Source organism: Parasynechococcus sp. (assembly GCF_045559935.1).
Lineage (GTDB): Bacteria > Cyanobacteriota > Cyanobacteriia > PCC-6307 > Cyanobiaceae > Parasynechococcus.
Genome location: NZ_JBJLJL010000010.1, coordinates 212,910 through 420,586 on the forward strand (window position 1 = coordinate 212,910; position 207,677 = coordinate 420,586).

The 207,677-nt window shown below is 63.3% G+C and carries 229 protein-coding genes, 2 tRNA genes and 2 pseudogenes (1 of these 233 only partly in view); 98 read left to right on the plus strand and 135 right to left on the minus strand.

Annotated features, from left to right (window positions below; all coding sequences use genetic code 11):
* Positions 1 to 824 carry the 3' portion of an Hsp33 family molecular chaperone HslO gene (gene hslO / locus ACJ0G7_RS11045; RefSeq protein WP_407396168.1) on the plus strand. Its footprint begins 94 nt before the window's first position, so only the last 824 of its 918 coding nucleotides appear in the window; the start codon falls outside the window, past its left edge; it ends in the stop codon at positions 822 to 824.
* On the opposite strand, the gene ACJ0G7_RS11050 is transcribed toward hslO, so the two are convergent.
* Together ACJ0G7_RS11050 and ACJ0G7_RS11055 are read right to left on the minus strand one after the other, a co-directional pair.
* Positions 821 to 1,510, minus strand: a complete 690-nt coding sequence (locus tag ACJ0G7_RS11050; protein ID WP_043691229.1) for a CPP1-like family protein — start codon at positions 1,508 to 1,510, stop codon at positions 821 to 823. The two genes, hslO and ACJ0G7_RS11050, sit on opposite strands and share 4 nt — an antisense overlap.
* Before the next feature lie 42 nt (positions 1,511 to 1,552).
* A complete protein-coding gene (locus ACJ0G7_RS11055) occupies positions 1,553 to 1,774 on the minus strand; it encodes a hypothetical protein (protein WP_043691231.1) in 222 nt (73 codons plus the stop codon).
* A gap of 178 nt (positions 1,775 to 1,952) precedes the next feature.
* On the opposite strand from ACJ0G7_RS11055, the gene ACJ0G7_RS11060 reads away from it, so the two are divergent.
* The gene (locus tag ACJ0G7_RS11060; protein WP_407396170.1) at positions 1,953 to 2,111 is read left to right on the plus strand and encodes a hypothetical protein; all 159 of its coding nucleotides are present in this window, start codon (positions 1,953 to 1,955) and stop codon (positions 2,109 to 2,111) included.
* A 15-nt stretch (positions 2,112 to 2,126) separates the two neighbouring features.
* Here the strand turns inward: ACJ0G7_RS11060 and ACJ0G7_RS11065 are convergent, their stop codons facing one another.
* The gene (locus tag ACJ0G7_RS11065) at positions 2,127 to 3,767 is read right to left on the minus strand and encodes a peptide chain release factor 3 (protein ID WP_253912793.1); all 1,641 of its coding nucleotides are present in this window, start codon (positions 3,765 to 3,767) and stop codon (positions 2,127 to 2,129) included.
* Between the two features lie 15 nt (positions 3,768 to 3,782).
* Positions 3,783 to 4,439, minus strand: a complete 657-nt coding sequence (locus ACJ0G7_RS11070; protein WP_407396172.1) for a methyltransferase domain-containing protein — start codon at positions 4,437 to 4,439, stop codon at positions 3,783 to 3,785.
* A gap of 141 nt (positions 4,440 to 4,580) precedes the next feature.
* Here ACJ0G7_RS11070 and nrdJ point away from each other — a divergent pair, with 141 nt between their 5' ends.
* The 3 genes from nrdJ (at position 4,581) to ACJ0G7_RS11085 (ending at position 8,351) form a co-directional block, all read left to right on the plus strand.
* A complete protein-coding gene (gene nrdJ, locus ACJ0G7_RS11075) occupies positions 4,581 to 6,908 on the plus strand; it encodes a ribonucleoside-triphosphate reductase, adenosylcobalamin-dependent (RefSeq protein ID WP_407396173.1) in 2,328 nt (775 codons plus the stop codon).
* A 353-nt stretch (positions 6,909 to 7,261) separates the two neighbouring features.
* Complete coding sequence (locus ACJ0G7_RS11080) at positions 7,262 to 8,167, plus strand: hypothetical protein (RefSeq protein WP_407396174.1); 906 nt, start codon at positions 7,262 to 7,264, stop codon at positions 8,165 to 8,167.
* Entirely contained in the window at positions 8,109 to 8,351 is a 243-nt protein-coding gene (locus ACJ0G7_RS11085) for a hypothetical protein (RefSeq protein ID WP_407396175.1), read from the plus strand. The genes ACJ0G7_RS11080 and ACJ0G7_RS11085 overlap by 59 nt, the downstream gene beginning before the upstream one ends.
* A gap of 144 nt (positions 8,352 to 8,495) precedes the next feature.
* Here ACJ0G7_RS11085 and ACJ0G7_RS11090 read toward each other — a convergent pair whose 3' ends face one another.
* Positions 8,496 to 8,756, minus strand: coding sequence for a hypothetical protein (locus ACJ0G7_RS11090; RefSeq protein WP_407396177.1), 261 nt, complete (start codon positions 8,754 to 8,756; stop codon positions 8,496 to 8,498).
* 6 nt (positions 8,757 to 8,762) lie between these two features.
* Between ACJ0G7_RS11090 and ACJ0G7_RS11095 the strand changes: the two genes are divergently transcribed.
* A tRNA-Ser gene (locus ACJ0G7_RS11095) sits at positions 8,763 to 8,847 on the plus strand.
* Between the two features lie 23 nt (positions 8,848 to 8,870).
* Here the strand turns inward: ACJ0G7_RS11095 and ACJ0G7_RS11100 are convergent.
* A complete protein-coding gene (locus tag ACJ0G7_RS11100; protein ID WP_043691240.1) occupies positions 8,871 to 9,086 on the minus strand; it encodes a hypothetical protein in 216 nt (71 codons plus the stop codon).
* Between the two features lie 131 nt (positions 9,087 to 9,217).
* Here ACJ0G7_RS11100 and ACJ0G7_RS11105 point away from each other — a divergent pair, with 131 nt between their 5' ends.
* The 4 genes from ACJ0G7_RS11105 (at position 9,218) to grrA (ending at position 11,214) form a co-directional block, all read left to right on the plus strand.
* Positions 9,218 to 9,454, plus strand: coding sequence for a hypothetical protein (locus ACJ0G7_RS11105; RefSeq protein ID WP_043691242.1), 237 nt, complete (start codon positions 9,218 to 9,220; stop codon positions 9,452 to 9,454).
* A gap of 2 nt (positions 9,455 to 9,456) precedes the next feature.
* Positions 9,457 to 9,882, plus strand: a complete 426-nt coding sequence (locus tag ACJ0G7_RS11110) for a hypothetical protein (protein ID WP_043691244.1) — start codon at positions 9,457 to 9,459, stop codon at positions 9,880 to 9,882.
* 80 nt (positions 9,883 to 9,962) lie between these two features.
* Complete coding sequence (gene grrP, locus ACJ0G7_RS11115; protein WP_407396179.1) at positions 9,963 to 10,835, plus strand: extracellular substrate binding-like orphan protein GrrP; 873 nt, start codon at positions 9,963 to 9,965, stop codon at positions 10,833 to 10,835.
* Positions 10,836 to 10,872: 37 nt separating this feature from the next.
* Positions 10,873 to 11,214: a GrrA/OscA1 family cyclophane-containing rSAM-modified RiPP gene (grrA, locus tag ACJ0G7_RS11120; protein WP_043691247.1), complete on the plus strand. Its 342-nt coding sequence runs from the start codon at positions 10,873 to 10,875 to the stop codon at positions 11,212 to 11,214.
* On the opposite strand, the gene ACJ0G7_RS11125 is transcribed toward grrA, so the two are convergent.
* Positions 11,204 to 11,650 carry a hypothetical protein gene (locus ACJ0G7_RS11125; protein ID WP_043696521.1) on the minus strand — a complete coding sequence of 149 codons (447 nt, stop codon included), beginning with the start codon at positions 11,648 to 11,650 and terminating at the stop codon, positions 11,204 to 11,206. The two genes, grrA and ACJ0G7_RS11125, sit on opposite strands and share 11 nt — an antisense overlap.
* Before the next feature lie 60 nt (positions 11,651 to 11,710).
* Here ACJ0G7_RS11125 and ACJ0G7_RS11130 point away from each other — a divergent pair, with 60 nt between their 5' ends.
* On the plus strand, positions 11,711 to 11,998 hold the full coding sequence (locus tag ACJ0G7_RS11130; protein WP_156957079.1) for a hypothetical protein: 288 nt from the start codon (positions 11,711 to 11,713) through the stop codon (positions 11,996 to 11,998).
* Positions 11,999 to 12,083: 85 nt separating this feature from the next.
* Positions 12,084 to 12,386 (plus strand): hypothetical protein, encoded by a 303-nt coding sequence (locus ACJ0G7_RS11135; RefSeq protein ID WP_043691251.1) that lies wholly within the window; start codon positions 12,084 to 12,086, stop codon positions 12,384 to 12,386.
* Positions 12,387 to 12,400: 14 nt separating this feature from the next.
* On the opposite strand, the gene ACJ0G7_RS11140 is transcribed toward ACJ0G7_RS11135, so the two are convergent.
* Positions 12,401 to 13,108, minus strand: a complete 708-nt coding sequence (locus ACJ0G7_RS11140) for an SDR family NAD(P)-dependent oxidoreductase (protein WP_253912795.1) — start codon at positions 13,106 to 13,108, stop codon at positions 12,401 to 12,403.
* Positions 13,108 to 13,650, minus strand: a complete 543-nt coding sequence (locus ACJ0G7_RS11145) for a TIGR00730 family Rossman fold protein (protein ID WP_043691253.1) — start codon at positions 13,648 to 13,650, stop codon at positions 13,108 to 13,110. Before ACJ0G7_RS11145 ends, ACJ0G7_RS11140 begins: the two co-directional genes overlap by 1 nt.
* A 76-nt stretch (positions 13,651 to 13,726) precedes the next feature.
* On the opposite strand from ACJ0G7_RS11145, the gene ACJ0G7_RS11150 reads away from it, so the two are divergent.
* Entirely contained in the window at positions 13,727 to 14,566 is an 840-nt protein-coding gene (locus ACJ0G7_RS11150; RefSeq protein ID WP_253912796.1) for an SdiA-regulated domain-containing protein, read from the plus strand.
* On the plus strand, positions 14,559 to 15,554 hold the full coding sequence (locus ACJ0G7_RS11155) for an SDR family NAD(P)-dependent oxidoreductase (protein ID WP_043691256.1): 996 nt from the start codon (positions 14,559 to 14,561) through the stop codon (positions 15,552 to 15,554). The genes ACJ0G7_RS11150 and ACJ0G7_RS11155 overlap by 8 nt, the downstream gene beginning before the upstream one ends.
* Here ACJ0G7_RS11155 and ACJ0G7_RS11160 read toward each other — a convergent pair.
* Entirely contained in the window at positions 15,527 to 16,630 is a 1,104-nt protein-coding gene (locus ACJ0G7_RS11160) for a TIGR00341 family protein (RefSeq protein ID WP_043691258.1), read from the minus strand. The two genes, ACJ0G7_RS11155 and ACJ0G7_RS11160, sit on opposite strands and share 28 nt — an antisense overlap.
* Positions 16,631 to 16,715: 85 nt before the next feature.
* Between ACJ0G7_RS11160 and ACJ0G7_RS11165 the strand changes: the two genes are divergently transcribed.
* Positions 16,716 to 17,579 carry an EamA family transporter gene (locus tag ACJ0G7_RS11165; protein ID WP_407396182.1) on the plus strand — a complete coding sequence of 288 codons (864 nt, stop codon included), beginning with the start codon at positions 16,716 to 16,718 and terminating at the stop codon, positions 17,577 to 17,579.
* On the opposite strand, the gene cobW is transcribed toward ACJ0G7_RS11165, so the two are convergent.
* A complete protein-coding gene (gene cobW, locus ACJ0G7_RS11170; RefSeq protein WP_407396184.1) occupies positions 17,516 to 18,640 on the minus strand; it encodes a cobalamin biosynthesis protein CobW in 1,125 nt (374 codons plus the stop codon). The genes ACJ0G7_RS11165 and cobW overlap by 64 nt on opposite strands.
* 11 nt (positions 18,641 to 18,651) lie before the next feature.
* Positions 18,652 to 19,161, minus strand: a complete 510-nt coding sequence (locus ACJ0G7_RS11175; protein WP_043691262.1) for a pentapeptide repeat-containing protein — start codon at positions 19,159 to 19,161, stop codon at positions 18,652 to 18,654.
* A gap of 55 nt (positions 19,162 to 19,216) precedes the next feature.
* Between ACJ0G7_RS11175 and ACJ0G7_RS11180 the strand changes: the two genes are divergently transcribed.
* The 3 genes from ACJ0G7_RS11180 to ilvD are packed head-to-tail and all read left to right on the plus strand — an operon-like array spanning position 19,217 to position 21,873.
* Positions 19,217 to 19,834, plus strand: a complete 618-nt coding sequence (locus tag ACJ0G7_RS11180; protein ID WP_407396186.1) for a uracil phosphoribosyltransferase — start codon at positions 19,217 to 19,219, stop codon at positions 19,832 to 19,834.
* Positions 19,835 to 19,858: 24 nt separating this feature from the next.
* Positions 19,859 to 20,152, plus strand: coding sequence for a hypothetical protein (locus tag ACJ0G7_RS11185; RefSeq protein ID WP_043691266.1), 294 nt, complete (start codon positions 19,859 to 19,861; stop codon positions 20,150 to 20,152).
* 47 nt (positions 20,153 to 20,199) lie between these two features.
* Positions 20,200 to 21,873: a dihydroxy-acid dehydratase gene (gene ilvD, locus ACJ0G7_RS11190; protein WP_043691267.1), complete on the plus strand. Its 1,674-nt coding sequence runs from the start codon at positions 20,200 to 20,202 to the stop codon at positions 21,871 to 21,873.
* Here ilvD and ACJ0G7_RS11195 read toward each other — a convergent pair whose 3' ends face one another.
* From ACJ0G7_RS11195 to glpX, 7 genes are all read right to left on the minus strand, one after another.
* On the minus strand, positions 21,874 to 22,239 hold the full coding sequence (locus ACJ0G7_RS11195; RefSeq protein WP_407396189.1) for a hypothetical protein: 366 nt from the start codon (positions 22,237 to 22,239) through the stop codon (positions 21,874 to 21,876). It abuts the gene before it with no gap.
* 4 nt (positions 22,240 to 22,243) lie between these two features.
* Positions 22,244 to 22,804, minus strand: a complete 561-nt coding sequence (locus ACJ0G7_RS11200; protein WP_407396191.1) for a CIA30 family protein — start codon at positions 22,802 to 22,804, stop codon at positions 22,244 to 22,246.
* Positions 22,785 to 23,498 carry a 6-phosphogluconolactonase gene (gene pgl, locus ACJ0G7_RS11205; RefSeq protein ID WP_407396193.1) on the minus strand — a complete coding sequence of 238 codons (714 nt, stop codon included), beginning with the start codon at positions 23,496 to 23,498 and terminating at the stop codon, positions 22,785 to 22,787. The genes ACJ0G7_RS11200 and pgl overlap by 20 nt, the downstream gene beginning before the upstream one ends.
* A gap of 11 nt (positions 23,499 to 23,509) precedes the next feature.
* Positions 23,510 to 24,928 (minus strand): NADP-dependent phosphogluconate dehydrogenase, encoded by a 1,419-nt coding sequence (gene gndA / locus ACJ0G7_RS11210; RefSeq protein WP_407396195.1) that lies wholly within the window; start codon positions 24,926 to 24,928, stop codon positions 23,510 to 23,512.
* Between the two features lie 135 nt (positions 24,929 to 25,063).
* Positions 25,064 to 26,359 (minus strand): glucose-1-phosphate adenylyltransferase, encoded by a 1,296-nt coding sequence (locus ACJ0G7_RS11215; protein ID WP_043691275.1) that lies wholly within the window; start codon positions 26,357 to 26,359, stop codon positions 25,064 to 25,066.
* Between the two features lie 118 nt (positions 26,360 to 26,477).
* A complete protein-coding gene (locus ACJ0G7_RS11220; RefSeq protein WP_043691277.1) occupies positions 26,478 to 27,785 on the minus strand; it encodes a glutamyl-tRNA reductase in 1,308 nt (435 codons plus the stop codon).
* A 31-nt stretch (positions 27,786 to 27,816) separates the two neighbouring features.
* The gene (gene glpX, locus ACJ0G7_RS11225) at positions 27,817 to 28,821 is read right to left on the minus strand and encodes a class II fructose-bisphosphatase (RefSeq protein ID WP_043691279.1); all 1,005 of its coding nucleotides are present in this window, start codon (positions 28,819 to 28,821) and stop codon (positions 27,817 to 27,819) included.
* A gap of 151 nt (positions 28,822 to 28,972) precedes the next feature.
* Between glpX and rpe the strand changes: the two genes are divergently transcribed.
* Complete coding sequence (gene rpe, locus ACJ0G7_RS11230) at positions 28,973 to 29,656, plus strand: ribulose-phosphate 3-epimerase (protein ID WP_043691281.1); 684 nt, start codon at positions 28,973 to 28,975, stop codon at positions 29,654 to 29,656.
* A 65-nt stretch (positions 29,657 to 29,721) separates the two neighbouring features.
* Here the strand turns inward: rpe and ACJ0G7_RS11235 are convergent, their stop codons facing one another.
* The 9 genes from ACJ0G7_RS11235 to ACJ0G7_RS11275 are packed head-to-tail and all read right to left on the minus strand — an operon-like array spanning position 29,722 to position 38,664.
* Positions 29,722 to 29,856, minus strand: a complete 135-nt coding sequence (locus tag ACJ0G7_RS11235; protein ID WP_256381028.1) for a hypothetical protein — start codon at positions 29,854 to 29,856, stop codon at positions 29,722 to 29,724.
* A 22-nt stretch (positions 29,857 to 29,878) separates the two neighbouring features.
* Positions 29,879 to 30,796, minus strand: coding sequence for a c-type cytochrome biogenesis protein CcsB (gene ccsB, locus ACJ0G7_RS11240; RefSeq protein WP_043691283.1), 918 nt, complete (start codon positions 30,794 to 30,796; stop codon positions 29,879 to 29,881).
* 43 nt (positions 30,797 to 30,839) lie between these two features.
* Positions 30,840 to 31,994 (minus strand): LptF/LptG family permease, encoded by a 1,155-nt coding sequence (locus ACJ0G7_RS11245; protein WP_043691285.1) that lies wholly within the window; start codon positions 31,992 to 31,994, stop codon positions 30,840 to 30,842.
* On the minus strand, positions 31,991 to 32,719 hold the full coding sequence (lptB, locus tag ACJ0G7_RS11250) for an LPS export ABC transporter ATP-binding protein (RefSeq protein ID WP_407396198.1): 729 nt from the start codon (positions 32,717 to 32,719) through the stop codon (positions 31,991 to 31,993). Before lptB ends, ACJ0G7_RS11245 begins: the two co-directional genes overlap by 4 nt.
* On the minus strand, positions 32,716 to 33,138 hold the full coding sequence (locus ACJ0G7_RS11255) for an LptA/OstA family protein (RefSeq protein WP_043691288.1): 423 nt from the start codon (positions 33,136 to 33,138) through the stop codon (positions 32,716 to 32,718). The genes lptB and ACJ0G7_RS11255 overlap by 4 nt, the downstream gene beginning before the upstream one ends.
* A 59-nt stretch (positions 33,139 to 33,197) precedes the next feature.
* Entirely contained in the window at positions 33,198 to 33,554 is a 357-nt protein-coding gene (locus tag ACJ0G7_RS11260; protein ID WP_043691289.1) for a DUF309 domain-containing protein, read from the minus strand.
* Positions 33,554 to 35,356 carry a translational GTPase TypA gene (typA, locus tag ACJ0G7_RS11265; RefSeq protein WP_407396199.1) on the minus strand — a complete coding sequence of 601 codons (1,803 nt, stop codon included), beginning with the start codon at positions 35,354 to 35,356 and terminating at the stop codon, positions 33,554 to 33,556. Before typA ends, ACJ0G7_RS11260 begins: the two co-directional genes overlap by 1 nt.
* A 57-nt stretch (positions 35,357 to 35,413) precedes the next feature.
* On the minus strand, positions 35,414 to 37,912 hold the full coding sequence (locus ACJ0G7_RS11270; RefSeq protein ID WP_043691292.1) for a U32 family peptidase: 2,499 nt from the start codon (positions 37,910 to 37,912) through the stop codon (positions 35,414 to 35,416).
* On the minus strand, positions 37,909 to 38,664 hold the full coding sequence (locus tag ACJ0G7_RS11275) for a M15 family metallopeptidase (RefSeq protein WP_043691294.1): 756 nt from the start codon (positions 38,662 to 38,664) through the stop codon (positions 37,909 to 37,911). The genes ACJ0G7_RS11270 and ACJ0G7_RS11275 overlap by 4 nt, the downstream gene beginning before the upstream one ends.
* Positions 38,665 to 38,772: 108 nt before the next feature.
* Between ACJ0G7_RS11275 and chlP the strand changes: the two genes are divergently transcribed.
* Positions 38,773 to 40,140 (plus strand): geranylgeranyl reductase, encoded by a 1,368-nt coding sequence (gene chlP, locus ACJ0G7_RS11280; protein WP_043696530.1) that lies wholly within the window; start codon positions 38,773 to 38,775, stop codon positions 40,138 to 40,140.
* A 21-nt stretch (positions 40,141 to 40,161) separates the two neighbouring features.
* On the opposite strand, the gene ACJ0G7_RS11285 is transcribed toward chlP, so the two are convergent.
* Together ACJ0G7_RS11285 and glyS are read right to left on the minus strand one after the other, a co-directional pair.
* Positions 40,162 to 40,383 (minus strand): hypothetical protein, encoded by a 222-nt coding sequence (locus tag ACJ0G7_RS11285; RefSeq protein WP_043696533.1) that lies wholly within the window; start codon positions 40,381 to 40,383, stop codon positions 40,162 to 40,164.
* Between the two features lie 88 nt (positions 40,384 to 40,471).
* Positions 40,472 to 42,634, minus strand: coding sequence for a glycine--tRNA ligase subunit beta (gene glyS / locus ACJ0G7_RS11290; RefSeq protein ID WP_407396201.1), 2,163 nt, complete (start codon positions 42,632 to 42,634; stop codon positions 40,472 to 40,474).
* A gap of 67 nt (positions 42,635 to 42,701) precedes the next feature.
* On the opposite strand from glyS, the gene ACJ0G7_RS11295 reads away from it, so the two are divergent.
* Positions 42,702 to 44,471 (plus strand): NADPH-dependent assimilatory sulfite reductase hemoprotein subunit, encoded by a 1,770-nt coding sequence (locus ACJ0G7_RS11295; protein ID WP_407396203.1) that lies wholly within the window; start codon positions 42,702 to 42,704, stop codon positions 44,469 to 44,471.
* Here ACJ0G7_RS11295 and ACJ0G7_RS11300 read toward each other — a convergent pair.
* From ACJ0G7_RS11300 to ACJ0G7_RS11350, 11 genes are all read right to left on the minus strand, one after another.
* Positions 44,429 to 45,154, minus strand: coding sequence for a M15 family metallopeptidase (locus tag ACJ0G7_RS11300; RefSeq protein WP_407396204.1), 726 nt, complete (start codon positions 45,152 to 45,154; stop codon positions 44,429 to 44,431). The two genes, ACJ0G7_RS11295 and ACJ0G7_RS11300, sit on opposite strands and share 43 nt — an antisense overlap.
* A 46-nt stretch (positions 45,155 to 45,200) precedes the next feature.
* Positions 45,201 to 47,732 carry an ATP-dependent DNA helicase RecG gene (gene recG / locus ACJ0G7_RS11305; protein ID WP_043691302.1) on the minus strand — a complete coding sequence of 844 codons (2,532 nt, stop codon included), beginning with the start codon at positions 47,730 to 47,732 and terminating at the stop codon, positions 45,201 to 45,203.
* A complete protein-coding gene (locus tag ACJ0G7_RS11310) occupies positions 47,684 to 48,811 on the minus strand; it encodes a hypothetical protein (protein WP_407396205.1) in 1,128 nt (375 codons plus the stop codon). The genes recG and ACJ0G7_RS11310 overlap by 49 nt, the downstream gene beginning before the upstream one ends.
* Positions 48,812 to 48,816: 5 nt before the next feature.
* A complete protein-coding gene (gene tsf / locus ACJ0G7_RS11315; protein ID WP_043691306.1) occupies positions 48,817 to 49,473 on the minus strand; it encodes a translation elongation factor Ts in 657 nt (218 codons plus the stop codon).
* A gap of 85 nt (positions 49,474 to 49,558) precedes the next feature.
* Positions 49,559 to 50,278, minus strand: coding sequence for a 30S ribosomal protein S2 (gene rpsB / locus ACJ0G7_RS11320; RefSeq protein WP_043691308.1), 720 nt, complete (start codon positions 50,276 to 50,278; stop codon positions 49,559 to 49,561).
* 127 nt (positions 50,279 to 50,405) lie between these two features.
* Complete coding sequence (locus tag ACJ0G7_RS11325; RefSeq protein ID WP_043691310.1) at positions 50,406 to 51,350, minus strand: glycosyltransferase family 2 protein; 945 nt, start codon at positions 51,348 to 51,350, stop codon at positions 50,406 to 50,408.
* 87 nt (positions 51,351 to 51,437) lie between these two features.
* Positions 51,438 to 51,593, minus strand: coding sequence for a hypothetical protein (locus tag ACJ0G7_RS11330; protein ID WP_006171625.1), 156 nt, complete (start codon positions 51,591 to 51,593; stop codon positions 51,438 to 51,440).
* Between the two features lie 32 nt (positions 51,594 to 51,625).
* Positions 51,626 to 52,306 carry a DevA family ABC transporter ATP-binding protein gene (locus tag ACJ0G7_RS11335; protein ID WP_043691312.1) on the minus strand — a complete coding sequence of 227 codons (681 nt, stop codon included), beginning with the start codon at positions 52,304 to 52,306 and terminating at the stop codon, positions 51,626 to 51,628.
* Positions 52,306 to 53,475, minus strand: coding sequence for an ABC transporter permease DevC (gene devC, locus ACJ0G7_RS11340; protein ID WP_186483526.1), 1,170 nt, complete (start codon positions 53,473 to 53,475; stop codon positions 52,306 to 52,308). The genes ACJ0G7_RS11335 and devC overlap by 1 nt, the downstream gene beginning before the upstream one ends.
* Complete coding sequence (locus ACJ0G7_RS11345) at positions 53,472 to 54,383, minus strand: HlyD family efflux transporter periplasmic adaptor subunit (protein WP_052378140.1); 912 nt, start codon at positions 54,381 to 54,383, stop codon at positions 53,472 to 53,474. Before ACJ0G7_RS11345 ends, devC begins: the two co-directional genes overlap by 4 nt.
* Complete coding sequence (locus ACJ0G7_RS11350) at positions 54,380 to 55,123, minus strand: phycocyanobilin:ferredoxin oxidoreductase (RefSeq protein ID WP_052378141.1); 744 nt, start codon at positions 55,121 to 55,123, stop codon at positions 54,380 to 54,382. Before ACJ0G7_RS11350 ends, ACJ0G7_RS11345 begins: the two co-directional genes overlap by 4 nt.
* Positions 55,124 to 55,142: 19 nt before the next feature.
* Here ACJ0G7_RS11350 and ACJ0G7_RS11355 point away from each other — a divergent pair, with 19 nt between their 5' ends.
* Together ACJ0G7_RS11355 and ACJ0G7_RS11360 are read left to right on the plus strand one after the other, a co-directional pair.
* Complete coding sequence (locus ACJ0G7_RS11355; protein ID WP_043691315.1) at positions 55,143 to 56,423, plus strand: pitrilysin family protein; 1,281 nt, start codon at positions 55,143 to 55,145, stop codon at positions 56,421 to 56,423.
* The gene (locus tag ACJ0G7_RS11360; protein WP_407396208.1) at positions 56,423 to 57,679 is read left to right on the plus strand and encodes a M16 family metallopeptidase; all 1,257 of its coding nucleotides are present in this window, start codon (positions 56,423 to 56,425) and stop codon (positions 57,677 to 57,679) included. The genes ACJ0G7_RS11355 and ACJ0G7_RS11360 overlap by 1 nt, the downstream gene beginning before the upstream one ends.
* Here ACJ0G7_RS11360 and ACJ0G7_RS11365 read toward each other — a convergent pair.
* A complete protein-coding gene (locus ACJ0G7_RS11365) occupies positions 57,661 to 57,888 on the minus strand; it encodes a DUF3148 domain-containing protein (protein WP_043691319.1) in 228 nt (75 codons plus the stop codon). The genes ACJ0G7_RS11360 and ACJ0G7_RS11365 overlap by 19 nt on opposite strands.
* A gap of 56 nt (positions 57,889 to 57,944) precedes the next feature.
* On the opposite strand from ACJ0G7_RS11365, the gene ACJ0G7_RS11370 reads away from it, so the two are divergent.
* From ACJ0G7_RS11370 to ACJ0G7_RS11385, 4 genes are read left to right on the plus strand one after another with little or no spacing between them, the layout of a single operon-like run.
* The gene (locus ACJ0G7_RS11370) at positions 57,945 to 58,511 is read left to right on the plus strand and encodes a biotin transporter BioY (protein WP_043691320.1); all 567 of its coding nucleotides are present in this window, start codon (positions 57,945 to 57,947) and stop codon (positions 58,509 to 58,511) included.
* Positions 58,508 to 58,987 (plus strand): signal peptidase II, encoded by a 480-nt coding sequence (gene lspA / locus ACJ0G7_RS11375; protein ID WP_407396210.1) that lies wholly within the window; start codon positions 58,508 to 58,510, stop codon positions 58,985 to 58,987. The genes ACJ0G7_RS11370 and lspA overlap by 4 nt, the downstream gene beginning before the upstream one ends.
* Positions 58,980 to 61,130 carry a transglycosylase domain-containing protein gene (locus ACJ0G7_RS11380; RefSeq protein ID WP_052378142.1) on the plus strand — a complete coding sequence of 717 codons (2,151 nt, stop codon included), beginning with the start codon at positions 58,980 to 58,982 and terminating at the stop codon, positions 61,128 to 61,130. Before lspA ends, ACJ0G7_RS11380 begins: the two co-directional genes overlap by 8 nt.
* A complete protein-coding gene (locus tag ACJ0G7_RS11385) occupies positions 61,127 to 62,728 on the plus strand; it encodes a YcjF family protein (protein ID WP_407396212.1) in 1,602 nt (533 codons plus the stop codon). The genes ACJ0G7_RS11380 and ACJ0G7_RS11385 overlap by 4 nt, the downstream gene beginning before the upstream one ends.
* A 126-nt stretch (positions 62,729 to 62,854) precedes the next feature.
* On the opposite strand, the gene ACJ0G7_RS11390 is transcribed toward ACJ0G7_RS11385, so the two are convergent.
* A complete protein-coding gene (locus ACJ0G7_RS11390; protein ID WP_407396213.1) occupies positions 62,855 to 64,252 on the minus strand; it encodes a pyridoxal phosphate-dependent decarboxylase family protein in 1,398 nt (465 codons plus the stop codon).
* A 71-nt stretch (positions 64,253 to 64,323) separates the two neighbouring features.
* On the opposite strand from ACJ0G7_RS11390, the gene ACJ0G7_RS11395 reads away from it, so the two are divergent.
* Positions 64,324 to 64,794 carry a nucleoside deaminase gene (locus ACJ0G7_RS11395; protein ID WP_043691326.1) on the plus strand — a complete coding sequence of 157 codons (471 nt, stop codon included), beginning with the start codon at positions 64,324 to 64,326 and terminating at the stop codon, positions 64,792 to 64,794.
* On the opposite strand, the gene ACJ0G7_RS11400 is transcribed toward ACJ0G7_RS11395, so the two are convergent.
* Positions 64,766 to 65,950 carry an alanine--glyoxylate aminotransferase family protein gene (locus ACJ0G7_RS11400; protein WP_084187928.1) on the minus strand — a complete coding sequence of 395 codons (1,185 nt, stop codon included), beginning with the start codon at positions 65,948 to 65,950 and terminating at the stop codon, positions 64,766 to 64,768. The genes ACJ0G7_RS11395 and ACJ0G7_RS11400 overlap by 29 nt on opposite strands.
* Before the next feature lie 96 nt (positions 65,951 to 66,046).
* Positions 66,047 to 66,571 carry an allophycocyanin subunit beta gene (locus ACJ0G7_RS11405; protein WP_043691329.1) on the minus strand — a complete coding sequence of 175 codons (525 nt, stop codon included), beginning with the start codon at positions 66,569 to 66,571 and terminating at the stop codon, positions 66,047 to 66,049.
* Positions 66,572 to 66,811: 240 nt separating this feature from the next.
* Between ACJ0G7_RS11405 and glnA the strand changes: the two genes are divergently transcribed.
* The 3 genes from glnA to ACJ0G7_RS11420 all read left to right on the plus strand — a co-directional run bounded on the left by glnA (position 66,812) and on the right by ACJ0G7_RS11420 (position 69,829).
* A complete protein-coding gene (gene glnA, locus ACJ0G7_RS11410) occupies positions 66,812 to 68,233 on the plus strand; it encodes a type I glutamate--ammonia ligase (RefSeq protein WP_043691330.1) in 1,422 nt (473 codons plus the stop codon).
* Between the two features lie 140 nt (positions 68,234 to 68,373).
* On the plus strand, positions 68,374 to 69,447 hold the full coding sequence (locus ACJ0G7_RS11415; protein WP_043691332.1) for a class I SAM-dependent methyltransferase: 1,074 nt from the start codon (positions 68,374 to 68,376) through the stop codon (positions 69,445 to 69,447).
* A 73-nt stretch (positions 69,448 to 69,520) separates the two neighbouring features.
* Positions 69,521 to 69,829 (plus strand): hypothetical protein, encoded by a 309-nt coding sequence (locus ACJ0G7_RS11420; protein ID WP_043691334.1) that lies wholly within the window; start codon positions 69,521 to 69,523, stop codon positions 69,827 to 69,829.
* 21 nt (positions 69,830 to 69,850) lie between these two features.
* Here ACJ0G7_RS11420 and ACJ0G7_RS11425 read toward each other — a convergent pair whose 3' ends face one another.
* On the minus strand, positions 69,851 to 70,123 hold the full coding sequence (locus ACJ0G7_RS11425) for a hypothetical protein (RefSeq protein ID WP_407396215.1): 273 nt from the start codon (positions 70,121 to 70,123) through the stop codon (positions 69,851 to 69,853).
* Positions 70,124 to 70,176: 53 nt separating this feature from the next.
* On the opposite strand from ACJ0G7_RS11425, the gene ACJ0G7_RS11430 reads away from it, so the two are divergent.
* The gene (locus ACJ0G7_RS11430) at positions 70,177 to 70,425 is read left to right on the plus strand and encodes a DUF6439 family protein (RefSeq protein ID WP_043691337.1); all 249 of its coding nucleotides are present in this window, start codon (positions 70,177 to 70,179) and stop codon (positions 70,423 to 70,425) included.
* Here ACJ0G7_RS11430 and ACJ0G7_RS11435 read toward each other — a convergent pair.
* Positions 70,385 to 70,756, minus strand: a complete 372-nt coding sequence (locus tag ACJ0G7_RS11435; RefSeq protein WP_407396351.1) for an ATP-binding protein — start codon at positions 70,754 to 70,756, stop codon at positions 70,385 to 70,387. The genes ACJ0G7_RS11430 and ACJ0G7_RS11435 overlap by 41 nt on opposite strands.
* A gap of 182 nt (positions 70,757 to 70,938) precedes the next feature.
* Positions 70,939 to 71,655: a GUN4 domain-containing protein gene (locus tag ACJ0G7_RS11440; protein WP_407396352.1), complete on the minus strand. Its 717-nt coding sequence runs from the start codon at positions 71,653 to 71,655 to the stop codon at positions 70,939 to 70,941.
* A gap of 40 nt (positions 71,656 to 71,695) precedes the next feature.
* Between ACJ0G7_RS11440 and mnmH the strand changes: the two genes are divergently transcribed.
* The 5 genes from mnmH to ACJ0G7_RS11465 are packed head-to-tail and all read left to right on the plus strand — an operon-like array spanning position 71,696 to position 75,489.
* Positions 71,696 to 72,739, plus strand: coding sequence for a tRNA 2-selenouridine(34) synthase MnmH (mnmH, locus tag ACJ0G7_RS11445; protein ID WP_407396217.1), 1,044 nt, complete (start codon positions 71,696 to 71,698; stop codon positions 72,737 to 72,739).
* Between the two features lie 25 nt (positions 72,740 to 72,764).
* Positions 72,765 to 73,160, plus strand: a complete 396-nt coding sequence (gene psb28, locus ACJ0G7_RS11450) for a photosystem II reaction center protein Psb28 (RefSeq protein WP_407396218.1) — start codon at positions 72,765 to 72,767, stop codon at positions 73,158 to 73,160.
* On the plus strand, positions 73,157 to 74,233 hold the full coding sequence (locus ACJ0G7_RS11455; protein ID WP_186483541.1) for an AI-2E family transporter: 1,077 nt from the start codon (positions 73,157 to 73,159) through the stop codon (positions 74,231 to 74,233). The genes psb28 and ACJ0G7_RS11455 overlap by 4 nt, the downstream gene beginning before the upstream one ends.
* Positions 74,230 to 75,231 (plus strand): AI-2E family transporter, encoded by a 1,002-nt coding sequence (locus ACJ0G7_RS11460; protein ID WP_043691344.1) that lies wholly within the window; start codon positions 74,230 to 74,232, stop codon positions 75,229 to 75,231. The genes ACJ0G7_RS11455 and ACJ0G7_RS11460 overlap by 4 nt, the downstream gene beginning before the upstream one ends.
* 48 nt (positions 75,232 to 75,279) lie before the next feature.
* Complete coding sequence (locus ACJ0G7_RS11465) at positions 75,280 to 75,489, plus strand: hypothetical protein (RefSeq protein ID WP_084187930.1); 210 nt, start codon at positions 75,280 to 75,282, stop codon at positions 75,487 to 75,489.
* Between the two features lie 34 nt (positions 75,490 to 75,523).
* On the opposite strand, the gene ACJ0G7_RS11470 is transcribed toward ACJ0G7_RS11465, so the two are convergent.
* The 8 genes from ACJ0G7_RS11470 to ACJ0G7_RS11505 form a co-directional block, all read right to left on the minus strand.
* The gene (locus ACJ0G7_RS11470) at positions 75,524 to 75,712 is read right to left on the minus strand and encodes a hypothetical protein (protein WP_052378143.1); all 189 of its coding nucleotides are present in this window, start codon (positions 75,710 to 75,712) and stop codon (positions 75,524 to 75,526) included.
* A 19-nt stretch (positions 75,713 to 75,731) separates the two neighbouring features.
* Positions 75,732 to 76,718 carry a protein translocase subunit SecF gene (gene secF, locus ACJ0G7_RS11475; RefSeq protein ID WP_407396220.1) on the minus strand — a complete coding sequence of 329 codons (987 nt, stop codon included), beginning with the start codon at positions 76,716 to 76,718 and terminating at the stop codon, positions 75,732 to 75,734.
* 3 nt (positions 76,719 to 76,721) lie between these two features.
* Positions 76,722 to 78,203 (minus strand): protein translocase subunit SecD, encoded by a 1,482-nt coding sequence (gene secD / locus ACJ0G7_RS11480; RefSeq protein WP_407396221.1) that lies wholly within the window; start codon positions 78,201 to 78,203, stop codon positions 76,722 to 76,724.
* Positions 78,204 to 78,206: 3 nt separating this feature from the next.
* Entirely contained in the window at positions 78,207 to 79,190 is a 984-nt protein-coding gene (locus tag ACJ0G7_RS11485; protein WP_043691353.1) for a pyruvate dehydrogenase complex E1 component subunit beta, read from the minus strand.
* Positions 79,191 to 79,374: 184 nt separating this feature from the next.
* A complete protein-coding gene (locus tag ACJ0G7_RS11490) occupies positions 79,375 to 79,701 on the minus strand; it encodes a DUF3082 domain-containing protein (protein WP_043691357.1) in 327 nt (108 codons plus the stop codon).
* Positions 79,698 to 80,627, minus strand: a complete 930-nt coding sequence (gene ispE, locus ACJ0G7_RS11495) for a 4-(cytidine 5'-diphospho)-2-C-methyl-D-erythritol kinase (protein WP_407396224.1) — start codon at positions 80,625 to 80,627, stop codon at positions 79,698 to 79,700. The genes ACJ0G7_RS11490 and ispE overlap by 4 nt, the downstream gene beginning before the upstream one ends.
* Before the next feature lie 13 nt (positions 80,628 to 80,640).
* Entirely contained in the window at positions 80,641 to 81,465 is an 825-nt protein-coding gene (rsmA, locus tag ACJ0G7_RS11500; protein WP_043691360.1) for a 16S rRNA (adenine(1518)-N(6)/adenine(1519)-N(6))-dimethyltransferase RsmA, read from the minus strand.
* A 27-nt stretch (positions 81,466 to 81,492) separates the two neighbouring features.
* Positions 81,493 to 81,858: a YraN family protein gene (locus tag ACJ0G7_RS11505; protein WP_043691362.1), complete on the minus strand. Its 366-nt coding sequence runs from the start codon at positions 81,856 to 81,858 to the stop codon at positions 81,493 to 81,495.
* A 77-nt stretch (positions 81,859 to 81,935) separates the two neighbouring features.
* On the opposite strand from ACJ0G7_RS11505, the gene ACJ0G7_RS11510 reads away from it, so the two are divergent.
* From ACJ0G7_RS11510 to ACJ0G7_RS11530, 5 genes are all read left to right on the plus strand, one after another.
* A complete protein-coding gene (locus tag ACJ0G7_RS11510; protein ID WP_043691363.1) occupies positions 81,936 to 82,424 on the plus strand; it encodes a pentapeptide repeat-containing protein in 489 nt (162 codons plus the stop codon).
* A 12-nt stretch (positions 82,425 to 82,436) separates the two neighbouring features.
* A complete protein-coding gene (locus tag ACJ0G7_RS11515; protein ID WP_043691364.1) occupies positions 82,437 to 82,871 on the plus strand; it encodes a hypothetical protein in 435 nt (144 codons plus the stop codon).
* Positions 82,868 to 83,302, plus strand: coding sequence for a 23S rRNA (pseudouridine(1915)-N(3))-methyltransferase RlmH (locus ACJ0G7_RS11520; protein WP_043691366.1), 435 nt, complete (start codon positions 82,868 to 82,870; stop codon positions 83,300 to 83,302). Before ACJ0G7_RS11515 ends, ACJ0G7_RS11520 begins: the two co-directional genes overlap by 4 nt.
* Positions 83,303 to 83,306: 4 nt before the next feature.
* Positions 83,307 to 83,891: a 2OG-Fe(II) oxygenase gene (locus tag ACJ0G7_RS11525; RefSeq protein WP_043691368.1), complete on the plus strand. Its 585-nt coding sequence runs from the start codon at positions 83,307 to 83,309 to the stop codon at positions 83,889 to 83,891.
* A 468-nt stretch (positions 83,892 to 84,359) separates the two neighbouring features.
* Positions 84,360 to 84,527, plus strand: a complete 168-nt coding sequence (locus ACJ0G7_RS11530; protein ID WP_173402119.1) for a hypothetical protein — start codon at positions 84,360 to 84,362, stop codon at positions 84,525 to 84,527.
* Between the two features lie 149 nt (positions 84,528 to 84,676).
* On the opposite strand, the gene ACJ0G7_RS11535 is transcribed toward ACJ0G7_RS11530, so the two are convergent.
* Positions 84,677 to 85,066 carry a hypothetical protein gene (locus ACJ0G7_RS11535; RefSeq protein ID WP_043691372.1) on the minus strand — a complete coding sequence of 130 codons (390 nt, stop codon included), beginning with the start codon at positions 85,064 to 85,066 and terminating at the stop codon, positions 84,677 to 84,679.
* A gap of 81 nt (positions 85,067 to 85,147) precedes the next feature.
* On the opposite strand from ACJ0G7_RS11535, the gene ACJ0G7_RS11540 reads away from it, so the two are divergent.
* Positions 85,148 to 85,579, plus strand: a complete 432-nt coding sequence (locus ACJ0G7_RS11540) for a LexA family transcriptional regulator (protein ID WP_043691374.1) — start codon at positions 85,148 to 85,150, stop codon at positions 85,577 to 85,579.
* An 8-nt stretch (positions 85,580 to 85,587) separates the two neighbouring features.
* Positions 85,588 to 86,865 (plus strand): Y-family DNA polymerase, encoded by a 1,278-nt coding sequence (locus ACJ0G7_RS11545; protein WP_043691376.1) that lies wholly within the window; start codon positions 85,588 to 85,590, stop codon positions 86,863 to 86,865.
* A gap of 44 nt (positions 86,866 to 86,909) precedes the next feature.
* Here the strand turns inward: ACJ0G7_RS11545 and ACJ0G7_RS11550 are convergent, their stop codons facing one another.
* From ACJ0G7_RS11550 to dnaG, 4 genes are all read right to left on the minus strand, one after another.
* The gene (locus ACJ0G7_RS11550) at positions 86,910 to 87,206 is read right to left on the minus strand and encodes a hypothetical protein (RefSeq protein WP_043691378.1); all 297 of its coding nucleotides are present in this window, start codon (positions 87,204 to 87,206) and stop codon (positions 86,910 to 86,912) included.
* The gene (locus ACJ0G7_RS11555) at positions 87,206 to 87,463 is read right to left on the minus strand and encodes a hypothetical protein (protein WP_043691380.1); all 258 of its coding nucleotides are present in this window, start codon (positions 87,461 to 87,463) and stop codon (positions 87,206 to 87,208) included. The genes ACJ0G7_RS11550 and ACJ0G7_RS11555 overlap by 1 nt, the downstream gene beginning before the upstream one ends.
* Before the next feature lies 1 nt (position 87,464).
* Positions 87,465 to 88,475: an ACR3 family arsenite efflux transporter gene (arsB, locus tag ACJ0G7_RS11560; protein ID WP_407396226.1), complete on the minus strand. Its 1,011-nt coding sequence runs from the start codon at positions 88,473 to 88,475 to the stop codon at positions 87,465 to 87,467.
* 138 nt (positions 88,476 to 88,613) lie between these two features.
* Positions 88,614 to 90,662 carry a DNA primase gene (gene dnaG, locus ACJ0G7_RS11565; RefSeq protein WP_043696564.1) on the minus strand — a complete coding sequence of 683 codons (2,049 nt, stop codon included), beginning with the start codon at positions 90,660 to 90,662 and terminating at the stop codon, positions 88,614 to 88,616.
* 191 nt (positions 90,663 to 90,853) lie between these two features.
* On the opposite strand from dnaG, the gene ACJ0G7_RS11570 reads away from it, so the two are divergent.
* Entirely contained in the window at positions 90,854 to 91,732 is an 879-nt protein-coding gene (locus ACJ0G7_RS11570; RefSeq protein WP_407396353.1) for a DMT family transporter, read from the plus strand.
* 22 nt (positions 91,733 to 91,754) lie between these two features.
* Here the strand turns inward: ACJ0G7_RS11570 and ACJ0G7_RS11575 are convergent, their stop codons facing one another.
* Positions 91,755 to 92,177 (minus strand): hypothetical protein, encoded by a 423-nt coding sequence (locus ACJ0G7_RS11575; RefSeq protein WP_253912799.1) that lies wholly within the window; start codon positions 92,175 to 92,177, stop codon positions 91,755 to 91,757.
* Between the two features lie 355 nt (positions 92,178 to 92,532).
* Here ACJ0G7_RS11575 and ruvA point away from each other — a divergent pair, with 355 nt between their 5' ends.
* The 3 genes from ruvA to ACJ0G7_RS11590 are packed head-to-tail and all read left to right on the plus strand — an operon-like array spanning position 92,533 to position 93,905.
* On the plus strand, positions 92,533 to 93,171 hold the full coding sequence (ruvA, locus tag ACJ0G7_RS11580) for a Holliday junction branch migration protein RuvA (protein ID WP_043691386.1): 639 nt from the start codon (positions 92,533 to 92,535) through the stop codon (positions 93,169 to 93,171).
* A gap of 50 nt (positions 93,172 to 93,221) precedes the next feature.
* Complete coding sequence (gene rpsO, locus ACJ0G7_RS11585) at positions 93,222 to 93,491, plus strand: 30S ribosomal protein S15 (RefSeq protein ID WP_043691388.1); 270 nt, start codon at positions 93,222 to 93,224, stop codon at positions 93,489 to 93,491.
* Positions 93,492 to 93,497: 6 nt separating this feature from the next.
* Positions 93,498 to 93,905: a PAM68 family protein gene (locus tag ACJ0G7_RS11590; RefSeq protein ID WP_407396227.1), complete on the plus strand. Its 408-nt coding sequence runs from the start codon at positions 93,498 to 93,500 to the stop codon at positions 93,903 to 93,905.
* 6 nt (positions 93,906 to 93,911) lie between these two features.
* Here the strand turns inward: ACJ0G7_RS11590 and ACJ0G7_RS11595 are convergent, their stop codons facing one another.
* The 9 genes from ACJ0G7_RS11595 to ACJ0G7_RS11635 form a co-directional block, all read right to left on the minus strand.
* Positions 93,912 to 97,433, minus strand: a complete 3,522-nt coding sequence (locus ACJ0G7_RS11595) for a DNA polymerase III subunit alpha (protein WP_407396228.1) — start codon at positions 97,431 to 97,433, stop codon at positions 93,912 to 93,914.
* Positions 97,434 to 97,503: 70 nt separating this feature from the next.
* A complete protein-coding gene (gene gatA, locus ACJ0G7_RS11600) occupies positions 97,504 to 98,964 on the minus strand; it encodes an Asp-tRNA(Asn)/Glu-tRNA(Gln) amidotransferase subunit GatA (RefSeq protein ID WP_407396229.1) in 1,461 nt (486 codons plus the stop codon).
* A 41-nt stretch (positions 98,965 to 99,005) separates the two neighbouring features.
* The gene (locus ACJ0G7_RS11605; RefSeq protein WP_043691397.1) at positions 99,006 to 99,251 is read right to left on the minus strand and encodes a DUF1816 domain-containing protein; all 246 of its coding nucleotides are present in this window, start codon (positions 99,249 to 99,251) and stop codon (positions 99,006 to 99,008) included.
* A 55-nt stretch (positions 99,252 to 99,306) separates the two neighbouring features.
* Positions 99,307 to 100,656, minus strand: a complete 1,350-nt coding sequence (rlmB, locus tag ACJ0G7_RS11610) for a 23S rRNA (guanosine(2251)-2'-O)-methyltransferase RlmB (RefSeq protein ID WP_043691398.1) — start codon at positions 100,654 to 100,656, stop codon at positions 99,307 to 99,309.
* A complete protein-coding gene (locus ACJ0G7_RS11615) occupies positions 100,640 to 101,089 on the minus strand; it encodes a ribonuclease III domain-containing protein (protein ID WP_407396231.1) in 450 nt (149 codons plus the stop codon). Before ACJ0G7_RS11615 ends, rlmB begins: the two co-directional genes overlap by 17 nt.
* A complete protein-coding gene (locus ACJ0G7_RS11620) occupies positions 101,086 to 101,442 on the minus strand; it encodes an STAS domain-containing protein (RefSeq protein ID WP_407396233.1) in 357 nt (118 codons plus the stop codon). Before ACJ0G7_RS11620 ends, ACJ0G7_RS11615 begins: the two co-directional genes overlap by 4 nt.
* Before the next feature lie 62 nt (positions 101,443 to 101,504).
* Entirely contained in the window at positions 101,505 to 102,656 is a 1,152-nt protein-coding gene (gene carA / locus ACJ0G7_RS11625; RefSeq protein WP_407396354.1) for a glutamine-hydrolyzing carbamoyl-phosphate synthase small subunit, read from the minus strand.
* Positions 102,657 to 102,686: 30 nt separating this feature from the next.
* Positions 102,687 to 103,733: an anthranilate phosphoribosyltransferase gene (gene trpD, locus ACJ0G7_RS11630; protein ID WP_407396235.1), complete on the minus strand. Its 1,047-nt coding sequence runs from the start codon at positions 103,731 to 103,733 to the stop codon at positions 102,687 to 102,689.
* A gap of 116 nt (positions 103,734 to 103,849) precedes the next feature.
* Complete coding sequence (locus tag ACJ0G7_RS11635) at positions 103,850 to 104,161, minus strand: DUF3288 family protein (RefSeq protein WP_407396237.1); 312 nt, start codon at positions 104,159 to 104,161, stop codon at positions 103,850 to 103,852.
* A 74-nt stretch (positions 104,162 to 104,235) separates the two neighbouring features.
* On the opposite strand from ACJ0G7_RS11635, the gene ACJ0G7_RS11640 reads away from it, so the two are divergent.
* From ACJ0G7_RS11640 to ACJ0G7_RS11665, 6 genes are all read left to right on the plus strand, one after another.
* Positions 104,236 to 105,993 carry an ABC transporter ATP-binding protein gene (locus ACJ0G7_RS11640; RefSeq protein ID WP_407396356.1) on the plus strand — a complete coding sequence of 586 codons (1,758 nt, stop codon included), beginning with the start codon at positions 104,236 to 104,238 and terminating at the stop codon, positions 105,991 to 105,993.
* Between the two features lie 67 nt (positions 105,994 to 106,060).
* Entirely contained in the window at positions 106,061 to 106,321 is a 261-nt protein-coding gene (locus tag ACJ0G7_RS11645; RefSeq protein ID WP_407396238.1) for a hypothetical protein, read from the plus strand.
* A gap of 44 nt (positions 106,322 to 106,365) precedes the next feature.
* On the plus strand, positions 106,366 to 107,082 hold the full coding sequence (gene msrA, locus ACJ0G7_RS11650; protein WP_043696579.1) for a peptide-methionine (S)-S-oxide reductase MsrA: 717 nt from the start codon (positions 106,366 to 106,368) through the stop codon (positions 107,080 to 107,082).
* Positions 107,082 to 107,246 carry a hypothetical protein gene (locus ACJ0G7_RS11655; RefSeq protein ID WP_156957080.1) on the plus strand — a complete coding sequence of 55 codons (165 nt, stop codon included), beginning with the start codon at positions 107,082 to 107,084 and terminating at the stop codon, positions 107,244 to 107,246. Before msrA ends, ACJ0G7_RS11655 begins: the two co-directional genes overlap by 1 nt.
* Positions 107,247 to 107,315: 69 nt before the next feature.
* Positions 107,316 to 107,693 carry a Rho termination factor N-terminal domain-containing protein gene (locus ACJ0G7_RS11660; RefSeq protein ID WP_043691410.1) on the plus strand — a complete coding sequence of 126 codons (378 nt, stop codon included), beginning with the start codon at positions 107,316 to 107,318 and terminating at the stop codon, positions 107,691 to 107,693.
* 14 nt (positions 107,694 to 107,707) lie between these two features.
* Positions 107,708 to 107,781 (plus strand) — tRNA-Pro (locus ACJ0G7_RS11665).
* A gap of 90 nt (positions 107,782 to 107,871) precedes the next feature.
* Here the strand turns inward: ACJ0G7_RS11665 and ACJ0G7_RS11670 are convergent.
* The 4 genes and pseudogenes from ACJ0G7_RS11670 to ACJ0G7_RS11685 all read right to left on the minus strand — a co-directional run bounded on the left by ACJ0G7_RS11670 (position 107,872) and on the right by ACJ0G7_RS11685 (position 110,956).
* Positions 107,872 to 108,507, minus strand: a complete 636-nt coding sequence (locus tag ACJ0G7_RS11670) for a Crp/Fnr family transcriptional regulator (RefSeq protein ID WP_407396240.1) — start codon at positions 108,505 to 108,507, stop codon at positions 107,872 to 107,874.
* A gap of 212 nt (positions 108,508 to 108,719) precedes the next feature.
* A pseudogene (gene pstS / locus ACJ0G7_RS11675) lies at positions 108,720 to 109,695 on the minus strand (phosphate ABC transporter substrate-binding protein PstS).
* 126 nt (positions 109,696 to 109,821) lie between these two features.
* On the minus strand, positions 109,822 to 110,100 hold the full coding sequence (locus ACJ0G7_RS11680; protein WP_407396242.1) for a hypothetical protein: 279 nt from the start codon (positions 110,098 to 110,100) through the stop codon (positions 109,822 to 109,824).
* 82 nt (positions 110,101 to 110,182) lie between these two features.
* Complete coding sequence (locus tag ACJ0G7_RS11685; RefSeq protein WP_043691418.1) at positions 110,183 to 110,956, minus strand: 3'-5' exonuclease; 774 nt, start codon at positions 110,954 to 110,956, stop codon at positions 110,183 to 110,185.
* Between the two features lie 84 nt (positions 110,957 to 111,040).
* Here ACJ0G7_RS11685 and ACJ0G7_RS11690 point away from each other — a divergent pair, with 84 nt between their 5' ends.
* The gene (locus ACJ0G7_RS11690) at positions 111,041 to 111,505 is read left to right on the plus strand and encodes a peroxiredoxin (protein WP_407396243.1); all 465 of its coding nucleotides are present in this window, start codon (positions 111,041 to 111,043) and stop codon (positions 111,503 to 111,505) included.
* Positions 111,502 to 112,236 carry a DUF1350 family protein gene (locus ACJ0G7_RS11695; protein WP_407396244.1) on the plus strand — a complete coding sequence of 245 codons (735 nt, stop codon included), beginning with the start codon at positions 111,502 to 111,504 and terminating at the stop codon, positions 112,234 to 112,236. Before ACJ0G7_RS11690 ends, ACJ0G7_RS11695 begins: the two co-directional genes overlap by 4 nt.
* Here the strand turns inward: ACJ0G7_RS11695 and acs are convergent, their stop codons facing one another.
* Positions 112,237 to 114,210: an acetate--CoA ligase gene (gene acs / locus ACJ0G7_RS11700; protein WP_043691423.1), complete on the minus strand. Its 1,974-nt coding sequence runs from the start codon at positions 114,208 to 114,210 to the stop codon at positions 112,237 to 112,239.
* 112 nt (positions 114,211 to 114,322) lie between these two features.
* Between acs and ACJ0G7_RS11705 the strand changes: the two genes are divergently transcribed.
* The gene (locus ACJ0G7_RS11705; RefSeq protein ID WP_407396246.1) at positions 114,323 to 114,982 is read left to right on the plus strand and encodes an HAD family hydrolase; all 660 of its coding nucleotides are present in this window, start codon (positions 114,323 to 114,325) and stop codon (positions 114,980 to 114,982) included.
* Here ACJ0G7_RS11705 and sds read toward each other — a convergent pair.
* From sds to ACJ0G7_RS11730, 5 genes are read right to left on the minus strand one after another with little or no spacing between them, the layout of a single operon-like run.
* Complete coding sequence (gene sds / locus ACJ0G7_RS11710; protein ID WP_043691425.1) at positions 114,966 to 115,937, minus strand: solanesyl diphosphate synthase; 972 nt, start codon at positions 115,935 to 115,937, stop codon at positions 114,966 to 114,968. The genes ACJ0G7_RS11705 and sds overlap by 17 nt on opposite strands.
* A 22-nt stretch (positions 115,938 to 115,959) precedes the next feature.
* On the minus strand, positions 115,960 to 116,763 hold the full coding sequence (gene murI, locus ACJ0G7_RS11715) for a glutamate racemase (RefSeq protein WP_043691427.1): 804 nt from the start codon (positions 116,761 to 116,763) through the stop codon (positions 115,960 to 115,962).
* Positions 116,760 to 117,854, minus strand: a complete 1,095-nt coding sequence (locus tag ACJ0G7_RS11720) for an N-acetylmuramoyl-L-alanine amidase (RefSeq protein ID WP_043691429.1) — start codon at positions 117,852 to 117,854, stop codon at positions 116,760 to 116,762. The genes murI and ACJ0G7_RS11720 overlap by 4 nt, the downstream gene beginning before the upstream one ends.
* Positions 117,855 to 117,859: 5 nt before the next feature.
* Positions 117,860 to 118,681 carry a carbon-nitrogen hydrolase family protein gene (locus ACJ0G7_RS11725; RefSeq protein WP_043691431.1) on the minus strand — a complete coding sequence of 274 codons (822 nt, stop codon included), beginning with the start codon at positions 118,679 to 118,681 and terminating at the stop codon, positions 117,860 to 117,862.
* 34 nt (positions 118,682 to 118,715) lie between these two features.
* Positions 118,716 to 119,447 (minus strand): 2-phosphosulfolactate phosphatase family protein, encoded by a 732-nt coding sequence (locus ACJ0G7_RS11730; RefSeq protein ID WP_407396248.1) that lies wholly within the window; start codon positions 119,445 to 119,447, stop codon positions 118,716 to 118,718.
* Between the two features lie 63 nt (positions 119,448 to 119,510).
* Between ACJ0G7_RS11730 and ACJ0G7_RS11735 the strand changes: the two genes are divergently transcribed.
* Genes ACJ0G7_RS11735 through ACJ0G7_RS11760 form a run of 6 tightly spaced genes read left to right on the plus strand, consistent with a single transcriptional unit; the run spans position 119,511 to position 127,596 of the window.
* Complete coding sequence (locus ACJ0G7_RS11735; RefSeq protein WP_407396249.1) at positions 119,511 to 121,073, plus strand: UbiD family decarboxylase; 1,563 nt, start codon at positions 119,511 to 119,513, stop codon at positions 121,071 to 121,073.
* A gap of 28 nt (positions 121,074 to 121,101) precedes the next feature.
* Positions 121,102 to 122,427 (plus strand): 3-phosphoshikimate 1-carboxyvinyltransferase, encoded by a 1,326-nt coding sequence (gene aroA, locus ACJ0G7_RS11740; RefSeq protein WP_407396250.1) that lies wholly within the window; start codon positions 121,102 to 121,104, stop codon positions 122,425 to 122,427.
* Positions 122,408 to 123,325 carry an MnmC family methyltransferase gene (locus ACJ0G7_RS11745; RefSeq protein WP_407396252.1) on the plus strand — a complete coding sequence of 306 codons (918 nt, stop codon included), beginning with the start codon at positions 122,408 to 122,410 and terminating at the stop codon, positions 123,323 to 123,325. Before aroA ends, ACJ0G7_RS11745 begins: the two co-directional genes overlap by 20 nt.
* Positions 123,326 to 123,361: 36 nt before the next feature.
* Positions 123,362 to 124,717: a bifunctional UDP-N-acetylglucosamine diphosphorylase/glucosamine-1-phosphate N-acetyltransferase GlmU gene (glmU, locus tag ACJ0G7_RS11750; RefSeq protein WP_407396254.1), complete on the plus strand. Its 1,356-nt coding sequence runs from the start codon at positions 123,362 to 123,364 to the stop codon at positions 124,715 to 124,717.
* A gap of 15 nt (positions 124,718 to 124,732) precedes the next feature.
* A complete protein-coding gene (locus tag ACJ0G7_RS11755; protein WP_043691441.1) occupies positions 124,733 to 126,040 on the plus strand; it encodes a YegS/Rv2252/BmrU family lipid kinase in 1,308 nt (435 codons plus the stop codon).
* Positions 126,037 to 127,596, plus strand: coding sequence for a metallophosphoesterase (locus ACJ0G7_RS11760; protein ID WP_407396255.1), 1,560 nt, complete (start codon positions 126,037 to 126,039; stop codon positions 127,594 to 127,596). Before ACJ0G7_RS11755 ends, ACJ0G7_RS11760 begins: the two co-directional genes overlap by 4 nt.
* On the opposite strand, the gene murF is transcribed toward ACJ0G7_RS11760, so the two are convergent.
* From murF to menD, 6 genes are all read right to left on the minus strand, one after another.
* A complete protein-coding gene (gene murF / locus ACJ0G7_RS11765) occupies positions 127,579 to 128,928 on the minus strand; it encodes a UDP-N-acetylmuramoyl-tripeptide--D-alanyl-D-alanine ligase (protein ID WP_407396256.1) in 1,350 nt (449 codons plus the stop codon). The two genes, ACJ0G7_RS11760 and murF, sit on opposite strands and share 18 nt — an antisense overlap.
* Positions 128,925 to 129,605, minus strand: coding sequence for a hypothetical protein (locus tag ACJ0G7_RS11770; RefSeq protein ID WP_407396257.1), 681 nt, complete (start codon positions 129,603 to 129,605; stop codon positions 128,925 to 128,927). Before ACJ0G7_RS11770 ends, murF begins: the two co-directional genes overlap by 4 nt.
* 2 nt (positions 129,606 to 129,607) lie before the next feature.
* Positions 129,608 to 131,170, minus strand: coding sequence for a glycogen synthase GlgA (gene glgA / locus ACJ0G7_RS11775; protein WP_043691448.1), 1,563 nt, complete (start codon positions 131,168 to 131,170; stop codon positions 129,608 to 129,610).
* 67 nt (positions 131,171 to 131,237) lie between these two features.
* Complete coding sequence (locus tag ACJ0G7_RS11780) at positions 131,238 to 131,783, minus strand: L,D-transpeptidase (RefSeq protein WP_043691450.1); 546 nt, start codon at positions 131,781 to 131,783, stop codon at positions 131,238 to 131,240.
* A 5-nt stretch (positions 131,784 to 131,788) separates the two neighbouring features.
* Positions 131,789 to 132,658 (minus strand): 1,4-dihydroxy-2-naphthoyl-CoA synthase, encoded by an 870-nt coding sequence (gene menB, locus ACJ0G7_RS11785; RefSeq protein ID WP_407396258.1) that lies wholly within the window; start codon positions 132,656 to 132,658, stop codon positions 131,789 to 131,791.
* Between the two features lie 5 nt (positions 132,659 to 132,663).
* A complete protein-coding gene (menD, locus tag ACJ0G7_RS11790; protein WP_407396358.1) occupies positions 132,664 to 134,364 on the minus strand; it encodes a 2-succinyl-5-enolpyruvyl-6-hydroxy-3-cyclohexene-1-carboxylic-acid synthase in 1,701 nt (566 codons plus the stop codon).
* Between the two features lie 125 nt (positions 134,365 to 134,489).
* On the opposite strand from menD, the gene lepB reads away from it, so the two are divergent.
* Together lepB and ACJ0G7_RS11800 are read left to right on the plus strand one after the other, a co-directional pair.
* Complete coding sequence (gene lepB / locus ACJ0G7_RS11795) at positions 134,490 to 135,113, plus strand: signal peptidase I (protein WP_043691456.1); 624 nt, start codon at positions 134,490 to 134,492, stop codon at positions 135,111 to 135,113.
* 15 nt (positions 135,114 to 135,128) lie between these two features.
* Positions 135,129 to 135,482, plus strand: a complete 354-nt coding sequence (locus ACJ0G7_RS11800) for a DUF760 domain-containing protein (RefSeq protein WP_186483597.1) — start codon at positions 135,129 to 135,131, stop codon at positions 135,480 to 135,482.
* On the opposite strand, the gene ACJ0G7_RS11805 is transcribed toward ACJ0G7_RS11800, so the two are convergent.
* Positions 135,472 to 136,641 carry a DUF4336 domain-containing protein gene (locus ACJ0G7_RS11805; RefSeq protein ID WP_407396260.1) on the minus strand — a complete coding sequence of 390 codons (1,170 nt, stop codon included), beginning with the start codon at positions 136,639 to 136,641 and terminating at the stop codon, positions 135,472 to 135,474. The genes ACJ0G7_RS11800 and ACJ0G7_RS11805 overlap by 11 nt on opposite strands.
* Positions 136,642 to 136,814: 173 nt before the next feature.
* On the opposite strand from ACJ0G7_RS11805, the gene ACJ0G7_RS11810 reads away from it, so the two are divergent.
* The 3 genes from ACJ0G7_RS11810 to ACJ0G7_RS11820 all read left to right on the plus strand — a co-directional run bounded on the left by ACJ0G7_RS11810 (position 136,815) and on the right by ACJ0G7_RS11820 (position 138,051).
* Complete coding sequence (locus ACJ0G7_RS11810; protein ID WP_407396262.1) at positions 136,815 to 137,537, plus strand: DUF305 domain-containing protein; 723 nt, start codon at positions 136,815 to 136,817, stop codon at positions 137,535 to 137,537.
* An 89-nt stretch (positions 137,538 to 137,626) separates the two neighbouring features.
* Positions 137,627 to 137,785 carry a DUF3721 domain-containing protein gene (locus tag ACJ0G7_RS11815; RefSeq protein WP_407396359.1) on the plus strand — a complete coding sequence of 53 codons (159 nt, stop codon included), beginning with the start codon at positions 137,627 to 137,629 and terminating at the stop codon, positions 137,783 to 137,785.
* Complete coding sequence (locus ACJ0G7_RS11820; RefSeq protein WP_407396263.1) at positions 137,782 to 138,051, plus strand: hypothetical protein; 270 nt, start codon at positions 137,782 to 137,784, stop codon at positions 138,049 to 138,051. Before ACJ0G7_RS11815 ends, ACJ0G7_RS11820 begins: the two co-directional genes overlap by 4 nt.
* A gap of 34 nt (positions 138,052 to 138,085) precedes the next feature.
* On the opposite strand, the gene ACJ0G7_RS11825 is transcribed toward ACJ0G7_RS11820, so the two are convergent.
* From ACJ0G7_RS11825 to ACJ0G7_RS11840, 4 genes are all read right to left on the minus strand, one after another.
* Positions 138,086 to 138,313: a DUF411 domain-containing protein gene (locus ACJ0G7_RS11825; protein ID WP_407396361.1), complete on the minus strand. Its 228-nt coding sequence runs from the start codon at positions 138,311 to 138,313 to the stop codon at positions 138,086 to 138,088.
* A gap of 699 nt (positions 138,314 to 139,012) precedes the next feature.
* On the minus strand, positions 139,013 to 140,107 hold the full coding sequence (locus ACJ0G7_RS11830) for a type III polyketide synthase (RefSeq protein ID WP_407396264.1): 1,095 nt from the start codon (positions 140,105 to 140,107) through the stop codon (positions 139,013 to 139,015).
* A gap of 3 nt (positions 140,108 to 140,110) precedes the next feature.
* Complete coding sequence (locus tag ACJ0G7_RS11835) at positions 140,111 to 141,256, minus strand: NAD(P)/FAD-dependent oxidoreductase (RefSeq protein ID WP_407396266.1); 1,146 nt, start codon at positions 141,254 to 141,256, stop codon at positions 140,111 to 140,113.
* A gap of 1 nt (position 141,257) precedes the next feature.
* Positions 141,258 to 141,974, minus strand: coding sequence for a class I SAM-dependent methyltransferase (locus ACJ0G7_RS11840; RefSeq protein WP_407396363.1), 717 nt, complete (start codon positions 141,972 to 141,974; stop codon positions 141,258 to 141,260).
* A gap of 803 nt (positions 141,975 to 142,777) precedes the next feature.
* On the opposite strand from ACJ0G7_RS11840, the gene ACJ0G7_RS11845 reads away from it, so the two are divergent.
* From ACJ0G7_RS11845 to ACJ0G7_RS11870, 6 genes are all read left to right on the plus strand, one after another.
* The gene (locus ACJ0G7_RS11845) at positions 142,778 to 143,242 is read left to right on the plus strand and encodes a hypothetical protein (RefSeq protein WP_407396268.1); all 465 of its coding nucleotides are present in this window, start codon (positions 142,778 to 142,780) and stop codon (positions 143,240 to 143,242) included.
* A gap of 190 nt (positions 143,243 to 143,432) precedes the next feature.
* A complete protein-coding gene (locus ACJ0G7_RS11850) occupies positions 143,433 to 144,212 on the plus strand; it encodes a GTP-binding protein (RefSeq protein ID WP_407396270.1) in 780 nt (259 codons plus the stop codon).
* A 5-nt stretch (positions 144,213 to 144,217) separates the two neighbouring features.
* Positions 144,218 to 145,033 (plus strand): metallophosphoesterase, encoded by an 816-nt coding sequence (locus ACJ0G7_RS11855; protein ID WP_043696591.1) that lies wholly within the window; start codon positions 144,218 to 144,220, stop codon positions 145,031 to 145,033.
* Positions 145,033 to 145,737 carry a phosphoesterase gene (locus ACJ0G7_RS11860; protein ID WP_407396272.1) on the plus strand — a complete coding sequence of 235 codons (705 nt, stop codon included), beginning with the start codon at positions 145,033 to 145,035 and terminating at the stop codon, positions 145,735 to 145,737. Before ACJ0G7_RS11855 ends, ACJ0G7_RS11860 begins: the two co-directional genes overlap by 1 nt.
* Positions 145,738 to 145,822: 85 nt before the next feature.
* Positions 145,823 to 146,062 (plus strand): DUF3721 domain-containing protein, encoded by a 240-nt coding sequence (locus tag ACJ0G7_RS11865; protein ID WP_407396273.1) that lies wholly within the window; start codon positions 145,823 to 145,825, stop codon positions 146,060 to 146,062.
* Positions 146,062 to 146,337 carry a hypothetical protein gene (locus ACJ0G7_RS11870; protein WP_407396274.1) on the plus strand — a complete coding sequence of 92 codons (276 nt, stop codon included), beginning with the start codon at positions 146,062 to 146,064 and terminating at the stop codon, positions 146,335 to 146,337. Before ACJ0G7_RS11865 ends, ACJ0G7_RS11870 begins: the two co-directional genes overlap by 1 nt.
* Here ACJ0G7_RS11870 and ACJ0G7_RS11875 read toward each other — a convergent pair.
* The 8 genes from ACJ0G7_RS11875 to ACJ0G7_RS11910 all read right to left on the minus strand — a co-directional run bounded on the left by ACJ0G7_RS11875 (position 146,321) and on the right by ACJ0G7_RS11910 (position 152,934).
* Positions 146,321 to 146,635, minus strand: a complete 315-nt coding sequence (locus tag ACJ0G7_RS11875; RefSeq protein WP_407396275.1) for a hypothetical protein — start codon at positions 146,633 to 146,635, stop codon at positions 146,321 to 146,323. The genes ACJ0G7_RS11870 and ACJ0G7_RS11875 overlap by 17 nt on opposite strands.
* 24 nt (positions 146,636 to 146,659) lie before the next feature.
* The gene (locus ACJ0G7_RS11880) at positions 146,660 to 147,373 is read right to left on the minus strand and encodes a 16S rRNA (uracil(1498)-N(3))-methyltransferase (protein WP_407396277.1); all 714 of its coding nucleotides are present in this window, start codon (positions 147,371 to 147,373) and stop codon (positions 146,660 to 146,662) included.
* A gap of 30 nt (positions 147,374 to 147,403) precedes the next feature.
* Positions 147,404 to 147,748 carry a hypothetical protein gene (locus tag ACJ0G7_RS11885; RefSeq protein ID WP_407396279.1) on the minus strand — a complete coding sequence of 115 codons (345 nt, stop codon included), beginning with the start codon at positions 147,746 to 147,748 and terminating at the stop codon, positions 147,404 to 147,406.
* Between the two features lie 74 nt (positions 147,749 to 147,822).
* The gene (locus ACJ0G7_RS11890) at positions 147,823 to 148,368 is read right to left on the minus strand and encodes a HupE/UreJ family protein (protein ID WP_043691468.1); all 546 of its coding nucleotides are present in this window, start codon (positions 148,366 to 148,368) and stop codon (positions 147,823 to 147,825) included.
* A gap of 3 nt (positions 148,369 to 148,371) precedes the next feature.
* Positions 148,372 to 148,953, minus strand: a complete 582-nt coding sequence (locus ACJ0G7_RS11895; RefSeq protein WP_407396281.1) for a HupE/UreJ family protein — start codon at positions 148,951 to 148,953, stop codon at positions 148,372 to 148,374.
* Positions 148,954 to 148,955: 2 nt separating this feature from the next.
* Complete coding sequence (locus ACJ0G7_RS11900; protein WP_253912802.1) at positions 148,956 to 149,969, minus strand: HupE/UreJ family protein; 1,014 nt, start codon at positions 149,967 to 149,969, stop codon at positions 148,956 to 148,958.
* The gene (locus tag ACJ0G7_RS11905) at positions 149,966 to 150,847 is read right to left on the minus strand and encodes a peptidyl-prolyl cis-trans isomerase (protein WP_407396283.1); all 882 of its coding nucleotides are present in this window, start codon (positions 150,845 to 150,847) and stop codon (positions 149,966 to 149,968) included. Before ACJ0G7_RS11905 ends, ACJ0G7_RS11900 begins: the two co-directional genes overlap by 4 nt.
* A 23-nt stretch (positions 150,848 to 150,870) precedes the next feature.
* On the minus strand, positions 150,871 to 152,934 hold the full coding sequence (locus ACJ0G7_RS11910) for a DUF3604 domain-containing protein (protein WP_407396284.1): 2,064 nt from the start codon (positions 152,932 to 152,934) through the stop codon (positions 150,871 to 150,873).
* A 256-nt stretch (positions 152,935 to 153,190) separates the two neighbouring features.
* Here ACJ0G7_RS11910 and ACJ0G7_RS11915 point away from each other — a divergent pair, with 256 nt between their 5' ends.
* Genes ACJ0G7_RS11915 through ACJ0G7_RS11925 form a run of 3 tightly spaced genes read left to right on the plus strand, consistent with a single transcriptional unit; the run spans position 153,191 to position 156,130 of the window.
* Complete coding sequence (locus ACJ0G7_RS11915; protein WP_043691473.1) at positions 153,191 to 154,147, plus strand: permease; 957 nt, start codon at positions 153,191 to 153,193, stop codon at positions 154,145 to 154,147.
* A 13-nt stretch (positions 154,148 to 154,160) separates the two neighbouring features.
* Positions 154,161 to 154,814, plus strand: coding sequence for a TIGR03943 family putative permease subunit (locus tag ACJ0G7_RS11920; RefSeq protein WP_407396285.1), 654 nt, complete (start codon positions 154,161 to 154,163; stop codon positions 154,812 to 154,814).
* Positions 154,815 to 154,834: 20 nt separating this feature from the next.
* Positions 154,835 to 156,130, plus strand: coding sequence for a hypothetical protein (locus ACJ0G7_RS11925; protein ID WP_253912805.1), 1,296 nt, complete (start codon positions 154,835 to 154,837; stop codon positions 156,128 to 156,130).
* Positions 156,131 to 156,136: 6 nt separating this feature from the next.
* On the opposite strand, the gene ACJ0G7_RS11930 is transcribed toward ACJ0G7_RS11925, so the two are convergent.
* Together ACJ0G7_RS11930 and ACJ0G7_RS11935 are read right to left on the minus strand one after the other, a co-directional pair.
* Positions 156,137 to 157,177 (minus strand): hypothetical protein, encoded by a 1,041-nt coding sequence (locus tag ACJ0G7_RS11930; RefSeq protein WP_407396286.1) that lies wholly within the window; start codon positions 157,175 to 157,177, stop codon positions 156,137 to 156,139.
* Positions 157,178 to 157,226: 49 nt separating this feature from the next.
* Entirely contained in the window at positions 157,227 to 158,147 is a 921-nt protein-coding gene (locus ACJ0G7_RS11935) for a metal ABC transporter solute-binding protein, Zn/Mn family (RefSeq protein WP_407396287.1), read from the minus strand.
* 110 nt (positions 158,148 to 158,257) lie between these two features.
* Between ACJ0G7_RS11935 and ACJ0G7_RS11940 the strand changes: the two genes are divergently transcribed.
* Together ACJ0G7_RS11940 and ACJ0G7_RS11945 are read left to right on the plus strand one after the other, a co-directional pair.
* On the plus strand, positions 158,258 to 158,944 hold the full coding sequence (locus ACJ0G7_RS11940; RefSeq protein WP_407396288.1) for a metal ABC transporter ATP-binding protein: 687 nt from the start codon (positions 158,258 to 158,260) through the stop codon (positions 158,942 to 158,944).
* A complete protein-coding gene (locus tag ACJ0G7_RS11945) occupies positions 158,937 to 159,710 on the plus strand; it encodes a metal ABC transporter permease (protein WP_407396289.1) in 774 nt (257 codons plus the stop codon). The genes ACJ0G7_RS11940 and ACJ0G7_RS11945 overlap by 8 nt, the downstream gene beginning before the upstream one ends.
* Before the next feature lie 144 nt (positions 159,711 to 159,854).
* Here ACJ0G7_RS11945 and ACJ0G7_RS11950 read toward each other — a convergent pair whose 3' ends face one another.
* The 3 genes from ACJ0G7_RS11950 to ACJ0G7_RS11960 form a co-directional block, all read right to left on the minus strand.
* On the minus strand, positions 159,855 to 160,073 hold the full coding sequence (locus ACJ0G7_RS11950; protein ID WP_407396290.1) for a hypothetical protein: 219 nt from the start codon (positions 160,071 to 160,073) through the stop codon (positions 159,855 to 159,857).
* A gap of 108 nt (positions 160,074 to 160,181) precedes the next feature.
* Complete coding sequence (locus ACJ0G7_RS11955; RefSeq protein WP_253912851.1) at positions 160,182 to 161,219, minus strand: glycoside hydrolase family 10 protein; 1,038 nt, start codon at positions 161,217 to 161,219, stop codon at positions 160,182 to 160,184.
* Between the two features lie 124 nt (positions 161,220 to 161,343).
* On the minus strand, positions 161,344 to 162,339 hold the full coding sequence (locus ACJ0G7_RS11960; RefSeq protein ID WP_043691486.1) for a ribose-phosphate pyrophosphokinase: 996 nt from the start codon (positions 162,337 to 162,339) through the stop codon (positions 161,344 to 161,346).
* 110 nt (positions 162,340 to 162,449) lie between these two features.
* On the opposite strand from ACJ0G7_RS11960, the gene ACJ0G7_RS11965 reads away from it, so the two are divergent.
* Positions 162,450 to 162,911: a hypothetical protein gene (locus tag ACJ0G7_RS11965; RefSeq protein WP_407396291.1), complete on the plus strand. Its 462-nt coding sequence runs from the start codon at positions 162,450 to 162,452 to the stop codon at positions 162,909 to 162,911.
* On the opposite strand, the gene ACJ0G7_RS11970 is transcribed toward ACJ0G7_RS11965, so the two are convergent.
* Positions 162,887 to 163,846, minus strand: coding sequence for an LCP family protein (locus ACJ0G7_RS11970; RefSeq protein ID WP_407396292.1), 960 nt, complete (start codon positions 163,844 to 163,846; stop codon positions 162,887 to 162,889). The two genes, ACJ0G7_RS11965 and ACJ0G7_RS11970, sit on opposite strands and share 25 nt — an antisense overlap.
* A 78-nt stretch (positions 163,847 to 163,924) precedes the next feature.
* Here ACJ0G7_RS11970 and ACJ0G7_RS11975 point away from each other — a divergent pair, with 78 nt between their 5' ends.
* Entirely contained in the window at positions 163,925 to 164,953 is a 1,029-nt protein-coding gene (locus ACJ0G7_RS11975) for an NAD(P)-dependent oxidoreductase (RefSeq protein WP_043696610.1), read from the plus strand.
* Between the two features lie 32 nt (positions 164,954 to 164,985).
* Entirely contained in the window at positions 164,986 to 166,542 is a 1,557-nt protein-coding gene (malQ, locus tag ACJ0G7_RS11980; protein WP_407396293.1) for a 4-alpha-glucanotransferase, read from the plus strand.
* On the opposite strand, the gene ACJ0G7_RS11985 is transcribed toward malQ, so the two are convergent.
* The 6 genes from ACJ0G7_RS11985 to ACJ0G7_RS12010 form a co-directional block, all read right to left on the minus strand.
* Entirely contained in the window at positions 166,470 to 167,390 is a 921-nt protein-coding gene (locus ACJ0G7_RS11985) for a helix-turn-helix domain-containing protein (RefSeq protein WP_407396294.1), read from the minus strand. The two genes, malQ and ACJ0G7_RS11985, sit on opposite strands and share 73 nt — an antisense overlap.
* 2 nt (positions 167,391 to 167,392) lie before the next feature.
* Complete coding sequence (locus tag ACJ0G7_RS11990) at positions 167,393 to 168,139, minus strand: pseudouridine synthase (RefSeq protein ID WP_407396296.1); 747 nt, start codon at positions 168,137 to 168,139, stop codon at positions 167,393 to 167,395.
* Positions 168,136 to 169,278: a cell wall metabolism sensor histidine kinase WalK gene (locus ACJ0G7_RS11995; protein ID WP_043691496.1), complete on the minus strand. Its 1,143-nt coding sequence runs from the start codon at positions 169,276 to 169,278 to the stop codon at positions 168,136 to 168,138. Before ACJ0G7_RS11995 ends, ACJ0G7_RS11990 begins: the two co-directional genes overlap by 4 nt.
* Positions 169,279 to 169,284: 6 nt before the next feature.
* The gene (locus ACJ0G7_RS12000) at positions 169,285 to 170,001 is read right to left on the minus strand and encodes a response regulator transcription factor (RefSeq protein ID WP_043691498.1); all 717 of its coding nucleotides are present in this window, start codon (positions 169,999 to 170,001) and stop codon (positions 169,285 to 169,287) included.
* Between the two features lie 70 nt (positions 170,002 to 170,071).
* The gene (locus ACJ0G7_RS12005; protein ID WP_043696613.1) at positions 170,072 to 170,491 is read right to left on the minus strand and encodes a hypothetical protein; all 420 of its coding nucleotides are present in this window, start codon (positions 170,489 to 170,491) and stop codon (positions 170,072 to 170,074) included.
* A gap of 46 nt (positions 170,492 to 170,537) precedes the next feature.
* On the minus strand, positions 170,538 to 172,187 hold the full coding sequence (locus ACJ0G7_RS12010; RefSeq protein ID WP_043691501.1) for an AarF/ABC1/UbiB kinase family protein: 1,650 nt from the start codon (positions 172,185 to 172,187) through the stop codon (positions 170,538 to 170,540).
* A 49-nt stretch (positions 172,188 to 172,236) separates the two neighbouring features.
* Here ACJ0G7_RS12010 and ACJ0G7_RS12015 point away from each other — a divergent pair, with 49 nt between their 5' ends.
* The 3 genes and pseudogenes from ACJ0G7_RS12015 to ACJ0G7_RS12025 all read left to right on the plus strand — a co-directional run bounded on the left by ACJ0G7_RS12015 (position 172,237) and on the right by ACJ0G7_RS12025 (position 174,973).
* Positions 172,237 to 173,664, plus strand: a complete 1,428-nt coding sequence (locus ACJ0G7_RS12015) for a lysine decarboxylase (protein WP_407396298.1) — start codon at positions 172,237 to 172,239, stop codon at positions 173,662 to 173,664.
* 56 nt (positions 173,665 to 173,720) lie between these two features.
* Positions 173,721 to 174,017 (plus strand): annotated as a pseudogene (locus ACJ0G7_RS12020) (septal ring lytic transglycosylase RlpA family protein); the annotation flags it as partial.
* Positions 174,018 to 174,070: 53 nt separating this feature from the next.
* On the plus strand, positions 174,071 to 174,973 hold the full coding sequence (locus ACJ0G7_RS12025; RefSeq protein WP_052378148.1) for a phosphatidate cytidylyltransferase: 903 nt from the start codon (positions 174,071 to 174,073) through the stop codon (positions 174,971 to 174,973).
* Positions 174,974 to 174,988: 15 nt separating this feature from the next.
* Here ACJ0G7_RS12025 and ACJ0G7_RS12030 read toward each other — a convergent pair whose 3' ends face one another.
* The 5 genes from ACJ0G7_RS12030 to rimI all read right to left on the minus strand — a co-directional run bounded on the left by ACJ0G7_RS12030 (position 174,989) and on the right by rimI (position 180,773).
* Entirely contained in the window at positions 174,989 to 175,609 is a 621-nt protein-coding gene (locus tag ACJ0G7_RS12030; RefSeq protein ID WP_043691504.1) for a DUF2993 domain-containing protein, read from the minus strand.
* Positions 175,602 to 176,465 (minus strand): alpha/beta fold hydrolase, encoded by an 864-nt coding sequence (locus tag ACJ0G7_RS12035; RefSeq protein WP_407396300.1) that lies wholly within the window; start codon positions 176,463 to 176,465, stop codon positions 175,602 to 175,604. The genes ACJ0G7_RS12030 and ACJ0G7_RS12035 overlap by 8 nt, the downstream gene beginning before the upstream one ends.
* The gene (locus tag ACJ0G7_RS12040) at positions 176,462 to 177,562 is read right to left on the minus strand and encodes an iron-containing alcohol dehydrogenase family protein (protein ID WP_043691511.1); all 1,101 of its coding nucleotides are present in this window, start codon (positions 177,560 to 177,562) and stop codon (positions 176,462 to 176,464) included. The genes ACJ0G7_RS12035 and ACJ0G7_RS12040 overlap by 4 nt, the downstream gene beginning before the upstream one ends.
* The gene (locus ACJ0G7_RS12045; protein ID WP_407396303.1) at positions 177,562 to 180,093 is read right to left on the minus strand and encodes an ATP-dependent Clp protease ATP-binding subunit; all 2,532 of its coding nucleotides are present in this window, start codon (positions 180,091 to 180,093) and stop codon (positions 177,562 to 177,564) included. Before ACJ0G7_RS12045 ends, ACJ0G7_RS12040 begins: the two co-directional genes overlap by 1 nt.
* A 194-nt stretch (positions 180,094 to 180,287) precedes the next feature.
* Entirely contained in the window at positions 180,288 to 180,773 is a 486-nt protein-coding gene (gene rimI / locus ACJ0G7_RS12050) for a ribosomal protein S18-alanine N-acetyltransferase (protein WP_407396304.1), read from the minus strand.
* A gap of 15 nt (positions 180,774 to 180,788) precedes the next feature.
* Here rimI and lysA point away from each other — a divergent pair, with 15 nt between their 5' ends.
* The 8 genes from lysA (at position 180,789) to ACJ0G7_RS12090 (ending at position 187,235) form a co-directional block, all read left to right on the plus strand.
* Positions 180,789 to 182,168, plus strand: coding sequence for a diaminopimelate decarboxylase (gene lysA, locus ACJ0G7_RS12055; RefSeq protein ID WP_043691516.1), 1,380 nt, complete (start codon positions 180,789 to 180,791; stop codon positions 182,166 to 182,168).
* A 13-nt stretch (positions 182,169 to 182,181) separates the two neighbouring features.
* Positions 182,182 to 183,021, plus strand: a complete 840-nt coding sequence (cdaA, locus tag ACJ0G7_RS12060) for a diadenylate cyclase CdaA (RefSeq protein WP_370593972.1) — start codon at positions 182,182 to 182,184, stop codon at positions 183,019 to 183,021.
* Positions 183,018 to 183,800: an isoprenyl transferase gene (locus ACJ0G7_RS12065; RefSeq protein ID WP_407396305.1), complete on the plus strand. Its 783-nt coding sequence runs from the start codon at positions 183,018 to 183,020 to the stop codon at positions 183,798 to 183,800. The genes cdaA and ACJ0G7_RS12065 overlap by 4 nt, the downstream gene beginning before the upstream one ends.
* Complete coding sequence (bioB, locus tag ACJ0G7_RS12070; protein ID WP_407396306.1) at positions 183,797 to 184,789, plus strand: biotin synthase BioB; 993 nt, start codon at positions 183,797 to 183,799, stop codon at positions 184,787 to 184,789. Before ACJ0G7_RS12065 ends, bioB begins: the two co-directional genes overlap by 4 nt.
* 67 nt (positions 184,790 to 184,856) lie before the next feature.
* Positions 184,857 to 185,108 carry a hypothetical protein gene (locus ACJ0G7_RS12075; protein WP_407396307.1) on the plus strand — a complete coding sequence of 84 codons (252 nt, stop codon included), beginning with the start codon at positions 184,857 to 184,859 and terminating at the stop codon, positions 185,106 to 185,108.
* Between the two features lie 29 nt (positions 185,109 to 185,137).
* Positions 185,138 to 185,380, plus strand: a complete 243-nt coding sequence (locus tag ACJ0G7_RS12080) for a hypothetical protein (RefSeq protein ID WP_043691529.1) — start codon at positions 185,138 to 185,140, stop codon at positions 185,378 to 185,380.
* A 5-nt stretch (positions 185,381 to 185,385) separates the two neighbouring features.
* A complete protein-coding gene (locus tag ACJ0G7_RS12085) occupies positions 185,386 to 186,252 on the plus strand; it encodes a PfkB family carbohydrate kinase (protein ID WP_407396308.1) in 867 nt (288 codons plus the stop codon).
* On the plus strand, positions 186,249 to 187,235 hold the full coding sequence (locus ACJ0G7_RS12090) for a rhodanese-related sulfurtransferase (RefSeq protein WP_407396309.1): 987 nt from the start codon (positions 186,249 to 186,251) through the stop codon (positions 187,233 to 187,235). The genes ACJ0G7_RS12085 and ACJ0G7_RS12090 overlap by 4 nt, the downstream gene beginning before the upstream one ends.
* Here the strand turns inward: ACJ0G7_RS12090 and ACJ0G7_RS12095 are convergent.
* Positions 187,190 to 187,375, minus strand: a complete 186-nt coding sequence (locus ACJ0G7_RS12095; protein WP_043691531.1) for a hypothetical protein — start codon at positions 187,373 to 187,375, stop codon at positions 187,190 to 187,192. The genes ACJ0G7_RS12090 and ACJ0G7_RS12095 overlap by 46 nt on opposite strands.
* On the minus strand, positions 187,375 to 187,524 hold the full coding sequence (locus tag ACJ0G7_RS12100; RefSeq protein ID WP_156957083.1) for a hypothetical protein: 150 nt from the start codon (positions 187,522 to 187,524) through the stop codon (positions 187,375 to 187,377). Before ACJ0G7_RS12100 ends, ACJ0G7_RS12095 begins: the two co-directional genes overlap by 1 nt.
* Before the next feature lie 57 nt (positions 187,525 to 187,581).
* Here ACJ0G7_RS12100 and ACJ0G7_RS12105 point away from each other — a divergent pair, with 57 nt between their 5' ends.
* Complete coding sequence (locus tag ACJ0G7_RS12105) at positions 187,582 to 188,559, plus strand: DUF952 domain-containing protein (protein ID WP_407396311.1); 978 nt, start codon at positions 187,582 to 187,584, stop codon at positions 188,557 to 188,559.
* 204 nt (positions 188,560 to 188,763) lie between these two features.
* Complete coding sequence (locus ACJ0G7_RS12110) at positions 188,764 to 189,288, plus strand: hypothetical protein (RefSeq protein ID WP_043691539.1); 525 nt, start codon at positions 188,764 to 188,766, stop codon at positions 189,286 to 189,288.
* Here ACJ0G7_RS12110 and lipA read toward each other — a convergent pair.
* The 6 genes from lipA to recR form a co-directional block, all read right to left on the minus strand.
* On the minus strand, positions 189,273 to 190,172 hold the full coding sequence (gene lipA / locus ACJ0G7_RS12115) for a lipoyl synthase (protein WP_407396313.1): 900 nt from the start codon (positions 190,170 to 190,172) through the stop codon (positions 189,273 to 189,275). The genes ACJ0G7_RS12110 and lipA overlap by 16 nt on opposite strands.
* Before the next feature lie 164 nt (positions 190,173 to 190,336).
* Positions 190,337 to 190,540 (minus strand): response regulator transcription factor, encoded by a 204-nt coding sequence (locus tag ACJ0G7_RS12120; RefSeq protein WP_043691542.1) that lies wholly within the window; start codon positions 190,538 to 190,540, stop codon positions 190,337 to 190,339.
* 134 nt (positions 190,541 to 190,674) lie between these two features.
* The gene (locus tag ACJ0G7_RS12125) at positions 190,675 to 190,857 is read right to left on the minus strand and encodes a hypothetical protein (RefSeq protein WP_407396315.1); all 183 of its coding nucleotides are present in this window, start codon (positions 190,855 to 190,857) and stop codon (positions 190,675 to 190,677) included.
* Between the two features lie 65 nt (positions 190,858 to 190,922).
* Positions 190,923 to 192,440, minus strand: coding sequence for a vanadium-dependent haloperoxidase (locus ACJ0G7_RS12130; protein ID WP_407396317.1), 1,518 nt, complete (start codon positions 192,438 to 192,440; stop codon positions 190,923 to 190,925).
* Between the two features lie 16 nt (positions 192,441 to 192,456).
* Positions 192,457 to 192,789, minus strand: coding sequence for a hypothetical protein (locus tag ACJ0G7_RS12135; RefSeq protein ID WP_407396319.1), 333 nt, complete (start codon positions 192,787 to 192,789; stop codon positions 192,457 to 192,459).
* 110 nt (positions 192,790 to 192,899) lie between these two features.
* Entirely contained in the window at positions 192,900 to 193,478 is a 579-nt protein-coding gene (gene recR / locus ACJ0G7_RS12140; RefSeq protein WP_071839647.1) for a recombination mediator RecR, read from the minus strand.
* Between the two features lie 55 nt (positions 193,479 to 193,533).
* Here recR and psbP point away from each other — a divergent pair, with 55 nt between their 5' ends.
* Positions 193,534 to 194,112, plus strand: coding sequence for a photosystem II reaction center PsbP (gene psbP / locus ACJ0G7_RS12145; protein WP_043691545.1), 579 nt, complete (start codon positions 193,534 to 193,536; stop codon positions 194,110 to 194,112).
* A 15-nt stretch (positions 194,113 to 194,127) separates the two neighbouring features.
* Here the strand turns inward: psbP and ACJ0G7_RS12150 are convergent, their stop codons facing one another.
* The 4 genes from ACJ0G7_RS12150 to ACJ0G7_RS12165 form a co-directional block, all read right to left on the minus strand.
* Positions 194,128 to 195,036: an LCP family protein gene (locus tag ACJ0G7_RS12150; RefSeq protein ID WP_407396322.1), complete on the minus strand. Its 909-nt coding sequence runs from the start codon at positions 195,034 to 195,036 to the stop codon at positions 194,128 to 194,130.
* 52 nt (positions 195,037 to 195,088) lie between these two features.
* Positions 195,089 to 197,188, minus strand: coding sequence for a cation:proton antiporter (locus ACJ0G7_RS12155; protein ID WP_043691550.1), 2,100 nt, complete (start codon positions 197,186 to 197,188; stop codon positions 195,089 to 195,091).
* Positions 197,189 to 197,258: 70 nt separating this feature from the next.
* Complete coding sequence (locus tag ACJ0G7_RS12160) at positions 197,259 to 199,061, minus strand: ABC transporter ATP-binding protein (protein WP_407396325.1); 1,803 nt, start codon at positions 199,059 to 199,061, stop codon at positions 197,259 to 197,261.
* Positions 199,062 to 199,153: 92 nt separating this feature from the next.
* Positions 199,154 to 199,447, minus strand: coding sequence for an RNA recognition motif domain-containing protein (locus tag ACJ0G7_RS12165; protein ID WP_407396327.1), 294 nt, complete (start codon positions 199,445 to 199,447; stop codon positions 199,154 to 199,156).
* A 246-nt stretch (positions 199,448 to 199,693) separates the two neighbouring features.
* On the opposite strand from ACJ0G7_RS12165, the gene ACJ0G7_RS12170 reads away from it, so the two are divergent.
* On the plus strand, positions 199,694 to 199,831 hold the full coding sequence (locus tag ACJ0G7_RS12170) for a hypothetical protein (protein WP_407396329.1): 138 nt from the start codon (positions 199,694 to 199,696) through the stop codon (positions 199,829 to 199,831).
* On the opposite strand, the gene ACJ0G7_RS12175 is transcribed toward ACJ0G7_RS12170, so the two are convergent.
* The 6 genes from ACJ0G7_RS12175 to ACJ0G7_RS12200 all read right to left on the minus strand — a co-directional run bounded on the left by ACJ0G7_RS12175 (position 199,821) and on the right by ACJ0G7_RS12200 (position 207,453).
* Positions 199,821 to 200,081: a hypothetical protein gene (locus ACJ0G7_RS12175; RefSeq protein ID WP_407396331.1), complete on the minus strand. Its 261-nt coding sequence runs from the start codon at positions 200,079 to 200,081 to the stop codon at positions 199,821 to 199,823. The genes ACJ0G7_RS12170 and ACJ0G7_RS12175 overlap by 11 nt on opposite strands.
* Positions 200,078 to 201,862, minus strand: coding sequence for a DEAD/DEAH box helicase (locus tag ACJ0G7_RS12180; protein WP_043691566.1), 1,785 nt, complete (start codon positions 201,860 to 201,862; stop codon positions 200,078 to 200,080). Before ACJ0G7_RS12180 ends, ACJ0G7_RS12175 begins: the two co-directional genes overlap by 4 nt.
* Positions 201,863 to 201,966: 104 nt before the next feature.
* Entirely contained in the window at positions 201,967 to 202,308 is a 342-nt protein-coding gene (locus tag ACJ0G7_RS12185) for a phosphomannose isomerase type II C-terminal cupin domain (protein ID WP_186483652.1), read from the minus strand.
* Positions 202,309 to 203,871 (minus strand): ATP-dependent RecD-like DNA helicase, encoded by a 1,563-nt coding sequence (locus ACJ0G7_RS12190; RefSeq protein WP_407396334.1) that lies wholly within the window; start codon positions 203,869 to 203,871, stop codon positions 202,309 to 202,311.
* Positions 203,868 to 206,450 (minus strand): UvrD-helicase domain-containing protein, encoded by a 2,583-nt coding sequence (locus tag ACJ0G7_RS12195; protein WP_407396365.1) that lies wholly within the window; start codon positions 206,448 to 206,450, stop codon positions 203,868 to 203,870. Before ACJ0G7_RS12195 ends, ACJ0G7_RS12190 begins: the two co-directional genes overlap by 4 nt.
* Positions 206,422 to 207,453: a UvrD-helicase domain-containing protein gene (locus tag ACJ0G7_RS12200; RefSeq protein WP_407396336.1), complete on the minus strand. Its 1,032-nt coding sequence runs from the start codon at positions 207,451 to 207,453 to the stop codon at positions 206,422 to 206,424. The genes ACJ0G7_RS12195 and ACJ0G7_RS12200 overlap by 29 nt, the downstream gene beginning before the upstream one ends.
* Before the next feature lie 70 nt (positions 207,454 to 207,523).
* Here ACJ0G7_RS12200 and ACJ0G7_RS12205 point away from each other — a divergent pair, with 70 nt between their 5' ends.
* Positions 207,524 to 207,649, plus strand: coding sequence for a hypothetical protein (locus tag ACJ0G7_RS12205; RefSeq protein ID WP_407395951.1), 126 nt, complete (start codon positions 207,524 to 207,526; stop codon positions 207,647 to 207,649).
* The last annotated feature ends 28 nt before the right edge of the window (positions 207,650 to 207,677 follow it).

The following is a 207,677-nucleotide window of genomic DNA, read 5'->3' on the forward strand; positions in this document are numbered from 1 at the left end:
GTCATGACCTCTCGTACCTGACGACCGTGATGCTCGGCAGAGGAATGAGTGCCGCACTGATGCTGGCCAGCTCGATGAAGGTGCGGCACGGACGGGTGAATCTGCGGATCAGCTCGGACGGACCGCTGAAGGGAATGAGCGTGGATGCCGGGCGTGACGGAACGGTGCGTGGATACGTGGGCACCCCGCAGCTGGAACTGGATCCGATCGGTGATGGCCAGGGGGGCTACGGCTTCGACTTCAAGGGGGCAACCGGCACCGGTTACCTGCATGTGGTGCGGGATGACGGCAAGGGAGAACCGTTCAGCAGCACCGTCGAACTGGTCAGTGGTGCCGTCGGTGAGGACGTGGCGTCCTTTCTGCTGCATTCCGAGCAGACCCCCTCTGCGGTCTTCGTCGGCGAACGCATCGACCGATCAGGGGTGAAGAGCAGTGGAGGACTGCTGGTGCAGGTGTTGCCGAAGGCGGCGGAGGAGCCCGCCCTCGTGGAGCTGCTGGAACAGCGCTGCCGTGAGATCACCGACTTCAGCGGCCGACTGGAGGAGCACGGGGATGCGCTCGAGGATCTCCTTCGCGATGTCTTCCCAGACCTCGACCCCCACCCCCTGGAGGATGCCGCAGCCAACCAGGACGTTCGCTTTCACTGCCCCTGCAGCCGTCAGCGAAGCGTTGGCGCGCTGATGTTGCTGGGGCGGGAGGAACTGACCAACATGCTCGAGACCGATGGCATGGCTGAACTCATCTGTCATTTCTGCAATGCCCGCTATGAGATCAGCGGCGACGAACTGCGCGCCTTGATCGCCGACCAGACACCGGTGGCTTAAGCCAGCAGCAACGATGCGATCAGCAGCAGCAGCGCAGCTGGAATCGCCTGAATCTGATCACTGGCGAGCTGAAGCTGGGACAGGGCCGAAGGAGACAACGCCGAGACCAGCACAACGCCCGTGACCAGGCCGGCCACGAGCAGAAGGATCGTCCAGCCCAGCGAGGCCAGGGGACGCCGACCGCGACGGATCTGGCTGAGGAAACAGCCGATGACGGCAAGCGCCAGGATCAGCTGAACGCTTCCGGGTGACAACAGCAGCAGAACGAGACCGAGGCCACCGGCGACCAGTCGCACGATCAGGCCACGCCCCTCAACCAGAGACCATTGCGGTGCCAGGCCGGAGAGAGCCGGGCCTGGATCGGGGAGACCGCTGCGGATCCGCTGCAGAACTCCGACAGCGGCAGGAGCGGAAGCGGCTGCAGCAGCAGTGCCGTCCTCGCGCTGTGATGCCGTGGCAGCAGCCGGGCTGAGCTGGCCCTGCTGACGATCCCGCAGTCGTGCCATCAAGACCGCGTCGTAAGCCGCTTCGATCCTCGCCCTGGCCTGGGGATCATCGTCGGCATCGCTGAGGCAGCGCTGCTTGGCGCTCTGAACCTGCTCGAAGCTGGCGCCCGCCGACAGCCCGAGCCGGGCATAGGGGTCATCGGAATCGGGTTGTGGACCGGATTCACCCACGGCTGCCATGACGGCGTTCAACCAACTGCAGTTGAGCGTATCGACAGCAGCTCAGAACAGGGGGGCTGCGTGTCGGAACCCTTCACTGCCCTCCAGGCGCTCACGGCAATGGAGAGCTTCGCTGCGGTTCAACCACTGGCGTCGCTTGATCAGCGGCATCTGGGGTGGAAGGTGATAACCCTCCACCATCTCCACAGGTTCGCTGGCCCCGCGGAAGCAGACGTATTCGGTTCCGCCGTCCGACGTGCTTCGCACAAGCCAGAGACTGTCCAACGGATCGTTGTGGTGAGTCGGTGCAGTCTGGCGATGAAGTCAGAGGCCCGCGAGGAGATCCGCGGTTGCTCACCCGCCCCCGCTTGATGCATCAGCGCTGAAACGAGCGTGAAGAACGCCTGCCCGCGCTTGACAAAGGTTAAAGGCGGGTTAACAGTGAATCAATTGGGCTAGAGGGATGAACACTCTTCAGAAACTCCTGTCGCTGATGACGATTGAGGAGAAAGCCAGAACCTGTCGCAACCGCACCGAAGCGCAGCAATGGATTCGGCGCGCTGAACTGGCGCGGAAACATCTGTGGGGAACCACCGAAGCGATGCACTTCAGTTCCCACTGATCAGCACGGTGGCGATCAGAGGCTGATCGGCTCCACACCGCTGACCACCGGAGCCACATTGCTGAGAGCGAGATCGGGATGATCTTCCTTGAGCTGATTGAGGTTCCACTCGTTCTTGAACAGCAGGACCGGCCGATTCCAGGCGTCACGCACGGTCTTGCAGTTGAAGATGCGTCCCACCTTCTCGAGTTCCGACCAGCCCCCCGACACCCATCGCGCCACCTGGAAGCCAAGAGGCTCTAAACGGGTCTCAACGCCGTACTCATGCTCGAGCCGATGTTGAACCACCTCCAGCTGCAGCTGACCGACGGCCGCCAGGATCGGGTCACGCTTGCTTTCATCGGTGTCGTAGAGGATCTGAACAGCGCCCTCTTCCCGCAATTCATTCACCCCTTTGCGGAAATTCTTGAATGCTGAGGGATTGGGATTCCGCAGCCAGCTGAAGATCTCCGGGCTGAAGCAGGGAATTCCTTCGTATTCCACCTTCGGCCCCACATAGAGGGTGTCGCCGATCGAGAACATGCCGGGGTTGTTCAGACCGATCACATCACCTGGGTAGGCGTCTTCCACCACCGCTCGATCCTGTCCGAACAGCTTCTGGGGCCGCGACAGACGGATCGCCTTGCCCGTCCGGGCGTGCTTCACGGTCATGTCCTTCTCGAAGCGACCGCTGCAGACCCGAACAAAGGCAACCCGATCCCGGTGCCGAGGATCCATGTTCGCCTGCAGTTTGAACACGAATCCGCTGAACCCCTCACGCAGGGGGTCCACCAGGCCATCACTGCTGGATCGGGCGATCGGACGCTGGGCCATTTCCAGAAACGCGTCCAGGAAGGGACGCACACCGAAGTTGGTCATTGCGGAGCCGAAGAACACGGGGGTGAGGTCTCCGGAATGCACCGCCTCCAGATCCAGTTCAGCGCCGGCGACATCGAGGAGCTCCATCTCTTCCACCGCCAGATCGAGCAGCTCAGGCTCCACCAGCTCGCGCAGAGCAGGGTCATCCAGGGTCAGGCGCCGCTCGCTGGCCTGTCGGCCCCGTTCCGCACGGCTGAACAGCACCACTTCACGACTGCGACGGTCGATCACGCCACGGAACTGCTCGCCACTGCCGATCGGCCAGTTCACAGCCCAGGGGATCAGCTCCAGTTCCGATTCGATCTCATCGAGCAGCGACAACGGCTCCCGACCGGGACGGTCCATCTTGTTGATGAAGGTGAAGATCGGGATCTGGCGCATGCGACAGACCTCGAACAACTTGCGGGTCTGCGGCTCGAGTCCCTTGGCGGCGTCCTCCAGCATCACGGCGTTGTCAGCGGCCGCCAGGGTCCTGTAGGTGTCCTCCGAAAAATCCTGGTGGCCCGGAGTATCCAGAAGATTGATGGTGGTGGCGTCGTAGTCGAACTGGAGAACGGTGGAGGTAATCGAGATGCCTCTCTGCTTCTCAAGTTCCATCCAGTCGGATGTGACCTTGCGCTGCTCTCCCCGAGCCTTCACAGCACCGGCCTGCTGAATCGCACCGCCGTAGAGCAGCAGCTTCTCGGTGAGAGTCGTCTTGCCGGCATCCGGGTGGGAAATGATCGCGAAATTGCGGCGCCGATCCACCGCCTCAGCGACCGCAGCGCCGGGATCAGACTCCGCAGCAGAGGTGCTCAAGCTCATCGTGTTGCGTCAATCCACCAAGCCTGACACCACCAGATAGCGGTCGTCCTCCGCGCGGACATTCAGGCCATTCAGATCAGCAGCCGCGAGCTGAGCCTCGACTTCGGAAATCTCGAAAGCGGCCTGAAGAGACGCCAGGAAATCCCTCACCAGCAGTTGCGGCCCGTCCGGGAGATGACGCTCCTGGAGCTGCCGGGCCTCCATCAGAGTTGCGGGACGGCGCAGATCCCGGTGCAGAACCCGGCAACCCGGAGCAGCGAGAACGCGGGTGAGCGACCAGAGAAGTCCGGGCTGATGCAGATGGTGCAGCAGGCTGTTGCTGACAATCAGATCGGCACGTCCGAGCAGCTCAGGCAGATCACCCCTCTGCAGATCCTGAAGCGAGGCTTGCTGCCAGCGCACCGTGAGGCCCGCGGCGGCAGCGCGCTGAGCCGCAACAGACAGCATGGATCCGGCCCCGTCCACCCCAACAAGCTCAGCGGAGGGATGCGATGCCGCCAGCGGCAGGGTGATGTTGCCTGGTCCGCAACCGAGGTCGATGAACAGAGGAGCTTCCGGCAATGCCGGGGACCGCGCCAGCAGGGACTCGATCAGGGCGAGGGTGCGGCGATCTCCGTCGCTGAAATCCGCCTGCGCATAAGCCTGCACCTGCTGCGGATCGTCCATGAGTTCCGGCTCGCAAACACGCTGCATTGGATGAAGGCTGAGGGCACCAGTCTGAGCAGGACACTGCTGATGGTGGAAAACGGGCCTTGCTGACCCCATTGGTGGCGTTAGGGTTTCGACAACTCCAGTGCTCAGCTGCACGTGACCCTCACTCCGAATCGCGTGGCGCTCCACGCGGGAGAGATCGCCAGCTTTGGCGATTTCCCCGCTACCGCCCCCGCCGCCAATCCTGTCTTCTACCGCACCTACAGCCGCCGTATTCCTGAAGGGCGTGAGAGCTGGGCACAGGTTGGCCAACGGAATCTCGAAGGCCTGCGCAAACTCGGCAATCTCAATCAGCAGGAACTGGATCTGCTGGCACGCATGCAGGCAGAGAAGAAGGCTCTTCCCTCGGGCCGCTGGCTGTGGATCGGCGGCACGGGCTGGATTGAGCAACCGGTGAATTTCTCGGGTGCCTACAACTGCACCTCCACCAACCTGGTGGACTGGCAGGCCTTTGGTCTGATGATGGACCTCGCCATGATGGGCTGCGGCACCGGGGCCATCATCGAGCCGCACCTGATCGATCGCCTTCCGGTCGTGCGCAACAGACTCAAGGTGGTGTCGGTTTCCGATATCGGAGTCACCCCGGCAGGACAGCGCCAGGACGAGTGCACCCATCGCATCGAGGGCAACCGGGTCACCATCAAGGTGGGCGATACCCGTCGGGGCTGGGTGGACAGCTACCAGCTGATGCTGGAACTGTGCAGCGATGAACGGTTCGATGGCGGACTGATCGAGATCGAGGTTGATCTCAACGACGTGCGCCCGGTCGGCGAAACCCTCAAGGGCTTCGGTGGCATGGCCAACCCGGTGAAGCTGAAGGATCTGTACGGACGAGTGGAACGGCTGCTCAACAAGGCGATCGGCAGACGCCTCACCTCCGTGGAGTGCTGCCTGCTGATCGACGAAGCGGCCGTCACTATCGTGGCCGGCAACATCCGTCGCAGTGCGGGGATGCGTCAGTTCGCCGCCGATGACGATGCGGCGTCCTCAGCCAAGGACAACCTCTGGCAACAGGATGATCAGGGCAACTGGCGGATCGACCCTGAGCGCGATGCCCTGCGCATGGCGAATCACACGCGGGTTTATCACACGCGCCCAAGCCGCGATGTGGTGCTGGCGGCTGTCACCAAGCAGTTCCACTCCGGCGAGGGCGCCATTCAGTTCGCACCCGAAGCGATCGCCCGCTCCAATGCCGACCTGCTGAGCACCCCTGAACTTCGCCAGGAATTCATTGAGATCTACTGCGATCAGGGTCGTGATGAGGCCGGCCGCTGGTTGCGCCTGCACAACAGCGACATGAGCGAGGCAGAACTGGACCATCGCCTCGGCCGCTACGGACTCAACCCCTGCGGAGAAATCCTCGGTGCCGATTTCCACTGCAATCTGGCGGAGATCCATCTGAATCAGATCGATCCGAGCGATGAGGAGGGGCAGGCTGATGCCTTCCGTGCAGCGGCCCTTTCCGTGGCCTGTCTGTTGAACCACCGCTTCGAGGTGGAGCGTTATCGCCAGAGCCGCGAATGGGACCCGATCGTGGGCGTCAGCTTCACGGGCCTGTTCGATTTCTTCGTGCATGCCTTCGGCACCCCCTGGTTGCAGTGGTGGGAGGCCGGACGTCCGGACACCGAGGAAGGCCTGGCGTTCAAGGCACAGGAGGCGGCCTACCTGAGCCGTTGGAAGCAGGTGGTGAACGACACCGTCTGGGACTACTGCGATCGCCACGGCCTGCGCCGTCCGAACCGCTGCACCACCGTTCAACCGGCAGGAACCAAGAGCCTGCTCACCGGTGCCGCCCCTGGCTGGCATCCCCCCAAGGCCCAGCGCTTCATTCGCCGGATCACCTTCCGCAAGAACGACCCGGTGGCGATGGCCTGCATGGACTACGGCTACACCGTGGTTCCCTCCCAGTCGGACAAGGACGACCAGGGCCGGCTGCTGGATGATCCGTTTGATCCCCGCTGCACCGAATGGCTGGTGGAAATCCCCACCGAAGTGAGCTGGGCCAATCTGCCTGGAGCCGATGCCGTCGACATCAACGGCTTCTCGGCCATGGCCCAGTTTGATTTCTACATGCAGGTGCAGCGCCACTACACCGCCCACAACACCTCTGCCACGATCGAATTCCGCGAGCACGAGATCGAGCCCCTGGCCGACGCGCTCCATGGAGCGATGCTCCATGGAGATGGCTACATCTCGGCAGCTCTGCTGGCTCGATTCGACGCCAATGCCACATTCCCACGCCTGCCTTTCGAGCCGATCGACGCAGCGACCTACGAGAGAATGCAGTCTGAGGTGGTGCAGAGACGCGTCAGCAGCGACTTCTTTGCTGCCTTGAAGCGATACGACATGGGCGAGATTGCAGAAGCAGGTCCTGCCGGCTGTGATTCGGACAAGTGCTTATTGCCTCTGTCAAAACCCAGCTGAAGATCAACGTTGCTGACAATCAAACAACAAGGAGGCATTGATTGCCTCCTTTTTTGTGTTCATGAGAACAACGGGGTGCACGGAACAACCCCATAGTCGCGAGAAATTCATTTTTAATTCTACTTTTCGCAAAACAGGCGTTCCAGAGAGCCGGTGATTTAATTTTTTCGACATGTTCTAGTCCGCCGGTGGTTACTAATCATTGATGGGTGAATCTCTTTCTTCATCCTTCGTTCGTTCCCTGAACCATGAAATCCTGTCTAGATCCTCGGCTTTGCTTTGGGGCAGCACTGCTTCTCCTGGCACCGCTTGCGGCGAACGCTCAAAGCATCGCCGGGTCCGATGACCCCAACATGTCTGGTACCACCCAGCGCATGTTCATCATCAACGCCACCACCCCCGGTGGACTGACCTTCTCGGGCGCCGGTACTGCCACCTTCAACAACGCAGTTGGCACCTCCAACCAGTTCAACGTCGGCTCCAACACCAGCATCGGTGTGAACGCCAGCGTGTCTGCGACTCAGGAATTTGACGGTCTGTCCCTGGGTGTGATGCAGCTGGGTGCAGGCAGCAGCCTGATGCAGACCAACGGCACCTCCTCCTCCGCTGCTGCCACCCAGGCCGCTTCTGCTGCCGCCAACTCGGTTGCAACGGAAACTGCTCAGCGTGAATCCCACTCCACTGGTTGGGAATCAGCCACGACAGCGACGAACCTGTCCTCTACCACAACCGGTAATTACGGCAGCTACGACCGGAATGGTGATTGGCAGTGGTCTGCTGATTACGACACCTCTTGGGGCGATCTGGATGCCTCCGTCCAGGCTTCCTATGGATCTGAGGGAAGAACTGCTTACGAAACCGAGCAGAGCAACTTCAAGCAGTTCAAGAACGCTTACACACAATCTTACAACCAGAACTACAACTCCAGCTATAGCTCTGCTTACAACAACGTCATCACCAACAGTTCCTCCACGGCGAACGAGTCGTCAGCGACCGGAATCATCAAAGGTGACTTCCAGTCCACTGAGGATTCTGTGACCGCCATCGGTCAGGAAGGTCAGCTGGGTGCCATCGTGAATTCCGCTCTGGCAGCCGCGAACAGCACCAACGACACCACGGGTGGTGCATCCTGGACCGCTGCTTTCAACGCAGCGTATGAGGCTGGCTATCAGCAGTCCGTCGGTCAGACCAGCACTGTCAGTGACAGTTCAGGTCGCCATCGAAGGTCTGGGTGCCATCGCCAGCGTGAACGCCGATGAGGCCTCCAGCTTCACCGTGAACCTGGATCGTCTGGAAGCGTTCAAGTCCACCGGCACGCAGGATAATTCTTCTGCGACCGCCAACGGTTCTGCCACAGCGACGTTGTCCACCAACTCCTTCGCGACTCAGAACAACCAGCGCACCGCGTCCGCCTTCATGCAGGCCTTCGCCGCTGCTGACTGATCTGATCGCTTGATCTGATCAGGAGGGGAGGGGCTTCGGCCCCTCCTTTTTCATGGCCAAACAATGAGAATTCCTCGCAACATCATTCTCACCACCAACTCACCGGAAGCGGGACCCGATGAAAGACAGAGGACATGACATCCGTCAGAGGGCGTGAACGAGTCCGTCAGCACTGCCAACCAAGAAAAACGTTATTGTTCTTGCAAAAAGAAGATTTAACAGGTCGATAGCATTCGTATTTTGCAAAAAGCAGTTGCCACCAACACGAAGAATATCTCTTTGAGGATCAGCCTTCCGACTCTTGATGGGTGAAACAGTCGCTCGATGAACGCCATTGAGATGTTGATCGGCAGGTCTGAACAGCTGCGAACACCTTGCTAAAGTGGTGGTCGTGATCTTGATCACGGTCAGGGAGAGGTGGTCGAGTGGTTGATGGCTCTGGTCTTGAAAACCAGCGAGGTGCAAGCCTCCGCGGGTTCGAATCCCGCCCTCTCCGCTTTCTTCCTTAAACGCTGCTCCTCAGGGCTCAATGACCTGCGGGAGGCCAAAAACTTCAGCGCATCCTGAAAGGTCCTCCGCCAGCACAGTCTCGATATAGGGATCCCCGAGCAGATACTCCTCGCACTGCTCGAAGGGCGTCATTCCCGTGTACCAGTCCCAGGCGTCATCGCCACCGGCGGCTCGCACCGGAGAGGAGCTGAAAAGCGCTGCTGCCAGAAGGAGCCAGAGCCGCATGTGCACCTTGCGTCACACCAGCAATTCTTGCGCAGACGCCCTGAATAGGCCCCGAAGCTGCCTTGAAGACACTCCAGAGTTGCTTCGTGGTGACTGCTGAGCTACTTTTGGGTTGCTCAGAAGAGCCGCTGATGATCAAAACCGCCACTCGCGAAAACCAGGTGAAGCTCACGGTCTCCGTGCCGCCAAGCCTGCATGTGCTGCTGCGAAGCTGGGCTCTGTGCGAGGGCCGCGAGCTCACCAGTGTTGTGCTTCAGTGCGTCGAACTCTCCATCCGGCAGCTCAAGAGCAACGGCTCCATCCCCAGCGCCGCCATCCGCAATTACGAAACGGCCTGCGACGAACGCCTTGCCATCGGAGGCCTCTGACCATGGAATTCGCACTGATCGAACAGGCTCTGCAGGCACCGGTGATGGACGCCGTTATTGCGCTGACAGAACGATTCCAGGATCTGGAGGCGAAACCGGAAGCCGTTGTCTTCACCTTTCTGCGCGGCATCGATCAGACGATTGCCATCGGCTACAGCGAAGACATCGGCTCGGTTCAGAGCGATTTCGAGGCCCGTGGGTTTCAGTTGGTCGATGCACGCCGGGGAACGCGCCGTGAAGAACGACTCCTGCTGCTGACCCTCAAGGAGATCGGACTGAAGACCACCTACGGCAGCAATTATTTCGAAGCTGATGCACCGGTGATCCGGCACCTGCATCAACTTGGCTGGCCGATGGGCGACCTGCGGGCGGATCACCCTCGCAAGCGAAAAAGCAAGCGGAAGGATCACTTGGTGGAAGACAACTGACACGTCATCAAGCTGTTTTACGCAACACGTCGCATCCGATACAAATCCTTTAACAACGGGGAGTTCAACCGATCAGACGGATGAAGATCCTTCCCGCCGCTTTGGCTGTTGGAATGCTGAGCCTTGCGGCCTGCAGCTCCCAGACCAAAGACACCACGACATCAGCCACCGGCGATCCCGTGGGGTTGAAAGCCGTCGTCATCAACGATGCCCTGCCTTACAGCACCAAGAACGGCGACGCATGGACAGGCCTGGCTGTTGACGTGCTCAAGGCCATTCAGAAGGAACAGTCGGAGGAGAATGCCACAACGGAACTGAGCTATGTGGAGGTCGGCAGCGTTTCAGAGGCCAAGGACGCCCTCACCAACGGAACAGCCAACATCGTCTGCGGCGTTGGCTTCTCATGGAAACGCTCCAGGCAGATCAACTACACGCTTCCTTTCGCCGTGGGCGGAATGCGACTGCTCACCACCGAAGGCGTGGACGGAACTCCTGAATCCATGAAGGGAAAGCAGATCGGTGTGATCACCGGCAGCATTCCGGCCAACCTTGTTGAAAGCCAGCTCCCCGAAGCCGACGCGAAGGGATTCGATTCCCCCGATGCAGCACTGAAAGCCCTGAAGGACGGTGAAATCGCCACCATTGCCGGAGGTGCGCTCTGGAGCAAGGCCAACATGGCCGAAGTCCCCGGCAGCAGGATGGTTCCGGTCCGTCCCTACGGCCGTGCAGGTGTCGGCTGTGCGGTGACCCACGGCAACGATGCGCTGCTGGCTTCAGGAAACCTCGCCATCGGCCAGCTGTTGCAGGGCTATATCGATGGCGATGAGGAGAGCACCCGAATCATCAACTCCTCGATCGGTCCCGACAGCCCCGTCGGCCTCGAGGCCGACAAAATCGCGGCTTACTACAACAGTGTGCTCGGCACGGTGGCCGGCATCGGCAAGGACGAGTGAGTCCTGCTCCTGAATCCATCCATTTCCCTTACATCCCATGAAAACCACCACCCTGCTTGGAGTTCTGGCGCTGCTCAGCTCCTGGAGCACCTTCAGCGCCATCGCCGAGACCGGCACCTACACAGACCAAAAAGCGGACAACAGCATCGAAGCGCGGATCGCCAGCGCCCGTGATCAAGCCAGTGGCTGGCAGGAGTTCCTCGACAGCCACAGCAATGGAGACCTGCAGATCGCCGCTTGGGGCAACGGTCGTGGCCGGGGCTGGGCCAACGGCGGCGGCGGTGGCGGCGGCTTCGGCAATGCCCGCGGCGGCGGCTGGGGCAACGGCGGCGGTGGCTTCGCCAATGCGCGCTACGGCGGCGGATTCGTCAACTGGTAACCGTCCGGGCACGTCGGATCAGCTCCTGCACCGCGGCTGGTCCGGCGGCCTGGCGATCCCCACCCGCCACAGCCCGGTAGTGATCTGCCACGGACCATGCGGCCGTGGCGGGTTCGTTCAGGAAACGGGGAATCAGATGCAGATGCAAATGCTGTGCGCCCTCGCCGAAGGCAATGGCATACACCCGATCACAGCCGGTGAGGTCCTGAACAAGAACACTGGCATCACGAACGGCCCGCCCCCAGTCGGCGGCTTCCTCCGCATTGAACGCGAGCGGGCCTGAGCAATGGCGCAGGCTGTCCAGGAGCAACCAACCGACCAGCGGCGCCGGATCGGGGTGATGGCGGAGAACCCAGAGACCGGACCGTTCAATCTCGTAGCTCCCCACCATGGCCGGCTCGACATGCAGGGCGCAGATGGGGCAGTCGGAGTTCATCATCTGGGAGATTCAAGCGTGTGGATGGATCACGCCGACAGCCGCTGAGATGAAGTGATGATGATCGGAGCTCGTACCGGCATGGTGCTGCGCTTTCTGCTCAGTGTCTGCATCGGCTGGTTCGGTTCGGTGATCCCCGTGCTGATGTCGGGGATTGTCCGCAACGTGAGCTGGGGAGCCCGGCTGTTGCTGCCGGACTGGATCGTTCATGGCAGCTTTGCCGTGCTGCTCTTGCTGTGGATCGCACTGATGCTGAACCTGCTGAAGCGGATCTGGACGCCGTCGCGAGCGAAGGTGACCATCGGCCACAGGGATCAGCCTCAGACGGGGGGATGGCCGGGCTTGTGAACGGAGAGACAACCCTGGAGAGATTCCATGGGCCTTGTGCGTCATGGGCTCAGCAGCCCTAACAGGTGTGCAGTGGCAAAGGTCGATGCTGACCACACAGACCCGTCTCCGCCTGCAGGCAATCCTGCGACGCCTGGCCTCCGGCTGCCAGGTGACCCTTGCCGAGCGGATCGAACTGCACACGTTCGCAGACCATGATTCGACCGTGGCCGCCTGGTTGCGACGGGCCCGTCGCCGCCAGCGACAGCGACAGCGTCCGCTCCAGGAGGACGTTCTGCTTCAGGAACTGGATCTCGGGTGCAGCGAGCCGGATGGCAACTTTCACGCCGATCGGGATGATCTCGAGGATTGGTTCGGAGGAGCCCCCTCATGGCTGCGACGAAGCTGAGACAGCCGTGGGGATCACGTTTCCAGATTGCAGTTCACCGCAACCTCGAAGGGAACACTGGCAGCCGGCAACCGAAGCAGAAGTGCTGAGATCGCCGCAAGATCGTCAGGCTGCGTCATGTCATCCGAGCTCACCTGGCTGATTCCAGCGGCCATCGTGGTGTTGACCCAACTGGGACAGAAAGCGGTCACGCGGATTCCATGGGGCCAGCCTTCATTCCGCATCGACTGGCAAAGCCCCATCAGGGCGAACTTGCTGACCGGATAGGCCGCCATGCCTCCACGCACGCGTCGTCCACTCATCGAGACCAGCACCTGGATCCGTCCTCGCCCGCTGCGCACCAGATGGGGCCAGGCAGCACGAGTCAGCCACCAGGGGCCCATCACATTCACTCGCCAGAGCGCCTCGATGTCCTGCTGCTCCCCGTCAGAGAAGAGAAGCGGGGTGCGCCTCAGGATGCCGGCACAATGCACCAGAGCATCCACGTGTCCCGCCCAGGCAGCCGTCGCCTCAACCCAGGACTCGGCCGATGCCGGATCCTCCGCGTCATACCGCTGAAGCAGCACACGCCCTGAATCCTCCAGATCGCCGATGTCTGCTGATTCAACGTCGCGCAGACCGAGGCTGAGGAGATGCCCCTCCTTCAGCAGAGCCTGAGCGATCGCACGACCGATGCCACGGCTGCCTCCGCTCAGCATGACGACGCGCATCTCCTCAGCCATCAGAGGGTTTTCAGCAGGACATCCAGGAGCTGGGCCGGAGAAGACTCCACCGACACCAGCCGGCGGTTCTCAGCTGAGATGAACCCCTCCTCGAGAGCCCCATCGAGGAAGGTCAGCAGCGGATCGAAATAGCCCCGCACATTCAGCAGCCCGCAGGGTTTGCTGTGGAATCGGAGCTGTGCCCAGGTGAGCGCCTCGAACAACTCCTCGAGCGTGCCGAGGCCACCGGGCAGCGCGACCATCGCATCAGCCAGTTCCATCATCCGCGCCTTGCGGATGTGCATCGACTCGACCACCTCAAGACGGCTGAGGCCCGTATGGGCGACCTCCGAATCCATCAGTGCGCGCGGGATCACACCGATCACGTCCCCTCCTCCAGCAAGCATCGCGTCCGCCAGCACGCCCATCAGGCCGATCCGCCCAGCGCCATAGATCAGCCCAAGTCGATGGCGCAGCAGAACCGCAGCGAGTTCCTCTGCCGCCTGCCGGTGAGACGGGTCATGGCCAACCCTGGATCCGCAGTACACGCAGATGCTTGGCATGGATCAGCGGCATGAATTCCGATCATCGTTCAGGGTGATCTGGGCACTTCCCCGTCCCCACGACAGCTGAAATGCTTTGAGCACCTCCAACCATCCGTCCATGGCCGGGCCTGAGGAACTAACGCTGAGCCTGATCGGCGAACATCGCATTCTCGACAAAGGAGCCGGCCTCAACGAACCGTCAGGACTCACCCTCAACACTGACGGCACCGCGCTCTACACCGTCAGTGACGACACCAAGGCGATCTTCAAGCTCGACCTCAAGGGACGGCTGAGGATCAGCGAATCCTTCTTCATCGGTGTCGACGATCTCGAGGGCATCGCGATCAGCGCTGATGGCAGCCGCCTGCTGGCTGTCCAGGAGGACACCAATTCGATCATCACGGTCGACATCGCGAGCCGGAAGGAGATCAGCCGCCGACCGCTGGCCGCCATGGAGAACTACGGGCTGGTGGCCCATCACTTTCCTGATCCGCCGGACAACAAGGGACTGGAGGGCATCACGGTGAACACCAGGAACAACCACGTGTTCGTCGTGAAGGAAGGCCGCCCAGGGGTGCTCATCGAGATCAGCCCGGACCTCGGGGCGATCATCGCCGCACGTCTTCTCACAACCACGAACGGTTTCGACCATCCACGCGTCGGCCCGGACAAGCTCGACTTCTCCGGGTTGAGCCACGACAGCACCCGTGACACGCTCTGGATCACCAGCGACAAAGGCCAGTGCCTGTTTCATTACGACTGGTCCACCGATCAGGTTCTGCAACGTCTGGATCTGAACCTGGAGAGCGATCAGAAACCAGCGAAGATCCGCAAATCCGAAGGCGTTGCCTTCGATCCGGTGAAACGCAGGCTTTACGTCGTGAGCGAACGGGACGCTCAGCTCTACGTGTTCCGGGTGCACGGCCATGAATGACGCCAGGCACCTGCTGATCACCGGAGCCAGCTCAGGAATCGGAGCCGAAGCGGCACGACGTCTTCAAACCATGGGGCATCGACTGACGCTGCTGTGCCGATCGGAGCAGGCGGAAGCACGGACCCGTTTGCAACTGGGTCCGTCACCGCGAATCCTGATCGCTGACCTCGCTGATCTGGAAGCTGTGGATCGGATCAGTCGCCAGCTGATCGATGAGGCAGACGTCATTGACACCCTGGTTCTGAATGCGGGTCTGCAGCTAGCGGGAACCCGTGCGCCGCAGTGGAGTCGGCAAGGTATCGAGCTGACCTTCGCCGTCAACCAGCTGGCACACCAGCGACTGCTTGAGAATCTGCTGCCGTTGCTCAAACGTGGCCACCAGCCGAGGGCCGTGATCACGGCCTCGGATGTCCATAATCCGCTGAGCGGTGGTGGTCGGGTCGGTCGACCGGCCGATCTGGGGAGCCTCGATGGTCTTCGCAGCGGCACCGGTTTCGCCATGGTGGACGGGGGCACGTTCGACGCCGACAAGGCGTACAAGGACAGCAAGCTCTGCAACGTGCTGCTCGGGCGGGAACTGAGCCGTCGGCTCGAGGCTCAGGGCACCCCGTTTCCTGTGCTCAGCTGGAGTCCTGGGCTCGTGATTCCTCGTGGTCCTGAGGGATTCTTCCGCACCAGTCGCGCCTGCAATCCACTGGGGATGACCCTCTTCGCCCTTCTGGCCCGGGACGTGCTGCGTCTGACGGAGACCCCGGCTCAGGCCGGGGAACTTCTGGCAGATCTCTGCGTCGACAACCGCTGGTCGGATCCTGGCTTCCACTACTTCAGCAACCACCTGACCCGACCGGGACAGCATCGGTTCGAAGCGGTGGACACCAGTGCGGAGGCCCGCGATCAAGCCAAGGCAACGGCGTTGTGGAGGCTCAGTTCAGAGCTGATGCAGACCGTGATGCCCGGCGTTCAGCCCTCCGACCCCTTGGAGCTGTAACTCAGACTGTGGTTGGGAATCACGTTCACATTCACAACGGTGTCATCCAGTCCGTAGTCCTTCGAGCGTTCCACCAGACTGGTCATGATGCGATCGAACGTCTGATCATTCTTCGCCAGGGCTTCTGGAACGTTAATCACCAGATCCACCACCGCCTTGTTGTTGACCACCCTGACGTTGCTGTACATCACACGGACCCTTCGCCATAACCCCGGGTTCTTCTGAATCACAGGTAGGCGTTCAACCTTACCCGCCTTGAATCGGCTGAACTGAGCATTCATCTCCTGGGTGAGGCTGAAATCGTGCAAAGACGATGACAGTGGAATGCACAGCAGTCCAAGCAATCCAAGCCAGACCAGAAGATTGCGCCAGCATCGGGTGATTGTTCCGTATTGCTGAATCAGGAACACCATCAAACTGGCAACAACGATGCCGATCAGGTTGGCCAGAAAAAGCAGAAACGAGCCTTCCGCAACCTGATTGGAGAGTCCTGTCACGCTGCCGCGTCCGAACACGGCGGTGATCTCATGACCGAGATTCAGACCGATCCCGCTGACACAGAGCGGTGGAACCAGGGCAACCGCGATCGCAACTCCGGCAATGGAACTCGACAGTCTCTCCCTGGTCATCGAGAACGAACCCGCCACAGCAGCCGCCACTGCAATTCCCAGATCGATGAGATTCGGTGTGGTGCGACCGAGGATCTCCGATTGCACGTGAGTGATATCGAGAACAGAAGAAATCAAGGCCGCCGTGACAACGACCGTGATCACCCCGAGCAGCACGGTCACAAAGGAACGCCGGATCAACTTGTCATCAGAGACCGCAAGACCGAAGGAAAGGCTGAGAATCGGATCCATCAATGGAGCAACGATCATGGCTCCAATCACCACGGCCGTGCTGTTGGAGATCAGCCCGAGCGTGGCGATCACCGCCGAACTGATCAGCAGCACAAAGAATCCGAGGGACGGTCTCGAGGATGCGATCCGCTTCTCATACAGCTCTGTCCGCGCCACACGGGTCTCAAGATTCACCTGCCACTGACCCGAGAGTCGGTTGAGAGCATCCAGCAGCATTCAGTGACGAAAAGAGACTGAACGCCATTGTCTCCCGGCCCCCGACCGCTGGCGCCAGACTCTGACGGTCTCCAGGCACGACGACATGGCCGGACTGCTCGCAGCCTTGGGAGCGGCCATGGTCTGGACCACAGCCAGCAGCCTGTGGCGATCCGTCTCGAGCAGCGGCTCCGCACTGCAGCTCAACACGGTCAAGAACGGATTGGCGACCCTGCTGTTCCTCCCCGTGCTGCTGAGCCTTCCCTGGGGTGACAACGGACAGGGGGTGGCCCTCCTGCTGCTCAGCGGGGTGATCGGCATCGCCATCGGCGACAGCTTTTATCTGGCCGCGCTGCGACGGTTGGGCACCCGTCGCACGCTCACGGTGGAAGCGGTCGGGCCCGTGCTCGGAAGTGTCGGGTCCGTGCTGCTGATGCAGGACACCCTTCCCTGGAAGGCATGGATTGGCGCCGTGCTTGTCAGCTCAGCCGTGTTGCTGGTGGCGCGTCAGAGTTCGGAGTCCAACCCGTCTGACTCCGGCAACCCTCCGGTGATCCATGGGTTGATGTTGTCGCTGATGGCGGTGATCAGCGGACTCGCAGGAGCCTTCCTCGCCCGCCATGTGCTGCTGGAGACCAGCCTGTCGCCGCTGCAGTCGGCAGCCATCCGGCTGCTGGGTGGCTGGCTGGTGCTGATGCCTGTTCTGAGAAAGACTCCATGGAACCGGCTGGGCAGCCGGCGGGGTCCATGGTTCCGGATCCTGATGGCGACCGTGCTCGGCACGAACGTCGGTATTGCCTTGCAGCAACTGGTGTTCCGTGAATTACCGGTGGGGCCAGGGGTGACCCTGATGGCAACGGCACCGGTGATGGCCCTTCTGATCGCTCCCCTGGAGGGCGATGCGATTCAACCGCTGGGACTGCTGGCGGCAGTGCTTGCCCTTGCCGGAGTCGCGGTGACCACGCTCTGAAGAGCCGTCTGGATCGCGTCGGCCGCGGTCTCCTCGAAGGAGAGCACCACCAGATCCAGTCCAACCGATTGGGGCGGATGCCAGGCCGTGGCCGGCGCAGCTTCAAACCAACTGTTGAGACGCGGTCCCACCATCTGGATCTGAAGCGGGAGAGTTTTGCCTGCCAACCAGACGCGGCCTTTGAGTCGAACGACGCCATGACCTCTCACCAGGTCGGGCAGCAGGCGCTCCAGCTGAGCGCGGTCGATGGCACCGGCAAGGCGCACCACACCACCAACGATCTCCACATGGCTGTGATCGTGGTGATCGTGATCGTGGTGGTCGTGATCGTGGTCGTGGTCGTGGTCGTGGTCGTGGTCAGCCTGATGCTCATCGCGATGAACAAGGCCGAGCACCACAGCTGGATCGATCGTCCCCTGACGAACGGGCAGCAGTGGCGTGCCGTCGCGAACCTGCGACGCGAGCGAGGAGCGCACCCTCTCCATGCTGTCGTCCGTCACCAGATCCGCCCGGCTGATCAGCACCAGATCAGCTGCACCCAGTTGATCGGCAAACAACTCATCGATGGCGGTGATGTGATCCAGGCTCGGGTCATTCAGCCGCTGGTTCTCCAGAGCCTCCCGATCCGCCACCGGATGTCCTCCGACCATGGCTTCACCGTCCACCACGGTGACCACACCGTTGACGTGGACGCGACTGCGGATCGCAGGCCACTCCAGGGCCTGAAGCAGCGGGCGCGGCAGTGCCAGACCACTGGTCTCCACGACGATGCCGTCGAGGTGATCCGCCCGCTCCAGCAAACGTTCCATCGTCGGCAGGAAGTCGTCCTGAACCGTGCAGCAGAGACAACCGTTGTTGAGCTCCACAAGACGCCCCTCGAGCTCATCCTCCGGACAGAAACCGCAGCTGCGGATCAGATCACCATCCAGCCCGACACTGCCGAACTCGTTCACCATCACCGCCAGTCTCTGACCACTGGTGGTCAGCAGATGGCGCAGAAGCGTGGTTTTCCCGGCACCGAGGAAACCGGTGATGACGGTCACCGGCAGACGGGTTGGCATGGTGGCTCGGTTCAGGGACGACACCCGAGGCTCTCACGGGTGGAGACACCGGTGACTGGGTTGGAGCCGTCGGCCCGTGAGCAGAGGGATTTCTGCTGGGGAAGATCGAGCACGGCATTGGTGAAATCCGCTCCGTCGATGCGGGCATCGGCGAACCGGCTCTGCATCAGCATGGCGTTGGTGAAATTCGCGCCCCGCAGATCAGCACCGTCGAACCGGCTGGCGAAGCCGACGAGGTCGGACAGGTCGGCATTGCGCAGATCCGCTCCCTGCAGCTGAGAGGTGTTGATCACGGCACCGCGAAGATCGGTGCCACTGAGATCGATGTCACGCAGATCCGCCTTCAGGAACTCCTTCTCCTTGAGATCAAGGCCGTGCATGTCGGCGGTGATCTCCTGCACGGCACGCTGCCCGCGCAGCTCCGGAGCGGTGATGGCTTCGGCACTGCCGGACCACAGCAGGGACGTGACCGCGACCAGCAGCGCCGCCAGCAGGGGAGCCGGGCGAAGGAGGGCTTGCATCAGGGCCGGTAGCTTGTCTGCTCACGTTATGGCAGCTGCCTGAGAAGCGACGTTCATGGCCATGACCCTGCGGGTGGTGGTACCGCCCCACCCACTGATCGGCCACTGGCTGACGGTGCTCCGGTTCCGCGAGACCCCTCCGGCGCTCTACGCCACAGCTCTGCAGGAGCTCGGACGCTGGCTCAGCTACGAGGCCCTGCGCGATTGGTTGCCGCACCGCAGGGAAGCCGTGCTCACCGATCAGGGCGAAACCGAGGGAACCGTCGTGGAACGGGACGTGCCGCTGCTGGCCATGCCCGTTCTGCCGGCCGGCCTGGAACTCTGGCAGGGAGCACGCTCTGTTCTGCCCGATGCCGCCCTCTGCCTGGAGGGTGTTCCCGCAGCGATCGAAAGCCGCGCCGGTGTGATCGTCTTCAAGGACACGATCAGCGATGGCTTCAGCACGCTGGCGTTGCTCCAGCAACTGGTCGACCGCGGCATCGACGGACGCCGCCTGCGGCTGGTCACCGCCGTCTGTGCCAGCCCAGGACTGAAGCGCATCGGCGAGGCCATTCCGGATCTCACCCTGCACACCGCCTGCATCGACCCCGATCTGAACGACGCAGGAGAGATTGTTCCGGGCATCGGTGACCCTTCACGACGCCTGAATCTCAGAACAGCAGGCCGTGACTAGTTTGTGATCACCTGACGACCCGTGATGGTGCAGCAGCACGACTCCGCTCCAGGAACCATCGCCACTCTTGCGACCGGAGCGGTGATCGGAGCCGCAGGCCTGGCCTGGTGGCTTCTCAACGAAGCGGATCGCCGCCGGCGGATCGGCCATCAGAAGGCAATGCTCTACGCCCCGCGCATGCAGGACGGATCCGAGGTCCTCGACCCCAGCGGCAATGGACACCATCACAACCAGCATCTCGAGGAACGGGTGGAGAAACTGAATGCCGCCATCGCCGATGTGCGGCGTCAGCTGGAGAGCATGGGGGGCGGCGACTGAACGATCGGTAGGTTGGCCAAATCGCCACAGGCTCAGCCCTCAGGCCCATGCTTCGATCCGACGCCGTCACCAAGGGAATCCAGCGCTCCCCCAACCGCGCCATGTTGCGGGCTGTCGGATTCGGGGATGAGGATTTCGGCAAGCCGATCCTCGGCATCGCCAACGGCTACAGCACGATCACTCCCTGCAACGTCGGGCTGAACGATCTGGCGCGGCGTGCTGAGGAAGCGGCCCGGCAGGCCGGTGGCATGCCCCAGATGTTCGGGACCATCACCGTCAGCGACGGCATCTCGATGGGCACCGAAGGCATGAAGTACTCCCTGGTGAGCCGGGAAGTGATCGCCGATGCCATCGAAACCGCTTGCAACGGCCAGAGCATGGATGGGGTGCTTGCTGTCGGCGGCTGCGACAAGAACATGCCGGGCGCCATGCTGGCGATGGCTCGGATGAACATCCCCTCGGTGTTCGTCTACGGCGGCACGATCAAGCCGGGAAAGCTCGGGGGTTGCGATCTGACGGTGGTCAGTGCCTTCGAAGCGGTGGGTCAGCTGACCAGCGGCAGGATCGACGAGGAGCAGCTCACGGCGGTTGAGAAGAATGCCTGCCCCGGAGCCGGCAGCTGTGGCGGCATGTTCACCGCCAACACGATGAGCGCAGCCATCGAGACGATGGGACTCAGCCTGCCCTACAGCTCCACCATGGCGGCGGAGGATGAGGAGAAGGCGGACAGTGCGGCCCGTTCCGCCGAGGTGCTGCTGAACGCGGTGAAGGCCGACATCCGGCCGCTGGATCTGCTGACACGGGAGGCATTTGAAAACGCCATCAGCGTGATCATGGCCGTGGGTGGATCCACCAATGCGGTGCTGCACCTTCTGGCCATCGCCCGCACCGCGGGCGTGCAACTCGGCATCGATGACTTCGAAGTGATCCGTCAGAGGGTGCCGGTGATCTGCGACCTCAAACCCAGCGGTCGCTACGTGACCGTGGATCTGCACAGGGCCGGTGGAATCCCTCAGGTGATGAAGCTGCTCCTGGATGCCGGCCTGCTTCATGGCGACTGCCGCACCGTGGAGGGAAAGAGCCTCAGGGAGTTGCTGGCCGATGTGCCGTCGGAACCTCCTGCCGGTCAGGACGTGATCCGTCCGCTGAACAATCCTCTCTATGGCAAGGGGCACCTGGCGATCCTCAAGGGCAACCTGGCCCGAGAGGGAAGTGTGGCCAAGATCAGCGGTGTGAAAACTCCGGTGCTGACGGGTCCGGCCCGCGTGTTCGAGAGCGAGGAGGACTGCCTTGCGGCCATCCTCGACAAGCAGATCCAGGCCGGTGATGTGGTGGTGGTGCGCAACGAAGGCCCGGTGGGCGGCCCCGGTATGCGTGAAATGCTCGCCCCCACCTCCGCCATCGTCGGCCAGGGACTTGGGGACAAGGTGGCTCTGATCACCGATGGCCGCTTCAGCGGTGGCACTTACGGGCTGGTGGTGGGGCATGTGGCTCCGGAAGCTGCCGTCGGGGGCACCATCGGGCTGGTTGAGGAGGGCGACAGCATCACGGTGGATGCCGATCAGCTGCTGCTGCAGCTGAACGTGGACGACGCTGAACTGGAGCGGCGGCGCGCGGCCTGGATCCGTCCGGAACCGCGTTACCGCACAGGGATCCTCGGCAAATACGCCCGTCTGGTGTCGAGTTCGAGCAAAGGCGCCGTCACCGATCAGCCGGACTGATCAGTCCGGCTGCAGCAGGGAGCGCAGTCGCCGGCCGAGGGCCTCGAGCGGAGCCGCATCCTCAGGTCCCTGGCAGCGCACACCGGTGTCTCCGTTCATCCAAACCGGATGACGCCCCTGCCAGAGCATCGGCCGTTCCGGCTGATCCCTCCAGGCCAGCATCAGGTTGATCTCGTCACCGCTGCGATAGATCTCAAGGTCCAGATCGCGATCGGAATGGCGGGCCCCCTCGGCGTCACGGCATTCGATCCGCACCGTCAGGTCCTCCAGGTCCGCCGGCGCGGAGGGATCGGCGGGCACCACGGCATGGCTGTAGGGCTTGAGGCAGACATCCGCAGCCTTGGCGATCAGCACCAGAAGATCCATCCGTTCAGGGCAGGGCCCGGATGGATCGGATCAGCAGGCGGATCGGTCCGGAGCGGAATCCTGGGTTGAGTTCTCCGGATTCCCCGAACTTCGAATGCAGCACCTGGATCCGTGTGACCCCACTGGCGTCGAATCGCAGCGGCAGGCCCACTGGTTTGGCCCGGACGGTGGGATGCAGATCACGGAAGGGAACGGTCAACCGGGTGATGCCATCGGTCTGGGTTGGAACATCGATCACCCAGCGCAGACCACCGGGAATCAGCTCTGTGAGCCCAAGAGCACCATCTCGGCAGCCGAGAGCGATCTTGAGGGTGCGCCCTTCCGCTTCGACATCCAGCTGCAGAGCCGAGAAGGCTGAGAGATCCAATGGAGGCTGCAGCCGGGGCGAGCGACAGCTGACGAAGCCACCGCCGGCCTCGACGAGCTCCCCCTCCAGCAGAAGACCCTCGGGGGTGACGCGACAGCCCGCCCGGCTGCGCCCCCCCATGATCGTGTCGTTGAGGCTGGCCCATTCGGCGAAACCGCCTCCCTGGACAAGAACCTGTTCAGAGGCCGGCGGATGCATCCTGATCAGCGAGGATCAGGACATCATTAGCAGGCTGAACCAGGCGGGCGGGGGTTCGCTCCGCCGATTCGAGCGGATCCATCAGTCGCCGGAGGGCCTCCTGCTTGGCGGAACCTCCGACCAGAAAGATCACCTGGCGAGCGGCGCTGAGCACCGGAGCCGTGAGAGTGATCCGGTCCAGTCCCTTGCCGCGCCCCACGGTGGCCCATCGATCCGTGACACCCGGCGCTTCGGTACCGGGAAACAACGACGCCGTGTGACCGTCGTCCCCGAGGCCGAGCAGCATCAGATCGAAGATCGGCGGCTCGCCTGGACAGATGCGGCTGACCAGGTCCGCAAAGGCAGCGGCGCTGGCATCGGCATCGGAAAGTTCCACGGTCGGAACCGCATGGAAGCTGGCCGATGCCCCGGGTCCTCCGTCGAACAGGGTGTTTCTCAGCATGCGGGCATTGCTGGATTCATCGTCGGCGGCCACCCAACGCTCATCGCCGAGGACGACATCAACACGCTCCCAGGGAAGATGTTCCTGACCGAGCAGGGCGTACGCCTTGGCCGGCGTGCTGCCTCCCGAGAGAGCGATCCTGCAGCGATCCCGCTGATCGAGCACCTGGCTGATCTGGGTCGCGATGGTTTCGGAGGCCCGGCGGGCGAGGGAGTCGGAATCGCCCGCCCGCTCGATGCGGTAAGTGGTCATCACCGTTCGGCTCAGCTGAGCCATTCGGTGTGGAAGCTGCCGTCCTTGTCCACCCGCTGGTAGGTGTGGGAGCCGAAGCAGTCGCGCATGGCCTGCACCAGGTTCTGCGGCAGACGGCCACTGCGGTAGCTGTTGATGTAATCGAGGGTGCTGCTGAAGCAGGGAACGGGGATGCCGGACTCGGCGGCGCCGGCCACCACCTTGGCCAGACCGGGGAGACGACGGTTGATCTGGTCCGCGAACCAGGGATCGATCATCAGGTTGGACAGCTCGGGATCCGCATTGAAGGCGTCCTGAATGCGCTTCAGCAGTCGCGCCCGGATGATGCAGCCACCCTTCCAGATCTGGGCGATGGACGGCATGTGCAGCTTGTAATCCAGATCCTGGGAGGCGATGCGCAGCAGCTCCATGCCCTGCGCATAGCTGGCGATGCAGCTGAGAACCGTGGCGTCCATCAACGGAGCCATGGCGTCAGCGGGAGTCCCGAGATCGAAATCCTTGATGGAGGGGCCCTTGAGGATCGATTCAGCGGCGACACGCTGAGGCTTCAGGGAGCTCATCACGCGACCGTTGAGAGACGCATAGATGGTGGGGACAGGCGCACCCATCTGCAGTGCTGTGACCACAGTCCAGAGACCGGTTCCTTTCTGGCCGGCCTGGTCCATGATCTTCTCCACCAGATCCGCGCCATCCTCTGGATCCTTGGTGCGCAGGCAGACCTCGGTGATCTCGACGAGGTAGGAGGACAGCTCCTCGGTGGCATTCCACTGACCGAGAACATCGGCCATCTGCTCACCGCTCATGCCCTTGACCCGCTTCATCAGGTCGTAACCCTCAGCAAGGATCTGCTCGATGCCGTACTCGATGCCGTTGTGAACGGTCTTCACCAGGTGGCCGGAACCACCGGGGCCGATGTAGGTGACGCAGGGGCCGTCTTCCACCTGTGCCGCCATCTTGTTCACCAGGCTCTCGATGGCGTCGTAGGACGCCTTCGTGCCGCCGGGCATCATGCTCGGTCCTTCCAGAGCACCCTTGGCACCACCGGACACACCCATGCCGATGAAGCCGAAGCTCTTGCTCTCCAGCTCCTGCACCCGGCGCTCGGTGTCGTGGTAGTCGGAGTTGCCACCATCAATCAGCAGGTCACCCTCTTCAAGAAACGGGGAGATCTGATCCACAACCGCATCCACAGCAGGCCCGGCCTTGACCATCATCAGGATGCGGCGGGGACGCTCCAGCTTGCTGACGAAGTCCTGGAGATCGGTGGCTCCCTGGATGTTCTTGCCCTGTCCGCGACCGTTCAGGAATTCCTCTGTTTTGGCGTAGGTGCGGTTGTAGACAACACTGGAAAATCCGTTCCGCTCGGCGTTGAGGACGAGGTTCTCCCCCATCACGCCGAGACCGATCAGACCGAAGTGAGACTGGGACATGGTCTTAGGGACCACTGACAACTGACGTCAGTGTGAGCGTCAGATCGGGATCCGGCCGCACTTTCGATGCCTTGTGTCAGGAATAAGGGATTGACCAGGTCGCTGTAGTCGGCGATACCGAAAAACGAACCGAAATCAGATGACTGAGCCGTCCTGAATCGTGGCGTTCTTCACCACAACGACAATGCCGTTACGGATGTAGAAACCAAGGTCAGATCGGTCCGCTTCCTCAACATGATCCTTGTTGACAATCGTGACGTTGGAACCGATGCGAGCGTTCTTATCAAGAATCGCCCGCTTCACCGTGGTGCCCTGACCGACGCCCACAGGGATCCCTCCACGTTCACGCAGCAGAGCGCGCTCGTCACTGGATTCAAAGAAATCAGCTCCCATCACAAGAGTGTCCTGCAGGACAACATCAGTTTCCACACGACTTCTCACTCCAAGCACACAATGATGAATGCTGCATGACTTCAGAATGGAGCCTTCACCAACAATCGAGTTGGTGATCTGAGCATCGACCAGTTTGCTCGGCGGCAGATAGCGGGGACGGGTATAGATCGGGAACTTCTCGTCGTAGAAGCTGAAGGGAGGAGTGGGTTGCTGGGTGAGCGCAAGATTGGCCTCGTAGAAGGCACCGATGGTTCCGATGTCTTCCCAGTAATCGTTGAACACATAGCTCTGGAGTTTGTCACCCCTGTTCAGAGCCTCAGGGATCAACTCCTTGCCGAAATCCTTGTGACCCGGATGCTTGTCCAGGAGGTCAAACAGCGTTTCGCGGCTGAACACATAGATCCCCATGGAAGCCAGATAGGGGCGCTCCTTGGAGGCATCAGCAGTCAACCCGAAACGGCTTGTGTCCACGGCCATCTCCAGCAGTGAATCACCCTTGGGCTTCTCACGGAATTCCTTGATGTTGCCGTTCTCATCGGTGCGCATCAGACCGAAGGCTTCAGCCTGCTTGGGATCAACCGGCAGAGCCGCCACCGTGAGATCCGCTCCGGTGCTGCGATGGTGCTCGATGAACAGGCTGTAATCCATCCGGTAGAGCTGATCACCGGAGAGGATCAGGTACTCGTCCACATCCCATTCCTGGAACAGCCACTGGTACTTGCGCACAGCATCAGCGGTGCCCTCGAACCAGGAGGGGCTGTCAGGGGTCTGCTGCGCAGCCAGAACCTCCACGAAGCCCTGGCCGAAGGAGGCGCTCAGATTGAAGGACTGGCTGAGATGGCGGTTCAGTGAGGCGCTGTTGAACTGCGTCATCACGTACATCTTGTTGATGTTCGAGTTGATGCAGTTGCTGATGGGGATATCGATCAGTCGGTACTTGCCTGCCAGGGGCACCGCAGGCTTGGCACGCATCTTGGTGAGCGGGTAGAGACGGGTGCCGGCACCGCCGCCGAGAATGATGGCCAGTACCCGCTTCATGCCTTGTTCACTCGGTTGAGCGGGATGAACTTACCGGAGTTTCAGGGAATCGGAGCTGATCACCGGTCAGATCCGACGAGATTGGTGCGAATCAGGTCGGGACTGAGGCGGACTGGGATCATTCCAGCCCGGACTCCTCCAGCGAGAACAGGCGCTCGACGGTGCGGAGAGACTGCTGACGGTCCTGACGGGACTGAGGAGCCCGCAGCTGGGTCACTGGGACGTGGAGGATCTTGTTGATGATCCCCTTGGTCAGAGCCTCCACGACCTTGCGCTCGCGAGCGGAGAAATCCGGCCCCATCCGACTGAGGGCTTTCTGCAGCTCCTCAGTTCGGACCGCTTCCATGGCCGAGCGGAGTCGGTTGATGGTCGGCACGGCCTCGAGGCTGTCCCACCAGTCGAGGAACTGCTGAGCCTCCTGATTGAGAAGCTGCTCGGCTTCGCGTGCCATGGCCTGGCGCGCCTCCTGGTTGCGGGCGACCACCTCCTGAAGATCGTCCACGTCATGGGACTCCACGCCGGGCACCTCCGCCGCATCGGCGGCGATGTTGCGGGGCACACCGATATCGATCAGGCGCAGCCTGCTGCGGCGGTTCAACGGCTTCAGCCGTGCTGCATCAATGATCGGGTCGTCGGCTGCCGTGCTGGTGAACACCAGGGAACAGGTGCTCAGGTATTGATCGAGGTCCGTGAGTGGCCGGCATTGAACCGGCAGCTCGGGAAAATCCTTGGCCAGCAGTTCAGCCCGCTCCACCGTGCGATTCAGCAGCACCACCCCAGCGGCACCCTTGGATTGAAGGTGCTGAAGCAACAGCCGGCTCATGCGGCCGGCCCCCACAACGGCGATCTGTTCGCTCTCGAGGGTGACCAGCTGATCGAGGCCACGGGACTGACCGAGCTTCAGCTGTGCCAGCTCAACAGCGGCGGAGCTGATGGACACGGCCCCGGTGCCGAGGTTGGTCTCGCTGCGCACCCGTTTGCCGGTGCTGACGGCCTGGGTGAGCAGCCGGTTGAGAATCGGTCCAAGGGATTTGTGCTCCTGTCCCAGGCGCATCATCTTCTTGACCTGGGAGAGGATCTGTCCCTCACCCAGGACCAGGCTGTCCAGCCCGGCCGCCACCCGCATCAGGTGGTCCACGGCATCAGCGTGGTGGTAACTGAACAGGTGGGGCGACAGTTCGCCGGTCCCCAGACCGGAATGGCCGCTGAGGAAATCGCTGACGGCGGACACACCCAGATCCGGATGCCGCACCAGCGTGTAGATCTCCAGGCGGTTGCAGGTGCTGAGAATCGAAGCCTCGATCACCTGATCGTTGCCCTTCAACGATTGGAGGGACGTCTCCATGGTCTGCTCAGGGATGCTGAGCCGTTCCCGGATCTCCACCGGTGCCGTGCGATGACTGAGGCCGACGACGGCAATGTGCATGGAGACGTTCCTCTCAACCAATGGATGACGATCAGCTCAGAGCGATGCTCTGGGCGCCGTCCTTGATGTGCACGGTGTTGGTGAAGCGGCAGGTGTTATCCAGGTTGCTGATCACCAGGCTGCTGGTTCGTGTGCAATCACGCTCGAACTTAACCCCGTGGAACAGCAGGCCATCCGTGATGCCGCTGCCAGCGAAACAAACGTGCTCACCGCAGGCCAGCTCGTCAGCTTCGTAGATCTTGTCGGGATCGGTGATGCCCATCTCAGCGAGACGCGCCAGGTTGCCCTCCTTGGTCAGGTCAGCCCATTCGGAGGTCTGAGCCACAGCAGGGTCGTACACCAGCTGACCCTGGAAGTGACCGCCGAGAGCCCGCATGGCAGCAGCGGAGATCACACCTTCAGGAGCGGCGCCGATGCCCATCAGGCAATGGGTGCCAGTGCCGGCGAAACCACAGGCGATAGCGGCCTGAACGTCTCCGTCGGAGATGGGCTGGATGCGGGCTCCGGTGGCCCGGATTTCAGCGATCAGGTCCTTGTGACGGGCACGATCCATCACCACGATCGTCAGTTCATCAACAGCGAGGCCGAGACATTCGCTGAGGATCTTGATGTTTTCAGTGGCCGACTTGCGGATGTCCACCTTGCCCTTGGCCGCCGGAGGCGCGGCCAGCTTCTTCATGTAGAAGTCGGGAGCATTGAACAGACCGCCGCGGTCGGAAGCAGCCAGAACCGCCATGGATCCGCGCTGATTGAACGCGCAGAGGTTGGTGCCTTCGCAGGGATCGACAGCGAAGTCAACGCCAGGACCGGTGCCGCTGCCGACTTCCTCACCGATGTAGAGCATGGGAGCTTCATCACGCTCGCCCTCACCGATGACGATGCGGCCCTGCATCTGAATTTGTCCCATGCGCTTGCGCATGGCTTCCACGGCAGCGGCATCGGCCTCGTTCTTCAGGCCTTTGCCGGAGAGCTTGGCGGAGGCGATGGCAGCCTGTTCGACAACCTCGAGAATTTCCTGAATGAGGGTCTGATCCACGGGACTCCAGATGTGGGGTGAAGGGGTTAGCAAGTCCATCGGGGCGGGCAGTTTGCCCTTGCCGCAGTGGATCTCGGCGTCTGAGCGCGGCTCACTGTATCAGTGGCTTCCGTTGTCCCTAAAATCACCCCGCACTTCCGCGGTTCCCGCCATGAGCACCAAGCCCCTGGTGATCTCGCCCTCCATTCTCTCGGCCGACTTCTCCCGTCTCGGAGAGGAGGTCAAGGCCGTTGACGAGGCAGGCGCAGACTGGATCCACGTTGATGTGATGGATGGCCGCTTCGTTCCCAACATCACCATCGGCCCCCTGATCGTGAGCGCCCTGCGCCCGGTGACGCAGAAGCCGCTGGATGTGCACCTGATGATCGTTGAGCCTGAGAAGTACGTCCCTGATTTCGCCAAGGCCGGCGCAGACATCATCTCGGTGCAGGTGGAAGCCTGCCCTCACCTGCATCGCAACCTGGCCCAGATCAAGGACCTCGGCAAGAAAGCCGGTGCTGTGCTGAACCCCAGCACTCCCCTGGACACCCTGGAGTACTGCCTCGAGCTCTGCGATCTGGTGCTGATCATGAGCGTGAACCCCGGCTTCGGTGGTCAGAGCTTCATCGAGAACCAGGTGCAGAAGATCCGTGATCTGCGCCGCATGTGCGACGAGCGGGGCCTGGATCCCTGGATCGAGGTGGACGGCGGCATCAAGGCCGGCAACGCCTGGAAGGTGATCGAGGCCGGAGCCAATGCGATCGTCTCCGGATCCGGTGTGTTCAACCAGCCCGACTACGCCGAGGCGATCAAAGGAATCCGCAGCAGCAGCAGCAAGGAAGCGGTTCTGGTCTGAACCAGGCGGTGTCGCTTCGTCATCGATGCCCCGGCCATGGCCGGGGCTTTTTCATGGGCCTCCGTTCAGAGAAGAGCCAGCAGAGCGATCAGCATCACCACCGCCAAACCGATCAGCACTCCCGTCACAGCGGGGCGCACATCCACCGGTCGGTAGGCCGGAGCACAACGGCGGCAGCCACGGCGACTGGCCTGACTCACGGCGCTTGGGTGCTGTTTGCTCTCAGCCTAGAAACCAGCCGTAGCTGTGCAATCCGATCCCGAGCAGGTTCACGCCGATGTAACAGACGCCGATCACGACAAGGCCGGCCACCGCCACCAGTGCCGGACGGCGCCCCTGCCAACCCCGGCTGAATCGGGTGTGGAGATAGGCCGCATAGACCAGCCAGCAGATCAGGGCCCAGGTCTCCTTGGGATCCCAGCTCCAGTAACTGCCCCAGGCTTCATTCGCCCAGACGGCACCGCTGATGATGCCCACCGTGAGCATCAGGAACCCGACGGTGATGGTGCGGTAGCTGAGGCTGTCGAGCTGCTCACTGGTGGAGAGCTGAACCGACTGCAGCTGCAGAACACCGACATCAGAGGCGGCAACGGACTGACGGAATCCACCACTGCCGATGGAACTGCTGCGCAGCTCCAGGTCGTCCCCTCGATCGGTGAACAGCACCGCCAGGGACAGCAGCGACCCCACCAGCAGAGCCGCGTAACTGACCATGATCACGCTCACGTGCATCACCAGCCAGCTGGAGCGCAGGGCCGGAACAAGGGGAGCTGCCTCCTGCAGCTGATCCGGCAACGCGAAGCTGGCGAAGGCGATGCAGCCGAGCCCCATCGGTGTTGCCGCGGCGGCCACGAGCGGAGACGGCCAGCTGCGTTCCACCAGAAGCTGCGTGAGCGTGCAGGCCCAGGCCAGAAAGCACAGGGATTCGTAGAGGTTGCTGATGGGGAAATGACCCGACTGCCACCAGCGCAGAACCAGCTGGGTTGTGAGCAGAAGGTTCGCAACCGCCACCAGGAGCCTGACCTGCGACTGCAGGGATCGACCGGAGACCGCCCAGAACGCCAGAGGAAGAGCCAGCAGCAGCAGCGAGAAAGCGATGAATCCCAGCAGGGTCACCACGTCAGTCGGAGGGGTCGGCAACGGTGTCGTGCGGTCAACCAGAGATCAATTCTGACGGCTCACCTCAACGACTGGCCTGGCGAAGCAACGCTCCGCCGCAGCCCAGGGAGATCAGCACCGGCAACCAGGCGGCTGTCACAGCCGGAAGCGTGCCCTTCACGCCCAGGGAGCTGAAGCTGAAACTGAGCACGTAGTAGCCGAGAATCAACAGCACGCTGATGCCGAAGCCCTGGCTGCGGCTGGTGCGTGACCCTGGCCTGGAGCCGAGACTGCTGCCGATCAGAGCGAACACCAGGCAGGAGACCGGGAAGGTGAACTTCTCCTGGATACGAACGGCAAGCCGGCGAGCTTCCTTGGCGTTGCCTGCCTCCACGTACAGCTGCCTGGCCTTGATCGCCTCCCCGATGGTCATGTTGTTGGCATCCCGCGGAAGACGGGCCACCTTCAGAGGCCCGGCACTGAGGGGATAGAGGTAGCGATCGAAATCCACACGGGTGGTGCTGCCGTTGGTGTTGAGCGTGAGGATCTGACCGTCGAGAAACTCCCATTTCGCCTCCTGTTCCCGCCAGAGCGCCTTTTCGGCAACGAGCATCTGGCGGAAACCGACCCGGGAGAAATCCAGCACGGTCACATCAAGCATCTCCCCCTTCTCGAATCGGCGGGCATAGAACAGCTGATTGAGCCCTCGTCCGCGTTGTTCATCGTCCCTGCCCTGCAACCGCCCGAAACGTGAATAGATGATGTCCTTGCCCTTCTCCGTGGCCAGGGAGCGGCCGAGAGCACGCTGCAGAGTGGATTCAGCGCTTCGGTTCGCCTGCGGAACGATCACATCGTTGAACACCAGGGTGAGCCCGGTGAGCAGGATCGCCAGAACCAGAGCCGGTGCCACCAGTCGCACCGTGCTGACTCCAACGCTGCGCAGCGCCGTGAGCTCACTGTTGGCCGAGAGGCGGCTGTAGGCCAGAAGTGTCGCCATCAACGTGGCCATCGGGAAGGAGATGACCAGAAAACTGGGGAGTTTGAGAGCCATCACCTGCACGGCCACCGTCACCGGCAATCCCGATTCGACGATGCGCCGCACCAGATCGAACATCACACCGACGGAGAGGGAAACGACGGTGAAGGCCGCGATGGCGAACAGCAGCGGCCCCGTGAGCTCGCCGAACAGCCAGCGATCGAGAAGCGGTACTTTGCGCGGCAGCGGGGGAAGGCTGATCAAAGCTGGAATCCCTCCCCGAGGTAATGACGACGGACCAGGGGATCGGAGGCCACCGTTTCGGAAAGTCCCGACGCCAGAATCGATCCATCGTTGAGGATGTAGGCGCGATCGGTGATGGCGAGGATCTCCCGAACGTTGTGATCGGTGATCAGGATTCCCATGCCGAGGCTGCGCAGAGACTGAATCAGCAGCTGAAGATCGGCGACAGCAAGCGGGTCGACCCCGGCGAACGGTTCATCCAGCAGCAGATAACGGGGACCATCACGGCCGACCGCCAGAGCCCTGGCCACCTCGCAACGGCGGCGTTCACCTCCGGACAGCTGAAACCCGCGGCGATCCATGAAGGGAGTGAGATGGAACTGATCGATCAGCTGATCGCGGCGGTCCCGACGCTCCTGGTTGCTCAGATCGGTCTGGGCAAGAGCGATCTCCAGATTCTCCCGGACGCTCAGCTGTCGGAAGACGCTGGGTTCCTGCGGCAGATAACCGATGCCCAGCCGGGCGCGCTGAGGCATGGAGAGTCCGGCAACGGCCAGGCCGTCGAGATTCACCGCTCCACGGTCGGGCCTCAGCAGCCCGACCACGAGATTGAAGGTGGTCGTCTTTCCCGCACCGTTGGGACCCAGCAGCCCCACCACTTCGCCCGGAGAGAGATCGAGGCTCACGTCACGAACAAGCTGACGACCGCCCAGGCTGATGGAGACAGTCTCCAGCGTCAGGCTCATGGAACCATCGGAGTCGGACTGCTGGACTTCGTCTCGAGGGACCACTGGCTGAACACCTGCCCACCATCGGTTGGCAGGGCAAGAGCACGCTCTTCGTCGAGCAGGTAGGTCACCTGTCCGGCCCTCAGAAGATTGCCATCCTTCTGAACCACGTCGACATCCCCGCTGAGCACGATGCGCTCCTCCTTGGTGAAGTACTGGGCCTGCCGGCTGGTGGCGACGACACCGCGGTTGGCATGAACCAGCCGCACGTTGCCGGAGGCGGTGATCACGCCGGTGACATTGTCCGCCGACTGCTGATCGGATTCGATGGTGATCAGCCCCTCCCCCTGCGGATCAGCGGCTTGGAGCGGAACAGCTCCAAACAGAAGTGATGACAGCAGGATCAGAAGGGGTGACCAGCCGGTGGACCTGAACATCTCGGAAGGCGCTTTCGCAGCCTGAAGCTGCTGGATGTTGCGTGGACACTACAGCCTGCTCATGGGCTGTTCCGAAGCACGGGGACAGTGCACGACTCGGGATCGCCGTCCAGCTGCAGCAGCTCGAGACGCCCCTGGATCACAGCGCAGAGGCCGTCGAGATCGAGACCGAGATCGGGTGTTCCCGGCCGGCGAAGCCTTCCGAGCGCTTCGCCGAACAGGATGGTGGCCCCACGACGGTTGCCCCTCTGCAGATGCAGCTGGGCCACCGCTACCTGCAGGATGCCCTGGAGGCTGCGTCGTTCGGGCTCGCCGGTTTCATGCCAGAGCTCCTCGAACACGTCATGGGCGTCGTACCACTGCTGACTGTTGAAGAGCTCGATCGCCTGCTGAAAGCGGGGATCCGCCTCGGGCATCAGCGCTTGGCCATCTTCTTGGCCGGCAGCTTGCGGAGTCGGATGGATTCCGGGGTGACTTCCAGCATCTCGCCGGGTCCGATGTACTCAAGCGCACGCTCGAGGGTCATCTGGATGGGTGCCTGGAGGGTATCGAGTTCATCGGCACCAGCCGAGCGCATGTTGGTGAGCTGCTTCGTCTTGCAGACGTTGATCTCCAGATCCTGGGGCCGGTTGTATTCGCCGATGATCATCCCCTTGTAGACCTTGGTGCCGGGCGAGATGAAGAACTGACCGCGATCCTCGGCGTTCTTGAGGGCATAGAACGTGGCGGTGCCTTCCTCGAAGGCGATCAGAACACCGTTGCGTCGGGTATCGAAATCCCCAACCATCGGCCGGTACTCGAAGAAGGAATGGCTCATGATTCCCTCGCCGCGGGTGGCACGGATGAATTCACCGCGGAAGCCGATCAGACCACGGGAGGGAACGATGAACTCCAGCTGGGTACGGCCGTCCTGACCGGTCTCCATGTTCTGCATCTCACCCTTCCGGGTGCCCAGCTTCTCGATGCAACCGCCGACCGCCTCTTCGGGCACATCCATCACCAGCGTCTCAACAGGCTCACAGGGGGTGCCATCGATGGTGCGGTAGATCACCTGCGGCTGCGACACCTGGAATTCATATCCCTCACGCCGCATCGTCTCGATCAGGATGCCGAGGTGCAGCTCGCCGCGGCCGCTGACGGCGAAGCGGTCCGGAGAATCGGTGTCCTCGACCCGGAGCGCCACGTTGGTGAGCAGTTCCCGCTGAAGACGGTCGCGCACCTGACGGCTGGTCACGAACTTGCCCTCTTTGCCAGCGAAAGGGGAGTCGTTGACCACGAACGTCATCTGCAGCGTGGGCTCATCCACCTTGATCAGCGGCAGTGCTGTGGGCTCATCGGGACAGGCGATGGTTTCGCCGATGTTCACGTCATCGAAGCCGGCCACAGCCACCAGATCTCCGGCGGAGGCCTCTTCGATTTCAACGCGTTGCAGCCCCTCGAAGCCCAGCAGCTTGCTGATGCGGCCCTTCTTGACGGAACCATCGTCTTTGATCAGAGCAGCGCTCTGGCCCTGCTTGATTTTTCCGTTGTGAACGCGGCCGATGATGATGCGACCCAGGAAATCGGAGTAATCCAGAGTGGTGATCTGGAGCTGAAGCGGTTTCTCCGAATCACCCACCGGGGGTGGAACATGGCGCAGGATCGCGTCGAACAGCGGCCGCATGTTCTCGCTGTCGGTCTTCATGTCGGGCTTGGCAAAGCCGCCCAGACCACTTCCGAACAGATAGGGGAAATCGCACTGGTCGTCATCAGCGCCCAGTTCGATGAACAGATCCAGCACCTTGTCGACGGCGGTTTCGGGATCAACCCGGGCCCGATCGATCTTGTTGACGAACACGATCGGACGCAGTCCCTGCTCGAGGGCTTTCTTCAGGACGAAACGGGTCTGTGGCATCGGACCCTCGTTGGCATCGACGATCAGCAGACAGCCATCGACCATGCCGAGCACCCGCTCCACCTCCCCGCCGAAATCAGCGTGACCCGGGGTATCAACAATGTTGATGCGCGTCTCGTTGTACGTGACAGCGGTGTTCTTCGACAGGATTGTGATGCCGCGCTCGCGCTCCAGGTCGTTGGAGTCCATCACGCAGGTGGGAACCGCTTCGTTGTCGCGGAAGATGCCCGACTGAGCCAGCAGTGAGTCGACCAGGGTCGTCTTGCCGTGGTCAACGTGGGCGATGATCGCGATATTGCGAATCGCCTTTTGCTGGGCGCTCATGCGGGTTGACCGTTAGAAATTGTGAAGAACGCCATAGGCGCAGGGCGAAAGGATATCTCAACGTGAGATCCGACTGGTCCGTTCTGGACCTTGCACGCGCAAGCTGCCGCGGGTGACCCCGAGTTGATGGTCGATGCGCTCCTGCTTCCAGACGTCACGCGATGCAAGCCGGCCAGCCAGGGCATCCGCGTAAAGGAGGACGCGTCTCCGGGTGGCCTCTGCCCCCTCGTCGAGCAGTTCCAGACGGACGTGACGCACGCCGGCCTGACGCAGAGCCGGCAACCCCTCGACACCGGTCTGAGCCGTGCCGTTGAACAGGGTGTTGCGGCAGCCCAGATCCGCGCGCAGAGGATGTTCCACACCACTGCGGTCACGGAGAGTCACTGTGTGCTGCTCGCAGGGGCGACCACAGTCGGTGTGATCGTGCCCCTCGGAGAGGAAAGCGCAGAACAGACAGTGCTCCATGTGAAACAGGGGCATGTGCTGATGCAGGGTCACCTCCAGGCGCGATGACTCCACCCCGGCGGACAGATCCAGCAACTGCTGGAGATTGAGGTCGTAGCTGGCTGTGATCCGTTTCAGCCCCCAGTGACTTCGATACCAGTCGAAGCTGAGGGGATTGGCGGCATTGAGGGAGAAATCACCGACGCAGGGTGCCAGGGGAGTGAGGATCTCCAGTTGATCGGCATTGCGCACCAGATAGCCATCCGGTCGAGCGCGGATCAGCGGCTCCAGGGTCCAGCGCTCATCAGGCCGGGTGATCCGGCTGCCGGCAAGCCAGATGCCCTCGGGCCAGACGCCCCGGGCCATGGCCACAGCCTCCCGGAGCTGCCGTGGCTGATCGAGGTCGGCCACCACGGAGCGGATCGGCGCTGCCCCGTCGGGAAGCTCCATCAGCGCTCGAAGCTGGTTCAGGCTTCTCACGAGCACCACCAGACCCATCGGCTCGTCTTGGCAACCGTCTGCTGCCGCCGGGACAAACTCCGAGAGGACGGCTGCAGGATCGAGAGGCACAGAAGCAAGCGGCTGCTCAGCGACCGGTGATCCAAGAGCCTCCAGAAGGGCCCGGCGCATGCGGTTCAGTTCTGCCACCGGTAGGAACAGATCGCCTTCGAGCTCGACCTTGAGATCACGCAACCGCCAGCCGCTGCCGCCGAGACGCCCGAGCTGCTGCTCAAGACGCGCCCGGTCCAGGGGGCGCTGATCCGCGGACTGCAAGGGCATGGCACTGCTGATGACCACGCCCCTCTCCGGCTGCTCGAGCCTCAGGACGTCACCACGGCGTCCAACCACCCGCAGCGACAGATCACGGGGCCGGGCCTCGGTGGGTCGACGCGCCATCCGCTGCCACTGGCTCTGCCATTCCGGATCGCTGGTCAGCCAGACCGATGCTCCGGCGCGCAGGGCGCGGGTTTCGATCCTTCCAGGACCCAGACGCAGTTTCAGGCGTTCCTGTCCGAGCTGTTCACAGGCCATGACACGGCCTCCCACCTCGTCGGGAGGTCGCAACGGGTCGTCCGACAGAGCCTCCAGGACGATTCCCTGACCGGGTCGCAGGCGCTCCCGGCTGCGGATCTGCAGCCAGCCTCCGCGATCAACCTGCAGCAGGCGACCGATCAGCGGTCCACGCTTCTTGCTCCAGCGCCCATGGACCAGCCGGCGATGGTTCACTCCCTCAAGCCAGCCTGTTGAAAGCCCCCGGGAGAAGGCCAGCTCCAGCTGCCTCTGGACGGGTTCGGGCTCAGGACGGTCGAGGCGCTGCCGATAGGCATCGGTCACCGCTGCCACGTAACTGGCGTCCTTCAAACGCCCCTCGATCTTGAGGCTGGCAATGCCGATGCGCTGCAGCTCAGGCAGCAGCTCCCAGGCCGCCAGGTCCTGGGGTGAGAGTAGATAGCGCTGATCCTCAAGCGCACGGGGAACGCCGTCAACGACGAGTTCATAGGGCAGGCGACAGGCCTGGGCGCATTCCCCGCGATTGGCACTGCGCTGGCCCAGGGATTCACTCGTCAGGCACTGGCCGGAGTAGGCCACGCAGAGCGCTCCGTGCACGAAGACCTCGAGAGGCATGGCCAGGTGGCGATCCCGCAGCTGACGCTGCAGGCGTTCGAGGTCTCTCAGCGCCAGTTCCCGGGCCAGCACCACCCGTTCGCAGCCCAGGGATGCGGCCTGAGCCACGCCGGCGGCACTGGTGATCGACATCTGCGTGGAGGCGTGCAGCGTCAGCTGGGGCACGAGTCTCCGGGCCAGCCGGCAGAGGCCGACGTCCTGCACGATCACGGCATCCACACCGGCCTCCGCTGCGGCGATCAGCAGCTGAGCTGCCCGCTCGAGCTCATCGCTGAACACCAGCACGTTGAAGGTGAGACATCCCTTCACCTGTCGCTCGTGCAGCCAGTGCATCACCGACGGAAGCTCGTCGATGCGGAAATTCTCGGCCCGCTGGCGGGCGTTGAAGGCGTCCACACCGAAGTAGACGGCATCGGCTCCAGATGCCACCGCTGCCCGCAGAGCCGGCCAGTCGCCGGCTGGCGCCAGCAGCTCAGGAATGTTCAAAACGGACGACGGGCGAGACGCCGGGCTGCCTCGAAGCGTCGGAGTGCATCGGCCGTGCCCTCGAAGCGCCAGTGCCAGGGCTCGTAGCTCACACCCTGGGAATTGCCGTCCGGAAACGACATCACGAAGTGATAGCGGGCGGCATTGTCCTGCAGCCAGCGGAAGGTGCGCGTCTGCTCGAAATCGGTCGAGAGGTGGGTCTCAGGAGCTTGCCCATCTCCCAGATCCACAGCGAAACCGGTGCTGTGCTCGGAATAACCCGGCGGTGCCGACACCTGAGCCCGCTCCTCGGCGGTCTGATTCCGCTCCGAGGCCACATCAAAGAAGATCGATTCCTGCAGGTCATGGGATCGATAGCCGCTGAGCAACCGCAGATCAATGCCTTCGGCGGCGGCAGCCCGGAGCATGCCGTCGAGAGCCTCGGCCGCATCGACATGAAGCTGAATACCCGGCTCGACGACGATCAGCTCGTCCGGGCTGACCTGGTCATAGGGGAAGTGGCCCAGCAACCGACCATCCGCTGCCGGCGGCTCGGGGATCCCCGGAACAACAGGCGCTGGCGGCGTGCGATTCAGCCTCGCCATCAGCTGCGGCCCCATCAGCACGACGGCTCCACTGACACCGCACACCACCAGGCAGGCGAGCAGCAGCCCGAGACCACGGCCCCGCGAGCGACGCGGAGCCGGACGGGAGCGACGCGCGACCGGAATGTCGTCCCTCTGTTGCCGACGAGCAGAGGCAGCCCGACTCACAGCGCTGATGCGTGTTGTTTCGATCGTAAGGGCGATGGCCAGGGAGCCCCACCGTCATTGATGACGCAGTGGTAGCTTCAAAAAACAATCCAGCGGAGAATGGCTGAGATGTTGCGTGTTGCGGTTGTCGGCGGTGGTCCGAGCGGATCCTGTGCTGCCGAGGTGCTCGCCAAAGCTGGAATCGAGACCTGGCTGTTCGAACGCAAGCTGGATAACGCCAAGCCCTGCGGTGGAGCGATCCCCCTCTGCATGGTCGAGGAATTCGATCTGCCGGACGACATCATCGACCGCAAGGTTCGCAACATGAAGATGATCTCCCCTTCCAACCGGGAGGTGGACATCCGACTCGATCCGCTCGGTTACGACGACAACGCCTACATCGGCATGTGCCGCCGGGAGGTGTTCGACGCCTTCCTCCGCAACCGTGCCGCCGATCTCGGCACCACCCTGGTGAACGGTCTGGTGCAGAAGATCGACACCGGCACCAACCGACAGGGCCCATACACCATCCATTACGCCGACTACAGCGCTGGCGGCCCCACCGGTGACCGCAAGACCCTGGAGGTGGATCTGATCATTGGAGCCGACGGCGCCAATTCCCGGGTGGCCAAGGCCATGGACGCCGGCGATTACAACGTGGCGATCGCCTTTCAGGAGCGGATCAAGCTTCCTGCCGAGGAGATGACCTACTACGAGGATCTGGCGGAGATGTACGTCGGAACCGACGTCTCCCCCGACTTCTACGCCTGGGTGTTCCCCAAATACGACCACGTGGCCGTGGGAACCGGCACGATGCAGCAGAACCAGAGCCTGATCAAGGGTCTTCAGAAGGGAATCCGCGAGCGTGCCACCAAGCGCCTGTTCAAGGGCGAAGTGATCAAGGTGGAAGCGCATCCCATCCCGGAACATCCCCGACCCCGTCGTGTGGTGGGGCGCATGGCCCTCGTCGGTGACGCTGCCGGCTATGTCACCAAAAGCTCCGGTGAAGGGATCTATTTCGCAGCCAAGAGTGGCCGGATGTGCGCCGAAGCGATCGTGGAGATCTCCAAAAACGGCAGCGTCATCCCCACCGAGAAACAGATCAAATCCAGCTATCTCAAGCGCTGGGATCGCAAGTACGGCGCGACTTACGCCGTGCTCGACATTCTTCAGCGCATCTTCTACAGAAACGACGCCGCGCGAGAAGCGTTCGTCGAGATGTGCGACGACAAGGACGTTCAGAAGCTCACCTTCGACAGCTACCTCTACAAGCGGGTGGTGATGATGAACCCCTGGCAGCAGATCAAGCTGACGCTGCGCACTCTGGGCAGCCTGATCAGAGGAGAGGCCCTGGCTCCCTCGAGCTACAACCCCGTGCCCTCGGCGGTTGGACGTTCCGATGGAGATTTCCTTGCTGAGGAAGCTGCTCAGGCGGTGAAGGCTCAGGCCAAGGAGAACGAGATGGAAAACGAGAAGGAGAAAGCCGGGATCAGCTGACCCCGGCTGCAGGGGCCTGACTCAATCCCGCTGTTCGATCGCCTTGTCGACGCCTTCCTTGATGCGTTCGATCCCCTGCTGCAGGTTCTTGCCTGGAGCGGTTTCTTTCTTGGTGGTCGACCAGACGTTGATGGCATAGACGACGGCACCTGCCACGATCAGGGCCGCAAGAACAAGGCCGATGCCGTTGCCTCCCTGTTTGACCACGACTGGCTGTTGCTGATTGCTCGACTCGTCAGCCATGAATGTGATGGTTGATGCCATCTCTCGATAGCCGGTTCATCGCCGGTTGCCAACAAAGGAAACGGCGGCCCAGGGGAACAGTCGCGACTCAGGACTGAATCAACTCGAATCGCGCCAGCACTGAGGCCTGGTTGCGCAACACGCCCAGAAGGTTGAGACGGTTCCTGCGCAGGTCTTCATCCTCAGCCATCACCATCACGCTGTTCTCTCCGTCGAAGAAGGCTTCCAGGACCGGCGTGGCCTTCACAAGACCGTCTGAAAGAGCCTGGTAGCGCCGTTCCGCGGCGAGAGGTTCCAGCTGCTTCAACACATCGAACATGCCCTGTTCGCTGACGGATTCGAAACGATCCGGATCCACCACACCTGGCAGGGCCAGGGTGTCCTCGGGGAGGTTCCCCTTCTCCGCCAGGCGAGCGGCGCGCTGGACAACGGCCTGAACGGCCGCCAGTCCGCCTTGCTGACGCAGCGCACGCAGCAGCTGAATTCTTTCCTGCACATCCATCGGGTCGCCGAGGAGACGAGCGTCCGTGACCCCTTCCCCGGCCACCGCCTGAACCAGATCCGGTTCATAGCCGTCCTCTTCAAGCTGCGAGACGATGCGTTGCCTGAGCAGTTGCAGAAGATCCGCCAGCAGCGGGCCCGGTTCGATGGCGAAATGCGGGAACAGCTTCACCCAGTCCGCGACGGCAGCCTTCAGGAAGGTCGGCAGATCGAGGCGCCAGCCTCTGTCCCAGAGGATCAGAAGAATTCCATTGCCGGCTCGTCGCAACGCGTAGGGATCGGAGGAGCCGCTTGGACGCTCTCCCTTGGCGAAGATGCTCAGCAGCAATTCAAGCCGTTCCGCCAATGCCACGACGGCTCCGGCATCGCTGCCGGGCAGGGCATCGCCGGCTCCCCGCGGCAGGTAATGCTCCACCACCGCAAGAGCCACCTCCCTCGGTTCCCCCTCCTCGAGCAGATATTTGCCGCCCATGAGCCCCTGAAGCTCCGGGAACTCCCCCACCATCTGACTGACGAGATCGTGCTTGCAGAGGTGGGCGGCGCGACTCGCATGACCTGCGATCTCCTTCGGTAACACAAGAGCCTCCAGGAGACGTTCCGCCAGACGTTCGATCCGTTCGCAGCGTTGGCGGAGACTCCCGAGCCCCTCGGCGAACGTGACTCGGTGGAGTGACTCCCGACGATTGACGCTGGAGTCGCGGCGGTCGACGGCCAGAAAGAACTCCGCATCCGCGAGACGGGCCCCGAGCACACGTTCATTGCCTCGGACGATCTGTTCCGAGGCCTGAGCGCGACCGTTGCTGACCAGCAGAAACTCTGGACGCAACACCGACTGCGCCTGCAGCCGCAGCGGATCACTCTCGACATCCGGGACATCCAGGGGGATGTAGCGCTGATGAGCCTGCATCACGGTGCTGATCACCTCTGGAGGGAGATCCAGAAAGCGGTCAGCGATCGATCCCCGCAGCACGCGCGGATCCTCCACCAGATCGACAAGCTCCTCGAAAAGAGCTGCAGGGCAGTTCGGAACCCCTCCAACCGCCTCAGCTTCGCTGTCGATGGCGGATTGGATCAGCTCGGCCCGCGCTTCGCGATCCACCAGCACACCCAGAGCCGCAAGGATGTCCGCATAGCTCTCGGCATCGGAGATCTCCACCGGGGCATCGCCATGCAGCCGGTGACCACGACTGAAACGATCGCTGCACACCCGGGGATCGGCACCCTCCAGCTCCACGGGGATCAGATCCGCTCCCAGAAGAGCCACGAGCCAGCGGATCGGGCGACTGAAGCGCTGGTTACCGGTCCCCCAGCGCATGAATCGCCTCCCCTGCAGGGAATCGATCCAGGCAGGAATCAGGCTTTGGAGAAGATCGCAACTGCTCTGACCGGGCGTTCGCACCGTGGCGAAGACGCAGGGGCCTTTCGGGGTCTCCCGCACCTCGAGTTCGCTCGGTTCAACGCCGCAGCGACGGGCGAATCCAATCGCCGCCGCACCGGGCTTTCCCTCCACGAAGGCCTGGGCCACGGGGGGACCTTTGCGATCTTCTGTCAGATCGTCCTGACGAACTTGCAGATCGGCCACGCGGACAGCCAGACGCCGTGGCGTGCCACTGACGCTGATGCCCTGATGGCTGAGGCGGCACTCACCCAGATCTCTGGTGACGCGCTGCACAAGCTGCTGCAGGGCCAGCCGGGCGAAATCAGCGGGCAGCTCCTCGGTGCCGATCTCGAGAAGAAACGTAGATGTCACGCCACTGACTTAACCGGAGGTGACTGTATTGGAAGCCGTTTCGCTACCTTCAAACAATCGAGATCCGATGCAAGTGAGCGACGGGCCAGCGGCGGTGAAGCAATCAGTGGAGAGCGCCCTCCCGAAGGCGGAGCAGAGGAAGCTGGACAGTGAGCACCTGCGACAGCCCCTGCTGGACGAGTTGGCTAACGACAGCCATCACTTCAGTGAGGACGCTCTTCAGATTCTCAAATTTCACGGCAGCTATCAGCAGGACGATCGCGACAAGCGGGAAAAGGGAAAGGACAAGAGCTGGCAGATGATGCTGCGCCTGCGCAGCCCGGGAGGACGGATCCCGGCCCAGCTGTTCCTCGCGCTCGACGACCTCGCCGATCGCCTCGGGGATGGAACACTGCGGGCCACCACCCGCCAGGCCTTTCAGATGCACGGCATCCCGAAGGCCGACCTCAAGGAGGTGATCGGGACGATCGTGACCAATCTGGGATCAACCCTGGCGGCCTGCGGGGACATCAACCGCAACGTGATGGCTCCACCGGCTCCCTTCGAGAAAGGGGGGTATCCGGTCGCCCGCCGCCTGGCGGATGAGATTGCCGATCTGCTGAGTCCTGAGGCCGCCGAAGGGTCCTACCTCGATCTCTGGGTCGATGGGGATCTGAGCTACCGCTTCAAACCATCGCGCGAGGTCCGCAAGGCGCGCGAGCGTCAGCTCGAAGGTGGTGTCTTTTCCGGCAGCAAGGACGAACCGCTGTACGGAGACACCTATCTGCCCCGCAAGTTCAAAGTTGCCGTCACGGTTCCGGGGGATAACTCCGTTGACCTGCTGACTCAGGACATCGGACTGGTGGCATTCACCGGCGCCGATGGTGCCTTGCGCGGCTGCAATGTCTACGTCGGCGGAGGCATGGGTCGGACCCACAACAAGGAGGAGACCTTCGCGCGGATTGCCGATCCTCTCGGCTACGTCGATGCCAGGCATGTCTTCGACCTGCTGCAGGCGATCGTCGCGTTGCAGCGCGATCATGGCGATCGGCGTGTGCGCCGCCATGCCCGGATGAAGTATCTGATCGAGGACCGTGGCATCGGCTGGTTCCGCACGGAGCTCAAACAGAACTACTTCGATGGGGAGTTGAAGGGGCTGCGCAACGAGCCGAAGGCGAAACTGCAGGACTATCTGGGCTGGCACCGCCAGCGCGCCGGTCTCTGGTTCGTGGGCCTGCCCCTGCTCTGCGGACGCTTGAAGGGGGAGATGAAGTCGGGCCTGCGCCGTCTGGTGGAGACCTACCAGCTGGAGATCCGACTCACCGCCAACCAGGATCTGCTGCTCTGCAACATCGGCACAACCCAGCGTGCCGCCATTCGGGAGGATCTTGCGGCACTCGGTTTCGCTGTGCCTGAGGAACCGGCCCCCCTGGCACGTCATGCCATCGCCTGTCCCGCGCTGCCGACCTGCGGACTGGCGATCACTGAATCAGAGCGCATCCTCCCCGAAGTTCTGGATCGACTGGATGCGCAGCTCCGCAGGCTCGGGATTGAAAAATCCCTGCTCGTGCGCATGACCGGCTGCCCCAACGGTTGCGCTCGCCCTTACATGGCGGAACTCGGGCTGGTGGGCAGCGGTGTGAATCAGTATCAGCTCTGGCTTGGTGGAACTCCGAATCTGCAGCGCCTTGCCCAGCCCTTTCTTCAGCGCATGCCCCTGCAGGAGCTGGAGACGACGATCGAACCCCTTCTGAAGAGCTGGAAGGAGGCAGGCGGACGGCGCAGCTTCGGCGACCACATCCAACGGCTGGGGGATCAGACCGTCGCCGAACTGCTCGGAACCAGCGCTCCGGCATAGATCGCCTGCGGCGCGCCGCAGCGCCACGCCCACAGCTGATCACCGTGGCTGAAATGCCACCACTCGTTGGGGTGCTGTTCAAATCCAGCTGCAGCCATCACCTCCTTCAGCAGGTCTCGCCGTCGCTGCCAGACGCCAGCCTGCGACTGCGGCTGTGAACGAGCCGCCGCGCTGTAGTGATCCGGCTCGGAGACCGCACCGATGGCGTCGATCGCCCCGCCCATGTCGAGCACCGAACCCGACTCGGCGAGGGTCAGATCCACGGCCGCGCCTGTGCTGTGAGGGGGAGGCGTGGCGGGATCGTCACTCGGAGGAGCCCAGAAACGCCCAACCTCGGCTGTCACTCTCCTGAGTGCATCCCGCTGGCCCGCATCGGAGGGATCAACGCCCTGCCTCTGGCATTCCTCAGCGATGGCGTGATCCACCATGAAGGCCTGCACGGCCACCGGGCGCCAGGCATCGAAGATGGCCAGCTGCAGCGTGGGGTCCCGCAGCTGCAACTGGCCCTGGGCCTCAAGCAACCGTGCCACGACCCCTGACCTGAGCCGGAACGGATCCGCACCGCGGCCATAGGGAGCCCCGATCGCCTGATAGGGATGGGGGGTCAGCCGCAGAAGGGATGGCGGCAGCGGTTCAAGGGGCTCGTGGCACTCCACGATCGGACGATCACTCCAGGGCCTCACCTGCTCAGGTGCGAAAACGAAATCCTTCCACAGCCCGTGGCGATGGTCAGTTCAGCGGGTTTCCGCCGCTGAGGCGTCTCTGCTGGTCGTGCAACAGCTCACGAAGCCTGGGGTGATCCTCCAGGTGAGGATCCGCGGCCAGCACTCCCTCAGCGAAGCTGCGGGCATCGTCGAGAACGGCACCATCGTCGGCGAGGCTGGCGAGGGCGAGATCCGGAAGGCCGGACTGACGCGTACCGAGCACCTGTCCTGGCCCCCGCAAGCGCAGATCCATCTCGGCGATCTCGAATCCATCGCTGGAGCGCACCAGCACATCGAGGCGCTGCCGGGCCAGCGCATTGGAGCTGCCGTTGATCAGCACACAGTGAGACGCAGCGGCCCCCCGGCCCACGCGGCCACGCAGCTGATGCAGCTGCGCCAGCCCGAAGCGCTCTGCGTGTTCGATCACCATCACCGACGCCTCCGGGACATCGACGCCCACCTCCACCACGGTGGTGGACACCAGAATCTGGCTTCGCCCACCTGCAAAATCCGCCAACACCGACTGCTTCTCAGGGCTGCTGAGACGACCATGCAGCAGACCCACGGTCAGATCAGGAAACACCTCGGATGCCAGTTCCGCATGCACATCCACCGCGGAACGCAGGGCGAGCTTCTCCGACTCCTCCACCAGGGGAAGCACCACATAAGCCCGCTGACCGCGTTCCACCTCCGAGCGGATCAGCTCATGCGCTTTCTCCCGCTGGGAGCTGTTCAGCAGCGTGGTGCGGATCGGCGTGCGGCCGGGCGGAAGCTCGTCGATCTGACTGACGTCCAGATCACCGTGCAGTGACAGGGCAAGGGTGCGCGGGATCGGTGTCGCCGTCATCGTGAGCAGATGGGGCTGCAGACCCTTGCTGAGTAGGCGATCGCGCTGATGCACACCGAAGCGGTGCTGCTCATCCACCACCACAAGACCGAGGCGGGAGAACACCACCGGATCCTCCAGCAACGCATGGGTGCCCACAAGCAGCTTGAGAGAGCCATTGGCGAGGTCATCGAGCAGTTGCCGCCGCCGTGGTCGCGGCGTGGATCCGGTGAGCAGCTCGACCGTGACGTGCAGCGGTGGCATCCAGCGACAGAGGTTGCGGTAGTGCTGTTCCGCCAGCACCTCGGTGGGGGCCATCAGGGCACCCTGCCAGCCGGCATCGATGGTGCTGAGCAAGGCGGCGATGGCCACCACGGTCTTGCCGGAACCCACGTCCCCCTGCACGAGGCGGGCCATCGGCTCGGACCGCTGCAGGTCCGCCTCGATCTCGGCGAAGACACGTTGCTGAGCCCGAGTGAAGTCGAACGGGAGCAGCTCCTGGAAACGCTGCAGCAGCCCTCCTTCGGCAACGCGTGTCAGCAGTTCGGGAGCCGGCCTGGAACGGAGCTCACTGCGGCGTTGCAGCAGTCCGAGCTGAAGCAGCAGAAATTCATCGAACACAAGGCGACGACGGGCCTGATCCAGCTCCTCACGGCAACGGGGCGCATGGATGCAGCGCAGCGCCTCAGCGATGCTCAGCAACCCGCAGCTCTCACGTTCCCCACTGCCGAGCGGCTCGCTCCACAGGCGAGCCGAGGGCAGAGCCTGTTCGATGAGAGCGCGGAAACGATCCGAGGCCACCCCCTCGGTCAGGGGATAGACGGGCAACAGCCTGCCGATGGTCTGGGATCGCACCGTGGAATCGGCACCATCGAGCACCTCGATCAACGGATCATGCACCGTGATCCCGTACCCCCCCTCCTTGACCAGCCCGCTGACGGCAACCCTGGACCCGACGGGATAAAGCCGCTGCTGAGCTTTCAGCGCAGCCGGAGAACTGAACCGTTTGCCTGCGAGGAACCGGGTGATGCGCAGGCGACCGGTGGGATCCTGAAGCTGAAGTTCCAGGATCGCGAGATTGGGATTCCGAGGGCTGACGAAACCGTTGCAACGACGGACGGTCGCCACGATCGTGGCCGTCTCACCGGTCACCAGAGCCTCGATGCGGCGCATCGCTGAGTAGTCGACGTGGTCCCGCGGGTAATGGCGCAACAGGTCGCGCACCAGAAGCAGTCCGAGGGAGGCAAGACGGGCCGCCAGCTTCGGTCCCACTCCCCGCAGCGCGGAGAGCGGACTGTCGAGCGGCAGCGGTCCGGAGCGATCTCCAGCAGCGGAGCTGGCCGAGGCGGTCTCCAGTCGCAGACGTGGTGGAGCCATCGGTGCCGACGGTTCGACGCGATGACGCAGCTCATGCAGCCACTGACGGGTGTCCGTCACCAGACGGCGGCGGGCGGCGTCCGTCATCCCCGGATAACGGCCGTATCCCTCTGCAAGGCCACGGACGCGGTCCCCGGCACCACGGGGAAGGGGAACGGCCGGAAGCGTTTCCAGCTGCTCTGCAAGGAAGGCATGAAAGCGTTGCCGACGGCCTTCGAGATCGGAGAAGCCGCGGTCAGCCTCCAGTGCCAGGGCCTGCTGCAGAGGGGAGATCCAATCGAGGATCAGCCGGAGCTGACCGGCGGTCAGTCCCCGTTCTCCGGGGGCAGCTTCGGCTCGGATGGGCTCTGCCAATGGGAAAGGGCCTCACGATCCAGACAGCGGCGCTCCCAGTGGCGCTGCTGTCGCACCATTGTGTGCACCTCCTGCTGATGCTCGCGCAGACGACGGCGAACCCGTCGCAGGCGGTGACTGTCGAATTCCAGTTCGCTGGTTCGCAGAAGCAGGCACAGCACATCCATTCCCTGCTCCATCTCACCCACTGCGATCGGCAGGTGCAAGCGCAGCAGATTGGAAGCGGCCGGTTGCGTCTCCATCTGACCGCGCAGCACCGCCTCCAGCAAGGTCACGGGCAGCAGAGTGCTGGCCAGGCCGCTGCGCAACAACTGCACGTTCACGGCATGGGAGAGGTTGCGAAGACGACGGTCCATCGCCTGATCGAATCCCTCCATCCAGAGGCCAAGAGCATCCGGCTGGGAGGGCAACAGGCCAGAGTCCCTGTCCTCCCGTGGATGCACTGGATACGTGCTGACCGTGGGATCCGGGGATGGATGATCCAATGCCTCACCAGCCAGCTGGAACAGCGAGCGGAGCACATCGAGATCCGCGGGATCCGCGCCGGAGTCAGCGTCCGCGGTCTCCGATCTCTCTTGCTCCTGCGGACCGGTGATCGGCCGGAACGGCTGATCGCTGTCGAGGGGAGACGCCAGGCTGAGCTCGATGGAGCCGGAGGCCTCCTGTCGCGGCGCCGTGTCCGCCGCTTCCTCACCGGCTTCGCTCTGCTTCGCCAGTTGTTCGAGCATGCCCCGGCTGGCACGGGCCTGCCGGCGTCGGTTCTCCTGACGCATCTGGTCAACCAGAAGCCTCAGCTGCTCGACGGTGAGCAGCACGGAACATCGCTGCACCAGGCTGTCGACAGCTGCATGAAATCCCTGCCGTGCCGTCTCACTGAGTTCGCGGAAACGCAGTGGATCAACGTCACTGATCAGCCTGTACAGCGCCTGACGGGTCGCTGACAGCAGTTCATCCCGAAGGATCTGGAGATAGAGCGCCTGATCCCTGTAGACGGAGACCGATCGCTGCCGGCACACCCTGCGCAGGCGCGCCAGCTGCTCGGATGGATCGTGGCAGGGCGGATGGTCCCTTCCAGGCACCGGGGTCAGCCGGCCTTCATGGAAGCCACTTCCGCGGCGAAGTCGCTTTCCTCCACCTCGATTCCTTCCCCGAGGGTGTATCGGGTGAATCGCCGGACCTTCACGTTCTCGCCGATCTTGCCGGCGGTCTGCTTGACCAGTTCGGCAACGGTGATCGCACTGTCCTTGATGAACGGCTGCTCCAGAAGCGCCAGTTCCTTCAGGCGCTTGCCGATGCGGCCTTCGACGATCTTCTCCTTCATCTTGTCGGGCTTGCCTTCGAGATCATCACGGCCCATTTCGATGGCTTTCTCCCGCTCGCGGATCTCACCGGGGATGTCATCGGTGGACACGTATTCCACGTTCGGGCAGGCCGCCACCTGCATGGCCACATCACGGACCAGCTCCTGAAAGATCTCACCTCTGGCGACGAAATCGGTCTCGCAGTTCACTTCGAGAAGCACCCCGACGCGGGCGCCAGTGTGGATGTAACTGCCGACGGATCCCTCGGCAGCCGTGCGGCCCGACTTCTTCTCGGCGCTGGCGATGCCCTTCTGACGCAGCCACTCCACGGCCTTGGCGGCATCACCGTCGGTGGCTTTGAGAGCCTTCTTGCAGTCCATCATTCCCGCGCCGGTCTTGTCGCGCAGGTCTTTGACAAGCTTGGCGGATACGTCAGCCATCAGAACTCGAAGAGATGAGGGGGAATGAAATACCGCCGCCCCAGGGTGATGGAGCGGCGGCGCGAACTTAGCGCTTCAGCGGGACTCAGGCCTCGCCGTCGTCACCACCGCGCTGATCGTTGTTGCCGTGGCGTCCTTCGTTGATGGCATCCGCCAGGCGCCCCAGCACAAGCTGCACCGAGCGCACGGCGTCGTCGTTGCAGGGAATCGGGACCTCGCAGAGATCCGGGTCGCAGTTCGTGTCGAGCATCGACACGAGCGGAATGTCGAGCTTGCGGGCTTCGAGCACAGCGTTCGATTCGCGGCGCTGATCCACGAGAACCACCACGTCCGGAAGACGCCGCATGCTCTTGAGACCACCCAGGTACTTCTGCAGACGTTCCAGTTCACGGCGAAGCACGGCGCCCTCCTTTTTGGGGCGCATCGCGATGGCACCGCTGGACTCCATCCGCTCGAGATCCTTGAGGCGATCGATGCGCGCCTTCATGGTCGTCCAGTTGGTGAGCATGCCGCCAAGCCAGCGCTGGTTCACAAAGGCGGCACCGCAACGGGCAGCCTCCTGGGCCACCACTTCGGAGGCCTGCTTCTTGGTGCCCACGAACAGGAACCGCTTGCCGCTGCGGGCGGCAGAGCGGGTCCATTTGTACGCGTTGTTCATGCAGACCGCGGTCTGCACGAGATCGATGATGTGGACTCCGTTGCGCGCGCAGTAGATGTAGCGCGACATCTTGGGATTCCAGCGGCGGGTCTGGTGCCCGAAGTGGGCACCCGCCTCCATCATCTCGGCGAGGGTTACAACAGCCATGGTTTGAGGGTTTCGGGTTCGCCTCCACCTGCTAGGGACGGATCACGGCACTGCCTGAGGGCATTCTCCGCGATCGCATTCACCCGAAACGAGCAGGTGTGCGGTTTGAAAGGACTTTCCGACGTTATCAAAGCAAGGGGCAGGGAACGCCGGCAGCACTGGCTTCCCGGAACAGAGCCCGCACGCCGATGCGGTTCAGGGGAAGCCGCAGCAACTCCATGGCCGTTCCCGCATGGCCCCGACGGATGAGCCAGCGCAGCAGGGGTCGCAGGCTGTGCTCATTCAGCAGACCTCCGAGCGTCAGAAGCTCCCAGAGAACTCGGTGCAGCCAGGTGAACTGGATGATGAAGCGCACACGCCGGGTCGGGTGCTTCCGATAGAAGACCAGACCCATGCGGGCCCGTTCCCCTTCCACCTCAATCAGGCGGGGGATCTGATCCAGGCTCAGGGCTGGGTGCCAGTGGTACCCCACAGCCTCCGGGCACTGGATCAGTTGAACCCCCATGCGTCGGAGTCTTTCCCCGAGTTCGAGATCCTCCCAGCCGTAGAGACGGAATCCTGTGTCGAACAGACCGGAGTCCTCCAGCACATCGCGATCGATCGCCACATTCCCGGTAGCGAAATACGCCCAGGACAGATCACGCAGCTTGTGCCGTTCCGAGGTTGGGTTGTCGAAGTCGGCCGTGTTGACAACGGCTCCGTAGGTGAAGGCCAGCCTGTCCCCGTGGGTCTGCCAGTGCTGGCTGAGCGCCCGTGCATGGCTGGCAAGAAACGTGTCAGTCACCACAAGATCGCTGTCAATGAAAACGATCACGTCTCCATCGGCCTGCTGCACGCCGCGGTTGCGGCCCGCAGCAGGGCCGCCATGTTCCTGTTCAATCAAGCGGACGTGGGGGAAGCGGGCCGCGTGCTCGCGCAGCCAGTCGGGCGTTCCATCGGTGGATCCATCGTCCACCACCACCACCTCATAACGATCAAGTGCTCCACCGAGCTGCTGCTGCTCGAGAGCGAGCAGACACTTCTCCAGGATCGGCTTCCGGTTGTAGGTCGGGATGACGACGCTGGCGAACATCGCGGAACCCTCGTGGCAGAGATCAGCAAGCCTAGAGACCAAAAAAAGGGGCCTTCAGGCCCCTTTGCGATGGAATGACTCGGCGGATCAGTCCGCCGCTCCGCCGTTGTTTGCGGTTCCGGTCACACCGTTGCCGGCTCCCTCACCGCGGCCGTCGTTGCGGAGCTTGCGCTTCTTGAACTTGCGCGCGTAGGCGCGATTGCGCTCCTGCTTCTCCTTCTTCAAGTTCCTGCGCTTGGCCATGGAATGTTGTCTGCGTGACACAGACCATCACCTTACTGAACGGGCGGCAGCAGGCAGCCATCTTCCATTCTCAGCAGCCGATCGGCCACGTCGAGAATCCTGGGGTCGTGCGTGACCATCAGCACGGCGCAGGACTGTTCGAGCGCAAGGGTGCGCAGCAGCTCAACGACACCGCGGCCCGTGGCGCTGTCCAGGGCTGCGGTGGGTTCATCCGCCAGCAGCAGACGTGGATGGGCAGCCAGAGCCCTGGCGATGGCGACCCGTTGCTTCTGCCCTCCGGACAGGTCGTGGGGCATCTGGGCCATCTGGTCCTCGAGGCCGACAGCCCTCAGCCAGCGGCGGGCTTCATCCCGACGGGCCCTGTAACCAAGACCCGGAAGAAGATCCGACCCCATCTGAACGTTCTGCTCAGCGGTGAGGCAACGGAGCAGGTTGTGCCCCTGAAAGATCATGCCGATCCTGCGTCTGACCTGCTGACGTCGACGACGGCCGGCTCCATCCAGACGTTCACCGAGAACCGTCACATCCCCTGACTGCACCGAACGCAGGGCACCGATCAGGGTGAGCAGCGTCGTCTTGCCGCAGCCCGATGGTCCGGTCAGCAGCACAACCTCCCCCGGATCGATCCGCAGGCTGATGTTCTGCAGCACCTGACGGCGCATGGCACCGCGGCCGTAGGCGTGACTCAGACCGCTCAGTTCAACGGCGGCCATCAGAAGATCTCCGCAGGATCGGCATCCACAAGCCTGCGCATCGCCAGGAGGGAGGACGCCACACACATCACCAGGATCATCACCAGAACCGTCAGAGCTCTCGTGGCGTTCATGCCCACCGGCAACCGGGTGGCATCCCTGACGAACCAGTACAGACCCTGACCGGCGAGATAGGCCGGCACATAGCCCATCACCGCGAGGTAGACCCCCTCCCGCAGCACCACCCCAAGCAGATGGCTCAGCCGATAGCCCATCGCCATCAGCGTGGCGTACTCGGGCAGGTGGTCGCTCACATCCGTGTAGAGGACCTGATAAACGATGACGCAACCGACCACGAAGCCCATGGCGGCACCGAGCGTGAAGATGAATCCGATCGAGGTGCTGCTGCGCCAGTAGTTCTGCTCGAAATCGATGAACCCCTGCTTGCTGAGGACGATCACGTCATCAGGCAGCCGTTGCTTCAATCGAGCCAGCACCCGATCAGGATCACTGCCTGCTCGAAGACGGATCAGACCGACCTCGATCGCCCCGGGCGGTTTCTGAGGCAGCAGATCGAGAAAAGTCTCGGTACTGGTCAGCAGGTTGCCATCGGCACCGAAACTGGTGCCGAGGCTTACAAGACCGGCAACACGGACGCGATTGCCCGCAATCTCGGTCTCGACGGTGCGCCCCTCGCGATGCCATTGCGCGATCGGACCGAACTCAGGGCGGGACAGCTGATCGAACAGGATGCGCCCTTTCTGCTTGAGAACCCCCGTCTTCTGCGCCAGACCGGGATCCATGAAGAAGGGATCATCGGGATTGAACCCCAGAGCCAGAATCGCCCGGTTGCGACGGGTCTCCGGGTTGCGCCAGAGCATCAATCCCCAGTGGACCGGCGTGACACCTTCGACCTCCGGATCAGCCAGGGTCTGCACCAGACGGCGACGCGGAAACCCCGCCATGCGCACCGAACTGGCGGATCGGGGACTGATCAGCACCAGATCGGCATCGAACAGCCGGTGCACTGTGACGCTGGCGTCGAACAGCCCGTCGCGAAAGCCGAGCTGCATGAACATCAGAATGCCGGCGAAGCTGATGCCGGCGAGGGCAACGAGCAGCCGGATCGGCTGGCGCGTCAGCAGCAGCCACGACAAAGGAATGCGACGGCCCTGCCAGGGCCTCTTCACGACGTCACTCCGAAACGGGCGATCACCTTCAGTCCGGACAACCGGCTGACCCTGGCTGCGTCCTGCGGGTCAAGCGCCACGTTCACCTCGACCACACGGGCATCCGCGTCACCGGTGGGATCGGTCGACAGCACCTGACGCTGCTGAACCTGAGGTGTGATGGACGCCACGCGACCCTGCAACTCACCCTTGAACCCGCCGTTCTCGCTGGTGAGCGTCACAGGTTGGCCGATGGTGATTCTTGAGATGTCGGATTCGTACACCTCGATCCGTGCCTGCATGCGCTGGCTGGCACCGACCTCCATCACCCCTTCCGATCCCGGACGCTCGCCGACCTGGGCGTGCACCCTGAGCACAAGGCCATCGATCGGAGACCTGAGTTCACTGTTCAGCAGATCAACCTGGAGAACCCCGCGCTCGGCCCTGGCCTGAAGCAGCTGTCCCTCGAGACGCCCCAGCTCGGCCTGCTTCGTTTCAAGCAGCACCAGCGAAGCAGCCCCTCCACGGGCCGCTCTGGAGTAGCGCTCGACCTCGATGCGCTGGAATCCGATCTCGCTCTCCAGGCTCTTCAGCAGAGCCGCATTGGACGCCAGGCGCGCCTGAACCTTGTATCGGCTGTCGAATCGCGCCAGGGGCTGGCCCTCCCGGACCGTCTCACCCTCCGCCACCAAAAGCTCCGCCATCCGCGCACTGCCGGCCAGCCCTGATGAGGGAGCCGCCAGTCGCCGAACCTCACCGGAGGGTTCCAGCTGCCCGAGCGCCGCCACCGCTTCGGGTGCCCGCGTCAGCGGGGCAGGATCTGCCACCTGCTGTGACGTTGACGGCAGGTTCTTGACGACGGCCCAGACGCCGGCGGCGAGCGCGAGAGTTCCGCCAGTCAGCAGCCCCCAGCGGCGCAGCCGACTCATCTCAGAGGAGGCGGATCGTCGAACAGGAGCTGCTCGATGTAGCGATCCGCCCAGGTCGGGTCGAAGGCCTTCTCCAGCACCCGGCGGGTCTTGTCGTTGCGCTTCTGCTGGAGGCAATAGTTCAGCTGACCCTCATGTCTGCGGATCGTAGAAGTCGCTTCAGGGGAATCGAGTGAGGCACCGGCCACCGCCTCCCGCATCACGGCCAGGTAATCCATCACCAGCTGACGGAACAGCTCTTCCTCGTCGGCACCGTCCGGACGGATGAAACGCACGAAGCTGGAGAAGATCGTCCCCCAGCCAGGCAGTTGGCGAACCTGCCGGAATCCCGGCACAGGCACGGTCTGCAGAGCCGACACCACAGGCGCAGGAAGGTTCTCCCCTGCCGGGGAGAGATCAACGATGGCCGCCGAGATGCCGGCCGGACCCGCCACGACATCCGCTCCGAAGATCGGCAGGTCAAAGCGGGGGTCCGGGAACCAGACGCAGTGCAGGATCTGCAGACCGTTGCCGAGGCGGGCGACCTCAAGGTGAAGCTTGCGCAGCCCACGGCACTGGTGAACCTCATTGGCGATGAACAGGCGTTCACCATCCAGCCGCCCCTGGACTTGCTCGAGATCGGCCGCCAGCGGCAGGAGCCGCAGCTCGGGCAGCTCACCCCGGGCACTGCGGATTCCCTCCGACAACGCCTTCACCAGGGGGTGCAGTCCCTCACAGGAGTCCGACACGGAGGACTGCATCAGGGGCAGCAGGCACAGAATGGAACTTTGCCACGTAGTTCTGAGCACTTCGCTGGTCGGACCTGACCTCACCCCTTGGACACTCCCCAACGGCGTCCGCTGCGTGACAGCGGCGATGCCGGAGGCTGCGCTGACATGCCTTGATCTCTGGTGTCGCGCTGGAAGCGCCAGCGAAGAGAGGGGAGAAGAGGGGATGGCGCACTTCCTTGAACACCTCGTGTTCAAAGGCAGCGATCAGTTGCCAGCAGGTGCCTTCGATCGCGAGATCGAAGCTCTCGGAGGCAGCTCCAATGCGGCCACCGGATTCGACGATGTGCATTTCCATGTGCTGATTCCCGCCGAGCAGACCACCCGTGCCCTGGATCTGCTGCTTGATCTGGTGCTGCATCCGGCGGTTTTGGAGCGCGATTTCAGCACCGAGCGGGAAGTCGTGCTTGAGGAGATCGCCCAGTGTGCCGATCAACCCGACGAACTGGTCCTGCAGGTGCTGCTGAGCCGAGGCTGTCCGGACCATGCCTACGGCCGGCCGATCCTCGGCGCACGTTCCAGCCTGATGGCCATGACACCGGACATGGTCCGTCGCTTTCATCAGCGACGGTACCGGGGCTCGAACTGCAGTCTCGCCATCGCCGGCGCTCCGGATGGATTCCTGGAAGCACACATCCGTTCCTCAGCGCTGATGGATCTGGAGCCGGCACCGCTCGATGCCATCCCGACGCCGGCTGCGGCCGTGCGCAGCGGCCGCCATGCGATCCGGGTCGATCGCCTCGAGTCCGCCCGGCTGTTGATGCTGTGGTCAACAGCGGAAGCAGCCGATCAGGAGATGGTGATGGGGGCGGATCTGGCCACCACGCTTCTTGCCGAGGGACGACGCAGTCGTCTGGTCGGGCGGTTGCGGGAGACACTGCGCATCGCGGAGACCGTGGACATGGATCTCACGGTGCTGGAGCAGGGGAGCCTGGTCACCCTCGAGATCTGCTGCAGAGAGGAGGATCTGGCGAGTGTGGAACGGGAGCTCGAGGCAGAACTGGCCAGGAGCCTCCATGAGCCACCAGCCGAGTGGGAGCTGAATCGAGCCCGACAGCTCGTTGGCAACGGACTGCGCTTCTCCCTTGAATCCACGGCGCAGGTGGCTGGCACAGCGGGGAGTCAACAGCTCTGGGAGCGTCAGCAGGACCTGTTGCAACCCCTGCAGGTTCTGAACGGCTGGAGTGCTGACCGCCTCCTGCAGGAGCTGATGCCGACGCTCAGCAGCGACAGAGCCTGCACCCTGATTGCCACCCCCGGAGCGGCAGCGTGATGGGACGGCCTGAACTGCTGCTCGAGCCACGCTCCACGCCTGGAGTGATGGCAGCCAAGCTGCTGCTGCCCAGGGGAAGCGCATGTGATCCCGCCGGACAGCGTGGCGCCCATCAGCTTCTGGCCGCCCTGCTCACCAGAGGATGCGGTCCGCACAACCACCAGCAACTGGCTGAACTGATCGAAGGCCGGGGAGCAGGACTACGCAGCGAGGCTCACGAGGATGGGCTGCTGATCAGCCTGCGCTGCGCCAGCGAGGATGCTCGGGAGCTGCTGCCCAGCCTGGCCTGGATGGTCACGGCCCCGCACCTGGAGCCTGATCAGCTGGAGCTGGAGCGGCAGCTGTCGGTTCAGGCCCTGGTGCGCCAGCGCGAGGACCCGGTGCAGATCGCCTTTGACGGCTGGCGAAACCTGACCTACGGAGAGGGCGGCTATGGCCACGATCCGCTGGGAATCGAAGCGGATCTGATCAGCCTCGAGCGATCCTCACTCGAACCCCTCGCCTCTGATCTGCAACGGCAACCGGCGGTTCTGGCGCTCTGTGGCCAGTGGCCTGATCAGTTGACCCAGCAGTTCGGAACGCTGCCCGGGTTCGCCTCCTGGCCGCCCGGGACTGCCGATGCCGGCCAGCTGCCGGACACCGGTGCGGAGCATTCGAACAACCGATTGCACGGGTCGGTGATGGCCACGGAACAGGTGGTCGTGATGCTGGGGCAGGCGACCATCCCGCACGGACACCCGGATGATCTCGCCCTGCGATTGCTGGCCTGTCATCTCGGGGCCGGAATGTCGGGCCTCCTGTTCCAGCGGCTGAGGGAGGAGAACGGTGTCGCCTATGAAACCGGCGTGCATCATCCGGTCCGCGCCGGCGCAGCTCCGTTTCTTCTGCATGCCTCGACCAGTGCCGATCGGGCTGATCTCACCCTGCGCCTGCTGATGCAGATCTGGTGGGAGCTCCGGGAGGGGCTCCTCGACCAGGCTGAGCTGGCCCTGGCCCGAGCCAAATTCATCGGCCAGATGGCCCATGCCGGCCAGACCTGTTCCCAACGGGCTGAGCGCAACGTGCAGCTGTGCGGCCTCGGTCTGCCGCAGGATTTTGATCAGCAGTGTCAGAGCAGTCTGGAATCGCTGGATGCAGAGGCACTCCGGCAGGTGGCGGATCGCTGGTTGCACAGACCAAGCCTGAGTCTCTGCGGACCCCGGCAGTCTCTGGAGACCCTCAGCCGGCTCTGGTGCAGTCAGTCGTCGCGGTCCTGAGCGACGGCCTCGAGACGATCCATGGGGATCAGAAACGTGCCGCGCCTGAAGCGCACAGCCAGGGTGTCAAGCGGGCGCAGGGCCACCACCTCACCGATTTCTCCGGCTTCGACCAGGTCCGGAGGTCGCAGCATGGGCATGGGATCCGCCGTCTTCAGGTACGGCATGGGTTCTTTCAGGCGCAGGCGGTCGCCGATCGACGCATCCATGGAGTCTGGGCAGGGCTTGCATTGTCAAGCAGGATGGGCCGAGTCGAAGCCAAGCCGTGCGGGCCCTGGCCACATGGAGCGGCGCCCTCGCCGGTCTGCTGCTGATCCTGATCGGCAGCCTGCTGCCGGCAGCCCTGTTGGTGCCGTTGCCGTTGTCAGTGGTGGAGCTGCCGGCGACCTGGCAGGTCCCGGCCCTGCTGCTCTGCGCACTGGTCTGTGGTCCCAGGGCAGGGGTGATCGCTGCCGTCGCTTATCTGAGCATCGGCCTCACTGATCTGCCCGTGTTCCAGAGCGGTGGCGGAATCACTTATGTGCTCGAGCCCGGGTTCGGCTATCTGGCCGGATTCATTCCGGCCGCCTGGCTCACAGGACGGCTGTCCCAGCAGAACGAGATGGGGGATCTGACCGCGCAGACCGGCTCCGCCATCGCGGGGCTGATGGTTCTGCAGCTCTGCGGACTTCTGAACCTTGGCCTTGGTGCTCTGTTGAGCCGCTGGAGCGTCTCCCTGCCCCAGCTGATCGTTCAGTACTCGCTGGGTCCCCTGCCGGCGCAGCTCCTGCTGTGCTGCGGAGTGGGCCTGATCGCCGTCGTGCTGCGCCGTCTGCTGATGGTGCCGGGATGAACCATCGCGTGCTGGGACGGAGTGGCGTGATTGTGATCGCCGTCGCCGTTGTGCTCTGTGATCAGCTGAGCAAGGCCTGGATCACGGCCCTGCTGAGCGATGGACGCTCGATCAAGGTTGTTCCCGGTCTGCTGGATCTGCGCCTGGTGCACAACACCGGAGCAGCGTTCAGCCTGCTGCGGGGAGCGACACCGCTGCTTGCACTGCTGAGTCTGGTGGTGGTCATCGCCGTTCTGGTTTGGCTCTGGCGACAGCAGAGGCTCCCGATCTGGCAGGGGCTGGCTGTCGGCTTCCTGCTGGGGGGCAGTCTCGGCAATGGACTGGACCGCTGGCGGCTCGGCTATGTGGTCGATTTTCTGGCCCTTGTTCCGATCGACTTCCCGATCTTCAATCCGGCTGATGTCGCCATCAATCTCGCCGTGATCTGCTTCGCTGTGGACCTCTGGTCGAACCGCAGCGGGATTCGCCGTGGCTGAACGCATTGCTGAATCCGGAGTGCCCAGCCTGGTTGTTCACCAGCTGGATCAGCCGGACCGAAGCATCCCCCTGCATGGAGACGGCTATCGACTCGGGCGGGAGGACAGTCTCGAGGTTCCGCTCAATCATCCGGCCATCAGCCGCTTGCATGCTCTGCTGCAACGTCGTGGACGGCACTGGCTGCTGATCGATCAGGACTCCACCAACGGGATCTGGTGGAAGGGCCGCCGTGTCAGAGAACTGGAACTGCGTGACGGTGACCGGATTGCCCTGGCACCCGCTTCCGAGGCGGGATCACCGACTCTTCGCTTCATCAACCCGCGTGAACACAACGGTCGGCGTCTTGCCTGGCTGACCGGGGCCCTGGTGGTGGCGGGACTCAGCACCACCGGCGCCTTGCTGCTTCTCGCCAATCTCAGTGTCCCGGTCCGCGGCCGGTTGGCCACGGTTCAGGGTCCGATCGCCATCTACGACCGGAACAACCAGCCGATCCGTTCTGCTGATTCCCAGCGCCACCGTGAACTCGGCAGCATCCAGGAATTTTCTCCATCCATCGTCGATGCTCTGCTGGCCAGCGAGGACAACCGCTTCTGGTGGCATCCCGGCATCGATGCCATCGGCACCCTGCGGGCACTGACGACCAATGTCGTTGGTGGCGAGGTGCTTGAAGGGGGCAGCAGTCTCACCCAGCAGCTGGCCCGCAGCCTGTATCCCGATCAGGTCGGGCAGGGCGACACGATCGAACGCAAATGGAGGGAGCTGCTGGTGGCTCTGCAGCTGGAGAGCCGCTTCAGCAAGGCAGAGCTGCTGCTGAGCTATCTGAACAGGGTGTATCTCGGTGTCGGCTTCGGATTCGAGGACGCCGCCCGGGCCTACTTCAACACCTCGGCCAGCAAGCTCAACCTGGAGCAGGCGGCCCTGCTGGTGGGCCTGCTGCCGTCTCCGAACGGACACGATCCCTGCCGTTACCCCCAGCGGGCACTGGAGGCCCGCAATCTGGTGCTCAACAAGATGGCCGATGAGGGGCGCTTGTCCCTGGAAGCCGCCCGCGAAGCCCGTCGTCGACCGATCCAGCTGTCGCCGAAGGCCTGCAGCCAGGTCAATGCCGGTACAGCACCCTTCTACAGCGACCAGGTGCGCCGAGATCTCACTGCCCTGGTGGGACCGGAGGTGGCAGCGGAAGGGAATTTTCTGATCGAGACCCATCTCGACCCTGTGCTCCAGTCCGTGGTGGTCCGACAGCTGCAGAATCTGCTCGAGAGCAGCGCCGGCCTCGGCGTCGGGCAGGGGGCAGCGGTGGTGCTTGACAGCCGCAACGGTGGTGTTCTCGCCATCGCCGGTGGCCGTGACTACCGATTCAGCCAGTTCAACCGGGCCACGATGGCGCTGAGGCAGCCCGGCAGCACCTTCAAGCTGATGACCTACCTCGCGGCGTTGGAGCGCGGCATCAGCCCGGGAACCAAGCTGAACTGCGAGGGGCTGGAGTGGGGAGGTCAGACCTTTGAGAGCACCTGCAAGGGGGAACTGACGCTGCTGAGCGCCTTTGCGTTCAGCAACAACACCGCAGCCCTGCGACTGTCCCGTCGGATCGGATTGGAGCAGGTCGTGCGTCAGGCCAGGGCTCTCGGGATCACCACACCGCTCGACCCCGTACCGGGTCTTGCCCTCGGTCAGAGCGAAGTCCGACTGATCGAACTCACCAGTGCCTATGCCGCGGTGGCCAACGACGGACTGTGGCATCCACCGACCACCATCCGCAGGCTTGTGGACGCGGAGACCTGCACAGCCGAGCAGGCCAGGTCCTGCCGCAGTCTCACAGCCACCGGCAGCGGAAGTCTCAACGCCGAGCGTCGGGCCGTCCGGCCCGAGACTGCCAAGCGGATGCAGACGCTGCTGCAGGCGGTGGTGCGCAACGGCACCGGTCGAGGGGCCTATCTCGGCGGCAAGGAGGGAGGCAAGACGGGCACCACGAACGACGGTCGTGATCTGCTGTTCATCGGCTACGAACCCTCGCGTCACTGGGTGCTCGGCATCTGGCTGGGCAACGACGACAACAGTCCGACCGCCAGCTCCAGCGCCCTTGCCGCGGTCCTCTGGGGCGACATCATCCGGGCAGCGGGTCGCGGCAGCGTCACGCAATGATTCCGCCGCGCAGCCGGTTGCTGATCGGCCTTGCTGCCGGGCTCCTGGCCCTTGTGGTGATCGGAGCCATCCTCCAGGCGGTCCGCAGCCTGCTCTGGGATCTCAGCTATCTGCTGCCGGGCTGGTTGCTCACTCCGGTGCTGTTGCTGGCCGTCGGCCTGATCCTCGCTCTCGGGATCCAGATCGGCTGGCCATGGTGGCAGAGCTGGCAGCGACGGAAGCAGCGGCCGGATCAGACCACGGAACCGCAGATTCAGGTTCCGAGCGATCGGCGCGAGGCCGCGACCCGAAGTCTGGACAGCATCGACCGCGTGCTGGAACAGCTTCAGGACGACATCACCCGCGAGGGACTGCGACGGGAGCGGCAGCGGGTCGCGGAGGATCTGACGCGCGGCGACCTCGTGGTGGCCGTGTTCGGCAGCGGCTCAAGCGGGAAGACCTCTCTGATCCGTGCACTGCTTCAGGAGATGGTGGGGGAGGTCGCCGCGGCGATGGGCTCCACCCAGCACAGCCGCACCTATCGCCTGAAACTGCGGGGCTTGCAGCGTGGCCTGCAGCTGGTGGACACCCCCGGCATCCTCGAGGCCGGGGACGCCGGGTATACCCGTGAGGAAACGGCACGGAGGGTGGCCGTGCGTTCCGATCTGCTCCTTGTGGTGGTGGATGGAGATCTGAGGGCCTCCGAGTTCGGCGTTCTGCAGTCGATCGCCGACCTTGGAAAGCGTCTGCTGCTGGTGCTGAACAAGCGTGATCTGCGAGGTGTTGAAGAGGAGCGACGGTTGCTGGAGGTGCTGCGTCACCGCTGCAGAGGGCTGGTGGAGGAGCTGGATGTGATCGCCTGCAGTGCCTCACCCCAGTCGATTCCCAGACCGGGGGGCCAGCCGCTGCAACCGGCACCGGATGTGGTGGAGCTGCTGCAGCGGCTCGCAGCCGTGCTCCACGCTGATGGCGAGGAACTGATCGCCGACAACATCCTTCTGCAGTGCCGCAGGCTGGATGAGCAGGGTCGGCAGCTGCTGAACCGCCAGCGACGACGGGAGGCTCAGCGCTGCGTGGACCGCTACAGCTGGATCAGTGGCGGGGTCGTGGCAGCCACGCCGCTGCCCGGCGTTGACCTGCTTGGAACGGCTGCCGTGAATGCCCAGATGGTGATGGAGATGGCCGGCGTCTATGGAGTCGAACTCTCCAGAGATCGGGCTCGTGAGCTGGCGCTGTCCGTGGGACGGACGCTGGCGACCCTGGGACTGGTCAAGGGAGCGATGAGCCTGATCGGAACCGCTCTCAGCCTCAGTCTGCCGACCCTGCTGGCCGGACGGGCGATCCAGGGCGTGGCTGCGGCCTGGCTGACCCGCATCGCCGGGTTCAGCTTCATCCGCTATTTCGAGCAGGACCAGGACTGGGGGGACGGAGGTGTTCAGGATGCCGTGCGGCAGGCCTTTGAACTGAACCGTCGCGATGCCTCTCTCAGGAGCTTTCTTGAGATGGCCGTGCGGCAGGTGGTGGAACCGTTGCAGCGCCGCCCAGATCGGAAGCTCCCACCCCGGCCAGAGCCTCGGGAGGAGGGGGGAGCATCGGACCGCGGGCGTCCAGGACCGTGATCATCCCGAGATAGAGAACGCCGATGGCGACGGAGATCGCACCGGTGATGATGGCGATCCAGCGGGAACGGCCTCGTTCCTCCTTCATCACAGACTGCGCAGTGGGGCGATTCTGAGGGATGACGCTCAGAGGAGCGAGTCGTTGATCAGCTCAGCCAGCCGGTCCAGGTGCTGGGGTCCGGTGTGGGGGTTGCCGAAGACGGCCTTCAGGCAATAGCGGTCGCCGTAGCGCGGTCTCGACAGCATGAACCCCTGACCCAGAAGCCATTGGCGGGTGGTCTGCGACCAGGAGTCGCAATGGTCCGCGTCAGCGGCGTGGGGATGCAGGGACAGCAGATGCAGTGAGCCGTCCAGCAGCGTCAACCGGTCCAAGTCCAACCGACGACGGACATGGTCCCGCCGCTCGAGGGCCGATCGCAACACCATCGCGATTCCCTGTTCACCGAGCTGTCTCAGTCCCAGCCAGAGCTTCAGCACTTCGGCAGGACGTGTGCCCTGCAATCCGAGCTCACCGCCATGGGGCTCACCGCTGGCGCCGTCCATGTACGGCAGGCCGGTGGAGAAACTCTGATGCAGATGACCGACGTCCCGGACCAGCAGAAGGGAGGACGCTTTGGCGATCCCCAGAAGCTTCTGCGGATTGAGCGTGATCGAATCCGCCTGCTCAAGCCCATGGAACAGGGGAGACCAGTCCTCCGAGAGAGCGAAGACGCCCCCGATCGCAGCATCCACGTGAAGCCAGGCCTCATAGCGACGGCAGACGGTGGCGATCTCAGCAAGAGGATCGATGGCACCGCGGATCGTCGTGCCCGCTGTCGCCACCACCGCAAGGCAGGGTCGACCACGGCGGTGAAGATCCTGCAGCGCCCGCTCGAGAGCGGTGGAGCAGAGGCGACCCTCGCTGTCCACGGGAAGCTGCTGCAGACCGTCTCCGGCCAGACCCATCACCCGTGTCGCCTTCTGAAGGGAAACATGGGCATCCCGACTGCAGAGGACGACGCCATCACCGGGGCCTTGCAGGCTACGGGCAGTCACCAGGGCCATCAGGTTGCTGAGTGTTCCACCTGTGGCCAGCACACCTCCGGCGTTCTCAGGCAGCCCGAGTCGCTGACAGAACCAGCGGCAGAGCTGGCGCTCCAGGCTGGACAGGCCTGGGGAGAGTTCCTCGGCCAGCAGGTTGTTGTTCAGGCCGGCACAGATCAGATCCGCTGCAATCGAGGCGGTGAGCGGAGGGGGATCAAGGTGGGCCAGCGCCCCGGGGTGGGACGGCTGATAGGCCCCGTCCATGACGATCTGCAGGTCGTTCAACAGCGCCGGTACGTCGCATCCCTGATCCCCAGGCACCAGCTCCGGCTCGGGACGGACCACAGGCAGCGGTGGGCGGTCCGCGGCCGTGCCGATCCACTCGCAGAGCAGGTCGCTCGCCTGATGAAGGAAATGGCGCAGGACAGGGTCCGGGCTGTCAGGGGAGGCGAAGGGTGGAAGCCAGGTCACGGGCTGACGCAGATCGGAGCTGGCGTGCACCGGCAACGGTGGAGCTTCGCTGATCCTCGCCTTTCGTGGGAACGTGCTCACAGATCGTTCGATGTGCGTTGATGCGGGAAGCCACCGTGCAGCGCTGGATGACAGTGCTGCTTCAGCGGGCGGAGAGGGTCGGTGAGGCCGGGGAAGTGCCGGTGGCAGCCGTGGTTCTGGATGCCGAAGGTCGCTGCATCGGCCATGGCAGCAACCGACGCGAGACGGGGAGGGATCCTCTTGGTCACGCCGAACTGGTTGCGCTCAGACAGGCCGCCTGGGTTCAGGGCGACTGGAGATTCAACGACTGCACCTTGATCGTCACGCTTGAACCGTGCCCGATGTGTGCCGGAGCCCTTGTGCAGGCGCGGATGGGCTGTGTGATCTATGGAACATCGGATCCCAAGCGAGGGGGCCTGGGGGGAAGCCTCGATCTGTCCACCCATGCAAGTGCGCACCATCACATGTCGGTGCAGGGAGGGGTTCTACGGATCGAAGCCCGAGATCAGCTGGAAGGCTGGTTCAGGCAGCGGCGGCGACGGTCCCCTTGAAGCTGGGGAGCTCGGTCTTGAACAGATCAAGCAGCCGGTCGACGTTCTCGGGGGTTGAGTTGTAGCCCATCAGACCGATGCGCCAGATCTTGCCGGCGAGGGAGCCGAGGCCACCACCCACCTCGATGCCATGGGTATTGAGCAGATGCTGGCTGAATGCCTTTCCATCAACCCCTTCAGGGATGCGAACGGTGGTGAGGGTGGGGAGCCGATGCTCCTCGGGAACGACCATTTCAAGACCGAGTGCCTCCAGGCCGCTCCAGAGCGCTTCCGCATTGCGACGATGTCGGGCCCAGGACTGGTCCAGTCCTTCCTCGGCAAGCAGACGCAGGGCCTCCCGCATGCCGAAGTTCATGTTCACAGGCGCTGTGTGGTGGTAAACCCTGTCGCTGCCCCAGTACTTGTTGAGGAGGGAGACGTCGAGGTACCAGTTCGGCACCTTGTCCCGGCGAGCTTCCATCTTGGCCTCAGCGCGGGGGCCCATCGTGAAGGGACCAAGCCCAGGGGGGCAGCTGAGTCCCTTCTGACTGCAGCTGTAAGCGAGATCGACCTGCCAGTCATCGATGTAGAGCGGAACACCGCCGAGAGACGTGACCGTATCCAGCAGCAGCAGGCAGTCGTGCCGGCGGCACAGCTCGCCGACTCCCTCCATGGGCTGGCAGACCCCTGTGGAGGTTTCGGCATGCACCATCGCCAGGATCGCCGGCTTGTGCTCGAGGATCGCCGCCTCGAGCTCCTCAAGGGAGAACCATTCTCCCCAGGGCTTTTCGATGGTTCTGACGTCGGCGCGGTAGCGACCGGCCATGTCCACAAGCCGTAAACCGAAGTACCCCTTCACCGCGACGAGAACGGTGTCACCGGGTTCGACGGTGTTCGCCAGGGTTGCCTCCATGGCGGAGCTACCGGTACCGCTCATCGGAAGCGTGAGTCGGTTTTCGGTCTGCCAGGCGTAACGAAGCAGTTCCTGAACCTCGCTCATCAATTCCACGTAGAGCGGATCGAGATGGCCGATGGGCGTGCGAGACAGAGCTTTCAGCACCGTCGGGTGGGCATTGGACGGCCCCGGTCCGAGAAGCAGTCTGTCCGGGGTGGCGATCGGATCGAAGCTCCTGCGGTGACTGTCGTCTACGGGAAGGAGTGAGTGGGTCGTCGCCAAGGCCCTGAGCAGGAGGTCTGGCCGCAGATGCTACGCACTCATCTCACCCAGCGGACGAAATCCGTCGGTTTGCAACGCAGTCGTTGAAGCTTCGGATCAGCGCTGACGCACGTTGGTCTCAGCGAGGCCTCTGGCCATGTGATCGAAGGGCTCTCGGACGGTGGCCAGGCGCTCCAGGGGGACCCCTTCGGACCGGAGTCGTTCACAGACGACCTCACCGAGAAGCACGATGCTTCGAACCGTCGGACCGGTTGGTACCCCGAGGCTCTTGTAGGTGTCATCCAGCCCGTTGAGCACCCGCTCGTTGAGGATCGTGCTGTCTCCAGCCACGAGGGCATAGCTGGCGTAGCGCAGGAAGTAGTCCATGTCCCGCAGACAGGCCGCGAGGCGCCTTGTGGTGTAAGCGTTGCCTCCCGGGAGCAGCAGTTCCGGCTCATCCAGGAACAGCGTCTGACTCGCCTCGCGGACGATCTCGGCGGCATCGCGGTTGATCAGCTCCACGGCGCGGATCCGAAGTTCGGACTCACCAAGGAACGACTCGATCCGGTCGATGGCCATGCGGTCGAAGTAACGACCCTGCTGGTCATATCGACCGATCAATCCGCTGATGGCGTCGCGCATGCTGTGGATTCGACAGACACTCCCGGCCGGAAGCTAACACCTGTCATCCGGCGAAAAGCCTCTGGGGGCCTGAGTTCCAGCGAAGTTGACAGAAACGGTTACGCGGAGCGTCAGCGGAACCGGCCGAGCAGAGATGTCGCCCCAGGTGATGGGTGGAGAATTTTGTACCCCTTGCTACACAATGGGGTATTCAGGATCTTTACGGTCCTAAAAGCACGCCTAGGGCCGAGACGTCTTTCCATGGCAAAAACTTCACAGGATGTCCTCCGTCAGATCAAAGACGAGGGCATTGAACTGATCGACCTCAAGTTCACTGACCTCCACGGCAAGTGGCAGCACCTCACGGTCTGCACCGATCTGCTGGAGGAGGAGTCCTTCACCGAGGGCCTTGCCTTTGACGGTTCATCGATCCGCGGCTGGAAAGGCATCCAGGCCTCCGACATGGCCATGGTGCCCGACCCCAACACCGCCTGGGTGGACCCGTTCTACCGGCACAAAACCCTGAGCATGATCTGCTCGATTCAGGAGCCGCGCACCGGTCTGCCCTACGAGCGCTGCCCTCGCGCCCTGGCCCAGCGGGCTCTCGACTATCTGAGCTCGACCGGCCTTGCTGACATGGCCTTCTTCGGTCCTGAGCCTGAGTTCTTCCTCTTTGACGACGTCCGCTACAACTCGTCCTCCGGTGGCGCCTTCTACAGCGTTGACACGATCGAGGCGGGCTGGAACACCGGTCGCCTCGAGGAAGGCGGCAACCTCGCCTACAAAATCCAGGAGAAGGAGGGCTACTTCCCCGTCGCTCCGAACGACACAGCCCAGGACATCCGTTCGGAGATGCTTCTGCTCATGGGCCAGCTCGGGATTCCCATCGAGAAGCACCACCATGAAGTGGCCGGCGCTGGCCAGCACGAGCTGGGCATGAAATTCGCTGAGCTGATCCAGGCAGCCGACAACGTCATGACGTACAAGTACGTCGTCCGCAATGTCGCGAAGAAGTACGGCAAGACGGCCACGTTCATGCCGAAACCTGTCTTCAACGACAACGGAAGCGGCATGCACGTGCACCAGAGCCTCTGGAAGGGCGGCCAGCCCCTGTTCTTCGGAGAAGGCACCTACGCCAACCTCTCCCAGACGGCTCGCTGGTACATCGGTGGAATCCTGAAGCACGCTCCGGCATTCCTCGCCTTCACGAACCCCACCACCAACAGCTACAAGCGACTGGTGCCCGGATTCGAAGCTCCTGTGAACCTGGTGTACTCCGAAGGGAACCGGTCCGCCGCCGTCCGCATCCCTCTCACAGGCCCAAGCCCCAAGGCCAAGCGTCTGGAGTTCCGCTCGGGTGATGCTCTGGCCAATCCTTATCTGGCCTTCAGCGCCATGATGATGGCCGGCATCGACGGCATCAAGAATCAGATCGATCCCGGTGACGGCTTCGACAAGGACCTGTTCGAACTGCCTGCCGAAGAACTCGCCAGCATCTCCACGGTTCCGCCATCTCTCAACGGCGCCCTCGAAGCTCTGGATGCCGACAGGGGATTCCTGACCGAGGGAGGCGTCTTCTCTGATGACTTCATCCAGAACTGGATTGACATCAAATACGAGGAGGTTCAGCAGCTCCGGCAGCGTCCTCACCCCCACGAGTTCGCGATGTACTACGACGCCTGATCCGGGGATCCGGTCGGTGTGTTCAGGGGCCCGTCTTCTCAGGAGACGGGCCTTTTTGATGACCGTCAGGTTCCGTCTGATGAGCAGAGTCCCCGTTTCAGCAATGGATTCGCTGGAATGGTCGTCTTCAACGCACTCCGATGGCGACCACGCCCTTCAGCAAGCTCGCTTACCAGACCCTGCAGCAGGGGAAAGGTCTGGCCGGTCTGGTTCACAAAGACCTCAGCACGCGGCTGATGTCGCTTGTGGCTCCGGAAGCCGTCCCCAGCACGGAATCGGTTCCTCCCGAGATGCTGAACACCCTCCGAGCTGCCATGGCGAAGCTCGAGGAACGGGACTGGGCTGACGCTGAGCAGGGTGTGTATCCGCAGGAACTGCTCTTTGATGCGCCCTGGCTGGAGTGGGCCAGAACGTATCCGATGGTCTGGCTCGATCTGCCCTCAACCTGGTCCCGCCGCAAGCAGCGCAATGTGAGAGATCTGCCGGAAGGAACCGACCCCAGCCTCTATCCCGACTACTACCTCCAGAACTTCCACCACCAGACGGATGGGTATCTGAGCGATCACTCGGCAGGCCTCTACGACCTCCAGGTTGAGATTCTGTTCAACGGCACCGCCGATGCCATGCGTCGCCGCGTTCTGGCACCTCTCAAGAGAGGTCTGCGTCACTTCTCAGATCGATCGCCGGCCTCGCTGAGGATTCTTGATGTGGCGACCGGCACCGGTCGAACCCTGCATCAGATCCGCGGAGCCTTTCCCCACGCGGAACTGATCGGGATCGATCTTTCGGAGGCCTACCTCAGGCAGGCGAATCGCTGGCTGAATGGTGGGACGTCACCACTGGTGGAGCTGCTGCGGGCGAATGGAGAACGTCTTCCTCTGGCTGATGACGGCCTGCAGGCCGTGACCTGTGTGTTTCTGCTCCATGAGCTCCCGGGGGAAGCGCGCCAGAACGTGCTGAACGAAGCCTGGCGGGTGCTGGAGCCCGGCGGAACCTTCGTTCTCGCGGATTCGGTCCAGATCAACGACTCGCCGGAGTTCGGCGTCGCGATGGAGAACTTCAGAAGGGTCTTTCACGAGCCCTACTACCGCGATTACATCAGTGATGACATCCCCGCACGCCTGGCCAGCGCGGGATTCGAGGCCATCAAAGGCGAATCCCATTTCATGACGAGGGTGTGGACCGCGCGGAAACCTGTGGTTTCAGCACTCTGAACGGGTTCGCTGACAGCCCACCTTGCAGATCCGTTCAACATCCATAGGGTGTGTTCGACCGTTGGGATGATCCATGACCAATCCTTTCCGGTTGCGTTGGCTTCAGGGATGGATCTTCCAGGTCGTTCTGATGGAAGGCCATGTTCAGGTGGAAGCCCACGGTTTTGGCATCTGCCTGCGAACCGCTGTGCTCCCCGGGGAAAGTCCTCAGAGCGCAGCTGATCGTCTGGTGCTCGCTGAGGACCGCCGTCGCCGTGCGCTCCACAGTGCCTGGCTTCGGGGTAATGATCTGCCCAGACCTTCGGAACGCCCCTTTCCGCCCCTCAGGGAAGCTCAGTCAGAGCGACCCGTCTCCCTTGTGGTTGTTCAGCAGAATTCCTAAAAGCTGGGCTGAGGGTTCTCCTCAGCCTCCCCTCAGCCACCAGGCGACCACGAATCCTGCTCCCCCCCAGCGCAGGGCCCGCCAGAACCTTGCACCTCGCTGCCGCGGCAGCGTCCAACCTTCTGCTGGGCTTTCCAGAAGTTTCTGAGCCAGGTTCTGGCGCTGCTTCCAGCGACGCTGGGAACTGCCGCTCCCGCTCTGCAGGCTGACAGCCTGACGGCGACCCTGAAGCATCAACAGGGAGGCGGTGTGAAGCCAGCGGAGCTGCCGACGTTCAGCACGGTGCTGAGGCATCAACCACTGCACTGTTTCCCTGAAACTAGACCGATCTCCTCTCCTCCAGCTCGATGCCGCCCGCTGAATGGCCTGATGGAACCCGCAAGCTGACCCAGGAGCTGCATGATCTGATGAAGATCAGCGATCGGGACTGGCATCGTCTGAAAACCAGTTCCGATCGTCGCGCCGCTGAACTGCTCATGGCAGCACTGGCTCAGCTGACCGCGAATGGCCGCCGCGAGGATGTGGCCAGCCTCACCGAACAGGCTCTCGGCTGGATCAGAGGTGAGCTGAAGGATCCTGGCTGCCCCCATCGCTGACGGGCCTGCGGCAGGCGAGCTGCAGACGGTTGCCCCGTCGGCTCCAGCGGACATCGTCGAAGCACTGATGGATCAGGAAAAGACCTCGGCCGCTGGCGGCATCAAGCTGATCCGGGAGAGAGGGCTGACGCACCCCCCTCGGCATCCCCTGACCTTCATCCTGGATCTGCCAGATCAACCAGTTGGGCGTGAGGATGCGACGGACCCGGAGCCGCTTGGCGGGGTTTTCCGCGTTGCCGTGACGAACGGCATTGACCAGTGCCTCGTGCAGACCGAGCTCAATGCGCTGGCATGTCACCATGCATCCGACCGGTTCGATCAGAAGCTCCATCAGCGGTGCCAGCTGAAGCGTGGAGGGCAGAACGAAATCGGCCCACCGGAACGACGGAATCGACGCGATCGGATCGCTCGACGGAGGAACGAGGGATAAGGACCGCTGAGGTGGCACGATCCGGATCACTGCTGGACTTTCTCGAACCTAACGGTTCTTTGCGGTCTGCACAGATCGATTGGTTACCGCCGTTGCTGCAGGGCTGGGTGATTCAGCAAGGCATCCATCAGACGGACACCACGCAGTTGGTTGACCAGAGGCATGTGCCCTTCCGGCGCCTCCAGGCTCCAGGTGAAGGCGCCGGGATAGCGGGTCCAGACACCATCAAGTTTCCAGCCGATACGAGGCCAGAGACGGTCATAACGCCCACCCAGTGCCTGAAGAAGCCGTGCCTGGGTCGTGAAACCGAATCGTCCCTGGGAATACGCGGTCCAGAGACGGTCGATCACGGTCAGGTCAACCCCCGGCATTGCCGGCACCTCGCTGAAGTACACGTAACCCCGCCTCTCAGCTTCCGGACCTGCCAACTGCCTGAGTGCGGCACTGGTGAAGCGGTCGGCTGCCTGGAAATCCTCCTGAAGCAGATCCTGCTGCAGGCCCCGGTAGTCGATGCCGACAGCTGATTCAACCTTGAACCATCCATCCGGGCAGCTGCCGAGCAATGCGCTGACCCGTTCGGGGTGTTGGCGATGCAGCAGCTGCAGGATCCAGCCGGCCGCCCAGTCATCACCAGCGCGGTCAAATGGCTCCAGCAAGCCATCTCCTAAGGCCTCAAGATCACCGATCCGAGCCTCGACGGTCTTGATCAGACTGCGGCGCTGACGTGGATTGCCGGTCGCGAACCGCTCGAGCAGTTGGTCGGGACTGAGGCTGGTGGCGGGTGAGGAACCAGAAAGCATGGATTGCAACCGGCCCTGACTGGCGCGGCGTTGGCCCACTATGTCAGGCATGGGAATCGCCCGTTCCGTCACCGTCGAGGAACTGCGGGAGCAGAGCGGTCCGCTGATCGATGTGCGCAGTCCATCGGAATTCGACCGCGGGCATTGGCCAGAGGCTCGGAACCTTCCTCTCTTCGAGGATGACGAGCGCGCTGCCGTCGGCACGGCTTACAAGCAGGAGGGGCGCCGCCGGGCGGTGCAGCTCGGTCTTGAGATCACCGGCCCGAAGCTGGCCGAACTCGCCGCCAGGCTGGAGTCTCTCGCCGGGGGAGTCCCCCCGAGGATCTACTGCTGGCGAGGAGGCATGCGATCAGCCAGCATCGCCTGGCTGGCGGAACAGATCGACCTCAAACCGCTGCTTCTGAAGGGTGGCTACAAGCAGTACAGGCACTGGGTGCTCGAGCAGTTCAGCAGACCCTGGCCCCTGCGCCTGCTCGGAGGCCGCACCGGGACGGGCAAGACCGATCTGCTGCTGGCTCTGGAACAGCGGGGCGTGGCCATGGTCGATCTCGAGGGACTGGCCCATCACCGGGGCAGCAGCTTCGGAGGGCTGGGATTGCCGCAGCAGCCGTCCACAGAGCACTACGAGAACAAACTGGCCGAGTGTCTCGACCGGCATCGGCGGTCGCAGGCCCGAAGCATCTGGCTGGAAGCCGAGAGTGTGCAGGTTGGACGCTGCCGGATTCCTGCGGGTCTGTTCCAGCAGATGCAACAGGCCCCAGTGCTGGAGATTCAGCGAACACTCGAGGAACGGGTCAACCAGTTGGTGGGGGTCTACGGATCACAGGGGCAGGAAGCCCTGAGCGAGGCCACGCAACGCATCAGCCGGCGGCTGGGACCGCAGCGCACGGCCATGGCCCTGAAGGCGATTGAGGCTGAAGACTGGGGAACCGCCTGTCGGGCCACCCTCGATTACTACGACCGCTGTTACGACCATGAGCTGGAACGGACACCGCAACGCCAGAGCATCGACATCAGCGGTCTGTCACCCTCGGCGGCAGCAGATCACCTGATCCAGCTCAGTTGCATGGAGAGATCCGACTAAGATCCGCCCTCAGATCAGTGGGCCAATGAGCGAAGCATCCGGGGCGGCAGCCATCCAGTTCTTCAGGGGAGTCAACGAACCTGTGGTTCCAGATATCCGCCTGACCCGCAGTCGTGATGGACGCACCGGTCAAGCAACGTTCCGTTTCGAGCAGCCGGCTGCGATTGCGCCGGAAACGATGGGTGACATCACGGGGATGTGGATGATTGATGAAGAAGGAGAGATGGTCACCAGGGAAATCAACGGCAAGTTCGTGAACGGCAAAGCGAGTGCCCTTGAAGCTGTGTACTCATGGAAATCCGAGGAGGATTTCGAACGCTTCATGCGCTTCGCCCAGCGCTATGCCGCCGCTAACGGACTGGGATATGCCCAGAACCAGAACGACGACGACACGAACCAGGATTCCGACCCGAACGCGTGAACCTGGCGCGATGGCTGTCCCTGGCGGCGCTGATCGCTGCCGGTGTCCTGATCTGGAGCCTTCGTCACGTGCTTGTGCTGATGTTCACAGGCATTGTTCTGGCGATGGCTCTGTGCACGTTGGTCGGCCAGCTTCAGGCCCTGCGACCGATGCCGCGGACCATCGCCCTGCTCTCCTGCATCGGTGGGGTGATCGGCGGGTTGGCCATCGCATCGGCCGTCGTCGTTCCACCCTTCGTGAAGGAATTCGCGGTTCTGCTGGAACAACTTCCAGAGGCCGCACGGATCCTGATCAGCAGCACCCTGAGTTCTCTTGATCGCGTCAGTGATGCGATTTACGGCGTTGACACGCTGCCTGATCTGCAGGAGCTGGGACGTTCGGAACTGCGGCTGATCCCCGATGGTTCTTCCCTCCTGTCAGGAGTGGGCACAGGCCTGGTGAGCCTTGTCGGTGTTGCCGGCAATCTCGGGAATGGACTGCTCCGGGTGCTGTTCGTGCTCGCCATCGGGCTGATGATCAGCATCCAACCCCAGGCCTACCGCGACGTCAGCATTCAGCTGGTTCCATCCTTTTACAGACGACGCGCACGTCGCATCCTGACCCTGTGCGGGGAGGCCCTCAGCAGCTGGATGGTCGGTGTGCTGATCAGCTCGCTCGCTGTGGCGATGCTCTGCGGCATCGCTCTCTCCCTGCTCGGTGTGAAGCTGGTTCTGGCCAACGCCCTGCTGGCGGGATTGCTCAACGTCATCCCCAATGTGGGGCCGACGATCAGCACCGTGTTTCCGATGGCTGTGGCCATTCTTGACGCCCCCTGGAAAGCCGTGGCCGTGCTCGGGGCCTATGTGCTGATCCAGAACCTGGAGAGCTATCTGATCACCCCCTCGGTGATGCATCACCAGGTGAAACTGCTGCCGGGATTGACCCTGATGGCCCAGTTCATCTTCACCCTGCTGTTCGGTCCTCTCGGACTGCTGATGGCCCTGCCGCTGGCCGTGGTGATCCAGGTGCTGGTACGTGAAATCCTGATTCACGACGTTCTGGATCACTGGAAGCGCACAAGACTTCAGACATGAACTCACGTTCACTGCTGATTGCGCTGACATCGATCGGCCTTGCCCTGATGGCCTGGCACCTCCGCTGGGTTCTGCTGGTGCTGTTCGGGGCCGTTGTGGTCGCTGTCGCCCTTGATGTGCTGATCACGCAGCTGATGACACGCACGCGACTCAACCGTCCGCAGGCTCTCAGCATCGTGTTGGTGCTGCTGCTGCTGGCCGCCGTGATCGTGGCCCAGCTGCTGCTGCCGGAGCTGATCACTCAGATCCAGCAACTGGGGCGGGATCTGCCGGAGCTGCTCAGCAAACTGAACACCATCCTCGCGACCAATCCACGCTTTGTGGAACTGGACAAGGCCATCGGCGGTGACGTCAGCCTCGACCAGCTTCAACCGCTTGGATCACGGCTGCTGGGCATGGCGGGCAATGCCGCCAACAGCGTGGTGCAGCTCGGGCTGATGACGCTCCTTGCCGTGCTCCTCGCCCTCGACCCGGCATCACATCGCCAGATGGTCGTTGCGGTGACTCCCCGCCCGGCCCGGGTTCAGATGGTTCAACTGCTCGATGCATGCCGGACCGCACTGGGGGGATGGCTGAGCGGTATGACCATCTCCGCCACAACAGTCTTCCTGTTGAGCTGGGCAGGACTGAGCCTGCTCAAGGCACCCTTGGCACTGCTGAGCGCCCTGGTCTGCGGTCTGCTCACGTTCGTCCCCACCATCGGACCCACCACAGCCACACTGCTGCCGGCAGGACTGGCGCTGCTGCAGTCACCGGAGCTGACGATCTCGGTGCTGGTGTTCCGTCTTGTCCTGCAGAACCTGGAAGCATTCGTCCTCACGCCGTTACTGCTTCGTCAGACCGTCAACCTGCTCCCGACGGTTGCACTGACAGCGCAGCTCAGCCTTGGCGCCCTGCTCGGACTTCCCGGCGTGCTCCTGGCTCTGCCACTGGTGGTGGTGATGCAGGTGGGCATGCAGCGCGTGGTGGTGCAGCAGGTGATGGATCAATGGCCATGAGGCCCATCGCTGGCATACGGTGGAATCCAACCAACTGCGTCATCGCGCGTGGATGTCATTTTCAACTTCTCCCGCTACGACGATCTGAAACAGGCCGTACTTCAACTGGTGAGAGATAACATTGACCCTGATTCCCTGTACGAAGAAGCACAGGATTTGTTTGAATCGTGGTGGGAATCAAATCAATCTGCAGGCCGCTGGAATGACGAAGTCAAGCGCAGAACGTGGGACTCACTCTGGCAGGAGTTTGGAACCTGAGAAACACAGCCTGACCAGAATCACCCCTTGAAATCTATCGATAACGACGCCAAAGAGAAGGGAATGCCACCAGTACCACGACGGCCAGCATGTGATGGCGCAGGGCGTAATTCAGGCCAGTGAAGGTGAACTGATCGGCAAGAAGGATGATTTCAGTTTTCAGATCCCACAGCGACAGGACCATCAACAGCAACGGAAACCATTTGTAGGTGCGAGCGCCCACGGGGGTCGACGGCAGACCCCTACGCACGGGAGCGGTCCCAGAGCGTGAGCAGAGATGGAGCCAGGGCGATGCTCGACCAGCTGCCCACCACCACACCAACGGCCAGAGCCGTGGCGAACCACACCAGCGTTGACCCTCCGAAGAAGATCAGTGCGAGCAACGGCATCAGGGTGGTGCCGCTGGTGTAAAGCGTGCGCGTCAGGGTTGCCGACACGGCCTGGTCCACCTGCTGGGAGAGGCTGAGCTCCTCCATCTCGCGACGCCGTTCTCGGATGCGATCGAACACCACCACCGTGTCGTTGACCGAATATCCGGCGATCGTCAGCAACGACACCGCGAACAGACTGTCCACCTCCAGCTGCAGAAGCAGACCGAGCCAGGCGAACAGGCCGCAGACGATGGTGACATCGTGAGCCAGAGCCACCAGCGCCAGCAGGGCGTATCGACGGTCGTAGCGGAAGGAGATGTACACAGCGATGCCACTGAAGGCCACCAGCAGTGAAATGAGGCTGCTGCGCAACAACTGACCGCCCAGGCTTGGGCCGATCGTGTCGACGGCCTGCCCCCCTTCGATGAAGGGACCGGCGAGCGGCTCCACGCCACGAATCACCGCCTGGCCCTGACCGGCCGTCAGGGTTGGAAGTCGAAGCGACAGCGACTGACCACCGTCCAGCAGTTGCACACGGGGAGCACTGAGATTGGGTGGAGTCGTGTCGGGCTCTTCAGGAAGCTCGAGCGAGCGGATCAGCTCCTGAACCTCAACCGTCTTCAGCGCACCGCAGGATGACCCGCAGTTCCGTTCAAGCTGAATCTGCGTCCCCCCTGTGAAATCAAGACCGGGACGCAAAGGGAACCCGACGGAGGGATCCAGCCAACACAGCACCAGTCCAGTCAGGCTGACCAGAACGACGGCGGCGGAGACCAGCCAGATGCGGCGGCGCATGCTGCTCAAGGACCAGCGCAGCTGGAGCGTTGACGCAGAGAGCTCAGGCGATGAAGCGACCATCGTTCAGGCAGACGGGGGGGAGATCTGCCGCAGCGGCAGGAAATTGCTTGGGTTGCGCAGGCCGGCATACCCCATGAGGAACCGCAGCAGTGTCCGCGTGCAGGTCAGGGCGGTGAACAGGCTCAGCAGCACCCCGATACCGAGGGTGGCGGCAAATCCCTTGACCAGTCCTGTGCCCAGGAAGAACAAGGCCGCACAGCTGATCAACGTGGTGAGGTGACCATCAACGATCGAGGAGAACGCCTGAGCGAAGCCCGTCTCGATCGAACGGATCAGCGTGTTGCCCTGCCGCAGTTCATCCTTGATGCGCTCGAAGATCAGCACATTGGCGTCCACCGCCATGCCGATGCTGAGGATGAACCCTGCGATTCCAGGAAGTGTCAGCGTGACAGGCAGCAGCGTATAGATGGCGAGGTTGAACAGGGCGTAGAGGCTGAGAGCCGCAACAGCCACCCCTCCCGGCAGTCGATAGACAAACACCATGAACACCGCCACCAGGGCGAGGCCGGATAGAGCGGCCACCAGGCTGCGACGGATGTTCTCAGCCCCAAGGGTCGGACCGATCGTGCGCACCTCGATCACCTCGACCGGCAGAGGCAGCGAGCCACCTCGCAATTTCACCTCCAGCTCCCGTGCCGTCTCGGCGCTGAAGTTGCCGCTGATGGTGGCGGCGCCTCCGGAAATGCCGGCTGTCTTGAACTGGGGGCCAACGGTGGCGGCGCTGATCAGCTGATCATCCAGAACGATCGACAGCAACTGGTCGGTGCCGGCGATCGACTTGGTCAGCTCGGCGAAGGCCTCGGCACCTTCACCATTGAAATTGAGGGTCACCTCCCAGCTGTTCGGATTGTTCTGCAACGGCTGACGACCTGCGGAGACCAGCTGTTTGCCGGTGAGGGCTGCCGGCTCGAGGAGCTTCAGGATCTCAGCATCCACCTTGACCAGAAGTGCCCTGAGCTGGTCCTCTTCGCTGCCCATGTCGCCATCCAGGCCAAGAACCGACTGCGCTTCGCCGAGCCGCTCAAGATCCAGAGGGTCGGTCTCCTCCCCGCGACGGATCTGCTCTTCCCTCAGGTTGAGAATCGCTTCAGCCTGGCTGCGCAGCTGACGCAGAGCCCGGAAGTCCGCCTCGGTTCCAGGCTTCTGAGCTCTGAACTCCAGCAGAGCCGTGTCGCCGAGGATCCTGGCCGCCGCCGTCGGATCCTGCTCACCGGGCAGCTGAAGCACAAGCTGGTTCTCCCCGACGGTCTGGAGGGTCGATTCCGCCACGCCCAGACCGTTGACTCGGCGGTCGAGCACGACCTTCACCGCCTCCATCTGCTCGGCACCCACCCGCTTGATGTCACCGGCAGGCTGCACCTCCACGGTGATCTGGCTGCCACCGCGGAGATCCAGCCCCAGCTGGAGGGGGGTGGTGAACAGCAACGCCGCAGCCGAGATGGCCAGCGCGAGGACAAGGGCGAACCAGCCCTGCTGACGAGCCATCGATCAGATCCCCTGACGCACGATCTGCTCAGCCGCCTCGATGATCTGATGCGGCTGGATGATCGTCAGATTCTCCAGCGAGCCGTTGTAGGGCGTGGGGATGTCCTGGCTGGACAGCCGCACCGGGCGGGCATCCAGGTCGTCGAAACACTGCTCGGTGATCAGAGCGATCAGTTCGGCTCCGATGCCGCCTGTCTTCATGCATTCCTCCACCACGATCACGCGGTGGGTCTTGCGGATGGAGCGCGCGATCGTCTCCATGTCGAAGGGCTTGAGGCTGATCAGATCGATCAGTTCCACACTGATGCCATCCGCCTCCAGTTGCTCCACGGCCTTGAGGCAGTGGTGGCGCATGCGCGAGTAGGTGAGGATCGTGACGTCGCGTCCTTCCTGCACCAGATCCGCCTGGTCCAGCGCACAGGTGTACTCACCCTCCGGCAGCTCTTCGGTGAGGTTGTAGAGCAGGACATGCTCGAAGAACAGCACCGGGTTGTTGTCGCGGATGGCGGCCTTCATCAGACCCTTGGCATTGGTGGGCGTGCTGCAGGCCACGATCTTGATGCCCGGCACCGCATGGAAGTACGCCTCCAGACGCTGGCTGTGCTCCGCCCCCAGCTGACGGCCCACACCACCGGGACCGCGCACCACCGTGGGGATGGTGAAGTTGCCGCCGCTCGTGTAGCGGAGCATTCCCATGTTGTTCGAGATCTGATTGAACGCCAGGAGCAGGAACCCCATGTTCATGCCCTCAACGATCGGCCTGAGACCGGTCATCGCGGCACCGACCGCCATGCCGGTGAAAGCGTTCTCCGCGATCGGGGTATCCAGAACCCTCAGTTCGCCGTACTTCTCGCAGAGATCCTTGGTGACCTTGTAACTGCCGCCGTAGTGACCGACGTCCTCTCCCATGACACACACATGAGGATCGCGGGCCATCTCCTCGTCGATGGCTTCCCGCAGGGCGTTGAAGAGAAGGGTTCCTGCCACGGCGTCGCTGCAATCCCGGCCTTCCCGGGGTGAGCGGCCAAGCTATCTCAGCCGCTGCGGACTCAACCGCCGGCGGCGAAGGTGAACAGCAGCAGCACCGACAGCAGCATCGCCGGCGAGAGCAGCAGAGCCAGCTGTCCCAGGTCGTGGGGGGTCATGCACGTCGTCCGAGCTCAGCCAGACGCTAGGCAGGGTCTGAGTCCTGACCCGTGAAGAGACTGCGAAGAAACACCAGGGTCAGCCCGAAGGCGACGAATCCGGTGCTGAACGTGGCCAGGAAGGACAGACCGACCAGCAGCGTCTTGAGCGTGACGGCGATGTTCTGGGCGATCGGGGAGCTGTAGTGCGGCGGATGCATCGCGAAGTAAACGACCATGCGCCGGCTGAACCCCAGGGCCAGCCAGGCGAGCAGTCCAGCCGTCACGGCACCGGAGAAGAAACTGAGGGGCCCCTTGCGGGCTCTGGTCTCAGCGGAGTCGCTGGCCGGAAGTTTGGTGTCGTCGGAACTCATGCTTCGATCCTCGCCCCCCCGGAGCGGAGGGAACAGCACCAGGCCCGCAGCCCTTCGGACTCCAGATCCTCCCGGAGCCTTTCATATCCCTGCCGGGAGCTGTTGAGATCGGGGAACAGGGCAAAACAGCTGGGACCGGAGCCGCTCATGGCGACAGCAAGGCTGTCGGGAAGGGAGCGCAGCAGCTGAAGCGCGGTCTGCACCGCTGGCGTCTCGGGCTCCACCACGGACTGGAGATCGTTCCGCAGAGGCGGAGGCTGCGCGGCACGGATCGGCCGGATCCAGCCGGCCTGGCGCAGGGCCCGGCGTCTCAGCTCGAAGGCGGGCTCGCCGACCAGATAGTCGCCGCCATGCCGTTGCCGGCAACGTCCATAGGCCCAGGGGGTGGAGACACTCACCCTTGGATCCTTCACCAGCAGAACCGCCAGCGGTTCGCTCCCGTCCGACAGAGGCTCCAGCAGCTCTCCACGTCCGAAACAGAGCTGACTGCCCCCCTGAACGCAGAAGGGCATGTCGGACCCGAGCTCAGCTGCCAGCCGTTCCAGATCCGCGCAGCTGTGCCCCAGTCCCCAGAGCGCGTTCAGCCCCACGAGCGTCGCGGCACCATCGCTGGAGCCTCCGGCCAGTCCGGCACCGATGGGGATGCGCTTCTCGAGTGTGATGGCGGCACCGAGCTCCTGGAAGCCGGAACGCTCCCGCAGCAGACGAGCGGCCCGCAGCACCAGATTGTCCTCGCCGATGCTGAGTGCGGGGTCATCACAGCTGAGGCTGAGGCGCCCATCGGCGGTGTTGCTGAACGTGAGGCGATCGGCGAGGTCGATGCTCTGCATCACCATCGCCAACTCGTGGAAGCCGTCCGCACGCAGGCCGAGCACCTCGAGATGCAGATTCACCTTGGCCGGAGCCGTCACCGTGATCGTGCTCATGCCGAGGCGCTGATCATTCGCTCCGATTCAAGCCCTTCGCCAGTGCCACCCAGGCCTGAGGGGCCACCTCCTGGGGCCGTTGCTGCAGGGTGATCCCGGCGGCTGCGGCCAGTGCCTCCAGCTCGGAGGGTTCCGCAAGCGAGGCCAGGGTGTTGCGGAGCATCTTGCGGCGACTCTGGAAGGCCTGCCTGAGCAGCCCCTCCACCCGCCGTGCCAGCCCAGGCTCCAGCCGTTGATGCGCAGGAATCGGATCAAGGGCGATCACTTCCGACTGAACCTTTGGAGGCGGCTGAAAGCAACGGGGTGGAACCGGACAGACGCTGCGACATCGGGCGAGCAACTGCATGCGCACACTCAGGGCACTGAAGCTGCTGTGTCCGGGCCGCGCCCGGATCCTCTGGGCGACCTCCTGCTGCACCAGCAGCACCAGGCGTTGATAGGGCGGGTCGACCGGTTGATCAAGCCGTCCGATCAATCGGTCCAGCAATGGGCCAGTGATGTTGTACGGAATATTCGCAACCACCTTCCCTGCGGGACAGGCATCCGGGAGCAGCAGAGGCACCTCCAGCACATCCCCCTGGGTCAGGGAGAAACGCGGTTGATTCTCGAAACGCTGCTGCAGGCCGGTCACCAGATCCCGGTCCAGCTCCACGGCATGCACCGCAGCAGCGGACGACGCCAGCAGACGATCCGTGAGGGCACCGCGTCCGGGCCCCACCTCGAGCACGCGATCCTGGGGCTGCAGGTCCGCCGCCTCCAGGATGCGATCAAGCACCGCCGCATCGCGGAGCCAGTGCTGCCCGAAGCGTTTGCGGGCGGTGTGGCCATGGAAGCTCATGGATTCACTGTGCACCAGCTGCCGAGTTCAGCCGAGTTGATGCACAGGAAGCCAGCGCACGCCCCTGCGGCGGCCGGACAGTGGCACCAGGGCCAGCACCACCTGCAACTGCTGCCGTTCCGCCTCGGGGTGGACGGCACGCCAGCAACTGATCGCTCTGGCAAGACAGCGTCGTTTCCGCTGATCGAAGGCGGCCGCCCCGCTGTCAGCACGCAGGCGTGAACGACGACCCTTCACTTCCACCACCAACAGTCGCCGATCCTTCTCGAGCACAAGATCCAGCTCGCCCCAGCGGCAACGCCAGTTGCGATCGAGCAACCTCCATCCCGTCGAGCGCAGCAGCTCAAGGGCTGTCGCTTCCGCGCGACGGCCGAGAGTCAGGGAGTCCGCCATGGACAGGACACGCAGAGGGGCGTTCAGAGCATTCCCCGTTCCGCCAGGCCTAGGGTCCTGTTGTGGAACACGACTCCATGCATCGACGATTACTGGCGGTTCTGGCCACCACGCTGCTGCTGGTGCCCCTCCTGATCAGCGGAGCAGCACCATCCTTCGCCGCGATGGATGTCGCCAAACAGGTGCTGATCGGAGCGGATTACTCGGACAAGGATCTCCGGGGCGCCACCTTCAACCTGAGCAACCTGCGGGAAGCGAATCTCTCCGGCTCAGACCTGCGGGGGGCGAGTCTTTACGGAGCGAAGCTGCAGGACGCCGATCTCAGCGGTACTGACCTTCGCGAAGCCACCCTGGACGCGGCGGTGCTCACCGGAACAGATCTCTCCGACGCCGTTCTGGAGGGTGCCTTTGCCTTCAACACCCGCTTCCAGGACGTCACCATCACCGGAGCGGACTTCACCGATGTACCGATGCGCGGTGACCAGCTGAAAAGCCTCTGCGCGATGGCCGATGGAATCAATCCGATCACCGGCCGCGAGACCCGCACCACTCTGGGTTGCGGCTGAGCGGAGGATCCGATGAGCTTTGACCCTCGCAGCCTCGAGCGTCTCCGGGAACTGGGACGGCAGTTGCCTCAGAAGCTTCCCGATCCAGCAGGGAACGCCGACGCGACGACAACGCCGAAGACCGGCCCGAAACGCCACAGGGTGGAGACGGAACAGGATCCCGATGCGCTGTTCCGGGAACTGATGACGGTCAGCGAAGACGGCACTGTTCCTGAGCATCTGATGGCCCGCCTCAAGCAGCTGGAAGCCAGGCGCCAGCCACCGCAAACCAACCCACTGGAGTCGCCGATCCGCAGCTCCGAACTGCCTCCACCTCCCAGCGGCAGCAGTGGCAAGGGCAAGACCACCCGCCCCCGGCGTCCTTCCGTGACTCCCGGCAGTGAAGAGGAAAGCCTTTATGTGGCCTTCGGACAGCTGCTGCTGGAGGACGACGAGGACGCCGATTGAATCCCTCACGCCTCCGCATCCTGGCCGTGGGCAAGGTGCGCCGCGGCTGGATCCAGGACGGTATCGATCTCTATCGCAAACGACTGCCGGGCCTGAGCATCGTGGAATTGCGAGACAGCACTCCTGAGAAGGAATCGGAAGCGATCCGCGCCGCGCGGCGGCCTGATGAGCGACTGGTGGTGCTGATGGAGCAGGGAGAGACGCTTGCCTCGATTCCCTTCGCCCGCAAGCTGGAGCAGATCAGCAGTGAACGGATCGCCTTTGTGATCGGTGGAGCCGATGGCCTCACCGATGACCTCAAGTCAGAAGCCCACTGGCGACTGAGCCTGTCGCCGATGACCTTCCCCCATGAGCTGGCCCGTCTGATGCTGGTCGAGCAGTTGTTCCGTGCCCAGGCGATCCTGCAAGGAAGCCCCTATCACCGAGCCTGAACCGATGCTGCACGTGGTCGACAACCTGATCCCGAACGAGGAGATTCCGGCACTGCGCCACCTCTGCGACCTTCACGGCGACCTGAAACAAGCCAGTGAAGGGCGGAACCTGTTCAGCTGGATTCCGGCCGACGCGTCAGACCGGTCGGCACGCTCGCTCCACACGCCCGATCAGCAGTCCCTGGTGGAGCATTACATCCGGAAGAGACTGGGGCCGCTGCTCGACCGTTTCACCCCACAGGCCGCTGGTTACGAATGGTGGTGCAACACCAACAACGACCTGGACTGGCACATTGACAAGCACGAAGCGACGGCCGGGCGAGACGGGCGCTATGACCTGCCGTTGCTGTCCACGGTCTTCTATCCCCACGTCAGCTGTGCAGGCGGCGAATTGCTCATCGCCGACAACGCGCCTGTGCAGCAGAACAGCCCCATCGCCTCCCCCGACTTCCGCTCGGTGATCTCCGTGCCACCTGTGGTGAATCGCGTTGTGCTGTTCTCTGCCGGCGTGCTGCATCGGATCAACCCATTCGAAGGGGAGCGCTACTCCGTTGCCGTGAATGTCTGGGGGCACCCACTGATGGAGTGAAGCGCATCAGATGATGCCGAAAGCATCAGGCACTTCTCGCCATCAGATGAGTCTGATGAATCAACTGACGGGCATACAAGCGACCGGCACGATGAGCATCAGCCAGAGATCGATAGTTACCGACAAAGTCATAATCAGAGCCGTTACTTGTTGCGGCAACCGCATAAAGACCGGTTGAAATCTTCCTGACCGTCCAGCTCAGGTGACAGGCTGGAGCTTGTGCACGGGACTTCACGACCACCCTCGACATCGAATCCCAGCAAGCTAGGGGCAATCACGAATCACGACTGCAACCCTTATTAGTTCGCAAATAAGTATTGACAGACAGGCGCAATGAGCGCCGCAACAGAATCTCTCCCCTGGCAACGCTAGGCAATCTCTCCTAGGTACTTCGCCAGACTTCACAGATGACTTTTGAAATTTCATTACCGGTGATAAATCACATCATCACGGCAAATCAACAGCATCATGGCTGAACCCAATGGCAGCTCCGGCACCGCACCCCTCAGCGAGCGCTGGGCAGCGGTCGACGACTACTTCGTCTGCATCACCGAGTGCAGCCTGGATGACGGCACCTGCGTCACGCGCTGCATGGAAACCCACCTGAAGCAGGACGGAGCCAGCGGCGCCTCGTGACGACGCTAATGAGAATCACTTGCAATTCTCTCCGGACTCGGATTGAATTGCGAAACATTCTCAGCAAGCGCCCATGATCCGCGTCTTCGGGCATCGCGACACCCTGCTCGCCTCGCTCGTCGCCCACTGGGCGAACGAGCGCCTTGGCATCACCAGAGCTGCGTCAGGCTCACCGGCTGGAATTTCTCCACGGCGATGGTCCAGGCCCGCGGGCTCATCCCCTGCAGGCCCTTCCTGAACGCCTCCGCGTCGCCACTGTTCAGCCAGGCCGCCTTGAGCACCGGCAGATCCTCCGGCAGCCGCTCCATCGGCAGCTCCACCAGCAGCAGACTCTCCGCCGCCGCCGCCCGCTTCAGCAGCCCCTCGTCGCTGCGCTGCCAGACCCGCAGCAGCAGCTCAAGCACCAGGGCCCGCCCCAGTTCGTCCGGCGCCTCCCCCTCCGCCGCCACCTCTTTCTGGGATCGTCCGGCCAGCGGCAACGCTCGCCGCCCTTCCTGCTCGATCAGGGCCAGCGCCACGAGGTAAGGAGTGTCGGCCACGGATCATGCGCGAAACCACACCATCCTCCCCGCGAGCCAGTTCAGTACACCTGTACTATCAAGCAGGTCGCGTCGTCCGCTGTGGAGTTCCACCAACCTCCGCTTCCCCTGCAGCCCAGGCGGGCGCGACTGAGTCTGCCGCTGGCCGGCGAGCGGGTGGCGGCCGGCTTCCCCTCCCCGGCCGACGACTACGTGGAGGTGGGAATTGACCTCAATGAGCAGCTGATCCGCCACCCCACCAGCACCTTTTTCCTGCGGGTCAGCGGCGAGTCGATGACGGGCGCCGGCATTCACGACGGTGATCTGCTGGTGGTGGATCGCAGCCTCGACCCTCGCCCGGGCCGGGTGGTCGTCGCCGTGCTGGACGGTGCATTCACCCTCAAACGACTGGTGCGCCACCGCGGTCGCCTGCGACTCGAGGCAGCCCATCCGAACTATCCGCCCCTGGAACTGCACCGCTGCGGCGAGGTGCAGATCTGGGGTGTGGCGGTTCACGTGATCCATCCGCTCTGAACCACGCCATGCCCTCGGCCACCGCCCTGATCGACGGCAACAACTTCTATGCCTCCTGCGAGCAGAGCCTTGATCCCGCCCTGATCGGTCGACCGGTGGTGGTGCTCTCCAACAATGACGGCTGCATCGTGGCCCGCAGCGCCGAGGCCCGCGCCCTCGGCATCGCCATGGGCACGCCGTACTTCAAGGCGCGCACGGAGCTGGCACGCCAGAACGTGGTGGTGCGCAGCTCCAACTACGCCCTCTACGCCGATATGAGCCAGCGGATGATGAGCCTGCTGGAAACCCATTGCGAAGAGCTGGAGATCTACTCGATCGATGAGGCCTTCGCACGGCTGAGTCGTCCCCGCAGCGGCGATCTGCAGCACTGGGCCCGCCGGCTTCGCGCCCGTGTTCGACAGGATCTGGGGCTGCCGATCGCCATCGGTGTGGGAGCCAGCAAAGGGCAGGCGAAGCTGGCCAACCGTCTGGCCAAGCAGGTGCCGGCCCATGCCGGCGTCTTCGATCTGGGTCGCTGCGATGACGCCGACAACTGGCTGGAAACGGTTGCGATCGAGGATGTCTGGGGCATCGGTCGCAAGCTGGCCCGTTGGTGCCGGCTGCGGGGCATCACCAATGCCCGGCAGCTGCGAGACATGCCCAGTGGAGAACTGCGGGCGAAATGCGGTGTGGTGGGGCTGCGACTGCAACGGGAGCTGCGTGGCCATGCCTGTCTGCCTCTGGATCTGGCACCCGCACCGAAACAGGAAACCTGCGTCAGCCGCAGCTTCAGCCGCCCGATCACCAGCCTCGAAGAACTCCGCCAGGCCGTGGCCACCTACGTGGTGCGCGCAGCGGAGAAACTGCGCAGACAACGCCAGCGGGCCGCCGCCCTCACGGTCTATACCCGCACCAGCCCCTTCATCCCGGCGTTCTACAGCCAGGCCGCCAGCACCCGGCTGGATCTGCCCAGCAACGACACCGCGGTGCTGCTCGAGGCGACATTGCCGCTGGTGGATCGCATCTTCCGGCCGCACCGGCAACTGGCCAAGGCCGGTGTGCTGATGCAGCACCTGCAGGGCACCGACACGCTGCAGTCCCATCTGATGGTGCCGATGAGCGCGGAGCAGCAAGGGAAGCGGGAGTGCCTGATGCAGACGATCGATCGGCTCAATCAGCGCTACGGCCGCGGCACGGTGCACTGGGCGGCCTGTGGCCTGCAGCCGGGCTGGATGATGCGCCGGGAACGCCTCAGCCGCGCCGCCACCACCCGGTTGAGCGATCTGCCGACCATTCATGCCCGTTGACGACGCATGAAGCGGAGCCTCACCGATCCGCCGGCGCACATCCTCTAGGTCTGCTGCAGCAGCTGTACCGCCTGCTCACGCCTGCTGAGCAGCAGCACCATGCGCTCGCCATGAGCATTCAGACCGATCTGCTCGCGGACGAGGTCCGTGCTGGCCAGAGCCAGCCCGCAGGTCTCGATGAACAGAACCGGCAAGGTGCCGTGATGGCCGCGCATGCCCTGCAGATCCAGAGCCTGACGAACCGCCCGCTGAGCCCGATCGGTGCCGAGCCGCTCCACCAGGGACGGCCAGAGGTGGTTGACGGGCTGCAGGGCCGCAAAATCCAGCTGAGCATCAGGCATCAGGACGGCAGCAGGGCGATCGCCTCCATGATCATCTGCGGTGTCACGGCGATCCTCTCCAGCGGATCAGCGTTGTCCAGATAGGCGTCGAAGGAGGCGAAACGCTCGATCACGGGGTCGGCCCCCTCGGCAGCACAGGCCTCGACCCAGTCGCCGTCCTCCGGTTTCACAACCGCATAGGCCTGCAGGGTCTCCTCCAGATCACCGCCGTCCCCGACCCCCTCGCCGTGCCAGATCGCTTCGAAGAATTCAGACATCTCAGGCGGGGAAGAGCTGTTGGTTCCGGTTGGCGATCGCCACCAGCGACAGCATCACCGGCACCTCCACCAGCACGCCCACCACGGTGGCGAGAGCGGCGCCGGAATTCAACCCGAACAGGCTGATGGCAACCGCCACCGCCAGCTCGAAGAAATTGGAGGCACCGATCATGGCGCCAGGGGCAGCAATGGTGCGCGGCTGGCCCCAGATCCGCATCCACTGAGCCGCGATCCAGAAGATCAGATAGGTCTGGAGAATCAGTGGAATGGCAATCAGCACGATCGCCAGTGGATTGGAAAGGATCGCCTGGGCCTGCACCATGAACAGCAGCAGCACCGTGGCGATCAGAGACGTGATCGCCAGCGGCTTGAGCTGTGCCTCCAGCCGCTCGATCCGGCCGGGAGAGTGGAGGAACACCCGCGTCAGCCAGCCCGCCGCGAGGGGCACCACCACGAACAGACCAACCGCGGTGATCATCGTGTCCCACGGCACCAGCACATCGCTCACCCCGAGCAGAAGCGCCGCGATCGGGGCGAAGGCGAACACCATGATCAGGTCGTTCACCGCCACCTGCACCAGGGTGTAATTGGGATCGCCATCACTGAGGCGGCTCCACACGAACACCATGGCCGTGCAGGGAGCCACCCCCAGCAGAATCATCCCGGCCACGTACTCCTGGCCCATCGCTTCCGGGATCCAGGCGGCGAACAGGCCGCGGATGAACAACCAGGCCAAAGCCGTCATCGTGAGCGGCTTGATCAACCAGTTCACCGCCACGGTGATCAGCAGTCCGCGCGGTTGCTGACGGATGCCGCCGATGGCGGAAAAATCAACCGCCAGCATCATCGGGAAAATCATCCCCCAGATGAGAATGGCGATGGGAAGGTTGATGCGAGCCACTTCCAGCGAGGCGATCCAGGCCGCCAGATCGGGCAGCAAGCCGCCGAGGACGACTCCCGCCACGATCGCCAGACCGATCCAGAGGGAGAGATAACGCTCGAAGATTCCCATCAGGTGATCACCGGAGTGGTGCAGAGATCGACATCACTCACGGCATCCAAGCTCCTGCTGTGGAACAGAACAAAGGCGAAGGTATCAAGACGCTCGATCACCGACTGACCCCAGAGGTGTTCTCATGCAGCTTGTGGGTCAGGCGGAGAGAGGCTCCTGATCGCCGTAGCCGCTGCATCGCTGCTGATCGAGATGAAGGATGTGCTTCCGTTCGCTGTAGTACAGCTCCTGATAACGGAGAGCATCGCGATTGAGCTCGTCGAAGAGATCCTGAATGCACTGCTCCATATCCACCGGCTCCTCCGCTGGCTGATGCTCGATCAGCGTGGCGATGCAGGCCTCGAGCGTCTGCAGTCGCTGCCCGCCCCAGGCCTCCAGAAGATGCCGGCAGCGTTTGAGACTTTTCTGCCGTTCCAGCAGCGCGGTCGTCCCCCTCAGCTGGACGAGAGGCTCCGCAAGGGAGACCCGATCCAGTTCTCCAGGCTCCAGCAGGGGCGTCAGCCGTGACACCAGAGCACTGTTCTCGAGCAGAAGCTGATCGGTGAGCAGCCTGGGAAGATCCAGGTCCGCCAGCTGATCCCCGGTGTCCTCGGCACGGCTGATCAACTCGAGCCTGCCGACGCCGAGATTGGTTTCCTCCAGTTCCGTGATCGCAGCCCAGAGCAGCCGGTGCGGCTGCAAGGCGAAGTCCTCCAGTTCACGCTGACGAAGCTGCTGACGAACCTCAGCGCGATGGCGCGGGCAGTGGAGATAGAGCCGCAGAAGGTCGGCCTCGCAGCGTTCCCGCTGACTGGCCTCCCCAGGCTGTTCGTGACGACTGGCACGTCCGTGCCAGCGCTGTCCCTTCACCTGCTGACGCAGATCCTCCTCCAGCTGCAGCGCGAGGCGCCCCTGCCCGCCGCTGAGCCGCTCGGCCACCCGTTGCAGGTAGTGGGTCCGCACAGCCGACTGCGGCAATTTGCCGAGCAGAGCCACCAACTCGCTGACGGACTGCTGGAACTGATCGGAGCGACTGAGATCGCGCTCCTCCAGGACCTGCTCGATCTGCCAGTCCAGCCACAGGGGGGCCTGATCCAGCAGCGCTCGGTAATCCCCGGCGCCGTGATCCTTCAGGAACTCGTCAGGGTCCTTGCCCGACGGGAGGTGCAGGACCCGCAATTCCAGCTGACCCTGCATGGCCAGCTGCTCGACCTCGCCGATCGCACGATTCGCCGCCCGGATTCCGGCCCGATCGGCATCGAAATTCAGCACGATCCGCTTGCTGTCGCTGACGCGGCAGAGCTGCGTGATCTGCTGGCTGCTCAGGGCCGTTCCCAGAGCGGCCACCGCGTTGTTGACCCCGGCGGAATGCAGGGCGATCACATCGAAATAGCCCTCCACCACCACAGCGCGGTCATCCCTGCGGATGGCGTTGGCCGCCTTGTCCAAACCGAACAGGTGCTTGCCTTTCTCGAACAGCTCCGTCTCCGGAGAGTTCAGATACTTCGGTTCACTGCCGTCCAGGCTGCGACCACCGAATCCGATCACCCGACCCTGACGGTCATGGATCGGCACCATCACGCGATGGCGGAACCGGTCGTAGAACCCGTTGCCACCCTTGCGGGGCACCACGAGACCGGCCGCCTCCAGCACCTCTGGTGCCAGCCCCTCCACCTGCTGCAGATGGCTGAGCAGGCCATCCCATTGATCCGGGGCGTAGCCGAGTTGAAACGCGTCCTGCGTCGCCGCGGACAATCCCCGCTTGGTCGTGAGATACGCCAGGGCCTCCTTGCCGGCAGGGCTCTGGAGTTGCGATCGAAACCAACCAGAGGCCAGGGAAACAGCCCGCTGAAGCTTCTCGCGACGGGACAGCTGCTGACGCAGACGTTCCTGCTGAGGACCATCAACGGTCTCCACCGGCAGCTGATATTTGCGAGCCAGCTCCAGCACCACGTCACTGAAGCTCTGGCGCTGGAACTCCATCAGGAACTTGATGGAGTTCCCACCCGCACCGCAGGAGAAGCAGTAATAGAACTGCTTCTGCGGCGACACGGTCATCGACGGCTTGCTGTCGTCGTGGAACGGGCAGATCCCGACGAACTCACGCCCCTTCTTCTTGAGAACAACGTGCTCTCCCACCACATCGACGATGTCAGCGCGCTCCTTGACGGCGTCGATCGTGCGGGGGTGCAGGCGTGCGTTCACCATGGGGCCATTCTGCGAAGTCACGCCCTGCCGTCCAGTGACGGATCCTGCAACCGCACGAGAGGACAGGCGACCGGCAGGCACGTTAGGAGCAGGTTCGGCCTTGATCTCCACTCCGGAGGAGGACCTTCAGAGGACGGAACCATCAGAGTGAGCCGACCGCCATGTCCAGACGATTGGAACGATCGGAACGGATGAAGGCTGCCGCTGATCAACTCCGAGCCGGCTTTGAGCTGTGCAGGCCCTGTGTTCTCAGCTCTCTGGCTTTCAGCCTGATGACCGTCTGCGTGAAGCAGCTGGGGGGACGGCTGCCCGTGGCGGAAGTGGTGCTGTGTCGCGCCCTGATCAGCGTGGTGCTCACCGCGGTGGGACTGAAACTGGCCAACGTCTCGCCCTGGGGAGAGCGACGAGGCCTGCTGCTGCTGCGAGGACTGTGCGGAAGCCTGGCCCTGCTCTGTTTCTTTGAGGCGATCACCGTGCTGCCGCTGGCCTCGGCCACCGTTCTTCAGTACACCTATCCAACCTTCACGGCACTGGCAGCAGCCGTGTTCCTGGGGGAGCGGCTGCGCCGGAGCATCGTGCTGGCGGTGCTGCTGGGCTGGGGCGGAATCATGCTCGTCGCGCAGCCGGATTGGCTCAGCCGTGGGATGACCACACTGCCGATGACGGCGATCGTGATCGCTCTTGGTGGTGCCGTGTTCACAGCACTGGCCTACGTCTGTGTGCGCCGGCTCTCCAGCACGGAACACCCCCTGGTGATCATCCTCTACTTCCCGATGCTGTCTGTGCCGCTCACCCTGCCGCTGGTGGCTCGTGAAGGCGTGATGCCCCTGGGAGCGGAGTGGATCTGGTTGCTTGGGGTTGGCGTGTTCACCCAGCTGGGACAGATCTGGGTGACGGAAGGGTTGAGCCGGATGCCGGCCGCGCGGGCGACATCGATCAACTATGTGCAGGTCGTGTTCGCTGCACTCTGGGGTTGGCTGGTCTTTTCGGAGTCCCTGAATGCTTGGGTGATCAGCGGAAGCATCCTCGTCCTGATTTCAACCCTGGTGAGCCTCGCCGCCAGACGCTGACGCCTTCCGGCAGATGGCCTCCTCAGGCATGCTCCAGGCCGAGAGGAAACAGCTGCCACTGCTGCTCTCCAGGGGATGAGGCCAGTGGCCTGGCGAGAGACCAGCTGTCGCCCTGCTCCCCCCGTTCAAGAAACAGCTCGAAGGCGCTGTCGACCCGCATGCTGTCTCCCGGAAGCTGCCAGTCGAAAGAGCCGAGCAGATGCACGAGACGCGCCCCATCAAGCTTGATCTGCTCCTGCTGCTCGATCCGAACCCGCGAAACGCTGGGCACGTCGGTGGAGACGGGAAGATTCAGGCTCGAAGCAATCGCTGACTGCGTGATCACGATCTGCTGAGCCAATGCCTCGTTGATGATCGACCTCGGCGGTTCATTGCCCAGGGAACAGGCCGTCAGCATGACGGTCATCAGGCACCAGAGACAGACCTGGCGAAGCTGACGCAGCATCCATCGAGAGCATGTGAGGACCATGATTCCGGCCTGTCGCCGATGCACCTCCCTATCCAAGCAAGCCAAAGACACGGAGGAGCGCAAGACCGGACCGCCGCGAGCGATGCTCTCGGCAACGACAACATCAACAACGGGCCAAAAGCGACAACTTGACTTGACCAATCAAAACCGAAATAGACCACTGAAAGTCAACCAAATCCCCGAATCCTCCGGCGTGAAGGGATCAATCCGAATGTTCTGAATCAACGTTCAGGAAGAGCGCCCAGCAATCTGTGTCAAGCATCCGGGTCGATGCTCATCCAGCTTGATAAGAACGGGTCCTGGATTAGGGTGTCAGAAAGGGCAGATCAGGATGCTCGGCTGGTTGAGCGGAACGATTCTTGCGACGTATCAGCGAGGCAACCGTCATCTCATTGTTCTGAGATGTGGATCTGTCGGCTACGAAGTCAATGTTATCCAGCGTGATTGGAACGACATCACACAACACGAAGAGCGTGCTTACTGGATTCACCAGGTTTGCCAGAACGACGACACAATCCTGTATGGATTCCAGTCTCTGAGCACGCGCGAACTGTTCCGCACCCTGATCAGTGTGAACGGTGTGGGGCCCCAGGTGGGACTGGCCCTGCTTCAGGAATGCAGTGTTGAAGATCTTGTCGATGCCATCATCGATGCCGATCTCAGCCTGTTGAGCCAAGCCCAGGGGGTGGGCCGGCGCACCGCGGAGCGGATCACGGTCGAGCTGCGCTCGACTCTGGAAAACCAGCGTGCATCCTTCCAGGAATCGGAGCCCGTGAAAGGCCAGGAGTCCAAGGGAGAGAGAGCAGTTCAGGACGGCGTCCCGGGGGATCTGGTCAACACCCTCAACGTGCTGGGTTACGAGAATTCCGAGATCCGTGCGGCGATCCGCGCCGTGAAGGACACGCTTCCCCCCGGGACAGGGGAGGACGCCTGGTTGCGGGCATGCCTGAAGCAGTTGAGCCTCCAGTGAGGTCGACCCGGTAAGATGGTTGTTTGCAGCACAAGGGCTTTTACCCCCGCATGTCGCTCGATACCACCGAAAAGCAGCAGCTGATCAACACGCATCAGACCCATGGCACCGACACCGGCTCAGCCGAGGTTCAGGTGGCGATGCTCAGCGAGCGGATCAACCGTCTCAGCGGCCATCTGCAGCAGAACAAGCACGACTTCTCGTCCCGTCAGGGCTTGCTGAAGATGATCGGACGTCGGAAGCGGCTGCTCAGCTATGTGCGCAACAAGAGTGAACAGCGTTATTCCGACATCATCGGCAAGCTCGGCATCCGCGGCTGAAGTCTGATGTCGGACCGGCGCAACCCGTTGCCCTTTGAGCCCAAGGGCACAAAGGGGGAACGAAGCGAGAAGGCACAGGCAGCGCCGGCCGCACGCCAGGAAGCGATTCCACGCCCGATTGCCAATCGCATGGCGCGACGGGTCGCCGTGTTCACCGGTCTGCCATCACTGGCTGGCATGGGAGTGTTCGTCCTCAGCTACGTGCTGGTGACCCGGGGAATCGCAGACATTCCACCGGGTGTGACCCTGACAGGATCAGGCGCTCTGTTTCTTCTCGGTCTTGCAGGGCTGAGCTTCGGAGTGCTGACGACAAGCTGGGAGCCGCAGCCCGGATCTCTTCTGGGTCTTGAGAATCTGCGGCCCAACCTGCAGCGGATGCGTCAATCGATCCGAGCGCAGAAAGAAAAGGACTGACGCAACTCAGGCCGCAACCAACCGACCGCTGCATCGTGCGGAGAAGGCCATGGCCTGCAGCGATTCGGCTGCTGAAACAGCATCCCGTACACAGAACTGAGGGCCAAGACGGACGTAACGGACCGATGGCCCCTGGCGCACCTCCGCCACCACCGGAACACGCACACCGAGCTCTTCGCGGTCGGGCCGGTGCTGCTGAAGGCACTCCCGTAGCTTGTGCTGCACGGCGATGTCGCTGGCCTGATCCACCGGCAACTCCACCACCAGCAGCGTGAGATCGTCGACAGCACGGCAGTCGTCCACAATCAGCTGAACTCGATCATCTCGGCGGTCGACACCGGCCCAGATCAGCAATCGGGCCTCGGCCATCAGATGATCCGACAGACGCGCGTAACTCTTCGGGAACACAACAGCTTCACAACTGCCGGTGAGATCCTCCAGCTGAAGAATCGCCATCCGGTCACCCTTGCGTGTGGTGACCTGGCGGAACTCACTGATCATGGCGATCGCGCTCACCTTGGCCTTGTCGGCCTGTTCTTCCAGGGATCCCAGACCGATCGGAGCCAGGAGGCTGGCCGACGGTGACAGCTGTTTGAGGGGATGGTCCGAGAGATAGAAGCCGACGAGATCCTTTTCGAGCCGCAGTTTCTCGGTCGGCGGATAGTCCGCCACCGGTGCGGCCTTGGGAGCAAGGCTGAGATCAGCGGGTGCATCAGCCGCATCCGCTGGGGCTGCCATCAGATCGAACAGGTTGCCTTGACCGCTGTCCCGATCCTTCGCCCGGGAGGAGGCCCAGTCGAGAAGCAGATCCAGATCAGCCATCAGCTGGGCCCGGTTGCCGTCGGGTTGAAGAGCATCCATGGCCCCGCAGTGAATCAGAGACTCAAGACCACGACGATTCAGCACCGACGATGGAATCCGGTCACACAGATCAGCGAGGCACTGGAACGGACCATCCGACTCGCGTGAGGCGATCAACTTCCGGATCGCACCATCGCCGAGATTGCGGACCGCCGACAGACCGAACAGGATCCGCTCGCCCGTGGGTGTGAAATCAATGCGGGACGCGTTCACATCCGGTGGGAGCACTTCGATGCCCATCGCATTGCAATTGGAGATGTAGCGCTGAACCTTGTCGGAGGCGCCGGCATTCACCGTCAGCAGAGCAGCCATGTAGGCCACCGGATAATGCGCCTTCAGATAAGCGGTCTGATAGGTGACGGCCCCATAGGCCGTGGAATGGCTCTTGTTGAAGCAGTACTCGGCGAACAACACCATCTGGTCGAACAGCTCATCGGACACCTTCTCGTCAACGCCGCGTTCCGCTGCCCCCTTCACGAAGATGCCGCGATGCTTCTGCATCTCAGCCACCTTCTTCTTACCCATGGCCCGACGAAGAAGATCGGCCTGTCCCAGGGAATACCCCGCCAGATCCTGCGCGATGCGCATGATCTGCTCCTGGTAAACCATGATTCCGTAGGTCTCGCTGAGAATCGGCTCAAGGATCTTGTGAGCGAAATCAATCGCCTCACGTCCATGCTTGCGGTTGATGAACTTGGGAATCAGTCCGGCATCCAACGGTCCGGGCCGGTACAGGGCGAGGATCGAGGAGATGTCCTCCAGTGATGAGGGCTTGAGATCACGCACGATCTGACGCATCCCGCTCGACTCCAGCTGGAAGATCCCCTCGAGATCTCCGCGCGCCAGCAGTGCGAACGTCTCGGGATCCTGCGGAGGCAGACGGTCGGGATCGACGCGGGTCCCACTGCTCACCTCGACCAGCTCAAGGGTCTTGTCGATCATCGTGAGGTTCTTGAGGCCGAGGAAATCCATCTTCAGCAGCCCCATCGACTCCACGTCCTCCATGAAGTACTGCGTGATCACCTGACCGTCGTTGTTCCGCTGCAGCGGCACCAATTCATCCAATGGATCCGCGGCGATGACGACACCGGCAGCGTGAACGCCGAATGTCTTGTTCGTTCCTTCGATGCGCATCGCCATGTCGACCCAGCGCTTCACCACCGGATCACCCTCGTATTTCTCGCGGAATTCGGGATTCGGGGATTCAGCACCAATCATCGCCTTGAGCTTGGCGGGCTTTCCGCGCACCACGGGGATCAGCTTCGCCAGACGGTCGGCATCGCCGTAGGGGATGTCGAGCACACGGGCGACATCCTTGAGCACGGCCTTGGATGTCATCCGGTTGAAGGTGATGATCTGCGCCACCTTGTCCTCGCCGTAGCGCTCGGTGACGTAGTCGATCACCTCACCGCGGCGTTCGATGCAGAAATCCGTGTCGATATCAGGCATCGACTTGCGTTCGGGATTCAGGAAGCGTTCGAACAGCAGCCCGTTGCTGACCGGATCGATGTTGGTGATCCCCAGGGCGTAGGCCACCAGTGAACCGGCGGCGGAACCGCGACCCGGGCCCACAGGGATGCTCTGTTCACGGGCGAAGCGGATGTAATCCCACACCACCAGGAAATAGGTGGGAAATCCCATCTGCTCCATGATCTTGAGTTCATGGGCCATCCGATCGGCATAGGCGGGATCGATCGGGGCCTCTGACGCCAGCTCCAGACGGTCCCGCAATCCCTGCTCCGTCACCTCGCGCAGGTAGGTGACGGACGTATGCCCCTCGGGAATCGGGAAACGGGGCATCTGGTATTTGCCGAGGATGTCGTAGTCCTCAACCTTCTCGGCGACACGCACGGTGTTGCGGATCGCCTCCTCCACCACCTCGGGCTCAAGATGATCGACGAAGAGGCGACGCATCTCCTCCTCGGTCTTGATGTACTCGGTGCCGGTGTAGCGCAGCCGTTTCTCATCACTGATCAGCTTGCCGGTGAGCACGCAGAGCAGCGCGTCATGGGCTTCGACGTCCTGCTTGCTCAGATAATGCGCATCGTTGGTGGCCACCAGCTGGATGCCCAGCTCCTTGGCGATCCGCACGATCTCAACATTGACGATGCGGTCTTCGGGGGAACCGTGATCCTGAATCTCCAGGTAGTAGTCGTCTCCGAACACCTCCTGATACCAGCGGGCCACATCACGGGCGACCTCAGGACGCCCGCGCAGAATCGCCTGGGCGATTTCACCGCCGAGACAGGCGGTGGCGATGATCAGCCCCTCGCTGTGCTGCTTGAGCAGCTGCTTGTCGATGCAGGCCCTGGAGAAGATTCCGCGGCCGCGCATCCCCCGCAGGTGACTGATGCTGGTGAGCTTCACCAGATTGCGGTAACCGGTGGCGTTCTTGGCAAGAACCACCAGGTGATAGCGCTTCTCCTTTTTCTGCTGAGGATCGTCGATCGAACCGTTGATCACATACATCTCATTGCCGATGATCGGCTTGAGATCCGTGCCCTTGCAGAGCTTCAGCAACTCGATGGCTCCGTACATCACACCGTGATCCGTCAGCGCAATGGCGGGCATGCCGAGCTCCCGGGCACGCTCGACCATGGAAGGCAGCTGCGAGGCGCCATCCAGAAGGCTGTAGTCGCTGTGGTTGTGAAGTGGTACGAATGCCATGGGGTCAGCCTAAGACCCAACGCAAGATCAAGCGTACGAACTGCACAGCCTCCACCAGATGTGGTGGGAATCAGGGAACCAGGCTGGCTTCGGGACGCTGAGAGAGCACGTCAGCAGCCTGCTCGTACTGGGAGGCCACCTGCAGAAGACGCGCCTCATCCAGCACATTGCCGATCAGCTGAACGCCGATGGGAAGGCCGGCCTGGCTGAATCCGCAGGGAACACTGATGGCGGGCAGGCCGGCCAGGTTCACCGGAATCGTGAGCAGATCAGCCAGGTACATCGCCAGCGGATCATCGGCGTGGGCTCCACTCCGGAAAGCGGTGGTCGGTGCCGTCGGCGTGAGCAGCACATCCACGGACTGGAAGGCTGCATCAAAGTCGCGGCGAATCAAGGTGCGCACCTGCTGTGCCTTCCGGTAATACGCGTCGACGTAACCGGCGGAGAGCGCATAGGTTCCGATCAGGATGCGGCGCTGCACCTCGGCGCCGAATCCTTCGGCACGGCTGCGGGCCGTCATCGCGGCCAGACTTTCGGCGTCTTCGGCTCGGAAGCCGTATTTCACGCCGTCGTACCGGGCCAGGTTGGCGGAGGCCTCGGACGGTGCGATCACGTAGTAGGTGGCGATTCCGTCGGTGAACCGCGGACAACTCACCTCCACCAACTCGGCCCCCAGAGCCTCCAGCTGCGCAGCAGCGGCCTGGGTGGAGGCCTTCACTTCGGCATCCAGGCCCTCGGCGTCGAAGCACTCGCGGATCACGCCCACTCTCAAGCCCTTGATCGACCGGTTGAGACCACTGCTGAAATCCGGAACCTCGGCGTTCAAACAGGTGGAATCACGCGGATCAGGGCCAGCGATCACCTGCAGCAACTCCGCAGCATCGGCAACGCTGGTGGCGAAGGGACCCACCTGATCCAGGGAGCTGGCGAACGCCACGAGCCCCCAGCGACTGACCCTGCCGTAGGTGGGCTTGAGACCCACCACGCCGCAGAATGAAGCCGGCTGACGGATCGAGCCACCCGTGTCCGAGCCGAGGGACGCGACGCAGGCCCCCGTGGCGACAGCCGCCGCACTGCCGCCCGAGGATCCCCCGGGGACGTGATCGGTGTTCCACGGATTGCTTGTGGCACCGAACGCGGAGGTTTCCGTGGAGCCCCCCATGGCGAACTCGTCCAGGTTGGTCTTTCCGACCAGAACACCACCGGCGCGCCACAACCGTTCCGTGACAGCGGACTCGTAGGGCGGCACGAAACTCTCCAGCATCCGGCTGGCGCAGGTGGTGGTCACACCCCGGGTGCAGAGGTTGTCCTTGATGGCGAGAGGGATTCCCGCCAGAGGTCCAAGCTCCTCCCCAGCGGAGCGGGCGAGATCGATGCGATCAGCATCGGCCCGGGCTCGATCCGCTGTGACGTCCACAAAGGCGTGGACCTCGTTCTCGGTCTTTGCCGCCCGCTGGAGATGCTCTTCGACAAGCTCACGAGCAGAGATCTCCCCGCTCTGCAGCTGCTGACGCCACGCGCTGATCGTCATCGTCCCGGCTTCATGTCAGGGCGACGCTATCAGTCGTGTGCTCAGCCCTCAGCCGCGATGGTGAGCGGTTCGCCACGGCGGGTGCGCAGCAGGCTGTGACGGATGGACTGAGGCTGCTCCGAGCCGATGTCCTCGAGGAAGACACCCAGCTGATCCTCCAGACCCTTTCGGGAGAGAAAGGGGCCGAACCAGTAGGTGACGTCAGGGCCGCTCGTTTCGACTCGGGCCCACCAGGCCATTCCAAGTCCATTGGCAAGGCTGCGCAGCGGCCGGATCAAAGGACTCATGGACCTTGAGATTCTCTGCGCATTTTGCACCGACCAGACCGAAAAAGATGTGATCTCAGGGAGATAGCTGGATGCTCTGATCAAAGTGAAGGTCCGCCTCCTCTGTTGGAGCGGACAGCGTCAGATCGATCCGTTGCTCCGGAGCAGCCTGGCTTGCATCCTTGGACTTGCGTCCCGGAGCCGTGTGTGGACGCACCACCGGCGGCGAGGGAGCCTGTCCGTGGATGTCCTTCATCCAGCTGCGGCGTGCCACTTCGTAAACGCAGAGCGCCGTTGCCACCGAGGCATTGAGGCTGGGCGTCACACCCCGCAGGGGAATGCGGACCAGCTGATCGCAATGGCGACGCGTCAGCAGAGAGAGCCCCTGGTCCTCTGAACCGGTCACCAGAACGATCGGTCCGTCGAGGTCAGCATCCGTGAGGGTCACATCACCCTCCGCCGCCAGGCCGATCACGCGATAACCGGAATCCTTGAGCTTCTCCAGAGACCTGTTGAGATTGACGACCCGGGCGACCGGCAGGTGCTCCAGGGCTCCGGCAGCCACCTTCGCCACCGACCCGGTGAGTCCGGCGCTGCGCCGCTGAGGCAGAACCAGACCATGGGCTCCCATCGCCTCCGCGGAGCGGACCACGGCTCCGAGATTGTGAGGATCGGTCACCCCATCCAATGCCAGCAGCAGTGCGGGTTCACCAAGATCGGAACAGCCCTTGATCAGGCCATCGAGATCAAGGGTCTCCGCAGCAGCCGTCTGCAGAGCGATTCCCTGATGCACCGACCCACTGGTGATCTGGCCCAGCCGGGCCCAGGTCACCTCCTCGACGAGGACACCGGATGCCTTCGCTTCTCGCAGCAATTGCAGGAACTTGGCGGAGCTGCGCATCTCGGGCGTGCACCAGATGCGATGGATGGGGCGACCGGATTCCAGGGCCGCCTGGCTGGCATGGCGCCCCCAGACCAGATCATCCGGCGGCGGAGAGGCTGCCGCTGCATCCGGGATCTCCTCCCGCTGACTGCGGACCGCCGCGCCCGGGGCGGAACCATGACGGGAGCGGATCGGGGGCTGGCGCCGCTCATCCACTGAGCGTCGACGCCCTTCCGGCCGCCTGCGATCCGCTGACCACTGGCCGTCGTCAGGGCGAAACTCCCTTCGCTGCGGGTCTCTGTCTCTGGTGCGTGGATTGACCACGCGGTTCTGATTGTCCGAGAAACGACGCTGCGGTCGTTCACCGGGTCGCGAAGCTCCAGGGCGACCGACACGGCCCTGCTCCCCCCGACGCTCACCCTCCCTTGGCCAGTCGCCGCGGTCGCGGGACTCGCTGCCGTTGACAGGACGCCGACGTTCCCCCCGTCCCTGGCGACCATCGCGGGGGGGGCCACCGGAGCGGCGTTCAAAGCGAGGTGTCATGGGCGACAGAGGTGTGGGCGGATGGAGGACTCGGATCCGACCCGTCCGACTCCAGCGAATCCAGGAGCTGAGCGAGACGGGCTGGGTTGTTCAGAAACAGCCAGCCCACCATTGTCTCAAATCCTGTCGCCATTCCATAAACCGCTGCATCGCCGCGCCGGGGGCCACGACCGGCGCGGTTCCGACCACGACGCACCAGGTCGAGCTCACGGTCATCCAGCAGCGGCTCAAGCTGCTTGAGAGCACGGGCCTGAGCATCAGCACAGACCTGATCCACAACCGCACGGTGCAGAACATCGGCACGACCGGGACTGCTGCAGTGACGCAGGCGCTGATGCAGCTCCCAGACCGCATCCCCCAACCAGGCCAGCTGGAGAGGACCGAGTTCATCACCGCCGCCGGTGCCGGTCCACCCGTGGATCCAGTCGCTCAAGCCGCCAGCTGGCTGAGGGCGGTGGGCAGGTCGTCGACGAGATGCAGGAAGCCCTCAAGGCGCACCAGCTTCACGGTCTGGGTGACACGGGAGTTGCCGACCAGCTGAAAGGATCGCTTCGCATCGGTGCACTGCTTGGCCAGTTGCACCAGAGCGCCGAGACCGGATGAATCGAGGAAATCGATCTTGCTGAGGTCGATCACCGCCGGAAGGCTGCTGGCCTGAAGAACGTCTGCGACGTAGGCCATGAACTGCTTCTCCGAATAGGCATCAAGTTGCCCGGTGAAGTGGAACACCAGACATCCGTCCCTCTGCTCGAAGCCGCCTCGGAGGGAGACGGTCAGTCGCTGCAATTCGCTGATGGGTTCAGCTCCCGGGAGACCTCTGGGCGAGATTTTAGTGAGGCTGGACGGCGTCAACCACCACTGGACCGCCGATCCGCCATCAAGGTCACGAACCTGGCGAAATGGTGGTCCGCGTCATGGGGGCCTGGACTTGCTTCCGGGTGGTACTGGACACCGAAGACGGGTCGGTTGCGATGCGCGAGAGCCGCCACGGTGCGGTCGTTCAGATTCAGATGGGTGATCGCGATGCGGCTGCTGTCCAGGGACGCCGCATCAAGGGCAAATCCATGGTTCTGGCTGGTGATCTCCACCTGGCCATGCGTGCCGCAGGGATGATTGAGTCCTCGATGGCCGTAGGTGAGCTTGAAGGTGCTGCCGCCGAGGGCCAGACCGAGGATCTGATGGCCCAGACAGATCCCGAACAGGGGCAGATCCGGCTGATCCAGCAACTGGCGGGCCAGGCTGATTCCACCGCTGACCGCGGCCGGATCCCCCGGACCGTTGGAGAGGAACACCCCTTCCGGGCGATGGTCCAACACGGTCTCCAGATCGGTGCTGGCAGGAAGCACCGTGACGGCACAGCCATGGGCAGCAAGCCGATCCAGGATCGCCCGCTTGATGCCGAAATCGATCGCGACCACCCGGTAGCGCTCCTCAGGATTCGTCCTCAGCCGCTGATCGAAGCTCGCAGCGCAGGGGGACTGCCAGGCGTAGGGAGTCCGCGTGCTGACAGCGTCGGCGAGGTTCAGCCCTTCCATCGAAGGAGCCTGCTTCAGCTGCTGCATCAGTTCAGCCGGAGTACGACCGTCGCTCCCGATCACGCCGTTCATCGCACCGGCCTCGCGCAGATGACGCACCAGTGCCCGGGTGTCCACACCGCAGATCCCGACCAGCCCATGGCCGACCATCCAGCTCTGGAGATCACCCGTGCTGCGCCAGTTGCTGGGACACGGCGACAGCTGTCGGGCGATCACTCCGCGTGCATGGGGCGTCTCCGCCTCCAGATCCTCTCCATTCACTCCCGTATTGCCCAGCTCGGGATAGGTGAAACTCACCAGCTGCCCGGCATAGCTGGGATCCGTCAGCACCTCCTGGTAGCCGGTCATCCCGGTGTTGAACACCACCTCCCCGACGACCGATCCCCGCTTGCCGAAGGCATGGCCCGAGAGCACCGTGCCGTCCGCCAGCACGAGATGGGCCTGCGCGGACGGAGAAACGGAGATCAAGGCAGCCAGCCGCAGCTCATCACCTTCTTATTGTCCATCTCCATCGGCAAGGGCCCGCCGAAGGGCCTCCAGTCGCTGCCAGGGATGCCCCTGATCCAGGCTCTGGCGGGCCATGGCGGCACCGACACTGAACTCCTGCTCCACTCCGGCAACCCAGAGCACCAGTGCTGTGTTGAGGGCGACCACGTCACGCTGGGCAGCATCTCCCTGGCCGCGCAGCACCTGTTCAAGGATGGTGCTGTTCATCGACAGATCCCCACCGCGGAGGGCTTCCAGAGGGGCCGATTCCAGTCCCAGCTGCTCGGCAGTGAGCGAGAGAGAGCGCACCTCACCCTTCTCGATCAGTCGCAACTGGTTGCTGCCGGCCAGCGAGGCTTCATCGAGACCGCCGGCGCCATGGACAACGATGGCCCGCTGAAGGCCGAGCCGCTGCAGGGCACCCGCCATCGGATCGAGCAGGGTGTCCCGAGCCACCCCAAGCACCTGGGCCTGGGGGCGCAGGGGGTTCACCAGGGGACCCAGCAGATTGAACACCGTGCGGACGCCGAGACTGCGACGCAGAGGCGCGAGGTTCACGAGGGCCGGATGCCAGGCAGGGGCGAACAGAAAGGTGATCCCCGTGCTGCGGAGCGCGTCAACGACCCGGGGCAGAGGGGCCTTCAACTGCAGACCGAGGCCTTCGAGCACGTCCGCTGATCCGACCTTGCCGCTCGCGCTGCGGTTGCCGTGCTTCGCCACCGAGACACCACACGCCGCTGCGGTGAAGGCCACGGCGGTGGAGATGTTGAAGGTATCGGCACCATCACCGCCGGTGCCGCAGGTGTCCACCATGGCCAGATCCGGCCGTTCACAGGGCAGGGGGCAGGCCTCGCGCAGAACGGATGCCATCGCCGCGAGCTCCTCCGCCACCATTCCCTTGGCCCGCAACCCGGCCAGGAAGGCACCGGTCTGCACGGGTGAAAGTTCTTCCGCCAGCCAGGCCCGCATCAGGGCTGTCGCCTCCGCGCTGCTCAGATCTCCCCCCTGCAGCAGGCCATCCAGCAATGCGGACCAGGAAGGAGAGTGGGGCGACATCGTGGGCAACCGGGGACAAAAAAACCCGGGGTGCAGAGCACGCCGGGCCAGGTGATGGGGACTCCACCACTATCACTCAAACGTCCAGAACCTGACCAGACCGGCTGCGCGGGTCTTCAGCCGGCATCGTTCTCTGTGGTGTCGAAGCCTGAACCGACGGCATCGTCCACAGCCTGGCCTGGACGGAAGCCACTCGCCCAGAGGCTGCGCACGCGGCTGTTCAGGTCGTCTCGCGTCAGCGACCACAGCGTCAGCAGCCGATCCAGGTCCCGTTGCAGATCTTCGGCTCCAGGGAAGCCGTCGTAGCGGATCAGCAAGCGAGCCAGATCGGTGAGGTCCCCGTCGCGGGGAGTCTCACGCGCCAGCAGTCGATCGACGTGATCGCGATCGATGGCGTGGAGCGGATGGCTCTGGGTGGGCTCGGACATCGACTGGGTTCCCGATCGCACCAGCCTGACGCAATCGGCCACTGCCTAGGTTGTCGGCCTGCACGGGAGACGGCATGGCCGCCATGCGCCTCGATCTGATCGGCCGCTATCTGCGACCTCACCGGCGCACCGTGCTTCTGGGAGCTCTGGCGCTGGTGGTGGTCAACATCCTCAGCGTCACGATCCCCATGGAGGTGCGTCGCGTCATCGATGAGCTCCAGGACGGCTTCTCCTACGACCGTGTGCTGCGTCAGGCGGGCTGGATCGTGGTGCTCGCCACCACGATGGGAGGGGTGCGTCTGCTGTCGCGTCAGCTGGTGTTCGGCATCGGACGACAGGTGGAGGTGGAGCTGCGGCAGCGACTGTTCGACAACATGCTGAGGCAGGAGCCGGCCTGGGTTCAGTCCACCGGCAGCGGTGAGGTGATCAGCCGTGCCACCAGCGATGTCGAGAACATCCGGAGGCTGCTGGGATTTGCGATTCTCAGCCTCACCAACACCGTTCTTGCCTACAGCTTCACCCTGCCGTTCATGCTTGCGATCGACCCCTGGTTGACGCTGGCAGCGGTTGGTCTCTACCCGCTGATGCTGGGCACCGTGCGGCTGTTCGGCGGGCGCATGATGCGGCAGCAGAGGCGGCAGCAGGAGACCCTCTCCAGGCTGAGCGAGCTGATCCAGGAGGATCTCTCGGGCATCGGTGCCATCAAGATCTACGGGCAGGAGGTCTCCGAACAGGAGGCCTTCGGTTCACTCAACCGGCACTACCGGGACAGCGCCATCCGACTGGCCCGCACCCGGAGCACGCTGTTCCCGCTCCTCGAGGGGATCGCCTCGATCTCTCTGCTGCTGCTGCTCGCCCTGGGCAGTGGCCAGCTGGAGGCCGGCACCCTCAGCATCGGAGGACTGGTGGCCCTGATCCTCTATGTGGAACGGCTGGTGTTCCCCACCGCCCTGCTCGGCTTCACTCTGAACACCTTCCAGACAGGCCAGGTCAGCCTTGAGCGGGTCGAGGAACTGCTCCAGCGACAGCCCCTCATCCAGGACAGGGGGAATCATCAAGATCCCGGTCAGACGTCTGCGAGTGGACGGCTGGAAGCCCGCGGACTCTCTGTGCGCTACGAGGGCGCGGAGCGGGACACGCTCATCGACCTGAGCTTCAGCATCGAGCCCGGGGAGCTCGTCGCCATTGTCGGGCCGGTGGGCTGCGGCAAGACCACCCTCGCCCGTGCCTTCGGTCGCATGGTGCCGGTGCAGGACGGCCAGCTCTTCCTGGATGGCATCGACGTCACCATGCTGCCCCTGGGCCGACTGCGGCGCGATGTGGCGATGGTTCCTCAGGAGGGGTTTCTGTTCACCAGCACCCTTGCGGACAATCTGCGTTACGGGGAGCCCGACGCCCCCGATGAACGGGTGGAGAAAGCCGCCGATCAGGCACGCCTGATCCAGGACGTCCGCGGCTTCCCGGATGGATTCAGCACGATCGTCGGGGAACGCGGAATCACCCTCAGCGGGGGCCAGAGACAACGAACGGCACTCGGGCGAGCGCTGCTGGTTCCGGCTCCGGTGCTGGTGCTCGACGATGCCCTCGCCAGCGTCGACAACAACACGGCTGCCGCCATTCTGGCTTCGATCAGAGCCCAGGCTGATCGCACGATCGTGATGATCAGTCATCAGCTGTCCGCCGCTGCAGCCTGCGATCGCATCCTGGTGATGGACAACGGACGGATCGTGCAGGTGGGGCACCACAACGATCTGATTCACGTCCCGGGGGTCTACCGAAGGCTGTGGGAGCGCGAGCAGGCCGCCGAGCAACTCGATGCCATGGCTTTCTGAAGAAGTTGGAAGCTTGTGCCTCACACCATGGTCAAGGGGCTTAGCTGAGGAAACGCCAGAGCAGTTCATGACCAGCAGCACTCCTTTCTCCGTGCGCTGCACCCTCACCTTCGGTGATATCTACGGCCAGGTGCTCGCCTGGATGGCTGTGATCTTCGTCAGCCTGGCTGCAGGCCTCGCCCTGATGGGCTCATCCCGTCCTCTGTTCGCGCTGGTCGGAGTTGGGCTGATCCTGGTGCTGAGCCTGCCGTTCCTTCTGTTCGCCTTTGTGACCACGCTGCTGAATCACATCCAGCTGGACCCCTCCGAACAGAGCCAGACGACCTGAACAGCTCCGTCTGCCTAGGGTGACTTCTCTGAATGATCCCTCCGATGCTTCCCTCCTGGCTCTCCCCGAGCGGCGGTTCACCCGACGTCGCCGAACCGGAGCGTCACGCTGTTCTGGGGACGCCTCTGCGCGCGCCCCTGCTCAGTGACCAGGAGGAGGCGATCTTCGCCTGCGGATGTTTCTGGGGAGCGGAGAAGGGCTTCTGGCGCCTTCCGGGAGTCGTGAGCACGGCCGTCGGCTACGCGGGAGGTCAGGTCGAGTCTCCGACCTACCAACAGGTCTGCGGCGGTCGAACCGGTCACACCGAAGTGGTTCGGGTGGTGTGGAGCACCCCAGCGATTGACTTCAGCGATCTGCTCAAACTCTTCTGGGAATGCCACGACCCGACCCAGGGGGATCGCCAGGGCAACGACACCGGAAGCCAGTACCGCTCCGCGATCTACACAACGACGGATCGGCAGATGAGCCTGGCGCTGGCCAGCAGAGACGCCTACCAGCAGGCCCTGCAGGAGCGTGGCTTCGGAGCGATCACCACCGAGATCCAGGCGGATCGCACCTTCCATTACGCCGAGCCCTACCACCAGCAGTACCTGGCCAAGCCAGGCAGCCGTCCTTACTGCTCAGCGATGCCGACCGGGGCTGTTCTGAGCGGGTTCGACAAGGCGGACTATCGGTTGCCGCCGAGGGTCTGGGAGTCCTACGACTGGTCCATCAGCCACTGCGTGCTGCGGAGCGACAACAGTCCGATCAGACTGAACTGATGCCCGAAAGGCTCTCCGATCGTCAGGTGCTGCTGGCCCTGCTGCTGACCCTGATGCTGGTGTTCGGGCTGATCGTTCAGACCCGAACCCATCACGCCGACCCCGCATCACCACTGCTCTGGCGTGAGCAGCCGGCCACCGATCCCGGAACATTGCGGATCTGAGCACGCCTCGGGGATCCGGTTGCGGTCAATGGCATCGTGTGGGGAATCCGCGCGTCGGACTGACCTCACGTGACCGCTCCGCACGAGAGACACGAGCGCCGACAGCTGCATCCCCTGCCAAGGGGTCTGGTGGAGCTGTATGGACTGATCGCCGTTCTGGTGGTGCTGATTCCTGAATGGCTGGCCGATGGAACCCTCAACATCGGCCAGGCCACCGCACCGGTGGAAACGCTGCCGATGCGGGCGAGAGCCTGGAGAATTCTCCCCGAACTTCGCCTTGCCGCGATGTCCCTGCGGGAATTGCGGCGGCTGGCGCAGCAGCAGCGACTGGGGCATTACGCAAGTCTGACCAGGGATCAGCTGACCTTCCATCTGCTGAAGCGGCTTCGCAGAGGGGAGAAACAACGAGCTTCCCGGCTGGGGGCAGGACGCCGGAATGCCCTGTGATAACTTGCTTCTGACGGGGCGTAGCGCAGCTTGGTAGCGCACCACTTTGGGGTAGTGGGGGTCGTGGGTTCAAATCCCGCCGCTCCGATTCTTCCGTCCAGTCCCATGACCTGATTCCTCGATTCAGGCCACGAGCCGGTGATCCCCGCCGGCTCTTTTTCATGGGTGCTCCCGACGCTCAGCGTCGGGGCAGGTGTGCGATCACGAGATGCCGCTGGGCATCGATCTTCAGCCAGCCTTCATCGCGAAGCAATCCGATGACCCGGGTCACGGTGACGCGGGTGGTGCTCAGGGCGCTGGCCATTTCCTGATGGGTCAGGCGCAGGTTGAGCCTCAAGCCGTCATCACAGGGCTGGCCGTAATCCTGGGCCAGGAGCTCCAGGAATCCACGCACCCTCTCCTCCACGCGCCGCAGTCCGAGGAGGGCCAGCATGTACTCCGCCTGGCGGTAGCGGGCGGCAATGGCATCCATCATCGCGATCGCCAGCTGCGGGGACTGTTCCACCTCAGCGGTGGTCATGCACAGCAGGTCGCAGTCAGTCAGCGCGACAGCTTCATAGGCCTCGACGGTGCTGAGGGGTTCTCCGAAGGGTTCATTGGGGCCCGCCAGACCCAGCAGCAGCTCATCACCGTGAACTGACACGGCTCCGAGTTTGACCATGCCGCGCACCACCAGCCAGATGCTGTTCTTCAGAAGCGGAACAACACTTCCAGCGGTGAGATGCACCAGGTTGCGCTTCTGATAATTGCTTTCGAGAAGTCCCCTGAAGCCATCGCGCCGAGGTGAAAGCTCACGGGAGGGAATCGCAACCATGGGGTGTTCCGCGGATACAAGTGAAGTGTATGGAGCACAACATCTGATCCAGGCAAAGGGCTGGGGGCCATTCGGTTAAGGGTGGTCTAACGCTTGTCCAAGAATGAGAAAAGGGAATCGGACCACGGCCGGAAGGTCAATAAAAAAGAGGGCCCGAAGGCCCTCTTGGTGATGAACAAGACATCTCCCGAGGGAGCTGTTTCAGCTCAGAATCACTGACCGATTTTGCTCACAGCGGCCTTGGCCTTGGCCAGGATGTCGCCCTTCAGGGGAACAAAGCCCAGGGAAGGAGCCACGTTCTGAGCCTTGCTGCTCAGCATGTAGTTGAAGGCGTCCTGGACCACCTTGGCCTTGCCGCCGTTGCCGGTCTTGTACGCCAGCACCCAGGTCAGGGTGGCGATGGGGTAAGCGCCCTTGGCGGTGGGGTTGGGGTTCTTGCCAGCCAGATCCTTGTCCAGCGTGAATGCCGTTCAGGGCGCGGGCACCAGCAGCCACGGAGGGCTTCAGGTACTCACCGGACTTGTTCTGCAGAGCAGCGGCAACGACGTTGCCCTTGATGTAGGACTGGTTGACGTAACCGATGGCGCCCAGGCGGTTCTGGATCACACCGGCGACACCGGAGTTGCCCTTGGCGCCGACGCCGGCAGGCCACTTGACGGACTTACCGGTACCCAGGGTCCAGGTGCTGGAGAAGGCCTGCATGGAGTTGGTGAAGGCCTTGGTGGTGCCGGATCCGTCGGAACGGTGCACCCAGGTGATGGTGCCGGGCTGGCAGCCGAGGTCTTGCCAGTTCCTGATTTTGCCCATGGCGACCTTGACGGCCTGCTCCTGGGTCAGCTTCAGATCGCAACCGGGCTTGTTGTACCCGAAGGCGATGGTGCCACCGACCATGGGGATCTGGACGACGCCGCGCTTGACCTTGGCCATGTCCTTCTTCTTCATCGGGTCATCCGATGCACCGAAGTTCACGGTCTGGTCGATGAAAGCCTTGCGGCCGGAACCGGAACCAACAGCCTGGTAGTTGACCTGAGGACCACCTTCCTTGGCCAGAGTGGCGAACCAACGCTGATAGATCTTGGCGGGGAAAGATGCACCGGCACCGTTCAGCTTTTCAGCAGCGGATGCAGACATGCCAGCCCCAAGGGCGAGCACGGAAGAGAAGAGAAGAGCCTTCTTAGCGAAGCTCATGAGAGGCCTAGGGAGAAACTGGCGACCTAGGAGTAGCTAATCAGCGATAGATACGTCGTTAGGGAACGGTTAAGGATCTACGAATTCCCAGGAGCGGTGGAGGTTCTTGCTCATTTCAACGTTGACTCAGCACCGGCCGTTGGTGTGATTCGAGGTCTTTGCTGTCTGTAATCGGGTGGACACTGAATAGCAATCAAGCCAACGGTTGACCCGCTGTCGATGAGTCGGGGGGACCTCCTCGATCAGTTGCGACAACTCCTGGGCACCCATCCGACGCAAGGCGCGGACATCAACATGCCAGAGAGCCTCCGCTTCCCTGATCAGGCGAGCCCAGGTGCGTACCTGCTGCCATTGACGCAGGCGACAGCGCAGGGGTCGGGTCTGATGGTGGATGAAAGCGGCCATGGCAACACCCTGATCAAGCCGACGGCCCTGATCTGAAAACACCCCAGTGGCTTCGGAGTGCTGAAGCAAAAGCGTTGAGTTGTCAGGCAGACAGGCGGTCTGGAACGACCTCCACCGGCACGACAGCGAAAGGAAGCTCGGCCTCTTCGCGACGGGTGAGCCTGCGGGTCCAGGCACCCTTCACCGGATCATTCCAGCGGAACCCTGCCTCGCGGGCGAGATGACGATCATCGAAGGACACCCTGGCGCGCACCAGGCGTCGCGGCTCCAGAGCTTGGGCGATCAACTGCTCGAGATCTTCACAGCGCTGAAACACCTCAGCCAGATAGATGCAGTCCGTCAGGGCCCGGTGAGCCGCCCACACCGGAATGCCGTAGGCGAGTGCGAGATCCCGCACCGACGGACGTGCACGGAGCTGACGCTCGGCAGGCCAGCGCACATCCTCCATGGTGCAGAGCCACGGGTGGGACACCGCGGGAAGAAGACCCTGGCCGAACCACTGTCGATCAAAGGCGGCGTTGTGAGCCACGAGCAGATCGGCTGCCTCGAGAAGGCTCTGGAAATACCGCATCGCCTCCTTCCATGGCTGGGGCAGGCGCGTCACAGCCGCGGGAATGCGATTGATGACCTCGGCGGCGTTGCTCTCCACGGGCAGCAGAAAGGACTGCTGGGCGAGAACGGCCCGGGACGGAACCGAGAACAGAATCACCCCCAGCTCGAGACACTGATCCAGCTCCGGATCCAGTCCCGTCGTCTCGGTGTCGATGATCAGCAGAGACGTCGGTCCTGCAGGCCCGGGATCAGGGTCGGAGAACCCTCCGAGCAGATCCAGCTGACCAGAGGCGAGATCTCCCATTCCGACAAGCCCTGCAGAATGATCTGATTGTCACGCCCGGGGCAAGCGCCCGATTCCTAGGCTCATCGCTGCGGAAGTGTCTGAATGTCCCTCGGTGTCGGTGACCGGATCCCCACCTTCGAACTGGCGGATCAGAACGGCGATCGCCACTCCAGCGCCTCACTGGGGGGACGCAGCCTGGTGCTGTTCTTCTATCCGAAGGACGACACCCCGGGATGCACCCTGCAGGCCTGCAGCTTCCGGGACAATCACTCCGAGCTTCGGGAGCTGGGCGCTCTGGTCTGGGGGGTCAGCGGCGATGACACCATCAGCCATCGTCGATTCGCCAACCGCCACAACCTGCCTTTCCCACTCCTCAGTGATCCCGGCAACACGCTGCGCCGGCGCTTCGGAGTGCCCCGCAGCATGGGTCTGTTCCCAGGCCGGGTGACTTACGTGATCGACGGAGACGGACTCATCCGGCATCGGTTCGACAACCTGCTGGATGGTCCAGCCCATGTCCGTGAGGCGCGTCGCATCCTGAACGACCTGGCCGGATCACGGGCATGAGTGACAGCTGGCGTCAGCTGGGATCGATCTGGCAGCTCAGGCCCCCCCGTCCGCGGGCGCTGGTGGAGTTCATCGGCGGCAGCTATCTGGCGGCCACGCCGCAGTTGAGCTATCGGCGTCTTCTGGAAGGTCTGGTAGCCCGAGACGTCGCGGTTCATGCCTGGTCGTACGTCCCGGGCTTCGACCATCAGAGCCAGGCACGCCAGGCCTGGAGCGATCTGCGAACAGCCCGTCGCCACCTCGAGGAGCGCAGCGGCCGGCTGCCACCACCGCTGCGCCTCGGCCACAGCCTGGGTTGCAAGCTGCACCTGCTGGCTCCCGATGGCGGCCGCGGCAGCTGTGGGCTGGTCGCCCTCAGTTTCAACAACTTCGAAGCGGATCGATCCATTCCCCTGCTCGGAGACATCGCCCCACGCCTGGGAGTGGAGACGGAATTCAGCCCGGGACCGGCGGAGACCCTGCGGCTGATCAGCCGCCACTATCTGCAGCCGCGCAATCTGGTGGTGCGCTTCGGCAGCGATGGGCTCGACCAGAGTGAAGAGCTGATTCCGGCACTGAATCAGCGCAGCGACGATGCCACGGTGTTCCAGCAGCTTCCTGGGGACCACCTGACTCCAGCCAGCGCCGGACTTCGGCGAAGCCTGCTGGGGGCCTGGGCCGATGATCCGAAGCGGGCCGCCGTGCTGAGCAGGCTCACGACGACTGTCGCCGAATGGACGATGCCCGATTGATCAGGCGCGCAGGCGGTCCAGCACGGAGCGGTCCTCCAGGGTGCTGGTGTCGCCGCTGACCTCCTGACCTGCCGCCAGGGCACGCAGGATCCGTCGCATGATCTTGCCGCTGCGGGTCTTCGGCAAAGCATCGCTGCAGCGAATCTCATCCGGCCGGGCGATCGGGCCGATCTCCGATCCCACATGCGCTCTGAGCTGCTTGATCAGATCACCCGACGACTCGCGCCCCGCCTCCAGGGTGACGAAAGCAACGATGCCCTCACCCTTGAGGTCATCGGGACGCCCCACGACAGCGGCTTCCGCCACCGCGGGATGGCTCACCAGAGCTGACTCGATTTCCATCGTGCCGAGGCGGTGACCGGAGACGTTGATCACGTCATCCACCCGGCCCATCACCCAGAAATAACCGTCGGCATCGCGGCGAGCACCATCGCCAGCGAAATAGAGGTACGACCCATCCGCGGGGCGGATGTGCTCCCAGTAGCTCTCGCGAAAGCGCTGAGGGTTGCCATGCACCGTGCGCATCATTCCGGGCCAGGGGGTCCGCACCGCCAGATACCCACCTTCATCAGGCCCGCAGCTGTTGCCTTCGGCATCGACGATGTCGGCCTGAATGCCCGGCAGCGGCAGGGTGGCGGATCCCGGCTTGGTGGGGGTAGCGCCCGGGAGGGGGCTGATCATCACCCCACCGGTTTCCGTCTGCCACCAGGTGTCGACAATCGGGCAGCGGTTGCCACCGATCACGTCTCGGTACCACATCCAGGCCTCGGGATTGATCGGCTCTCCCACCGTTCCCAGCAGACGCAGGCTGCTCATGTCGAATTGATCCGGCACGTCCCTGCCGTTCTTCATGAAGGCTCGGATCGCCGTGGGGGCGGTGTAGAAGATCGTGATCCCATGCTTCTGGATCAGCTCCCAGAAGGCCCCGGGCTTCGAGGGGCGCGGCGCTCCCTCGTACATCACCGTGGTGGCGCCGTTGGACAGCGGGCCGTAGACGATGTAGCTGTGGCCGGTGATCCAACCCACATCAGCCGTACACCAGAAGACATCCTCATCCCGGATGTCGAAGATCCACTGAAAGGTGAGGTGAGCCCAGAGGTTGTAGCCGGCAGTGGTGTGCACCACCCCCTTCGGCTTGCCGGTGGAACCGGAGGTGTAGAGCACGAACAGCCGGTCTTCACTGGCCATCGGTTCAGCTGGGCAGACGTTGCTCTGCCCAGCCACCAGCTCATGCCACCACAGGTCACGGCCTTCCACCATCTCGACCGGTTGCTTGGTGCGCTGCACCACCAGAACTCCGCTCACCGACGGACAGGCACCACCGGCGAGAGCGGCATCCACAGCCGGTTTCAGGGAGACGGGCTTGTCCTTGCGGAATCCGCCGTCTGCCGTGATCACCGCCTTGACCTCCCCGTCGATCAGCCGATCCCGCAGAGCCTCGGCAGAGAAGCCACCGAAGACCACGGAATGCGGGGCACCGATGCGAGCGCAGGCGAGCATGGCGATGGCCGCTTCTGGAACCATCGGCATGTAGAGGGCCACCAGATCGCCCTTGCCGATTCCCATCGCCCGCAGAGCGTTCGCGGCCTTGCACACCTCAGCGTGCAGTTCGCTGTAAGTGAAACGCCGGACATCGCCGGGCTCTCCCTCCCAGATCAATGCCGTCTTGGCCGCGGTGGGACCCTCGAGGTGTCGGTCCAGACAGTTGAAGGAAAGATTGGTGGTGCCGCCCTCGAACCAGCGGGCGAACGGGGCATCGCTCCAATCGAGAACGGTGTGAAAGGGCTCGAACCAGTGCAGCTCCCGACGCGCCGCATCTCCCCAGAAGCTGTCGGGATCCTGCTTGGCCGCCTCCGCCATCGACCGATAGGCCTCGAGGCTGCCGATCCGCGCACCGGAAGCCAGCTCCGCCGGTGGGTCGAAGACTCTCTGCTCCTGAAGCACGCTTTCGATGGTTGTCTTGGAGTCGGTCACAGCAGGCGAGGACAGCGCAGCTCGCCCCGCAGGCTAAAGAGGTCATCGCCTCACGATCCGGCTCCCGTATCAAACCGTCGGCAAGTTCCCCTGCCCTGAATGAATGATGGTGATGCCATCCCGTCCCCTGGCCTGTCTGTTCGATCTGGATGGTCTGCTGCTCGACACCGAGCCACTGCACAGCAGGGGCTGGTCCGATGCAGCGGCTCATTTCGGCGGGAACCTGAACAGCGCACAACTGCAGCAGCTCAAGGGACGGCGTCGGCATGACTGCGCTCGGCAGGTGAGTGCATGGCTGCCCGAACCGGTGGATCCGGACACTCTTCTCGCGGTTCAGCAACCGATCGTGCGGCAGCTGCTGCCCGAGGCCAGGGCCATGCCCGGAGCGGAAGCATTGGTGCAGTACTGCCATCAAGCTGGAATCGCCATGGCTCTGGTCACCAGCAGCGCTGAGGAGTCGGTGCTGTTCAAGTCAGCTCCCCATCCCTGGCTGACGCAAATCGGGATGCGGGTCTACGGAGATGATCCGGAGCTGAGCGCAGGGAAGCCTGATCCAGCGCCGTTCCAACTCGGCGCCGCGAGGCTGGGCATTCCCGTTGACCGTTGCTGGGCCCTGGAGGATTCCCAGGCAGGAACGGCATCGGCACTGGCGGCGGGCTGCCAGGTCTGGACCCTGAACGAATCACTGGCTACGTCGGAGATCGACGGAAACCCCGCACGGATCAACAGTCTTGAGGTTGTGCTCGAAACCTTGATCAGTACAGGCGACTGAGCACGAAATCAGGCAACTCCAGCAGTGCGCGTTTGCAATCCGATTCCGGCAGCCAGGCAAGAGACTCCCGGGATTCGCGGGCGAAGGTCTCAGCCAGTTCACGGCTGCGTTCGATCGCACGGGAGGAGCGCACCATGGCGAGAGCGTCCTGTAGATCCGTTTCGCCGCTGAATTCGCGCTGGATGAGTGGTTTCAGACCCGGCTGTTCCTCCATGGCATAGAAGGTGGGAGCCGTGAGATAGCCGCTGGCCAGATCACTGGCAGCAGGCTTTCCGAGCTGCTGGTCGCTGCCGGTGAAATCAAGGATGTCGTCAACCACCTGGAAGGCGAGCCCGAGCTGACGACCGAACTGGTACAGGCTGTCGAGCTGGATTTCATTGCAGCCACTCAGCACCCCCGCGGCACGGGAACTGTTGGCAATCAGCGAAGCGGTTTTGCAGTAGCTCTTCTCGAGATAGGTCTCGAAACCCTGAGCCGTGTCGTACCGGAACAGACCTTGCTTCACCTCACCGTCCGCCAGATCCATGATCACGCGGCTGAGCAGTTTCACGACGTCGAGATCGTCGAGATTGGCCAGATGCCAGCTGGCCTGTGCAAAAAGAAAGTCTCCGGCGAGAACAGCGACCCTGGCATCGAAGCGGCTGTGGACGGTGGCCACACCACGCCGCGTGGACGCTTCATCCACGACATCGTCATGCACCAGTGACGCGGTGTGGATCATCTCGGTGATCTCCGCCAGTCGGCGATGGCGGGGGGACAACTCGCCACCGGCCGCCAGAGAACGCGAGATCAGCAACACGATCCCAGGCCGGAGTCGCTTGCCTCCCGCACTGAAGAGATGTTCCGCAGCAGCCTGAAGGATCGGATGACCGGCTCCGATCAGACTGCGCAGGTCTCCGAGCAGGGTCTCGAGATCCTTCTCGACCGGTTCCAGCAGCTCGGTGACGGTGATCATGAAACCCCTCGGCGCCGAGATCCTAGTGGCCCTTCTCTCGGGACCGCAGCACGACCTCATGGACCAGAGGCCGCTCTCCAAGCCAGGGAGCGGCACGATCCGCGAAACCCTCGCCATCCGCCGTGACGCAGAAGCGGCAGCGTTCCAAAGCCGATCGGCCTGAGCTCAGCGGTTGCGCCGTCCCGAGGACGGCATCGAGTTCCCGGGCCACCCCCACCGCAGGATCGATCAGCTCGACGGTCTCCGGCAGCAGCTCCGTCAGCAGCGGTGCCAGCAGGGGGTAGTGGGTGCAGCCCAGCACGATCGAGTCAACGGAGGCCTCCAGCAGCGGAGCGAGATAGGTCTCGGCGGCCTCTCTGAGCTCAGTGCAGGCAAAGTCCCCCCGTTCGATCAACGGCACGAAGGAGGGGCAGGCCTGCTCCACCACCAGCGTTCCCGGACGCGTCGCCTCGATGCAGCTGCGGTAGACGCCGGAGGCCGCCGTTGCAGCGGTTGCCAGCACGCCCACCCGGGAGGTCCGCACCATGGAGGACGCCGCTTCAATCAACCCGATCACCGGTCCCGCCGCGACCGCTTCCGCCACATCCTTCGCCAGGGCGTTGGTGGTGTTGCAGGCCATCACCACCGTTGAGACCTGTTGATCCCGCAGCCATCCCACCACTTCAGCGGCGATCTGGCGGAGCTCCTGGACGTCACGACCGCCGTAGGGAACACGGGCCGTATCTCCCAGGTAGATGCAGCTGACGGCACCGTGGCGTTCAAGCACCCGCCTCAGCACCGTGAGACCTCCAAGGCCACTGTCGAACAGACCGAGCAGCGGCTTCATCGCACCTCACGGTTGAGGTAGTTGAGAATCCCCGCCGCCAGAGCCAGAGACAGGCGTCGTCGATGGGCCGCCTGGGCGAGCCGCGGAGCATCGATCTCACCGGTGACGAAACCCATCTCCACCAGGGCGGAGGGCATCGTGGAACGCCGGATCACGAAGAAACGTCCCCGACGCACGCCCCGGTCGGGAGTGCCTGGAGAGACATCCATCATCTGCTGCTGCAGGTAGCCAGCCAGACGTCCGGAACGGGGATCGGAAAAGAAAAACGTCTCGATCCCGTTCACGTCGGGACGATCCATGCTGAGGGCATTCGCATGGATGCTGACCAGCACGTTCGCGGCGGAGCGATTGGCGAGGTGAACCCGGGGAGGGAGATCCACATCCACTTCGGAACTGCGGGTCAGCCGAACATCGACACCTCTTGCCCGCAGCAGAGCTGCCACCTGCAACGAGACATCCAGCACCACATCCGTCTCCCGCAGACCGCCAATGCCGACGGCACCGGGATCAGGCCCCCCGTGACCTGGATCAATCACCACCCGGTAGCGGTTGAGGGGAACCATCGGCAGACCTGAGGGATCAACCGGCGTCCTGCTGGGCGCGAAGCGTCCGGTGGGTCTCCAGGCCGTGGCCCGACCACTGAGATCTCCCTCCCCCAGATCAGCCAGACCCTGGGTGGGCAAGCCGGTGAAGGCCAGCTCCCAGCGATCCGGAGCAGTACCTCGCAACTGGAGCTGAGCTGGATCGAGCTCCACACCTGGGCGGAATTCGATCACCAGCCGCGTTGCACCGGACCGTGGTTTTCCAAGACGGATCTCCTTGACGGCGCCACGACCGAGCAGCTTGCGCGGGAAGCGAAGCTCACCGGGAAAGTCGATCCAGACCCGGGTGCCGCGGCCGTCACTCGGTTCCTGATAGAAGGCCTCCAGCCGTGCATTGCGAGCGGTGCGCAGCTGCAGCGTGCCTCGCTCGGTGAATGCCCAGGCGGACAAGGCGCTGGCTGCCCTGGCCGGCAGCGACGGCAGCAGCAACGCCAACTGGAGCGCCGCTGCCACCAGGCAGGAGATTCGGCGGGATGACGCCGCTGCCATCGGACTCAGAACAGAGCTGGCTGACGATGACGCAGGCTCGGCATCTGCGCACGGATGTGTCCGACGTGGGCGGAGTTGACCGGAGCGACGGCGGCTCCGGGCTGGACACCGGCATCAGCAAGCACCGTTCCCCAGGGGTCGATGACCATGGCGTGACCATGGCTCTGACGCCGCCCGTAGTGAAGTCCGGTCTGAGCCGGAGCCAGCACATAGGCCGTGTTTTCGATCGCACGGGCCTGGAGCAGTACCTGCCAGTGGTCCTTGCCGGTGAAGGCCGTGAAGGCGGCGGGGATCATCAGCAGGTCGGCGCCGGCATCGGCGAGATGGCGATAGAGCTCAGGGAAGCGCACGTCGTAACAGATGGACACCCCCAGCCGACAGAGACCGGGCACGTCCACCACTGGAGGTCGTTCCCCTCCGGCATCAACCGTCGCCGACTCCCGGTAGGTGTTGCCGTCCGGAAGATCGACGTCAAACAGATGGATCTTGTCGTACCTCGCCAGGAGCTGGCCGTCACGATCCACCAGCTCAGCCCGGTTCAGGGTGCGCTGCCCATCGCCGACCGGGACCGGGAAGCCCCCTCCCAGCAGCGTCACCTGATAGCGACGCGCCATGGTCACCAGAAACCGGCTGCACTGCTCCGCCAGGGTCGGTGCCAACTCGAGACGGCGGGCATCGTCCCCCATGAACGCGAAGTTCTCCGGAAGACCCACCAGCTCGGCACCGCGTCGTGCTGCCAGATCGATCTGCTCCTCGGCCGCCGTGAAATTGGCCTCCGGGTCCTGACTGCTCGTGAGCTGCACGGCAGCCGCCAGGAAATCGTTCACGATCCCACCTCTGTGAGCGCGACTTTAGAGCCGCTCATGCGGCCTTCAGAACGCCTGGTTCGATCTGAGTCGGAACGACGCTGATCTGGTCGAGACCAGCGCAGCAGCGGAAATCGGCATCGTGGTCGCCGAGACCGATCAGGCGCTGACCATGGCTCGCGATGCGCAGGCAGGCTTCCGGGTCTTGCCTCCAGTTCTGCCAGAGGGCGATGGCAGCGGAGAGCTCATCGTTGGCGATCACGGTGGCTGCCGGGTCCCGTTCCGTCAGAAGGGCACCAAGGGCTCCTGCCGCCAGGGAATCCTCCAGGGAGTACGAGCCCTCCCAGCCGCTGCCCACAATCGCAACCGAAGCGGGCCGCTTCTCCAGCAGCCGCTCTGCCACCGCTTCGCGGTTGGGCAGAGCAGCCGTGACCAGCAAGGGGACATCGCGGACGCGATCCAGAGCCCGCGTGCCGTTTGTGGTGCTCATGAACAGACGCTTGCCGGCCACCGTCTCGGGCAGCACGGCCACGGGTGAATTCCCGAGATCGAAGCCAGGCAGTGTCTGCCCGCCGCGCTCTCCCACCCGCAGTCGGGAGGATTCGGGCCAGAGGTCGGCCGCCTGACGGAGATCCTCGAGGTCCGCGAAGGCCTGCACCGCTTCAGCACCGTTCTGGAGAGCCCAGGCGATGGTGGTGGTGGCCCGGAGAACATCGATCACGACCGCCGCCTCGGGCCGGGCGTCCGCCGGCATCTCGGCAGGCACATGGAAGTAGGAGATCTGCATGGCCACGCTGGGATTCGGCGTGCGACACAGTACCGAGACCGACAGCGCAGCACCGTCGCCTTCATGCCTCTGTTCCAGACCGGCCCGGCAACCCGTGACCTGCGCGGCTTCCTTGAGCTGCTCGATCAACGCGGTCAGCTGCGTCGCATCACCGCTCCGGTGGATCCGGATCTGGAACTGGCGGCGATTGCTGACCGGGTGCTGGCCCAGGGAGGTCCGGCGCTGCTGTTCGAGAACGTGATCGGCTCCTCCATGCCTGTGGCGGTGAACACGCTCGGGACCGTCGAACGGGTGGTGTGGAGCATGGGTCTTGAGCGGGCCGAGCAGCTCGAGGAACTCGGGGAACGGCTCGCCCTGTTGCAGCAACCCAGACCACCCAAAGGCCTTGGGGAAACCAAACGCTTCGCCAGGGTGTTCTGGGATCTGGTGAAGGCTCGTCCGGATCGGGATCTGATGCCGCCCTGCCGGCAGCAGGTCTTCCAGGGCGACGCGGTGAATCTCGACAGCATCCCGCTGATCCGCCCCTGGCCCGGAGATGCCGGTGGGGTGATCACCCTCGGGCTGGTGATCACCAAGGACCCTGAGACAGGTGTGCCGAATGTCGGCGTCTACCGCCTTCAGAAGCAGTCGGTGAACACCATGACGGTGCACTGGCTGAGCGTGCGCGGTGGGGCTCGCCATCTGCGCAAGGCCGCCGCGATGGGCAGGAAGCTTGACGTGGCTGTGGCCATCGGCGTCCACCCCCTGCTGGTGATGGCAGCGGCCACACCGATCCCTGTGCAGCTGAGCGAATGGCTGTTCGCGGGGATCTATGCCGGTGAGGGCGTCCGGCTGACCCCCTGCAAGACGATCGACCTTCAGGTGCCCAGCCACAGCGAGGTGGTGCTGGAGGGAACGATCACCCCCGGGGAGGTGCTGCCGGACGGCCCCTTCGGCGATCACATGGGGTTCTACGGGGGCGTGGAGGACTCCCCTTTGGTGCGCTTCCACTGCATGACGCAGCGACGGGATCCCGTCTTCCTCACCACCTTCAGCGGCCGTCCTCCCAAGGAGGAAGCGATGCTCGCCATCGCCCTGAACCGGATCTACACACCGATCCTGCGCCAGCAGATCCCGGAGATCACCGATTTCTTCCTGCCGATGGAGGCGCTCAGCTACAAGCTGGCGGTGCTCTCCATCGACAAGGCCTATCCAGGCCAGGCCAAACGCGCGGCCATGGCCTTCTGGAGCGCATTGCCTCAGTTCACTTACACGAAGTTCGTGGTGGTGGTGGATCGTCACATCAATGTGCGCGACCCGCGCCAGGTGGTCTGGGCGATCGCAGCTCAGGTCGACCCTCAGCGTGATCTGTTCACCCTTGCGGACACCCCCTTCGACAGCCTGGATTTCGCCAGCGAACAGCTGGGGCTGGGGGGACGTCTGGCCATCGATGCCACCACCAAGGTCGGACCGGAGAAGAATCACGACTGGGGGGAACCGCTCAGCCGTCCGGCATCGCTGGAGCAGCGGGTCTCGGAGCGATGGCACGAGCTGGGACTCGATGACCTGGGGCAGTCCGAACCGGATCCGAGCCTGTTCGGCTATGCCCTGGATCGATTGATGCAGCGGCTCAGCATCGCCCCATAGGATCAACGGTCGCTGTTTCCCCGAAGTCTTGAGCGCGACCGGCAGCCCGTCCACCCCCCGTGTGCTGCCGGCTGGAGGCAGCCTCTCCGGCCGGGTGACGGTGCCCGGGGACAAGTCCATCTCCCACCGCTCACTGCTGTTCGGGGCCATTGCCGAAGGCACGACAACCATCGAAGGACTGCTGCCGGCCGAGGACCCGCTGAGCACCGCAGCCTGCCTGCGGGCCATGGGAGTCGCCATCAGTCCGATCACCCCTGGCGCCACCGTCACGGTGCAGGGAGTCGGCCTCGAAGGCCTTCAGGAGCCCTCGGTGATCCTCGACTGCGGCAACTCCGGCACCAGCATGCGGCTGATGCTCGGTCTGCTGGCCGGTCGGAGCGGTCGGCATTTCATCCTGGATGGCGATGCCTCACTGCGGCGTCGCCCGATGCGACGGGTGGGCCAGCCCCTCTCGGCCATGGGCGCTGAGGTGCGCGGACGTGACAGCGGCAATCTCGCTCCCCTGGCCGTGCAGGGACGACAGCTGAAAGGCACGGTGATCGGCACGCCAGTCGCCAGCGCTCAGGTGAAATCCGCTCTGCTGCTGGCCGCTCTGACCGCGGACGGTCCGACCACGGTGATCGAACCGGCCCAGTCGAGAGATCACAGCGAACGCATGCTGCGGGCCTTCGGTGCCGATCTCGAGGTGGATGGGGAAATGGGGCGGCACATCACGGTCAGGCCCGGTGCCAATTTGCGGGGCCAGTCAGTGGTGGTGCCGGGAGACATCAGCTCGGCCGCGTTCTGGCTGGTGGCTGGGTCGCTTGTGCCCGGTGCCGATCTCACCATCGAGAATGTCGGGCTCAATCCGACGCGCACCGGCATCCTCGAGGTTCTGGAACAGATGCAGGCCCGCATCGAGGTGCTCAACCGCCGGGATGTGGCGGGTGAACCGGTCGGCGATCTCAGAGTGCGTCAGGCGCCGCTCCAGCCCTTTGCGTTCGGGGAATCGATCATGCCGCGACTGGTGGACGAGGTGCCGATCCTCAGCGTCGCCGCCTGCTTCTGCGCCGGCGAAAGCCGCATCAGCGGAGCCTCGGAACTGCGGGTGAAGGAAACCGACCGGCTGGCGGTGATGGCCAGACAGCTGAGAGCGATGGGAGCGGACATCGACGAACATGAGGACGGCATGACCATTCGCGGAGGCCGTCCTCTGCAGGGCACCGCTCTCGACAGTGAGACCGATCACAGAGTGGCGATGAGCCTGGCGGTGGCAGCCATGCTGGCGAGCGGAGACTCAACCCTGGCCCGGAGTGAAGCCGCGGCCGTGTCCTACCCGACCTTCTGGGACGACCTTGCCCGACTGCGCAGCTGACCTCGGAGAACTGCACGCCTATCCCACGGCGGACGGCAGCTTCAGCCTGCAGAGCGACCGTTTCGGCGAGGCCTTTCACAACTCAGCAGGAGCCCGCAACGAAGCCCAGGCGAAATTCGCCTTGCCGGCTCAGCTCGAGCGATTCCGAGACGGGACACCGCTCCGGGTGCTCGATGTCTGCGTCGGTCTCGGCTACAACAGCGCCGTGGTGCTGGAAGCGCTGCCGACACCACCTCCTGAGCTGGAGTGGTGGGGGCTGGAACTGGACCATCGCCCTCTGGATCTGGCCCTGGCCCGGCAGGACTTCCGCAGCAGCTGGTCGGCATCCGTCCTTCAGGTGCTGGAGCAGATCCGCGATCACGGCAGTTGGCGTCAAGGAGGCTGCAACGGCAGGCTGCTCTGGGGAGACGCCCGGACCATGCTGGGCCAGATCCCCGGCAGACAGAGCTTCGATCTCATCCTTCAGGACGCCTTCTCACCCCAGCGCTGTCCGGAGCTGTGGAGTGAGGAGTTCCTGGCGGGCCTGGCCGGGCGTCTGGCTGCCGGCGGACGTCTGCTCACCTACAGCCGATCGGCGGCGGTGCGGGCCAGCCTGCGACGGAACGGTCTGATGCTGTTCTCGCTGCTGCCGGCCCCGGGCGAACGGCCGGGCTGGAGCAGCGGCACGATGGCCGTGCGCCCGGGAGCGCCGATTCCTGATGGGGGGCCGGGCTGGAGAGCTCTGTCGCTGATGGAGGAAGAGCATCTCCACACCCGCGCCGCCGTGCCCTTCCGGGATCCCAGCGGCACCGACGACAGCGCTGCCATCCTGCGGCGCCGGAGCATGGAACAGGACGGATGCAGCCTCGAGCCGACCAACGCCTGGCAGCGGCGCTGGCGGCAGGACTCCACCGGCTGATCCCGGTAGATTCCGGCCGTTTCGATCACGCCCGACATGCTTGCCGTTGCTGTTCTGGCCGCTGGAAAGGGCACTCGCATGAAGAGCGCTCTGCCGAAGGTTCTGCAGCCTCTGGCGGGAGCCACCCTGGTGGAGCGGGTTCTGGCCAGTGCCCGGACGCTGCAGCCCGAACGACGGCTGTTGATCGTGGGTCACCAGGCTGAACGGGTGGAGGAGAAGCTGAGCCCGATCGGCGGTCTGGAGTTCGTTCTGCAGCAACCCCAGAACGGCACAGGTCACGCCGTGCAGCAGCTGCTGCCGGTGCTGAAGGGATTCGAAGGGGAACTGCTGGTGCTCAACGGCGATGTACCGCTGCTACGCCCGGAAACGATCGAGTCCCTGGTGAACGGTCATCGGAACAGCGGCGCCGACGTCACGCTTCTGACGGCTCGGCTTTCGGATCCCACCGGCTACGGCCGCGTCTTCGCTGATGAAACGGGACAGGTCAGCGGCATCATCGAGCATCGCGACTGCACTGAGGAGCAGCGCCGCAACACCCTCACCAACGCAGGCATCTACTGCTTCAACTGGCAAGCGCTGGAGGGGGTGCTGCCGCAGCTGAGCACCGATAACGACCAGGGAGAGCTGTACCTGACCGACACCGTGGCGATGCTGCCACGGGCCATGCATGTGGAAGTGGCGGATCCCGATGAAGTGAACGGCATCAACAACCGCAGACAGCTGGCGCAGTGCGAAGCGGTGCTTCAACAGCGGCTCAGGGAGCACTGGATGGCGGAGGGGGTCACCTTCGTCGATCCGGACAGCTGCACCCTGAGTGAGGACTGCCGGTTCGGGAGAGATGTGGTGATCGAACCCCAGACCCATCTGAGGGGATCCTGCCGAATCGGAGACAACTGCCGTCTGGGACCAGGTTCGCTGCTGGAGAATGCCGATCTCGGAGACGCCGTGACCGTTCTGCATTCGGTGGTGCGAGAGGCGACCGTGGCGGACGACGTCAGCATCGGCCCGTTCGCCCATCTCCGACCGGCGGCTGAGATCGGCAAGGGCTGCCGCATCGGCAACTTCGTTGAGGTGAAGAAGAGTCAGATCGGAGCTGGCAGCAAGGTGAATCACCTCAGCTACATCGGCGACGCGAGCCTTGGCGACAACGTCAACGTGGGGGCCGGCACGATCACCGCCAACTACGACGGCGTTCGGAAGCACCGCACGGTGATCGGCGACGGCAGCAAGACCGGGGCCAATTCCGTGCTGGTGGCTCCGTTGTCTCTGGGGAAGGAGGTGACGGTCGCAGCCGGTTCGACTATCACCAAGGATGTGTCGGATGGTGCCCTCGCCATCGGACGCTCCCGCCAGATGAACAAGGAGGGCTGGAGCCGCAGCTCCGGAGACTGACTCCACACCATCCACATGCCTTCGACCCTGGTTCTGAACGCCGATTCCAGCGTCTGTCCCGCGCTCGGGACCTGGATCGGCAACAACGCCGAGCTGCTGAAAGGGTTTTCGTTGCTCATCGCCGAGGACGTGCTGGCGGAACTGTCCAAGCGCAACACCCTGGGCCAGCTCTCGATCACCTCCTGCCGAGGCATCCGCAGCGGCGGTGACATCGAGATGGCCGCCACGATCCTGAAGGGAGAGATCAGCGGACTGATCCACTTCCCCTCGCCCACGGGCGAGCGGGCCGGAGATGTGCTGTCGGAACCCCTGGTGCGTGCAGCCCTGCTCAATGATCTGCCGATCGCCCTGAATCCCGCCTCCGCTTCCGCACTGGTGCGGGGCATCAAGGGCAGCCGGCGGGGCTATCTGATCTTCAATCCCGTGGCCGGCCAGGGGGACCCCGTCAGCGAACTGGCCGAGATCCGCAGTTATCTCGAACCCCAGATCATGCTTCAGATCTGGATGACCCAACCCAATCTCGACCCCGCCCAGCAGGCCAGGGAACTGATCCAGGAGATCAAGGCCTTCGAGCAGCAGGGGGAAGGCGAATCGCTGATCATCGCTTCCGGAGGTGACGGAACCGTCGGAGCCGTCGCCAGTGCTCTGGCGGACAGTGACATCCCCCTCGGCATCATTCCCCGTGGAACGGCGAACGCCTTCTCGGTCGCCCTCGGCATCCCAACGGGAGTGAAGGCCGCCTGCACCAATCTGCTGCTGGGCAACACACGCCTGGTGGACGTCGCCATGTGCAACGACCAGCCGATGATCCTGCTCTCCGGCCTCGGATTCGAGGCGGGAATGGTGAACAAGGCAAGCCGTGAACTGAAGAACATCCTCGGGCCGATGGCCTACATCTTCTCGGGAGCGCGTCAGCTGGTGGACCAGCAGCCGTTCAAGGCGACCTTACGGATCGACGGCGAGGAATATCACCTCGAAGCCAGTGCCATCACCGTGGCCAACGCCGCACCCGCCACCTCCGTGATGGCCCAGGGCTTCGGCCAGGTGATCCCCGACGACGGTCTTCTCGAGGTGATCGTCGCCTCCCCGAAGGACCGCATCAGTGGGTTTTCGGTGCTGTCGAGCCTGGCCTGGTCGGCGATCGTCAGCAACACCGCCAACCACGACAACATCGCCTGTTTCCGGACCCGCCAGATCGAGGTTGAACTGGAGGAGACTCAGAAGCTGGTGGTGGATGGGGAGATTCTTGACGCCGACAAGATGACGGTGTCCGTCAAACCGGGAGCCCTGCAGGTGGTGGCTCCGATCCGCCTGAAACCTTGAACCTCGCCAGCGACCCCACCATCCAGCGCAAGATCACCCGGATGGCGGAGCGGGTGCGCTGGAAACAGCCGGCGCTGACCAGCCGGGGCATCGACCAGACACGCCTGGTGCTCGAGCCGGATGGGGATCAGCCCGGACAAGAGGACCCGTTCCACTTTCTGGTGCTCGGGGACAGCGGCACCGGCCGTCACCGCTTCCACAGCCCTCCGAGGCGGATCGCCGAACGGCTGCTACCCCACAAGCCGGATGCGGCCTTTCTGCTTCACACAGGTGATGTGGTCTATCTGGTGGGAGCAGCGGATCAGTACCGCGACAATTTTCTGCGCCCCTATCGGGAATGGCTCCAAGACGGAGAGCAATGGTCCAGCCTGAGCCATGAGGGGATGGTGTTCAACCAGCCGTTCCTCCCGGTTCCCGGCAATCACGACTACTACGACCTCTCCTTCCCTGTGGCGCTGGTGGCAGGTCTGACCCTGCCCCTGCGCCGTCATCTGCAGTGGTTCCACGATGTCGACGCCGGCTGGCGCGGCTCAGGCCAGGGAGAGGTCTATGCCCAGGCGTTCATGGATGTGCTCCACCAGCTGCCTCCCTCCCGACTCGAGCAGCATCTCGAGACCCACTACGACGCCGTGTGGGACGGGCATCGCTGCCTCCACTACCGGCCGGGACGGCTCACCCGCCTGCCAAACCGTTATTACCGATTCCGCCATGCAGGGGTCGACGTCTTCGCGATCGACTCCAACACGCTGATCTCGCCCGTGGCGCCATCGCAGGATCGCCGCAGCCTGCAACAGGAGCTGCAGGCCTGCGAACACCAACAGAATCACGTCTACCAGTCTCTGGCCAGTGGTGGTGTTGATGAGGAGAGCCGCGATGCTCTGCTCGATGAACTGGAGACACTCCAGGAGTCGATTCTGGATCTGCGCCGCCGGATCGGGCAGGGGGCGACCGTGGACGAAGCCCAGCTGAAGTGGCTGATGGACGGCTTGATCGCCTCGCATCGGGACCCGACGGTGCGGGGAAGAATCCTGACCATGCACCACCCTCCGTACGTCACCGAAGCGACCAAGTGGACCCAGGCCGACACCATGGCGATCCGCCTGCGGCTTCGGCAGGTGCTGGATGGCGTCGCCGCATCGCTGGGCGACACCATGGCCGCAGCGGCTCCTGTGGACCTGGTGCTCAGCGGTCACGCCCACTGCCTGGAGGTGCTGCGCACCCACGACACCGGCCACGCGGACAGTGGGATCCACTGGGTCATCTGCGGCGGCAGCGGCTATGGCCTGCGCAGTCAGCGCCGCGAGGGAGCACGACTGATGGAAATGAATGACGACGGCAGCGAGAAGCACGTAGCCAGCAGCGATCTCTACATCGGAAAGGATTGGCCGCCGGCGGAAGGACGCCATGCCTACAGCGGTCTGCGGGTGGACATCGCGGCAGGACGTCCGCTGACGATCCGACTGACCCCGCTGGTGTCCTGCCGGGCTGATCGAGGCTGGAGCGATCAGGACCTCGAGACGATCACCCTTTCAGGCCCGTCACACCGAAGGCAGTAACGGCAGCAGACGTTCCAGGGCGACACCGCGGCTGGCCTTCAGCAGCACCACATCACCGGATTGGAGCCAATGCCGCAACGGCTCGGCGGCAGCGTCCGGCCTCGACACCACCGCAAGGCGATCAAGCGATGCTGCGGCCGCTGCCATGGCGGCGGCCTCGGGATCTGCCGCGACAACCACGAGTCCGTCCAGTTTCAGCTCCGCAGCCCGGGCTGCCACAGCGGCATGAAGCTCAACACTGCGGTCACCGAGTTCCAGCATCGTTCCCAGCACGGCGAAGCGACGGCCGGGCTGAACGGCCAGCAACTCAAGAGCGGCCAGGACAGCCTCCGGCGAGGCGTTGTAGGACTCATCGAGAACCGTGAGCCCGCCCTGACGCAGACGCCGATTGCGGCCGCCGGGAACGCTCACCTGCAGATCCTCCAGAGCCTCATCGGCAACACCCAGCTCCCGGGCCACAGCGACGGCGAGCAGCAGGTTGCGGGCGTTGTGGCGCCCCTGCAGCGGCAGAGACAGGGAATGGCCGTCAAACATCAGGTGCTCCGCGGAGACCTCACCGGTCAGATCAGCTGCCGCCGTGGCATCCCCCTCCAGGCGGACCCGCAGCACACGGCCTGTCCAGACCTCAGCCAGCGCCGTTTCCAGAAGAGGATCCCCAGCGGGAATCACGACGACGCCATCGGGATGGAGGGCGGCCGTGATCTCGCACTTGGCGGCAGCAATGGCCTCACGACTGCCGAGGCGTCCGATGTGGGCCGTGCCGATGTTCGTGATCACCGCGAGATCAGGCTCGGCGCATCGCGACAGACGTGCGATCTCCCCAGGCCCACGCATGCCCATCTCCACCACGACAGCGCCGTGAGCTGCCGTGGTCTCCAGCAGCGTCAGCGGTACGCCGATGTCGTTGTTGTTGTTGCCTTCACTGGCCATCACCGGCCCCAGGGACGACAGCGTCGCCCGGATCAGTTCGCGGGTGGTGGTCTTGCCCGCGGAACCCGTCACCGCCACCACCGGCAGGTCCAGGGCAAGACGATGCTGACGGGCCAGCTGCTGGTAGGCATCGAGAGTGTCATCGACACGCCAGTGCAGCAGTCCCTCAGGCAGGGGCTGATTCCAGCTTCTGGACACCACGGCGGCCTGAGCTCCGCTGGCACTGATCTGCTCCAGAAACGCATGGCCATCGAAACGTTCTCCCACCAGGGGAACGAAGAACCCGCCGGTCTGCATCCGGCGGCTGTCCGTGACGATCGAGCCAACCGTCTGCTGCGGGTCCAGGGATGCCCCCCGAGGCTGTCCCCAGAGATCGATCAACTGCTGAATCCGCAGAGTCATGCCGAGGCGGGGATGTCGTAGAGGATCATGCCGACGCCAACCCGGGCTGAGCGCCCGAGGAGACGGTCTTCCGCATCGACCAGACGCAGCTGCTCGTAGCCCAGCTCATTGCTGCGTTGCTGCCAGTCCTCCGCCAGCTGCTTTCGCATGGCCAGAGGCACGGCAGACCAGCGATCGGACAGCTCCAGCACCAGCTGGAGCGCCTGCCCATCCGGTCGGGCCGAGACCAGCAGCTGGCTGGGGGCGTCCGGTCCCAGCAGAAGCTCAAGCAGTGGATCCAGAGACGGCACAACAGGAGGCTTTTCAGCAACGCTCTCCGCCGGCGGCGCGACGGGAGGCGCGGTGAGTGAGGGGGGTGAGGGGGGTGCGGTGAGTGAGGGGGGTGCTGAGGGGATCTCGCTGGAGGGAACCGCTCTCGGATCAGGCGGGGGATTGCCGGCAAGGCTGCGCGTGAAACGCCCGGGCAGCAGCAGCACCAACCCCAACAGCAGCACCAGCAGGAGCGGCCAGAACCATGGGGCCAACCCCTGAGGCCAGAAGCCGGGAACGGACAGATCGCCCTCTCGATTACGACGCCAGACCTCCTGAAGCCGCAACCTCAGATCCGCCGCCATCGACCGCAGGTTGCGGGCGAACTCACGCCATGGACTGACGTAGGGGGCCGGCAGATTGGGCAAGATCAGCTGCGACGGCCGAACAGCCGGTTGAGCGGGTTACGCGGCTGCTCCGATGGAGACTCTGCTGCTGGTGCCAGTTCCGCTGGCGCCGGATCCTTCTGAGGTGCGCTCTTGTCTGCGGCGCTCCGGGACGGATCGGCATCCTGTCCCAGGGACAACTGCTCCACCATCGCCGCATCCGGAGTGGGGGTCTTGATACCGCACACATCGCGGTACATCGCGTCGTACTGCACAGCGGAACGATCCCAGCTGTAGTCCTGAGTCATGCCGCGGATCTGCAGCTGGTTCCAGCTGCTGCGATGGCGGTAGGCCTCCCAGGTCCGCACCAGTGCCGTGTAGAAGTCGACCGGTTCGAAACGATCGAAACAGAAGCCGGTGCCGGCGTCAGCTGCCGGGTCATGGGGGGGAACCGTATCCACCAGACCACCCACCTTGCGCACCACCGGAACGGAGCCATAGCGCATGGCATAGAGCTGACTGATGCCGCAGGGCTCAAAGCGGCTCGGCATCAGGAAGGAATCGCTGCCGGCGTAGATGAGCCGCGAGAGATCGTCGTCGTACGTGAGGAAGACAGCGCAGCGACCGGGATGACGGGAGGCCAGCTGCCACAGGCCTGATTCCAGCCCCCGGTCGCCGGTGCCGAGCACCACGATCTGGGAATCGGTGTAAGCCAGCAGGCGATCGGCGACCTGAAGCAGCAGATCGACCCCCTTCTGATCGACCAGGCGACTCACCATGCCGAGCACAAAGGCGTTGTCACGCACTTCCAGCCCCATGCGCTCCTGGAGAACGCGCTTGCATTCCGCCTTGCCGGAGAGATCCTCGGCGCTGTAGTTGGCGGGAAGAGCCCTGTCCGTGGCGGGATCCCAGGCTTTGAGATCGATTCCGTTGAGGATGCCGCGCAGTTTGCCGGAGACGAAATTCAGCAGTCCGTCGAGTCTCTCGCCGTATTCGGCCGTGCGGATCTCCTGGGCATAGGTCGGAGAGACCGCATTCACACGATCGGCATAGAGCAGCGCCGCTGCCATCGTGTGATCTCCCTGCATGTACCAGGGGCACCAGGTGATGCGATCCAGCTTCCAGCGCCAGGGTCCCTGGTACTTGAGGTTGTGGATCGTGAAGACCGTGCTGATCTCCGGGTCCTGGTGCATCCACACCGGAATCATGCCGGTGTGCCAGTCATGGCAGTGAAGCACCTGAGGCTTCCAGACATTCCAGGCGAACTCGGCGGCAGCGCTGGCGAAGAAGGTGAATCGCCAGTCTTCATCCTCACCGCCGTAGATCCGCTCGGGATCGAACACGGGATGCCCCACCAGATAGATGGTCAGGCCGTTGGAGGGATGGCGGGTTTCGTAGACAGCGAACTCGGTGCCCATCGTCTGGGCGCGCCAGATCGGCTCATCCGGGATCGCAAGCTTGCTCCAGAGCTTCCCGTAGCCCGGAATGATCAGCCGCACATCGTGCCCGAGACGGGTCAGAGCCGGGGGCAGCGAACCGACGACATCGCCCATCCCGCCCACCTTGATCATCGGGGCGCATTCGGCGGCGGCGAACAGGATGCGCATCGATGGACTTCCGACTTGGCGCGGCGACTTTAGGGGCAACCCAGGCCCGCGCTGCATGCTCCGGCCGTCACGGCAGCACCGTCACCGGTGTTCCGAGATTCACCTGCCGGTAGAGGGATCGCACATCTTCGTTGTACAGACGCACACAGCCATGGGAGATCGCACGCCCCACGGTCCAGCGATGCGGGGTGCCGTGAAAACCGGTGGTGGTGCAACCCTCGATCGTGATCCAGGTTTCACCGTCGTGGGCATCACGCCCGAGGCAATCGCGATGGAAGGCGATCCAGTGGCTGCCGAGGGGATTGTCAGGCCCCTGCTCCTCCACGCGCTCTCCGGTGACCGGATGAACCCAGATCGGTTGGTCGATCTTCTCCATCACCCGGAAGCGACCGGTGGGGGTCTCCCAGCCGGGCATACCGACAGCCACGGGGAAGGCGCTGCGCAAACCGCCGTTCTCAAGGAGCAGCAGCCGACGGCGACCGCGCAGCATCACGATGTGACGCTCCTTTTTCTGCAGCAGATCCGAAGGCAGTGATGCCAGTGCCGCCATGACCGAATCCATCGACGCTGACCGCAGCAGCGGAGCCGGATCCGGGGGCGTCAGAGGAAGCATCGACGTCAGGGTAACCAGCCAGTCCCGGAAAAATCAGGGGGGCGTTTGCCGAGGAACGCATCACGCCCCTCCTGCGCTTCATCGGTCCGGTAGAAGAGGTGGGTGGCCTGTCCGGCCAGCTCCTGGATGCCGGCCAGCCCATCGGTTTCGGCGTTGAAGGCGGCCTTGAGACAACGAATCGCCGTGGGACTGTGCTGCAGCACCTCCCGGGCCCAGCGCACCCCTTCCGCCTCCAGCTCCTCCAGAGGCACCACAGCATTCACCAGCCCCATCCTCAGGGCTTCTTCAGCGCCGTAGCGACGACAGAGGAACCAGATCTCGCGCGCTTTGCGCTGGCCGACCACCCGGGCCAGAAAGCCGGCGCCGTAACCGCCGTCGAAGCTGCCCACCTTTGGACCGGTCTGCCCGAAAACGGCGTTGTCAGCAGCCAGGCTGAGATCGCACAGCAGATGCAGCACCTGACCGCCCCCCATGGCATACCCGGCCACCAGGGCGATCACCACCTTCGGCAGGCTGCGGATGATCCGCTGGAGATCGAGCACATTCAGTCGCGGAAGGCCGTCCTCCCCCACGTAACCGCCGTCGCCGCGCACGCTCTGGTCACCGCCGGCGCAGAAGGCGTGGACCCCGTCCTGGGACGGCCCCGCCCCTGTGAACAGCACCACGCCGATCTCCCGCTCATCGCGAACACGACTGAAGGCATCGCAGAGCTCCACCACCGTCTGCGGCCGGAAGGCATTGCGTTTGGCCGGCCGGTTGATGGCGATGCGGGCGATGCCTTCATCGCAGCGGTCGACAAGGATGTCCGTGTAGGTGCCCCAGGGCTGCCACGCGACGATCGATTCACCGGGAAGAACCCGCCGCGCCAGGGACATCGGCTTCAGAGCGTCATCGCCTCATTCTGAGCAGCGGAGTGCAGCTGTTGGCGCAGAACCGCATCGCCGCGTCGATCCGTGCAGGCCCGCAGCAGCGCGGGGCCCTGTTGCGCCAGACCCCAGTCCAGGGCGTCGTGCAGATCCTCCAGACAGCTGAGAGCCCGCCCGGGAATGCCATGGGCCGCAGCCAGTGCCAGCGGATCGACCCGCTGTGGCATGGCGAACAGCTGATCGAATCGCTCCTCGCCCTGCTGCTGGATGTCCAGCTGCTGGAAGATTCCACCGCCGCCGTTGTCGATGAGGATCACCAGCAACGGTGGCCCGTCAGGACCGCCGTGAAGCCAGCCGTTGGCGTCGTGCAGCAGGGCCAGATCACCCGTGAGCAGCACCATTGGTCCCAGCGACCAAGACAGTCCCATGGCCAGCGACAGGGTGCCGTCGATGCCGGAGGCACCGCGGAAGCTGAAACATCGGCGATCAGCCCCACCCTTACCGCTCCACAGCATCCAGTCCCGGACGGGGGAGCTGGCCGCCAGCATCACAGGCAGACCGCTGGGCAGCAGCTGACCCAGGGCGCGGGCGAGCGCGGGCTCAGTCACCGCCCCCCTGCAGGGAAGAAGCTCATCCAGCAGGGCGCCGAGACGATGGTCCGGCTCCGCCCAGGCGGTGCTCAGACCAGCCCGTCCGGGGGACTGCTGAGCCAGCCAGGCCTCCATCCCCCCGCTCCACGGCGCGGCTCGGCCGAGCGGGTCGAGCGGACGGGCATCGCCTTCACTGATCAGCACCTGAGGCCCCCTGGCGGCAGCAAGCCAGCGTTCCAGCGCCCGACTGGCAGGCATGCTTCCCAGACGCAGCACCTGCAGATCACTGCCGCCATGGAACTGATCGAGCAGCAGCGGCCAGTGATGCACCCGACCGGGCCACTCCACCGGCAGAGCGGCCAGCGGATCGGCCAGAAGAGGCCAGCCGCTGCGCTCCAACCAGTCCGCGAGCGCACCGCGATACCCCGCCAGATCGGAGCTCAGTCCCCGCCATGGTCCAGCCACCACAACGCCCGCCTGCGCGGGATCCAGGGCCGGAGCTGAGGCCTCCGGCGGATCAACGGTGGTGGTGCTGTCGGCGACGCCCACTGCAGGGGCAGAAGGGTTTCGCAACCCGCACAGCACCTGCTGCTGATCGGGGAGGGCGGCGTGGAGCGGCTCCTCGAACGGGATGTTCAGATGAACCGGACCGGGAGGTTGACCGGCCTGCCCCTGGGCATGGCGCCATCCCCGTAAAGCCAGACGATCGATGTCGGCAGCTGAAGCAGCGTGCAGACCAGTCGGGGCGATGTTGCCGACCCAGCGGCAGGCAGGATTCAGAAACTGCTCCTGGTTAACGGTCTGATTCGCTCCGCAGTTCTTGAGCCGTTCCGGTCGATCGGCCGTGAGCAGCAGCAGCGGCTGACAGCTGCGATCGGCCTCGACGGCGGCTGGCAGCAGATTGGCGACCGCTGTGCCCGAGGTGGTCACCACCGCCACGGACCTGCCGGCCGCCGTCGCCATCCCGAGGGCGAGGAAGGCTGCCGATCGCTCATCAATCGCCGTGAACAGCTGCAGCATTCCCTGCGACGCCATCAGGCCCGACGCCGTCGCCAGAGAACCGGAACGACTGCCTGGACAGAGCACCAAACGCCGCAACCCCTGACCGTGCAGGGCGCGGAGCAGGCCAAGAGCCGCTTCGAGGTTGGCGCGGGCAACCGACAGTGCAGGAGAGCACCACTGCAGGAATCCTGCTGCAGCACCATCTCATCCGTCCCTGATCAAAGCCCACCCGATGCGAGGGTGCGGCCATGAGTCCCTCCCCGTCCCCACCGGATCGCCCCCGCGAGGGTGGTTTCTGGCGCAGCCTGATCCTCTGGGCCCTCCTGGCGCTGCTGATCCGTTGGCTGGTGGTCGAGCCCCGCTGGATCCCCTCCGGATCGATGCTCCCCACGTTGCAGCTGCAGGACAGAATCCTGGTGGAGAAGATCCGACCTCCCCTGGAACAGCAGCGGGGTCGGCAGCTGCCTCTGAACAGCATCGTGGTGTTCGCGCCACCTGCTCAGCTGGTGGACGCCGGGTACGACGCCTCCGCCGCGCTGATCAAGCGCTTGGTGGGGCATCCGGGCGACCAGCTGGAAGTACGCGACGGCCTCCTGATCCGCAACGGTGAGCCCGTTCCGGAGCCCTGGCTGGATGAGCCGATCACCTACGCCATGGCACCGGTGACCGTGCCGGATCATCAGCTCTGGGTGATGGGCGATAACCGCAACGCAAGCCTGGATTCCCATCTCTGGGGTCCGCTGCCGGAAGCGAACGTGATCGGCACTGCGATCTGGCGGTACTGGCCCCTGAATCGCTTCGGACCGATTCGGTTCTCCACCACCGACGGAATCGAATCGAACTCTGAGGCTGGGGTAGGGTCAGGGCCGTGATGCAGATAACACGGGATGTTTAACCCCGAGTTCCTGACCACCGATAACAACGACGGTCAAGCGGGGAACAGCCTGATCCAGTATCTGCAGGAACAGTCTCCAGACACCCTTCAGAGGGTCGCGAAATCAGCGAGCGGCGAGATCCAGGACATCATCCGCCACAACGTTCAGGGACTGCTGGGGATGCTCCCCGGCGAGCACTTTGAGGTGAAAGTCACCTCCAACAGGGAGAACCTGGCCAACATGCTGGCCTCGGCGATGATGACCGGTTACTTCCTGCGCCAGATGGAGCAGCGCAAGGAACTGGAGGAAACGCTGTTCGCCGATGATCAGATGGCGATCGAGCCCGACGACGAACTCAACCTCTGAGCTGCGGATCCGTCGGGACCACGCCGAGCTTCAGCAGACGCTGATCGATTGAGCTCAGGAACGCCCAGTTCGCATCACTGGGTGCCCAGTTGTCTGTGTTGAGCTGTGAGCAGAGCTCTTCGGAGCGTTGGGGGCTGAAGGCAATCGGAGCGCTGTAGTGCGCTGGCACAAGCCACCGCATCCCATCGAGTCTCCCGATCTGCTGAAGCCATTGCAGGAAGGTCTCCAAGGCGCGCGGCAGCACGAGTCGTTCCACCACGGGCGCCACCTGAAGGAGAGGTTGATGGTCTCCGATCAGCCCCCTGGCCGCGTCCTGCCAGCCCTGCCGCCATCGGAATGGATAGAGGCCGAAGTGAGCGCGGGCAGTCCGTAAACCAGGCCGGAAGGCATGGCGCAGCAGCTCGGAAATCGGGGGAACCTCGAGCGGCTCCGGCCGCAGATAGGAGGCAAAGAGCACCAGCCTTGCCCAGCCGCGGCGGCGGGCCTCGGGCGTATCGAGGAGCGGCTCGTCACCCCGATCCCTGGCGTGGAACAGCAACGGCGTTGGATCGAGATCAAACAGAGCAGGTGGCTCAGCCGAAATGCCAACCAACGCATCGGTCACCATCAAGGCACCGGAAGGGCGGTGAAAACAGCTGATCTCTTGAAAGCGACCAACACCAAGATCGAGCGGTCCAAGCGTGATCCACTCACACACCTCGCCATGGGGGACGCCATCGTCGAGCAACACCTTGGTGCGGTGTGCTGGAACGCCCAACCAGGACAAGGGCAACTGCACCGGAAAACTCCACTGGCCCGGGCAGACCCAAATTTCCGCATCCGGGAAGGTGCGAGCCAGGGGGCCGAGGGGCAGCTTGTGCTCCAAACCAGAGGCCGTGGGCAGCACGATCGTGCGCACCGGGCCGTGCTGCTGCTCCAGCCCGGCAATGGCTTGGCGAAGCTCACCGGTGGGCGGCAGAGGGTTCACCAACATCAGGCCACCGGGCACCTTGGCCACGGTGAGCCGCACCGGCACGGCCACGTAATACACCCCCTGCAGCTGCTCCAGGCTCCAGACCTGGCCAGGGATCAGCTCACTGAACACTGTGCGGCGGCGGCCATAGGGATAGAGCGGCAGCAGCGGCCACCAAGGCCAGCGTTGGTCGGCACGACTAACCATGTCCACACCTCCAGCGCACCCTTGGTCCCACGGCTCCAGATCCATGATCACAGGTCTTGATCACCGATCGAAGCAGCACAGCGCAACGTGGAATTCGGATGAGTCCAGTGCAAAGAGGCACGGTGCAGACAAGGCCAGATTTTTTTTAAAGTCAGAAAAAGTTCTCCTTACACGTGCGTCGAATCATCCTTGCCCTGACTGCGATCACGGCATTGATCCCCCAGACGTCCTTAGCCCAGATGGACCATCACCATGGGCATCACGGCCATGGGATGCATCACGCAGCTCCTGAGGAAACAAAAGAGGCAACACCCACGCCTTCCGGCTCTCATCAGCACCACGCCCATGGCATGGGCCCCGCAGGCAGCACCTATGACCTGCGCTTCATCGACGGCATGGTTGAGCACCACGCCGGAGCATTGCGGATGAGTGAATACGTCTTCAACATCGGCGCCCCGGGGGTGGGGGCGTTGGCAAACAGCATCTGGAACGAGCAGGCCCGTGAGATCAAGGCGATGCGCCAATGGCGCAAAGCCTGGTATCCCGATGCACCGGTTTATCCCGTGGCATTGCGCCCTAACGGGGACCCCAACTCCATGGCAGATCTAGTGCGCATGAGTCCTGATGTGATTGCCGCGATGCGCATGTCGGTAACGAAGCCAACACGTGAGAACAGGGTGCAGTGGTTCCTAGAGGGAATGATTGAGCACCATGGCGGCGCCCTTCAGATGGCCCATGAGGCTCGCGAAAACTCCACCAACCCCACCATCCTTCGCCTTGCACGCGAGATCATCGTCGCCCAGCGCAAAGAGATCATTGATCTCCGCAAAATGCTGCAAAGCAAGGGCATGAATAAGCCTGACTACTACAAATTTGATGGCCTTTTCGCGCTGTGAAAGCAATCACTTTTAATGCCTTCACTACAAGGATGATGGGCTGGATCTCCATTTCATTCGCCCTCGTCGCTGCTTTCGTTGTCCATACCATGGCCAGCCATGCTCACGGCAAAGGCATTTACCAATCCAAAGCTGACGCAGAACAACGTGCCGGTGAGATCGGTTGTACGACGGTGCATCAGAACAACGGAAAGTGGATGCCATGCACAGATGAGCGTGAACTCCACCGCCAACTTCGCAAGCAATGAACCAACGTCCGCTTTCACGGCGAGCACGCAAGGTTCACCGTTGGCTGGTTCCAATCGCCGCTGTTCCGTTGCTGATCACCGCAGGCACGGGATCTCTCTACAGCTTGCTCTTGGAGCAAGACATTGATGCCTTCTGGCTGCTCAAGATCCACACCGGGAATTTCAGTGTTCTGAATCTTCAGCCCGTCTACCCAGTGCTCTTGGGTGGGCTCACCGTCATCGTGACAGTGTCAGGAGCGGTGATGCTCTTGAGGCCAGCGCGATGACACAGCGTTCCTCATCGCGATTGTCAAAAACCGTCTAGTAGCGCGAGAAAACGGAGGTTGTTCCGTCATGGGCAATGGCAAGCACCTCAAGACTTTCAGCCTCGACGCCAGCCACCTCCATGCCGGGCGAACCCATTGGCATCCCTGGAACCGCCAGACCTCGGATATCCGGCCGATCCTTCAAAAGGCGATCGATCGTAGAAGCAGGCACATGCCCTTCAATCACATTTCCCCCCACAACAGCGGTATGACAAGAAGCCAGTTAGAGGCTTACACCTCTTGACTCCTTCACGGCATCCATGTCCTCGGTGACATGGTCATCAATTCGGAATCCCGCTAAGGCGATGTGGGATCCCCATTGCGTACAACAACCGCAACTCGCCGATCGATAAATCGTCATCTGCGGGCCCGTTGCCCCCATGGTGTCGGGCATCGCAGCATCACCTTTCGCGTCACCGTGGGCCTGCGCAGGTTGAATCACCCAAAACAACGAGCCGACCACCAAGGCTCCAAATACGCCCTGACGCAAGGCAGCTGAACACTGACAAAGAAATCGAGAGGCCGTCATGGATTCCTTTCTCAGGTTAAGGGGATCGATTATCCGCGTTATCGCGAGTTGCGCTTGAACACACCCAGTTGCACCAAATCCCAGGGACAGCAGGGGGGCAAGCCCCTCAGACCTATTCCTATAAATGGATATCAAGTGGCAGCAGCGGCCAGAAACCCCAGCGCTGATCAGCAGGATTCACACCAGCTCCAGCCACCACAATCCACGTCGATGCAGTGATTCTGTCGAAGGAAAGGGGCAAGGCAGAGCAAAATCACTGAAAAGATTCACGCCACTGACGCCTCTGGGGTCACCCAAGTGTGACATCGCCGAGCAACATCATCCGATCAGAGATATGTACAGATGCGATGATAATTCCCCAGGCAGTCAAACAGGCAAAACGAATATTGACTGTTATTCAAAATCAAAAAGTGCTACCTCAGCACTCAGCCCAGGTCCAAAGGCCAGTGCAAGACAAGGACCAGGAGTTGACCGCCGACGCAATCGATCAAGAATGAACAGGATCGTTGCAGATGACATGTTGCCATGATCCTGAAGTATGCCTCTGGATTCGTGCAGTAGGCCTGGGTCCAACGACAAAACCTCTGCACAGGTGGAGAGAATTCTGGGTCCGCCAGGATGCACAGCCCAGCTCGTCACCGCCTCAAGATCAATCGACTGATCCTTGAGCCAATCTCGCAACCAAGGCAACAAGGCAGCACCAACCGTTTCCGGAACAAGGGGCGACAACCCCATCGCAAAACCATGGTCGCCAATCTCCCACTGCATCAGATCTGCACTATCAGGAATCACTGTTGAGCCACTGCGGCGCAAGACCAAGGATTGATCAGAAAGGGAAGGATCCGAGGAGGCGACAACAGCAGCCGCCCCATCAGCAAACAAAGCATTGGCAACAACCTTCTCTGGGTGCCAGCCATAAGCCATATGGAGGCTACAAAGCTCAACAGCACAGACCAAAACAACCGCCTTTGGATCCATTTCCGCGAAGGCATGGGCAACACGCAAGCCATTCAGCGCAGCGTGGCATCCCATGAATCCGATGTGTGTCCTCTGAACACTCGGCGATAGATCAAGCTTTTCAATCAAGAAAAGGTCAATACCAGGTGAATGAAACCCAGTGCAACTGACCGTGATGAGGTGGGTGATCGCCCCTGATGAGATATCACCATCAGATAGCGCCTTCGTAGCAGCCTCAAGAGACAACCCACCGGCGTGAGTGTTGTAACCATGCATCCGTTGTGCCGTCCCAGGGCTTTCTGAGCCGTAGAAACTGAGACGATCCTTGGTCGTGCTCGTGCCATTGAGACCATCATTCTCGAGGAGCACACTTCCACGGGTGAGAACCTTGGTTCTTTGATAGATGCGCGACATCAGCCTTTCTTGCTCAGGGCTTTCGGCATTGATGCGACGCGCCACTTGCACCGCTTCTGCCTGACTCAGTCGCTGAGTTGGTACTGCCGTACCCATTCCGTGAAGGATGAGAGGCATGGATTAAGACCTCGCCATGTGGGGATGCACGCGATTGAGACTGCTGATAACGCGTTGCGGTACAACAGGCCATTGAGACCCGAGGCTGAACAACGCGTTTGTAATGAGCGGTTGTCTCAACACAGTCGACAACACACTGCAAACGCGCTGACGACTGATCGTTAGATCCACCAACCTCCTTCGCCAACGCCGCTCGAGATCCAATGTCCACTCACCCTGAGCTTCCTCAACAAAGGGAGCAACCGACGCACCAGCAGCAAGAGCCCAGGCCATGCCCTCACCGGTAAAGGGCTCCACATAACCGGTCGCATCGCCGAGCAACAAAAAGCGATGCCCTGCAAATGCACCGGCACGACGGGTGAGTGCGGGGGTTAATTGCCAGCGAGACGACTCCAAAGCTCGAGGCAAGGCGAAGCCGGCTTGAGTCAGAACAAGTTGTGCCGCCCGCGCCACACCGCCGGAGGACTTGACCACAGCGCGGTCGAAAGCAGCAGCCAAGTTCAGAGCACCATCCTCACGTCGAACCAAGCCGACGTAGCCATGCTGGCCAATGGCCATATGAATGGCCCCAGACTCGTAGGTTCCGTTTTCATCGGCGATGAGGCAACCAGCACCAAGCCTCGATTCCGGGGTGCTTTTAGAACTGGCCGCATGAGATGGAGCAATCACCTGGTGCTCTAAGCCGGCTGCGACCAGCACGACACGGCCATTGATGCGTTCCACTGGAGCACCACCGGGAGGTCGTAACCGCACCATTCGACCTTCAGGAGTCATCTCCTCGAGCACGGCACTGGTTCGAAAGCGCAATGTTGCGCCAGCACCCACAGCAGCGTTGACCAAAGCCTGATCAAAGCGTTCCCTTGACAGAGCCAAACCGCCTGGCAACTCAAGCTTGAGCGAGTTGCCACCCCAGCCAAGACGAAGTTGATCGAGAGGCACAGCACCTTGATCGTGCATAAGGTTCGGGAGGCCTGTGGCAGTCAGAGCTGCCAGGGCATTGGAGTTAAAGCAGCAACCACACACCTTCCAGCGGGGGAAAGACCGTTTCTCAACCACCAGAACTCGCAGGCCGCGATTTGCACAATCGAAGGCTGCCAAGCCTCCGGCAACTCCTGCCCCAATCACGATTACATCCCAATTGCTTTGCATGTCAGTGGGGTGTCCAGCTGAGTCGGTAGCGCTCGGGCCAGCTCCGTTCCAGAACACAGCCACGCAAACCGGCTCGAGAGGCGAGATCCAAGATCTCCGTGGGGGTATAAGCCCCCTTGACTGACACAGGTCCATCGTGATGAACAACCCAGGATCGACTAAGTAGTCGCGTACCAAACCAAGCCAAGGAGTATCCCAGACGGCTGCGGATTAGATCATCGACAACAACAAGACGACGCGCCCTATCTGCCATCCCTGCTAGCAGTCGTATGACATCAGGGGGGTCTAGATGGTGAACAAAAAGAGTGCAATACACCACATCAAATTGCTTGGATCGAGAAGGTTCAAGAGCATCTTCAACAAACACACCCACACCACTTTCTGATCTGGCAACGTTGCGGCGCGCGATCCGCACAGCTTCAGGGTTCAGGTCACAAGCTTGGAACGAGATGTTGAGGTGACGTCTTCGAGCGAGCGCATCAAGCTCAATTGCCGTATCACCACCTCCGCAAGCCAGCTCCAACACGCTCAACTGAGTCGCGGGACTTTCGCTGGCAAGCTTCTCAAAATGACGCAAAAGGCCTGGTACACAGCGACTGATGCCATTAATCCGTCGAAGCCCTTGAAGGGCTCGGACATGCTCAGCGGGATCGAGACCAGGTTGGTCCATGACCTCAGGCTGCCGATCACGTGGCATCGATATCCAGCCAGAAGACATGTGTTGGCCATTGCTCAAAACAAAGCTAGGCGAAACGGTATTGGTAATGCTTGTTTTGCCGAAGCCACTGGCTGCCAACAAAGCCTTGCTTGGAATTTTGTTACGAGATACACAGAGAGCGGGAAAGTTGAAAAGCATTATTGGGTTGAATTCAAAATATCAACTTGCGCCCAAGAAAAGTAGAAGTTGCTGTGCAACCATTAATTTCTTTGTTAGCCCAAGAGAGTCGCAAACTCATAGAAGGCCATCCTGTCGAGCTTCATCATGAATTGAACAGGCACACAGAACAAAAGAAACACATCAGGCACAAGAATCTCAAGCTACCTGTCAGCGAATACTATTAATTAGCAGCAACGCCGAGAAACATTAGCGTTATCGGCAGGATTCAAACCCGCTCCAGCGACAACGCTTACTGTAGATGCAGTGATTCTGATGAGGATTAGATCAAGGCAGAGACAATCCATCCCCGGCGACAAAAATAGCTCCATCAAGCCCAAAAGCAGGATCTGGAGATCAGTCAGCAATGCAGAGGCTCGCTTGCACACCATTCAACCCAGATGCACAAAATCCCAGGGACAACTTAGGGACAAGCCCCTAAGACCTATTCCTGCAACAACAAGCTAAGTGGCAGCAGCGGCCACCACGGCCAGCGCTGGCCGGCTGCTTGAGAACCGCTTGCAGCCAACCCACCAACGCAGGTTCAAAGATTCTGCACAGGAGTGGCGCGCTGCGGAAAACGCAGATGCCGACAGAATGATTGCAACCACTCCGGACGCTTGACCCTGAGGCCGCTGCGCAACCTTGTGATCCATCTGCTGGCTTGCCTTGCGATCGTGGGTCTTGGTGCGGCAGACGTGTCTGCCTGTATCGAAGGACTTGAGTGGGGCATGACGCTGGATCAAGTCACAGCACACCTCGGCGAAATCCGCCAGGCAGGCCCCGATCAACCGCAGAAGTATCAGGCGCTGAACGCACGCCTCGATGAAATCCCAGTGGTTCAGTCAACGTTTGAACTGAGTCCCGGCACCGGCTTGAGATCGTTGGCCTACGAGTTTGAGGTGAGCGATATGACCGAAGTGCTGGCAGGCCTTCGTCATCGCTATGGGCAGCCGTTGAGCATGAGCATCGACGATCGCCAGGTCAACCAACAGTTGTGGGTCTGGAATACCGGTGACGATCTGATCACAGCCGTGAACAGCACCTCCATGGGACGCCATCAATTCCTCATCTCCTACCGACCCAGTCGACTTCGACCCAACAATCTCTGAATCCCTTTCACGCAAAAAACCACGCGTTGCTAGACGACGACCCGCGAGTCCGTATCCCGAACCTTGACCATGCGCCCGGTGACGCTCTGCGCATCGCGGTGGACAGGGGGCATCCCAACCAACAGAATGAGAACGATTCCCACTAGAAAAGGGCTGTCGTCCCCCCACCCGACGGCGGATGCTGGAGACCATGAGCACAACCTGGTTGATCTCAGGTCCGCCGGGGTGCGGGAAAACCAGCTGGATCCTCAACACACTGCGCGACCATCCGGGTCCCTGCGGATACCTGCGTCTGAAGGGCACGAGCCAAGAAGGCCTCGAGCAGGGTTGTGATGCCGGCATCGACCGGACCTGGCTGCAGGACCAGATCCCATCGCTTGAGGACCTCTCGACTCCACAGCCCAGCCCCGCTGCGGCTGATCGGATCAACCTGATTGAGCTGCAGCAATTCCAGGCCCCGCCGGAGGAAGCCCCCGAGGCCATCGACCCAGCCATCCGATCGCAACTGGACACCCTCCAGCTGAGACCGGACCGATGCCTCCATTTCGGCCGTGATCCGGAGTTACCCGGCCAGGACACGCTGGCGTTCAACAGGCTGGAGGCCTGGAGCCTCAGCCTCCACAACAGTGTCTGGGACCCCAACAGCCTCAGCAGCTTCTGGTTCGAGCTGGTGAATGGTGCCTATGGCGACGTCTACCGCGCCAAGGCATTGATGAATCTCCCCGACGGCCGTGCCTTCTTCTGCAACTGGATGGTGAGTCAACAGGGCTCGCAGTTTCTGCCCCTGGAGAGGGTGGAGCCACCCCATGGCCGACCCAAACGCTCGTCGGAGCTGGTGGTGCAGGGCAAAGCTCTCAATGGCATCGGCATCCAGACCACCATCGACGATTGCCTGATCAGTGATGACGTGCTGGAAATGCATCAGGCCCCGATGCGCGACCAGCAACCCGAGTCCACCCACACCCGATGACGCCCATGGCCCACGCCGTGATCTCCTGCCTCCACGCCAACCTGGCAGCCGTTGAGGCTGTGCTGGAGGACATCGATCGGCAGGGAATTGAAACGATCACCTGCCTTGGAGATCTGGTGGGTTACGGCCCCCAACCGAATGAAGTGGTGCAGCTCGTGAGGGAACGCGCCATCCCCACCTGCCAGGGCTGCTGGGATGAAGACATCATCGATGGCCTTAATGCCTGCGAATGCAGCTACCCCTCGCAACTGGCGGAACGGCGAGGCCACCGGGCGCATCACTGGACCGCTGAACAGATGACGGACGAGAACAAAGCCTTCCTGGCCAGCCTTCCGATGACCCTGAGGCGCGACCGGCTGCTGTTCGTTCACGGCAGCCCGAACAGTCAGCACGAATATCTGCTGCCAGACATGAGTGCTTTTGCGGCGCTGGAGCGGGTCGAAACCGCCGGAGCGGACACGCTGTTCTGCGGCCATACCCACCAGCCCTATGTGCGCGAACTGAGCGGTGGATCGATCCGGGTGACAGTGGAACAGGCCGGCAGCGAGGGGGCCACGGAACAGGAACTGACCCTGCCGATGCGCCGCATCGTCAACGCGGGATCCGTGGGTGAGCCCCGCCATGGCGACACCAAGGCGACGTATGTGATCCACAACGACACCAGTGGTGAGGTGACGATCCGTGAGGTGGAGTACGACGTGGCGAAAACCTGTCAGGCCATCGTCGATGCCGGCCTGCCTGAGGTGTTCGCCTGGCGGCTGAGCCATGGTTTCGAATATGCCGAGCGGGCCGACGACGCCAGCCACGTGTGTGAGCGCTGATGGAACGCTGGGCTCTGGTCAGTGGACTGCGCGGTGATCTTGATCTCTATGAGCGGATTCAACGCGACCTCTCAACGCAACGGGGCGTCGAAAGTCTTTTCGTGCTGGGGGATCTGATCGGACCTGAGCGCAACTGCGATGCCTTGCTGGAGCGATTGCGCCAGCCCAAACGCGGTGATCTCAAGCCCGACTGCATCTATGGATGGTGGGAGGAGCAGCTGCTGGCCGAACGGGGATACCGCGGTGATCAGAACGCACAGGTGCTGCGCCGGGAGCATGGCGACGATGCCGTCGACGCACTGCTCAAAGCTGTTGATGAACGCCATCTCCCGTGGCTTGCCTCCCTGCAGTTCGGCTTCATCGAACTGGATTGCGCCCTGATCCATGGCAGCTCCGCCGACATCGGCGATCGGCTGACAAGCGAAACGTCGCCTCTCATCCTTCTGGATCGCCTCACCCGGCTGGATGTGAACCGCCTGTTCACCGCCCGCAGCGGTCAACAGTTCCGCCTGGAACTGACCGGTGGTGCCATTCAATCGCGTGTGAAAGACACAGCCGGCGAACAGCAGCAGGAACAGGCCGTTCCCAAACGCAGCGTGATCGGCATCGGCCAGGGAGCCGCCTTCTCGCTGTACGACGCCGCCACGGATCGACTCGACTTCATGAGAGCTGGAGAGCCCTGCGTGACCCCGCGCCGGACTTGATGCGCAGATGAAGATCCCCGAAGCCTTCAACCCCCAGGTGCCGGAACAGATCCGGCAGGATCGACACATAGATGTCCGCCGAACAATGCGAGGGTCTGCCATCAACGCCGTTCTGACGGTGCCGACAGCTCTTTCACTTCTGTTCATCGCGCCGTTGCTGACCATCGACCCGGCTCACGGCCACGGCAAAGGGATCTACGAAAGCCGGAGCGAGGCTGAGAAGCGCGCTGAAGAGATCGGCTGCTCAACGGTTCATCAGAACAATGGGAAATGGATGCCCTGCGCTGATGAGCAGGAACTGCACCGGCAGTTGCGGAAACACTGATGGATCACCGGACCAGCTCACGCCAGCGTCAGGCCCGCCGACTGCACCGGTGGGTCGTACCGATCGCCGCAGCTCCACTGCTGCTGACAGCGTCGACCGGTTCGCTCTACAGCCTTCTGCTGGAGATGAACATCGATGCCTTCTGGTTGCTCAAGATTCACACCGGAAACTTCGGCCCCTTGAATCTGCAGCCGGTCTACCCGGTGCTGCTCGGTGCCCTCACCATCATCGTGACCGGATCAGGTCTGCTGATGCTGCTCAGGCCTGCACGCTGAAATCCAGCACCAGATCCCCCACGTCATCCCGGCTGATCACAAAACCGAAGCCATCGACACGGCCTCTCCACTCACCGGCATCGCCGTCTCCCTCCAGTCCCGTCGACTCTTCCACGGTGTGTCCGAAGAGAACGGCAAAACAATGGGACGCCACCTGGGCCGCCTGATCGGCATCCATGTCGTCGAGTTCATGGGCCTCCAACGGACCACCCTCCAGCAGCTCGGAATCGATCACATTGCCTCTGCCGAGATCGGCCACCAGGGCCTGAAGCCCGTCTGGAGCCGTGATGTCACCCATGGGTCGTCGTCATCAACGCCTTCATCATCCCCAACCCAGGGCCAGCGCCGCCGTCAGAGCCGTATCGACACTGAGCAAGCGCTCCCCGAGATGCACCGGCCGGGCGATCATCGCCTGGGCCAGATCCAGTTCAAACGGCACGAAGCCTCCCTCGGGGCCGATCATCACCACCGCAGGCCCATCGGCCGCACTGCTCAGAGCCTGGGGCGATCCCATCTCGGCGATCAGGCAGGGACGACCGCAGCAGATCTCCACCAAACGGTCCTCGACGAAGGGACGAAACAATCTGTGCTGGTGCACCCGGGGCGCGACGGTGTCGCAGGAGCGCTCCATCCCAGCCAGCAGAGCCTCCTCGACCTTGTCGCCTGCCAGCAGGGGGGACTGCCAGAAGCTTTTCTCCACCCGGGCACTGTTGATCAGATGCAGATCCGACACCCCGAACTCCGCCACCGTGCGCAGAATCCGGCGCAGCATCTTCGGCCTTGGCAAGGCCAGAACGATCTCGAACCGATGGCGCCTCGGTGGTGGTTCGCGCGTCTGAACCGCAAGCTCGACCGTCGCAGCATCCATGGCCACCACCCGACCTGTGCCCAGAGCACCATCGCGGATGCCGACCCTGAGCGTGTCACCGAGGTTCGGTTTGAGGAGCTCAAGGATGTGAACCGCCCGCCGATCACGCAGCAGCACGGTGGTGTCATCCAGCCAGCAATCCTGGGGGCCGAGGAGAATGATGTTCACCGCCTCAGCGTCCGGCGCAGCGACGACCGCTCAGCAGTGCTCGAAGATTCCGACCTGAGACGGCGGCAGTCCACCGGCGACTCTGTTGGCGCAATAGGCCGCATCCGCCTCCTGCATGGCCTCCCGATCCTCCTGGAACCAGCAGCCGTACATCAGATTCAGGATGCGATCCACATCGAGCTCCCGCTCAGCCACGTCCTGCCACAACCGACGGCTGAGTTCCTCATCCGCCAGCTGGAACTGAGCGCGAGCCAGGTTGCGTGCAGAGGAGAAATAGAGATCCTGCTCGTGATCCCTGGTGCTCTGATAGCGCAGGAGTGTGGTCTGGATGGCCTGGAGAAATGCCACGGGCAGCGTTGCCTGTTTGTTCAGCATGAGTAGCGAGCGCTACCAGAGCAATCGGTATTAACGCTTGTTGAAGAGAAGATCGATCCGGCCACCGTTGCTGATCACCCCCTGAACTGCAGGCCCAACGTGAGCAATCCCGCGGCAGCGATCCAGCTGCCGACCACCCGCAGAGAGATGCGGACCCACTCGCGGTGGCTGACGGAGGTCTGCGCACTCACCAGGGCGGCGAGCACCGAAAGAGCACTGACAACCCCGAGCAGATCAAGAGACAGTGGCCCCTCAAGGGCCATGGTGCTGCCATTGCCGAGGCCGAACAGCAGACCGCTGAGGGCGGACAGAACAGCAAGCCATCGCGGCTGCATACGCCACTGCAGTGCCACCAGACATCCGATCGCCGTGAACCAGAGGATGCTGATCGTTTCGAGGGAATCCCCAAGGGCCAGCACCTGTCCCAGGCATCCTCCGAGCCACCAGCTCAGGGGCAGCACCAGCAGCAGCATGCGCCCCCCAGCCTGCCCCTGCTGACCTGACAGCAGCGACAGGCCCAGCACCAGCAGCAGATCCGCCGGCGTGATCAACAGATGGGCGATGCCGTCATAGAACCCGCCGAAACCGGTTTCCATCAGGTGGGCGAACAAGGGAGACATCGGTCAGATGCGAAGCAGAAACCAGACACCACTGATGGTGATCGCAGCGCCGATCAGCTGCACCAGTCGGCGGCCCACAGGCCATCGACGCAGCTCACCCAGCAGGATGCCCACCAGATGCAGCAGCCCTGTGGCGGCGACAAACGCCAGGCTGAACAACAGAGCATTGGCTCCATCCGGCAGTTCGCGGCCGTGCGCATAACCGTGGAACAAAGCGAACACCCCCACGAGGGCCAGCGCCACGCCAAGGGGAACACGCCGTTCCAGCGCCACCAGCAGCCCCAGCACCATGCCCGAGATCGCGATTCCAACTTCCACGCCGGGCAGAGGCAGTCCCAGCAATCCGATCAGACCACCGAGCGCCATCACCATCGGGAAAGCCACCGGCAGCAGCCAGATGGCCGGAGCGGCCAGCACCGCTCCCCAAAGGCCGACAGCAACCATCGCCACGACGTGATCGAGTCCGGTGACGGGATGCAGCAAGCCTGAGAGCAGGCTGCCGGCACCACCACTCTCCACATGCGCGCGGGCGGCGGGAGCGAGCGTGATCATCAAACCCAGCAGCAGGGCCATACGGCGGGTCATCGTCAACCTCCTGGCAGAAACAACGCGGTGGTGTGCTCAAGGGTCCAGAAGGCCCCGGCAACCCCCACCGCATAACCGGGAAGGCGCACTGCCCACTGGGGCCAGTGAATCTCGAGTTGTCGAAAGGAGCGCTTCAGAGCAAGCACCAGAAACACGAAGACGTCCTGGCCGATCTCGATGCCGATGTTGAACAGCAGCAGCGCCAGCAGCAGCTCGCCGCGGGGCAAGCCCAGATCAGCGAGACCGCTTGCGTAGCCGAAGCCGTGGATCAGACCGAACCCGAACGCCACCACCCAGGGACGACGGATGGTGAAGCTGCTTTGCCCCCGCCAGGTGCGGACCACCTCAACACCCATGAACAGAATCGACAGGGCGATGGCCGCATTGAGAGGCGGCGCCGGGACACGCATCACCCCGATCGCCGCCACCGACAACGTGACGCTGTTGGCGACCGTGAAGGCCGTGATTGTTTTGAACAACGTCCAGCCATCCCTGACGATCAGCAGCAACGCCAGAACGAAGAGCAGGTGATCCACACCGAGCAGGATGTGCTCGATACCCAGGCGCAGATAGGTGATGGCACTGGTCTGTTGCGCATCGCTGCTGATCGCTCCGATCAGCGCCTCCCCCTTCTCCGGTTGGATGAGGATGGTTTCCGGCCCTGATGAATCCAGGGACGTCACGCGCAGCAGTACTTCCGTGCCGACAGCGCGCAATCCGTCAATGCTCACGAGCCGTCCCTGGAGAGACGTCTCACAGGAGAGTTGCGCTGTGTACACCAGGGCGCGACGCTCCAGCCGTGCATCCAGACTGCCCTCGGTGGCGCAATCGTCAGGGAATCGAGGAGCCAGAGGCAACCTTGCGCCGCGCTGCAGGGGCAGTTTCCAGATCACGTCATACACCTGGGGAGCTGTTTCCTCGAGTTCGAGGTAGCCGGGCATCAACTCATGACCCAACACCACGCCGGGCCAGAGGAAGCCGAAGCAAAGCAGCAGGGGCCAGATTCGACGGATCACGGAGTCAACTCCGGTCGACGCACGCTGTAGCCGTTCAACAAGCGCTCATAGGCATCATCCTGGTACCGGCGAAGCTTGTCTTGAAACCAGTCGCGAGTGACCTCTGCGCGGATGTCATCGAGCTCGGGAATCGCCCCCTTTGCAACAGACTCCACCCGAACCAGATGGCGACCGTAAGCCGATTCGATCGGCCCGGTCCATCGTCCCTGGGACTGACTGAGCAGTGCATCCGTGAAGGTGGAGCCGAACAACGCGACGAGATCCTTGCGTGAGAGGTCGGTCCAGTTATCGGCGAGATCGATGGGGTCACCGAGGCCGTTGAGCTCCATCTCCTGGTCTTGATTGTTCAACATCAGAAGCGCGGCCTGCGCATCGTCCGCAAGGGAATCACCGCGTTGTTGCGGATCAAAGAAGACATGGCGGAACGACACCACTGCATCGGTGCGGTATTGCTTGGAATTGGCGGTGAAGTAGGCCTCAAGCTCAGACTCTGCCGGCGCCTTGTTGGGGAACTGACTCTCATTCAGGAACTCCATCTTCTGTCGAAGACGCCTCCGGATGATTGTGTCGTTCTGATCAAGCCCGAGCTTCATCGCTTCGCGCACATAGACCTCGGTGCGGACTTCGTCATCGATCAGGGCCTGAAGCTCCTCCTTGGAGGGAGCACGCTGCCACGTGCGAGCGAATTGACTGACCATGCCCGACGCCTGATCGTCGGTGATCACAATCTCAGCAGCGATTGGTTGCTGAGATGGTCTCAACGCGGCATTGACGACAAACAGACTCGCTCCAATCAGTAGAAATTGAACAACAGGCTCCCGAAGCAAGGATCGCCATTGTTGAAACTTAGCCATAGAAATATTCAGGGCGGAGATCACTCCCCGCCCACATCTACAAGCGATCAGGACGGGTTATACCAGACAGGACTGGAGAAGGCTCTTTCCTGATGGCTGTAGGGCAGATCCTGAGGCATTTCTGCATAGTTATCGAATCTCTTCCGATCAAAGGCCAACCAGGTTGGAGTGGGAATTTCCAACACCCTCACGTAGTAGAAAGCTCTCTGGCTGGGATCAAAGTCGGGATCGGTCCAGGAGCCGCTCAGTGACGCTGCCCCGATGTTGTTTTTGAAGGTGGCTTCTTTCTCGTCCACCGTGTTTCCGACGGACGGGATGGAGCCATCGTCGGCCTGAACTCTCTTGTCTGGGTCCGACCAGGTGACGTTGTAGATCTTTTCATCCGTGGTTCCGTCGGCCTTCAGCCAACCCTTGACCATCTGAATACGGTCAAGATTGGCTCCATCGGGATCTCTAAGCGCCTTGATCTGGAACGTTGGAGCCTTGCCTTCCGGTGCCTGACTCAGATCCCCACCCATCGGGACCCCCTTCAAACAGGCCGCTTTTGACCAGTTTTTAGCTGCAAGCTCACTGCCATCGAAATCGAAGCCTCCATACATCTGCACGGAAAGCAGCGTTCCAGTTGTGCCGAATACCTCCTTACGCTCCATGGCATCAAACAAACCTTCTCGGGTGTTTTCCGATGCCCAAACACCAGCGAGGCCCGAAGAGCCAATCTGGTAGTTGTACATATCGAAGGCCTTGTCCGTTGCGGATTGCAAAAGGAACTTTTTCCAGCGGTCCTTGGAAGGCTCTGAAGTAAACGCTTTTCCGAAGAAAGCGTCTTCATCGGTGGTGACCAGGGAGGTGTGGCTGTCCGTGGCACCGATCACACCGAACTTGAACGGGTTGACACCCTCAAGCTGATCCTGCAACTCAAGGCCCCTGCGCAGGCCAGGACGGACGTATTCATACCGCATCATCTCTTTTGTAGGAGCCTTGAATGCGCCGAGATTGGAGTTGTCCAACAACCAGAAATCGGCAAATTCATCATTGGGCGACAGCAGGGGATGGGCTTCGCTGTGGCCTTTGATCTGAGTGATTTCAAAGAGGGGCTCCCGCTTCTGCCTGCGGCGTGCGTAATCAGCATCGATCGGCTGATTGGTCTCCTGGTGACGCGGCAGGAACATCGTTCCGCTGGACAGGTTGCCGTTATGCGGAATGGCGATGGCACGTCCTCCGGTCTTGTTCTCATAGCCATCCATGAAGGTCCACAGATCCTCAACATCCTCCGAGTCGTAAGCCGAGAACGGAGTGATCTGTTCAGCACGATCCTTGCCATCACGGAGGATCACAACCCGGTGCAGGTTTCCACCGCCAGGCTGACTGGTCCATTCGAAGCCGACCAGCGCTGTGAAGACTCCTGGCTTGTTGTTGGCCTCAGCACTGTCGAGATTGGCCCCCCACTCACTCGCAGAGAACTCCTTGGGCAGCTTCTTGGAGGTTCCAAGGGCTACACCCCGGATGAACTCAGAAGCGGCCTCAACACCCTTCCCTTCTTTAACGAGATCATGAAGCCTCTTCCCGAAATCGTCATTGATCAAGCCCTCGTCGGAACGTTCAATGGCCTGCTGAAGGCCAATACTCTCGGCGTGATCAGCAACAACGATGAAATCATGCGGGCGTCGCAATTGAACTTCTTCGCCGATACTTGAGGTGACCTTCTTTCCTTGAGCGAATTCATACGCCACATCACGATCGAGTTTATTACCAAACATTCCGGCGTCTGGTGACGCACTGGTGTGGAGGTGTGTGTCGCCGAAATAAGGACGATCTCCCGCCAGGCATTCAGGGGACTGGTCTGCACTGACAACCTCAGCGCCATCCACCTTGCTGGTGTCGGAAGTGGATGTATCCACATTCGAGCAGGAGGCCAGCAGAGGCTGCAGAGCAAGAGCAGACGCTGCGACCAGCAGATGTACGCGCACAGGAACCTCTGTGTCATAAACATCCGTCTTGTAGCAGTTAACACTGACTGGGACCGGCGAACTGGGATGCAAAGGCAGCAAAAACATCCACAAACGCTTTAATTGGACCAAAATAGCGAGAATGATAATCATTCCTGCAGCCATGGTTCGTCGTTTGTGCCTAGCTGCCAACTCTTTGAACTATCACTCAGGATGGAAAGGAGATCACCATCTCCAAGGCAGGACAACATCTGCATCGAGCTCATTCCTCCCTGCCCGGATGACATCTGCCGAATCAACATAATTTCCTGGGGAGTGCGATCAACCGTGCCTTCATCACCATCAACGTGCAATGCCACACACCCGGTGTTGCAATTCCCCATGGAGCTGAGAAGATCACCACTGTTTCAACGGGCATGGCGTGGAACGGTTGGCCACCGCCTGGGCAATCTTTCAGGGTTTGCTGCTGGAAGCGATTCCGTTTCTGCTGCTTGGGGTGCTGATCGCCGGTCTGGCGCGCTGGCTGGTGCCTCAGAGCGCCTGGGTCAGCCGCTTGCCCAGCAACCCGTTGCTGGCTCCGATCACCGGCGCACTGATGGGATTCGCCCTGCCGGCCTGTGAATGCGGCAACGTTCCGGTGGCTCGCCGCCTGCTCGCCAGTGGTGCACCCCTGGGAACCGGCTTCGGCTTCCTGTTCGCTGCACCGGTGCTGAATCCGATTGTTCTGGCCAGCACCTGGGCTGCCTTTCCCGATCAACCCTGGCTGCTGATCGCCAGACCTGCCGGGGCGTTTCTGCTGGCGATCCTGCTGAGCCTGCTGCTGGCACAACTCCCCGAGTCGCAGCTGCTGGAAACGGCGTTGTTAAGCGAACGACGTCTCAGTCAGCCGCTGCGCAACCTGGACCTGTTGCAGCGGGGCAGCGGCCTGATCGGTACGCCGCTGCCAGCCAACGCGGCACCGAGAGCGCAGCGTCCGTCGCCGCGGGACGTGCTGGATCAGAGCAGTCGGGAGTTCCTGGATCTGCTCGCCCTGCTGGTGCTGGGATGCGTCATCGCCGCCGCCGTGCAGACCTGGTTGCCCCGCAGCTGGTTGCTGGAGATCGGTGGCGCCCCGACGGCCTCGATCCTGGCCCTGATGGTGCTGGCGGTGGTGGTGTCGGTGTGCTCAAGCGTGGATGCCTTTCTCGCCCTCGGTTTCGCCGCCCAGGTGACCCCGGGTGCGCTGCTGGCCTTCCTGCTGTTGGGACCGGTGGTTGACCTCAAACTGGCTGGACTGTTCACGGTGCTGATGCGGCCCCGCGCCATCGCGATCACGGCCGTCGCTGCCAGCCTTGGGGTGTTGCTGATCGGTCAGTGGGTCAACCTGTGGCAGCTGTGATCCGGAGGTTGAGATGACACGCGGCCTGCTGTTGATCCTGTGGGGGTGGATGGTGCTGTGGAGCGTGCTCAGCGGCCGCCTGGATCTGCTCCTGCGCGGCATTTTTCATTCCCTGGTCGGTGCTTCCGGACTGGCCTTGCTTCTCGCCGGCGTGATGGTGATGATCCGCAACCGCCGTCAGCGGGACGTGCCCCGCTGGCCCTGGCTGGTGAGCGCTGTCGTCGCTGGGCTGGTGCTGCTGATGCCGCCGAACCCATCCTTCAGTGATCTCGCGAACAACCGTCCCCAGGGGCTGCCTGAACCACCGGAGCTGGCCTTCGTGCTGCCACCGGAACAGCGCAGCCTCACCGAATGGGTGCGCCTGCTGCGCAGCCAGCCCGATCCCGATCTTGTCGCCGGCAATCCGCTGAACATCAGCGGTTTCGTCTGGAGTCAACCCGACGGTCCACCGTTGATCGCCAGGCTCACCGTGCGCTGCTGCCTGGCCGACGCGACCCCTTCAGGTCTGCCGGTGGCCTGGCCGGCCGACGCCGAACCGAAAGCCAACCAGTGGTTGGCGATCCAGGGGACCATGGCGGTGGAAACCCGCCATGGCGAACGCATTGCCGTAGTGGTGCCGACAACCATCACAACCATCCCCCGCCCCAAGCGGCCATTGGAGCCTTGACCGGTCGTCTCCCATTTCTGTTGGTCCTCGCGGCCGCACTGGTGCTGATTCAGCAGCAGGTGCTGCTGCGTCGATCACCACGGTTGGTGACCCTGAGCCAACAGCAGATTCATTCCGGCAGCGCGGCCCTCGATCTGCGCTTCAGCCGGCCGATGCACCGCAACAACGTCAGCTCCGAAAGCCGGCTGGTCCCCGCCCTGAACCACCGCTGGCTCGGAACCAACAACCCTCTGCGATTGGTGATCGACGCCGACCAGGTGATTGCTGGCCCGCTGAAGCTCGAGCTGGCTGGACGCGACCAGCGTCTGAATCCGATGGCGACCCAGACCTGGTGGTGGGAACCCCGTCCGTGGTTGCTGGTGACGCGGCAGGTGGACGACGGGGAGCAGCTTCAGCTTCTGGATCATGACGGGAGCTGGAAACCACTCAGCCCGGTGTGGAAGCGCATCACCAAGCTGACGCCGATCGGAAACGGACAGGGCGTCGCCATGGTGAGCAGCGATGGCGAAGGCGGGGAGCGAATCTGGCTGCGACATCTCACCCAGCAGAGCCTGGCCCGACGGCGCGAGGAGTTGAAACCACCTGAGCCTGAGCAACTTGAGTTGCTGGCGGAGAAAGAAGTGCTCTTCGGTCATCTGAGCAGCAACCTCAATGGCGATCTGCTGCTGCAGACCGGTGGATTCTTCCCTGGCAGTGAACGGGTCGAGCTGATCAAAGCCGATGGGAAGCGGCAGAAGCTGAGTCAGATCTCCTCGGGTCCGATGGAGCTGATTCCAGCCGGAGGCGGTCTCGTTGTGCCCTCGTACGACAACCTCAGCCTTCGCCCTCTGGTCGACAACGGCCGTCCTCCGCAATCCCTCCCCGGCAGTCGCGAACTGGGAGCCTTCTGTGCCGCCTCCGGACGGGCCGTGCTCATCCGCCACTGGCCCGATTACCGCCGCTCGATCGAGCTCGTGATTCCAGGCCTCGCTCCGCGGCAGCTGTGGTTAGGGGAGAAGGCGGTGCTGGGGGTTGCCTGCGACGGCAGCGGCGAACGCATCTGGGCGGTGCTGGGGGAGTGGACTGGTGATCGCGGGGTTCACACAATCCTGCTGATCGATGGAGCAGGAACACAACTGAAACAGCAGCCGCTGGAACCGTGGTCGATGAAAGGAGGCACTCCGGTGCAGTTCGATCCCGTCAGCCGGCAGCTGCTGCTGACGGTGTTGCAACCAGACCGACGCGAGACCCATCCCGCCCTGATGGATGCCGACACCCTTCAGTGGCGGAAGATCCTGCCGGTCGATGTGGGGGAAGCCCAGTGGCTGTCCCCCTGACACGGATCAGAAGGTGAAACTCATGCCGGTGCCGATGTGGTGCTGCCAGCCTTCACCCCAACCGGGAGCATCCGTGCCGCTGTAGGTCGGCTGCCAGTGAGCGAACAGATTGGCATCGCCAACAGGCACTAAAAGCTCGATTTCACCGGCGAAGTCGGTGCGCTGATCGAGTCCTGAGTAACTGCCGGGGGTGTAGAAGCGAGGCCCAGCTTCGATCGAGACATTGATCTGATCCGACCCGATCGTGAAGCCGACGCCGACGCGCGGATCGGTGTAATTACCGATCCAGACGCCATCAGATTCCCATCCCTGTCGGTGCTCAACAGACAGGAACACTCCATTGACGAGATCTTCCAGTCCGTCACCCAGGCCGAAGTTCACATCTCCGTCACCCAGAGCCCAGAGCACTTTGGCTCCGATCTCGTTCTTCAGGCCCTGCACATCGTCTCCCTGATCCTCAGTGACGAAATAGGGCTTCCAATCAACGGAGAAACTCAGGCGATCGTTCGGGGCATAACGGACCTGCAGGTAGCCGCGTACGTCCGCCCGCTGGAAGTCGGTGTCTCCATGCCCGTGGTCATGGCCTTCATGGGCATGCTCCCCGTGGTCATGGTCGTCATGGTCATCGTCGTGATCGGCATGGTCGTCGTGGTCATGGTCGTCATGCTCCTCACCCTCATGCTCGTCATGCTCCTCACCCTCATGCTCGTCATGGTCGGCATGGACCTTGCCGTAGAAATGCTCGGCCTCTCCCCAGACGAGCGTCGGTCCCACAGCGGCCTCAATGGACAGACTGCCGCCATTGCCAAGGCCCCACTCGAAGACGCCTCCGAACAGAGCATCGACGGCGTAGTGCTTGGGGCTGTCCTCCAGGTTGGTGTCGAAGCCACCGTGAGCTTCGACCGTGATCAGCGGTGTGAAATCGAATTCACCGGCTTCGAGAGCGTCCTCACCGCCTCCGCCATGGGACCCGTGGGCCAGAGCCGAAGGAGCAGGAAACAGCGGGAGCAGCAGCAGGGCCAGCAGCAGGGAACGGGAGCGGAACATGAGACGTTGGGTGGAGGAGAACAGACGAGGACGCGTAGATATCGATCAACTAGGGAATGGCGGACCAGCGCTGAGCGAGTTTCTCGGCAGCGCCCCGATCACAGCGACCGCCCTGGCCGTTCACGATCGTGCAGATGTTCAACGTCGCTGTTGAGACAGCGGTTTGCCCCGAGGCCACGCCCTCTCCATAGAGAGGTGTCTTGGCGATCGGCAATCCGGTGCTGCGGCTGATGCGACGCAGTGTTTTGTTGGCAGGAAGAGACGACGTGAAGATCACCTCGGCACCGGATGCCTTCACCGCGACCGTGATCGTCTGAAAACTGGACGGTCGCAGAACACCTCCGGTGGTGTAGCTGTCCAGCATCGAAATCTCCTTGAGACCGTATCGACTGGCGAGATGGCTGTAGGTCTGGTGATCGGTCACAAGAACACGCTTGGCCGCCGGCAATCCGGAGAACTGAGCACCTGCCCAGCCGCCGAGGGCAACGAACACAGCCTTGGCTTTCGCCGCACGGGCACCCAGCGCTGCACGCTCTGCCTGTGGCAGCAATGGGGCCATGCTGTTCGCCACAACGGTGACCATCGCTGCGGAATTGGCAGGGTCGTGCCAGATGTGCGGGTCGTTGCCCTTGTACCTCGGAAGAGCGACGTTTCCGACCGCCACCACCTTCCCGGAGGTGGTGATTTTTGAGGCAGAGGGAGTCAGGCCGAATCCGTTGTGGAGAACGAGATCAGCCTTGGCGAGCGCCTGACGGTCGCTGGGCTTCAACCGATAACCGTGCGGGTCGCCACCCGGCGGGATCAGACAGGTGACAGCGGCCGCCGATGACGCCAGGGTGCGGGTGATGTCACAGAGCGTGCCATCCACGGCCACAACCGTGAGCTGTGCGGCCCGCGCCGGGAGACATGACGCGAAGACCGCCAGGACTCCGCCGGCAAGGACTGTTCGCGACCAGAACCGAGCAGACAAATGAAAATCACGCTGAGAATGATTATCATTTTGCAAGTCTTCCGGATCTCTGCAACCCTTGGTTCGCCGCCTCAGCAAGTGAACCATCACCACCCGTGACACCTCACGCCTTGACCACTGACAACCGCCTCCAGGCCAGCGACATCTGCTTCAGCTACGGCGGGCGTCAGGTGATCAACCATGTCGATCTGGACCTCTGCCCAGGCACACTCACGGCTCTGGTCGGGCCGAACGGGGCTGGAAAGTCCACCCTGCTCCACCTGCTCCAGGGACGTCTTGTGGCCAGCGGTGGACACGTGGTCTGCGGATGCAGCGTTGCCCTGATGCCTCAGCGGGCCGCGATCGACTGGACCTTCCCGATCACGGTCAGCGAGATGGTGAACCTGGGTCGCAATGGAGCACGTCGTCGAACTGGCGGACCGAGCTGCCACGACCTGCTCGAACGGGTCGGCATGGCAGAGATGGCGTCCCGGCGTCTGAGCCAGTTGTCCGGTGGTCAGCAGCAACGGGTGTTGCTCGCCCGGGCTCTGATGCAGAACTCGGGGGTGTTGCTGCTGGATGAGCCCTGCAGCGCCATCGATCCCCCCACCCGTGAACATCTCCTCGGCGTGATGCGTCAACAGGCTGAATCCGGTCAGACCCTCCTGGTGAGCAGCCATGACTGGGGAAGCGCTCTCGACAGTTACGACCGCGTGGTCGTGCTCGATGGATCGGTGCTCGCCAGCGGCAGCCCGGCAGATGTTCGCTCCAAGCTCTCCGACCTGACTTGCATGATGGGAAGCCACTGCTGTGAATGAGCTCGACCTCTGGTGGCTGACGCCACTGCTGCTCGCCCTGCTGATCGGGCTGATCTGCCCGGCCACCGGATCACTGCTGATCACTCAGAGACGCATCCTGCTGGCCAATCTGATGGCCCATTCGATGCTGCCGGGGCTCGTGCTGGCCTTGGCCTTCAACCTGGATCCCACCATCGGTGGCCTGATCAGCGGTCTGATCGGAGCCTTGCTGGCCGAACGTCTCAGTCAGCGCTTCAAGGGACGGGAGGAGGGAGCGATGAACACCGTTCTGGCGGGATTCACGGCCCTCGGCGTGCTGCTGGTGCCCCTGCTGCAGGCACGCGTCGATCTGGAAACCGTGCTGTTCGGTGATCTTCTGGCCGCAGGCAGCAACGACCTGATTCGCACCGCCATCGCCGCTCTGGCACTGCTGATGCTGCTGTTCGTCCACTACCGGGATCTTGTTTTTCTCGGGGTGGATCCCGAGGGAGCGGTCGCGGCCCGAAGGCCGGTCACTCAAATTCGTTTTCTCGCCATCGTGAGCACCGCACTGGTGGTGATCAGTGCCATCACCGCCGTCGGCATCGTGCTGGTGATCGGCCTGCTCTGCGCTCCAGTGCTTGTGCATGTGGAGCGCAGCCGCAGCCTGAGCGATCTGATGCTGCGCTCCGCCGGCACCGGCCTGCTTCTCTGTGGGGGCGGAATGATGCTTGCGGTTGCTGGTGATTTACCGCCAGGCCCTCTGATCGGCGTGCTGTGCGTGACGCTGCTGTTGATCAGGCGGTGATCAGGGATTCAGTCCAGGCAGGATTTTCAGAAGAACCCAGACACTGATCACGATGACCAGCAGCACATAAGCCTCTTCCATGGGGCATTCATCACTGATCAAGTTTCAGTTTGACGGTTTCGCTGGCAACGGAAACGATTGTCGTCAGCTCACCATGGCAAACCATCCACCCAGGATCGCTGCGGCAAAACCGCAGACCAGGGCCTGCAGAACGAATTGAGATGAGTCAGGCTTTTCCCAGCGATCGATGGTTTTGCAGGCAACTTTGTAGCTTTCTCCGTTGTCCTGAAGCTTCTGGATGTAGCGCGCAATGAATTCATCTGAGAGATCGAGACGATGAAGCTTTGCCCTCAGTTGATTCACCTCGACCTGTTTCACAACTTGCCTGAAGGAGTCGATTCAAAGTAGTCGGATATGACCTGAGGCTGTGGCACAGACGAGCGGATGAGCCCTGCGAAGAGCCGCAGGCTCTCAGTCTCCTGTGCCGAGTTTCTGAAAAGCCCTGTAGCGCTCCGTCCGGATCCGTTCCGGCACATGAACTCCCCACAATCCCTCCCAGTAGAAGAAGATCACACCAAGGCCGCGCTCACGCGACAACCGCACTTTCTGCTGCAGATCCGACATCAGCGTCGTGCGCTTTCCGAAGCCGGCGAGAATTCCGATCTGTGTGGGAATCCTCCACTCACGCGCCTTGCGCAGGGCTGGCTGATCGAGATCTCGCGCAAAACCCTTCACGGAGTACGCATAGTTCTGAACGACCAATTCATCGATCAGCTCACCCATGGCCCAGAGCTCCCAGTCCTGCAGCCAGAGGTTGTAAGCCTGGCGAAAAGGGCCTGGCGACAGGCTGATGCGTGTGGGCAGATCCGCTGCATCCAGACTGCTGCGCAGCTCCCGCAGAAGACCGGTGAGCTGATGGCGACGCCAGGTCATCCAGCGACGATTGGTGTGATCCTGCGGAGGCGGAGCACCCGTGCTTTTTTCATAAAGAGCGGCTGTGTAAGCGTCGTAGCCGAATTCCACTGGCCAGGCGAAGTGATCGTCGAGCTGAAGCCCGTGCATCGGACAGCGCTTCAGGGTCTCCACCACAAGTCCGATGAAGCGGCGACGCACCTGCGGATGGGCCGGATTCAGCCAGGCCATGCGATGACTGCCGTGCATGGTCATCCAGGTCTGCCCATCAGCCCGCGCCAGCACCCACTCCGGATTCCGCCGCACCACATCGGAATCGGCCGGCTCCATCAGCCCGTACTCGAACCAGGGCATCACCTGGATCCCGTTCCTGCGCCCTTCCTCGGCGATCGTGCAGATCGGATCGAGCTCGACACCTACGGACGCCAGCGGTGGCTCCACCGGTGCGAAGTCACTGGTGTGAAACGTGGTTCCCCGACTCCAGACGTTGGGAACCACCCGGGTGAAGCCGGCCTGCCTCAGTTCGGCGATGGCGTCGCGGATCCGCGTTTTGTCGTAGTAGAGGTCGCTGGGGCTGTTGGTCAGCCAGACCCCCATCACCGGGCGGGGCCGCAGCAGTCGATCCAGGCGAGACTGGGCCCGTACCCCCGGATTCAGCGAGCAGAGAAGCGCAAGACCGAGGAGAACGACGACCGGAGGGAGTGGTCGCTTCACAGTCGGATCAGCGGAACATGGAACTGACGGAGCTTTCTTCGTGAATCCGCCAGATCGCCTCGCCCAGCATGTTGGCAACGGACAGCACATGAAGCTGGGGGAAGGTTCGATCCGGCTCGATCGGAATGCTGTTGGTGACGACAACCTGTTCGAACAATCCCTCGGCAGACAGACGCTCGCTCGCCGGAGGAGAGAACACCGCATGGGTGGCGCAGGCGATGACCCGCTTGGCCCCCTGCTGACGCAGCAGTCGGGCGCCGGCGCAGATCGTGCCGCCGGTGTCGATCATGTCGTCGATCAGCACAGCGGTCCGTCCTGAGACGTCTCCGATCACCGTGAGGCTTTCCGCCATGTTGTGTCCGGTGCGTCGTTTGTCGATGATCGCCAGGGGAGCATCGTTCATCTGTTTGGCGAAGGCGCGGGCCCTGGCCACGCCGCCGACGTCCGGTGAGACGACGACGATGTCGCCGAGGTTCTGGGTGGAGAGGTAATCCACCAGCACCGGGGAGCCGTAGATGTGATCGCAGGGAATGTCGAAATATCCCTGAATCTGCGCCGAGTGAAGGTCCATCGCGAGGACCCGGTTGACACCGGATTTGACCAGCAGGTTGGCGGTGAGCTTCGCGGTGATCGACTCACGACCGGCGGTCTTGCGGTCGGCTCTGGCGTAGCCGTAGTAAGGCACAACGGCGGTGATCTGTCGGGCAGATGCCCGTCGGCAGGCATCCACCATGATCAGCAGCTCCATCAGGTGGTCGTTGACCGGAGCGCAGGTGGGCTGGATCAGAAACACATCGCAGCCACGGATCGACTCCTGGATCTGCACGTAGAGCTCACCGTCGGCGAAGCGTTTGCAGACCCTCGGGCCATCCGGCACACCCAGATAAGCCGCGATTTCCCTGGCCAGTCCAGGATTGGAGGTACCGCTGAACAGGCGGAGACGCCGGCTCTCCTGCTGCAGTCTTTCCTGCTCGGCGCGGGCTGCTGTCAGGAAGCTTGTCACGGCGCCCGCGGGACTGGTTCTGTTGTAATCCGATGGTAGTGGTGAGCTGGTGCTTCATGTCCACAGGTCATCCGGTACTCGTGAGTGCCGGCCCCCTGCCGGAATTGACCATGCGCGCAGCCTCCGAAGGGCTGGCCCGTGTCTGCGACATGCCGCTGCTCTGTCATGGCATCGGTGAGCCGCCCCAGATGGTTCTCTCCAGAGCGGAAAGCAGCGCGCAGCTGATCCGCATCAGCGGCGATCCAGGGCGGCTGCATCCTGAAGGGGGCAGTTGGCTGGAAGCCCTTGCTGACTGGCATCGGCCGGTGTTGCTCCTGGTGGGGGCAGACCCGGATGGCGGTGTCCCCGGTGCAGCGGCGGCCTACACCGCACTGTGCCGGCAGCTGGGCGTCTCCCTGATCGGCCTGGTGCAGGTGCAGGGGAGCTGGAATGCCACTCAGCGGAAGCGGGACGGACTGCCCTGGGTGAGCTGGATCGCGCCGGAAGGGCACCCGGAACGCGAGCAGGGACTCGCCCTGCTCGCGGAGCGGATCCGCCCCAGCCGTGATCAGGAGGATGGCCAGAGCGGTTGAGACAGTCCTGGCTTGAGCTGACGCAGGGTCTGCTTGCCAGCACGCGTCGCCAGGGGCAGCTGGGTGATCGTCGCCGGCGAGGGACTGGCGATCAGGGCAGCCGCCAGACCGAGCATCTCCGCCTCGCTGAGGTTCGTGTCCATCTGGCCGGCGATGTCCTCGAGCAGGCCTCGGATGATGCCGATGCCACTGGCGGACTGCACCTGGGAGATCATGGCCCGCAGCAGGATCTGCTGACGGATGCGGCGGTTGGGATGGTCCTGACTGTCCTTGCGGTAGCGCACCAGCTGCTCCGCCTGTGCTCCATTGAGGCTCTGCCGGCCCGCCTGCAGATTCACGGTGTAGCCCTGAGCCTTGTCCGTGCGTTGGTACGTCTGATTGAGGGTCACCTCCACCTCCCCGAGGGCCTCAACCACGGTGCGCAGCCCGTTTCTCGGCATCACGACGTAGCGCTGCGGCACGCCCACAGGCAGGCCGATGATCTCCTGCAGAGCATCCACGGTGAGCGCGACGCCGCCCTGTTGCCACACGCCGCCGAGAGCCATCGGCTGTTGGCTGCCGGGGAGCTGCACCGCCAGCTCAACGGGGACCTGCAGGAGCTGCAGCGGCTCAGCGGAGGAGATCCTCAGCAGAAGCAGGGCATCGGCATTGGCAGGCCCCTGCGGAGCCGCCTGGTTGCTGGCAGCGCTCAGAGTGTCCGAATCAACGCCCACCAGCAGCACGGTGACGGGCTCAAGGGGATAAGGGGCCAGGCTGGCCGGATTGTCGACGGATGGGGGAGCCCCCCTGGCCACCCGATCCTGTTCCGGCCAGACGGTGCTCAGGGCCCAGCCGGTGGCCCCGACGCCCGCCAGGGTGACCAGGATGCGAAGGATCGCTCGTAGCGGACGGCGGCCCAGCCAGTTCGTCGGGGTGTCCTGCGCGGACGGCTCCATCTCTCGGAACTCAGCGTCGCAGATCAGTTTCGCCCAATTGTCCGATCCTTAGCGTTGTTGACCGCCCACCAGTTCGTCATGTCTCTGCGCCACGACTTCCGAAACCGCCCTCCGGAGCAGGTTCGGGTGGTGGTGTTCGGAGCCACCGGATACATCGGTCGTTTCGTGGTTCGGGAGCTGGTCCGACGGGGCTATGACGTCGTGGCGTTCGCGCGCGAACGCAGCGGCATCGGAGGCCGCCAGACGCGCGATCAGGTGATCGCTGACTGTCCTGGAGCCGAAGTGCGCTTCGGCGATGTGCTCGATCCCGCCTCGCTGAAGACCCAGGCTTTTGATCAGCCCGCCGATGTGGTGGTGTCCTGCCTCGCCTCCCGCAGCGGTGGCCGCCAGGATTCCTGGGCCATCGACCATCAGGCGACCCTGAACACCTACCGGGAAGGTCGCCGCGCCGGAGTCGCTCACTACGTGCTGCTGTCGGCGATCTGCGTGCAGAAACCTCTGCTGGAGTTTCAGAAAGCGAAGCTCGCCTTCGAAGCCGTGCTCCGCGCCGACGAGGAGATGACCCATTCCATCGTGCGTCCCACCGCCTTCTTCAAGAGCCTTGGGGGGCAGGTCGAGAGCTGCCGCCGCGGCGGGCCGTACGTGATGTTCGGCGGCGGGGAGCTGGCCAGCTGCAAGCCGATCAGCGAAGCCGACCTGGCCCGCTTCATGGCCGACTGCGTTCACGATCAGGACCGCATCAACCAGGTGCTGCCCATCGGAGGCCCCGGACCGGCTCTCAGTGCACGGGAGCAGGGCGAGATGCTCTTCCGGGCCCTCGGCCGCACACCCCGGATGCTGTCCTTGCCGATCGCCCTGATGGACGCGCCGATCGCCGTTCTCCAGGGTCTCGCCAGGCTGGTTCCAAGCCTGCAGGACACCGCGGAATTCGGCCGGATCGGGCGCTACTACGCCAGTGAATCGATGCTCGTGTGGGACGAGGAAACCCAGCGATACGACGCGGAGGCCACTCCGTCCTACGGAGAGGACACTCTCGAGCAGTTCTTCGAGCGGGTGGTGCGCGAGGGAATGGCGGGTCAGGACCTCGGGGATGCGGCGCTGTTCTGATCAGGCCATCCTTGTGCTGTGAAGAGGCTCCGATGAATCAGGCCACCCCGTCGCGGGCGCGTACCACCGGAGTGCTGCTGCATCCCACAGCCCTGCCTGGAAGTCCTGTCTGCGGAAGCTTCGGAGAGCCGTCCCGTCGCTGGGTGGGGCAGCTCGCCGACAACGGCATCGGTGTCTGGCAGATGCTGCCTCTTGCGCCTCCGGATCCGACCGGATCCCCCTACAGCTCCCCCTCCTGCTTCGCCCTCAACGCCTGGTTCCTGGATGCGGCGGATCTCTGCCGTGAGGGCTTCATCACCCAGGACGCCGAAGCGTCCCTGCCAGGCGCAGACAGTCCGTGTGACGGGGTGGGCCCACTGGATTTCCAGCTGGCGGACCGGCGCAGTGACGCCCTTGGCGACGCCCTGTTGCAGCACTGGTCGCAGCAGGACGCCGAGCGACAGCGTCAGTTCTCCGCATGGTGCGGTGACCAGAGCTGGCTCGAGGACCATGTCCTGTTCACCGTGCTCCACCAGCAGCAGCAGGGCCCCTGGTGGTCCTGGCCGGATGCGCTGGCCCGTCATGACGCGAGGGCGCTGCGCACCTGGGCGGCAGACCATGGGGATGAGCTGCTCAAGGAACGGCTGATGCAATGGCATCTCGACCGTCAGTGGCAGGAGATCCGTGACTTGTCCAGACAGCGGGGGGTGCTGCTGTTCGGCGATATCCCCTTCTATGTCAGCTCAGACAGCGCCGATGTCTGGAGCCATCGCCCGCTCTTCACCGTGAAGGAGAACGGCGAACTGACCACCCAGAGCGGAGTGCCTCCCGACTACTTCTCGGAGACCGGCCAGCTGTGGGGATCTCCCGTGTATCGCTGGAACCGTCATCGCCTGAGCCGCTTCCGCTGGTGGCGTCGGCGCATCGCCCGCCAGCGTCAGCTCGCCGACCTGCTGCGGCTCGATCACTTCCGGGCACTGGCGGCCTACTGGGCGGTGCCGGGACAGGACACCACCGCACAGAACGGCTGCTGGCAACCGTCCCCGGGTCGGGCACTGCTGGGACGGCTGCAGGCGGACGGCGGGGGCGCCCTGCCCCTGATCGCCGAGGATCTGGGGGTGATCACCCCGGATGTGGAGGCCCTGCGGGACGGCTTTCAGCTGCCGGGAATGAAGGTGCTGCAGTTCGCCTTCGACGGTGAAACGCACAATCCCTATCTGCCCGAAAACATCGAGGGGAACCGCTGGGTCGTGTACACCGGAACTCACGACAACCCCACCACCCTGGGATGGTGGCAGCGGCTTGATGAGGACAGCCGCAACCGTGTGGCCCGCAGGGTGAACGGCGAGTTGCAGGCACCGGCCTGGCATCTCTTCGACATGGCCTTCTCCACCACGGCGGCTCTGGTGATGGCGCCCCTTCAGGATCTGCTGCACCTGGATGACAGGGCTCGCTTCAACACACCAGGCACCTGCGAGGGCAATTGGAGCTGGCGTCTTGCCAGCTTCGATGCCGCCCTCGACGGCGCCCTGAGGGGTTACGGCGAGCGCGGAGCTGTCTGGGGCCGCTCCCTCGCCGGCGCTTCCGGCTTGCTCGAATCCACCCGGTAGACCCCCTGCCTGTTCGGCACAGCCAGCAAGGGCTTGCCATCCCAGAGCACACGGTCGTCATCGCTCGGAGGTGGAGTGATCACCAGCTCGAGGGGAGCCTGCAGCTGCAGGGTCATCGCTCCTGCTTTCACGTCCATCTGCAACCGGTCCCCGCCTCCGCTGAACAGTCGCAGCCGGCGGTTTTGCTTCAGGCGCAGCTGCAGCACACCGATGCCGGAGGGGCGAAGGCCGCCGCCGGCGTTCAACCACTCTTCGGGCCGACGCTGAGTTGCCTGCTCGAGCGGCCGCAGCGCCCGCACGACTGGATCCGTGGGGGACGACGCGGTCTCCAGGCGGTTGAGGCCACGCAGGTCGGCCTGCACAGGTTCCAGCGTCTGACTGTTGCGCAGGGCAAGATCCTGCTGCTGTCGGTTGAGGGCCATCAGACTCAGACCGATGGCCAGGGCATAGACAACCGATCCCTGCCAGGTGGTGAGGACGTCGATCGTGCCTGGAGTGAACCGCCGCAGCCCGCGGCCGCTCGCATCCAACCGCAGGGCTGGCGCCCGTGGAGGCAGTGCTGGATCAAGGCTGCCGGTCGGCAGCTCCAGGCGCTCTTCCAGCTGCGGCAGCATCGAGGCGAGATAGGTGCGTTCCGGCAAGCGATCCCTCCAGCCACGCTCCAGGGCCTCGATCACCGACGTGGTGATCCGGGTCTCGATCGCGAGGTCGCGCAGGCTGAGTCCGAGATCCTCACGGCGGCGACGCACCAACGCCCCGATCTCCTGCAGGCTCTCCGGTGATCCGGCGATCGACTCTCCCTCCGCGGCGCCCGATCGCCTGGACCGACGCCACCAGGGACGGGGCAACTTCAGGCGCATGGGCCGGAACGCGGGGGCGCGTCCCCGTCAAGCAACGGTGTCCATTCTCCCCTCTGAAGCAGCCGCCAGCCGCCTTCCTTCAGATCTCCGAGAGCCAATCCGGCGATGGCAACCCGCTGCAGGTCGAGCACCGGATGGCCTAAACCGTCGGCGATCCTCCTGATCTGGCGGTTGCGGCCCTCCTGCAGTTCCACCTCCAGCAGAGCGTTGCCGGCTCGACATCGCAGCGAACGCACGTGGGCGGGACGGGTGATGCGGCCATCGAGGATCAAGCCCTGCCGCCAGCGGTCAAGGGCTCCGGCATCGGGTTGCCCTTGCACCCAGACGCGATAGGTCTTGCGGTGGTCGTAACGGGGATGGGTGAGTTTCAAGGTCAGCTCTCCCTGGTCGGTCAGCAGCAGTGCCCCGCGGCTGTCGGCATCCAGGCGGCCCACGGGGTGCAGTCCACGCCGCATCCCAGGTGGCAGCAGATCAAGAACGGTGCGGCGCCCCTGGGGGTCGCGGCAGCTGCAGATCACACCGATCGGCTTGTTCAGCAGCAGCACGCGTGCCTCCTGCCTTGCGGCCAGAGGACGACCGTCGACCCGGATCATCTGCTGAGCCGGATCCGCTTGATCGCCCAGTGCAGCCACCCGGTCATCAACGGTGACGCGTCCCTGCAGCAGCCAGTCCTCGGCCCGACGACGGGAGCAGAGGCCGGCAGCCGCGATCAGCTTCTGCAGACGCTGCCGGGTCACGTCAGAAAGCTTTTGGGCAGCAGCAATTCCATGCAGGTGCCGCCGTTGGGATGGTTGCGCGCCTCGACACGGCCGCCATGGTTGACGGCGATCTGCTGCACGATCGCCAGACCCAGCCCACTGCCGCTGCGGGCTGAACGAGCGCGGGAGGGATCGCCGCGGTAAAAGCGCTGGAACATGTTCCCCAGATCGGATTCGCTCAGTCCCGGTCCGTGGTCACGGATGCTGAGCAGCCACCAGCCGCCGCTGGGCATCACCGTCACCTCCACCGTGGAGCCTTCGGGGGAGTAGCGCAGGGCATTGTCCAGCAGATTGAGCACAGCCCTGTGCAGCCGCCGCTGATCGCCCATCATCGGACCGGGTTCCGAACGATCGAGATCGAGCTGCACCTCGCGCTCCTCAGCGAGGGGGCGGATGCTGCTCCAGGCACTGTCCACCAGATCCTCGAGGCTGATCGCGGTGTAGCTGCCGCTCTCCTGCGGAAGGCTGTTCTCGAGCCTGGATAGCTCCAGCAGATCCTCCACCATCAACTGCAGGCGGCGCAGCTCCCGTTGAAGACGCTGGACCAGGACGGTGTCCTTGCCCTCCACCGCCATTTCCAGACGATCGCTCACCAGCATCAGAGCGGTCAGCGGTGTCTTCAGTTCATGGGCCACATCGCTCACCCATCGCTCCTGCTGCTGTTGCTGCGCCTCAAGCGACTGTCGGCTCTGGATCAGCACCAGCAGCCATTCATCCGACCCCGGCAGAACGAACGCCTCGAGCGGTTCTCCCAGCTGCTCCCATTCCGAGCGCTGGGGACGCTGCTGATGACGCGTGCTGATGATCGCTTCCTCGAGTTGCGGAATCGACAGCACCTCCTCCAGCGGCATGCCGCGCACGAGCAGGTTGCGGGAGATATGCAGCAGCCGTTCTGCGCGGGCGTTGATGTAAGCGATGGACAGATCCGGCGCCAGGATCAGCCATCCCTGGGTGGCGGCATCGATCCAGGCAAGCAGCTGGGGAGTGTTGACGGCTCCGGGAGGAAATCCCGGACAGTCTTCGTCCTTCCTCCTCCTCGACCGGGAACGGATCCGACGCTGCAGAACAAGGGTCAGTGTCGCTCCGGCGACGAACGCGAGGACGGCAGGAATCTGCACGGAGTTTCAGCCGAAGCGGTATCCGAAACCCCGCACCGTGCGAATCAGCTGCGGGGATGAGGGTTCCTCCTCGATCTTCTCCCTCAGCCAGCGGATATGAACATCCACCGTTTTGGTATCTCCGACGAAATCAAGTCCCCAGATCTTCTCGAGAAGCTGGTCCCTGCTCCAGACGCGCTTGGGATGCTGGATGAACAGCTCGAGAATCTTGTATTCCTTCGGGGAAAGATTCAGGTCCTGACCGTCCCGGGTGACGCGGCACTCGTTGATGTACAGCGTCAGATTCGCGTGGGTGTAGATCTCAGGCAGAAGGGTCGGCGCTTGCCGTGCCCGGCGGAGCAGGGCACGGCAGCGGGCCACCAGCTCGCGGAGGCCGAAGGGTTTCACCAGGTAGTCATCCGCCCCCACTTCAAGACCCAGCACCCGATCGGTTTCACTGTCCCGGGCACTGATCACCAGGATCGGCGTGTTGTTGTTGAACCGGCGCAGTTCCCGGCAGAGGTCCAGTCCCCCCAGCCCCGGAAGCATCAGATCGAGCACGAGCAGATCCACATGCTGGGACGGCTCGTCGGTGAACAGGCTGAGGGCCTCCGAACCGTCGGCACAGGTGGTCACCTCATACCCCTCAGCCCGGAGAGCCTCTCCCACCGTCTCGCGAATGCTGTCGTCGTCCTCGACAACCAGCAGACGGCTGGTGGCGACTGCCGCAGGGAGGGTTGTCACACTGGTGTGATCAAGACCACATCAGTCTGACCTCAGATCGCGGATCAGTCGACAAAACCCTTGTCCTTGATCAGAAGAATTCGTCGAAGTTGTCGAAGTCCACGGCCTTGAAATTGCCTTGCTCCACCTGCTGCATCAATCGCTCCAGCTGAGCCCAGAGGGCTCCTCCGGTGAGCAGGGAAAGAACCAGAGCCACCAGCAGAGAGGCGCCCGCCGCGAATCCGAAGATCTGAAGACAGCAGCCGATGAACAGCGTGATCCCGATCACCGTGCCCGTGTAACTGAGGGTCGTCTCGACGTTGCCGAGAGGTAGCAACGGAAGACGGTCCTGCTTCCAGCGGTCGAGCTTGTTCTGAATCTGACGGCCGAAGGTGAGGCCGCAGAGGATGCCCATCGCCATTCCGACACCCGCGAGCAGATAGGGCGGCTGAGGCGGAACCGCCATCTGCAGCAGCATTTCGAACTGCTCAGCAGTCATCTCCTCATACATCGAGGTCATCGGCGGGAGCCGCGACCTTAGCGATGTCGAGGTGGGGTCAGGCCGCCGCCATGGGATTGAGACGCTGCAGCAGTCCGCCGGCGATACGGGCGGGCCCGAAGGTGCGACCGAGCAGTCCGGCGAGCGCTCGCACATCCTCGGTATGAAGACGATCGTCACGGATCAGCGTGAGCAGCAAACGCCGGCGCAGATCGGCACCGTCACGGCTCAGCAGGAGCCGCAGACCCGCCCCGGCCACTGGCAGAAGCTCCCGTCCGGGGGCGGGGGCGTCCTGACCCACCACCGCCAGCAGACTCTCGAGCCGATCAAGACGCAGGCGACCGTTCTCATCAAAGATCACCTCCAGCAACTTCTCCCGCATCTCGGTGGTGTCACCCGCAAGCAGGCGGCGGGCCACGTAGGGGTAGGCCACAGCGATGATCCGGAACTGGGGATCCAGGCGCAACGCCAGGCCCTCCTGACTGACGACGGCGCGGATGATCAGGGCGAACCGGGCCGGGACCCTGAACGGGTAGTCGAACATCAGCTCCGAGAAGCGGTCTGTGATCGCCTTGAAATTGAACGACCCCACCGAATCTCCGAGACTTCCTCCCAGAACCTCCTCCAGGGCAGGAATGATCGGGGTGAGATCCGCCGTGGGGCTGAGGAAACCGAGGCTTTGGAAATCCCTGGCCAGGGATGCGAAATCGCGGTTGATCAGGTGCACCACAGCTCCCGTGAGAGTGAGGCGGTCGGAATCGCTGATCGAATCCATCATCCCGAAGTCCACGTAACCCACATGCCCGAGATCACCGCTGCGCCCGGGCAGAGCGAAGAGGTTGCCGGGGTGTGGATCGGCATGGAAGTAGCCGAACTCGAGCAGCTGCTGCAGCCCGCTGATCACGCCGGTGCGGATCAGGGCTGAAGGATCGAGTCGAAGCGCCTCGAGCTCGGCGCTGTCGCGCATCTTGGCTCCATCGATCCAGGTGGTGGTCAGCACCCGGGTGGAGCTGAGCATCCGCTCCACCTGCGGCACGTACACCGCATCGTTGTCCGCGAACAGAGCCGCGAAGCGCTCGGCGTTGGCCGCCTCCTGGGCGTAATCGATCTCCTCGAACAGGCTGCGGCCGAACTCGTCGATGATGTCGCCGAGCCCGAAGCCGAGATTGAGGGGAAGCAGCGGTGCAGCGGTGATCCCGAGAGCACGGATGAGCACAAGATCCCGCCTCAGGATGAAGGTGAGGTTGGGGCGTTGCACCTTCACCGCCACCCAGGCCTTGCCCTGCAGCCGGGCTTTGTAGACCTGGCCCAGGCTGGCAGCGGCAACGGGGTGGTCGGGAAACTCCTCGAACAGCTCGTGAGCCGGAGCACCGAGTTCCTGCTCGATGCGCTTCAGCGCGATGGCGTGGGGAAAGGCGGGCAGGTCGTCCTGCAGGCGGGTCAGCTCCTCGAGCCAGTCCCGCCGCACCAGATCAGGGCGGGTGGACAGAGCCTGACCCACCTTGATGAAGCAGGGGCCGAGGCCTGTGAGCGTGTTGAGGATCCTGCGGGCCAGTCGCTGCTGAACCGCCGGATCAGAGCTGCCTCCCTGAATCAGAACCACGATCACCAGTCCTGTGAAGGACCAGACCAGCTGCAGCAGGCGCGGGATGGCCACCCATGGCCTCAGCAGCAACCAGACCAGATCCCGTCCGGGGTCGTATCGCATCGGAACCCGCCTTCACAGCACCAGACTTTAAGAAGAAAAGCCGGATTCGATGACTCTGGTCTCGCTGCTACGACGGGGACGGGGCCGCAACCTGTTCCTGCCCGCCCACGGCCGCGGAGCAGCACTTCCAGAGGCACTGCGAGAACTGCTGCGCAGCAGGGCCGGGATCTGGGATCTGCCTGAACTGCCAACGGTTGGGGGGCCGCTGGAGCCGGAGGGGGCCGTCGCGGACAGTCAGGCCGACGCGGCGGCGGCCATGGGCGTGAAGCGTTGCTGGTTCGGAGTGAACGGGGCCACCGGTCTGCTGCAGGCCGCACTGCTGGCCATCGGACGCCCGGGGGAAGCGGTGCTGCTGCCGCGCAATGTCCACCGCAGCCTGATCCAGGCCTGCCTGCTGGGGGATCTCACCCCCGTGCTCTACGACATCCCGTTCCACACCGACCGAGGGCAGCCGGCACCGATGGATGCCTCATGGCTGCAAAGGGTTCTCAGGGATCTGGACACCCCGGTGGCCGCCGCCGTGCTGGTGCATCCGACCTACCAGGGCTACGCAAGAGATCCGGAACCACTGATCCGGTTGCTGCAGGGCAGAGGCTGGCCGGTGCTGGTGGATGAAGCCCATGGCAGCCACTTCGCGGCGGCAGTCGATCCGCTGCTGCCCAGCTCCGCGGTGACCGCTGGAGCTGATCTGGTGGTGCATTCCCTGCAGAAATCCGCCGCGGGTCTGGCTCAGACGGGGGTTCTCTGGCTGCAGGGGGAACGGGTTGATCCGGCTGCTCTGGAACGCAGCCTCGGCTGGTTGCAGACCAGCAGCCCCAGCGCCCTGCTGCTGGCCTCCTGCGAGACGGCACTGGCCGAATGGAGAACTCCACAGGGACGCCGACGGCTCCAGGACCGGCTGAACGAAGCCCGGGGACTGAAGCAACAGCTGTGCCGACAGGGGCTGCCGCTGCTGGACACCCAGGATCCGCTTCGGCTGGTCCTGCACAGCGGCAGCGCCGGCATCAGCGGGGTGGAAGCGGATGCCTGGCTGCTGCCCAGGGGGCTGGTGGCAGAACTGCCCGAGCCAGCCACCCTCACCTTCTGCCTTGGCCTGGCGCGGCACCGAGGCCTGGCCGCTGCCCTGCACCGCAGCTGGCGACGTCTGATTCAGGCACACCCCGGGCGCGTGCCCCAGCCTGCTTTCGAGCCGCCTCCACTCCCCCTGGTGGCATCACCGCTGCTGCCCATCGGTCAGGCCTGGCGTGCTGCGAGCCGCTGCGTCCCCCTCGCGGAGGCGGAGGGAGGCATCGCCGCGGAACTGCTCTGCCCTTACCCACCCGGAATCCCGCTGCTGATCCCCGGAGAACGATTGGATCGCGACCGCATCCAGTGGCTGCTGCGCCAGCGCAGGCTCTGGGGCGAACAGCTGCCGGCGAGCGTGCGCATCACCGACAACAGCGGTTCAATGACGCAGACGCCCTCGTCACGAGGATGATCCGCCTGCTGCTGCTGCCCCTGCTGTTGACAGCCCCCGTCCTGGCGGAATCGAGACTGCTGCGCGTGGTCGATGGAGCCGCCAGCTGGTACGGCCCGGGTTTCTACGGGAGACGCACCGCCAGTGGTGAGACCTTTCGCCAGGGAACCATGACCGCGGCCCACCGGACCCTTCCGTTCGGCACGCGGGTGCGGGTGACCAATCTCACGAATGGGAAGACCGTCGTGGTGCGCATCAACGACCGGGGGCCGCATCGGCAGCACCGTGTGATCGACCTTGCCCAGGGTGCTGCGACCGAACTGAAGATGATCTCGGACGGTGAGGTGCCGGTGCGGCTTGAGGTGCTGCCCTGAGGCGATTGTTACGCTGAATTTTCGGTCGCTGAACGACCTGTCGCCGGAAGTCCGTGATCAGCGAGGCCATCCCAGCCACGACCTCGATACAGCTGAAACGCGGTGCGCTGCGTCAACGCGTGCTGAGCGGCACCGCCGTGGGCTGTTTCGGTGCCCTGGTGGTGGTGCTGGGGGGATGGTGGTTCACCGCAGCAGTGGGCGTGATCGTGCATCTGGCGCTGCTGGAGTTCTTCCGGATGGCCCAGTTCAAGGGCATCCGTCCCGCCACCAAGACCACGCTGGTGGCCTGCCAGCTGCTGCTGTTCAGCAGCCAGTGGGCGGTGCAGGGCGGCATGCCGGAAGCGCTGGCGGCCGCTGTGCTGCCACTGGCGGGAGCGGCGATCTGCGGATGGCTGCTGCTTCAGCCGGTGACCGGTTCGATCGCTGACATCGCCGCTTCGATCTTCGGACTCTTCTATCTCGGCTTTCTGCCCAGCCACTGGCTGGCACTGCGCAATCTCTCCGCCCCAGGGCTGGCACCGGCCACGGCGGACCTCTGCAGCAGCGGCCTGGCGATCACCTTTTCGGCCTGCCTGATGATCGTCGGGAGCGACATCGGATCGTGGGCTTTCGGCAAGCGCTTCGGTCGACGCCCTCTGTCGCCCATCTCACCGGCCAAAACGGTGGAGGGAGCCATCGGTGGATTCGTCTGCGCCATGGTCATCGGCCTGATCTGCGCACGGGTGATGGGGTGGCCATGGCAGGGGCTGCCCGGACTGCTGCTGGGAGCCCTGGTGGCACTGATCGCCCTGGTGGGTGATCTGACCGAATCAATGATGAAGCGGGATGCCGGCCTGAAGGACTCCGGGGATGTGCTCCCGGGTCACGGGGGCATCCTCGATCGGATCGACAGCTATCTGTTCACCCCCGCGGTGATCTACTACCTGGTGACGCTGAGCGACCAGTTGCTCACCTGAGCGCACGAAATCTCCTCAGGGGTTCACGCGCGCCTCGCCCTGGAGGGTGAGCTGACCACCCTGCAGGGACGCTTCCAGGATGTGGATCTCAGGGTCCATCGGCAGCAGGGTTGCACCTTGCTCTTCCGTGAGCGGCTGGATCATCACGGTGTTCTGGGCGGCCTTGAGACGGAAGCGGCGGCGTGCCGGGTCCTTCTGGGCCGCCACGGGGGACTGCAGCTCGAGCACGTCGTTGTCGATCCACAGGCCGCCCAGCGGCGTCAATCCCATCAGCTGCTCCGACAACCAGTCTCCAAGCCAGCGCCAGGGCTCATCGAGAAGCGCGTCATTCAGGTCGCGGCCGGTGATCGTCACATCCCCCTCAAGCCTGAAGGGATGTTGCAGAGCCAGCATCCGACCGGGCTGAAGCAGCTGCAGATCCACCTGTATCGGACCGCTGCTCAGAACCGCATGCTGCAGAGGCAGGCCCTGAAAACGCACCTCCCTGGCCTCCAGCCGCGCCCCCTGCAGATGACCTCGCAGCAACCCGAGACTGGATCCCTGCAGCGAAAGTTCAAGCGATCCGACGCTGTCGCAGCGGCTGCGGACCCAGAGCTTCAGACCGGTGGAGATGAGACTGAGAAGCGGATCAGACACCGGCCAGATACTCCCGGCAACGCTCGGCCACCCGTTCAGGCTGATCGAGATGGGGCAGGTGGCCGCAGGACTCGAAGGTCTCCACCGGACGCTTGAGCAGATCGAGCACCGCCTGTTTCAGACGCGGGCGAAGGATACGATCCTGCGCTCCCCAGATCACATGCAGCGGTTGATCCGGCAGGGGTTCGCCGCAACCGGCGAACCCACCGCTGCGCGCGAAGGCCGCCAGCGCATCCGCCCAGCCCGGGACCTGCAGATGCAGTGAAGCGATCTGTTCCTCCGGTGCGCCGACCGAAGCCGCTGGATCAGCAAAGGCCTGAGAGCAGAGACCCCGGCGCACGCCGGGACGGGAGAGAAACCAGACTCCGAGCCGATCCAGCACGGGGGGAAGCGGCATGGGCCGGCCGCTGAGACCGGCGGGAGCCAGCAGCAGCAGCTGACGGATTCGCTCCGGGTGGCGTCGGGCCAGCTCGACGGCGACAGCTCCACCCATCGATGCTCCGATCAGCCCCACGGACGATGGCGGCAGACGTTCCAGCAGCGCATCAAGATGACGCAGCACCGGCTCCGGGCCATAGCTGGCCCCGGAAGGCCGGGGGGAGAAACCGAAGCCGAACAGATCGGGGATGAACAGCTGAAACCGATCACTCAGCTGCGGTGCCAGGCGACGGAATTCCAGGAAACTGCTGTCGAAACCATGCAGCAGCAGCAGGGGTGGCCCCTCTCCGAGCACCGCCACCGGGAAGGGTTGATCACTTTCGAGGCCAGGCAGAAGCCACCACTGAACGGTTCCCGCCAGATCGCGTGCGCACGGATCGAGCAGAGTCGGTCGGAGCTGGTCCAGCAGCTGGTTCAAGAGGAAAGAAGGCTGGGTTCGGCCGCACCCACCAGTGCTTCCAGCAGGGCGCCAGGGCTCACAGTGAAGGGGAGATGGTGCAGGTCTGATCCCTCGCGGCAGGCGAACTGACACACCCGCTGAAGGTCACTGAGGCTGGCACCCGCGAGTCCGAGGTCATCGAGAGTGACAGGAAGACCCAGCTCCCGCAGCAGCGGGAGCAGCTGACGGTGGGCCTGGCCAGCGAGCCGATTCCCGCCCAGCCGCTCCTCAAGACGAAGTTGAACAAGGATGCCGAAACCCACTTTCTCGCCGTGGAGCACTCCGTGGCAATCGGGCAGCAGGGTGAGGCCGTTGTGAACAGCGTGGGCGGCGACGGTCCGGCAGCGGGCACCCCCCAGTCCACCGATCACGCCGGCCGTGAGAGCACAGGCTTCTGCCGTTCTCACCCATGCTGAACCGGTCGGGTCCTGCAAGGCCTTCGCGCCATCGATCATCAGCTGATCTCTGAGCACTCTCGCCATCTGAACGGCCTGCTGCACGAGCCCGTCGCTGCTGTCACCACTGCTGACAGAGGCTTCGTACCACTTCGCCAGCGCATCGGCGATCCCGCTGGCCAGGGTGCGGGGGGGAGCCTGACGCACCAGGTCGTGATCGAACACAAGAAGATCCGGACAGCGCTCCAGAGCCACATCGCCCTGAAAGGCACCCTCCGGTGAATAGAGGTTGGCCAGAGCGGTCCAGCCGGCACAGGTGGCAGCACTCAGAGGGACGGTGATGCAGGCAAGGCCGAGCCGGGAAGCCAGCAGCTTGCCGGCATCCAGCACCTTGCCGCCTCCCGCGGCGATGACGGCATCACAACCGGCGGATTCAACCGCAAGCCGCTGCAGGTCGACTTCACAGCAATCGAAGTCCAGTTCAACGGAACGGGTCGGCAGGCCGGCAGCCTCAAGATCCCGTTCGAGACATTCTCTGAGCCGGGCGGTTGCCCCGCTGCGTCCGAGCAGCAGGGGAGCCGAGCTCAGAGCGGCTATGCGAGGCAGAGCATCCGACCAGGCACCATCCCCCCGCAGCACCGCAGCTGGGGCGATGGCGTGGGTTGAGATGGAACCGACCATCAGACGCCGGCGCCGGCGAGCTGAGGTGTCGCTTCGGCACGTCCCATGTGACGCACCACCACCTTCTTGTTCTCATCCACATCCACCTCAGCGTGATCGCCGTCCTTGATCCGTCCGGAGAGCACCTCTTCGGCGAGGGAATCCTCGAGCAGACGCATCACAGCGCGACGCAGGGGCCGGGCGCCGTAGGCCGGGTTGTACCCCTCTTCCACAAGACGCTCCTTGAAGGCATTGGAGACGGTGAGCGTGATGCCCTTCTCGCCCATGCGACCGAACACCTCCTTGAGCATGATCTCTGCGATCTCCTTGACCTCGTCGCGGCTGAGCTGACGGAAGACGATGATCTCGTCGAGACGGTTGAGGAATTCGGGGCGGAAGTACTGCTTGAGCTCCTCGTTCACCAGGGAGCGGATCCGGGTGTACTGAGACTCCTCGGCGCTCTCGCCGGAGAACTCGAAACCGAGGCCACCGCCACCTTTCTCAATCACCTTCGAACCGATGTTCGAGGTCATGATGATCAGCGTGTTCTTGAAATCGACGGTGCGACCTTTGGAATCGGTCAGCCGGCCATCCTCAAGCAGCTGAAGCAGCAGGTTGAACACATCCGGGTGAGCCTTCTCGATCTCGTCAAAGAGAACGACGGTGTACGGACGGCGACGCACGGCTTCGGTGAGCTGTCCGCCCTCGTTGAATCCCACATAGCCAGGAGGGGAGCCGATCAGCTTGCTGACCGTGTGGCGCTCCATGAACTCGGACATGTCGAGGCGGATCATCGCCTCTTCGCTGCCGAAGAAATAGGTGGCCAGAGCCTTGGTCAGTTCCGTCTTTCCGACCCCGGTGGGGCCGGAGAAGATGAAGCTGGCAATCGGTCGGTTGGGATTCTTGAGGCCGACGCGGGCTCTGCGGATCGCCTTGGAGACAGCCTTGACCGCTTCGTCCTGGCCGATGAGGCGCTGGTGGAGGGTCTCCTCCATGTTCAGCAGTTTCACGGACTCGCTCTCGGTGAGCTTCTGAACGGGAACACCGGTCCAGGAAGCAACGATGTGGGCGATGTCCTCCTCATTGACCATGGGGGACGACTCGGAAGCCTCAGGAACCTGACTTTCAGAGGAGGCCTCCGAATCAGGGCTGGCTTCGACACGGTTGTTCTGAAGCAGGGTGCGGATCTGTTCGCGCAGTTCCACTTCCTTTTCGCGCAGCTCTCCGGCCTTGGTGAAGTCCTGATCGCGAACGGCTTCCTCCTTCTGTTTCTGGACGGAACGCAGTTCCTTGTCGACTTCCTTCGCTTCAGGCGGAAGCTTCGAATTGAGCAGTCGCACCCGTGATCCAGCTTCGTCGATCAGATCGATGGCCTTGTCCGGAAGAAAACGATCGGAGATGTAGCGGTCGCCGAGTGTGGCGGCGGCGACGAGGGCGTCATCGGTGATCTTGAGGCGGTGATGCTGCTCGTAGCGCTCACGCAGCCCCCGAAGGATCTCGATCGTGTCGACGATGGAGGGCTCTCCCACCGTGACCGGCTGGAAGCGACGCTCGAGAGCTGCATCCCGTTCGATGTGCTTTCGGTACTCGTCAAGGGTGGTGGCGCCGATGCACTGGAGCTCTCCGCGGGCCAGAGCCGGCTTGAGGATGTTGGCGGCGTCGATGGCTCCCTCGGCGGCTCCAGCCCCGATCAGGGTGTGCACCTCATCGATCACCAGGATCACGTTCCCGGCGGACTTGATCTCTTCCATGATCTTCTTGAGGCGTTCCTCGAACTCACCCCGGTACTTGGTCCCTGCCACCAGCAGGCCGATATCGAGGGTGAGAACGCGCTTGTCTTCGAGGATGTCAGGGATCTCACCCTGCTGGATCCGCTGGGCGAGCCCCTCGGCGATGGCGGTCTTGCCCACGCCGGGCTCACCGATCAACACCGGATTGTTCTTGGTGCGGCGACCGAGGATCTGAATCACACGGTCGATCTCGTTATGGCGGCCGACCACAGGATCCAGCTTGGCCTCCCCTGCGAGCTGGGTGAGATTGCTGCCGAATTCATCCAGGGTCGGCGTCTTGGTGGAACCCTTGGCGCCGCCGCCACCGCCACCGGCAGAGACCTCTGCCGTCTCACCCAGCATGCGGATGACCTGCGTGCGGACCTTGGCCAGATCGACACCGAGGTTTTCCAGCACCCGTGCAGCGACGCCCTCGCCTTCACGAATGAGTCCGAGCAGCAGATGTTCCGTGCCGATGTAGTTGTGGCCCAGCTGACGGGCCTCCTCCAGGGAGAGCTCCAGCACCCGCTTCGCACGGGGCGTGAACGGGATCTCAACGGCGACGAAGCCCGAACCCCGTCCGATGATCTTCTCCACCTCGACGCGGGCATCCTTGAGGTTCACGCCCATCGACTTGAGAACCTTGGCTGCGACTCCGGTGCCTTCACCGATCAGTCCCAGAAGGATCTGCTCGGTTCCCACGAAGTTGTGACCCAGGCGACGGGCCTCCTCCTGGGCCAGCATGATCACCTTGATGGCCTTCTCAGTAAATCGTTCGAACATCGTCGAGGCCGATGCGTAAGTCTTCCCAAGCTATCAGGGTTGAGGGACCTCTGCGAGTGATTGTTTGATTCAGTGACTCACCAGTCTCTGACTGGGCTTGTACAGCCAGAAATTAATAATGAACCCACCAAGATGTGCGGCTTTTTTGTCTTCCGAGGACGGGAAACCGAACATCATCTAGATCGGTCAGCTGGCTATCCCGTTGGCGTGAGCCGACACCACTGGATCAGGGCATCTCGGCCATCTCGGTAGTAGTTGGGGCGGCGACCGGCGATCTGGAATCCATGGGAGTCGTAGAGACCGACAGCGGCAGTGTTGTCACTGGCGACCTCCAGCGTGGCGTGCCGGGCCCCTTCCATCCGTGCCCGTTGCAACAGGGCGTCCAGCAGCGAACGGCCGAGACCGCAGCGGCGTCGATCCGGATCCACCGCCACCGCTGTGATGTGCAGCTCATCGACCACCAGCCAGCCACAGGCCAGACCCAGCAGGCGCTCCCCCTCGATCAGCCCAAGACACAGCCGTTGCGGCTCCTCCAGTTCACGGCGCCACTGCTCCTCGTTCCACAGTCCCCTCAGGCAGCGTTGATCCAGGTCGAGACAGGCCGACAACCAGGAGGTGTCGAGTTCGATGACGGTGATGGCTGAACCGTTCCGGGGAGCTCTGATTCCTACATTGCCCATCTACGCCGGTCCGTTTTGACTCAGACCATCGCCAGCACAAGGCCCTACGAAGCGGCCCGGGATCCGAGCAGCCCCAACCGCAATCTCGCGCCCCTCACCACGGAGCTGGATGATCAGGACAGGCTTCTCGTTGGCGGCTGCCTGCTGAGCGAACTGGCGCAGCGTTACGGGACACCGCTGTATGTCCTCGATGAGGTGACCCTGCGCAGCACCTGCCGCGCCTACCGGGACGCCCTTCAACGGCACTACCCGGGAGAGTCGCTGCCGGTCTACGCCTCCAAGGCCAACAGCTCTCTGCTGATGAGCAGCATCGCTGCGGCCGAGGGGCTGGGACTGGACGCCGTCTCCGCCGGTGAGCTGCTCACGGCTCTTCAGGGGGGCATGCCCGGTCGGCGGATGGTGCTGCATGGCAACAACAAGAGCGATGAGGAACTGCTGCTCGCCTACGACAACGACGTGACGATCGTGGTGGACAACCAGCACGACCTCGAGCGGCTGGAGCAGCTGGTGCCAGCAGGCGGCGAACCGGCACGCCTGATGCTGCGCTTCACCCCGGGCATCGAGTGCCACACGCACGAATACATCCGCACCGGACATCTGGACAGCAAGTTCGGCTTCGATCCAGACCTGCTGGAGTCGGTGCTGAAGCAACTGGTCGGACAACCCTGGGCGCGACTGACCGGTCTGCATGCCCACATCGGATCTCAGATCTTCGAGCTTGAGCCCCATCGCGACCTGGCCGCGGTGATGGCGGATGCCCTCGGCCTGGCCCGGCGGCTCGGCCACCCGGTGACCGATCTCAACGTGGGGGGTGGCCTTGGAATCCGCTATGTGGAAACCGATGACCCGCCGAGCATCGACCACTGGGTGAAGGTGGTGGCGGAGGGCGTTACCGCGGCATGCCGAGAAAGGGATCTGGAGCTTCCCCGTCTGATGTGCGAACCGGGGCGGTCTCTGGTCGCCACGGCAGGCATCACGCTTTACAGCGTGGGGTCTCGCAAGACGATCCCGGGAGTGCGCACCTACGTCGCCATCGACGGTGGCATGAGCGACAACCCACGGCCGATCACCTACCAGTCTCTCTACACCTGCTGCCTGGCGGACCGCCCCCTGGCGGAAGCCACTGAAACGGTGAACCTGGTGGGCAAGCACTGTGAGTCGGGCGACGTGCTGCTCAAGGACCTCAATCTGCCGACCACCAGCAGTGGCGACATCGTCGCGGTGTTCGCCACCGGTGCCTACAACGCGTCGATGAGCTCCAACTACAACCGCATCCCCCGCCCGGCTGCGGTGGTGGTGAATGACGGAGCGGCTGAGCTGGTTCAGAAGCGCGAGCAGCCGGATGACCTGCTGCGCTACGACGTGCTGCCGGAGCGCTTCCGAGCGGTACGTTGATGGCAGCAGGGAGATGGGCGGGGTGAACGTGCTGGCGGTGGTGGATCCGCGCCTTGTTCTCGACGTCCTGTTTGCCTCTGCAATCGGTTTTCTGCTGTTCTCGCGGGTCAACGAGGCCAGGACCCTCTGGCTGCTGCGCGGCTATCTGTTCCTCGTGGCCACCGCCTGGTTCGTGCAGCGGTTCGCCAACCTGCCGCTCACCTCGAAGCTGGTGGATGCCCTCGTTCTCGCCTGCTCCCTGTCACTGGCGATTCTCTGGCAGGGGGAACTGCGTCGGCTGATGGAACTTCTGGGCACCGGCCGGCTTGCTGTGCTGCTGGGCAATCCCCAGAAGGAGTTCCGTGCCACAGCCGGCACCGTGGCCCACATCACCGACGCCGCAGGAAAACTCTCCCAGCAACGCCGCGGAGCCCTGATCGTTGTCGATCTGGGCAGCGATCTGCGTCCGGAGGATTTCCTCAATCCAGGGGTGACCATCGGAGCCCAGCTCAGCCGGGAGCTGCTGCTCAACCTGTTCGCCGCCGACACACCGCTCCATGACGGTGCAGTGCTGGTGCGAGGCAATCGCATCGAGTCGGCCGGCGTCATTCTTCCTCTGTCCCGTCACAGCGTGAGCCGCTACGGCACACGCCACCTCGCGGCGCTCGGGATCACCGAACGCTTTGACCGCTGCATCTGCATCGTCGTCTCCGAGGAGACCGGCACCCTCTCCCTTGCCAATCAGGGCCGTCTGGAACGTCCGATCACCAGCAGTCGTCTGCAGGAGCTGCTGCGCGAACTGTTCAGCACGGCGGAGGCCCTGCCACCTGCACGACGTACGGTGGGGAGCTCCCCGTCAGAATCGCTGTCTTGAGCCGACCACCGGCTGCCAGCACCGACGCCGCTCCCCGTTCCGTCTGCCCGCCGGAGCTTGAGATCGCTCGGCTTCCATCCCATGTGGCGGTGATCATGGACGGAAACGGCCGTTGGGCCGAGTCCCGCGGCCTGCCGCGGGTGATGGGTCACCGCGCTGGGGTGGAGGCCCTGAAATCGACGCTTCGCCTCTGCAGCGACTGGGGCATCAAGGCTCTCACCGCCTATGCCTTCTCCACGGAGAACTGGGCGAGGCCCGGCGATGAGGTGAATTTCCTGATGACTCTGTTTGAACGCGTTCTCCAGAAGGAGCTGCGGTCGCTGGAGCAGGAACAGGTGCGCATCCGTTTCCTGGGCGATCTGGAAGGACTGCCGGAAAAACTGCAGGAGCTGATCGCCGATGCCACCGAGCGGACGGCCGGCAACGATGGCATTCACTTCAACGTCTGCACCAATTACGGCGGACGACGCGAGCTGGTGCGCGCTGCCCAGCGGCTCGCCCAGCGGGCGGCAGATGGCGAGCTCGACCCCCTGCAAATCGATGAGAACAGCGTTGCGGCTGAGTTGTTCACCGCCGGCGAGCAGGATCCCGACCTGCTGATCCGCACCAGTGGTGAACACCGGATCAGCAACTTCCTGCTGTGGCAACTGGCCTACGCGGAGATCCATGTCACCGACGTCTTCTGGCCTGATTTCGGCCCTGAAGCCCTGACCAGAGCCCTGCTGGACTATCAGAGCCGTCAACGCCGCTTCGGGGGCCTGGATCCGATTTCGCCATGACGCTGACCCTGCGCCACGACTGGACCACCGAGGAAATCCTGGCCCTCCTCCGGCAGCCCCTGATGGAGCTGCTGTGGCAGGCCCAGGCCGTGCACCGGGAAGCCAACCCCGGTTACAAGGTGCAGTTGGCCTCGCTGCTGAGCGTCAAGACCGGGGGCTGCGAAGAGGACTGCGCCTATTGCTCTCAGTCGATCCACAACAGCAGCGACGTCACAGGCTTCGATGCTCAGATGCAGGTGGAGCCCGTGCTTCAGAGGGCACGGGCCGCGAAGCAGGCCGGTGCCGACCGCTTCTGCATGGGCTGGGCCTGGCGTGAGATCCGTGACGGCACCCCCTTCGAGGCGATGCTGGAGATGGTGAGGGGCGTGCGCGAGCTGGGCCTGGAAGCCTGCGTGACCGCAGGCATGCTCACCGACCGACAGGCGGAACGGCTCGCCGAGGCCGGGCTCACCGCCTACAACCACAACCTCGACACCAGCCCCGAGCATTACGACCGGATCATCTCGACCCGCACGTACCAGGAACGGCTGGAGACCCTGCAACGGGTCAGGAAAGCCGGGGTGACCCTCTGCTGCGGAGGCATCATCGGCATGGGCGAATCGCTGAGAGACCGCGCCTCAATGCTTCAGGTGCTGGCCGGCATGGATCCCCATCCGGAGAGTGTTCCGGTGAACGGTCTGGTGGCTGTGGAAGGAACGCCCCTTCAGGACCAGGCTCCGTTCGAGCCACTGGACCTGGTTCGGATGGTGGCGACAGCGCGGATCCTGATGCCCCGCGCACGCGTGAGGCTCAGCGCCGGGCGTGAATCGATGAGCCGGGAAGCCCAGATCCTCTGCCTGCAGGCCGGAGCTGATTCGATCTTCTACGGCGACACCCTCCTCACCACCGGCAATCCGGATGTGGAGGCCGACCGGCAGCTGCTCAGGGATGCAGGGGTGCAGGCCAACTGGCAGGAGAACGCGGAATCCCCCGTCAGCTGCGCTCCTTGAGAAGCAACGCATTCGTGAGCCTGGCTTGCGCCCTGAGCTAAGACAGAACTGCATTCACTCCCCTGTCATGCGTTCGTTCCTTCTGGCATTGCTGCCGATTCTGCTGGCTCCTGCAGCGGCTCTCGCTCAGAAGGAGATTCCCAAGGCTGCCGGTCATGACCAATGCCCCATGGGCTATGTGAACACCCTGGGCACCACGTGTGTCTCGCCCGTCTACTACGAGGTGGCTCCCACCAACGGCGAGGCATGTCTGGAGGGGTGGGTGAACATCGGCGCCGGCTACTGCAAGAAGAAGAAGGGGCCCCTCGGAATCCTCTGAATCACGCCATCCCCCCGCGGAGTTCCGCCATGCCGCGAGAGATTCCAGCCCAGGAGCAGTCACGCAAATGGTTTCGCAGCCATCTGCTCGGCCGTGAGGTGGAACTGCAGGATCTCTACGAACTTCCCCAGGGGGAGCTCGATCTGCTGATGGCCGAAACCGCGGAGATTCGGTCCGACCCCGAAAACCGCGCTCGCAGCCATGGACGCTGGTGCACGGCGGGTTATGTGCTGGAGCTGGCCCGGATTATCGATACCCGACGGGACAACTGATGTTGATGCAAGCCGCATCCGGCCTCCCGCCGGTGAAGCTGGCAGTGATCGGCCATCAGGAATGGGTGACTTTCCTTCAGGTCGATGCCCTGCCTCGGCCGGGATTGATCAGCCGGGCCGCCCGCAGTCTGGAGGAACCGGCTGGAGCCGGTGCCGTTGTGGCGGTTCAGCTGGCACGGCTGACCGGAACCACGGTGCCTTTTTTCACGGCCCTCGGTCGCGATGCGATCGGACGACGGAGTGTGGAGCGATTACGGGAACTTGGAGTGGATCCCCACGTGGCCTGGCGAGATCAGCCCAGCCGCCGCGGCCTCAGCCTCGTGGACCACACCGGTGATCGGGCGATCACGGTGATCGGCGAACGACTGACGCCGACGGCAGAGGATTCCCTGCCCTGGGAGCTGCTGCAGGATTGTGATGGCGTGTTCGTCTCCGCGACGGATGCCGATGGCCTTCGCCGTGCCCGGGCTGCCAGGGTGCTGACGGCAACACCACGGCTGCGCCTGCCCGTCCTGCAGGGAGCCGCCGTCCAGCTGGATGCCCTGATCGGCAGTGGCCTCGATCCGGGAGAACAGCTTCCTGAGGATGCTCTGGACCCCGCGCCAGCTCTGGTCATCGCAACGGAGGGAGCCGATGGAGGCTGGTTGCGACCGGGTGGCCGCTATGCAGCCTCTGCACCCGATGCTCCCCTGGTGGAGTCCTATGGGTGCGGCGACAGCTTCGCGGCCGGAGTCACGGCAGGACTCGCCGCGGGTTGGAGCGCCACGCGGGCCGTGAAGCTGGGAGCCAGCTGCGGGGCTGCGTGCGCCACACGATTCGGGCCCTACGGAACCACCAGCGTCATCAGCGCCGAAATCATCCGAAACCCATGAACGGAACGATTGATCATGAAGGGCCGGACTGCGGCATGAACCGGCTGATGGTGGCAGCCTTCTACGCCTTCACACCCTTGAACGACGAACGGCGTGAGGCGATTCTTGCTGAGCTGCCGCCGTTGGCGCATCGGGGGGATGTGCTCGGCTCTGTTCTGGTTGCCGAGGAAGGGGTGAACGGCACGATCAGCGGGCCTGCGCGGGGCGTGGAAGCCTTGCTGACCCGACTGCGCGACCGACTTGCGCTGGGGGCTCAGCCGTTCGAGCGGCTCGAGGTCAAGTGCAGCTGGAGTGACAGGCCTGTGTTCCGACGGTTCAGGGCGAGACGCAAGAAGGAGATCGTGACCATGGGTGTGGCCGGAGCGGATCCACGGTCCAGCGTGGGCATCTATGTGGATCCACAGGACTGGAACGGCATGGTCGATGACCCCGACACGCTGGTGATTGACACCAGGAACAGCTATGAGACCGCGATCGGCAGCTTTGAAGGAGCCCTCGATCCAGGCACGGAAAGCTTCCGCGACTTCCCTGACTGGGCGGAGCGGACTCTGCGCCCACTGATCGCGCAGCGACAGCCGCAGCGGATCGCCATGTTCTGCACCGGTGGCATCCGCTGCGAGAAGGCGAGCAGCTACCTGCAGCAGAGCGGCTTCGGCCCGGTGCACCATCTGCGGGGCGGCATCCTCAAGTACCTGGAACAGGTGCCGGAAGAGGACAGCCGTTGGCAGGGTGAATGCTTCGTGTTCGATCAGCGGGTGGCGCTCAACCATCAGCTGGAACCTGGAGTCCACAGCCTCTGCCACGCCTGCGGGCTGCCCCTGTCACCGGAGCAACGGGATCTGCCCAGTTATGTGAAGGGAGTGCAGTGCCTGCATTGCATCGATCGCTTCAGCGACAGCGACCGGGAACGGTTCACGATGCGCCAGAAACAGATCGATCAGCTGTCGTCCTCATCGAGGGCATCCTCCGCCTTCTGCTCGTAGATCGAGGTCCACTCCGCGTTGCTCTTGCAGTATTTGGCGTGCTGCACCAGGTGGAAGGTCTGCACGGAACAGGCAAGCACCACGATCACCATCGGGATCAGCCAGACCGGATCTCGGAATGAGATGCGTTTGCGGGCCATCACTCCACCTCCAGTTCGCGGTCGTAGACCTCATCGTTCTGCGACGCCCATCGGGCTTCCGTCATGCAGCCACCGGCATGGATCGCATGATGCGCAACAAACAGCCCTGCCATCCAGGCGAGGATTCCGATCGGGACAAGCCATCGCATGGGCGTGGAGCACACTCCAGGGGCAGCATTGCGCATCTGCCCGAAAGACGCACGACCATGACCGCGATCCTCTACAGCTTCCGGCGCTGCCCGTTCGCCATGCGGGCGCGCTGGGCCCTGCTGCAGGCTGGGCTTCTGGTGCGTTGGCGCGAGATCGAACTCAAGGCCAAGCCCAGGGAAATGCTGACGGTGTCACCCAAAGGGACCGTTCCGGTACTGGTGCTCGAGGGCGGGCAGGTGATCGATGAGAGCCTGCAGGTGATGCGCTGGGCGCTTGAGCAGGCGGATCCGCGCGATCTGCTGCAGAGGGGCGAAGGCAGCGCGGATCTGATCCGTGAGAACGATGGCCCGTTCAAGCACCACCTGGATCGTTTCAAGTACACCGACCGCTATCCAGGAGAGCGGCGCGAGCACCACCGCCATGCGGGGATCTCCATCCTGAAGCGCTGGAGTGAACGGATTGCGGCGCGGGGCTGGCTGAGCGGACCCTGCATGGGCGTCACCGACGGCGCCCTTTGGCCCTTTGTTCGCCAATGGCGAATCGCCGATCCGGAGGACTTCGACGCGGATGCCGAGCTGGCCCCTCTGCGCATCTGGCTTCGGAGCTTTCTCGAGGATCCGATGTTCGAGCGCCTGATGCAGCGGGCTGATCCCTGGAGTCCCGGGGGGCTTCAACCGCTGTTCCCTGCCGATGCTGTGCCGGTCCCGAGCGATCAACCCCTGTTCCATCTGGCCCTCGCCGAAGACTGGCGGATGGCCAGGGCAGAGGGTTCCTACCGGATCTCCACCAGGGGCATGCGCCTTGACGAAGTGGGATTCATTCACTGCTCGTGGGAACAGCAGGTGAAGGCGACCTTTGATCGCTTCTACGCCGATGCAGAAGACGTGCTGCTGCTTCGGATCGACCCTGCCCAGCTGACCGCCCCACTGCGGGCTGACGCGGTTCCGACCGGGGAGCTTTTCCCACACCTCTACGGAGCACTGTCCCTGGACGCTGTGATCTCAGCGGATCGCTACGACCAAGAAGCAGCATGAGACCAGCAAGTGGCACTGTGACAGTCCAGGGGTTGCACAACGGCGCAGGGGCTCTATGACGGGTTGGTCGATGGCATCTGATGCATCCCCAGACGCAGACCTCCCAGCAGACGGCGCTGCTTTGGACCGGCAGGGAACTGAAGAGACTGCTGGAGCACTGCTCCTTACGACGATGGGCGTCGACCTCGGCCCTGATGGAGGCCCATGACATCCGGATGTGCCGACGTTCCTCAACTCGCTGACCTGGAATCGGACGCCAGCGACCGAGGACTGCTGCTGCGCATCAGGCTGAATCGGCCGCTCGGGCTCTGGGCCCTGAGGCTCGTGGTGGCATCACGCCAATCGGATGGTCCGCCACGACTGCTCGGGGAACTGAAAGGCTGGGCCTACCCCGCCATCAGCGGATTGCAACTCGACACGATGCGGGTGCTGCCCTCAGCTCCGAGCGGAGTCGGAGACCTGATCTGGGCCGCAACCATGGCCTGGGCTCTGGAGAGCACCCCCTGCCGCCGGGCCAGGCTTCTGGCCATTCGTGACGACGACCGCCAGCACAGACGGCTGGTGCGTTACTTCCGGCAGCGCGGTTTCACACCGGTGCGGGAGGTGGCAGCAGCGCCGGTGGATCTCCCTCTGCGTCTGGTGTGGGGCGGTGCCGGAGTTCTGATGTGTGCGGACTGCTGCTCGGTTCTGACCCTGAGCGAGCAGCGCTGGCGTCAGTCCGCCGCGTGATAGCTGCTCCGCACCAGAGGACCGCTGCTGACCTTGTCAAACCCCAGCTCCCGGGCGACCTCCCCCAGCTCCGCGAATTCCTCGGGCGTCCAGTAGCGGGCCACTGGGATATGGGCCAAGGAGGGTCTCAGGTACTGACCCAGTGTGAGGCGCTGACAGTCGACACGACGCAGATCCTGCATCGCACGGATCACCTCATCCCGGGTCTCGCCGAGTCCGAGCATCAGCCCGGACTTGCTGGGAATCCGCGGCGCAAGCGTCCTGGCCGTCTCCAACAGTCCAAGCGAACGGCGATACGTGGCTCCGCGTCGCACCTCACCCTGCAGACGCTCAACCGTCTCCAGATTGTGGTTGAAGCACACCGGTTCGGCGGCCAGCACCGTGGCAAGCCGCTGTCGCTGCGCCGCCAGGGCCTGCTCCTGATCCGTGACACCCCCCCAGAAATCCGGGGTGAGCACCTCAATGGCCACAAGCGGATTGCGCTGCCGGATCGCGGCCATCGTGGACGTGAACAACCCGGCGCCATGGTCGTCGAGGTCATCGCGGGCCACGGCGGTGAGCACGACGTAACGCAACCCCATCGCCTCCACGGCCTCGGCCACTCGCACGGCCTCGCCGGCATCGACCGGCATCGGCGCCTGCCCCTTCTCGACCTGACAGAAGGCACAGCTGCGGGTGCAGATCGATCCCCCCAGAAGAAAGGTGGCCGTGCCGGATGCATAGCACTCGCCCCGGTTGGGACAGCGCCCCTCCTCGCAGATCGTGTGCAACCTGTTCTGCTTCACCAGGCCTTGAACCCGCTCCAGGTCAGAAGCATTCCCGATCGGGCGGCGAAGCCATTCGGGAAGCCTTTCGGCAGGGGGAATGGCGCTGTACTTGCTCATGCAGTGAGCTGACCAGCCCTGATTCTGACCGTGTCGGCAGCGGATGGTGGGAGCCGGTGGCCAGGAGGGTGAACCCACCCGGAGCGATGCCACCGGCGAGTTCAATGTCGCCCTGATTTCAGGGAAGTGTGATTTCCGCTACAAAACTCATTGCTGTTGCCGCGTCAGGACACCAGTCGCCGCCGGATTCCTTCCACCGCGCACGAGGTGCGGTTGCGGGTGTTCATCTTGTGGATCACGGATTGAACGTAGTCCCGGGCGGTGGTCTCAGCGATATGAAGTTCCCGCCCGATCTCTCGGTTCGAACATCCCTCGCAGAGCAGCTGGAGTACAGCGCTTTCTCGAGAGGTCAGCGTCGTCGTCGTCACGGTTCAGTGGTGTGATTGGGAGGGTTCTCACCCTTGGCTCCACTGTCCTCATGGCATTCAGCGCGGACTTGAGGGGCCGGAAAGGATTCCCTGAGAGCTCGCTGAACCAACGACCGGACTCAGGCTCCACGGGATCAGACCAGAGCGATCTGATCGGTTGTGATCTCACCGGCATTCTTCATGGTGCAAAGAAGGCCCCCGTCTCCAAAACCGCGCTCAACTCCATTCTCATTGAAGAACAGGCGTCCCTTCGGCTCGAAGTAGAGAAGATCGAAATTCCGCTGGACGTCATCAGCTTCACTGCTGGATGCACCCAACCACATCCTTCAACTGACGTGATGATTCAGACAACACGACATCCGCAGGGGGGACCAACGGCGAGTCAGATCAGTTGAGAGGTTTCACCGAAACCTGAAAACAAGGATTCCGTCTGACCCCAGACCGTTTCCGCCACCTGCTGACCCATGGCACGGCCTCGGAGATCGCCGTCCTGAATATGAATCCCACCGTACAGACGCGAGCGTCCAGCCTGCGCCGCCGCATCCCAGAGCGTGTTCCAGCTCAGACGGATCGTGTCTCCGTCGTACTCCTCAAAGGACAACTCATCCGTCGACCAGGCACCAATCAGATCCCGCTCTCCATCACCATCCAGATCCTGCACCCCGCGGCTGTGTCCATCAAACAGCACATCTGAACCGGTGTAAGCCTCGAGCACCGTTGCGGCAGCGAATGAAAAGCCGGAATGGCCCGATGTGTATTCAGGGAAGGCAGGCGTGACGAAGGTCACATCCTGATAGGGCTGCCAGTCCTGACCGAGAATGGTCTGCGATCCCTTGTTCGGTCCAGCCCAGGCGATGATCTCCTGATCTTCGAAAAGATGACGGATCGCTGTCTGAGGGCGAACATAATCGTGGGCATATTTGGCATCCCATACGGCGATACCGGTATCAAACAACGCATTGTTCAGGGCGAAGAACATTTTCACGTCATCTGCCAGGCCGTACTCCTCGCGGGCTGAAAGATCATGAGCAAATTCATTCCAGTGCCCCGGAGGTGTGGAACTGAGAGGCCCATCCGCCCAGTACTCAGCGATCGCTTTCTGCTCGGCAGTCAGCGTGGCACTGATGGCGGCGACCTCAGTGAACTGGCGCCTGTAGGCCTCATCGTTGGTGGACGTGAAGCCTGTCGCGTCGGTGTACACCGAAAAATCACCCAGCTGAGGGGGGGCCACCGGACGGAATGCGGCACCATCGCTGATTGCAAAGGGGGTGACATCGCCCCAGTGCGGGGTCAGCGGACTCTGCAGGGTGTAGGTCGAGGGATCATCCGTGGCGATGGGAATCCCGTTCTCATCCACGGCCGTGCCGTTGGGAATTCGCAGCGGAGTCCAGCGGTTGGGATCGAACTCCCCACTTCCCTCCTGATTGATGGAGGCATAGCCCGACGGATCGTCGTATCCGTTGCCTGCATTGGAGCCGTCTTCAGCCCTCGCTGACAGCACCGACTCGGCAACCTGGCGGCCGAAACGCGCCATCGGATGTCGAGCTGAATCGAAGCCAAGCTGCTCCAGCAGGTCATCAAATCGATCGCTGTGGTGGGGAAACACAGTCGATAGAACGGAATGCGCCGCATGACTGATCGCCCGTTCAATCGTCCGCTGAGGAGTCAGGCTGCTGCGTCGCAGATCGGTGTAGGCCCCCTTGGCGATGGGATCAAACGCCGCCCAGGTGTCGTACATCGCAGCGTGGGCCAGATGCAGGGCGCGCGTGATCACGGTTGGCACGGGCTTATCCGCCCGGATCGCCTGCAGAGCCAGCTCGTTCCATCGGGCCACCACCGTCGGCTGTGGGTCGGGGTTGAGGGTCCCGAAGTCAGCACCGTTCAGCGCAACAGCGTCCAACGCGGGAGCAGAAAGTTCAGGCCTGTCCAACGGAGGAACAGTCCAAGGGAGGAACGTCCAAGGGAGGGATCTCAAATGCAGGCTCTGGCAGCTCCGGAGGTACCAGGGCCTGGGCCATCTGATCCAGCTCTTCCTGCACCGCGCTCAACGGCTCGGGAATGTCGGGAACCGTGACGATTTCCGGGGCGAATGGATCGATCGGCTCAGGCAGCTCCATCGCAACCAGAGGTGGCTGCGGCTGTGGCAACAGCTCGACAGCCCGGGCCGCCCGTTCATCGTGCCGCTCGAAGCGGATCTCCCGGGAGCTGAGGGAGCGCCGGCGGGGAAGCCAGAAGAGCGGAAACGTCATCGGGAAGGACCTGACCCATCAAGTCTTAAGGCAGTCCTTCAAGGTTCACACCGTCATCTGTCGTGTTTCTCAGTGGGTTCTCAGGCTCCTTTCAGATTGAGGGATTCGGTTCATTCGACCGGTCGACGCCCCTCCAGTGCCCGGCTCAGCGTGACTTCATCGGCGAACTCGAGCTCGCTGCCCATCGGCAACCCGTAGGCAATCCTGCTCACCTGACAGAACGGCTTGATCAGTCGCGCCAGATAAAGACTGGTGGTGTCGCCTTCGACGCTGGGGGTCAGCGCCAGGATCACCTCGCTGACATCCTCCCTGCCGAGACGTTCCACCAGTGATGTCACCTGAAGCAGCTCAGGGCCGATCCCGTCCATCGGCGAGATCAGGCCACCGAGAACGTGATACCTCCCACGGAATTCCCGGGTGCGCTCCATCGCCAGCAGGTCTCTGGAATCCGCCACCACACAGAGAAGACCGTTGGTCCGCTCCGGGTTGCGACAGATCTCGCACTGGGGTTCCGCCGAGAGATGAAAACAGGTCTGGCACTGGCCCACCTGAGTGCGCGCCGCCAGCAGAGCATCAGCGAATTGATGAATCTGCTCCTCCGGCTGATTGAGCAGATGCAGGGCAAGACGCTGGGCTGTGCGGGGGCCGATGCCGGGCAGCCGTTCGAACTGATCGATCAGTCGGGCCAACGGTCGGGTGAAGCCGCTCAGGGGTCTGCCGCCGCATAATCAGACTCTAGGCAGAATGCCCCGATCCGTTCAGGCCACGATGCAGCTGTTCCGATCCCTCACCCGACTGCTGGCCTGTGCAGCCCTGGCGTTCACCCTGGGAGCCTGCGCAGCCGGTCCAACCGCCGGACTGCAGTCGTACCAGAGCCCCGACGGACGCTTCGCCTTCCTCTACCCAACAGGTTGGACCCAGGTGCAGGTGAGCAACGGCCCCAGGGTTGTGTTTCACGACCTCATCCACAGCGACGAGACCGTGAGCCTGATGGTGAACAAAGTGGACGAAAGCAACGACCTCAGCGAGCTGGGCAGCGCGGTGGCGGTGGGAGAGAGGCTGCGCCGTGAGGTGATCGCCACCGCAGGCAGCGGCCGCACAGCCGAGCTGATCGAAGCCGGGGAGCGTGAAACCAACGGGCACACGTTTTATGACCTGGAGTACGCCGTGCACCTGGAGGATCGTGACCGCCACGAGCTGGCAACGGTGGTGGTGGACCGCGGGCGTCTCTACACCCTGGCCACCAGCACCAACGAAGAGCGCTGGCCGAAAGTCAGCGATCTCTGCGGACGGGTGGTGCGCTCCCTGAATCTGCTGGTGTAAGCCCGTTGGCGGGATTCAGAACAGAAATCGAAAGCGGCGGCTGCTCGCCTCGCTGGCCTCGGCACCGCTGGGGTCCCGCGCAGGCCATTCCGTGTCCAGATAGCTGATGCCCCCGCGATAGAACGGCTTGGCCCGCAATCGCTTGGTCTCCAGATCGGTGGTCCCCATCGCGGCGATCAGACCGCCCATCTGCACCGGACCGAGGTCCGTCTGGAGCTGACCGCCCGCGGCGGCGATCAAGGCCGGAAGGCGAATCAGATTCTGAGGTTGCCGCATCCGCTCGAACAGTCCCTTCAACGCGAGTTGCTGGCGCTCAAGCCTGCCGACATCCCCACGCCCATCCTGACGCCAGCGCAGGAACCCCTCCAGATCCCCGCCTCTGAGAATCTGTCGACCCGGCTGGAGATCGATCACCAGACCCTGGCTGCGGTCGACGTAGTAGAGACGCTTCGGCACGTCGACCTCGATGCCGCCGACCATGTCGGAAAGCGTCTCGATCGCATCCAACCGGACCACGATGTGATGACGGATCGGACGGTTCATCAATCGCGTGAGCTCTCGCTCCACCGCCTCCGCACCTCCTCTCGCCAGCAGACCGTTGATCTTCATGGCTCCGAAGCCATCGCTGTCGATGTAGCTGTCACGGGGAATCTGAGTGATCGTCGTGCGACCTCCCAGGACCCTGACGGTGAAGATCACATCGGTGTTGCTGCCGCTCGCATCCCGGCCCAGCACGACAACCTCCTTCGGCCCAAAACCAGCCCAGCTGCCGAAGGGATTTCCCAGCGGCAAAGGCATCGACGCAACGGACTGATCACCGCTCAAGCGGCTGAGCGGCACCGAGAGCAACAACCCTCCAGACAGGCCGATGAAAGCCGCAACCCAGAGGGGTCGACGCGGCTTCGGCGAGGACTGGATCACCATCTCTTTACCATAACCAGAGCTTGACCTTGTCTTAACCTTTTGTTCTGGATGGTCAGACCAGCGGATCGCTGATCACCATCGCCGCGCAGGGGAGCTGACTGATCAACTTGCTCGTGCGGTCGCTGCCGGGGATCGGCAAGCCGGCCACCCGTCTGCGCTGTGTGCGAAGGATCACGAGGTCATGCTCACGGCTGAGGCGATGGATCGCCACATCGATGCCTGGCCCACGCACGATCACGATGTGAAAGCGCTCTGCCGGGATCCCCTGAGGCCTCCAGCGGATCAGCTGCTCCTCCATCCAGCGCCGGTCCTGCCCACTGAAGCGGGGATCATGCACATGCAGCAACGTGATGCGGGTGCGCTCCTCCAGCGCCGCTGTGTTGATCACCCTCAGGGCCAGCTCGAACTGCTCGCGTGCGCTGGCGGAGAGATCCTTGATGGGTACCAGGATGCGGCTGAGGGCGGTGACGCGCTGACGCCCGAGGTTCACCACCACGACGGGGCAATGGGCGGTGCGGCAGACCCCATCGACGATGTCTCCGAGGAACCAGGCCCGCAGCTGGTCCGCCCGTCCGGCTCCGATCAGCAGCAGGTCCGCCGACTGTTCGAGGGCGGTGCGGCTCATGCCCCCGGCGATGTCCTCGTCGAGTCGCAGCAGGGTTCGGGTTGGCACCTGCAGGGAACTGCCGATCGCCGCTGCGGCAGCCAGTCGACCACGGGCCGCGACGACAGCGCGGTTGAGGCCGCCGCGCACCTCCTCGAGACTGGGATTGACCATGGCGAGAGGCAGCAGTAATCCCTCCCCACCAGCTGATCCACGCAGCAGCCGCGACGCGATGTTGAGCAGTCCCCCTTCATTGCCGGGGTTCGCGATGGGCACCACGATCCGCAACGGTCGCTGCACGACCTCACTGACTCCGTCAGCGGTGGCAGCCTCCTCCCCGAAGCTGGTCGGCACCATGCCTTGCCGATCCTCCGTCAAGCGCGTCACCGACCGCTCCGTGAGGATCGGGCCGAGGGTGGCGGTCACCACCATCACGGCGAGGACGGCATTGAGCACCATCTGATTCAGCAATCCCGCCTGAAAACCGATGAATGCGGTGGCGAGGGTGGCGGCCACCTTGGGCATGGTGAGCGACCACATCATCAGGATCTGCGACCGGCGATAACCGAACAGAGCCCCGCTGATCCAGGAGGCCAGTCCCTTGCCGCCAATCGCTCCCACCAGCATCAGGCCCGTGAACTGATAGTTGGACAGGCTCTCCCCAAGGCTTCCCACATCCAGCAGCAGGCCGAGGTCGATGAAAAAGATCGGGATGAACAGAACACTCCCGATGAAGATCACCTGCTCCTTGACCCGCCCCTCCGGGAGAACCGAATTCACCGCCAGTCCAGCAAGGAAGGCGCCGACGATCTTCTCCACCCCCGCCAGCTCCGCCCCAAGGGACGCCAGGAACAGGGCGACCAGCACGGCCAGAACCATCCTGTTTTCATCGTTGATCCCGCGGATCACAAGCCGTTGTCCCAGCCAGCGGATCCCCAGCACCACCATCAGGGCAAACAAGCCGATCTTCACCAGCAACCAGGTGAGGCCGGCCCCACTGAGATCCCCCTTGCCCAGACCAAGGCCAACCGCCAGTAACAGCAGCGCGACGATGTCGGTGAAGATCGTGCTCCCGACACTCACCACCACCGCCTCATCCTTTTGAGCTCCGTAGCTGCGGACGATCGGATAGCCCAGCGGCGTGTGCGTGGCCATCAACGCCCCGAGCAAGAGGCAGGACACCCCCGCGAAGCCCGCCATCCATCCGATGGAAACCCCAGTGGCCACCCCGATCAGAAGGATCAGCAAGCCGTAGATGAAGGAGCGGCGCTTGACCCGGTTGAACTCCTCCAGGTCGATCTCCAGCCCCATCGTGAACAGCAGATAGACAGCTCCCAGATCAGAGAGCAGCCGCACCGTCTCGCTGTCGGTGTCCACCCACTGCAGAGCATGGGGGCCGATCAGCACGCCCGCCAGCAGCAGACCGACCAGATCAGGCAAGCCGAGGCGTCGGATCAGGGGCGGCACGGCCGCACTGATCGCCACCAACAGAGCGAACACCCCAAGGGGGTGGTGCATTACGTGGCTGACCGAGGCCTCCATCGCCATGGACTGATGGCAGAGCCAGGTAAGTCACGCTCAAGCATGGTCACCGGTCCGACCGCAGGCAACGGGTTCTTCAGGAAGCGCAAGCCCGTTCCCCGGCCTGCACCTGCCACAAGTTCGTGTAAACGCCGCCGAGGGCGAGCAGATCATCGTGGAGGCCCTGCTCGACGATGCGTCCCCGCTCCATCACCACGATGCGATCGGCATGCCGGATCGTGCTCAGGCGATGGGCGATCACAAGGGTCGTGCGATCACGGGTGATCCGTTCCAGAGAACGCTGGATCGCTGCCTCGGTGTCGTTGTCCACCGCTGCTGTGGCTTCATCGAGCACCAGAATCGGAGCATCCTTGAGAATCGCCCTGGCCAGCGCGATGCGTTGACGCTGGCCACCGGACAGACGTTGCCCCCGCTCACCCACCAGGGTCTCGTAGCGATGGGGCAACTCCTCGATGAAGCTCGCCGCCTCGGCCAGTCGGGCCGCACGTTCGATCGCAGCAGGATCGGCCGCATCGCTGCCGTAAGCGATGTTTTCCGCCACCGTTCCATGGAAGAGATAGACGTCCTGGCTGACCAGGGCGATCGCCCGGCGAAGATCCTCGAGACGCAGTGTCTCGATCGGGCGGCTGTCCAGAAGAATGCGACCGCCGGAATGGTCGTAGAGGCGCAGCAGCAGCTTGACCAACGTGCTCTTACCGGAGCCGGTGGAACCGACGATGCCGATCGTGCTGCCTGCGGGCAGCACCAGATTGAAGTCCTGCAGGAGCGGAGGTCGCTCGTCATAGGCGAAGTCCACCGCCTCGAAACGCAGCTCCCCTCGCACCAGCCGCCGGTCCAGAACCATCGGACCGCTCCGGATGCCGATCGGGGTGTCGATCAGGTCCAGCACCCGACGGGTGGAGGCCATGGAACGTTGGTAGTCGTCCAACGTGCGGCCCAGGGTGGTGAGCGGCCAAAGCAGTCGCTGGGTGATGAAAACCAGCACGCTGTAGGTGCCGACCTCCAACTCGCCGGCGACCGCCTTGAAGCCCCCGACCAGCAGGATCGCCAGAAAAGCGAACAGAATCGCGAAACGAATCAGCGGAATGAAGGCGGCTGAAAGACGGATCGCTCTGGCATTGCTCTGTCGGTAGGCCTCACTTTCTCCGCGCAGCCGTTCCAGCTCAAGCGCCTCGGCAGTGAAGCTCTTGATCGTGAGCATGCCGCCGATGTTGTTGGACAGCCGCGCCGCCAGATCACCAGCGCGGGCCCGCACGTCCCGGTAACGGGGCTGCAGGCGCTTCTGAAAGCGCAGCGACCCGACAAGGATCACAGGAATCGGCAGATAGGCGAACACCGCCACACCCGGTGCGATCACCGCCATGCCGATCCCAACCACCAGAACCGTGGTGAGAAGCTGCAGGATCTCGTTGGCACCACGGTCAAGGAACCGCTCCAGCTGGTTGATGTCGTCATTGAGCACCGACAGCAGCCGTCCGCTGCTGTCCTGCTCAAAGAAGGACAATTCCAACCTCTGGAGATGGGCGTAGGCCTCGAGCCGCAGGCTGTGCTGCGTGGTCTGAGCCAGGTTGCGCCAGAGGATTCCGTACAGGTATTCGAACAGCGATTCGGCACTCCAGATCACCATCGTGAGCAGAGCCAGCACGCCGAGTTGGTTCGTAGCGCCGCTGATGCCGAAGCCGGCCAGCAATGACTGCTGGCCCCGCACGACCACATCAACCGCCAGACCGATCAGTGCTGGAGGCGCCAGGTCGAACAGTTTGTTCAGAAGGGAACAACTGACGGCCGTGATCACCAGCCGTCTCTGGGGCGCCAGATGACCAAGCAAGCGCCTCAAAGGGGGCCTGTCTGCAATCGTCCTGAGGGTTGGATCCGTCACTGTTTCAACATCGTCAGCAGCGGGCCTCTCCTGGATCCAGACCCAGGAGATCGCGCTGGAACTTCAGGACGGTGCCGCCTGGGGCCTCCAGGTCAGTTGCGATAACCGCCGCCGCCACCACCACCGCGGGGGCCACCCGAGCGCTCGCGTGGAGTGGCTTTGCTCACGCGGATCATCCGACCCATCCACTCGACGTCCTGGAGGTCGTCGATCGCTTTCTGCTCGTCTTCGTCATTCACCATCTCAACGAAGGCGAAACCGCGCTTGCGCCCGGTCTCACGGTCGAGAGGGAGGCTGCAGTTCTTGACCTCGCCGTACTCGCTGAACAGGTCAAACAGGTGCTCCTGTTCGGCCTGGAACGAGAGATTGCCGATGTAGATGGTCATGAACGTGGAACCTTTGGATGTGCTCAACCGCGCGAGCCGGCTCCGAAGAGGTCGGAGTTCCGGTGCTCAGGCGTCAGCACTCTGACGTTACAGGGCCCTCGCACGATTCAACACGAAAAAGAGAAGCAAATCGAAAGACCATGACATGGGAGCGATGTTTGCCCCCATTGTCAGAAGACCCTGACAGTGGATCAGCGTATGTCGTCGTTTTCACTTCAAGCCCTGCACTGGACGACTGACGGAGAGTTGATCCCGTGCGATCGACTGGTGCTTCTGAACACCCTGATCAGAGAGAGCCTTCCGGACGTGCAGCTGGAGCTGATCCGTGTGGTGGAGGAACTTGCTCTGGCGGAACGACGCGTGACCCCCCAGGTCAACTCTTGAACGCCTTGATGGCCTCAGCCGTGCAGGTCTGCTTGGCGGCATCGAGTCCTGCCCCCTGATTCACCTGCTGGATGAAGCAATCGCAGGTGGATCCCCCCATACCGTCAGGAGGGGTTTTGCCTGCTTGCTTCATGGCCGCGTCGAATGCTGCAAGACAGAAACGTTTGATCATCGTTTCGTCCTCCTGAGCGGAAGCTGGCAGGGCCACGAGCAGAAGGCCCAGAACAGCTGCTGTCAGCGACGTTGTCATTTGGCCTGAGTGATCTGCAGCTGCTTGTTCATCACTTTCAACCTTTGCAGATTGCTGAAGATATCTTCTGGCATCCCCTTCGGAAGATCGACGAAACTGTGATCTTCAAAGATCTGAATGCGACCGATCATGCGGCCCTGAAGTCCTGTCTCACCGGCGATGGCGCCCACAAGATTGCCCGGTTTGACCCGGTCCCGGTGGCCAACTTCAACCCGGTAACGCTGCATCGACTCCTCCGCAGGCCGGCTCGACCGCTCTCCGCGACGATCACCGTTCTTGCGGTCACGATCACGATCACGCTCGCGACGGCTGTTGTTCTGAATCCACTCGTCATCCCCCTGCTGGCGCAGCAGCGGTTCCGGACCGATCGCCAGATTGAGGGCCGCGTAGGCCAGCTGCTCAGGGGTGATGTCGCGCTCGGTTCCGATGCGCTGGATCAGCTCCTTGAGCAGAGCGGATTCCTCTTCTGAGGGTCGTTCCCTCTGCACGGCATCACTGAGGCGTTGGTGAAGCCGATCCAGACGCCCCTGATTGATCGCCGCATTCCCCGGCACCTCCATGGGCTCGATCGGCTGGCCCGTGGCGCGCTCGAGATTGCTGATGAATCGACGCTCGCGGGGGGTCACGAAAAGCACCGCCTCTCCGGACCGGCCGGCGCGACCGGTTCGGCCGATCCGGTGCACGTAAGCCTCGCTGTCGAAGGGCATGTCGTAGTTGATCACCAGCCCGATGCGATCCACATCCAGGCCGCGGGCCGCCACATCGGTGGCGACCAGGATGTCGATGGATCCACTGCGCAGGCGTTCCACCGTTCGCTCACGCTGGTTCTGAGGTACATCGCCATTGAGCACGGCCACCTGATGTCCGCTGCCGTCAAGCGTCTCGGCGACGGTGAGCGTGATCGCCTTGGTCCTGGCGAAGATGATGACTCCCTGCCCACCCCAGGCATCGAGAACCCGCTGCAGGGCCTCCAGCTTGTGGCTCATCGGCACCGTGATCGAGTGTTGGCGGATCCGACGCCCCTCCTGATCCTTTGTCCGGATCGTCACCTCGGCAGGATCCTTCAGATAACGCTTTGAAAGCCTTCGGATCTCGGGCGGCATCGTGGCCGAGAAGAGCACCACCTGCCGCTGCTCAGGCAACTGCTCGAGAATCCACTCGACATCGTCGATGAAGCCCATGCGCAGCATTTCATCGGCCTCATCCAGCACCAGGCTGCGCAGGCCACTGGTGTCCAGGGTTCCCTGGCGCATGTGGTCCATCACCCGTCCAGGGGTCCCCACCACCACATCAACCCCGCGGCGCAGGGTCTGGATCTGGGAGCGGAAATCCGAGCCGCCGTAGACGGCCAGCACCTTCAGATGGGGATGACCGGCGGCGTAGGCCTTGAACGAGTCGGCCACCTGCATGGCCAGCTCACGGGTCGGAGCCAGCACAAGCGCCTGGGGTCTGGAGCTGCCGGACTCCAGACGCTCCAGCAGGGGCAGTGCGAAGGCAGCGGTCTTGCCGGTGCCGGTCTGAGCCTGACCCACCAGATCGCGGCCGAGCATCAGTTCAGGGAAGGCCGCCCGCTGAATCGGAGAGGGTTCGCTGTAGCCCTTGTCAGTCAGCGTGCGGAGCAGCGCTTCACTGAACCCGAACCCCGCAAATCCGGAAGGATCCTCAGCTGAGGCATCGATTGTGGTGGTGAAAACGTCGTCCGGGCTCTTCGCCGGAAGTTCGGATGCGGAAAGATCCACGGCGCACAGGGTCTCCCCGTGCTGCTGCTGCTGTTCTGTCATGAAAAGTGGCCCTAGCCTGATTGATCTCTGAAATCAGGCTCACAACCTCCCGGTGATCAACGATCACACTCCGGTTGTGTTGCCCACGCTTCAAAGGTTCGTTCTTAACTTATCACCCTGCCGTAATCATCCTGCAGCCGCTCGATGTCGTCCTCACGCAAAACGGCCCCGTGCTGCACTTCAAGAATGATCAGATCACTCTGTCCGCCCCGCGCGCGATGCACCGTGCCGCAGGGGATGGTGAGCATCACACCGATGCTTGCGTCCTGCCACGTCTCACCGCAGAGAAGAGCGCCATCCCCGGCCACCACGGTCCAGCTTTCGCTGCGATGGTGATGACGTTGCAGTGAGAGCTGCCGACCGCTGCGGACCAGCAGACGCTTCACCTTGTACCCGTCTCCGGAGAGGAGGTCTTCGTACCAGCCCCAGGGGCGTTCGACCCGCATTCAGTCCGGAGTGATCAACTCAAGGGTGTCACGCGCACGCGTGATGGCCGTGTAAAGCAGCCGGCTGGCGTGACGGTCCAGGGGATCGGACTGCAGCGAATGCGGCCAAAGCACCGTGACGCAATCCGCCTCACTGCCCTGTGCTCGGTGGATGGTGAGCGCCACCGCCGGCTCCAATCGCTGCAGCCGGGCCGGATGCAGCCGCCTCACCACGACGCTGCCGTCTGCGCCCAGCACACGGAACAGCAGACAGGAGCCCTCTCCAAGCCCGAGCTTGACGCCGAGATCGCCGTTGGCGAGCCCAAGTTCCGGCTGATTGCTGCCGCAGATCACCGGTAGACCGACCGGCCAACTCCAGGGGTCCTGGACGCCGGCCGCTCCCAGCAGGGTGCGATGAACATCCTCAAGGCTCCAGCGCCCCTGGCGTCTGGGACAGAGCACCAGATCGTGCTCGAGCTCCCTGAGCAATGGCTGGGACGCCTCCTCCAGATCGGCCTCCTGCATCATCTCGAGGCCTGATGCCAGCTGAGCCAGACGCTCCAAACGCGAGGGCCAGCTCTTCCGCAGCGCCAACGGCAGTCGCTGCAGAGGTTCCCGTCGATGCAGCACGTTCGCTGCCGGCGGCAATCCATCCAGTTCCTGCGCGAATCCCTCCAGACCGTCCTCGCGAAGCCTGCTGGCCAGCTGAGCAAGGGCGCCGCGATTGCGGTAGACGTGCATTAGTTGCACCGCAGCAGGCCCGAAGCGGTCCCGCACGTCAGGGTCCTGAAGCCGATGCCAGACCGCACCGCTGCCCACCGGCGGCAGTTGCGCCGGATCTCCCACCAGGATCAGGCGGCAGCCGGAGGGAAGAGCCTCCAACAGAGCCTGCATCAACGCCAGATCCAGCATCGACATCTCGTCGATCACGAGGAGATCGAGCTCCAGAGGCCGGCTCCGGTTGCGGCGGAACCCAGCACTGGAAGCCTCGAGCCAACGATGAAGCGTGCTGCATGGGAGATCAGGACATCGGGGGCGAACGGCATCCGCCAGACGGCGCGAGGCCTTTCCGGTGGGCGCGGCCAGGCCGATGCGCAGATCCGGATGGCGGGCCCGCGCCCGTTGCAGCATCTCCACCACGGTGCTGGTCTTGCCGGTGCCGGGTCCACCACTGAGCAGCACCACAGACAGGTGATCCGGTGCCAGCACCGCCTGGCGCTGCTCATGATTCAGGCCCCGCGGCAGATCCGGAACCGCACCGGAGCGGGAGACAGGCACAGGCCTGGAAGCCCGCTCCAACAGCTGATCCACCACCGCCTGCATCGCTGTGAGCCAGCGGCGCCAGCCGATCCGCTCCCCCTCCACCATCAGCGGCGCCGCCTCGCCAGTCAGCCAGCCGCTGGATCGCGCCACTGCCCGGCGCTCCGCCGTCAGCGGCAGTGAAAGCTCGCCTTGCTCAAGAGCCGCCACGAGCTCGGTACTGAGCTGTTCGAGAGCGGCATCCGTCTCGGACGGCGGTCGATGCCGCACCAGCACCGCATGCACTGCTGCGGCGAAACCGGCGGGCCAGTTGCTTCCGGTCACCGTCCCCCCTCCTGCAGCAACCGGTCGAGAGCCAGCACCCGCCTCAGTGGAGCCGGCTCGACGATCCGCCCCGGAGTGGCACGCGAGCCGGGCTGACGGGAACCGGGCATCCCGCGCAGGAAGGCGTAGACGTAACCACCCAGATGACGTTCAGGCAAATAGCCGGGGAGGCGCCAGCGCAGATGGCGATGCAGAGCCACCAGATACAGATGAGCCTGCAGCGGGTAGTGGTGATGGATCATCTGCAGGCCCATGGCCGCATCGGTGTAATGACGCGGACCGCAGCGGTCGTCTGAGCCATCACCGGAGCGTTCGCCGATCCAGTTGCTTTTCCAGTCCAAGACCCACCAGCGCTGGTTGGGATCCACAAACACCAGATCGATCGATCCGGTCAGAAACCCGCGGCTGTTCACCGAGAGGCTCGCCAGCCGTTCGAGATAGCCCTCCCCGAAGCGGGCCTCAGGCTCGGCCTGAAAGGCCTTGACCAGATCAGCCGTGCGCACCTGCTCAACCGGCAGGTCGAATCCGAGTTCGGGGTGTCGCTGCTCCAGGGCGAGCTGATCGAGGCTCAGATCGCCGAGGGGACCACCGAGCGGGGTCTCGACCACCAGGCGGAGACCCTGCTGCACCGCCGGGACCCAGCTGATGTCGAGCCCCGCGCGGCGGAGCTCCGCCTCGACCAGCTCCGGATCCGGTGTGGAGGGCTGATACGACACCTGCTCAAGAATGCGATGCAGGCAGTCCCCGGCAGAGGCACCCCTCGGGAAATCACGGAGCGGGCCATCCTCCGGCCAGTGGTCGTCGACCTCATCCAGGATCTCCTCACCCTCAGGATCGGCATCGCGACCCTGCTCATGACGGGCCGGATCCTCCGACGTGGCCGTCCAGGCGGAGTAGCTGGAGCGGCCCCAGCGGCGGTCGATTCGCTGCGGAACCGCACCGATGCAGAGACGGTCAGTTGGCGCAGGGCTGCGCCAGCGACGGGGTGCCGGATCCGGCGGTTCCAGGCTGGTCAGCTCGATCGCCAGGGCTCGCTCAGCCAGTTCCGCACTGAGGCGCTCATCCGTCAACTGATCGATCGGCTGACCCACGGCATCCGCACCGAACAGCCAGCTCACGAGCGGAGAGCCCTCCTGACGCGTGACCCTGGCCCAGACGAGCACCAACTGGGAGCGTGCACGGGTGAGCGCCACATAGGCCAGGCGTTCCGCCTCAGCCATCGCCGCCGTCTCCTCCTGCTGCGCCAGGTCCAGCCCCCGTCCCCAGCGGGAATCGAGCAGCAACCGCCAGGAACCCTCCCCGCCGTCCCGCCAGAGCGGACCACCCCCGACCCGGGGGCCTTCCCAGAGCGTCGGGCAGATCACCACCGGATATTCCAGCCCCTTGCTGCGGTGCACGGTCACCACGGCGATCGCACTTTCAACGAGATCGCTGTGGGGCTGACGCGGTTCAGGAACGGGATCAGCAGGGTGCAGACGCTCACGCCTCAGCCAGGTCGCGGCACTGGCGATGTCGAGTCCCTGACGGTGCATCACCTCCTGCACCAGCCGGGCCGCCTGCTGCAGATCACCGAGCATCCGGCCGCGATCGGAAAGCTCCGCCATCCGCTCTCCATCCAGAAGGTCCGAAAGGCATCCCAGAAGACCGATCGTCGGCATCTGGACCGCCCATGCACGCAGCCGCAGGGCGAGCTGATCCAGGCGACCGTCGATGCTCAGATCATCAGGCGGCCATCCCATCAGGGGCGAGCAGGCCAGCAACCGCAGACGCCGCTCATCCCCGGGTTGGGCGAGAGCATCGAGCAGGCGCTGAAGCACCACGGCCGCTTCCGTCTCGAACACATCCCCCTGGCTCACGAGACGGGTCGGCAGGCCTCGGCTCGACAGAGCCCGACGCAACTCCGTGGCCTGACGGTGGGTGCTGACCAGCAGACAGAGCTGCGCAGGCGTCAGGTCGTCCCGTTCCTGCAGGAGCCGCAGCACGGCATCCGCCAGACGCAGTGGCAGCTCCTCGACCAGTGCCGTCTTGGTGAGCGGAGTCTCTCCGCACCAACGAAGCAGCTGCAGCGGGCATCCCCGCGGAGGAGCCTGCGCACTGCCGCGGGGCTCCACCGCAGGCACCGGCAGTTCGGAACGCACCAGTCCAGGGCGCATCAGATCATTCAGGGCACGCATCAGAGTCGGTGTGGTGCGGAAGTTCTCCTGAAGGGCATCAATCCGGTCCGCCTGACGGCGTGCCTGGAGATAGGTGTCCAGGTCGCCGCCTCGGAATCGGTAGATGGCCTGCTTGGGATCACCGACCAGCAACAGCAGATGATTCCCCCGCTCCGCAAAGGTCCGGCGCAGCAAGCGCCACTGCAAGGGATCGGTGTCCTGGAATTCGTCCACCATCACGGCCCGGTAACGACACCGCAACGGCTCCAGCCATGGAGCGTCCTCCTCTCCCGGATCCAGGGCCGCCAGCAGCCCGGGGAACGAGATCACACCGCGGCGCGTCCGCCTCGCGGCAAGCTCCCGGAGCGCGCGGTTCAGAACAAAGCGCCAGACCCGCTCAGGTGGTCCGTCCCAGAGGGCGGCCATCACCTGCTGCAGCTCCGCTGCCGCCAGCGAGGGATCGCTCTCGCCGCAGCGTCTGGCGGTACTGCACCAGCATCCGGGGTGGAAGTAGTCGCGCAGAAGAGATTTCTGAGCGCGAATCGCGGCCAGCGACGGAACGCCGTTCTGATCGGCAATCCAGCGATCCAGCACGGCGCAACGATCCGTGCGGGGCTTGCCGCTGTAGGGCTTGGTGTCCCTGCAGCCCTGGGCCTTCCACTGAGCGGCACTGCTGCGGAAGCGTGTTTCGAGCGATGTCGCCATCCCGCTGCCAGAGGAGGAGAAAACGCTCCCAGCAGCGCCCCATCCAGAGCTGCAGCTGAGCGGCAAGGGGTTCGTCGGGGTCGAAGTCATCCCGTTCTGCGAGAACGCAGGGATGTGGCTCGCCGTCCAGAACCCGCAGGGCCTGCACCATCGCCTCCGGAGACAGCCCGCTTTGGCGCAGACCAATGAGCTGATCCGCAGGCAACGTCAGCAGCTGGTCACGCCAGATGTCCTGCACCACCTGCTGCAGCAGGTCGGTGGAGTCGGTCTCCAGCTCAGGATCCATGGCAGCCCCGCTGCTGAGGGCCATCCGCCGCAGCGTGCGGCGGCAGAAGCCATGAATCGTGGTGATATCGGCCCGATCGAGCTGTTCCAGCGCAAGAAGCAGGCAGCTGATCCACTGCCTGCGAAGCGTGGTGTCTGCCGCATGCTCCAACCAGTTCTCAAGAACCGGGTCGGCAGCTGGAGGAGCAGCCTCAGTCTCGAGCGCTTCCAGGCCTTCGAGGGCAGCCTGGAAGCGCTGGCCGATGCGTGAACGCAGCTCGTCCGCCGCAGCTTCGGTGTAGGTGACCACCAGCAGCTGCTCCAGCGGATGCTGCGCTTCGGTGATCAGCCGCAGGCAGAGATGGGCGAGCGCAAAGGTCTTGCCGGTTCCGGCGCTGGCCTCGAGCAGGCGCAGCCCTGGGACCAGGGGATAGCTGTTGGCCTCAAACCGCTGAACCATGCCGGGAAGCGACATCAGAAGTCTGATGGCGTTCCCTCACCATTGCTCCTTGCTGATTGACACGATTTAGGTGCTGAGCCACAACAGGCGTGCCGACATCTTTCCAATGGCACGCCAATTGACATCCATCGGGCTGTTCGGACTGGCCATCGCCGGGCTTTACATTTTCGCCCTCGTCAACAGTTTTGATTTCTGAGATTCAGCGCTCAGAGACCGAGGAACAT

What these genes read in the sequence shown, in the direction of transcription:
- ACJ0G7_RS11890 (WP_043691468.1), bottom strand. Translation starts at nt 148,368, where the DNA reads ATGTCTCCCTTGTTCGCCCACCTGATGGAAACCGGTTTCGGCGGGTTC.
- ACJ0G7_RS11870 (WP_407396274.1), top strand. Translation starts at nt 146,062, where the DNA reads ATGGATCACCGGACCAGCTCACGCCAGCGTCAGGCCCGCCGACTGCAC.
- ACJ0G7_RS11460 (WP_043691344.1), top strand. Translation starts at nt 74,230, where the DNA reads ATGAACTCACGTTCACTGCTGATTGCGCTGACATCGATCGGCCTTGCC.
- ACJ0G7_RS12110 (WP_043691539.1), top strand. Translation starts at nt 188,764, where the DNA reads ATGACATCCGGATGTGCCGACGTTCCTCAACTCGCTGACCTGGAATCG.
- rpsO (WP_043691388.1), top strand. Translation starts at nt 93,222, where the DNA reads ATGTCGCTCGATACCACCGAAAAGCAGCAGCTGATCAACACGCATCAG.
- ACJ0G7_RS12200 (WP_407396336.1), bottom strand. Translation starts at nt 207,453, where the DNA reads ATGGTTCAGCGGTTTGAGGCCAACAGCTATCCCCTGGTCCCAGGGCTG.
- ACJ0G7_RS12005 (WP_043696613.1), bottom strand. Translation starts at nt 170,491, where the DNA reads ATGTATGAGGAGATGACTGCTGAGCAGTTCGAAATGCTGCTGCAGATG.
- ACJ0G7_RS11295 (WP_407396203.1), top strand. Translation starts at nt 42,702, where the DNA reads ATGCAAGTGAGCGACGGGCCAGCGGCGGTGAAGCAATCAGTGGAGAGC.
- ACJ0G7_RS11545 (WP_043691376.1), top strand. Translation starts at nt 85,588, where the DNA reads ATGCCCTCGGCCACCGCCCTGATCGACGGCAACAACTTCTATGCCTCC.
- ACJ0G7_RS11525 (WP_043691368.1), top strand. Translation starts at nt 83,307, where the DNA reads ATGCTGCACGTGGTCGACAACCTGATCCCGAACGAGGAGATTCCGGCA.
- ACJ0G7_RS12175 (WP_407396331.1), bottom strand. Translation starts at nt 200,081, where the DNA reads ATGACAACGTCGCTGACAGCAGCTGTTCTGGGCCTTCTGCTCGTGGCC.
- ACJ0G7_RS11590 (WP_407396227.1), top strand. Translation starts at nt 93,498, where the DNA reads ATGTCGGACCGGCGCAACCCGTTGCCCTTTGAGCCCAAGGGCACAAAG.
- ACJ0G7_RS12195 (WP_407396365.1), bottom strand. Translation starts at nt 206,450, where the DNA reads ATGGCCGCCCTCTGGGACGGACCACCTGAGCGGGTCTGGCGCTTTGTT.
- ACJ0G7_RS11920 (WP_407396285.1), top strand. Translation starts at nt 154,161, where the DNA reads ATGACACGCGGCCTGCTGTTGATCCTGTGGGGGTGGATGGTGCTGTGG.
- ACJ0G7_RS11895 (WP_407396281.1), bottom strand. Translation starts at nt 148,953, where the DNA reads ATGACCCGCCGTATGGCCCTGCTGCTGGGTTTGATGATCACGCTCGCT.
- ACJ0G7_RS11360 (WP_407396208.1), top strand. Translation starts at nt 56,423, where the DNA reads ATGGGACGGCCTGAACTGCTGCTCGAGCCACGCTCCACGCCTGGAGTG.
- ACJ0G7_RS11705 (WP_407396246.1), top strand. Translation starts at nt 114,323, where the DNA reads ATGCCATCCCGTCCCCTGGCCTGTCTGTTCGATCTGGATGGTCTGCTG.
- ACJ0G7_RS11755 (WP_043691441.1), top strand. Translation starts at nt 124,733, where the DNA reads ATGCCTTCGACCCTGGTTCTGAACGCCGATTCCAGCGTCTGTCCCGCG.
- ACJ0G7_RS11200 (WP_407396191.1), bottom strand. Translation starts at nt 22,804, where the DNA reads ATGCATCCGCCGGCCTCTGAACAGGTTCTTGTCCAGGGAGGCGGTTTC.
- ACJ0G7_RS11425 (WP_407396215.1), bottom strand. Translation starts at nt 70,123, where the DNA reads ATGCCTCAGCACCGTGCTGAACGTCGGCAGCTCCGCTGGCTTCACACC.
- ACJ0G7_RS11260 (WP_043691289.1), bottom strand. Translation starts at nt 33,554, where the DNA reads ATGCCCGAGGCGGATCCCCGCTTTCAGCAGGCGATCGAGCTCTTCAAC.
- ACJ0G7_RS11550 (WP_043691378.1), bottom strand. Translation starts at nt 87,206, where the DNA reads ATGCCTGATGCTCAGCTGGATTTTGCGGCCCTGCAGCCCGTCAACCAC.
- lepB (WP_043691456.1), top strand. Translation starts at nt 134,490, where the DNA reads ATGAGTCCCTCCCCGTCCCCACCGGATCGCCCCCGCGAGGGTGGTTTC.
- secF (WP_407396220.1), bottom strand. Translation starts at nt 76,718, where the DNA reads ATGGTCGCTTCATCGCCTGAGCTCTCTGCGTCAACGCTCCAGCTGCGC.
- ACJ0G7_RS11050 (WP_043691229.1), bottom strand. Translation starts at nt 1,510, where the DNA reads ATGGCAGCCGTGGGTGAATCCGGTCCACAACCCGATTCCGATGACCCC.
- psb28 (WP_407396218.1), top strand. Translation starts at nt 72,765, where the DNA reads ATGAGCGAAGCATCCGGGGCGGCAGCCATCCAGTTCTTCAGGGGAGTC.
- ACJ0G7_RS11140 (WP_253912795.1), bottom strand. Translation starts at nt 13,108, where the DNA reads ATGGCTGAGGAGATGCGCGTCGTCATGCTGAGCGGAGGCAGCCGTGGC.
- ACJ0G7_RS11695 (WP_407396244.1), top strand. Translation starts at nt 111,502, where the DNA reads ATGAGTGACAGCTGGCGTCAGCTGGGATCGATCTGGCAGCTCAGGCCC.
- ACJ0G7_RS11110 (WP_043691244.1), top strand. Translation starts at nt 9,457, where the DNA reads ATGGAATTCGCACTGATCGAACAGGCTCTGCAGGCACCGGTGATGGAC.
- ACJ0G7_RS11255 (WP_043691288.1), bottom strand. Translation starts at nt 33,138, where the DNA reads ATGTTCAGGTCCACCGGCTGGTCACCCCTTCTGATCCTGCTGTCATCA.
- ACJ0G7_RS11815 (WP_407396359.1), top strand. Translation starts at nt 137,627, where the DNA reads ATGGCCAGCCATGCTCACGGCAAAGGCATTTACCAATCCAAAGCTGAC.
- ACJ0G7_RS11385 (WP_407396212.1), top strand. Translation starts at nt 61,127, where the DNA reads ATGATTCCGCCGCGCAGCCGGTTGCTGATCGGCCTTGCTGCCGGGCTC.
- ACJ0G7_RS11820 (WP_407396263.1), top strand. Translation starts at nt 137,782, where the DNA reads ATGAACCAACGTCCGCTTTCACGGCGAGCACGCAAGGTTCACCGTTGG.
- ruvA (WP_043691386.1), top strand. Translation starts at nt 92,533, where the DNA reads ATGCTCGGCTGGTTGAGCGGAACGATTCTTGCGACGTATCAGCGAGGC.
- ACJ0G7_RS11405 (WP_043691329.1), bottom strand. Translation starts at nt 66,571, where the DNA reads ATGCGCGACGCCATCAGCGGATTGATCGGTCGATATGACCAGCAGGGT.
- ACJ0G7_RS11965 (WP_407396291.1), top strand. Translation starts at nt 162,450, where the DNA reads ATGCGCGCAGCCTCCGAAGGGCTGGCCCGTGTCTGCGACATGCCGCTG.
- malQ (WP_407396293.1), top strand. Translation starts at nt 164,986, where the DNA reads ATGAATCAGGCCACCCCGTCGCGGGCGCGTACCACCGGAGTGCTGCTG.
- grrP (WP_407396179.1), top strand. Translation starts at nt 9,963, where the DNA reads ATGAAGATCCTTCCCGCCGCTTTGGCTGTTGGAATGCTGAGCCTTGCG.
- ACJ0G7_RS12180 (WP_043691566.1), bottom strand. Translation starts at nt 201,862, where the DNA reads ATGACAGAACAGCAGCAGCAGCACGGGGAGACCCTGTGCGCCGTGGAT.
- ACJ0G7_RS11605 (WP_043691397.1), bottom strand. Translation starts at nt 99,251, where the DNA reads ATGAGTCCTTTGATCCGGCCGCTGCGCAGCCTTGCCAATGGACTTGGA.
- ACJ0G7_RS11805 (WP_407396260.1), bottom strand. Translation starts at nt 136,641, where the DNA reads ATGGTTAGTCGTGCCGACCAACGCTGGCCTTGGTGGCCGCTGCTGCCG.
- ACJ0G7_RS11335 (WP_043691312.1), bottom strand. Translation starts at nt 52,306, where the DNA reads ATGGCCGCCGTTGAACTGAGCGGTCTGAGTCACGCCTACGGCCGCGGT.
- ACJ0G7_RS11420 (WP_043691334.1), top strand. Translation starts at nt 69,521, where the DNA reads ATGACCAATCCTTTCCGGTTGCGTTGGCTTCAGGGATGGATCTTCCAG.
- ACJ0G7_RS11130 (WP_156957079.1), top strand. Translation starts at nt 11,711, where the DNA reads ATGATCGGAGCTCGTACCGGCATGGTGCTGCGCTTTCTGCTCAGTGTC.
- ACJ0G7_RS12095 (WP_043691531.1), bottom strand. Translation starts at nt 187,375, where the DNA reads ATGGCCCGCAAACGCATCTCATTCCGAGATCCGGTCTGGCTGATCCCG.
- ACJ0G7_RS12080 (WP_043691529.1), top strand. Translation starts at nt 185,138, where the DNA reads ATGCCGCGAGAGATTCCAGCCCAGGAGCAGTCACGCAAATGGTTTCGC.
- ACJ0G7_RS11885 (WP_407396279.1), bottom strand. Translation starts at nt 147,748, where the DNA reads ATGCTGAACAAACAGGCAACGCTGCCCGTGGCATTTCTCCAGGCCATC.
- ACJ0G7_RS11730 (WP_407396248.1), bottom strand. Translation starts at nt 119,447, where the DNA reads ATGCAGATCTCCTACTTCCATGTGCCTGCCGAGATGCCGGCGGACGCC.
- ACJ0G7_RS11855 (WP_043696591.1), top strand. Translation starts at nt 144,218, where the DNA reads ATGGCCCACGCCGTGATCTCCTGCCTCCACGCCAACCTGGCAGCCGTT.
- ilvD (WP_043691267.1), top strand. Translation starts at nt 20,200, where the DNA reads ATGCTTCGATCCGACGCCGTCACCAAGGGAATCCAGCGCTCCCCCAAC.
- rimI (WP_407396304.1), bottom strand. Translation starts at nt 180,773, where the DNA reads ATGGGCAATGTAGGAATCAGAGCTCCCCGGAACGGTTCAGCCATCACC.
- ACJ0G7_RS11595 (WP_407396228.1), bottom strand. Translation starts at nt 97,433, where the DNA reads ATGGCATTCGTACCACTTCACAACCACAGCGACTACAGCCTTCTGGAT.
- ACJ0G7_RS12090 (WP_407396309.1), top strand. Translation starts at nt 186,249, where the DNA reads ATGAACGGAACGATTGATCATGAAGGGCCGGACTGCGGCATGAACCGG.
- ACJ0G7_RS12155 (WP_043691550.1), bottom strand. Translation starts at nt 197,188, where the DNA reads ATGGCGATGGAGGCCTCGGTCAGCCACGTAATGCACCACCCCCTTGGG.
- ACJ0G7_RS11835 (WP_407396266.1), bottom strand. Translation starts at nt 141,256, where the DNA reads ATGCAAAGCAATTGGGATGTAATCGTGATTGGGGCAGGAGTTGCCGGA.
- pgl (WP_407396193.1), bottom strand. Translation starts at nt 23,498, where the DNA reads ATGACCACTTACCGCATCGAGCGGGCGGGCGATTCCGACTCCCTCGCC.
- ACJ0G7_RS11175 (WP_043691262.1), bottom strand. Translation starts at nt 19,161, where the DNA reads ATGCAAGCCCTCCTTCGCCCGGCTCCCCTGCTGGCGGCGCTGCTGGTC.
- sds (WP_043691425.1), bottom strand. Translation starts at nt 115,937, where the DNA reads ATGATCACCGTCACCGAGCTGCTGGAACCGGTCGAGAAGGATCTCGAG.
- ACJ0G7_RS11840 (WP_407396363.1), bottom strand. Translation starts at nt 141,974, where the DNA reads ATGTCTTCTGGCTGGATATCGATGCCACGTGATCGGCAGCCTGAGGTC.
- ACJ0G7_RS11325 (WP_043691310.1), bottom strand. Translation starts at nt 51,350, where the DNA reads ATGTTCGCCAGCGTCGTCATCCCGACCTACAACCGGAAGCCGATCCTG.
- cdaA (WP_370593972.1), top strand. Translation starts at nt 182,182, where the DNA reads ATGGGCGGGGTGAACGTGCTGGCGGTGGTGGATCCGCGCCTTGTTCTC.
- ACJ0G7_RS11125 (WP_043696521.1), bottom strand. Translation starts at nt 11,650, where the DNA reads ATGAACTCCGACTGCCCCATCTGCGCCCTGCATGTCGAGCCGGCCATG.
- ACJ0G7_RS11860 (WP_407396272.1), top strand. Translation starts at nt 145,033, where the DNA reads ATGGAACGCTGGGCTCTGGTCAGTGGACTGCGCGGTGATCTTGATCTC.
- ACJ0G7_RS11875 (WP_407396275.1), bottom strand. Translation starts at nt 146,635, where the DNA reads ATGGGTGACATCACGGCTCCAGACGGGCTTCAGGCCCTGGTGGCCGAT.
- psbP (WP_043691545.1), top strand. Translation starts at nt 193,534, where the DNA reads ATGCCCCGATCCGTTCAGGCCACGATGCAGCTGTTCCGATCCCTCACC.
- ACJ0G7_RS11680 (WP_407396242.1), bottom strand. Translation starts at nt 110,100, where the DNA reads ATGGCCGCTTTCATCCACCATCAGACCCGACCCCTGCGCTGTCGCCTG.
- glmU (WP_407396254.1), top strand. Translation starts at nt 123,362, where the DNA reads ATGCTTGCCGTTGCTGTTCTGGCCGCTGGAAAGGGCACTCGCATGAAG.
- murF (WP_407396256.1), bottom strand. Translation starts at nt 128,928, where the DNA reads ATGACTCTGCGGATTCAGCAGTTGATCGATCTCTGGGGACAGCCTCGG.
- ACJ0G7_RS11185 (WP_043691266.1), top strand. Translation starts at nt 19,859, where the DNA reads ATGGTGCAGCAGCACGACTCCGCTCCAGGAACCATCGCCACTCTTGCG.
- lipA (WP_407396313.1), bottom strand. Translation starts at nt 190,172, where the DNA reads ATGAGCAAGTACAGCGCCATTCCCCCTGCCGAAAGGCTTCCCGAATGG.
- ACJ0G7_RS11350 (WP_052378141.1), bottom strand. Translation starts at nt 55,123, where the DNA reads ATGCAGTCCTCCGTGTCGGACTCCTGTGAGGGACTGCACCCCCTGGTG.
- ACJ0G7_RS11355 (WP_043691315.1), top strand. Translation starts at nt 55,143, where the DNA reads ATGGAACTTTGCCACGTAGTTCTGAGCACTTCGCTGGTCGGACCTGAC.
- ACJ0G7_RS11180 (WP_407396186.1), top strand. Translation starts at nt 19,217, where the DNA reads ATGGCCATGACCCTGCGGGTGGTGGTACCGCCCCACCCACTGATCGGC.
- ACJ0G7_RS11215 (WP_043691275.1), bottom strand. Translation starts at nt 26,359, where the DNA reads ATGAAGCGGGTACTGGCCATCATTCTCGGCGGCGGTGCCGGCACCCGT.
- ACJ0G7_RS11690 (WP_407396243.1), top strand. Translation starts at nt 111,041, where the DNA reads ATGTCCCTCGGTGTCGGTGACCGGATCCCCACCTTCGAACTGGCGGAT.
- gndA (WP_407396195.1), bottom strand. Translation starts at nt 24,928, where the DNA reads ATGTCCCAGTCTCACTTCGGTCTGATCGGTCTCGGCGTGATGGGGGAG.
- ACJ0G7_RS11975 (WP_043696610.1), top strand. Translation starts at nt 163,925, where the DNA reads ATGTCTCTGCGCCACGACTTCCGAAACCGCCCTCCGGAGCAGGTTCGG.
- grrA (WP_043691247.1), top strand. Translation starts at nt 10,873, where the DNA reads ATGAAAACCACCACCCTGCTTGGAGTTCTGGCGCTGCTCAGCTCCTGG.
- ACJ0G7_RS11490 (WP_043691357.1), bottom strand. Translation starts at nt 79,701, where the DNA reads ATGAGTTCCGACGACACCAAACTTCCGGCCAGCGACTCCGCTGAGACC.
- ispE (WP_407396224.1), bottom strand. Translation starts at nt 80,627, where the DNA reads ATGAGCACGATCACGGTGACGGCTCCGGCCAAGGTGAATCTGCATCTC.
- mnmH (WP_407396217.1), top strand. Translation starts at nt 71,696, where the DNA reads ATGTCAGGCATGGGAATCGCCCGTTCCGTCACCGTCGAGGAACTGCGG.
- rsmA (WP_043691360.1), bottom strand. Translation starts at nt 81,465, where the DNA reads ATGAGCTTCCATGGCCACACCGCCCGCAAACGCTTCGGGCAGCACTGG.
- ACJ0G7_RS11220 (WP_043691277.1), bottom strand. Translation starts at nt 27,785, where the DNA reads ATGCACATTGCCGTCGTCGGCCTCAGTCATCGCACGGCACCGGTGGAG.
- ACJ0G7_RS12135 (WP_407396319.1), bottom strand. Translation starts at nt 192,789, where the DNA reads ATGACGTTTCCGCTCTTCTGGCTTCCCCGCCGGCGCTCCCTCAGCTCC.
- chlP (WP_043696530.1), top strand. Translation starts at nt 38,773, where the DNA reads ATGTTGCGTGTTGCGGTTGTCGGCGGTGGTCCGAGCGGATCCTGTGCT.
- ACJ0G7_RS11735 (WP_407396249.1), top strand. Translation starts at nt 119,511, where the DNA reads ATGCCTCTGTTCCAGACCGGCCCGGCAACCCGTGACCTGCGCGGCTTC.
- murI (WP_043691427.1), bottom strand. Translation starts at nt 116,763, where the DNA reads ATGAAGCCGCTGCTCGGTCTGTTCGACAGTGGCCTTGGAGGTCTCACG.
- ACJ0G7_RS12075 (WP_407396307.1), top strand. Translation starts at nt 184,857, where the DNA reads ATGCGTTCGTTCCTTCTGGCATTGCTGCCGATTCTGCTGGCTCCTGCA.
- ACJ0G7_RS11955 (WP_253912851.1), bottom strand. Translation starts at nt 161,219, where the DNA reads ATGGGGGTCTGGCTGACCAACAGCCCCAGCGACCTCTACTACGACAAA.
- bioB (WP_407396306.1), top strand. Translation starts at nt 183,797, where the DNA reads ATGACGCTGACCCTGCGCCACGACTGGACCACCGAGGAAATCCTGGCC.
- ACJ0G7_RS11160 (WP_043691258.1), bottom strand. Translation starts at nt 16,630, where the DNA reads ATGCTGCTGGATGCTCTCAACCGACTCTCGGGTCAGTGGCAGGTGAAT.
- ACJ0G7_RS12045 (WP_407396303.1), bottom strand. Translation starts at nt 180,093, where the DNA reads ATGTTCGAACGATTTACTGAGAAGGCCATCAAGGTGATCATGCTGGCC.
- trpD (WP_407396235.1), bottom strand. Translation starts at nt 103,733, where the DNA reads ATGTCGCCCCACTCTCCTTCCTGGTCCGCATTGCTGGATGGCCTGCTG.
- ACJ0G7_RS11910 (WP_407396284.1), bottom strand. Translation starts at nt 152,934, where the DNA reads ATGGCTGCAGGAATGATTATCATTCTCGCTATTTTGGTCCAATTAAAG.
- ACJ0G7_RS11515 (WP_043691364.1), top strand. Translation starts at nt 82,437, where the DNA reads ATGAGCTTTGACCCTCGCAGCCTCGAGCGTCTCCGGGAACTGGGACGG.
- ACJ0G7_RS11530 (WP_173402119.1), top strand. Translation starts at nt 84,360, where the DNA reads ATGGCTGAACCCAATGGCAGCTCCGGCACCGCACCCCTCAGCGAGCGC.
- ACJ0G7_RS11155 (WP_043691256.1), top strand. Translation starts at nt 14,559, where the DNA reads ATGAATGACGCCAGGCACCTGCTGATCACCGGAGCCAGCTCAGGAATC.
- rpe (WP_043691281.1), top strand. Translation starts at nt 28,973, where the DNA reads ATGAGCACCAAGCCCCTGGTGATCTCGCCCTCCATTCTCTCGGCCGAC.
- rpsB (WP_043691308.1), bottom strand. Translation starts at nt 50,278, where the DNA reads ATGGCTGTTGTAACCCTCGCCGAGATGATGGAGGCGGGTGCCCACTTC.
- ACJ0G7_RS11285 (WP_043696533.1), bottom strand. Translation starts at nt 40,383, where the DNA reads ATGGCTGACGAGTCGAGCAATCAGCAACAGCCAGTCGTGGTCAAACAG.
- cobW (WP_407396184.1), bottom strand. Translation starts at nt 18,640, where the DNA reads ATGCCAACCCGTCTGCCGGTGACCGTCATCACCGGTTTCCTCGGTGCC.
- ACJ0G7_RS12040 (WP_043691511.1), bottom strand. Translation starts at nt 177,562, where the DNA reads ATGGTCGGTTCCATCTCAACCCACGCCATCGCCCCAGCTGCGGTGCTG.
- ACJ0G7_RS11510 (WP_043691363.1), top strand. Translation starts at nt 81,936, where the DNA reads ATGCATCGACGATTACTGGCGGTTCTGGCCACCACGCTGCTGCTGGTG.
- dnaG (WP_043696564.1), bottom strand. Translation starts at nt 90,662, where the DNA reads ATGGTGAACGCACGCCTGCACCCCCGCACGATCGACGCCGTCAAGGAG.
- ACJ0G7_RS12150 (WP_407396322.1), bottom strand. Translation starts at nt 195,036, where the DNA reads ATGGTGATCCAGTCCTCGCCGAAGCCGCGTCGACCCCTCTGGGTTGCG.
- ACJ0G7_RS11145 (WP_043691253.1), bottom strand. Translation starts at nt 13,650, where the DNA reads ATGCCAAGCATCTGCGTGTACTGCGGATCCAGGGTTGGCCATGACCCG.
- ACJ0G7_RS11365 (WP_043691319.1), bottom strand. Translation starts at nt 57,888, where the DNA reads ATGGATGCGTCGATCGGCGACCGCCTGCGCCTGAAAGAACCCATGCCG.
- glgA (WP_043691448.1), bottom strand. Translation starts at nt 131,170, where the DNA reads ATGCGCATCCTGTTCGCCGCCGCCGAATGCGCCCCGATGATCAAGGTG.
- ACJ0G7_RS11135 (WP_043691251.1), top strand. Translation starts at nt 12,084, where the DNA reads ATGCTGACCACACAGACCCGTCTCCGCCTGCAGGCAATCCTGCGACGC.
- ACJ0G7_RS11645 (WP_407396238.1), top strand. Translation starts at nt 106,061, where the DNA reads ATGACCAGCAGCACTCCTTTCTCCGTGCGCTGCACCCTCACCTTCGGT.
- ACJ0G7_RS12015 (WP_407396298.1), top strand. Translation starts at nt 172,237, where the DNA reads ATGACTCTGGTCTCGCTGCTACGACGGGGACGGGGCCGCAACCTGTTC.
- ACJ0G7_RS11830 (WP_407396264.1), bottom strand. Translation starts at nt 140,107, where the DNA reads ATGCCTCTCATCCTTCACGGAATGGGTACGGCAGTACCAACTCAGCGA.
- lptB (WP_407396198.1), bottom strand. Translation starts at nt 32,719, where the DNA reads ATGAGCCTGACGCTGGAGACTGTCTCCATCAGCCTGGGCGGTCGTCAG.
- ACJ0G7_RS11105 (WP_043691242.1), top strand. Translation starts at nt 9,218, where the DNA reads ATGATCAAAACCGCCACTCGCGAAAACCAGGTGAAGCTCACGGTCTCC.
- ACJ0G7_RS11575 (WP_253912799.1), bottom strand. Translation starts at nt 92,177, where the DNA reads ATGCTGCGTCAGCTTCGCCAGGTCTGTCTCTGGTGCCTGATGACCGTC.
- ACJ0G7_RS11635 (WP_407396237.1), bottom strand. Translation starts at nt 104,161, where the DNA reads ATGTCCGAGCCCACCCAGAGCCATCCGCTCCACGCCATCGATCGCGAT.
- lspA (WP_407396210.1), top strand. Translation starts at nt 58,508, where the DNA reads ATGAACCATCGCGTGCTGGGACGGAGTGGCGTGATTGTGATCGCCGTC.
- menB (WP_407396258.1), bottom strand. Translation starts at nt 132,658, where the DNA reads ATGTCCCTGGCGCGGCGGGTTCTTCCCGGTGAATCGATCGTCGCGTGG.
- gatA (WP_407396229.1), bottom strand. Translation starts at nt 98,964, where the DNA reads ATGACGATCAGCGCGTGGCGTCAGCAGCTGCAGAGCGGGGAGATCTCT.
- ACJ0G7_RS11865 (WP_407396273.1), top strand. Translation starts at nt 145,823, where the DNA reads ATGCGAGGGTCTGCCATCAACGCCGTTCTGACGGTGCCGACAGCTCTT.
- ACJ0G7_RS11655 (WP_156957080.1), top strand. Translation starts at nt 107,082, where the DNA reads ATGCCCGAAAGGCTCTCCGATCGTCAGGTGCTGCTGGCCCTGCTGCTG.
- ACJ0G7_RS11970 (WP_407396292.1), bottom strand. Translation starts at nt 163,846, where the DNA reads ATGGAGCCGTCCGCGCAGGACACCCCGACGAACTGGCTGGGCCGCCGT.
- ACJ0G7_RS12185 (WP_186483652.1), bottom strand. Translation starts at nt 202,308, where the DNA reads ATGCGGGTCGAACGCCCCTGGGGCTGGTACGAAGACCTCCTCTCCGGA.
- ACJ0G7_RS11720 (WP_043691429.1), bottom strand. Translation starts at nt 117,854, where the DNA reads ATGGCAGCGGCGTCATCCCGCCGAATCTCCTGCCTGGTGGCAGCGGCG.
- ACJ0G7_RS11640 (WP_407396356.1), top strand. Translation starts at nt 104,236, where the DNA reads ATGGCCGCCATGCGCCTCGATCTGATCGGCCGCTATCTGCGACCTCAC.
- ACJ0G7_RS11080 (WP_407396174.1), top strand. Translation starts at nt 7,262, where the DNA reads ATGTCTGGTACCACCCAGCGCATGTTCATCATCAACGCCACCACCCCC.
- ACJ0G7_RS11670 (WP_407396240.1), bottom strand. Translation starts at nt 108,507, where the DNA reads ATGGTTGCGATTCCCTCCCGTGAGCTTTCACCTCGGCGCGATGGCTTC.
- ACJ0G7_RS11430 (WP_043691337.1), top strand. Translation starts at nt 70,177, where the DNA reads ATGCCGCCCGCTGAATGGCCTGATGGAACCCGCAAGCTGACCCAGGAG.
- ACJ0G7_RS11440 (WP_407396352.1), bottom strand. Translation starts at nt 71,655, where the DNA reads ATGCTTTCTGGTTCCTCACCCGCCACCAGCCTCAGTCCCGACCAACTG.
- ACJ0G7_RS11505 (WP_043691362.1), bottom strand. Translation starts at nt 81,858, where the DNA reads ATGGCGGACTCCCTGACTCTCGGCCGTCGCGCGGAAGCGACAGCCCTT.
- ACJ0G7_RS11100 (WP_043691240.1), bottom strand. Translation starts at nt 9,086, where the DNA reads ATGCGGCTCTGGCTCCTTCTGGCAGCAGCGCTTTTCAGCTCCTCTCCG.
- msrA (WP_043696579.1), top strand. Translation starts at nt 106,366, where the DNA reads ATGCTTCCCTCCTGGCTCTCCCCGAGCGGCGGTTCACCCGACGTCGCC.
- ACJ0G7_RS12100 (WP_156957083.1), bottom strand. Translation starts at nt 187,524, where the DNA reads ATGCGATGGCTTGTCCCGATCGGAATCCTCGCCTGGATGGCAGGGCTG.
- ACJ0G7_RS11555 (WP_043691380.1), bottom strand. Translation starts at nt 87,463, where the DNA reads ATGTCTGAATTCTTCGAAGCGATCTGGCACGGCGAGGGGGTCGGGGAC.
- ACJ0G7_RS11330 (WP_006171625.1), bottom strand. Translation starts at nt 51,593, where the DNA reads ATGGCCAAGCGCAGGAACTTGAAGAAGGAGAAGCAGGAGCGCAATCGC.
- ACJ0G7_RS12165 (WP_407396327.1), bottom strand. Translation starts at nt 199,447, where the DNA reads ATGACCATCTACATCGGCAATCTCTCGTTCCAGGCCGAACAGGAGCAC.
- ACJ0G7_RS11435 (WP_407396351.1), bottom strand. Translation starts at nt 70,756, where the DNA reads ATGGAGCTTCTGATCGAACCGGTCGGATGCATGGTGACATGCCAGCGC.
- ACJ0G7_RS11165 (WP_407396182.1), top strand. Translation starts at nt 16,716, where the DNA reads ATGGCCGGACTGCTCGCAGCCTTGGGAGCGGCCATGGTCTGGACCACA.
- ACJ0G7_RS11780 (WP_043691450.1), bottom strand. Translation starts at nt 131,783, where the DNA reads ATGCTTCCTCTGACGCCCCCGGATCCGGCTCCGCTGCTGCGGTCAGCG.
- ACJ0G7_RS11415 (WP_043691332.1), top strand. Translation starts at nt 68,374, where the DNA reads ATGGCGACCACGCCCTTCAGCAAGCTCGCTTACCAGACCCTGCAGCAG.
- arsB (WP_407396226.1), bottom strand. Translation starts at nt 88,475, where the DNA reads ATGGGAATCTTCGAGCGTTATCTCTCCCTCTGGATCGGTCTGGCGATC.
- ACJ0G7_RS11800 (WP_186483597.1), top strand. Translation starts at nt 135,129, where the DNA reads ATGTTTAACCCCGAGTTCCTGACCACCGATAACAACGACGGTCAAGCG.
- ACJ0G7_RS11570 (WP_407396353.1), top strand. Translation starts at nt 90,854, where the DNA reads ATGAAGGCTGCCGCTGATCAACTCCGAGCCGGCTTTGAGCTGTGCAGG.
- ACJ0G7_RS11685 (WP_043691418.1), bottom strand. Translation starts at nt 110,956, where the DNA reads ATGGGAGATCTCGCCTCTGGTCAGCTGGATCTGCTCGGAGGGTTCTCC.
- rlmB (WP_043691398.1), bottom strand. Translation starts at nt 100,656, where the DNA reads ATGACACCTCGCTTTGAACGCCGCTCCGGTGGCCCCCCCCGCGATGGT.
- ACJ0G7_RS11345 (WP_052378140.1), bottom strand. Translation starts at nt 54,383, where the DNA reads ATGAGTCGGCTGCGCCGCTGGGGGCTGCTGACTGGCGGAACTCTCGCG.
- ACJ0G7_RS11850 (WP_407396270.1), top strand. Translation starts at nt 143,433, where the DNA reads ATGAGCACAACCTGGTTGATCTCAGGTCCGCCGGGGTGCGGGAAAACC.
- glnA (WP_043691330.1), top strand. Translation starts at nt 66,812, where the DNA reads ATGGCAAAAACTTCACAGGATGTCCTCCGTCAGATCAAAGACGAGGGC.
- ACJ0G7_RS12085 (WP_407396308.1), top strand. Translation starts at nt 185,386, where the DNA reads ATGCAAGCCGCATCCGGCCTCCCGCCGGTGAAGCTGGCAGTGATCGGC.
- ACJ0G7_RS12010 (WP_043691501.1), bottom strand. Translation starts at nt 172,187, where the DNA reads ATGCGATACGACCCCGGACGGGATCTGGTCTGGTTGCTGCTGAGGCCA.
- ACJ0G7_RS11395 (WP_043691326.1), top strand. Translation starts at nt 64,324, where the DNA reads ATGCGGGAAGCCACCGTGCAGCGCTGGATGACAGTGCTGCTTCAGCGG.
- ACJ0G7_RS11195 (WP_407396189.1), bottom strand. Translation starts at nt 22,239, where the DNA reads ATGGATCTTCTGGTGCTGATCGCCAAGGCTGCGGATGTCTGCCTCAAG.
- ACJ0G7_RS11930 (WP_407396286.1), bottom strand. Translation starts at nt 157,177, where the DNA reads ATGTTCCGCTCCCGTTCCCTGCTGCTGGCCCTGCTGCTGCTCCCGCTG.
- ACJ0G7_RS11070 (WP_407396172.1), bottom strand. Translation starts at nt 4,439, where the DNA reads ATGGACGATCCGCAGCAGGTGCAGGCTTATGCGCAGGCGGATTTCAGC.
- ACJ0G7_RS11060 (WP_407396170.1), top strand. Translation starts at nt 1,953, where the DNA reads ATGAACACTCTTCAGAAACTCCTGTCGCTGATGACGATTGAGGAGAAA.
- secD (WP_407396221.1), bottom strand. Translation starts at nt 78,203, where the DNA reads ATGGCTCGTCAGCAGGGCTGGTTCGCCCTTGTCCTCGCGCTGGCCATC.
- tsf (WP_043691306.1), bottom strand. Translation starts at nt 49,473, where the DNA reads ATGGCTGACGTATCCGCCAAGCTTGTCAAAGACCTGCGCGACAAGACC.
- ACJ0G7_RS12105 (WP_407396311.1), top strand. Translation starts at nt 187,582, where the DNA reads ATGACCGCGATCCTCTACAGCTTCCGGCGCTGCCCGTTCGCCATGCGG.
- typA (WP_407396199.1), bottom strand. Translation starts at nt 35,356, where the DNA reads ATGAGCGCCCAGCAAAAGGCGATTCGCAATATCGCGATCATCGCCCAC.